Here is a 230,686-nt window from a genome sequence, read left to right as displayed (position 1 = left end):
CAAATCTAATGCTTCATTTACCTTTTCATCAGTGTATTGGTAAGTTAAGTATATATTAAAGGTTGTACCCTTTGATGGTTTACTTTTTACATGAATTCTTCCGCCTTGCGCTTCGATTAAAGATTTTACTATTGGTAAGCCTAAGCCTGTTCCGGTTTGGTTAATAACATATTTTTCCGGCGATTCTATCTGCTCAAATTCGTTAAATATTTTGCTGATATCGCTCTCTTCAAAACCAATTCCGGTATCCTGTATGGTAAAATGAAAGTGTAAATCATCTCCTTGCCTTTTGCAGGCAACGGATAAATTTATCTCCCCTTTTAGGGTAAATTTGACGGCATTACCAATTAAATTAAACAGAATTTGTTTTAACCTGAAGGCATCACCTCTAACAAACTCAACACCAGTAATGTCTAAATTGGCATTAAGCAGCAACGATTTTTGCTCTGCTAATGGTCGCATCACAGAAATCACTTCGCTCAAAATTTTACGGATGTCAAAAACCTGGTTGTTAAAACTAAACTCTCCTGAAATAATTCTGTTGTAATCCAGCACTTCATTAACAATCTGCAGCAAATGAATAGAGGATTGATAGATAGCATCGATATCTTTCTTTTTAGGATTATCTTGATGTGCAATCAATTCTGCATAACCTAAAATAGACTGCAAAGGCGTCCTAATCTCATGACTCATATTAGAAAGGAAGCGTTGTTTTGCCTTTCCGTGGTATTCTGCCTCATCTTTCGCCTGCTCCAGCTCCTTTCTGTACCGATTGCTTTTAGTGATATCTGTTAAGATAAAATAAAGCAAAATAACCGTTAGCAAAAAGAAAGCAATGATAATTACGGTAATTTGGGTAATACCATCATTTACAACTTGCTTTGCCTGAATACCGTTTAAATCTATTTGTGCCACGGCCTGCCCTTCAACTTCTCTCAAAATTTGCAGCATTTGAGCCGTTAAGGCATTACTCGCATTAGATAATTCAGCTTCCCGTTTTAAAAATTTCTGGCTTTTCTGTCGCTGCTCAAGTTCGATATTTTTTAACGAACCCGTCATGCTTTTCATAATGCTGTCTTCAGCTTTCGCATTTAAAGTATCACGTTTTACTTTAAATTCTTCGTTTATAATTTTGTAAACATCAGATTTCTTTTTACCAAAAAGCTTGCTTAAAAAGCCTTTTGATTTTTGCGCCTCTTCGGGTGCAACGGTTGTGGTAGATGTAGTGGTTTCAGTTGTTAAAACTGCACTATCTGATTGTACAGACCTTTTTACCACTAAATCATTCAACTTTTTAACCTCTTCAGAAAAAGATTTTGTATTAACCAAAGTTTCTCTAACCTTGAGGTAGTCTACAAATTGTTTATCTCTGTCAGATAATAAATTTTTTATCGATTTAATTCTGGCCAGTTGCAAAGAATCTCCATCATATAAGCGCTTCAAGGTATCTAGCGTAGCCCTTAATTTTCTCGATTCCCTTAAAAAACTGTAATCGCCTTGCTTGTTAAAAGCTTCATCGCGTTGTAACTGATCTAGCCTGGCTATTTTGTGAGAAAGGTTATTTACCAGCCTAAGTTTATCATTTGGTGCAGAAATTTGCTCAACAGTGCTAAGCATACGCGTAAAGGCGAACTTACTGATACCCCAAGCCAAAAGCAAAGCAAAACAGGCAAATAAAAACCCAATAATTACCTTACTTTTTATTGCCCTTAAGAAACGCTTTTGAATAACGGCAGCCATTTAATAGAGATTTTGTTTATCATATAAAACGAATATTTATAGAAAAACACATGTAACCTATGTTAAACAAATAACATACCAAGGCAATGTAAAAAATTTGATTAATTTTAGTTAACCAAACAAAATGAATCGCATCGACAGACTTTTCGGTATCTTAACGCTACTTCAATCGAAGAAATACATCAGCGCAGAAAAAATTGCTGAACGCTTCAATATTAGCGTAAGAACTGTTTATCGAGATGTAAAAGCATTAGTTGAGCAGGGTATTCCGATTAGCTTTGAACAGCATAAAGGCTATTTTTTAGTGCAGGGGTACTTTTTACCTCCAGTTTCATTTAACACAGATGAAGCCAACGCATTACTATTGGTAGAAACTTTAGTAAATGGCTTTGCAGATAATTCCATTCGTTCGCATTATGCTACAGCATTAACAAAAGTAAAAGCCGTTTTAAAGAATGGTCAAAAAGAAAAACTTGAAACCATGAATCAGCATATAAAGCTGCAAACGCCAACCAGGCTACGCTTTAATTATGATTATCTTTCATTAATTCAGGTGGCAATTTCTGATAAACACATTATAGAAATAGACTATAAAAATATTAAAGATGAAGCAAGCAAAAGGATTGTTGAGCCAATCGGATTAATTTTTTATGCTTTCAGCTGGCATTTAATCGGCTGGTGCCATTTAAGAAATCAATACCGAGATTTTAATTTAACAAGAATCGTTTGCTTAAAAAACCTGCAAATTCCTTTTACTAAAGAAACTCACATGCCATTAAGCGATTATATGACGATGTTGCCAGTTGATTTTTGAGTTACAAGCTTTACAACTTTGTATGTGCATTTGGTAAAGCCTAAGTAGTGTTTCTTCGTTGTACTTTAAACCGGCCTAACATCCCGTACGTACGGGATTGGGAATACATTGTCAAAGCCAAACCACTAACTTTAATACAAAAACTGCGAAGCAATCATGAGTACCTAAAAAACATTAAACACAAATGAATAATTTTCAGCCGGCAATTTTGTTTCTTTTGTTGTCAAAAGAAAAATGCCCGTCTGGTTAAGACAAATTTAAATTTCTGCAAATCACTTAGAGTTTTATTGCCATCCATCTTTAATTTTTAGTCTTTAAAAAAATCTAAAATATATTTTTTACACTGCCATAGGGTTGTCACTCACCAGTATTTTCTTTGTCTAAACAAACCTCAAACAACATGAGCTTAGTCGACTTTTTACTACTGGATATTAACAAAGAAGAAAACTTAAACAAACAAAAAATGGAAATCATTAAAGCATTACTAAAAGAACTTGAAACTGAATTTAACACTTCAAAAATATTTATGGCCAGTGTACCTGCCGATAAATTCGATTGGGCACCACACGAAAAAAGCATGAAAATGAAATCCCTTGCAAGTCATGTTGCTGAATTACCAGAGTGGATTTCTTTAGCCCTTACAACTGATGGATTGGATTTCGCAACGGCACCTTACGAAGAGAAAAAAATTGAAAGTGCCGATGATTTAACTAAAATTTTAGAAGCAAGCTACAACGCAGGCAAAAAAGAATTAGAAAAAGCCAGCGAAGAAAGTTTAACTGAAAGATGGGTATTACGCAATGGCGAACAGATTTTATCAGATTCGACAAGGTATGAAATGATACGTATTGCTTTTAGCCAAACCGCTCACCACAGAGCACAATTAGGCGTTTATTTTAGGTTATTGGATATTCCGGTTCCAATGAGTTACGGACCAACGGCAGATTATCCTTCTTTCTAAATTTTTAACCACAGATGTACACAGATAAAAAGGATAAATACGGCTAATAAACCAAATCCGTGTTCATCCTTTTTATCTGTGGCTAAATTATTTTAAAAGATTGTCATGTCTTGATAACCTTAATTACACAATTTATTTCCGTAAAATTGCAGCATGAAAAACACTTCTGCAACCCGGTTAAATAAATTTATAAGCGAAAGCGGATTATGTTCTCGTCGCGAGGCGGATAGATTTATAGAACGTGGAAATGTTTTCATCAACGGCAAGCGAGCCAAAATTGGCGATCAGGTTTTAGCCGGAGATAGAGTAATGGTTAACGGGCACAACATCGAACCAAAAGAAGAAAGTAACTTTGTTCTTTTGGCATTTAATAAACCTGTTGGCATTACCAGTACAACCGAAAGCAGTGTTAGGGATAATATTGTAGATTACGTTAACTATAGCGAGCGTATTTTCCCAATCGGCAGGCTAGATAAAGATTCATCAGGATTAATTTTTTTAACCAATAATGGCGACATTGTAAATAAAATTCTTCGTGCAGGCAATAACCACGAAAAAGAATATGTAGTTACAGTGAATAAGCCAATTACCGAAGATTTTATTTTCGAAATGAGTAATGGCGTACCCATTTTGGGTGTAAATACCAGAAAATGTAAAGTACGGCAACTTACAACTTTCTCCTTCAATATCATTCTAATTCAGGGTTTAAACAGGCAAATTCGCAGAATGTGCGAGCATTTTGGTTATGAAGTAACCAAGCTGGAGCGTACCCGAATTATGAACATCAATTTGAAAGGCATCCCAACAGGAGAGTTTAGAGAATTTACGGAAGCGGAAATGGAAACGATGATGAAAAGTGTAGAAAAGTCTTCGTCAGAGGCCAAACCTAAACCTGCATCCAAACCTAAAAAACAAAACAACTCATGGGAGGAAATTCCAGAATTAAAGGAAGAACGAACAAAAAACTTTAAACCATCTAAGCCTGCTCAAAAATCGGGTGGTAAAAAACAATCTGCCCATTCGTCAGCTAAACCAGGTCAGAAAGGCCCAGGCTCAAACCGAAACTCACGCCCTGCAAAAGGTAAATCTTCTGCTAAAACCAACACGCGGCAAAGGGGCAGATAAACCAATAAATTGTAAAATTACCTGCTGATTTATAGTCTTTTAGGAATATACTTCATGCATAAAGCCTTTTTAAGTACCTTTGTGCTATTCTCAGCCAGAATTTAATATTTAAGCTATGGAAACATTAATTATGCACCCTGAAACCAAAGAGCAATTAGCTGCTTTGAAAGCAATCGCAAAAGCTTTGAAGGTTCCGTTTAAAAAAGAAGAGCGGGAACTAACAGAGCGTGAGAAAACGATAAATTTATACGGCATTGATATGGTTAATGCAATAGAAAAAGCAGAAGAGTCTATCAAAAAAGGCAATGTTAAAACGCTGGACCCAACGAAATCGTTATGGGAAAATATTCAATAGTTTTAGATAAATTAGCTGAAAAGAAAATTAAACTGCATCTTAAATCAGGAGATAAAGCATCAATTAAAAGAATAAATCAAATTTTCGAAGAACTTAAATCCCACCCATATAATGGGGTTGGAAACCCAGAGGCTTTGAAATACAATCTATCAAATTTTTGGTCGAGAAAAATAAACCAAAAAGATCGATTAATTTATAGAGTAGATGAAAACATAATCACCGTTTTCATTGTAGCCGCTACCGGTCACTATGGTGATAAATAAAATGTTAGAACAATTAATTAAAAAAATCGATATCCGATCCTTAAATCTGCTACAACTACAGCAACATTTAACGGCAATGCAACAACCTGCATTCAGGGCTAAGCAAATTTACCAGTGGTTGTGGGAGAAATCGGTTACCACATTTGATGACATGAGTAATCTTTCTAAAGATTTACGCAAAGCATTAAATGAAAGCTTCACCATAAATGCTGTTCAGGTTAATAATTCGCAGTTCAGCAACGATTATACGATAAAGAATACTTTTCGTTTAGCAGATGGAAACATCGTTGAAGGCGTTTTAATTCCGCTTGAAGACCGTATGACGGCTTGTGTAAGCTCTCAGGTGGGTTGTAGTTTAACTTGTAAATTTTGTGCAACAGGTTACATGGAACGCAAACGCAATTTAAATGCCGATGAAATTTACGATCAGGTTGTTCTAATTGATAAACAAGCTAAACAAAACTACAATAATCCACTTACAAATATCGTGTATATGGGTATGGGCGAACCCTTGCTTAACTATGCCAACGTACTAAAATCAATCGAACGCATAACCGCACCCGATGGTTTAAATATGAGTTATAAACGCATTACCGTTTCTACTGCCGGTATTGCCAAAATGATTAAAAAACTTGGTGATGATGGTGCGAAATTTAATCTGGCACTCTCATTACACGCGGCAAACGATAAAAAGCGTAACGAAATAATGCCTATTAACGAGGCCAATTCCTTACAATCTTTAGCCGAAGCTTTAAAATATTATTTCTCTAAAACCAAAAACCCCGTTACTTACGAGTACATCGTTTTTAACGATTTTAACGATGAAATTGCGGATGCTATGGAACTTGCGAAATTCTGCAAGCATATCCCCTGCAAGGTAAACCTTATCGAATATAATCCAATTTCATTTGCTGATTTTACAAATGCCGATGGAGATAAAATCGATGCCTTTTCCAACTATTTAAAAAGTCAGGGCATAAATACAAATATTCGCCGTAGCCGAGGCAAAGATATCGATGCTGCCTGCGGACAATTAGCCGTTAAGGAAGAAGCAAAAGCTTAATTTTTTTTGAAAAGCACAAACAGTTCAAAAATTATAGTGCTGTCCTGCTGTACATTTTAGTCCCGTTTTTTCGAAGAAAAACGGGCGCTGTCATTTCCATCAGGTTTAATTACAGCTGCAATTGCTACTATTTTGGGTTGCCAAAAGCCTAGAAATATATCATCACATCAATTTATCTAAAGAAACCTTATATTTAGTTAAATGATTAATAATGGAAGCACTCAAATTAAATAAATGGTGGCTAAGCCAATGGAGCTCTGATTTAATTGGCTTGTTGTTTCCTAACCTTTGCAATGCATGTGGTACATCGCTATTTCAAAACGAACACTTAATTTGCACACGCTGTTTTTATGATTTGCCTTACACAGATTATCATATCCACGATGAAAACCGTGTAGCCAAACAATTATGGGGCAGATTACCCATTCATGCTGCCATGGCAATGCTTTATTTTAGAAAAGGCGCAAAAGTTCAAAACCTAATCCATAGCTTAAAATACAATAATAAAACAGAAATAGGTGTTTTATTGGGCGGCATACTCGGTGAACGATTAAGTAGCAGTCCGCTTTATCAAAATATCGATTTAATTATTCCGGTTCCGTTACATCGAAAGAAACTTCGTATCCGCGGTTATAACCAGAGCTCATTTATTGCAGAAGGTGTGGCAGAAAAAATGAACATCCCTTTGGATGAAAAGATTTTAGTCAGAAATACATCAACAGAAAGCCAGACCAAAAAAAGTCGTTATAATAGATACGAAAACATGAAAGATGTTTTCGGAATTGCATATCAGGAGTTAATTAAAGGCAAGCATATTTTATTAATTGATGATGTAATTACCACAGGTGCTACTTTAGAAGCTTGTGCAAATACACTTTTAGAGAATGGTGCAGAAAAAGTGAGTATTGCGGCTTTAGCATTTGCAGAATAATTATATTTGAGTTATGCGTTCGGTTATATTATACAGTTTAATCTTTTTAATTTTTATTTCTTCTTGCAGAAAAGATGAACACATTACAACTGACCCGAATGCAAAACTAGCGCTATCCAGCGATGCTATATTATTCGACACCCTATTTACATCCATAGGTTCAATTACAAAAACCGTTAAAATAATAAACAGAAATAGCGAAGCAATTAATATCTCAGACATTGCACTTGCAGGTGGTAATGCTTCTTCTTTTAGCCTAAATATTAACGGCGAAAATACCAGTAGCAGAACCAACCTCAAAATTAATGGTCAGGATTCTTTAAATATTTTTATTAAAGTAAACATAAACCCCGATTCGAGAACAAACCCTTTCCTTATTCAGGATTCGATTATATTGCAGTCAAACGGAAACCGACAAGCCATTCAATTACTTGCTTACGGCCAAAATGCGGTTTTTATAAATAACGAAGTAATTAATAGAAGTACAGTCTGGAATAAAAACTTACCCTACATTATTAATGGTTCCATTACCATAAGTAGCAGTGGTATTTTAGAAATAAGACCGGGCACCAAAGTTTATTTCCATAAAGATGCTGTAATGAACGTTGATGGAAAATTATATGCAAGTGGTTCTGTAACCGAACCGATAATATTCTCTGGCGATAGATTAGAGGATATTTATGCTAACGAACCCGGACAATGGAAAGGCATTTATTTAAAACGTTCTGGCAGTAGCATAATAAATCATACCATCCTGAAAAATGCATCTGTGGGGATTTCATCAGATTCGCTATCTAACACGTCAGAACCCAAATTAATCGTCGTCAATTCCATTATTAAAAACATGCAGGTTGCGGCTTATATTGGTTACCACTCAGAATTATTGGCCTTTAACAATTTAATGTACAACTGCGGCAACTACATTATCTATGCCGTTGGAGGCGGCAATTACAACCTAAAACAAAATACATTTGCGGGTTTTAATCCTCGTTTCCCCAGAAAGAATGCAGCGCTAACTTTCTCAGATTACATATCGTTAACTTCTTACAATAAGCTGCAATTAAACCTCACTAATAATATTATATGGGGCAGCTTAAATAACGAATTAGACATTCAAAAAAAGACGAATGCTACGAGTGAAATCAGCCTGTTTAATAATTTAATAAAAAGCAGTAACCCGTATCCAAGCAATAATAACATTACAAATAGCGACCCATTGTTTACATCCGCAACAAAAGAAAATTTTGAATTATCTTTTGGCAGTCCGGCTGCATCAAAAGGTTTAAACCTATCAGCAGATAACTTCTACACAACTTATCTATCAAAAGATTTGAAAGGTGAAATAAGAATTTTCCCTTCATCTTTAGGTTGTTATGAAAAAAAATAAATTTTTCATATCTCTGAAAACAAATTTATTGCGACTGTGTTTATATTATCGAGAGCGTTAATTTAGATGGTAAGGGTCGATACTTCTTTTATAGAATATCGGCCCTTTACTTTTTTAGCTCCGGATTTTTTAGATTAAAGGATTATCAATACGATTTACCAAAATAATATCTATTGATTAAATCAGGAAGATTTTTTCAGTGCAATTATTTAAAACAAAAGCGCCTTACAAAATAATGTAAAGCGCTTTTTGCTTAAACCTTAAAAGGTTTTGTATTATTTGTAAAGTGGAAATGCACTTACCAATTTAATAACTTCGGCTTTCACTGTATTTAAATTAGCTTCATCTTCAGGATTTGTTAAAACCTGATCGATTAAATCAACAATTTTTTCCATCTCTGCTTCTTTTAAACCACGGGTTGTAATTGCAGCAGTACCTACACGAATACCTGAGGTAACAAATGGCGATTTATCATCAAAAGGAACCATGTTCTTATTTACCGTAATTTCCGCTTTTTCTAAAGCATTCTCGGCAAGTTTACCGGTAATGTTTTTATTTCTTAAGTCGATTAACATCAAGTGATTATCGGTTCCACCAGAAATAATTCCGTAACCTTTAGCAACAAAAGCTTTAGCCATTGCCTGTGCATTTGCAGCAACCTGTTTAATGTAAGTTCCATACTCATCACTTAAAGCTTCGCCAAAGGCAATTGCTTTTGCTGCAATAATATGTTCTAATGGACCACCTTGAGTACCCGGAAAAACAGCCATATCTAGCAAATTACTCATCATACGGGTTTCACCTTTTGGCGTTTTTAATCCCCATGGGTTTTCAAAATCTTTACCCATCATAATCATACCACCACGCGGGCCACGTAAAGTTTTGTGCGTAGTTGTGGTTACAATATGGCAATGCGGAAGCGGATTTGCCAATAAACCTTTAGCAATTAAACCTGCCGGATGTGATATATCTGCCAATACCAAAGCGCCAACTTTATCAGCTACAGCACGTATGAAAGCATAATCCCACTCACGTGAGTAAGCAGAAGCACCGCAAATAATTAATTTTGGCTTCTCCGCCAACGCAACCTCTTCGAGTTTTTTATAATCGATTAAGCCGGTTTCTTTATCAACACCATAAAAAAATGGTTGATATAACTTACCAGAAAAATTTACCGGAGAACCATGTGTTAAGTGACCGCCATGCGATAAATCGAAACCCAAAATTTTATCGCCAGGTTGAATAACCGCAAGCATTACCGCCGCGTTAGCCTGTGCACCTGAATGTGGCTGAACGTTAACCCATGCCGCTCCAAATAATTCTTTGGCTCTATCAATAGCAATTTGCTCAACAACATCAACAACCTGACAACCGCCATAATAGCGCTTTCCCGGTAAGCCTTCAGCATATTTATTGGTTAATACCGAGCCTGCAGCTTCCATAACCTGCTTGCTTACAAAGTTTTCTGATGCAATAAGCTCTAAACCGTGCTCCTGGCGGTTTAATTCCTTATCAATAAGTTCAAAGATTTGGTTATCACGTTTCATCCGTAAAATAGGTTTGTTATTTTTTTGGCAAAAGTACGCAATTACATGTTAAATATGGCTCAATTAAGCCATTGCTTTTACATTAAAATTATTAAAGCCGTTGCCTATGTTTATTTCAATGATTTGTTGTTGCAACATTTCTAAAATGGCAAGAAAATTATAAACAAAGTGAACCTTGTTTTCCGAGTTTTTGAGCACCATCGCAAAATCAATCTGTTTATTGATGTCTAAAAGATTGGCAATGAAATGCTTTTGATGCTCAATAGTATATGGATACTGAATCACCGTATGCTTTACCTCCTGGCTCCGCAAGTCGTACTTTTGCATGCTACGATGATAAACCATCAAAAGTTTATATAAATCCAGCGAAAGTAGTTCATCCTGATGGGCTGAAGATTCTGCGGCTATAGATAAATCATATTCAATATTTCCTCTTCGCTCTTGTTGCATCCTTAAATCTTCAAAGCGTTTTAATTCTTCAGAAACTGATTTAAATTGTTTGTAAGCAATTAACCGGGCAATTAAATCCTGCTCAGGATTAACTTCATTACCCACATCATCAACTTCAATACGGGGAAGAAGCATTTTAGATTTTATGCGCATTAAAGTTGCCGCAACCAGAATAAATTCGCTGGCAAGCTCTACATTTAAAGCCAATAACTGATGTATGTAAGCAAGGAAATCGTTTGTAATTTTAGCAATTTCGATATCCTGAATATTAAGTTCATCACGTTCTATAAAAAACAGCAATAAATCGAAGGGACCTTCGAATACCGGTAGCTTTATTTCAAAATTTTCTGCATGCATCCTCAAACAAACATAATAAAATATCAAATCAGTATTTAATGCAGAATGTTAAATTATCAAAATCAACCCTTTACGTATTCAATTTTAACTTTTTTACATATAAACAACCTGTGTGTGTATTGCGCTTTTTTTTTCTAAAATATTAGCACAAAATTCACTTTCTTTGTATCTTGTTTTTTACCCAAAATATTAAATGCAAGTAAAAGCTGGCCCCCTATTATCTAAAATTAACTATCCTGCAGATTTAAAGCAGTTTAGCGAAGCTGACTTAGAGCAAATAAGCCAGGAATTACGTCAATACATTATTGATGTTGTGAGTGTGAATGGTGGCCATTTCGGCGCCAGCCTTGGTGTTGTCGAATTAACTGTTGCATTACACTATGCTTTAAATACGCCTTACGATAAGTTGGTATGGGACGTTGGTCATCAGGCTTATGGTCATAAAATCTTAACAGGAAGACGCGATTTATTCCATACAAACCGTATCTATAAAGGAATTAGCGGGTTCCCTAAAATTAGCGAAAGTGAATATGACACCTTTGGTGTTGGTCACTCGTCAACATCTATATCTGCTGCATTAGGCATGGCTGTAGCTTCTCAAATTAGAGGCGAAGCCGATAGACAGCATGTAGCCGTTATTGGTGATGGCGCCATGACTGCAGGTTTGGCTTTTGAAGGTTTAAACCACGCTGGTATTGAGAATAGTAATGTTTTAGTTATTTTGAATGATAACTGCATGTCTATCGATCCGAATGTTGGTGCGTTAAAAGAATATTTAACAAGTATAACAACATCAAAATCTTATAATCGCTTTCGCGACGATATATCACACGTGCTCACAGGTTTATCAAAACTTGGCCCGAATGCACATAAGTATGTTAAAAAGATTGAGAAAAGCATAAAAGGCACTTTACTTAAGCAAAGCAACCTATTTGAAGCACTGAACTTTAGATATTTTGGTCCGGTTGATGGACATGATGTAAAGCGTTTAGCAGCGATTATCAAAGATTTAAAAGAAATTCCGGGTCCGAAATTACTGCATTGCGTTACTGTAAAAGGTAAAGGTTTTGCTTTAGCAGAAAAAGACCAGACTAAATGGCACGCACCAGGCCTTTTTGATAAAATTACGGGAGAAATAAAAAGGAGCATCCCGGATAAGCCTCAGCCACCAAAATATCAGGATGTTTTCGGGCATACAATGGTAGAATTGGCTGAAGCAAATGATAAAATTGTTGGGATAACACCTGCAATGCCTTCAGGCTCATCATTAAACATTATGATGAAAGCAATGCCAACAAGAGCTTTTGATGTCGGGATTGCAGAACAGCATGCCGTTACTTTTTCGGCAGGTTTGGCTGCACAAGGTTTAGTACCTTTTTGCAATATTTATTCGAGCTTTATGCAAAGGGCTTATGATCAGGTAATACATGATGTTGCCATCCAAAAGCTTAATGTTATTTTTTGTTTAGATAGAGCGGGTTTAGCTGGCGCTGATGGTGCAACACACCACGGTGCCTACGATATTTCATTTATGCGTTGTATACCAAATCTGGTCATATCATCGCCAATGAATGAAGAAGAATTGCGCAACCTAATGTTTACGGCACAACAAGAAAATGCCGGACCTTTCGTAATTCGTTATCCCCGTGGAAATGGTGTAATGCCTGATTGGAAACGACCATTTAAAGCATTAGAAATTGGTAAAGGTAGAAAAATTTGTGATGGGGAAGATGTTGCACTTTTAACGATTGGCCATGTAGGCAATTTTGCTGTTGAGGCTTGTACCGAACTAAACAGTGAAGGTTATTATCCTGCACATTACGATTTACGATTTGTTAAGCCTTTGGATGAGGAAATGCTTCACGAGGTTTTTGCTAAATATAAACATGTTATCACCATCGAAGATGGTTCTTTACAAGGTGGCGTAGGCTCGGCTATTTTAGAATTTATGGCTGATAATCAATATAGCGCTAGAGTTATCCGATTAGGTATTCCTGATGAATTTATTGAACACGGAGAACAACCAGAACTTTGGGCAGAATGTGGTTACGATAAAGCATCAATTATTAAAACGGTAAAAAGCGTTAGCGAAAAAAGAATAACCGATACGATGGTTGGCTAAAATTTATTTTCAATATAAACAAAAAGAGCCCCATCAAATTTAATTTGATGGGGCTCTTTTGTAACGTTTAGTATTCTAAAAATCTGTATAAAGATTTCTGAATGAGCTTCTTAAACCAATGGTAAGCATACCGGTATTATTTGAACCTAAATTATTGGTTTCCTTTCTATAAATACCACCTAACTCAAAACGTAAGTTATATTTAGGATTGATGATATAAGCAACTCTACCTTCGGCATAATATAAATCGGTTCTTAATCCTTGAGTCGTAAAATTACCCGTTTGTCTGATGGCTTCAGAATATGGAATACTCAAATCTTTACCATAATCTTGTCCGTTTAAGGATAAACCATATTTAGCATACATAAGCTGACCGGTAAAATCGAATCTTTTCCATGAGTAATTAGCCAAACCGATTACTTCTCTAAAGTTTGTACCTAAACGATGTGCCAAAGGCTCTGAATATGCTGTGTATGCAACAATTTGCGTGCGACCAGTGTAAGTATAAGGTTTAGAGGTATTGTACTCCAACAAGTAATTTAAGTTTTCAACTTTAAACAAATCACCACCTCTTATACCCAATTGCCAAGAATATTTATTACGAGGGCTTCCATTGCTCGAGAAGAAATTGCTGGCTTCAAATTCGTCTAATGAAAACTGACCGTAAGCCACTAGTTCTTTTGACAATTTATACTTTCCGGTTAATCCAATCATTGAATTATCCGGCGAACCACTTGAAGCCTCTACCGGGCGCAAAAAGATAATTGGATTTGCATAACCCCAGTCAAAACCTCTCTCATTGCCCAACTCATCGGTTTGGCCCCAAATAATAGAATCAAAGAAACCTATTGACAATCTATTGGTAACGTTCCAATCTAAATAATGAAAAACGCCACCCTTTTTACGGTTTCCAGCCTCATAAGATAACTTCCTTACATTAGGATCTTGTAAGGCCGCCCAAATTGCTGTGTACTGAACGCTTCCTAGGTTTCCCGTAAGTTTTAAGAATGGATATGGTGAAGATACGTCCGATAAAAGCATCGAACGATAACCATCGCCTACAAAGTTTTTATCGTAACCAGCAGTTACATTTAAATACTTTGATTGTGTATATGAAATCAATGCGGTAACATATGACCAATCTAAGGACATTTTACCAGCATTTGAGCCGTAATCCCTGTTGTAAGATTGGCCTGGCACAACATTTATACTTCTGGCATAATCAGTATAATATTTTGCAAACCTGCCCTGGTTTTCGAAACCGCTGGTGTAAAAAGAGAATTTTTTACCAATTGTACCGCCAATTTGATAACCACGAGTGTTTAACCAGGTATTTTGTTTTCCGGAGAAGTCTTTGCCAATTTGGAAATCAGGGAGGAAATCTGCATAAAATGTATATTCATCTTTTTGTATATCAATTAGATGTTCGTTAAATAACTTTCTAGCAACCCACGAGTGTCTTGTCGAATCAACCCCAACGCTTAGTAACTGTTTACCATGTTCAACCAATAAACTATCATCAATAAAAAATGGCTTTAAGCTGGTATGGAAACGAGTTTCGGGATTATAAACTTCGCGATTTAGTTTCTGATAGAACTGGAATGAGTATGGTTGGTAAAGTGACTGTGCATTTAATTTGCCTACTCCAAGGCATATTATTACGAATAGTATAAGTTTTTTCATCAACATTATTTTTAATAAAATTTACGCAAAGGACGTAAAATTAATTTGTTTTTAAAGTTCAAGGCTTATTTTTAGAAATATAGCAGGCTTTAATTAGCCTTTTTATGCCCAACTATAACCTGCCAAATGGTTAAGAAAGTAATTTTCAAATCAAGAAAAAGCGACCAGTTTTCGAGATACCAGATGTCCGCTTTAACACGTTCTTCCATAGAGCCGTCTTCGCGGGTTTCTCCTCTAAAGCCATTCACCTGAGCCCATCCTGTAATACCCGGAAGCAAAAAATGGCGAACCATAAACTGATCAATCATTTTAGAGTACTCGGCGGTATGTTGCAACATGTGAGGCCTTGGCCCTACTACAGACATTTCCCCAAATAAAACATTAAAAAATTGAGGCATTTCATCGATACTGTTTCTACGCATAAAAGCTCCTATTTTGGTAACCCTCGAATCTTGAGGGGTGGCCTGTTTGGTATCAGCTTCGCCGTTAACCTGCATGCTTCTAAACTTTAAACAGTAAAAAGACTGGTTGTCTTTACCAGATCTTAATTGCTTAAAAAACACCGGTCCTTTTGATTCTAACTTTATCAGTATGGCCATCAAAGGCACAAGCCAGCTCATAATAAAAACAACAATCAATAACGAAAAAATAACATCAAATAATCTCTTTAACACTTGATTGCTTAAAATTTCCAATGGCTCCGTACGTGGGCTAAGTACCGGCAAATGACCATACAACTGAACCATCACATTTTTTTTGAAGTAATCCTTAACATCAGGAACCAATTTAAAACGAATCATGGCTTTATCAGCCTGGCGCATTAGCGTATCGATTTTTGATAAGGCTCTATCCGGAAGGGCGCAATATATTTCATTAACATTACTTCCCTTTACATAACTTATGCATTCATCAACCTTACCAATTACATGATTTTGATTGAGCTTGGCAGGATCATCATCAAAAAAACCAATAACTTTATAACCGAGGTGTGTATTTTTTTCAAGATGGTTTTTTAAATCTAAGCCTAACGGCCCTGCACCTACAATAACAACCTTTTTATAATTAATAAGTTTAGCCCTGCTCGATCGCCTTAAAAGTAAAAAGACAATTTTACCTGCAATAAATAGCGGCCCGAAAAGAATACCGGCGTAAATAAGTAATTGTTTGGAAACACTAAAATCTCTTAAAAAAACAACGAGGCAAAATATAATGGCGCCGAAGAAAAGTAAACTCCATAAGGCTTGCTTTATGGTTGGAATAGCATCTTTAACAAACATATCTTGATAAAGACGCGTAATTTGAGTTACATTAAACCAAACGAAATTGATAAGTAGTATGTGCAGAAAATTTATCCCTCTCCCATCCGACATACCAAAAGTACCATAAGCAAGCACATATCCCAGATATCCTGAAAGGTTTACAAGAAGAAGATCTATAAGGATACTTATTGTCTTAAAATAAGTACTATTACTTTCAATCATTTATGAGGTAAAATTTTGCCAAATATAGCCCTGGTTTAAGAAACAGATTATTTGTTTGTTATAAAATCATCGCAATTGCTTTCAATAATTTAATCGCCTTACCTCAAAAAACAAGCCAAATTATCATAATCAGGCAAAACCATTATAATTGGGCATATTATGTTTATTTATTATAAATTTGCAAAACATCTTCCAAAAGTTTTGAAGCAAGTTCTAACAAATTTTATTAGTGGATTAAAAGAAACTAAAATTGTTTCCAATTTTTTGAATTTGAGCAGCATTCAGATCTCAAACACTTTACTAATACTGCTCATTTACCCTATTATTACCAGAATTGTAGGTATTGAAAACTTTGGTATGGTGATGTTAGCCAATACTTTTTCAGGCCTGTCTTCTATAATTATCAATTATGGCACAAACCAATCCGGTGTTAGAGATGTAGCCACTTACGCCAAAAATAAAATAGAATTAAATAAAGTTTTTAGCAATACAATGTGGATTAGAATCTTAATTTTTATTGGATATCTATTACTCCTTTTTATATTGCAATGGGCCCGGATAAAGTATTATTCTTTTATCATTCTATCCACACCGATAGTTTTGGCCGAAGTGCTAAATCCGCTATTCTTTTTCTTAGGTGCCGAAAAATTAAAAATTTATAACATTGCAAATTTAATCTCTAAAGTGTTCATTATTTTAGGGGTGATTATCTTTATAAGAGGCGCAGAAGACTCCGAATGGGTAAATTTTATTATTGGATTAGCAAGCACTGCCACTTATGCTATTCTGCTGTTGTTTTTAATAAAAAATTACCGACTTAACTTTCAACTACCTGATAAAAGTGGTATTTTAAAAATCACAAAAGACAATTTTTTTCTAACCATTAATAATATATCTGTTCACTTACAGCAATCGCTGATGGTTTTTGCCTTAGCCAAATGGGGTACGCCGTTGTGGTTGGGCGCATATTCACTATGTGATAAGGTGATAAGTTCATCAAGAATATTAATTATTTCTGTTTCAAATGCAATTTACCCTAAAGCAGCCCAAATTTTTGCAGAAAGCACCGACGCCTGGAAAATTTATAAAGGCAAGATGAGCAAGCTGATAGCTGCAATGTTTTTGCTACTATCGCTAACCTTATTTATTATGCCAGGCTTTATTGTTCACCTTCTATCTGGAGCGCATAACCAGGATGCCATTAATTTTTTAAGACTGATGGCTTTTGTTCCGTTTTTGGCGGCACTTAATGTGCTTAATGTATTGGATCTTTTGCTAAAGAATAATACTTTGGCCATATTCAGGATAGCGATTGTGTTGTTGGTCATCTCTGCAATAACATCATGGACATTGGTTACAAATGGCCTGCATAATTGGTTTGGGCTTTATACCGTGCTTATAGATGGCTGCGCACTAATTATGTACGAGTACGCAATCAAAAAATCTAATACGTTCAATGCCTAAATCCGTTGCTATACTATTATTAAACTGGAATACTCCGGAGCACACCATAAATTGTATATTATCGGTTAATAAATTCTGCAAGGCAGATGATTTTGATATAATCATTGCAGATAACGGCTCCACCGATGACTCTATCTCAATTTTAAAAATTAAGTTCCCCGAGCTTACCATAATAAACAATAAGGCTAACTTGGGTTTCGCCGAAGGCAATAATAAGTTGCTCGAATATAGCATACAAAATGGCTACAAATATTCGCTGGTACTAAATAATGATACCGAAGTTGATGAAGATTTTTTAAGTCCTTTAGTTAATCATTTAGAAAACAACCCTAAAACTGTTGCTGTGCAGCCAGCAATATATTACCTATACAAAAAAGATGAATTGTGGAATGGCGGCTCGTTTTTTAATCCATATTTAGGTTATACCTATTCAAAAAATCAAAAGGAGAGGCAAAGCCTAAAAACCCCTGAACAAGTTGAATGGCTAACCGGTTGCTGCTTGTTAATAAGAAACTCGGCCCTAAAACAATGTGGTTTATTCAATAGCAAATTCTTCCTTTATTACGAGGATGTTGATTTATCCTTCAGGTTAAGAGAAAATGGAGGGCTTTTAGACTATTTACCCACCACCAAAATCTACCATGAGGCCGGAGTTTCGGGGCAACAAAAAACTAAAACCAGTGAGGGCACTTTAAGCCCAATTATACACTTTTATACCAGCAGAAACAGGATTTGGTTTCTAAGACGTTATGCTAACCCATTTTTGTTACCACTTATATCTGTCCAAATAACTTTTTATAATGCTTTTTTATTAACTTATTTTATAATCCGAGGAAGAAAACAAAAAGCAAAATTTCTGATAAAAGGCTTTAAAGAAGGCTTTTTTACACCATTAAAGGAAATCTGGGTATGATAGCAATATTTCCGTTAGTTTATATTTTTGCATTTGTTTTAGCCATAAGCGATATTGTTAGGGGCAAAAAAGACGGATTTATACTATTTCTGATATTCGGACTGTCTATTTACACAACCGTTCTTTCTGTCACTTTCTCCTTAGGTTTTAAAAGTCTTATACCAATATTACAATCGCTTAAAGAAGTTTTTGTAATCCTTGTGCTGGGCATTAGCATCTTTAAGTTAAAAACAAAAATAAAACTCCATTATATTGATTATTTAATCATTGCATTTTTCATTTATACACTATTGTATGCTTTTTTACCTGTTGGCGAACAAGGATTTGGTGCTAAAATAATGGCCTTTAAAACATTATCCTTTTTCGTGCTGGTATATTTCTGTGGCAGATTATACAAGCCTGGAGAGATTTATATAAGTAAATATTTTCATTACATACTACTGCTTTCTATTGCGGCTGCAGCTGTTTTACTTACCGAGGTTATTACAGACCAGCATCTACAAACCCGAACAGGCTACGCTGATTATAATTTTTACCTCTTTAACTTTGAGCCGAGCGGTAATTATGGCTTAACCTGGACATTCGAATCTGAAGGTGGCTATAAAAGATTTGCCAGTTTTTTTGCTAACCCTTTAGAGTTTGCATCAGCAACTGTTATTGCACTGGCAGTATTAGCCGCACTTTACACTACAGATAAGTACAAATTAAAACTTGATAATTTTGGATACATAGCATTAGCAGCAACTCTATGCTGCATTATCTTTGCATTTTCACGTTCTGCATTTATAAGCTATTTCATTTTGCTTTATGTGTATTCTGTATTTACAAAAAAGAAATACATTTACCACACTGTGCATGTTGGAGCATTATTGGCCACAATTTATGTAATTTACCTGTTCGTTAAAGAACAAGACCAAAATGATGGGTTACAAATGGTAATTATGAATACCATCAATTTTAGTAACCCCTCTAGTGTCGGCCACGTAGTAGAGTGGATTGAAGGTGCTTTAGCGATTGCCTCCAGCCCATTAGGTTTGGGTTTAGGCTCTTCGGGTAGAATTGGTGGTTCGCTTGGTGAAAATGTGGGTGGGGAAAATCAATACATTATTATTGGAGTACAGGCGGGAATAATTGCCCTAATCCTATATTTAACAATTTATGTCTGCCTAATTAAAGAAAGCATAAAATGGTATTACCGTTTGGAAGGAAAAGAAAAGAAAATTTGTCTGGCAATACTTTTAATTAAAATTGGATTCATTATTCCATCCTTAACTTCAGAGATAGAAACATCATCTTATACATCGTATTTAATGTGGTTCCTGTCAGGATTATTCGTTAATATAATTTCTACAAAAGTGGCCATTCAAAATGAGCAACAAGAATTGCTTGATTAAAGAAAAAGGCAGAGTGTTAATATTATTCTTTAAGTTTGCCTTTAAAACCCAATAAAGGGTTTGGCCTATCTAAATATGATTAACATTACTTGTCCGCTTTGCCTAAACGATAAAACACAACTAAGTCCTGTGCGATTCGAAATTCAAGCAGCAGATGAGCGATACTTGATCAAAACTTGCCAAAAATGCGGTCATAATTTTACTTGGTTTAAACACGAGGTTGATATAGAAAGTTATTATGATGATAAAGATTATGCTGTACAAGACACCCGTAAAAGTATTTTTTATAAAATACAGCAATTTGAATATAATGCGGTTTTAAAAAAAATTCTGTCTTTCAAAAAAATTCCAGCAACACTTCTAGATTTTGGATCGGGCAAAGGACTCTTTTTACAATTTGCTAAAGAACAAGGTTTTGATGTTAAGGGTATAGAAAGCTCTGAACCAAGAGCAGATTATGCAAGAAAATATTTTGGTTTGCATATTAATACAGATTACTATAAATCGGGATCTGTTTTTAATAAAAAGTTCGATGTGCTCGCCATGTTTCATGTATTGGAACATATTCATCTTTCTGATAACCTTTTAGAGAATTTAATTCAGGATAACCTAAAAGATGATGGTCTTTTAATTATCGAAGTTCCAAATTTTAACAGTTGGCAATCTAAATGGGCAGGCAATAAATGGTTACATTTAGATGTACCCCGGCATATAAGCCATTTTACGCCATCCGTCTTAAACAATTTGATTGAGGAAAATGGTTTGGAAGTAAAGTCATCGGCATACTTTTCGCTACATTTAGGCATTATAGGAATGATTCAAACCATATTCAGCTGGTTTGGATATAATGGTTTTCTGATTGCAGATTTGAAAAGAAAAAAAACTCTTTCATTAATGTTGGCCTTACTTTTTGTTTTACCTTTTGCGATTTTACTGGAGTCCGTTTCCGCAGTCTTTAAAAGTGGTGGTATTATCCGTTATTATGCAGTAAAAAAAAATCATCTTAATAAATAATAAACGGTTAAATGCGAATTGCAATAATAGGTTCGAGGGGATATCCTTATGTGTACGGTGGATTTGAAACTTTTGTTAAAGAACTAAGTGAACGTTTAGTTAAGCAAGGTGTAGAAGTACATGTTTACTGCCAGAAAGATTTGTTTACCGCGCATCCTAAAGAAGTTAACGGGATTAGACTACACTATATACCAACTTTACCCCAAAAATCCTTAAATCAAATTATCCATTCATTTCTATCCATCATGCATGCAACATTTAGCAAAGCTGATGTTCTGCTCGTTGTAAACTTAGCCGCCGGACCAATGGGTTGGATACCTAAGATTGCTGGAAAAAAAACCATGATTAATGTGGATGGCTTGGAATGGTTAAGACCAAAGTGGAAGGGTTTAGGTGCTAAATACTTTTATTGGGCAGCAAAGTTAGCTACAAAACTATACGATAAAGTAATTACGGATGCCGAAGCCATGCGACAAGTTTATCTGAAAGAATTTAAAACAGATTCTACGGTTATTGCCTATGGCGCACCTGTTTTTAAGCCAGCTTCAGAAACTGGATTACAGCGATTGGGCTTGGAAAAAGAAGACTATTATCTTATTGTTGGGCGATTGATTCCCGATAACAATGCCGATTTGATAATCAAAGGATTTTTAAATTCTAAATCTCAAAAAAAACTGGTGGTAGTCGGCGATGTACCTTACAGTGATAAATATGCATCTGATTTGAAATCAATGCAAAATGAAAGGTTAATTTTTACCGGTTATATTAAAGATCAGCAGGAACTAATGGCTATGTACCAACATGCTTTTGCTTACATCCATGGTCATAAATTTGGTGGCACAAACCCTGCAATGTTAAAAGCGATGGTTAATAATTGTGCCATATTAGCTTTAAATACTGTCTTTAATCAGGAGATGCTAAATAATGGAGCATTTGGATTGTTTTTTGATGAAAATGAAAAGGCAGTTTCAGTTGCGCTCGAAAGTTTAGAAAACGCACCGGAAAAAGTTAAAGCACTGAAAAACTTAGTAAGTACAGGTTTAACTGATAAATATAATTGGGATAAGATAACAATAGCATACAAAGAGGAGATGTTAAAACTATTAAACGTTTAATAGCGAATGGAAAAGACAATTGTTGTTGGTATAGATATAAGGGATTTAAAAATTGCCAAAACCGGAACAAAAACTTATCTGGAAGAAATTTGCAGGGCTTTTAAAAAGGAAAGACCTGGAATTAAATTTTATTTTTTTGACACCATATTACCTGTTTACATTGGGAAAAACAAAATACTAAAAATTGCAGAGCATTTGCGGTTCTTTATCTGGAAACAAGTACTACTTCCAGTATTAGCATTATCTAAAGGCTGTGATATAATTTTCTGTACTGATTTCTTTGTGCCATATCTAAATTTAGGTTATAAAACAATTCCTGTTTTTCATGATGCCTTTTTCTGGGAATACCCGGAACACTACAATAAATTGTGGCTTAAAATATTTCATAAATTTGGAGTACAAGCTGCAAGAAAATCTGCCTATGTTATTGCGCCAACCGAATATGCAAAAGATAGAATTGCGCATTATTCTGGCTTACCAGTTAATAAAATAATAAGTATTCCGGAGGCACCAAAAACACTTCTTTCAACACCCTCCTTATCAACAGGAACCCTAAAATTGAAAACCTCGAAATACTTCTTACATATTGGTACTTTCGAGAAAAGAAAAAATCTTTATTGTTTAGTGGAGGCCCTTCACCTTCTACACCAGCAAGGTTTCACAGATTTTTCATTGGTTTTATGCGGACAAATCAGCCCCAAGAATGATATGGATGGCAGCAGAAAACTATATGAAGCGATTAATGCATACAACCTGACAGATTATGTTATCATGCCCGGTTATGTGAGCGATATAGATTTATCATGGTATTACCAAAACGCTGAATTATATCTCTTCCCGTCTGTTAATGAAGGGTTTGGCCTTCCAATTTTAGAGGCCTTCCAAAATAAACTACCCGTTTTGGTTGCAAACAATACTTGTTTACCAGAAGTTGGAGGAGAAGCTGTCGTAACATTCAATCCTTTTGACGCTTCTGATTTGGCAGATAAGATAATTCCTATCATTACCAGTAAAGAAAGAAGATTAGCGCTTATAGAAATGGGAAATGAAAGGTTAAAAAACTTTTCGTGGGAAAGAACAGCCAATGAATTAATTGAAGTGTTTAAAAAGGCTGCACAATATTAATATTGCACAACTTATAAATTTCCTTCCTTTAAAAATGTACTTTTGTAGTTTTGATACAACATCCATAACATCAAACCTATTTTTACAAATTGAATTCGAATACGCATAAAATAAATCTAATAATCAACTGATGAATATACTTATTTTAGGTGCTTCATCAGATTTATATGGTGGGAGCAAAATACTTTCAATCGTTGCTAAAATCTTAGTCGAGGGTAAGCACAGGCCCATTGTGGTGATTTCTGAAACCGGCGAACTGGTAGATAAGCTGAATAAATTAGATGTTGAAGTAAGAATTATTCGGCTAGGTATTTTAAGAAGAAAGTACCTTTCCATCCCCGGAATATTAAACCGGATAAATGTTACAGGAAAGGCATGGCGATTATTGGGTAAGTTAATCGATGATGAAAAAATTAACATTGTTTACTCAAACACCACAGGAGTTTTAATTGGTGCTTTTTTAGCCAGAAGGAAGAAAATCAAGCATATTTGGCATATTCACGAAATTATAACTAAGCCTAAAATCTTTACTAAGGTTTTAAGTTTTCTGGTTGGTCAATACAGCGACAACATCATTGTCGTATCTGATGCAGTAAAAAATCATTGGAAAAAATACATTCAGCAAAAACCAATTACCCGGATTTATAATGGTATTGATACAAGTATCTACGGCAAATCTGATGGCCTGCTAAGACAAGAGCTAAACCTGAATCAAAGCGATATATTAATTGGCATGATTGGAAGGGTTAACCATTGGAAAGGACAGGATTACTTTATTGACATTGCTAAACTTATCCTTGAAAAACAACCTGACATAAAATTTATTATTGCCGGAGATGCTTATCCGGGGAATGAACATTTAGTAGATAAACTGATCAATCGTATTAAAAATGAGCAACTAACAGCATCCATTCATTATATCGGCTACCGAACAGATATACCCAATATTTTAAGTTCAATTGATATTTTTGTTTTACCATCTACTTCACCAGATCCATTTCCAACCGTAATTTTAGAAGCAATGGCAAGTTCTAAGCCTGTTGTAGCAACTAAACATGGTGGCGCCTGCGAAATGATTGCTGATGAGATAACCGGACTGCTTATTCCATTTGATGATGCCAAAGTATCTTCGGGTAAAATTTTAGAATTGATTGGCGATAAAACTCGGATTAATGAAATGGGCAGATTGGCTAAAATTAGAATTGATGCACATTTCTCATTAGATAGTTTTAGAAAATCAATTTTAAACATATTTAAAGCCACTTTTTAACAGAAATTACAAAAGGATTTCAAACCTATTTTAATTAAATAACCCTCAATAAATTAGAATTGAACGATGAAGCATGCATTTGAATTTTTAACTTATATTTGCAGTTAAAATTTTACAATACATGCGTTTAAAAAATATCTTTTGTGCCCTAATTTTATTTACACTCCTGCCTTTGGCAAAATTATCTGCACAAACCATATCAACTGATAACTTAAGCAAGGTAAAAGTAGAGCAGTTATCCGACGCACAGATATTGGAAATTTCCAAAAGATTTGAAGCATCAGGCATTAGCGAAGCTGAAGCCATTAAAATTCTGGTGGCTAAGGGCATGGACCCCGCTGAGGTTGATAAGTATAAAGAACGTTTGGAACAGGTACAATCTGGCGGAAAAACGGCTAAAAATACAACTCAGCCAACTGTTATAAAAATACAGGACGTAAAAAACAGAGACACAACAAGATTTAGCGATCCTAAGCCAATCAAAAAAAGCAGCCCGATTTATGGCTATGAATTCTTTAACAATCCTAACCTTAAATTTGAACCAAACATCCGCATTGCGACACCTAAAAGTTATGTTTTAGGGCCTGATGATGAATTATCAATACTTTTAACCGGTTTAAATGAAAGCACCACCAATGCAAAGGTTTCACCTGAAGGGAATGTAAAAATCCCCTACGCAGGTTTAGTGTATGTAAATGGCTTAAGTATTGAACAGGCAACCGCACAAATCCGCTCAAAAATGGTTAAAGCTTATCCTGCACTAGCTTCAGGCCAAACCAAACTAACCGTTAATTTAGGTACAGTAAGAAGTATAAGGGTAACCATAATTGGCGACGTTGCTACACCTGGAACTTATACCGTTTCATCTTTATCAACTTTATTTAATGCACTTTACCAAAGTGGCGGACCAACCTATCGCGGTTCATTGCGTAAAATAGAATTAATAAGAAACAACAGGGTGATTCAGGTTGTCGATCTCTATAACTTCCTTCAAAAAGGTATACAAACAGATAATGTAAGCTTACGCGATCAGGATGTAATCAGAATACCGGTTTATACCACCAGGGTAGCAATTGATGGTTCTGTTAAAAGACCGGGCATCTATGAACTAAAAACTTCTGAAACCTTGAACGACCTGATTACTTATGCAGGTGGCTTTAGCGATTTGGCCTATAGAGGCATGGCGAAGGTTACACAGGTTGGTGATAAAGAAAGAAGTGTAAAAGATATCTCTTCGGATATGTTTGACCGTTACACCCTAAAAAATGCGGATTCAGTATATTTCGGTGCAATATTGGAACGGTTTGCGAACAGGGTTGTGATAGAAGGTGCGGTTTACAGACCTGGAACTTTTGAATTAAGCCAGGGTTTAAGCTTAAAAACCTTAATTGCTAAAGCTGATGGCTTACGCGAAGATGCAGCTTTGGGAAATGGATATATCAAACGTATTAAACCCGATTTAGAAAAAGAAATGATATCCTTTAACCTTGGCAATGTAATGGCAGGAAAAGAAAATGATATCATGCTCATGCGGGAAGATTCGGTATTTGTAACCTCAACAAAAAGCTTAAGAGATGAGTCATCTATCAGCATAGGTGGATATGTAAAAGCACCCGGCTCATTTCAATATAGAAAAGGAATGAGCGTTGCCGATGTGGTAAACATGGCAAATGGTTTTACGAACGACGCAGCAAATCACCGTATAGAAATTTCCAGATTAATAAAAGATACTTCTGATACCTTATCCAATCAATTGGTTAAAATCATTACGCTCAGTTTAGATTCTGCTTTATCATCGAATGATGGTAAATTTTTACTGGAGCCTCTGGATTATATTTATGTACCAAGATTGGTAAATTATCGTTCGATAGGTAATGTCAAAATCCGTGGAGAGGTTTTATTCCCTGGAGATTATGCACAACAAAGACGGGATGAAACCGGTATGGAATTTATAAAAAGAGCTGGTGGTGTAACACCATTAGGTTCGATAGAAAACATACAGGTTTATCGTAATGGTGTACGTGTTGATATGGACCTGACCGGAAAGCGCAAAAGACAAAGTGCAGATGCAACGATTTTAATGCCAGGCGACAGTTTATTTATTCCTAAAAATGAACCATTTGTAGAGGTTATTGGTTCGGTTAATAATCCACAGTTATTACGCTATGCAAATTCTAACTTTAAATATTATGTTGATGCAGCAGGCGGAATAACAGAAAACGCAAGATTAAAAGGCGCATACATTAAATATCCAAATGGCATTAATGCACCCGTTAAAACATTCTTATTTATCAAAAATTACCCAAAAGTAACGGCAGGTAGCCAAATCGTTGTCCCAGAAAAATCAGGAAAAAATAAATTAGGCTTTGCAGAAATTACAACCATTGCCTCGGCACTTACCGGTATTGTGAGTTTAATTGCCATCCTATTTAAATAAGTTTATGCAGTCTGCCGAAAATAAAACAACCTATGCTAACGTAGAAGAAGAATTTTCTTTTTCGAAGATGATGGATGCCCGCAAGAAGGATATTGCATATTTATGGAAGTTTAAAATTAAAATATTAATAATCGGACTAATCGGTGGCGCCTTAGGTTTTCTGGCAGCCTGGTTTTGGCCCGTTACCTACACCGCTAAACTAACTTTTGTAGTAGAAGAGGGTAAATCCAGCGGTGGTGGAATATTATCCTCCCTTGCCGGGCAAATGGGCTTTGATATTGGTGGTTTAACAGGTGGAACAAGTGGAGTTTTGGCTGGAGATAACGTATTGCAGTTATTAACCAGTCAGAAAATGATTAAACAAACCATTTTAACCCCATTAGATACAATAAATAAAAATTATACTATTGCAGATAAATATGCTGATGCCTATAAACTTAAAGAAGATTGGAAAGATTTAAAGGCTAATACTAAAAAGGAAACCATCATGTTTCCGCCAGAAACTAAAACATATACCCGCTTACAAGATAGTTTGCTTCACGACATCATTAGGAGAGTTACAGAGAAAGAGCTTTCGGTAAGCAAACCAGATAAAAAACTGGGCTTTTTTGCGCTTACAACAACCATGAAGAATGAGCAACTTGCAAGTTTAGTATCAACCCGTTTAATAGAAGAAGCCACTCAGTTTTATATTGAAACCAAAACCAAAAGATTAAGAGTAAACGTTAATCGCTTGCAACATAGAGCAGATAGTATTGGTAGATTATTAAACCGTAAAACTTATGCCGCTGCAGGTGCAAATGCGATTATGTTAGATGCAAACCCAGCCTTTGCCACCATTGGTGTGGGTGCAGAACTTCAGGAACGGGATAAAAGAGTTTTACAAACCATCTATTCAGAAATTATTAAAAACTTAGAGGTAAGCAGAACCATGCTCATGCAGGAAACGCCAACTTTCCAGATTGTAGATGAACCGGAAATGCCTTTGAAGAAAAACAAAATGAGCAAGGCTTTGGGTATCGCCGCCGGCGGATTATTATTAGGTGCTTTGTATTGTTTATTTTTGCTTATTAGAAGAAAAAATTAATACTAAATTATTGTTGTCATCCTGAGCCGTCGCCCGTCCCGACCATTCGGGAAAGAATCTTACACAATTCGTCATTGCGAGGGAGTCTTTACAACGAAGCAATCTTGGAGAGAATTGCAGCAAGATTGCCACAGCTCGCTTAAACCCAGCATCGCAATGACGGCATGGGTTACAGCCATCGCTGATTTCCCTTCATTGCGAGGAAATACGGCCTGTCCCGACCATTCGGGAAAGCAATCTCAAAGAGAATTGCCTTTAAAAGATTATCTAAGACTATATCAATTCTTAAGATTAAACCTTTGCCACACAACTTATTTGTCACTCTGAGCGTAGTCGAAGAGCAAAGCGCTGTCACAACTAAAACCTAAAAGCGACACCCAGTTCTCCGTGAAAATTAAACACGGTATTATGCGGTATGTAATACTGACTATCGGTAAAATCCTTCTGCCTCCACTGGTAATTCAAAGATTTAATGCCCTGGATTTTTGCATTAAACAAGAAGTTTTTATAATCCCAATTACCTTCAGCAGCTAATGCAAAATCTACCCAGCTTCTATTACCACCTTTTGCACTTCCGAAACCAGCAAAATCATAAAAATCACGGTTGTGTTCTAATCTATCAAAGGTTAAACCTAATCGTTTTAAACCTTTAACCCAACTAATATCAAAAGACTGCAAATTACCTCCTGATCCACTTCCAGCACCCAAAACTTCTCCATTATTCGTATATCCCTGTTTTACTTCGCCATGATAATAAAAACCATAAGCGTTTCTAAGTAAAAGACCATCAATGGTTTGAGACATCTGTGTGATTTCCGCACCTACCTGAACAAATTCTTCATCGTTATTTTTTAAAGGAATTAACTTTTTAAGTCCAAAAAGATAAGCCCTTGAATGATCTGGCGAACCAATGAAATCTCTGAAATTGTAAGCATTGTCGTTCAATCCATACTCAAAATAAATCTCAGCCTTAGCCTTTGTCATAATCCATCTGGCATATAACGACGTTCGCTGATCTCTGGCCTGACCATCATCGCCACCGCCATTATCAATCCTGTTTTTCTGAAATGGGATGAAGAAAGGGATATAGTCATCCACGCCTTCCAAATCAGGCCCATAAGACATAAAAGTTCTGGTAAATCCTATAAAAAACCCAGGTAACCATTTGGGTTGATAATTTATATTTAAGCCTGCCAGGTATCGCCAATCCTTTCTTGGAGCAGTATATATCACTGAACTATTGCTGAGAATTTTTTCGTCCAATGGTGCAAAACCGGACTGCTCTAAACGACCTCCAAATATCTGCCCTTCAAACGAACCAATTGGTGTTTTAACCGGGCGAACCGTATTTAGCGTCACGTGTTTAAAGCCCTGAGCATTGTTGCTCATCATCAAACTATTTTTAATGCCCGGACCCCACCACAAATTCTCATTAGATAAACCTAGGGAGGCCGGACCAACCGTTAAGCGAATACTACTTTGACCCCAGTTAAATCTGCTGTATGATCCATTACCAAAGCGTTCAGGCGCATCAATTAAATTATAGTTTTGAGTGAGATAAGCTTGTAATTCTGTAATTGCCCTATCATCACCATAACTCTCAAATGGACTGTTTTGTGCATAAACATACTCCGGCCTTAACTGAATACTTAAAGGTCCGAATTTCGCATAAAAACCACCGGAAACCGAAGTCTGGTAACCTTTTGCCGGAATCATGGCCCCATCATTCCAGCCAAAAGGATGATGGGAATTGACCTGTTGCTGCCAGGAAATAGGTAGTATCTGAAAAATACCCTTTCCAATTGCAAAAGAAACGGGGCCTAATGGCTTGTAAGCCCCATCAGAAGCTACAGTATTCAAAGGGTCGAAAACGTCAGTTTGCTTTAAAGCATCGTTAGATAAAGGGCGATTACTGAAAGAAATGGTCGAATCCAGTTTACCTTGAAGTTGTAAACGTCTGTAATACTCTTCTAAAGAATGAGTTCCTACGGGAATTGTTTGCGCAAACAAATTTGTTGAAACAGCCACTAATAGGAAAACAAATATATATAAGTAAATATTTTTCATCTATGATTAACTTAAAAGCGATAGGTGACACCCATCTGCACCTGTAAATTAAAAACATCTTTTCCTGGAACCATATAATCTTCCCCAGGTTTCTGCATTAAAAACCATTGATAATTTAAAGATTGTATGCCTTGAAGTTTTGCATTAAACAGAAAGTTTTTATAGTTCCACTCACCACTTGCCCCAAAACTTAAATCTGTCCAATGTCTTCTAAAATCGAACGAGTCATTAAAAGCATAATAATAAAAATCATTGTTATGTACTAGTCGCTCAACCTGAAAGCCCAATCTTTTAAAACCCTTAACCCAACTCAATTCAACAGACTGGTGATTCGCACCTGGACCGATTCCAGCGCCCAAAACCTGGCCACGATTGGTATAACCATGTCTGATGTTTTTGCTCGTATACCAGCTATCCAGATTCAAAACTTTCGCAATATTCGTCTCCTGCATCTGGGTTATCTCTGCACTTAACATTAAATTTTCACCTGCTCTCGAACCAAATGGAAATAACTTTCTAATGCCAAAAACATAAGCACGCGATACATTGGGTTCCAAAGCCAAATCATTTAAATCCCCTGAATAGTTATTCCGACCGAATTCAAAATAAACTTCAGCTTTTTCCTCTGCCCACAACCACCTCATGAAATAGGAGTTTCTTTGATCCCTTTTGTTAATCGCTTCCGTTGCAGAAGCTTGCTTTTTGGAGGAAAAGAAAGGTAAATAATCACCAAATGAATTTAAACCACTACTGTAATGTTGCGCAGAACGGGTTAAACCTAAAAATAATCCCGGAACCCATTTTGGCTGCCAGGTGATAACCAGACCAGACAAATACCGCCAGTCATTTGGTTTAGCCACAAATAAAGGCTGATTAAAATATTCGCGTTCGGGCTCTAAAACACCATAACCAGAATTTTCTAAACGACCTGCAATAATTTGCCCCTCGAAACTTCCTATCGCACTTTGAATGGGTTTTCGGGTATTTAAGGTTAAATGTTTAAAGCCAGGCGCATTATTACTCATTAAAAGGGAATTGCGCATACCCGGACCCCACCATAAATTTTCGGTAGATAAGCCAAAAGAAAGGGCTTTATAGTTTAAACGAATACTACTTTGTCCCCAATAAGCTTTGGTTAGGCCATCCCCCCCAAATCTAGCCGGTAAATCTATATTATTATAGAAATCATAATACCTCGCTGTAATCACATCGAAATGTTCCTTATCAAAAGTATCGAAACTACCATTAGCGGCAAGCACTAGCTCCGGCTTAAATTGTATGGTTAAAGGCCCGTATTCAGCATAAATACCTGCGGTTAATAAAGTCTGCAGTCCCTTAGCCGGAATCATGGCACCATCATTCCAACCATAGGGATGATGGGAATTATTTTGCAACAATAAACCTATGGGTAAAAGCTGCCATCCAAATTTACCATCTTTAGAAAGCCCTGAGCGTTCAGTATGGAACAGATTAAACCTGGTTTCGCTTGAATCCGGATAATCCATATCCTTAACTTTAAATGCAGACTTTGGTATAATCGGACGAACGGTAAATGAAACGCTCGAATCTAATTTTCCTTCCAGCTGCGCCCTTCTGTAGTAATCTTCTAAAGCTGAAGCACCAACCGGGAGCGACTGACCATAGCCAAAGCCAGCAAACAAACACATTATAATGGTATAGATTAACTTCTTCATAAATTAATAACCTTAATCCGGATATTATCTACCGACCAGCTTTCATCACATTTAGCATCAGCTGCATTCGTTTGAATAAGCTGATCACGGCATTGCATTAAAAGTGTGGACTTAGAATGCTCGATAACCTTCGTAATTCTATATAAGCTGGTACCGCCAATTTTACCGGCTAAATTGCAGACACCCGGCAAATTTGGGTTTGCTGCACCTGTTTTTGGATTGTTATAGGCGTTTGGGTAATCGGCAGGATAAGATTGCGGCGGGCAAAAGCCAGCATTATTGCAATCTTCGTTAGAGAATGTTGCATTTACATAGAGCTGCCCGTCGACCATAAATTTCCAGATATCCGGACCATCCACCCCTGAACTAACCTTATTACCATCCCAGCTATCGTGAATGTATAAGTCGAAACTTACCTCTATTAACTTGTGTGCAGGAAGATTAGACAGATTAAGATCAAAGCCGGAAGCATTATAGCGCCCTAAAACCTTTGTGCCGTTATAGTTTTCAATTGATGCGTTCAAAAGCCCATCAACATTATTTGTTTCGAAGTCGTTGAAATAAACTTCCTGTTCATTTTTCACTTCCTTGGCGCAGGAATTCAGCAAAAGCCCAAGGATTAATATTCCAAATAGTTTTCTCATCATTTCTGCTTAAGGTAACTGATCCAATTCTTCAAAAACTGAATTTTTACTCTTAAACTCAGGCACCAGCTTTTTCATATTAATCACCACCTGGCGGTCGTTATTGCTTTTTGCAGATTGTACTAAAGCCGTGATTTGATCTACAATATCATCAAAAACATATTCCCTAACCTTTCCAATCATAATTTTATTATGGTGTGTAGGCATGGTATTTTCATTATCGTTTAGCAATTCTTCATAAAGCTTTTCTCCCGGACGTAAGCCAGAATATTCAATCTTAACATCCACATTAGGTTCTAAGCCAGCCAAGCGAATCATTTTTTTGGCCAATTCTACAATCTTTACGGATTTACCCATGTCGAAAATAAAAATCTCGCCCCCTTTACCCATACAGCCAGCCTCCAATACCAATCTACAAGCTTCAGGAATCGTCATGAAATAACGGGTAATTTCCGGATGGGTAACCGTTAAAGGGCCACCCTTTTCAATCTGTTGTTTAAACCTTGGGATAACTGATCCATTGGAACCCAAAACATTGCCAAAACGTGTCGTAATGAATTTAGTAATGGGCTTTACCTCCATTTCATTAATATAGCTTAAACCGTTACTGAAAATAAACTTATCCTGACTTAAAGAATTATTTAGCGACTGTACATAAATTTCCGCAATTCTTTTAGAGGCACCCATTACATTGGTTGGGTTAACCGCCTTATCCGTTGAAATCATGACAAACTTTTGTACACCATATTTGACCGACTTATCAGCAATGGTTTTCGTACCTAATACGTTGGCTTTAATCGCTTCGGCCGGATTATCTTCCATCAAGGGCACATGTTTGTACGCCGCGGCGTGATAGACATAGTGTGGCTTATAAGTTTCGAACAAAACATCCATCCTTTGCTCATCCCTAACATCCCCAATAAAAGCATGAAAGTTTTTACTTCGGTTGGTTTCTTCCAACTCCAGATACAATTCATGCAATGCTGATTCAGCCTGATCACATATAATTATTAAACCAACATCAAACTTAGAAAGCTGGCGAACAATCTCACTTCCTATAGAACCCGCTGCCCCGGTAATCAGAATGCGTTTTTTATCAAGCATTTTACCAATGCCTTCAATATCAATATCAATCGATTTGCGGTTCAATAAATCCTCAATATTTAGCTTCTGAATTTGAGCAGGCTGTAATTTTCCGTTAGTCCATACATCCGGAGGCGGAATATTTAATATTTTAATATCATTTTCCAGGCATAAATCAATGATTTGATCCTTACGCTCATCGGGAATAGTATAAGAAGCAAAAATGATTTCATCTAACTCATGCTCTTCAATTAAGCCTTCCAGCTTTTTAGCATCCAGAATTTTAACACCATCAATGGTCTTGCCAACTTTTCGTTCATCATCATCTACAAATGCAACAATATTTTTATTTACGCTGCCATCATGATCGAATGTTCTTTTGGTGGCCAAACCGGCCTCACCAGCACCATAAATAATTACTTTTTTCTTATCAAGCTTCAGGTTTTTTATGTATAAGAAAAAATATTTAATCAAAATACGATAGGTAATTAAGAGTAAAAAGCTCGCTAAACCATTTGTAATCAGAATGGTATGCGAGATGAGCAGTGTATTAAAAAAAGTAATGCCAATCAGATTTAATACGAAAAAAGTGCCATTGCTGATGATAACAGAAAATAAGATTCTGAATGAATCTTGAGCACTGGTATAGCGAATAATACCTGCATAAGTTTTAATATTAAAAAAAACAGCAATATTAATTAGCCCTAAAATCAGGATACTTCTGGCCAGTTCGGGAATATTAACAGAAGTTAAATCTAAGTTTTGCTTCAAGGCATAAGCAAAAACCAAAGAGAAGGTGCAGATGATAATATCTAAAAGAAAAATTATCCAGCGGGGTACAATATTAATCTGAGTAAACAAAATTCAATAGGCTTAAATTCCTGTAAAGATAAATATAATATTAATACGGTTAAGTTTTATATTCCTACATGTTTTTATAAACAAAGAAAACGCAATTTCGTCATCCGGAGCATAGTCTAAGGGCTAAACAGAATGCCATTGCAAAACCTTGATTAGCGCAAACCGCTGAATTTCCAATGGTTCGTAAAGCAAATTTACTTAATTGTCAACCTTGCAAACTACAGCCCAGGCATAATCAAAGTACTAATTCTTTTACCCTGTCATCCAGAGCTTGTCGAAGGACAAACACCTATCTTCCTGTCACCCTGAGCATAGTCAAAGGGCAAACAAAACGCTTATCCTCCTTTCACCTTGAACGGAATCAAAAAATTATACCCCAATCAACCGCTTTTTACCCTCCATCTTAAACCTGATGATTAAGAATAATATAGCAGATAGCAAAACCAGAACAAATGCCATTATATAATTATCTCCTACCCAATAAACAATTAGAAGATTAATGATAAGCTGAACTATAAAATATAATCCGGAAACCAACAGATGAGACCATTTTTTTTCATTAGCCAGATATTGATAAAAATGACTACGATGCGCTGCAAATATATTCTCCTTCCTCAGTAACCGAAAGAAAATCGTAATGACTGCATCCAATCCATACACCAATAAAAGCAAGATATAACTGAAATTACCAGTATTTATAATCAATTGCCCGATTAAAAAAACAATGATGAAAGCAATACTCACACTCCCTACATCTCCGGCAAAGCATTTCGCTTTTTTCCTGAAGTTGAAAAAGTTAAAGACCAATAAGGATAAGCCGACTATTACTAATAAATCTGAAGAGGTAAACAAAACCACCTTTTCGTTAATATAATATAATGTGCCAATCGCTAATAAACTATAAGAACCTGTTATGCCATTAATACCATCCATAAAATTGTAGGCATTAATGGTTCCGATAACAAACACCAATGCCAAAGGAATCCAATACAAACTCAACGCAAATAGATTCCATTGGTAAAACATTAGCAACACGGAAATTAGATGGATGCTTAATCTTATTTTATTATTTAAGGTAATGACATCATCTATAAAACTTATGGTAGCGATGGCGAAAAGACCAATAATGAAAAAAGGGTATTGAAAACCGGATAAAATAAAATAAATAATGCCAGCCAAAGCGAAAATTACGCCCCCACCTCTTAATGTAATACTTTGGTGTGAGCTTCGGGCATTTGGTTTGTCAATAATATTGAAATGATCAGCAACCTTAAAATAAGTAAGTTCTAAAAGAAATAGGCCTGTAAGAATCGAAAAAGCAAGGATTGGCGTCATAATCTTAAAAGGGCGAAGATAGTGTATTCGACTAATTTATTTCTATTGTTTCTTTATTTATATTCATCGCCAAATGCTTCCACCATTTCAGAAGCAACTCTCTTAATTTCCTGCTCATCGGATTTAGGATAAATCAATAGCACTTTTCCATCGTCAACCACAATAAAATTGGATAGACCTTTAATTACCGCGGCTTTACCCCATGGCAATTGAATCAAACAATCCGTTGTCGCTGATAAATTCAAATGCTCACAACTGATGGCATTATTATGGCCGTCTTTTTGTGCAACAGCATGCAGTGAAGCCCATGTGCCCAAATCAGACCAGCCAATATCTGCTGGAATTGTATACACGTTGTCTGCCTTTTCTAAAATGGCATAATCGATGGAGATGTTAGGAGCTGTTGGGTAATTTTCCATGATAAATTCCGCTTCATTATCGGTATTATAAAATTCATGCCCGCTAGCAAATAAGGAAGCGATTTCTGGAGCGTATTTCTCAAAAGCATTTTTAACCGCTTTCGCAGACCAGATAAAAATCCCGGCATTCCAAACGTAATCACCACTTTGCAAATATCCCTGTGCTTTACTAAGCGAAGGCTTCTCCATAAAAGCATGCACTTTTTTGATTCCGGAATCATCATCTAGATTCTTGAAATTTGAAACTTGATACTTGATGTATCCATAACCTGTATCCGGACGAGTAGGGCTGATACCCAAGGTTAATAATGCATCGTTTGATTCAGTAAAAGCCAGGGCTTGCTTAACTTTTGCCAAAAAATCTTCTTCTTTTAATATCAAATGATCAGATGGAGCCACAACTATATTTGCATCCGAATTAGACTTTGCTATTTTATAACTGGCATAAGCGATACATGGTGCAGTATTATTTCTGCTTGGCTCTAACAATATATTTTCGATTAAAACTTCAGGTAATTGTTCTTTTACCAAATCAGCATAGTCTGCATTAGTTAAAATATAAATCTGATTGTTTGGGCAAATTTTTAAAAAACGCTCATAAGTAAGTTGCAATAAAGATTTACCTAAGCCCAAAATATCTATAAACTGTTTGGGAAATTGATTGCGGCTCTTCGGCCAAAAGCGGGAACCCACACCGCCTGCCATGATCAGAACCTGAGTGTTATTACGATTAGCTCCAGTCATTATTTTTGATTTCGCTATACACTTTTTGTATACCCGCTCTCAAAGAGGTTTTCGCCTTCCAGCCCATCATATTGAGCTTTGATACATCCATTAGTTTTCTCGGTGTACCATCTGGTTTACTGATGTCAGTAATAATCTCGCCATCGAAACCTACAATTTCCTTCACCAATTTTGCCAGTTCTAAAATAGACACATCTTCGCCAACACCAATATTCACTAATCCAGGTTCATTATAGTTGTTCATCAAATAAACGCAAGCTTCAGCCAAATCATCGGCATATAAAAATTCTCTTTTAGGTGTACCTGTACCCCAAATGGTTACCGTGCCAGAACCATTTTGTTTAGCCACAATAAACTTGCGCAACATTGCAGGTAGTACATGCGAATTGTTTAAATCATAGTTGTCATTAGGCCCATAAAGATTTGTAGGCATCACTGAAACGAAATTACATCCGTACTGTGCTCGGTAAGCATCACACATTTTTATACCTGCAATTTTGGCGATGGCGTAAGGTTCATTTGTTGGCTCTAACTCACCTGTTAGTAAATATTCTTCCTTTAAGGGCTGAGGAGCCAATTTTGGATAAATACAAGAAGATCCAAGAAACATCAACTTCGAAACCTTATTTAAATAAGCCTGATGAATCACGTTATTTTGTATCATCAGGTTTTCATATAAAAAATCTGCACGATAGGTATTATTTGCGACAATACCACCAACTTTTGCCGCTGCTAAAAACACATATTCTGGTTTTTCGATATTGAAGAATTGAGCTACTGCTGAGGCATCACGCAAATCTAATTCTTTGGAAGTTCTTGTAACAAGATTATCAAAACCCTGAGCTTCCAAATTTCTTAGAATAGCGGAACCTACCATGCCACGGTGGCCAGCTATATATACTTTACTATTTTTATTCATTACTTCGTAATTACAAGAGACTGTGACTAAGCCATCTCCTTCCTATTTTTATTCGAATTGATTTTTTACGCTGTAACCGGCAGCTTTTAACAATAATTCTTTCTTAAAATGCTCCACATCTGATGTCATCATATCTTCAACCAATCCGGCTAAATCATATTGTGGCTTCCAGCCTAGCTTGGTTTTAGATTTTGTTGGGTCACCAATTAATAAATCTACTTCTGTGGGCCTAAAATATTTAGGATCAACTGCAACCACTTCTTTGCCTATCTCTAATTGGTAATCTAGATTACTACACGATGCAACATAAGCTTTCTCCTCCACGCCCTCCCCTCTAAACTCCAATCCTATCCCCACTTGTTTAAAGGACATTTTCACAAAATCTCTAACAGAAGTGGTTACACCTGTCGCAATAACATAATCCTCTGGCGTTTCTTGTTGTAAAATCAACCACATCGCTTCTACATAATCTTTTGCGTGGCCCCAATCACGTAAAGCATCTAAGTTCCCAAGAAATAATTTATCCTGTAAACCCAAGGCAATTTTGGCTGTTGCTCTGGTAATCTTACGGGTAACAAAGGTTTCGCCTCTTAGTGGGCTTTCATGATTAAATAAAATACCATTACAAGCGAACATATTATAAGCTTCACGGTAATTTTTAGTAATCCAGAAGCCATAAATCTTCGCAACACCATAAGGGGAACGTGGATAAAATGGAGAGTTTTCGTCATAGAAACCTTTCTCATTTTTATTCTCAGGCATACCGCCAAATAACTCAGAGGTAGACGCCTGGTAAACTCTGGTTTTCTTTTCTAAACCAAGAATCCTTACCGCTTCCAGTATTCTCAAAGTACCAATACCATCAACATTAGCTACATATTCAGGCGAATCGAATGAAACTTTCACATGACTCATTGCACCCAAATTATAGATTTCATCAGGTTGAATTTCCTGAACAATTCGAATCAGATTAGTTGAATCCGTTAAATCGCCATAGTGCAATTTAAAACGGACATTGCTTTCATGCGGGTCCTGATATAAATGATCGATACGATCCGTATTAAAGAGAGAACTACGGCGTTTGATGCCGTGAACTTCGTATCCTTTTTTTAATAATAAATCTGCCAGATAGGCCCCATCTTGGCCAGTTATTCCTGTTATTAATGCTATTTTCATAAAGTATTCTTCAAGCTATTTTTTAACCGCTAAACGAATCTGCGGTTTTTAATAAACCATTTCGTGTGGTAATTGGTAAAGGTAAGTTGATCGCCTCCTTTATTTTTTTATTGCTAACTATATAATTCTCTGTTAACTTATTTAACCTGTCAGTATTTAATGGTAGTTTAAGTAGATCCCCAAATTTAGCTAAAATACGTATAAAACTAGTAGGAATTGCCCATAATCTAGAGGGCTTTTTCAAAGAATTTGCTAAAATCTCAACAACTTCATTTGTTGATAATGCTTCATCATCAGCAACATTGTAAACTCCAGATGGAATATCTTTATTCAACAAGTTAGCAATTACAAAACATAAATTCTCCACGCTCAGAAAAGAACGTTTATTGTCAAATGCAGCTAGTGGATATGGTATGCCTTTTTGTACAAATTTATGTAATAAGTTAAGATTTCCTTTATTCCCTGGCCCATGAATCATACAAGGACGTAGGATATAAAATAATTTCCCCGCTTTCAAAGGCTGTTCCTGAATATATTGTTCAGCCAATAATTTGGATTTACCGTAATGAGTTTGAGGATTTGGCCTATTTTCCTCCGTTAATACACCATCAACCATATCCGCCGCAGCTTTTACCGAACTGATGAAGATAAATTTTTTAGCATCAGATTTTAGAAAAGCATCATAAAGCTTTTTGGTCAACTCAAAATTAACCTGGTAGTATTCGTCGGCACTGGAGGTCTTTTTTAGATCGTGGGCTTTACCTGCTAAATGAACAATACACTCGAAACCGTTGAAGTCAATGTCACCTTCAAAATCATTTCGGGCAATCGTTTTAGCCGATATATTGTTTGCTTTCAGAAATGGGAGAAGATTTTGCCCTACGAAACCTGTACTACCAGTTATTAATATATCCATTATCTAAACTGTTTTAAGGCGTTTGAATTGATTTCGCCACGCTCTTTGTCGAACAACCATCCCCATTTGTTAAAGTAAGAAAATGCTGAGTTTAAGAAAATCTTAAATAATTTAGCACTCTTGTTTGCACCAGATTCATAACCATGGTACACTGATACAGTTGGAAAATAAACTGTTTTGTATCTAGCATGCATACGTCTTGATAAATCCCAGTCCTCAAAATACATAAAGAACCGGTCATCATACATACCGACCTCTTTAATCGCTGCTAAATTTAGCAAAGTAAAGCAGCCAGACAAAACAGGAGCATTGTAGATCCGGTCAGTTGGAACAAATCTAAGTTCATACTTATTAATAAAATTTGAATAAAAGATTCGTGGCGCACCAAGTTTTCGCCACACAATGCTCATCGGTGTCGGTAGCAGTTTTGGCAAATTTTGGAGCGAACCATTTTCATTCAAAACCTTTGGCATCATCATACCAATGGACTGGTCATTTCCCATAAAATCTATCATGGTTTCAACGACATTATCATCAAAATGAATATCTGGATTTATTATAAAATGAAATTGATTACCTTTCGATATGGACATCTCAATTGCAACATTGTGAGAACTTCCAAAACCTGGATTATGAGGATTATGGATATACACGATTCTTTCCCCAATATCTTTCAAATTCTTTAACCTATCGTCGGGTGAATTATCAATTAGGTAAAGAGACGTATAACTGCTCCGCTGTATGAAACTTAGAATTGCTTTCTTTACTTCATTATACTCATTTTTAAATAAAACGATACTGCCAGAAAAATGTCTATTCACCATCTCTAGGGTTTTCTATTTCACTGGTATATTCACATAAAGACACCCAATTTGCTAAAAGAAAATTACAACCTGGTTTCGGTGGTTGATCTATATTTATTTCCATTATTATACTTTTTTAACTGGTTCCCAATTATTCGTTTCGAAGTTAAATATTTTTATGACTTTTGCCGGAATTCCAACAGCAATCGAATAAGGGGGTATATCTTTACTTACAACAGATAATGCACCGATTATGCTGCCTTCGCCGATAGTAACCCCAGGCAAAATGCAACATGATTCTCCAATCCAAACTTTATCAGCAATTACTACAGGTTTAGGTATTGGTTTTCTATCCATAGGGTTACTCAAAGGAGAGTCACTAAATTCTAGATTATAACTTCCGTGGTTATGATCAGATATATATATTTTACTTGCCATTAATACATTATCACCTATAGTGACAGAACTTACTGCTCCTATATGGACATAGTCATTAATTTGAACATTACTACCAATTTTAATACAGTACTTCCCGTCTTCAAGAATAGGTAAAGCTTCGATCCGACAACCAAAGCCTGTCGTAAATCCTTTGCCTAACTTAATGTATTTGCGATTTCTTATATCAAAAGGCAGGCGGATCAATCTTGCTCCAGGATACCAAATCCTAGTAAATATCACTGCACGTATTAACTTTATGCATCCCCAAAAACCGTATCTTTTCCACATATTATCGAGATTTAACAATTATAACCCTTCTAAAGTATTTAAGTATGGAGAACACTGTCAACAAACTATATTCAAAATAATTAATAATCTTCAGATTTAGAGCTAGTTTTATGTTTCTGAGTTCACCACGCTCCATTTCTTTTAAATTACTTGATAAGCCTGAATGGCCAAAGTGCGCTTTTCCTCCGCCGGTGATCACCAAACTTTCATTCAAAAGATAACAATTGAACTTTTGTGCTATTCTAATGAAATAATTCCCTTCTTCAGCATATTTTTGACTCTCATCGAAGTATCCAATATCACCAACAATTTGCCTTCTAAAAAGGATTGTTGGAACGACGAAAATAAACTTCACAAGCAACAATCTGGCCGAAATTTTTTCCAACATCCCAAGTTTTTTCCAAAGAATTGAACTGAAATGTTCACCATTTCGATTAGTACCTAGAAAGTCAATCGATGGATTATTGTCTATTATCTCAAATTGCCGCTCCAATTTGTTAGGCAACCACTCATCATCACTATCTAACAATGCTATCCAAGGAGCTGAAGACTTAGATATACCTAGATTCCTTGCGGTGGAAACTCCTCCATTTGCTTTCTTAATGAGTTGAATTTCTAATGAGTCATTTGATCGAATATACTCTTGTACGAGAACGGCGGACGAATCAGTACTGCCATCATCAACTATAATAATCTCATAATCTGTAACCGTTTGATTTTTCACCGAATCTAATGTTCTAATAATCGTATTCTCGGAATTATACATTGGTATAACCACAGAAACGCGTACCCTGGTATTGTTCATAATAAATTTATATATTCCAAGCATCGGTCTTTTAGATAAAAGTACCTATGTCGGAAATGTCTGACTATCTTAATTTTAAACTCATTAACTGAATGATGAATGTATTTCCACTTTATCTTTTTGCCGATCGGATTTCATAGATATTTTAGATAAATTGAATTAATTTACGTGATTTGACACCAACCTTTTTATCATCTCTCATTCCAAAAGAATTTGTAAGGTATCATTGGTGATTCAACACCCTCAACTTGTACAGACAGATTCTTTGTTAATAACAAAAAACTAAATATCCCATATATATACAGTATGAGCATAAACTTATTCTGAAATTTTAACATGCCGAAATTTTCTTTGATAAAAACTAAAAGACCAAACAAAAATAAAGTCTGTAGTCTCAGTCCGGCATAAGACATCTTTGCGATGCCAAAAGACAATAGTTCTAAACAAAGCAAAATATGTAAAATTTTGAAGTTATCCTTATTGGAAAAAATTATGAAACTAAAATAAATAACAAAGAAAGACAATAACGGTAGCAATCCAGATGTGATTCCAGGAGAGGCTATATCCTTGTAGGCATCTTGTTTATCGTATAAATATATCAACAGCATAGGCGCAGCGGTAATTATACCTGCTAGCGTAATGATCATCATCAAAGCAATATAAATAGCGTATTTCTTGCTAACACCCACAAAGATGAATGGGATGATAAGTAAAAAAGAAGAATATTGAGTAAGTATTGCTAATAATGAGAATACAATTGCCCCTAGATATTTTTTTTTATAGATATTTTCAATTGCTATAACAGCCAACGCAAACCCTAAGCCGTATCTAAGCCCATTCATTGTCATATCCACGAAGTATATTGGAAAAATGACCCAACAAAAAAGAAGAAATTGTTGCTTATTTCTAGAGAACGAAATACAGAGTAACAGGATCGTCAACAGGCTTACAAGGGCAATACTCCCCCTGTCAGTTAGACCAAACAAATCAATAACCTTAAGCAAGAAATGGAAGCCAGGCTCGTAATGTTGATAATTATTCGACCCTTGACGCAAATCATTGAAATATCCTATATAGTTTAATGTATCTGCTCCTACATCTCCGCGTAACACAGCAACAAGCGTTGCCGGCAATAGCAAGAGAAAAAGAAGAACACCTTTGGGTATATCTTCCATCCTTACCTTGTATAAAACAGACGAAAGTGTCAGTACAAAGAGATATGGAATTACATAAAATATCATTTACCTAGTCCGCTATAAATGTTAATCGCTTCCTGTATATCAATTACCCGATTGTTTACTATATATTTTTTCGATTTAAATTTTGCTTTTAAGGTATGGGCAAACTTCTTTAAAACAATTTTGGAGAAAGCTAAACTCAGCCCTGCATACAAAGCGATATTTGAGATTTGATTACATTTCCTTGTAATGCCCGATTCTTTTTTGATTACATCCGGAATGAACTTATAATTATTAACCCAGCCTTGAGCCATAAGCTGATACATGTTAAATAATTGAAGATATTTTACTTCGCCCAACTCCTCTAAGGCTTTTAAGCCTGATTCTGCCCAAATGGTATTTACGCTATAATATTTAGGTACCTTAACATTCCATACATAATTAGGGCGATTTTGCAAATGTGGTATATTATCAACGGTACCGGAATGTTTACCTGAAAAATTATCTGCAGTGGTACTCGTTGCGCAAACGCCAGCAATAGATATAGGTTCGTTAATAATGTAATGATTCCTGGCAATGCATGATACTGCTATACAAGAGTAGGTATCTGGACTCAACCCCCCGTAATAGTGACCCGTTTTTGCCTTAATTTTATCCAAAACATCTTTTTTAACGATACCATGATATGTTTTTGGCAAAGGATATAGCAAATAATGCTGTATTCCGTTTTTAAGCAATTTAACTAAATTTTTTTTGACATTAACAGCCTCTTTTTCTGAGGTACCAACAGGTATTGTTAAATGTCCGTTTGGATAGATATCTCTGGAGTTTGGCCAATAATAAACTACGCTCTCATTTGAGCAGATAGAATCTGCATCATTTTCTTTGGCCCAAAGTGCAACATCTACAGCATTTGGCAATATCGAGTCATCATCTCCAATCATCAAAACATATTCACCAGAGGTTAATTCAACCGCCCGGTTAAAATTTTCAATCGATGATACACCTCCACCGTCATATCTATATTTAACCTGAGTAGAATTGAGATTTTCTACATATTGTTTAACTAAGGTGGTAGCGCTGTTATCCGCAATCGTAATTTCTATCCGCTTGTCCCTATAGTCTAAAATACTTTGAATTGCTGCAATACAGTATTGCTCTCTATTTTTAGTGGCGATGGCTACACTCAATAATGGTTTCATCAATTTACTATTTTAGTTTTGTTGTATAACAAGCGTGGTGATGTTGTCGATATCCAGGTTTGTAAGCATATACCCTTTATTTTTGCTATGATACGATAGCATTGCGCCCTTTAATATTTTTCTAGTATTTCTTTTAAACTTGTTATTCTCCTGTTCATATACACCTTTTCCAAAAATTTCTTGCTACTAATCAAATAGTCGCCCGTTTGATCTCTTAGGTGATTTGTTAGCGTCTCTTCAAATATTTCGTACGAACTCATGGATTCAGATATTGAGGATAAATCAAATGATCTAGTCTCCTCATTCTCTGGATATCTGGCCACAATGCGGCATCCATTTACAATAAATTCGAAAAGGCTGGGTGTTACATGGTTAATAAACTTTGAATCTTTCTCATCAGTACCTGGTGTAGAGTAAAATGCAATTTTGGAACTTCTTAATAAATTTATGTACTCAGAGCGGCTAGAATACTCACCTAAAACCCCATCTAAATTAGAAACATAAACATTATTTCTATACATATTATTACCTGCCCAGGTTCTAAATACATAATTAAAATTTGGATGTGATGAAGCATAACGTTCGGCATACTCCTCCAAAACTCTATTTTTCCTTACAAAAATGGCATCATACTTTTTACTCTGGTAATCAGTAAATAGCTGATATTTATCAGAGAGACCTAGTGGTAAATGAACAATATTTAACGGGCAGTTGGCTTCCTTTAATATATTATATGCGTTTAAACTTGAAACTAAAATAAGTTTACAGTTTTCATAAACCTTGTTGAAGTTATTGATGTCAACATTTTTATCAAAATCGATTAAATACGGTATTTTATCTGAGAACACCTTGAATCCAAATTCTTTTACTGGATAAAGGTGATAGATTAGGGTATAAGCATGAGGTTTAAACGAGTTATTGACCTGCTGAAACAGGTTGGAAAGACCGATCTTACTAGCCATCCTATAACCCATACTAGTCAATCTGGCAAAAACCTTGGTGGATGAGTGTATTGGAATCTTTAATTCTTCTGCGATACAATCTTCCCATTCGTAGATCAGATCTGAGTAAACCTCGCTATTACTCTTGCGTGTTGAATAAATATTTTTTATTTGCATAGCTTATTAAGCAGGAAAATTAGATGGTTTTTTTGAAATTTTACTCTTTACCGTTGATACAACCTCCAGAATCATTGTGTTCTTTAAGACAAAGACCTGTAAGATTAGAAAGTATAGGGCACAAAAACATACAGCAGAAAGCAATACGAAAATTGGTATCGAAAATATCACCCTGGAAAGTATTACAAACCCAAAGAATGGCATACATAATACTGTTAATAATATAATTTGTTGGAATGGAATTTTTACCTCGATACTTTTACGTACATACAAATAACAACTTACCAGTACCACCAACTCTGCAAGCAAATTAGAAATGGCTGCCCCGTTTTCTTGAAAGACCGGAATAAGGGTGATGTTAAGAATTAAGCTTACTACGGTACCCATAATGACTGCGTTTAAAAGCTGTTTATCCTTGCCCATAGGGATTAAGAGTTGTGTGCTAAAATTGGTAGTCATACCAATTACCAAAATAATTGGGCACATGATGCGTAGCGTTGTAATGGATGAGGAAAAAGCCTTACCGGAGAATAAAGTAATGATTTCTGGTGCCAACAAATACAAACCTACCATAATGGGAACGCCTAGAAGAATAACAAACTGCAGCGTTTTACTAATAAGTCTATTGATCTCGGTATGATTTTCATTTTTAAATTCAACGGAAATTCTGGGCAGCATTACAGGCACCAGAACCATAATTAAAGACAACGGTATTTTGTTAATTCTAGACGCAACAGTATAAAACCCTACACTGGCGTCGCCAGCTATAAACCCCAGAATAGTGGTATCAAGTAAATTATATATACTGGTAAAAACCATTACGGAAAATAGTAACAGTAAAGGTTTGATGTGTGTTCTGATATCTAATTTGGATGATAAAACCTTAAAATCAATAAACTTTAGGATGTATTTAGTATTAATTACAGTATTTAAAAGGCTGATCAATATTGGAATACAAAAATAAATCAATGTGTCTTCTTTGGTTTTAATCAGTATGAAGGTGATAATCACCGAAACAACCTGAAAAAAAACTGTTCGTATGGTGATGTATTTAAAGTCTTCTAAAGCATAAAAAAAGTAATTTAAGTCAAATATTCCGATGATGATAGTGCTAATACCCAGCAGATAATAAATTAAGCTATCATGAAACTTACCAATAGTAAAAATTAATAGGAGGTAGATTAGAATACCTACGATGGTGCAACCAACTTTAATTGATAGTAGTTCAAATAAGATCTTGCTCCTTGCTACTAGCGATTCTTTTACTTTTGCAACTTCCCTAATGCCATATAATGGAATACCTAATGAAGTTAAAATTACAAAATACTGAATAAAGGAATTCGCAAAATTAACATGACCAATCCCTTCTGGAGCTAGAATTCTCGTAACGTAAGGGAAAGTTATCAAGGGCAATACCAGACCAGATCCTGTAAGCAGAATATTATAGAAAGCGTTTGTTTTTAATTTTACCATCATTTCAACTAAAGGATAACCCTGCCCTAACCAAACTAAAAATTAAGCGCTTTCAATTCCATCGCAGACTCTATACATTTATCCATATTGTGATATTCCCATTCAGCAAATCGTCCCAGCAAAAAGATGCCATAGGGTTTCAGTAATTTTTTCAATAGTGATATTTTGTCTCTGGTTTCCCCATCTTGTATTATGTACGAATTTGGTTCGTAATTAAATGCAAGGGGTGATAAGTTGCCAGGTAGTAATGCCAATTCTTCAACCATATCATTCTGATCTTGTTTGCCAGAAAATTCGACAACACAAGTTTTACGGGATGTTCCTCCGTTGTTTGAATCACTGAAATTACCAGTGTAAATTATACGGTGTGCCTTAAACTTCTCTTCCGGTAAATATAACCAGGAAACATCATTCGCATCCGTTTCACAAAGAACGTTTGAAGTGCCATTGGAAAGCAGGTTCGATACTTCTTTCATTGCATGCTGTAATTCTGAATCATCAATTTTAACTATTGTATGTAGCTTTCTTACATCGCCACAGTAAATGATAGAATCAACCACCTTATCTCCCTTGTTAACAGACAATTGTTGCTCCTTTAAGTATTCTATCGATTGTACATCGTAAGATCTGTTTATAGCTAACCCTTCAGCTAGCCTATCAACAATAAACTGAGATCCATCTTTGCATGGGTAATAAAAAGTAGCATGAACCATTGTAGATTCTTCTTTTTTAATGACGTTACTAAATATCACTTCTCTTAACTTAGGCATTGGTAACTTCCCATCAAGCCACACAAGAGGAACCTTTGATAAATCAGTATTCCATAATTTTGTATTGTAAGGGCCAAAATAAGTGTTATATAGCGCTTCGCCAAAGTTGCCAATTAGAAAATCTTTAAAGTTTTCATAGTCACTTACATCCTTTACCTTTTCCGATAACTTATCAAGCAACTCATTCAATATAGTTGTTAATTGCTGCTCGGGGAGCTGGTATAAGTAATTCTCGATTGGATAACCAATTAAGGTATCATTCATCAATATCTTGGCATTTCGATTTGCTTTAATAAATTCATTTTCGATATCGAAATGCTTCCAAAACCAATCTAAAACAATTGTATTGCGACTATTAAAAACATGACCGCCAACGAGATGGAATAAATTGCCATCAATCCTTTTGCATTTTATTAAACCGCCATGCAATTCGTTACGTTCCAAAATCTCAACTTCGTTATCTTCTGCCAGCATTCTGGAAATACTTAAGCCAGAAATACCTGAACCAATTACTACTACTTTCTTCATTGTTGATTTATTTGTTTTTAGATGAAAACCACATTATTACTGCCTTTTAGAAATTTCGACCACTATACTCAAAACTGTTAACCTTAAGTTTGTGGTTATAAATCATATAATTTATACCGTCCGCGATGGGAGATAAGATTTCTTTCTTTTTAACCAAGGACCATCCAAATTTTTGATAGTAAGCAATAAGATGATCTTTACATAGTAAAATTCCTTTCCAATTATGCTCGAAAAGGGATATATTTATTGAATCCATCAATATGTTCCCATACCCTTGACCGCTCTCTCTTGTGCAAACGTTGCCAATTCCTTTAAAAACTGTAAGTTCTCCGTTAATAGATGCAAAGGTATTTATCAGATTTGAATAGGCAACCAATTGCTGATCCTTGCTGACCAATAAGTGATAGTCATTAGCCTCAATATTTTTTTGCATCCAGCTTTTATGTTCCTCTAAAGGATAATTCCATCTAATGGCTTTAAGTTTACATATCTCCTCAAGTTGAATTTCGGAGATATCCCTGTGTTTTGAAAGTATTAGCTCCTCAACCATAACTATATATGTACCCACCATCCGCAAGGTAAAGCCAAAAACTTATTCATAAATTCATTTACACCTTTCAACTCCTCATTATTTTTGAATACGGAGTAAAGATTGTTATTGATATGAACTCCGGTTGCATACCAACCTTCATTTCTGAATTTCGCTAGCATATCTGCCTTATGTTCGCAAAGAATGCCAAAAACCCAGTAATTCGGTTTTGTCTGAGGTGTTAATTTAACGCAGGAAACATCTTGCATCTCTGCTATCTTCTCATACCACTTTTCAGCATTGCCCCGTTGCTTACTTAAGAGCGAAGGGATTTGATTCATTTGCATGTAGCCGATATATGAAGTTAATTCACTCATTAATGCACCGTACCCTTCTACTTCAATATCACAACTATCGCTGATTTCGCCTAATTGATTTCTGAATTTCGATCTGTCGATACCATAGTCTCTAATCTTTTGAGCCTTTTTAAACAATTCTTCATTATTAAAAGATATGGCTGCCCCATCAATTGTATTTGGTAATCTTACGGTTTGAAAGGAAAATACAGACATATCTGATAATAGGTTTCCAGTTTTTAAACCGTTATATTCAGAACCAAATGCTTCAATACAGTCATCAACCACATATAAACCGTGCTGTTTGGCGATGTTGCTGATCTCCGTAATATTACCCAAGAAACCACAAAAATGATTGTGAAAAATAGCCTTAGTTTTGCTCGTAATCCGTTTTAAAACATCTTCCGGACACATACTTCCAGTTAAGGGGTCAACATCTGCCCAGATAACATTTAAGTTTTTGACCACGAATGGCTGGTTAGATGCTAAGCAACTTACCGGCGAAGCAATAATTTCATCACCAGGTTTTAAATCGAGTATAGACAACGCCATTAGCATGGCGTGATTATAAGAGCTTACCGTTACAATTTTGTCGTTATCGATATACTCAGAAAGTTGTTGTTCGAATAATTTTCCATATTTCCCATAGGCTAAATTTCCAGAATATAAAATTTCTTGAATTTCTGGCATGATACCTTCGGGCATGTATGGCTTGAAGACTGGAATCATTACCAACCGGATTTAATTAAAGAAATCATTTTATCACAATCTGTTTTATTTACCCACCAACCACATGGAAGGTGAACCATTTTGCTGTAAAATTGATCAAGATTAGGTAAATTTGCCGGGTAATCGTTTAAAAAGGTATGCAAATCATTTCTTTTATGAAGTTCTGAGGCCATAATCCCATTATCCGCCATCATTTTAATAAACGAATCTCGGTTATCAACCTTGATGGTATAAAGCCAATACGAAGCCTCCGTGTTTGGATAATATTGAATTAATTCGACACCTTTAACATCCTTTAATTGCTCATCCAGGTATTTGCCATTAGCAATATATGTTTGCACCAGGTCTTCGATGCTTTCCAGCTGAACTAATCCAATAGCTGCATTAACATTGTTCATATGATACTTGAAGCCTTGTATGGTAATGTTATTATCCATCCGGCTAAGTTTTTTATCTAAACCGAACCAACGGATAAGTTTACCCTTCTCGTACATTTCTTTGTCCTGTATTTGCAAAGCCCCGCCATCTATGGTGGTTAAATGTTTAATTGCCTGAAAGGAATATACTGTAAAAGGAAAGTGGTTACCAGTTCTTTTACCCTTAAATGTTGCACCCAGTGCGTGAGCAGCATCTTCAATTACAGGTATGTTATACTTAAGAGAAATTGCCTGAATCTTTTCGACATCCACCGAAATTCCGGCGTAGTCAACAACAATAATAGCCTTTGTTTTAGAATTAATGGCCCCTTCAATAGCTTCAGCTGAAATATTTCCGGTCTCCAAATCAACATCCGCCCACCTCACATTTGCGCCAACCATCTTAATCGCTACATTCGTTGGCTCGGCAGTTAGTGCCGTGCTAATGACTTCATCTCCTGCCGTAACACCAGCCAAAATTAAGGCAATATGCAGTGCGGCAGTACCAGAATTGAGTGAAAGTGTATGGCCGGAACCAATGTATTCTTCAAATTTTCGCTCAAATTGCTCAACAATTTCCCCTTGAGCAACATAACCGCTATATAAAACTTCTTCAAGCTTGGGAATCAAAATTTCCCTTGGCGGAATCGCTGTTTGTACTAATGGTAACATGCAAATTAATTTTGATGTGAAGCTAATTCTTCCTTAACGTAATCTAATGTCAATAGCAGTTTCTTCAACTCCTCAACATCCAGCCTTAAGGTGTTATCAGAGTTGTATTCGTCGTTAATTAACTTAGGGCCATCTTCCTGTATGTATTTCGTATAATTTAAATCTCTAAAATCTGCAGGCACCCGATAAAATTTACCTAAATCTTCTGCTTTAGACATTTCTTCCTTGGAGCAAAGTGTTTCATACATCTTTTCTGCATGTCTTTCTCCAATAATTTGAATTTCATTGCTTGCATTAAATAATTCTTTTAATGCCTGAGCAAGCACGTGAATCGTAGCGCCTGGAGATTTTTGCACAAAGATGTCTCCTGGATTTCCATTGGTGAAAGCGAACATCACCAATTCTACAGAATCATCTAATGACATCATAAAGCGAGTCATATCAGGATTTGTGATTGTTAATGGTTTGCCTTCTTTGATTTGTTTGATAAACAATGGAATAATTGAGCCCCGAGAACACATCACATTTCCATAACGAGTGGCGGTGAAGACAGCATTGTTATTTTTTACCCTCAGATCACGGGCTTTAGCAATTGTCATCTTTTCCATCATCGCCTTTGATATACCCATAGAATTAATTGGATATACAGCTTTATCTGTACTTAAAACAACAACACGCTGAACTTTATTTTTAGCGGCAGCCTCGAGTACATTTTCTGCACCTAAAATATTTGTCTGAACAGCTTGCATTGGATAAAATTCGCAGGAAGGAACTTGTTTTAATGCAGCAGCGTGGAAAACAAAATCAACACCGTTCATTGCATTGTTAATACTATTAAAATCCCGAATGTCGCCAATAACAAAGTTTAGTTTATCATTTTTATATTCGATTCTCATGTCTTCCTGCTTTTTCTCATCACGAGAAAAAATTCTAATTTCTTTTAAGTCAGAATTTAGGAATCCCTTTAACATGGCATTTCCAAATGATCCTGTTCCACCCGTAATAAGAAGTGTTTTATCTTTGTACATATTTTTATTCTAAAATTCTTTTGAATATATATTTTGTTGTTAATGCGAGGCCTATTAAAAAACCAAATAGCACGCCACCTATAACTGTTCCTTTAACCTTACCGAGCCTAACTATTTTGAGGGGATAAACAGGCTGATCGATAACTTGTATCAATGGAGTTTCTCTTAGCAAAGACATTTTAGTCAACTCTAAATTTTTGACCATCTCAGCGAGTATAGTTTTATTTGTCTCTGCAGAAAACTGCGACCTTTGTGCTGGGGCAGCTCTCTGAATCTGTCTTGTCGGATTTAAATTAGGTGTGGCATCTGCCACTGCAATTGCTGAATATATTGCTCCATTCATAACAGCTCTTACCGAATCAGTTTTATGCTGTAGAATTCGTACGTTTTGTAATGTCTTTTTTGTCTTAGTATTAACATAAAATTCGTTTACATTTCTAACCAGCTGATCGTCGAACGCTTTTGCAAATATTTCATCTTTGGCTCTGACATCAACTTGAATAGTACTCAATTTTTTATCTGGTTTTGCAACGAATAAGTATTCACGATTTAAATTTGTGACAATGGCCCCTAATATACTATCCCGTAAACGGTTGGGTTTAAGGCTGGGGAAACCATCTTGCATGCTATCTGCTTGAAAGTTCAGCTTTAAAAGCTGTGGTTTATCAGCCCATTTTTCCCTCAGGGAGTTGAACGCTATAAAACGATCGATTAACAACTGATCTTTTCCGTTGATTTGAACTGTAGAGAGCAATGTCTTCTCGAGCATCGCTCTCGATTTATATAAGCTCAAAATGTTCTCTCCTTGAAAAATTCCTCCACCAGAACCCCCTAAATCTACACCAGCCATGGATGCTAAACCGGCTAAATTTCCTAAGCCTCCACCTCCTTTTTCATCCTCCAGCACAAATGTAGTAGTAGCAGTATACTTTGGTGTTTCAGAAGTTGCGTAGAAAAACCCTATGGCACTGCCAATTAAAATAGATGTTATAATAATTATCCATTTAGAAAGCAAATAACGCCACCATAGCTGCCCTTTGATGATTAACTCTTTTAAAGAAATTTCATCGTTTTCTATACTTTTAGATTGTTGACTTTCAGTTGTCATTGTGTCTTTTTTCGTTGCCATTTATCATTAGCGCCTCAAGGATTGCTTGTATTTACCTTCATGCTCAAAAGCTTTAATCTCGTTAAACCCACCACAAACGTCACTAAGTGAAGTAAATTACTTAAAATTAAATATTAGAAAGGTAAGTTATCTTAACAGACTCACAATAATTGCCCCTAAAGAAGCCAGACCCGTCCCGATTCCAATCCAGGCAGCTGGGGTCAATCGTTCTCGTTCAGCACGCTTAGGGACCAAAATCTCAGCGCCCGGCCTCACCTTAGGATAGTTATTAAAAAACAAGAAACTTCTGGCACCTTCGACGGAACCATTTGCGTATTTTACGTAAGCTCTGGCCTTTAAAGCATTAGCAGTAAATCCACCGGCTCCATTCACATATCCTTTGAAACCTTTTCCTTTTCTAAAAACAATGTTATTGGGATTTAGCACTTCTCCACTCACCCTGACTGTTTGCAATTGTTTAGGAATTTTAATAACATCCCCGTCTTCAAGTAGCAGATCATTTCTTTTTCCAGCATACTTTAATATCTTGGTTAAATCGATCCCGACCATGTCTGAGGTAATAATCTGCGCTTGCCTGCTAAAATTGCTTGTATCGGCGCCGGATTGAGTAACTCTTTTTAAATTTATAATCCTAGCCTGCTCTTCTTTCTTTCGCTCTTTCAATGCCTCATCGTTATTGCTCGCAGCCGCTTTATCATTCTTAAAAGTGGTTGTATCTACCCCTGGTCTTCTCAAAGAAGCGCCATCTGTATATGCCATCGCAGTCAATCCACCTGCACGCCTAATTAAATCAGAAATTCTTTCGTTTTTATTTTTTATTGTGTAAGTACCTGGGAACAACACTTCGCCTTCAATTTTCACCTGTTTTTGTACCACATAGCCTTCTGCACTTCTTACAGAGACAATATCAAAAGGCTGGAGTATAAAGGTAGTATCAGACAATAATTTTAAATTTTTATCAATGTTGATGGTAAAAACATCAGCTGTACTTGCTGCAACGGATTGAACATTACTATTGCCAACGCGTCTTGAAATTTCAATACGATTTGGGGAGGCACCTTCCTTAAACCCACCTGCCATTTGTATCGCATCTTCAATACTCATATTTTCTGCGTAACGGAATTGATCAGGCTGCCTCACTTCACCTTGCACCGTAACCTTGTATTCATCCCTTAAATCAAAAATCGAAGAAATGGTAATCCTATCTTCTCTTTTTAATAGAATATCTGGCTGAGTACCATTCATGATGGCTGCCACATCAAAAGGCTCCAGTCCTAGGGTATTATCGGGATTTAAACGGCTGATGTAACCGCGGTTCATAAAAGCATCTTCTTTTAAGCCGTCTGCTTTTTGAATCAATTGCTTCAAGGTCATGCCTTTTTCCAATTCAAAATATCCAGGCCTGAATACTGCACCAGAAATTTCTACCCTATTTTCAAATCTATCTAAGATAGGTTCAACAAAAAACTTATCGCCATTTTTAGGAATGTATGTGCCGAAATCAGCTGCAAAAATATCGGTGATTTTTCTTTCTCTTGAAGTGTTCTGGAAAACCTTAACCGCTGATTGATAGGCGATGTTCGAAAAGCCACCCGCAAAATCCAAAACATCCTGAAAACTTTCGCCTTTCAGGGTTTCGAATATGGCCGGATTTTTAACTTCACCCACTAGCTCTACCCTGTTTTCATAAACCGGAACATTAATCACGTCCTGGTCCTGTAAACGAATATTGCCACGTTGCATACCGTTGATAATTAAATCATAGAAATCGACAGTTGCTACCACTTTATTACTTCTCACCACCTGAATTTTACGGTAAGAGCCATTCTGGTTTGGCCCGCCTGCTGCATATAATGCATTAAACACGCTGGATAATGAACTCAAAGTATAAGTGCCTGGTTTGGTTACCTGACCATTCAATACCACTTTAATTCCACGAATATTGCCCAAATTAATAGCCAGCTTTGTTCTGCCCGAACGTAATGCAGGGTACGTCCCAGAAATTAAAGATCTGATTTTTGAACGGGCCTCTTCAATACTCAAGCCGCCAACTTTAACCAAGCCAACATATTCTATTCTAATCGAACCATCCGGACTAACCTTCAAATCATAGTTGGCTTCGTTATCACCTGTAATATCGATTAATAATTGATCATCAGGACCAATAACATAGCCTGCTGGTGTTGCCATTCTTAAATTTGGCTCAAAAGTGATATTGGTATTTTTAAATAATTCTGAACCAAATATCTTAGGTTTTAAATCATCAAAGGCTTTATCAATTAACTCTTGTTTAGTGGGCTGTGTGATAGAGGTGCTATCGCCTCCGCCAACATACTGTCGATCGGTTCTTACTGCTGAACCACTACTATTACCTGTATTTGAAGATTTAACAGACGAAGCAGCCGTTCCACCTTGCCTGATTTTTTCGACTCTAGTACGCAGTTTTGCAATTTCTTCAGCTTTCATGCCCTGAGCTGCCGCCATTTGTTCAAGTTGGGCATCACTATAGCCTAACGATTCTGCTCTTTGCATCAATTGTTTGATTTGTGCATCAGATAATTCATCAACTTTTTGGTTGGCAAAATTGCTTTGTGCTAAAACCACCGTATTGGTGAATAATGTAAAGATGAACAAGGATAATAATAGAACTAATTTTTGTTTCATAAATATAGTATTGTCAAGCTTTTTCAGCTTCACTTGTTATTCAAAATAATTTAAGGTTTTAAAACCACCCGATTTAAGATATTCATCTTTTTTCATTAAATGCAAATCGGCAATCACCATATCCCTAACCAAGCCAGGTAAATCATATTTTGGTTTCCAACCTAATTGAGTCTTTGATTTAGTAGGATCTCCTAATAACAAATCAACTTCGGTAGGTCGGAAATATTTAGGATCTACTCTAATTATGGTTTGACCTGGTTTTAAGTTATCAAGATTTAAACCTAAGGCTATTGCCCTTTCTTCCTCAACATAAATAATTACACCTTTTTCATTTTCATCCTTGCCCGAAAATTCAATTTCGATACCAAGCTCCGCAAAGCTCATTCGAACAAAATCACGAACCGTAGTGGTTACACCGGTTGCAATAACAAAATCTTCAGGCTTATCTTGTTGCAAAATCAGCCACATGGCTTCGATATAATCTTTTGCATGGCCCCAATCTCTTTGTGCAGATAAATTACCCAGGTAAAGACAGTTTTGCAAACCTAAAGCGATTTTAGCCGTTGCTCTTGTTATTTTACGGGTTACAAAGGTTTCGCCACGTAGTGGACTTTCATGGTTAAATAAAATACCATTACAAGCAAACATTCCATAAGCTTCGCGATAATTTTTAGTTATCCAGAAACCATAAACCTTTGCAACACCATAAGGTGAACGGGGATAAAAGGCAGAGTTTTCATCATAAAAACCCCTATCATTTTTATTCTCTGGCATCCCGCCATATAATTCGGAAGTAGAGGCCTGATAAATCCTAGTTTTCTGCTCAAGGCCTAAAATACGTACCGCTTCTAAAATTCGTAGTGTTCCAATGCCATCAACATTCGCTACGTATTCTGGCGAATCGAACGAGACCATAACATGACTCATCGCCCCCAGGTTATAGATCTCGTCTGGCTGTGTTTCCTGAATGATGCGGATTAAGTTGGTAGAATCGGTTAAATCACCGTAATGGAGTTTGAAATGAACATTGTTTTCATGCTGATCCTGATAGAGGTGATCTATCCTGTCCGTATTAAAAAGAGAACTTCTTCTTTTAATACCATGAACAAAGTAACCCTTTTTTAACAAAAATTCGGCTAAATATGCACCATCTTGTCCGGTAACACCGGTAATAAGAGCAACTTTCATAAAATTAATTCATAGACATTAAGCCCGCAAACATACGTAATAAATTTTGTGTAAAAAAATACAAGTCAGCGAATCAATTTCAAAAGAAGAGGAAATGCCTACAACCTTGCATCTACAAAATCTCTATCAATAAATGATTTAGTATCGAAGATTACACAACTATTGGCTTTCAGAGCCTTATAATCTATGGTTAAGAATTGTTGATGGGCTACAGCTAAAATCAAAGCATCATAATCGGTACTTTGTAAATCCTCTAGTAGCTGTATCTGGTGTTCTTTTAAAACTGTTGCTTTATCTGCCCATGGGTCATAAACCTCAACATCCACAGAAAATGATCTTAGCTCTTTGTAAATATCTACAACACGGGTATTTCTGATATCGGGACAATTCTCCTTAAAAGCAAAACCTAAAATCAGCACTTTAGCATTTTTGATAACTTTATCTTTTGCCACCATCATCTTAATCACCTTGTTTGCTACGAAAGTGCCCATATTATCGTTTACCCGTCTTCCGGATAATATAACTTCGGGTTTGTAACCTAAAGACTCAGATTTATGTGCAAGATAATAAGGATCTACGCCGATGCAATGACCACCAACTAAACCGGGTTTATAATTCAAAAAATTCCATTTAGTGGATGCCGCAGCTAAAACATCGCTGGTATCGATAGCCATCTTATCGAATATCAAAGCCAACTCATTTACAAATGAAATGTTAACATCACGCTGGGCGTTTTCAATAGCTTTGGAAGCTTCTGCAACCTTTATACTTGGTGCAAGGTGTGTACCTGCCGTAATGATGCTGGAATAGAGCGCATCAATTTCAACTGCAACCTCCGGAGTGGAACCAGAAGTAACTTTTTTAATTTTGGTAAGGGTATTTATTTTATCGCCAGGATTTATGCGTTCGGGCGAATAACCGCAAAAAAAATCTACATTATACTTTAAACCGGAGATTTTTTCTAAAACCGGCACACAATCTTCTTCAGTACACCCAGGGTAAACTGTAGATTCATAAACGACAATATCATCCTTTTTTAAAACAACACCTAACATCCTGGAGGCAGATAATAGCGGTGTTAAATCTGGTTGTTTCAGGTGGTCGATGGGCGTAGGTACGGTAACAATATAGATGTTGCTATTGCTAATGTCAGGGAGGCTGCTGCTAAATTTTATTCCGTGTTCACTAATGGCTTTTTTCAGTTCAGCTAAATCGGCTTCTTTTGTATGATCATTCCCTTCCTCTAACTCTTTAACACGCTCTTCATTAATATCAAAGCCTATCACCTCATATTTTTTGGCAAACTCAAGGGCCAAAGGCAATCCAACATAACCTAATCCAATGATGGCAATTTTTTTAGTCTTATCCATTTAACTGATGTATTGCGGATAAAGGTAATTAAAATCATCTATCCAGTTTTATTTGATTGATTAGCCCTTCTAAATAAAATTGTTACGTTTCTTCAGATACCAATCTAAGGATATAAAAGTTGGATTTAAAATACCCACTTAAAAGCACAACAAACTAACATCCTAATTGAAGTAGCATAGGCTGGTAAAATTTGTACAACCCTGGCAATACTAATGCTTAGCCATTTTTATAATGCACCTCTACTTCTATGCCCTGGCGCCTGGCATAGCAAATGATAGTTGCATAGGCCATTGAAACTTTTGAACAAACTCTAAGTAACCAATAGCCAGACAGCACATCCCCCCGATTTTTCATCGGGCTTGTGCTGCCGTAATATAAGTTTCGATGCGCATAGCCAATACCAGTTGCAAGCCTTGATGTTATATCTTTTTTGTTGTTGTTTTTTTGGTAGGCATGCTTTCGCTGCGCTCAGGTTTGTTTCTTTTTATATCAAGAAAAAAGAAAGAGCCTTGCGGCAAGCAAACAACCCAAAACTTATCCCATAAAAAAAGCCACATATTTAAGGTTAGGTAAATATTGTGGCTCATTTATATGTTTTTTATTCTTTATTTAATCTGCTTCAGCAAATAAGCGCCATAACCACTTTTAACCAATGGCGTAGCTATTGCTTTCAATTGTTCTCCATCAATAAAACCCATGCGATAGGCAATTTCTTCAATACATCCGATTTTTAAGCCCTGACGTTCTTCGATAATCTGAACGAACTGACCTGCCTGCATTAATGAAGTAAAAGTACCGGTATCTAACCAGGCTGTTCCTCTTGATAAAACACCAACCTTCAAAGTACCTCTTTCCAGGTAAACTTTGTTAACATCAGTAATTTCATATTCACCTCTTGGTGAGGGTTTGATCTTTTTAGCAATTTCTACCACTTCATTATCATAGAAATATAAGCCTGGCACAGCGTAGTCTGATTTCGGATTTTCAGGCTTCTCTTCAATAGAGATGGCCTTTTTATTTTCATCAAATTCTACTACACCATAACGTTCCGGATCGGAAACCTGGTAAGCAAATACCACACCGCCCTCTGGATTTGAACTGGCTTGCAATAATTTAGCCATTCCATCACCATGGAAAATATTATCGCCTAAAACTAAAGCAACTTTATCTTTACCAATAAATTCTTCTCCAATAACGAAGGCCTGCGCCAAACCATTCGGTTCTGCCTGTACTGCATAACTGAATTTACAGCCAAGAGCAGCACCATCACCCAATAATTTCTCGAAATTTGGCAAATCGTGAGGCGTAGAAATAATTAAAATTTCTTTAATACCGGCAAGCATTAAAGTAGATAGCGGATAATAAATCATCGGCTTATCGTAAACCGGCATCATTTGCTTACTGCATGCAAGCGTTAAAGGATGTAAACGTGTTCCGCTGCCACCAGCTAAGATTATACCTTTCATTTTTTGAAAATTGGTTATTGAGTATTCTTAATTTTTGAGATACACTCCACCAGGCTATCTCTCCAGTAAGGGATTTCTATATTAAATGTTGATTTAATTTTAGATTTATCCATAACTGAAAAAGCCGGTCGGGTAGCTTTTGTTGGATAAGCTGAACCCGGAATGGGATTGGCTTTAACCTGGGTATTACTGATGTCAAAGATAGCTTTAGCAAAATCAAACCACGAAGTTACGCCTTCATTACTGTAATGATATAAACCATAACGCTCCGAACCCGAATCAATGATATCAAAAATTGTATTGGCCAAGTCGATGGCATAAGTTGGTGTGCCTACCTGATCAGCAATTATACCCAATTCATCTCTTTCTGCACCCAATTTTAACATCGTTTTTACGAAGTTATTGGCATATTCTGAATATAACCAGCTGGTGCGAAGAATGAAATGTTTATCTAAAATAGATACTACAGCTTTTTCACCGTCAAGTTTGGTTACACCATATACATTGATAGGTTTAGCTTCGTCTTCTTCTTTCAGAAGTTTCACCTCAGTTCCCTCAAAAACAAAATCTGTAGAGATGTGCACTAAAGCAGCATCCACAACTTTGCAGGCCCTTGCTAAATTAGCAGCACCTGTTTCGTTTACTGCTTTAGCTAATTCGGTTTCATCTTCTGCTTTATCTACCGCAGTATATGCGGCGCAATTGATAACAAAAGCTGGTTTTTCTCTTTCCAATAGTGTTTTTAAAAGTTCTTCGTTCAGGATATTGGCTTCCTGCTCTACCGGAAATACGATATCACTTATACCTCTACGCTCTGCCACAGTTTTAAGGCATTGCCCTAACTGACCGCCTGCGCCGATTACTAATATTTTACCCATATTATTTTAAGGAAGAAAAAGCATTTAATATTAAGTCTTTATCTGAAATAGATGCCTTATCTTCAGGAATCATCCAGTCTATACCTAAATCCTGATCGTTATACATGATGCCGATTTCAGCTGATTTTTCATAGAAGTTATCGCACTTGTAAAAAAATTCAGCGGTTTCACTTAAGACGGAAAAACCGTGTAAAAAACCTCTTGGTACATATAATTGCAACCTGTTTTCGGCACTTAGTTTTACCGAAATGTGTTTACCAAAAGTTGGAGAACCCGGACGGATATCCACAGCGACATCTAAAACTTCGCCTTTTAGCACACGAACCAGTTTTGCCTGTGCAAATTCACCTGCCTGTGCATGCAATCCTCTGATAACGCCATAAGTAGAAAAAGATTGGTTATCCTGAACAAACTGTCCATTCATACCTGTTTTTTCTTCGAAGGTGTTTTTATTAAATCCCTCGAAAAAATAACCTCTTGAATCTTCAATAACCCTTGGCTTAATAATAAAGCAGTCTTTTAATCCTGTTTCTTGAATCTCCATTATTTATTGCTGTATTGTTGTTCGTAATAAGATTGATAATTGCCTGAAGTAACATTGTTTAACCAATCTTCATTTTGTAAATACCAATCAACCGTTTTAGCTAAACCTTCTTCGAATTGTAAACTAGGTACCCAGTCTAATTGTTTTTGCAATTTAGAAGAATCGATGGCATACCTTAAATCATGACCTGCTCTATCGGTTACATAAGTAATTAATTTAGCAGATTCACCTTTTTCACGACCTAATTTTTCATCCATGATGGTACATAAAAGATTAATTAAGTCGATATTTTTCCATTCATTATGTCCGCCGATATTATAAGTATCACCGGTTTTAGAATTATGGAAAATTACATCGATTGCACGGGCATGGTCTTCAACCCAAAGCCAGTCGCGAACATTTTCACCTTTACCATAAACAGGAACAGGTTTGTTATTTTTAATGTTATTTATGGCTAATGGAATTAATTTCTCCGGGAAATGGTGAGAACCATAATTGTTAGAGCAATTCGAAATTACACAGTCCATACCATAAGTATCATGGTATGCACGTACAAAATGATCTGAACTTGCTTTTGATGCAGAATACGGGCTATGCGGATCGTAAGCGGTGGTTTCCGTAAACATACCTTCTTCGCCTAATGCGCCATAAACTTCATCTGTACTTACGTGATAAAATCTTTTTTTATCGTAATCGCCTTTCCAATATTCGCGGGCGGCATTTAATAAGTTTACCGTACCGATTACATTGGTGATGACGAATGCGGTTGGATCAGCAATCGATCTATCTACGTGGCTTTCTGCAGCTAAATGGATAACCGCATCGAAATTTTCTGTTTTGAACAACTCGTTCATTGCCGAAGCATCTGCGATATCTTCCTTTACAAACCTATAATTTGGTTTATTTTCAATATCAGTTAAATTAGCCAGATTACCTGCATAGGTTAATTTGTCTAAATTTACAATTTCATACTGAGGATAGTTATTTACGAAACGGCGCACTACATGAGAACCGATAAAGCCGGCACCACCGGTAATTAGAATTTTTTTCACGTTGTTATCAGAGATATATGAATTTCAATCTGCTAAAATAAGATAGATATTACACATATACAATTAATTATGTATTAGTAAAGCTTTATAATACTTAATCTCAGTAAAACACAATTCAGCATACCTCTTCGTTACGAGGTACAAATTATTAAACTATTTAAGACACTCTATTCTATCCGTAGATACAGCGTAGCTCAAGTAGGGATAAAGCATAGATAAAGTACTGTAATAGTACTAAATTGAAATTCCTGATTTATGCTACATTGCAGCAACCGATTCTTCCAGCTCTTTATACCATTGCTCACCATATTTACGGATAAGCGGTCCTTTAAGAAAACTGTAAACCGGCACCTTCAATTCCTTACCGAAAGTACAGGCATCATGGCAAATGTGCCACCTGTCGTAATTTAATACATCAAATTCTGGGTATTTAGTTATTCGGATTGGGTAAAGGTGGCAGGAAATTGGCTTCTGCCATGCTACCAGGCCTTGCTCATAAGCCTTTTCAATGGCGCATTTGGTTATGCCATTTTCAAAAAGTACATAAGCGCATTCTTTATTTTTATCCACACAAGGCGTGGTTAGGTCGCCATCTTCATCCACCACATAAGTCCCCTGTTCTTCGATGGCTTTGATACCTTTCTCATTCAGCAGGTGTTTTATTTTTGGATAAATCTCGTCTAAAATTGCAGTTTCATCATTATCTAATGGTGCTCCCGAATCCCCTTCCACACAGCAAATTCCTTTGCACTTACTCAGATTGCAAACAAAGTTCTCTTTTAAAACATCTTCGTGCACCAGCACTTGTTCTACCTCTATCATGATTAATCTTTTGCTAAAGCATATTTTAAGCCTGAAGCCGATTTTAACTCCATCGTTACCGCACCTACTAAAATTTCAACCTGTGCCTTTACCGGTACACGGTTTCCATCATCCGTTACCCAAAGGTACAAACGGCTATCTTTTTTAAAAATCCGGCCAGGTTTTATAGACGGACTAAATTTTAAACACCTGATTTTACCCAATTTACTCTGAACGGTTTCTTTGCCAATATATTCAACTTCCAAAGCCGAAATTTCATCACCAAGAAAATAATTCAATTTAAACTTATCGCCTGTTTTTATTTTAGAGATGTCCAGACTTCTTGCAAAATAGTAAGCCGATACCAAATCGAAGGTTTGTGTAGTTGGCGTACTGAAAGTTCCCCTGTTCGAAACCACTTTTTTACCAACCTGATTAAACCGGGCTTTGTCTTGTCTTTTATAACTCGCTTCTCGGATATTTTCCTGATAGAAATAAGGAGTCAATTCATTTTTATCAATATAAGAATCGTAATGGTCTCTTATTTTATAAAAAACATCAAAAGTGCCCGAGGTTTGTGCATCTACTGTTAATTTATAGGTTGGTTTGTTATCAAACTTTAAATCTGAATTTTGCACCTTAATCGTTGCTTCTGCAGCCGTTATAAATCCATAGCGAAGCTTGTAACTTAATACCTCTCCATCTTGGAAAACAGGCTCCTTCTTGAGCGGAAGTTCCTGAGCGGATGCATACCAGGTGGCAAAGGTGAATAATATTGTGAATAACCTTTTCATTTGTGTGTGTGTTGTTTGTGTCCGACCGTATAATAACGCTTTATTTGCAGTCCTGTTACAATATGCAAAAAACAATCCAAGTTTTTATTGAGCACATCTAATAAATTCAGCAACACCAAAACAACATTCAGAAACGGGTTTAATCTTTTCTTTTATACACCGGAACAGTTGAACAAGGCTCCCCAAACATTATACTTTTAACAACGGGTGTAAGTAAATTTGTAATTTCTACATAAGCGGCAACCGGAATATCAATGTCTCCGCAACCTTTTACCACTACACGTTCATTTGCAAAATTTTCGGGATTAATTTTAGCAATTGCCTTGGAGAATAGTATTGCCTCTAGCGTTTCCAGGTTTCCAAAAACCACCTCATTTGCGAATGGCTTTAATTTATTAGCCAAAAGCATATAAGCCCAGGTAGGCACGATGGCATCTGTAGAACAGATAACTGAAACATTTTTACCTTGATATTGAGACCAATCGTGTGCTTTTATAAATTCCCTGAAGTCCTTCTCCCTCAACATCAATCCATGAAAAAGGTTATCTTTTATATCATACACAACTCGCTCGCCCGGATGATAATAATCTTCCAGGTTTAAAGTGATTAAACCGCTGTTCGCTACCTTATTGATGATGTTCTCTTGAATTTCCATGGCTAACAAATAAAAAAACCGTTCTGACTTAACATCAGAACGGTTCAAATTTACGGAATTTCTAATTAATAGAATTTCACGCGATTGTCTTTTATCTTCGCATTATCTTGCAAAGCCTGGAAAGCCGAACCTAATGAACGTTGACCTAAGGTCATTAACATGCTTTCTTTTTGTTTAAACATATTTGCAATTGGAGCAGGATTTGTAAATCCATCAACAGTGAAAACATACACACCACGCTCACCCTGAACCGGTGCAGAAACCTTACCCGGTTGAGAACCGAAAACAGAACCCACCAATTTATTTTCCTGAGCCACACCTGGAATAATTGGGTTTGCGAAAACAATGTTTTGAACTGGCATCACCTGGCGACCAACTTTTGATGCAATTTGATTTAAGTTTCCTTTACCAGCACCTTCAAGCTTAGCAGCAAGCAATTTGCCTTTAGCCGCACTTAACACCATTGGTTGAATTTCTTTTTTAACTGCATCTAAAGATAAAACACCTTTAGGTTTAACATCTGTTAAACGAGCAACAACATAAGCATCACCCATGGTGTAAATTTCAGGTAAAACATCACCTTTATCTGCCGCGTATGCATCCTGAATTAATTTACGTGGATTATCTAATCCCGGAGCAAAGCCCTGAGTAGCCGTAATTTTATCTGCAACAGCTGTTTTCAATTTATCTTTCGCTGCAAGCTTTGCAAAATCATTGCCTTTAACATTAGCTAAGAAGTTGCTAGCCGCCTTATAAGCTGCGGCCTGCGTTTTGCTACTTGCTGCTAATGATTTCTCGATGTAAGCTAATTTCGCAACTTTAGACGAACCAATTTGTTTTTCAATTTTGATTAAGTGAACACCAAACTGAGATTTCACAACTTTTAAATCACCCGTCTTACCATCAAAAGCAGCATTCTCAAATTCAGGAACCATTGTACCACGAGCGAAAGTACCCAAATCGCCACCTTTATCTTTAGAACCATCTACACTGTAGATTTTTGCAAGGTCTGATAAACTTTTACCCCCGGCAATTAAGCTTTTTAATGAATCGGCAAGTTTAACTGCCTTATCTTCACCACCTACCTTAGCTGGGTCTATCAAAATATGACTTGCTTTAACCGAATCAGGAGAGAAACGAGTAGCAACAACTTTGATTACTTTATAAGAATTACCTGATAGGGCTGGTCCGTAATAACTTCCGGCAGGCAAAGAAAATACAGCAGAATCTACTGCAGGATCTAATTTACCTTTAGTTAAGTAAGTAAAAGGAACTTTAACATCAGAGTTAATCGCCGCATAAAGCGAATCATTTTTAGCTGTTCTGAAATCGGCAGCAATTTTATCTACCTGAGCTTTTACCGCAGCAGAATCTGCCTTTGTAGGTTTAATGCTGAAGGTAACATATTCAAATGAACGTAATTCCTGAGCATTATTGAAACGTGCTTTGTTCGCGTCATAATATTCCGAGTAATCTGCATCCGTTAATTTAACTGAAGCATCAGGAATAGAGGTATAATCAAGATTTACATATTTGAAATTAGCCAGCTTGTTACGGTTGGTATATTCATCAGTTGCTTCTAATGAAGTAACATAAACTGAATTACGTACTAAGTTTGAATATTTCTGTTGTAAAGCCTGGTTTTTAATTTCTGTTTGCAACAAAAGCGACTGACTTTGTGCTTGTGGCTCTTTAGATTTCAGAAAGCTGTTTAAAGACATTCTATCTAACTGACCGGTTTGAGGGTTTGTGAAGTATTGTTTAATTAGCGGACTTGGATTTTGACCAACTAATAAATCTAATAATTCATCTTCTGATACCGTTAAACCTAAACGATCGTATTCTTTAGTTAATAACACGTTGGCTAACTCTGCATTCCACACCTGATCAACTGCCATTGATTGCATTTGAGCGTTAGAACCGCCACCATATTGTTGTTTTAACTGATTTACACTTTGCTCTACCTTTGGTCCGAAATCATCAATACTGATGTCTTTTCCATCAACCGAACCAACAGTTTTTTGGTTGGCTGCCCAAAAAGGCTTACCCACGTTAATTGCATCACCTACTAAAAATGCAACAATTGCAAAACCAATCATGAATACAAGAATGTATCCGGCACGGTTACGCAAAAATGTCATTAATCCCATATTGTACTTTAAATTATTTAGTTTTTTTTAAGAGGGCGCAAGATACAAATTTGCCTTAAAAAAGAAAATACTAAATTTTATTTATCAAGTGTTTAATTTTTAAGCAAATAAGCGTTGCAAAAATAGCGCTTTTAAGGTGCTATGGCATCTTTTAAAACGGCCTGACCTGTTGCAGAATTAAAGGTATAGGTGCTAAAATCTTGCGGTGCCTGAAAATCAACCCCGTCCAGAATGTTCCCATCGATGGTTTTAACGGTTACCTTTTGTTTGGAATAGAATATCTTTTGCGCTTCATCCCAAATCAATTCTTCTGAGGAGAAAGTATCGCCTTTAATATTCTTCACAATTACGTTCTTCCTGAAAATGGTTTTTTGTTCCTGAGAACGGCGAATAGCATAATCGCTAATGAGCGTTCCGTCTATTTTACCGGTTTGTACGTTAAAGAAATCTATCTTAACCCCTTTAATCATTTCCTGGTATTCGCCACCGTTAGATGGGGTAACTTTATCCATTATCGGAGCGTTACCTTTCGCCTTTACACGAGCCGAATCACTGTAAATAATTTCTACACCAAGCGTTCTGTCCCGGTCTAAGGTTATCTTCTTATCTCCGACAGCATTAGCCTTTTTTAAGTCATCATCTCCACAGGAAACCAGAAATAAAGGCAACCCAAGCATTAAACCATATAAAAAAGTTTTGCCATTCATTAATCTACTCTATACTTACGGAACCAGGTATCGTTAAGCGTAAAACCTAAATGGAAGTTGATGAAACGCTCTCTAACCAAGCTGTTGGTTAAAGTTCCACGCTGACCAACTTCTGTAGTGAAGTTAATTTTGTAGAAGGTTGAGCCCACATTTGCCGATGGTAAAGGGAAACCAAAACCGATGGAAGCGCCCATCTGCTTAATATCCTGATTACCGATTTTGATGTAGGTTTTATCATAACTAACACCTAAACGATAGTCAACACGTTTAAAATAGTTATTGTAAGATGTAATATCCGGTGTAAATTGGCCACCCAAAGATGCACCGTAGCTATCCTGCAAACCTTGGTTTACATTATTAAGCGTTACATTAGCCCATTTGCTCATTCTAAAATCGGCACCAATTAACCATTTATCTGTTTGTTGAATAGATACACCGAAATTATGAGATAACGGAAGTTTTAAGTTTGATTTAGCACTTACAACCGAGCTCAATGTATCAATAGCTGTACCCTCATTACCGGTTTGGTCTCTTTGGTAAATAGTAGCGAAGTAAGATTGGCTAGAATTAATTTTACCAGAGCTGCTACCGGAATAACCCAAGGTTACAAGTGTTTTTGGCGCAACATTGAAATTGTACTGAATACCGTAAGAATAGTTTAAACCACCAACACTGTTTTTATTTTGAAGTTTAGAGTTTAAGGCTCCAACTTCTGCAAATTCAGTTGCTCGGGTCGAAATTAAGTTACCAAAGATATATTCTACGTTAGCACCAATGCTCAAATGGTCTCCGAATCTGTATCCGTAACCAAAATATGCCTTCGATAAACCACCTTCACCTTCATAAAGCTGATCTACACTCATGGTATCTATCTTAACCGAATTTTTATAGCTGTAACCTAAATCGGTATAAGGCATTACACCAAAACTAATAGCCGAGCGCCTGTTTATTGGTGCAGCAAAAGCCAGGTGACCAAAAGTTGCGTTGAAGCTGGTTTCGTTTAAATTATTTCTGGAAAGTGAATTTAATCCGGCGCTCATGCCTAAATCTATTGTAGTTAGGGTAATACCCGAATACGATGCAGGATTCTGCATATTGATATAGTTGAAGCCATTAACCTTACCTACTGCAGTAGATATGCCGCCCATAGCACGTAATTGAGGCAATAATGAACCTTTTACGTTACCAAATCCAAATCTTGAGTAGGGTGATGATGTAGTTACCTGTGCCTGAACACCTAAACCACAAACAAAAACGAGTATGGCTGCAATATAATTTATTCTTCTGTACATTTTAATCTGCAATAGCTTCATTTAATCCTTTTAATACCAAATAGGAATCTTTAATTATTAGAGGCGCAAAGATGCTGTTTTGTAATTGGTTAACCAAAAAATCCGCATCTCCCCCTGTTATTATTACCTTTAAGGCACTTTCTTGTATCTTATTTAGGGAAATAAACCCTTCAATTTCATTTAAAACGCCTTGCAAAATGCCGTTTTTAATAGCAGACTGTGTGTCCGTTCCTGCCGGGATGGCTTCTTTATCATCCCACTTTACTAAGGGCAACCGGCCTGTAAAATGATGAACAGCGTTGAATCTCATGTTTATCCCCGGACTAATACTGCCCCCAAAATACTCCTGATTTTGATTCAATAAATCATAAGTGATACATGTTCCGGCATCTATAACTAAAAATGCCTGCCCTTTAAAAATAGCATTGGCGCCTAAAATTGCTGCCCATCTATCCAAACCTAGGGTTTCGGGTGTTTTATATTTATTTAATACGCCATTACTCAGCAAAGCTGAAAAACGAACATATTCTGTATGATTCTTTAAAAAATCTTCTAAGCTTTTAATCTCTTCATCAACCGAACTTATTATCGATTTCTGAATATTAAACTGATTGATTAAGTGCAACAGATCGCTCGTTGCTACTTGCTCAAACCGTTGATAATGAACAATATCTTTGCCTGAAAAAACGGCAATTTTAGTAGCAGAATTGCCAATATCGATACTTAAATTGTGCATTTAACTTTAGCGGAATCTATTTTCAATATTAAAAAACTAATATCAAAAAGTCCAAAACTCTTCAATCAGCCACAAAGCTATTAATCTTTAACAAGTTTCGAGGTATCATTTTGTTAAAAAAGGTTAAACAAACAGAAAGTATTGAACAGAAAGCACAAACAACAAAAACAAGGTTTCGTAGAACCACCTCTTTTTGGCATTGCTGAAGTAATAAGCCAAAAGCACCGCACCCGGAGGTACGCATAGTAAAAAGTGAGAAACCCGAAAACCTGGCTTTAAGTAAAAGCTGGCTCCAGCAATCAGAAACATAAAAAACAACATCTGAAAGCCCTTTCTGGTGCTTATAAAACTCCGAAAGAAGTTTTCGCGGAGCTGTAAAGAGGCCAAAACAATAATAACAAAAACAGGAATAAGCACCAGATAATCGTTATAATTAATTTTAAAAACTGATGGAAAACGGTTTACCAATGGTTTCCAAATCTGATAGAAAGATGTTAGATTATCTCTCCAGTAATACAACACAGCCAGAAAGAAAAATACAGTTAAAAAGCCAACAATTCCCGCTATCCAATCTCGCCAGTTAAATGCTCTGAAGAGTAATAAGGAGAGAAAAATCATCAGCAACATCGAAATAAAAGGGAAATAAATTAATGTCCCCAATCCGATTATCATGCCAATATCAAAAACTGCAGTTACAGAATTTGCGCTTTTATTCAGCTTCAAAAACCTATCTATTATCCAGATGAGCAGGAAATTACAAATCAACGCCGGACTTAAAACCATAAATGGCATAAATAAGCTTGCGCCTGTTACATACATTAAACCGGGTAAAAAACTTTGCTTAGTAAGTAAATTCTGGTTATTAATTATCCTGTTGAATAAAAGTGCCTGGATAAATACCAGAATTGCGGCGAAAAATATGTTAGCCACAGGCGAGAACATATTCGACGAATCATAATCGATTAAAAAATGAGCAAATGGCTCTAAAAAATCGAAATGAAGCTGTTCAGGCACCTGATAAAAAAGAATTATCCGCATAAAAAAAGTGTATGCGAGTAATAAAATAAGGTTAACAGGGTTTAATTTTCTAAACTGATTAATCATGCCATTTATACAGAGGGCAAAGTAAAGATAAAAACCGCAAAGCGCAAAAAGTAAAGATTAAGAAGCAAGGATGCAGAAACGCAACCTAAAGAGCAAGGATAGAAGTTGCGAAAAAAGAGTTGCTAAGCAAAGGCTAAATTCTAGCGTACTTCTTAACCATATCATCAATGATTTGCGCTGTTTCATCAGGGAAATTGAACTGATGCTGCTGAGGGTTTTCTACCCATTCTTTAATTATCGGGAGCCAGTTTCTGGTACTGCCCCAAATAACCGGTAAACCAAATTTTTTAAGCGCAAAGGCATTACATTGCTGTTCAAATTGAAAACGCATTGGCGCTACCAATAATTTTTTGCCTAAATATAACGCTTCAGATGGCCCTTCAAAGCCACCACCAGTAAAAAGACCTTCGCAGCTTGCCAAACTCTTATTAAACTTTTCGTTGTTAACAGGCTCTACAAAAACATTTTCATACTGATAAGCTTCTTTGTTGTGTTTAGAAAAAACCTGCCACTTAATATCAGGGATTTTGCTTAAAACTTTCACCAGATATTTATCATCAATAGCTGGAAGGTAAACGGTATAGTGACCTAAATTGGTAATTTCCAACGCTCTTATTTCCGTGCGGATAACAGGTGTGTAAATAAAACTATCATATCTATCAAAATGAAAACCAATATGGTATTTTGTTGGCGCATAGTGGCTGAGAATTACCTTACCCCAATCGATAGTTCTTGGTCTGGGCACTTTCTTTGATTTAAACGCAGCCTGATGGCTTAACGAAACGCAATCAATACCCTGAAGTTTACAAGCCCAGGCACTTACTGGCTCAAAATCATTAACAATTAAATTGTAATCTTTTAAAGGAAGCTGCTTCATGTCTTTTCTGAAACGGAAAAGATTCATGCTTAACCAGGTTTTAAAATGATGAACGCCACCTTTTTTACCGAAAATAAAGCTAAAACCATGCAGCTGGTATTTTACGGGCTGGCTTAATTTAACATCGGCCTGCGTTCCACTAACCAAAATATCTACCTCACCATGTTTTTGCAACAAAGGAATTATTTCCCTTGCCCGGCTGATGTGGCCGTTCCCTGTGCCTTGAATTGCGTATAATATCTTCATTGATTGCCCGAATATCTTAAATTATCAGGCAATTTCATACTTAATATTTTTCAACAGTAAATTAATGTCGAGTTTACTTTTTAAATCTTCCGCATCAGATAAAATTCCGTCATCCATTTCATCCTTAGTAAAATCTTTATGGTCGTATTTAAATATTTCCCAGGCTTTATCCTTATACTCCAAAGCCGTTAAGCTTTCTACCCAATCGCCACTATTCAAATAGGTAACCGAACCATTTTCACTTAAAATTTCTCTCTTTTCGGGTTGATGTATATGTCCGCAAACCACATAGTTATAACCTTTTTCAATAGCAAGCTCGGCGGCAACCTGTTCAAAACTATTGATAAACTTTACCGCATCCTTAAATTTCGCCTTTATTTTCTTAGAAAAACTCATTTTCTCCCTTCCTAAAAGATTAAGAAACCAGTTTACAAAGCTGTTAATCAAAATTAGCGTATCATAACCAATAGCGCCCATTTTGGCAAGCCATTTAGAATGCTGCATGGTTACATCAAAAACATCACCATGAAAAAACCAGGCTTTTTTACCATCTAATTCCATAACCAGTTTGTTGCTTAAATGGAAACTCCCCATTTCCATTCCGTCAAATTTCCTGAGCATTTCATCATGGTTTCCTGTTAAGTAATGAACTTCTACTCCTTCGGAAACGAACTTCATTAACTTTCGGATAACTTTCATGTGTGATTCCGGCCAATAACTTTTGCTGAACTGCCAAATATCGATGATATCTCCATTCAGAATTACTTTTTTGGGTTTGATACTTTTAAGGTATTTCAAAAGTTCTTTGGCATGGCATCCATAAGTACCAAGATGCACATCAGATATCACAACGATATCTACGTTTCTTTTATCCATTATCAAGAAATTTTTGGGGGAGGAATTTTACTACCGCTTTATTTAAGCAGTTCACATTTTTGAAAAAGATGTTACCACTCTTCTTCCTCATCGAGTTTAACCTCAAAAGGACTAAAAAAGTAAATAACGATAATTAACAGGCATATCGCAAAAAAGAATTCAAGCATAACATCCGATTTGAAACAAAGATAAGACACTGTCTATCAATCAAATGTTACGTAACTGTTAAATTTTATTACGCCTCTCTTAATTTTTGTTAAAATTTAATGCCACAAAAAAACCCATAGGCAAATGCCTATGGGTTTAATTATTGTTAAGTTTGATTAAAGACCTCTATTATGCTTTAGCTTTTTTCTTTTTATTCTCTGAATAGAAACCAAAGCCTAAACCAGCAATTAAAAGTATCGAACCGGCTAACGAAATATTCTCGCCAACATAATACGAAGTTGGGTGGAAAATAAATTCTAGTTTGTGGTTACCCGCTTGTAATTGAGCCGCACGTAAGATATAATCAGCCCTGAAATAAGGCTTCTCTACACCATCAATATACATTTTCCAACCTTTATTGTAGTAAATTTCTGAGAAAACAGCCACTACATCTTTCGCTGATGAGTACTCATAAGTTAAATGATCAGGAGTGTAAGTGGTTAATTTAATAAAACCTTCTTGCCCGGTTCCTAAAATTTTGCTGTTTAACATGCTTTTAAAGCTTTCATCAACAATTGCTTCTTTTTTAGCATCAAAACTGTTAATGGCTTTCATTTCCTCGTCTGCATTTTTAACATACTGAACGCTTTCTACAAACCATGCATTTCCGCAAGCCGTTGGATTACGTTGCATTTTGTATGAACCATTTTGTTGGTCTTGTGTGATGATGTATCTTGTATTTAACATGTCCAGCACATCTTGATTGATGCTTTTTGTTAATTGATGGTCAACCAATTCCTGAAAACGTTTTAACCTTGCCGAGTGGAAACCACCAACTGTTTTGTGGAAATATGAAGTTTCTGCACTTTTGAATGGATCGCCTAAAGTTAAATCGAATACTCTAAAGTTTGGGTCTTTATCAGCAGCGATAAAATTATCTACATCTCTAGGTTTGTAATGATCGGCTAAATCAGATTTGTTTACGAAATTCTGATTGCTCAAATATCTGCGATCTACCTGCCATAAATCGATAAGAATAGCCAATGCTAATAAACCAAATGCAAGTTGCATATTCAGTTTTTTGGTGATAAATGCCCAGATTAAACCAAATCCAATCAGGATAAATAACAAGGAACGGAAAGCATCAGCTCTAGCTAGAGATACTCGGTCTGCAACAACCGCATCTGTAATTTTTGACACAATTGCCGCATTGTTTTGCGTAATTTGATTAAGCCAAGTGGTAAGCTCAACCTGGCTTGCATTTTTGAAACTGAAAAATACAGTCGGCATAATTAAGATAATTAATGCAAAACCACCGGTTATCGCCGCCGACCAGGTTAATCTTTTAATTAGGTATTTTTGGTCGTAAACACCATCTTGAGCTTCTTTAATTGCCAAAACCGCAAGTAGCGGAACTAATAAACCAACAACCGCTAATATTGATTCAACAGCTCTAAATTTATTATATCCTGGCAGGTAGTTAAAGAAAATATCTGAAACTAAAGGGAAATTTGAACCAAATGAAAGTAATAATAGTAAAATGCTCGTGCCTAAAATCCACCATTTCCAACGGTGTTTTACAATAAATAATCCGAATACAAATAAGAAACAAATAATAGCACCAAAATAATAAGGGCCAGAAGTACCAGGTTTATCACCCCAATATTGCGAGCCAGCGTTTTGTGCAATTGCATTGATGGCTTCTCCGGTTTTTTCACCATATAAGGGACCAATAGCATTTGCAACTGTTCCATCTTGCAAAATTTTAACGAATTCGCCTTTTGGATCTAAAGCACCTCCACTCGAACCACCGTATAAATTTGGCACTAAGAAAGTGAAACTTTCGCCAACACCCTGGCTCCATTGGTAGGCATAGGCTTTGTCTAAACCGGTTGCAGGCTCGGATTTATCCATTGTTAAGTTAGATTTACCACGAATGGTTTCTTTTCCATATTCATAGGTTGTCCAAAGTGTACCTGCATTAACTAAAATAGCAAGAAAAATACCGCCGAAGATATAAGCCACCGTTTTACCAAATACCGGTAATTGTTTTGCTTTTACTGCATGATAAAGTTCAATGCATCCTAAAATGAAGATGGCAATAAACAAATAGTAGGTCATTTGAATATGGTTAGAACGAATTTCTAAAGCCATAAATAAAGCCAACAAGCTTCCGCCGAGCAAATATCTGCCTCTTAGCGTTAAGATAATTGAAGCAAGAATCGGTGCAAAAAATCCGATTGCTAAAGCTTTATTACTATGCCCAGCAGCAATTATGATAAAGTTATATGATGTAAACGCAAAGGCTACGGCACCTGCCGCTGCAAGCCATGGATTTACCTTTAACACACAAAACAAAAGATATGCGCCTAAAAGATAAAGCAATACAGTGCCCACCGGATCAGGAAATACGCCTTTTATAAAATCGATACCATAGGTAGTGATATTTAATGGATACTGAACCCAGATTTGATAAGCTGGCATTCCACCAAACATCTGGTTAGTCCACAACGGGCCTTTACCTGTTTGGGCTTTAACATCCATAATTTCTTTTTGCATAGCCTTTGCCTGCAAAACATCGCCTTGCATGGGTGCTTTCCCCTGTAAAACAGGACTGAAATAAGCAAAACAAATGACTACAAAAATTGCAATAATGGCTATATGGGTGCCATTGTTTTTAAACCAGTTATTCATTAAGGTTTGTTTAAGTTTAAACGAACGTCAAAAATAAAAATTTGCCCCGTATATTAAAGGAATAAATTAACCGTACTGATAATTAATAATTTCGATGTGAAATATTGCGGTTAATTTCATCCAAATAAGCACAGCAATCAGCAATAAATTTCTATAAAGCAACCTTTCAATAACTCCTGAAAGTTTAAAAAACATAATTATATTTGTTTATGGATTTAGCGACAGGGAAATTAAAATTTATAGAAGCCTGGGGTAAACTTGGCTTAGAATGGGGTATTAACAGAACAATGGCGCAAATTCATGCTTTGCTTTTAATTTCCCCAGAGGCATTAACCACTGAAGATATTATGGAAAGCCTGAGCATATCCAGAGGTAATGCAAACATGACACTTCGCGATTTAATCGGCTGGGGACTTGTTGAAAAGCAACATAAAGCCGGAGAGCGTAAAGAATATTTTTTTGCTGATAAAGATGTTTGGAATATTTCGAGACAAGTTGCAAAAGAGCGTAAAAAACGTGAGCTGGAGCCGGTGTTGAAGGTGCTTTCTGAGCTTTCAGCTGTTACAGGAGATGAAAAAGATCCGGAATATGCTACCTTCAAAAAATCGGTTGCAGATATAAATAAGTTAGCAATTAATGCTGATAAAACCATCGAAACCATGCTAAAAGCTGAAGAAAACTGGTTTTGGGGTTCGATTTTGAAAGTGTTTAAATAGAAGCATCTCCAAAAAAAGCTTTAAACAGCCTTATCAATACAAATCTTTATTTTGTTGCATGAAACAAAAGATTGCTTCCCTAAATTGTCTGGCCCGGCTGTACCTCACAATTAAGGAAATATTACAAACAAAAAAATCCTGATTTTCATCAGGACTTACATTATTTAACTTCTTCGTATTCTACAAAATCTCCGAGCTTATCGGTTTTACCCTGGTCTGGCTTTGGCGGCATGTAATCAATAGAAATTGAACCTTCAGGCTTTTGCTTTTTTTGTTGATATTGCTGTCCAGTAGCCTGCTGTTGCATTTTACTAGCCATATTATTAAACAACATTGGTAATATTAAACGAATTAACATTCGGATAATCCAAAGTACCAGTATTGCTATAAATATAAATTTAATTAATCCCATGCTGATTTCTTATGTTACAAATATAGACGTAGGCTTAAATATTTTGTTACTTTTCTGCAGATTAATTGCATTTTCATTACAATTCTTAATCTTCAATAATTTCGCAAACTCTTCCAACCTGTCCGTCCTCTAATCTTACTTTTATTCCTCTTGAGTGAAATGCAGACGAGGTGAGTAAATCTTTCACCACTCCATACGTAACATTTCCGCTCCGCTGATCCTTCTTTAAAATTATACCAACTTCCAACCCCGGGAAGATATCCTTTCTATTTTGTCCGTCCATCCTATTTGGCAAATTTTTCGTTGTACATTTTCTCTAAAGCAAACATCTCATCACGCAGTTTTGCAGCTTGTAAAAAGTCCATTTCTTTGGCTGCTTTCTGCATATCTTTTCTGGTATTATCAATTGCCTTTTGCAATTCGGCTTTGCCCATGTATTGTACAATCGGATCGGCAGCAATACTAATTTCTGCATTTTCAATGTAAGCCCGGGCTTTGTTATCACTAGCCTTTTGAGAGAAATCGAGCACAGAAGTTTGCTCCAGAATTGCCTCACGAGATTTACCAACCGTTAATGGCGTAATACCATGCTCCAAATTATAGGCAATCTGTATATCACGACGGCGGTTGGTCTCTGAAATCGTTTTTTCCATGCTTTCGGTAATGCCATCAGCATACATAATTACTCTACCTTTATCATTCCTTGCAGCACGCCCAATTGTTTGAATAAGCGATTTTTCTGAACGCAGAAAACCTTCTTTATCAGCATCTAAAATGGCTACAAGGGTAACTTCAGGCAAATCCAAACCTTCTCGTAGTAAGTTAATACCAACCAAAACATCAAATTCACCTAAACGCAAACCTCTTAGTATTTCAACACGCTCTAAAGTTTTTATTTCCGAATGGATGTAGCGGGTTTTAATGTTTAACCTATCCAGGTACTTAGTTAACTCTTCTGCCATGCGTTTTGTTAACGTTGTTACTAAAATTCTACCGCCTTGCTTAATGGTTAAATCTATTTCATCCAATAAATCATCAACCTGGTTAATTGCAGGTCTGATTTCAATAACGGGATCTAGCAAACCAGTAGGGCGAATAACCTGCTCTACCACCACGCCTTCTGATTTTTCCAATTCATACTCAGCCGGTGTTGCACTAACATATATGGTTTGTGGCGCAAGTGCTTCAAATTCTGTAAAATTTAATGGCCTGTTATCCAAAGCTGCAGGCAAACGGAAACCATACTCAACTAAAGAAAGTTTTCGCGAACGGTCGCCGCCGTACATTGCCCTGATTTGAGGCACCGTAACATGACTTTCATCAATAACCATTAAATAATCTTCAGGAAAATAATCAAGCAAACAGAAAGGACGCATACCGGGCGAACGACCATCGAAAAAGCGAGAATAATTTTCGATACCCGAGCAATAACCCAATTCTTTCATCATCTCGATATCGAAATTGGTCCGCTCTTCTAATCGCTTGGCTTCCAGTAAATGTTTATCGGCCACCAATTGATTTTTTCTTATCTCCAATTCTTCCTGAATGCCCCAAATCGACTGGTTAAATCTATCTTTTGGTGTAACAAATAAATTTGCCGGGTAAATCGCCATGTCTTCCAGCTTCTCTAAAGTTTTACCCGAAACCGGGTCAATAGCGGTAAGTTCTTCAATGTCATCACCAAAAAAAGAAATCCGGTAAGCATGGTCAAGGTAAGCCGGAAAAATATCTACTGTATCGCCTTTAACTCTAAAAGTTCCGCGTTTAAATTCTGTAGTCGTTCTGGCGTATAAAATTTCTACTAAACTGTGCAAAAATGCATTTCTGGAGATTCTTAAACCAACTCCAAAGCGGAAAACCATTCTAGAAAAATCCTCCGGGTTTCCCATACCATATATACAGGAAATGGAAGAAACTACTATAATATCCCGCCTGCCACTCATCAATGATGAGGTAGTCCGAAGCCTCAATTTCTCTATCTCTTCATTAATACTTAAATCCTTTTCTATGTACGTATTACTGGATGCAATAAAAGCTTCGGGTTGGTAATAATCATAATATGAAACAAAATAATTCACCGAGTTTTCAGGGAAAAAGTTTTTAAACTCTCCGTAAAGCTGGGCAGCCAACGTTTTGTTATGACTCAATATCAGCGTTGGTTTTTGGGTTTGCTCAATTACATTGGCAATTGTAAACGTTTTCCCTGAGCCGGTAACACCTAGTAAAGTTTGATAATTTTCGTTCGCATTTACACCATCAACCAATTGTTTTATAGCCTGAGGCTGGTCGCCGGTAGGCTGATACGCTGAAGTAATTTTAAATTTCATAAACAATCAAATTTAACTATAAATGCTATGCAAAGCAATTTTATAAACTTTGCAATACCATAACAACGTAATAATTAGCACATGGTTTTATTTGAAAAGCAAGCTACGGTGTTTATCGGTTCCAATAGTCCCGTTATCCGCTTTACTCACCCGAAAAAACCTGTAGAATATGGAAGTGTACAATTAAGATAACAGATGCAGTATTTAAATCGGGTTTCGTGTTCGCTGCTACCGGGTTTAGTTTACAAACATCCGTATTTCAAATTATCGCTTACAATAAAAGCCCTGCTAATTAGCAAGGCTTTAATTTTATCAATGTTTTTATGAGCAAAATTATTTACCCGCAGCTTTTTGCATTGGGTTCATACCCACAGATTGACCTCTAACTGCCGTTGCAGTTTTGGCCTTAAAAACTTTGAATTTGCTTTCTTTTGCTTTGCCACCCCAACCATTATTGCCGGTATCAATATCTGCAGTTTCACGTAACGGATCAATTAGTATCGATTGAACTTCTTTATCCTTTACATAAAATTTAGAAGTTTTAAGTTCGTTGTGTCTCCATATTTGCGCCGGAATGCGGTCAATTTCCTTCGTGCCATCAGCATAAGTAAATTCTACAATAATTGGCATCACCAAACCGCCTTTATTGCTAAAGGTAAGTTCGTAGAAAAATTTGTTCTCATATTTCGCCTGTTCAGCTGCAGGTACAGGTTCAAAACCCGAAGCGGTTTCTACTTTAACCGCTGTTGTAGTATCAACACTTACTTGTCCTCTATCGTATTTATAATAAAAATCTTGTGCCGCCGGTGTTTTATCTGTGTAGAAACTTATCTTTTTATCTTCCCGGTTTCTAATTTTTGAAATATCCTGGAAAGCATTTACAGCAGGTTTATCAATTTTTACCATTCTTGATCTTGCCTCGGGCACTGATGTTGGGAAATCTGCTTTGGCAAATTTTACGCTATCCAATGCAATATCGCATGGTTCTGTTCCATAAAACCAACCTCTCCAAAACCAATCTAAATCTTCGCCACTTGCATCTTCCATTGTACGAAATAAATCTGCAGGCTGAGGATGTTTGAAAGCCCATCTTCTCGAATATTCTTTAAAAGCATAATCGAATAGCGCTCTTCCCATAATGGTTTCACGCAAAATATTTAAGCCTGTTGCAGGTTTAGAATATGCATTCGGACCAAAACGTGCGATGTTCTCAGAATTCGTCATAATTGGTTCCAACTCATCTTTAGGCAATTTCATGTAATCTACAATCGTATAAGCCGGTCCTTTTTTACTCGGGAAAGTATTATCCCAAAGTTCCTCTGTTAAATATTCTACGAAAGAGTTTAAACCTTCGTCCATCCAGGTCCACTGACGCTCATCGCTATTTACAATCATTGGGAAAAAGTTATGCCCAACTTCATGAATAATTACACCCAGCATACCATTTTTGGTACTTTCGCTATAAGTTCCATCCGCATCGGTACGGCCATAGTTAAAGCAAATCATCGGATATTCCATTCCGTTAGCGGCTTCTATACTTTGCGCCACCGGATATGGGTAAGGTATGGTAAAATCAGAATAAGTTTTAATGGTATGCGCAACCGCACGTGTAGAAAATTTACTGTACAAATTATAAGCTTCTTTGCCGTAGAAACTCATACACATTACCGTATTGTTGTTGGTTGCTATTTTCTGAGGCATTGCATCCCAAATAAATTTGCGGGAAGATGTCCAGGCAAAATCGCGAACATTATCTGCCTGAAAAACCCATGTTTTTGTAGCTGTTGCTTTTCTGGTTTCTGCCAATTTAGCCTCCGCTAAAGTCTGAATTTCTACCGGAGCAGTAGCCGTTTTTGCAGCATTATATCTGCTTAATTGTGTAGGATTTAGAACGGCGCTATAGTTTAAACAAGCACCGGTTGAACCTACAAGGTGATCTGCAGGAACAGTCATTTGTACTTTAAAATCTCCAAAGGTTAAGGCAAATTCTCCTCTGCCTGTAAACTGATGATTTTGCCATCCTTGAAAATCGCTGTAAACACACAAACGAGGATACCATTGAGCCATTGTAAACAAATAGTTTCCATCGCCGGCAAAATATTCATAACCTCCGCGACCGCCCACGGTCATTCTATCGGTAATTTTATAATTCCAATCTATATTAAAAATTAATTTCTGACCGGTTTTTAACGGTGCGGGTAAATCAACCCTCATCATGGTTTTATTTACGGTATAGGTTAATTTTTTACCTAAAGCATCGGTTATTTTTAAAATATTAATACCAAAATCATTATCTGTCTTATCGCTTAAGGCATCTATACTTTTTGTTGTTCCGCCAGTTAGCATTTTACTTGCATCCTGATAGTTTGCATTTTTGCTTGTGCTGTGCTCGTTTTCATCAAGTTGTAACCAAATATAAGTTAATGGGTCGGGCGAATTGTTGGTATAGGTTACGGTTTCACTTCCGGTTAATAACAGGTTTTTTTCATCAAGCGTACACTTTATGTTATAGTCTGCACGCTGCTGCCAATACTTTACGCCAGGTGCGCCACTTGCAGTTCGCTGTTCGTTTGGAGTAGGCAAAATTGTGCCTAATTGTTCAAACTTGTTGCCATGGTTGCTGCCTGGATTATTCTGAATATTTTGCGCTATTGCAAGGCTTCCTGTAAAAAGCAATAAACCGGTTAACGTAAATAATTTGTTCATAATGATATTTATAGAAAAGGAATTCTTTGTAAGGACATTTGAAGTGCTAAGCTAAATACTGCGGCTGAGATAAACAAGACCCAATCGCGACGCCTGATTTTTGTATAATTAAAAATAAAAAAGGTGATGAGTAAAATGATAAATACCATAAATATTTGTCCGGCTTCTAAACCCACGTTAAAACCGAATAAACCCCAGCCAATGTTATCGCCTTTGGCAAGCATTATTCTTATTGAATTTGCAAAACCCATTCCGTGTATTAACCCAAACACTAAGGCCAGGTAATAGTTTATCTTTATAGATTTTAAAGAGAAATCTTTCCTGAATACGTTGCTAATGGCCGTTAAAACAATTGTGCATGGAATTAAGAATTCAACCCATTTACTTTCAAAACGAAAAACATCAGTAACACTTAAAAATAAGGTTAAAGAATGACCGATGGTAAAAGCAGTTACTAAAATTAAAACCTGTTTAAAATTTTTGTAGCTGTAAATGGCTACTAAAGCTAAAATGAAGAGTTGATGATCAAGCGCATCTGCGCTGATTATATGTTCCCAACCAAGTTTAAAATAAAATAAGAAATCTTGCAATGGCATTTAAATTAGCTTTGTGTAATAAGCTTTAGTATTTTTGAAAGCTTAAAATTAAAATTTTAATTGTAAAAAAGTTAAAATCACCGAAATGCTATTGTTAAACTCCAAATTTGTTACCTTATTTCTGTTTTTATCTCTATTTTCTTCAAAAAAAATAGAGAAACATCCTCTTCATGTAAGTACAACTGAAGTAAATTTTAATGTAAAAGATAAAAGTTTGGAAATAAGCTGTAGAATTTTTAGTGATGATTTTGAAAGCATACTTGCTAAATTATATAAGCAAAAAACTGATTTAGTTAATCCGGCTTTAAAAAATCAAATGGATGCTTTAGTCAAAAAATATCTGCTCAGCCATTTACAAATAAAGGCAAATGGTAAGCTCGTTAACATGAATTATATCGGCTTTGAAATTGACCACGAGGCCACAAATATTTATCTGGAAGTTGACAAAATAGCAAGCATAAAAAGCATTGAAGTAAATAGCTCTATTTTATACGATATGTTTGATGACCAGATGAGTATCATCCACCTTGTGAAAGGAAATACCAGAAAAAGCGGTAAAGTTTTATATCCTGATAAGGCTTTTAGCGCAAACTTTTAATTGTAATTTTTGTAATAGATATTAAATTAAGGTTAAAAAACGGTAAATTTATATTATGTCCTAAACCGAAAGATAATGTGAAAAGGCAAAACCAGGCAGGATAAATTGTTTAAGAAATTAAGTTTGTAACGCTCCCTATTGTTATTAAACTATGCATGTAATTGTCTTTTCGCCCAAGTTAACTCCAAGGATAAAATATATCTTCAATTTTATTTTTAAGGATATTTTAAAAACCGATGTAGAGTTTACCGGAAACACAGAATATTTTCTTCAGAATGATAATTTGAAAATTAGTTATGCAGACAAACCTGTAGGCAAGGAACTTTTTTTTAAACATTCAAACATTCTTTTATCAAACAAAGTTGAAGAACTGAAATTAAAAACGACCACTTTTGATGATTATAAAGTGCCGTTTAGTGTAGATGATTCGACTTTGCCATTTGATGTTTTTGCTGCATCTTTTTTTATCATCAGCCGATACGAAGAATACCTTCATAAAGATAAAAGTGTGTTAAACTTTAAGGCTGAAGATAGTTATCAGCATAAATGGAAAATTTTGAATCGCCCGATAATTGATGAATGGGCAATGCTGATAAAAAATGTAATCAGGAAAAACTATCCATCTTTTAAATTTTCAGAGAAGAAGTTCAAACATCAACCTACAATTAACTTTACACTGAAGCCTGATGTGCCACCAGGATTTTTTCCGAAATCGAAATTTATTTTCAGTTCGATTTTTAATAAGGAGCAAAAATTTCTGAGTTCAGTTTTTGATGAGCTTACCGGGTTAAGCGTAAATCCGGCAGAAGTATTGGAATCTTTTCCAGATACTCAAACTCCTCAAAAACCAATCTATTTTGTAAATTTCCCATTAGATTCTAAAAATATATTTACATTCAGAAACAGTAAACATCTTTTAGAGAACAAAAACATTGGGTTATTTCGTCCATGCGCAACAGGCAAAGAAAAATTAGCTTCACTAAAAGCAGATTTACTTCAACTTAAAAAACTACAGCAAGGTTTGGTTAACCTTTCAAGCCAACAAATTGATGATTTAAAATTGCCTTCATGCTATCTGAATTTAATTTCTGCCGGTATAACCGCTGATTATTCAATGGGCTATGAAGATACGCCAGGTTTTAGGGCTGGTACTTGTACGCCTTTTAATTGGTATGATTTGCAATTAGAAAAAGTGACGCCGCTATTGGTTTATTCGTACTGTTTAAGCGACGAACATTTCACACACCTGGATACGCAAGAAGCTAAAAAATTAGTTACTGGCTTTATTGACGTAGTTAAATTGGTTCATGGCTATTTTATTAGTAACTGGCAATTGCGAAGTTTATCGCAGCACTTGAAATACAAAAAACTAAAAGCAACTTATAACGATATGAATACGTATGCCTAAGCGTTGGTAATCTATTTTTTGATAAGGATTAGTCGGCCAATATTGATGCGGTTTTTATCTTTATCATTTTTAAAGTGCAGGGTAATTGTATTTCTGAATTCGTTTACTTCTATATCACACAAAAACTCATTCCTTTTGTATGTTTTTTGAGCAGTATAAAATGATATTGGGTTACTAACTTTCGTTTGTCTTTGCCAAATGGTTATCTCAGCACCATCACCAGCAGTTTCCATATCAGCATAAAGTTTGTATTTCCCTTTTGGAATTTCTTGCAAATCAATTCTAACCTGAGCACCGCTTCTCGAAATAATGTTATTACCATCGATAGTAGCCTGGCCATTAAAGCTGAGATTCATTAACTGAGGATAAACCATCATCGTATCTGGCAAAAAAACTGTTGTAGATTTTTCTGTTGGTTCATTTGATTTAGCAATTGCCTTTTCGCCGTAATAAAAAGCAACAGAAGTGTAAACTCCGGGCTTATTATTTTGCTCCGGACCATGCTCAATTGTATGCAAAATACTCTGATTAAAAGGCATTTTATCCGTTAAAAATAAACGGTAACCGCCCGTTCTGCTAAATGGAAGCGAGTAATCTAACGAACCATGAATAGGCAAACTCATTTTTCTGTCCCAACGATCGAGTAATGCATACCAGCCTCCATTAAAATAATCTTCTGATCCTGTTCCATGCATGCTCATCTTTCCGTCAATAGCGGTGTAATCATCTCCCTCAAAAAACAAAGTCATGCCAGGCGTTAAACCTTGGGCTTGCAAAATAGTACCCACATAATGCCCTTTGCCTGCTCCACTTAAAAACACATGGGGCTTGCCGGCGGTTGTTTGTTCACTATTCCAGTAAGCATAAAATTTACCTTCAGTTTGTTGATTTCGAACTTTTGCAGCGTAATAGAATTTTGCTTTAATTCTCAGTGATTCGGCTTTATCCTTAATGCTGCTGTTTCGATAATACAATTCAACCTTTGCATGATTATCAAAAGGCATAGAAAAATAATTGTAATTTATATTGTTAGCCGTTCCAATTAATAAACTTTGCATAGAAATCTTTCCGAAAGCGTATCCGAAAAAATCGGCTATTGGCATGTAAACCGCTGGCCGGCTTTCATTATCCCAGGTTATTTTTATATCAATTTTTTTGTTTAGTCCTTCAAATTGTGTGGCGTTTTCTATTTCAAAACCTAACAAGCGCCCGCCTTTATCTATTTCTGCCAAGGTAATGTTTTGGCTGGTCGATATGGTTTTATCCACAACAAGGGAGTCAATGGGGCTTTCAGCCATTATGCTTTTCTTAACATTTAACCATGTTGATGACACTTTTGCCAAGGCAGCTGTTTCTTCCTGATTTAAATTTGAATCGAATGTTTTAACATTGGCCTTTTTACCAAAATTGCGGTACTGAATCTGGTAAAACTCTAACTTTTTGCCTCTAAAAACTACCTTGCATCCATTTTTATATGGTATTGGAAAATAACAATAATAGCCTCCAATCTGGTTACCACAAAGCGGTAATTGAAAAGGCGCAGCATTTCCGGAAAATAAATCTGAAAATTTAATCGAGTAAGATGGCTTTTTGCTACCATCGAAATAAAAATCGATGATATCATTTGTTGGAGTAGGTGTCCAAATCCTGTTGATAACCCCTGCTCCTTTATCTTCAAAAATAACTAAACTGCTATCTGGATTTTTTTTGATAAAAGAATATTTACCGCTAAAACCATCGTCGTTATTCCCTGTTGTATCGTAAGACGAGTATTGTTTTATAACCGCATCTGTATATTTTGGCAGGTTGCCAATGTTTGTCATGAGCTCCAGTTCTGACTTTACACTAATTAAATTTTGTTGTGCAGATAGTAGGTTAGGCAATGAAACTAACAAAACGCAGAAAAAAAGAATAGTTTTAAGAAGTTTGTTAGCTGTCATAGTTAATAATTTAAAAAATATATCCGGTTAGAGCATCACTAATTCGATTTAGTAATGATTAAAACTAATTTATTAAATATTCTACATGGAATTTAAATATCTATAAAGATGTTACTCACTATCAACCAAAAACATTAATTTAGACGCTAACAAGGCTTTTAAAAGCAACAAAACTTATTATTATGATTTTCGACCTGAGCAAAACTAAATCTGTTGCAAATACCTTTGTTGCAGAACTTCGTGATGAAAACATTCAAAAGGATTCGATGAGGTTTCGCAAAAACCTTGAAAGGTTAGGTGAATTTTTTGCTTATGAAATCAGTAAAACATTAAAATATCAGCAAAAAGATGTAATAACGCCATTGGGTACCTCCAGCTGCGAATTTTTAGAAATTCAACCTGTATTAGCTACAATTTTAAGGGCAGGCTTGCCATTACAACAAGGTCTGTTAAATATTTACGATAAAGCTGAGTGCTGTTTCATTTCGGCATACCGGAAAGTTAAAAAAAGTGGCGATTTTATCATCCAGATGGATTATGTTTCTACACCAGATTTGGATGGACGTGTATTAATTATGGCCGATCCAATGCTGGCAACCGGACAAAGCATGGTAATGTGTTGCAAAGAATTAATGAATCGTTATAAAATTGCTGAATTACACATTGTGGCGGCTATTGCAAGCGTAGAAGGCGTGGCGCATGTTAAGGCAAACTTACCCAAGGCAAAATTATGGCTTGGCGCAATTGATGAGGAAATGACCAGCAAATCTTATATTGTACCCGGATTAGGCGATGCCGGGGATTTAGCTTATGGGGAAAAAGTGTGATCAGGATTTTTAGGATTAGCAGGATATAACTTTCCAATATTCAAACTTTCAACCCTTTCTACTTCACTAATTCTAACCATCCCAATAACAAAACATCTTGAAAAACAAAAAACACATATTCTTTGACCTTGACCACACGATTTGGGATTTCGACAGAAATGCAGAAGAAACGCTTCAAGAGCTATATAAAAAATATAAGCTTGATGAATTGGGCTTAAAATCATGTTCGGATTTTATTTCAAAATATACAGAGAACAACCATAAGCTCTGGGCAGATTATCACCTCGGAAAAATCACTAAAGACTTTCTTCGGGCAGAGCGGTTTAGCAAAACATTTTTGGAATTGGGTATCCATCCGGATGCCGTTCCACATCAGTTTGAAGACGATTACGTATGCATTTCTCCAACGAAAACGAATTTATTTGAAGGTGCAGAGAATGTTTTAAGCTATTTGCAGCAGAAATATACTTTACACATCATTTCAAATGGTTTTAAAGAAACTACACTTACAAAAATGGATTTTTCAGCACTTAATCCATATTTCTCGAACGTAATTATTTCTGAAGATGTTGGTGTGAACAAGCCAAATCCGGTAATTTTTGAATATGCATTAGATAAAGCAAAAGCACTTAAAGCAGAAAGCATTATGATTGGAGACAGTTTGGAGGCAGATATTTACGGTGCATTAAATTTTGGTATGGATGCCATATTTTTTAATCCGTTAAAGAAAGAAAAGCCTGAAGATGTGAAAAAGGAAATTGTTCATCTTGAGGAACTTTTGCAGTTATTTTAATAGTATTTAGTAGCTTTAAGAATGACTGCAGCCAAAATAAGAGTTTCAATCCATCACATTGTGGAAGCTTATAAAGCAAAACTTTCTTCTTATACTGATGAGATTTTTGAAACAACACCACCCATAAATGGCTGGAGTTTTAGCGAAGTTTATTGCCACATTTTCGATTCGAGCATACTTTCTACCATTGCTCTTGAAAACGCAGCAAATGGTAAAGGTGAAGATAAACCCACCCATTTTATTGTAAAACTAATACTGCTATTTGGCGCTCTGCCGCCTGCAAAAAAATATGAAGTACCAAAAAGACTTGCGAGCAGGGTAAAAAAAATCAGTAAAACTGAAGCCTTGGATTTTATTTTAGAATTTGAAAAAACCTTAGAAAATGTTTATACACAAATTGCAAAAGCTTCTAATCGTTCAAAAACCAAGCATCCAAGGTTAGGGTATTTAAACTCAAAGCAATGGTTAAGGTTTATAGAAATCCACTTAAAGCATCATTTAAAGCAGTTAATTAGAATTGAAGAAAGCTATCTGCAAAGAACATAATTACCATCATTAAATAAGAACTGCTTATGAAAAAATCATCGTACTTATTTATTACCTTGATATTTTTTGCCTGTAATAATAAAAAATCTTCAACGCAAGTTGTTATAGCCACTCCAACAGGTATGCAGGGCTTGCAAAATAGCGCTCCAGCGCAGCCGGTAAATCAATCCGTAAAGAGTAATTTAATCTTTAATCCTGAGCATGGTAAACCCGGACATAGATGCGAATTAGCGGTTGGTGCTCCTTTAAACCAGGCTGCATCTACCCCACAAGCTCAACAAATTGTAAAGCAAGAGATTAAAGCAAAAGCCGAGCCTCCAATCGTAAAAACATCGGCAAAAAACCTGAATCCGGCTCATGGTCAGCCGAGCCATCGATGCGATATTGCGGTGGGTGCGCCTTTAGATTCTAAGCCAGTAGCAAAGCCAGTTGCTTTAAACAAATCAGTAAATAAAACAACAGAAGCAAGCAGCAAGATAAAACTCAATCCAGAACATGGAAAAGATGGACATAGGTGCGATATTGCAGTTGGCGCTCCATTAACTTAAAAAGCTAATGCAATTTTTTACATCTTTGCGCTGATGAAATTACCCGCCATAAAAGGTTTTGATGAAGAGGCTTTTAACAAGTATTTAAAAAATGCTGGTTGGGTTATGTTTGGCAAAGGATTAAGCCTTATTGTAAACCTTTTAATTGCCCGTTACCTTGGTCCCATTTTATTTGGAGATTTAAACTTTGGCTTATCTCTGGTTGCTATTTTAGCTGCGGTTGGTGCCTTAGGTTTAGATACATTTATCATCCGCGAAATTATTCAAGAACCAGAGAAACGCAACGAAATATTAGGCACATCGTTATGGCTCAGAATGGTTGCAAATGCACTGCTGATTCCTGTAGCAGTAGGCATTTACTTATTCAGTCATCATCTTTCAACAAAGCCGGGCGAACCACTTACACTTTTAGTCGGCCTACTTGCACTCGCCTCCTTCTTTAAATCTTTTAATGTAATTGATGCATATTTTCAGTCTCAGGTACAATCGAAATATGTAGTGCAGGTTCAAAATATCTGTTTAATCGTTACTTCTGTTGTAAAAATAATTCTTATCACATTAAATCTGCCGCTCATTTATATTGTATTAGCTTATGTTTTTGATGGGTTAATTCTGGCAATTGGTTTAATCCTTATTTTTCAGAAACGGGGATTTAATATTTTCGATTGGACCTTTAATAAACAAAGAGCAAAATTCCTTTTACAGAAATCTTCGCCATTAATTTTATCAGCTGTAATGGTTTCAATTTACATGAAAATTGATGTTGTTATGCTAAAAAGTATTGGCAGTAAAGCAGTAGGTATTTACAGTGCCGCTCAAAATTTGAGTGAAGCCTGGTATTTTATTCCCGTTGCAATTGTTACTTCCGTATTCCCCGCATTATTAAATGCCAGGAAAACAGATTTAGACCGCTATCAAAAGCGTTTAGGCAATTTATACGATTTGCTGGTCTTCATCAGCCTTCCTGTGGCACTTTTTATAAGTTTCTTTGGTTCTGATATTATCCATATTATTTATCAAGGTAAATATGATGGAGCCGGACCAATGTTATCCATACATATCTGGTCAGGCATTTTTGTATTTTTAGGTACAGCCAGTTCGCAATATTTAGTTGCAGAAGGCTTTACAAAAATTTCATTTTACAGAACGGCTGCCGGAGCAGTAATTAATGTTGGACTAAATTTGTGGTTAATTCCATTATATGCCGGAGTGGGAGCATCATTAGCAACGCTCATTGCGTGTTTTGTTTCAACTTTTTATTTATTATTAATTCCAAAAACTCGCCAACAAGGCATAATGATGTTAAAATCATTATTTTTGATAACTGCATTTCAAAAAATATTAAAACGTTGAGTACATTAAAAGCATTAAGCACACTAATTGCTAAACCATCAAGGTTAAAAGCATTATTATCATACGGGCATAAAGGATATCTAAATAGCATTGGCTGGTTTACCGCGTTCGACAACAAACAGGCGGTTGATGGGCAGAGCAAAGCGCTGCCTTGGGTTACATATTCTTTTATCGATTTTATAAAAGAAAGAATTAACAAAACCCAACACATTTTTGAGTATGGCTCTGGAAACTCGACAATTTTTTATGCAGAAAGAGCAGGTTCGGTTACATCGGTAGAACATGATAAAAACTGGTTCGAAAAGGTAAAAAACACCAGTCCAGCAAATGCAGAAATGATTTATTGTGAGTTGCAACGGGATGGTGAATATGCTAAAAAAGCGGCATTACTTAACAGGAAATTCGAAATTATTATTGTTGATGGAAGAGATAGAGTTAGGTGTTGCGCTTACAGTTTGGATGCTTTATCTGCCAATGGTGTAATTGTATTGGATGATAGTGAACGAGAAGTTTACAATCCTGCACGTGTTTTATTGAAAGAAAAGGGCTTTAAAGAAATCAGTTTCAGCGGAATTTCTCCAGGCTTATTTTACGAAAAAGCAACTTCAGTTTTTTATAAAGCAGATAACTGCTTAGGCATTTAATCATTACAGCATGCTCAGCGAAGAAGTAAAAACGGCATACGATAATTTTTATACAAATAGTGATGTTGCCTGGCGAATGCTCGGCGCAAAATACAAAGCAAAAAACATTGTTGATGTTTGTAGAGATATAAAACCGACTAAAGTTTTAGAGGTTGGTGCCGGCGATGGAAGTATCCTTCATTTTTTAAACGAATGGAGTTTTGCCCCTGAGCTGTATGCATTGGAAATTGCAGAAAGTGGTGTAGATATTATAAAAAGCAGAAATTTATCCAGTTTAAAATCAGTTCAAACTTTTGATGGTTACAAAATACCATTCGAGGATGATGCTTTCGATTTAGTGATACTCGCACATGTGCTCGAACATGTGGAGCATGAAAGGATTTTATTGCGTGAGCTGAAAAGAGTTTCGAAGTATATTGTTGTTGAAGTTCCGAAAGATTATCGGTTCGGGGTAGACCAGCGAATGAAACATTTCCTTGATTATGGGCACATCAATATGTACACGCCTACATCATTAAGGTTTTTATTGCAAAGCGAAGGACTTGAAATTTTAGAAGATAAGGTTTCGATGACTGCAACTGAAACGGTAAAGTTTAACGAATTTATTAATAGAAAAGCGCCAAAAACATTTACTAAAAATTTAAAAATTGAGCTGGAATACCGAATTAAAAAAGCCTTGGGAAATTTTCTTGGCAGAAAAAAGCAAGAGCAATTTGCAAATGCTTATACGGTTTTAACAAAAAAATCAGATTCAAATCTTCAAATATTTTAATAGCAAATACTTCCTGAACTCGACAGCCTAAATTTATTTAAGGATCTTATTGTATAGATGCTGAAATAAATTCAGCATGACGCAGAAGTAAAAATGGTAAAAACAACATGCAAAACCTTGCTCCTATAGCCCTTTTCGTTTATAATCGTCCGCAACATACAGAGCGAACTATAAAGTTTTTGCAGGAAAATAAACTTGCGGCAAAAAGTCATTTATACATTTTTTCTGACGGCGCTAAAACCAAAGACGAGATTGATGATGTTGCAAAAGTAAGGACCATAATCAATAAAATTGATGGTTTTAAATCCATTAAGGTAATTGAAAGGAAAGAAAATGCAGGCTTGGCAAATTCAGTTATTTCAGGCGTAAGCCAATTAATTAAAGATTATGGCAAAGTTATCGTTTTTGAGGATGATTTGGTTACCTCGCCACACACCTTAACCTACTTTAATGATGCTTTAACCCTTTATGAAGGCGAGGAGAAGGTTATGCACATTGGAGCTTATATGTACCCAATTAACCCCGAAAAGCTTCCACAATCTTTCTTCTTCCGTGCGGCTACAAGTTGGGGCTGGGCAACCTGGGAAAGGGCTTGGACACACTTCGAACCAAACATCGATAATTTGATTAGTCAATTTGATAAAAAGAAAAAATCTGCCTTTTCTATAGATAATAAAATGAATTTCTGGAAGCAAATGCAGGAATTTAAAAAAGGTAAAAATAATAGCTGGGCAATCAGGTGGTATGCCTCAATTTTTTTAAAAGGCGGCTTAACTTTAAACCCATCGCAATCCTTAGTTAATAACATTGGTCATGATGGTTCTGGGGTACATTCGGGCATAAACGATATTTACAATGTTATTATTAATCCAAAACCTATAACTAAATTTCCGAAGGTAATAGAAGAAGACGAAATTGCTTATAAAACCATAAAACAATTTCTGGCGACCAGAAAAGGCAACATGGTAAGGAGATTGAAGCGTTTTGTAAACGAGAAACTATCACAATACTTTTCAAAATAAGACAGAGCCATTCTTAAAAATTCTTTGTATTTTGGTTATTCCAAATGTTAATCATGAGAGTTTTATCCATCCTTATCTTATTTATTTCTACAAATATTTTTGCGCAAACAGCACCAAAACCATACGGAGCTGTTCCATCTAAAAGGCAACTGGCCTGGCATAATGTGGAGGTATATGGATTAATACATTTCACGCCCACAACATTCGAAAACAAGGAATGGGGATTTGGAGATGCAGATCCAAAAACATTTAATCCTACTGATTTTAATGCAGAGCAGATTATCGGTGCTGCCAAAGCCGGCGGTTTGAAAGGCATCATTCTGGTTGCAAAACACCATGATGGTTTTGCGCTGTGGCCAACAAAAACTACTGAATATAATATTACCAAAAGTCCCTTTAGGAATGGCAAAGGCGATTTGGTTAAAGAAGTTGAGCAAGCCGTAAGAAAAAATGGATTAAAATTTGGTATTTATTGTTCGCCTTGGGATAGAAACAATCCGCTTTATGGCACAGATAAATATTTAGCCATCTATCAAGCGCAGCTTAAAGAATTATACAGCAATTATGGCGAGCTTTTTATGAGCTGGCACGATGGTGCAAATGGTGGCGATGGATATTATGGTGGCGCCAGGGAAAAGCGTTCTATTGACAACACAACCTATTACGACTGGAACAATACCTGGGGCATTACCCGCAAAATGCAGCCAATGGCAAACATTTTTAGCGATATTGGTTTAGACGTAAGATGGGTTGGAAGCGAAGATGGAACAGCTGCAGAAACCAGTTGGGCAACCTTTACACCACTTCCTCCAGAGGGAAAAAATGTAGCCGTTCCGGGTCAGGCGAATTATCCTCAAAGTCCAATGGGCATTAGAAATGGTAAATTTTGGATGCCTGCAGAATGCGATGTTCCACTAAGAAAGGGTTGGTTTTACCATGAAAACGAGAAACCAAGATCGCCTGAAGAATTATTCGATTTATACTTGCAGAGTGTAGGCCATGGTGCGGCTTTGGATTTAGGCTTGGCGCCAGATACCAGAGGGCAATTACATAGTGATGATGTGGCCGCTTTGAAAGGTTTTGGCGATATCGTAAAACATACTTTCGCTAATAATCTAGCTAAAAATGGAAAAATTAAAGCCAGTAATAGGCGAGGAAAAAACTTTAGCATTAACACTATTTTAGATGGTGATAAGGAAACTTATTGGGCAACCGCTGATAAGATTCACACTGCAAATCTTGAGATTGATTTAGGTGCTGCAAAAACTTTCGACATTATAAGTTTGCAGGAATACATCCCTTTGGGACAAAGAATTGAGGAATTTAATGTTGAAGTTTTTGAAAACAACGCCTGGAAAAAAGTTTACAGCGGAGAAAGCATTGGTGCAAAAAGATTGATTATGTTGGATAAACCAATTACAGCACAAAAACTAAGATTAAACATTTCGAAATCTCCGGTATGTATCACTTTAAGCGAATTTGGAGTTTATAAAAAAACCTTATAACGGTTTCTTTGCCTGTAGAATAATGTAAGGCGACAAACTTTGGCTCTCGAAAGGAATAAGTTTTGTGAAAACTTTGCCACTTAACCATACAATTTTTTTAAATAAACGAACACCAGTAGATTTTTGGGCTTCGTTTTCTAACCATACGCTAAAACGCCCGAAGTAACCAGACTTTACTGCTTTCAATCCTGCTTTTTCGCAGATGGATTTAAGTAATTCGGGGTTCATGCTATCGATGTTGTGCTTATCGTAATTTTCTTTATCGAAGTTTTTTTGAAACCAACCATTTACGGCTTTAAAGTTTGGTAAAGTAATAAAAAGCGTTCCGCCGGGTTTTACAAAAGTAATGTGGCGATTAATAATATCGGCAGTATCATTAAAATGCTCAATTAAACCGCAGCTCAGCACCAAATCATATTGTTGAACTGGCGTGTAGTTAAACAAATCTGTTTCTATAATGTGGATGTCTTTCTCGGATAAATTGTTTTTCAACAGCAAATCGTTTACCACTGGAGGATGAACGAAATAATCTAACAGGGTAACATCAAGGTTAAAAAACTTCTTTAAAAAAACTGCATAATAACCAGGAAAGCCACCTAATTCTATGGCATTTTTAACACTTTCTTTATTTATAACCTCTGCAAGTTGCTTATGAAACAAGTAGTTTTCCGGCAACTGAACTGCAAGTCCTGTTTTACTTTCCCAATAATTTACCCAAAAAGCTCTGTCGGTTAATAAATTTGCCATGTTCTAAATTGATTCCAACGCCAAAGAAACGGAAAAGTATGATAAATTTTATATTAATTGTCATGTTGAGCTTGTCGAAACTTATTAATGTGTTTGACAAGCTCAGAATGGCGACTGGCATACCATAAAAGTTAGACCTATTTCAAGTCTTTTAAAATTTCTGCAACTGCCTTTTCTAATTGTGGGTCTTTATCATTTAAACGGTCTTCAAAAGTATTTTTCACATAAATATCTGGTGTTACACCATCCTTTTCGATATTTTTTCCATCCATTGTATAACATCCCCAAGATGGCAATCGGTATGAAGAACCATCAACCAAACCCTTTGCAGAGGTAAAAATAATCCAGCGATAAGTTTCCGTTCCAATAATTTTACCCAATTTTAATTGTTTAAAACCTGCGGCAGTCATTTCCGCATCGCTTAAAGATTGTTCGTTAATGAGTAATACAATCGGTTTTGCAGCAGGGCCGAAGTTACTTTGAGGCGCCATTTTACCACCTCTATATTTCCACTTCAAATAAGGTTTTTGAGATAAAAATCTTAGCACAGCATCGTGAACATTTCCACCGGTATTGTAGCGTAAATCCAATATAATTGCATCTTTATTTTCCTCTTGTTCAACCATATCTAAAAGGAAACGTTCTAACTCACCGCTACCCATATTTTTCATGTAAGAGTAGGCAATTCTGTTATTGCCCCATTTATCAACATTAGAGCGGTTTTTAGCAATCCATTCGTCATAAAGGTTATTTTTTAAACTACCAGAACTTTGTGGATGGATATTTACATTAACTTCTTTCCCACTTCTGGTAAAAGTTAAAGTCATTTCTTTATCTAACGATGGCTTACTAAAATAATAATCACGGTCAATTTTTTCATCAACTTCTACCCCATTCACTTTTTTCAGAACATCGCCGGGCAAAACATTTACGCTACCGTAAGATGCATTACTTTTAGCAGCAACACGTTCAATTTTAAAAGGATTTTCATTGTCGAAAATAATGCCTGTTTGGTTTGTGATATAATTTAGGTTTTTCTTTTCTTCGGCACCGAAACTATTAAAGCCCATGTGCGATGAATTTAATTCGCCAAGCATATCATTCAGTAAAATCCTTAAATCACTACGATTATTTACATAAGGCAAATAGGCCGAATAATGGGTTTTCATCTTTTCCCAATCTACACCATGGAAATTTTCGTCATAAAAATTCTCATCCAAACCAACCCATGTTTCATAAAACATCTGGTTAAACTCTGCATTCAGGTTTTTTGCGAACTTATATGCATGGTCAACTTTATCAAGTTTATTACCATCCAGGTTGTACTTATTAATGGCGCCACCTATTAAGGCGAAAAACTTATCGCCACTTTGCACAATTGTGTAATCTTGTCCATCGCCAACCTTTTCAGTTTTATTTGCTTCAAAAGGTTCGATAGTGGTTCTGTACAAACCTGATTTTCCACCTTCGTGGTTTGAACTGTAGAACACATACGTTTTATCGCCTTTGGCAAAAACATCTGTTCCAAACTGACTACCAAAACCCGGGCTAACCAGTTCAATTCTGTCTAAAATATTCTGTGTATTAATTGTAATAACGCTGGCAGGCTTTGGTGTTGGCTTAACATCAGTTTTCTTCTTTGCCGTATCGGTTGTTTTTTTTCCCTTTTTGTCTATTACCGTGGTAACTTCTTTTGGCGCAACCGGCGTTTCTTTAAATAAATCATCAAATTTGTCGGCCCGGAATGGGGCATCGTAATTATTTAAGGCCATTCGATAAATATGAACGTTTTCGCTTCCCGAAGGATAAAACGGATCTGTACGTGCACTTGTAAAATAAATATACTTACCATCTGGCGACCAGGCCGGAGCAGTTTCTGTAACGCCAGTATTTGTTAAATTGATGGTTTTGTTGCTTTTGATATTATGCACCAATATATCTTGCTCAAAGTTACGGTAAGCGGTAAAAAGCACATATTCATCATTCGGAGAAAAACTTGGGGTAGAATTTTGGATGGCCCAAAACTCATCAGTAACTAATGTTTTGCTATCAAAAGTTTTCAAATCGATAAGCTTTAATTCATTTCTTCCACTTAAATAAACGCCTAAAGTTTTAGCTTTATTAAGGGTGATGTCTCTATTGTTCGCCTTATCTTTGGTAAGCTGTTTTATGGTGCCCTTGCCATCGCCGGTTATGGTAAACCAGTTTTGATAGCCATTCCAGGTTTGACTGAAGAGAATTGTTTTGTTATCGGCCAGCCATTTGCACTGTAAAGCCCGCTCGCCAGTATTGCTTATTTTACGTATAAATTTTCCATCAGCATCGCTCACAAAAATCTCCCCTCTAGAAATAAATACGGTTTTCTTTCCATCAGTAGAAACATCAAAAGCCGAGATATTTCCACGCACATCATATTCCTGCTCTTTACTTAAAACCTGATTTCTGGAAGTGCTAATGTTAATTTTTGCTGATTTTTTTGATGCAACATCATAAGTGTAAAGCTGATAATCTTTCTCAAAAACGATTGTACTTCCATTCGCAGCTACAAAAGGGCGTTTAATTGAACTATCAAAATTGGTTAAAGCCGTTTTTTTACCATTTAAAAAAGTATAAAGATTGTATTCTTCGTTGCCTTCATCCGATACAAAATAAATATTTCCTTTCTGGTCTACGCTGGTCCAGAAATCTTTACCTAAATAATTGGTGTATTGCTTATAAGCTTTAGTTTTTGGATTATAAGATTGAATATCTGGATTGTAAGCGCCTTTGTAATGCTTACGATTTGCAAAACGGTAGCTTTCCCAGGTATCATTAAAAAATAATTCGCCATCAGGTGCTTCTGCAATATGATGTGTAGTATTAAAATAGTTATCGAAAAGGCGCACTGCAGTTCCGCCAGTTATACCAACTTTATAACTCGAAAACGAATTGAACCTACCGGAAGTAAAATAGATGCTTTTCGAATCCCAGCTCCAGTTATCCACTTCATCTGCAGCATCATTAAAAGTTAACTGCTTAATATCGCCACCTGCCAAAGGCATTAGGTAAACATCATAATTGCCAAACTGATTTGATGAAAAAGCCATCCATTTTCCATCAGGAGATATTTTGGGATTAATTTCTTCGCCTTGCATGGCGGTAATTCGCGATGCAACGCCGCCACCAACCGGCGCTTTCCAAATATCTCCATCATAGGCAAATACTATCGTTTGCGCATCGGGCGTTAAAGCTGGGTATGCGGCGAAGTAAGTTTGACCTTGTGAAAATGAATTAAAGGGCAACAGAAATGCTATTGCCGCAAGCGATTTAAATAGTTTTTTAAGCATGATTTTGTTCGTTTGGCTTTGGAAGCATGAAAATACGTAACAGTTTTTATAATCGTAAACAATAAAATGTATTTTTGATTGATTTGAAAGTTGTACATCTAAATACCTATGACGGAAATGGCGGAGCAGGAAGAGCCTGTTTACGCTTAAGCGATGCGCTTAAAGCAAGTGGCATCGATTCGAAAGTATTGGTTTATTATAAATTTGGGCAAAACCCAGCGGTAGATACTTTTAGTAAATCGCCATTTCAAAAAGCAAAGGCTGTTTATAATATTTTCTCAGAACGATATTTTGCTAAATGGTTAAGCAAATCAGTAAAAACACCTTTTAGTTTGCAGTGGTTTGGCCGATCGGTTATCAACCATCCTGATGTTAAAAATGCAGATGTAATTCATTTACATTGGGTAAATCACGGCTTTCTTAATCCAAAGTTTTTAGCGCAGCTAGATGAACTTGAAAAGCCAATTGTATGGACATTTCATGATAGTAATGCTTTTACGGGTGGCTGCCATGTGCGTTATGGATGCGAGCATTTTCATCAGCAATGCGGCAATTGCCCAATTTTAAAAATTAGTGGCCCAGAAGATATATCGCATAAAACCTGGTTAAGAAAGCAAACAGCTTACACAAAATTAAATTTTCATATTGTTGCCCCAAGTAATTGGATGGCGGCTTCGGTAAAATTTAGCAGTTTGTTGGGTACGCGGAAAACTACGGTAATTCCGAACACCATCGAAACTAAAATTTTTAAGCCTTATGTTAAATCAGAAGCGAAAAAAATTCTGAAAATAAATCCAGATAAGTTTGTTTTGATGAGTGGTTTTATGCCCTCAAAAAATGACAAACATAAAGGAACGCCTTATTTGATTGAAGCTTTAGAAATTTTATCACGCAGAGCGGGAATTAATAAAGAAGATATAGAACTCGTAATTTTCGGGAATAAAGAGAATGCCGAAATGCCAACGTTTCCTTTTAAAACAACTTTTTTAGGAACCATTAACAAAGATGAGCATTTAGCAAAATGTTATTCGGCTGCTGATGCATTTATCACGCCATCTTTAGAAGATAATTTGCCAAATACCGTAATGGAAAGCCTGGCTTGCGCTACTCCGGTTATCGCCTTTACAACAGGCGGAATTCCCGATATGGTTACACATATGCAAAATGGTTATTTGGCAGAGTACAAAAATGCCACTGATTTAGCTAACGGAATTGAATGGTTGTACCATCGCCCGAATAAAGATGAATTAAATAAAGCTGCAAGACTAAGCATTTTAACTGATTTTTCGGAAGAGGTTATCGCTACTGAACATATACATTTATATGAAACGTTGATTAATTTGCAACCGAAGTAATATGGAGCTTTCTAAAAACTATCTCGACAATATTAATGCGTTAAAATCGGCTATTTTAAAAAGCCGCCATAAAGCTGCGACAATTGTTAATAAAGAACTCCTCATCTTATATTTTGCCATTGGTAGATTTATATCCAGAAAAATTGAGGAAGAAAAATGGGGTGCAAAAATTATTGATAATCTATCTGCAGATTTACAATTAGAACTGCCTGGATTAAGAGGATTTTCAGCATCGAACATTAAACGAATGAGAGTTTTTTTTGAAGCTTGGCATGATCAATTTGTAATTAGTCCGTCAGTAACGAACCAAACACAAGTTATTGATTTAGAGGAGATTAAATTCAGTCCGTCACTGACGGACCAATTAGGAAATGTATTTTCAAATGTTAGTTTTACGCATCATATTGAAATATTACAAAATACAAAATCCCTCGATGAAAGGATATTTTACATTCAAAAAACCGCGGCAGAATTTTGGAGTATAAGTACTCTAAAAAATCACCTCGCTAATCAAACTTTTAAAAAAACTGGTCGTCTGCCAAATAATTTCTCACAAACAATTATTAATGATGATGTAAGGCAAAAGGCACTACAATCATTTAAAGATGAATACCTGTTAGATTTTTTAAACATTGAAGACAACGATGAAAATGACGAACGCGTTTTAGAAAGTGAAATTGTTCAAAACATTAAAAAGTTTCTAATGTCATTGGGTTCTGATTTTGCTTTCATAGCCAATCAATATCGTTTAATTGTAGAAGACGAAGAATATTTTTTAGATCTTTTATTTTTTAATCGCCGATTACAGTGTTTGGTTGTTTTTGAATTAAAAACCGGAAAATTCAAACCTGAATATATGGGTAAAATGAATTTTTACCTATCAGCTTTAGATGAATATGTAAAACAGCCACACGAACAAACATCGATTGGGATTATTTTGTGCAAAGAGAAGAAGAATAAAGTTATTGAATTTTCATTTAGAGATTTTAATAAGGCAATGGGTGTTTCTACATACAAAACAAGCCAGGTTTTACCCGCAGCCTTTAAGGGCCTTTTACCAGACGTAGAAACCCTTAAAAAATTAATGGATTAACAATGCCTAAACTAACCATAATAACAATCGTTTATAATAACGTTCGTGATGTAGAACGAACAATAAAATCGGTTATTAACCAAACATTTAAAGATATTGAATACATCATTATTGATGGTGCATCAAACGATGGAACACTTGAGGTAATAGAAAGATATAGATCGCAAACAGCAAAAATCGTTTCTGAAAAAGATAAAGGCATTTACGATGCAATGAATAAGGGACTTGCTTTGGCAACAGGAGATTATGTTTTGTTTATGAATTCTGGTGATGAAATTTACGATGAGCATACGGTAGAGGATATTTTCGATACCGCAAATGGTGCAGATATTTACTATGGCGAAACGGAAATGTATAATGATAACTGGGAAAGCTTAGGTAGAAGAAGACATGAGGCACCAGAACATTTCAACTGGCAAAGTTTTAAATATGGAATGAGCATTAGCCATCAGGCAATTTACATTCGCAGAAGTATTATTACGCCATACGATTTACAATACAAATACAGCTCGGATATTGACTGGATTATTAAAGCGGCTAAAAAATCTTCAAATATTGTAAACGTTCATCGTTATGTAGCAAAATATTTGGTTGGCGGCATGAGCAAGAAAAAACATCGCGAGAGTTTAAAAGAACGTTTTCAGATTTTCACTAAATATTATGGATTAATTCCGAATATTTTTAATCATGTTATCATTGCTTTTAATCTTGGTTTTTATTTTTTAAAGAATAGAAGAACGAATGATTAGGAGTAATAAGTTTTGCAATTCTTTAATTGCGTAATTTAAAATTTTCAAAAACAATATCTTCTCTACTGCTGTCTTAATTACATCACCTATTAAAAAATTAAGATTATGGCACAATTGAGCAACCGAAATATTGCAATATTATCAGAAAGCGGATTTGAAGAAGTTGAATTAACAGAACCTTTAAAACGTTTAAAAGAAGAAGGTGCAACTGTTCACATTGTTTCCTCAAAAAGTGGGAAAATAAAAGCCTGGAATCACGACCATTGGTCGATTGAAGTTGATGTTGACAAGACCATCTCAGAAGCTAATGCTGACGATTACGACGGCTTGCTTTTACCAGGAGGCGTTATCAATCCTGACCAACTAAGAGTTAATGAAGACGCAATTAAGTTTGTAAAAGCATTTTTTGAAGCTGGTAAACCTGTCGCGGCTATTTGCCACGGACCGCAAACCTTGATTAGTGCTAACGTTGTTAAAGGCAGAAAACTAACTTCGGTTAAAAATATTTCTCAAGATTTAATCAATGCAGGTGCTGATTGGAGTGACGAAGAAGTTGTTGTAGACCAAGGTTTAGTAACGAGTAGAACGCCAGAAGATTTGCCTGCTTTTAATGATAAAATTGTTGAAGAATTTGCAGAAGGGGTACATGACGGGCAACATGCCTAAAAACTTTAGACGCTCTTTCTGAATTACTCGAAACGGCTGACTTAGGTTAGCCGTTTTTTTTACCTTTTTGGGTAAGCAAACGGCAAGCCTGCCAAATACCTGCTAATTTTACGATATGGATAATCGCCAGAACCACGATTTGCAAACTGAACAATAATTGTGTTTGTTTTCGGGTCGATGTATAATCGTTGTCCAAGCATACCTTCTGCGGCGTAATCTCCATTGTTACCTTCTTGCGGAATCCACCACAGAAAATGATGGGCTGATTTTTGCCAACCTTTTGCTGATGCAGGTTTTTCTGAACCTATATTTGTCGACTGGTTTATCCAATGTTCAGATAAAATTTGCTTGCCATTAAATTTTCCTTTGTTCAAAAATAATCGACCAATTTTAGCAAAATCAATTGCAGCAACCTGAAACCGACTTGCTGTATTCGCCAATCCATTTTTACGGTCTAAACCGAAGCTTGCATTATATTCTGTACCCAGATTTTTCCATATATTTTCTTCAAAAAACGTTGCAGTTGATTTTCCTGTAGCACGTTCTAAAACCCAGGCTAAAAGAATTGGGTCGATGCTTTTATATTGCCAGAATGTTCCAGGTTTATTCAAAAGCTTAACATTCATCAGCTCAGCTTTCATGTCATGAGTATAAAAGTATTTTGCTTCATCAGAGAAGAAAGCTTTTGTAATTCCACCCAAAGCATCTTGAAAAGCCAGACCTGATTTCATATCGAGCAAGTTTTTGATGGTAATTTGCTGATAAGCAGAATTTGCTTTTAATTCGGGGATGTAGTTGGTAACCTTATCATCTATGCTTTTAATATCGCCATTCTCCAACGCCTTTCCAATAATTATCGAAATGATGCTTTTTGCACCGGAAAATATTGTAGTTAATGTACTGTCTGAATAGCCATTCTGATATCTTTCATAAATTACGGTATCATTTCGAATCACTAAAAATGCGTTTATTGCTCCGTTTTTAAAATAATCGTTAAAGCTGATGTATTGATTTTTTGCATCAAATACATGAAGGGTATCTAAATCTGTTCTGCTTTTTTCTGTCCTGATAAAATGGAATGGAGAATCGCTTTTATGAACAATTGCTTGCGGGAAAATTTTATAGGTATTGGCATCTGGCGTTCGGTATTGTAAAACACGAACTAAATAGGGTTTCCAGATAAATAATGTAATGATTGCAATTATAAAAAGTGCAAATATGCTGGTTAATATCCTTTTGAAAACTTTCATTAATAGCTTCTGATTTCAAACAAAAAGCTAAACTAATTAAAGCACCTGATATTTATTAAGTAAACACCAAATAGTATTAAGAATGACTGAATAAAGATTGATTATTCAAATCGCCTAAATCAATTTTAGGTGTTTTAAGCTGACGTTTATGTTTCCACCTTCTGTGGCTCCAAAGCCAGTAGGCAGGTTGTTGTTGAATCATACTTTCCAAAAAATTGGTGTGAAGTTCTGTAATTTCAAATTCTGCTGTCTCTTTTGGATGAAGGCAAATTGGAACGCAATCAACCTCGTAATAACCACGCTTTAAATAGTTTATTTTCAAATAAAAAACCGGTCGGTTGGTTTTCTTTGCAATCTTTTCAACGCCTAGTTGTACAGATGTTTCCTGATGTAAAAAATTGGTCCAGTACATAGATTCTTCTCTTGATGGCGCCTGGTCGCTGCCAAAAGTAAACATGCTTGCTGTATTTTTATTGGCTTGCACGGCTCTAAGCGTTTGGCGCATCGAAACCATTTTATTTCCAAACTTACTTCTCATGTTGAAGAACCAGTTATCAAAAACTTCGCTGCTTAAAGGCTTATAAATTGGAAAGTGCTGACCTGAAAAATTTAAACCAATAGCCATACAAACCCATTCATAGTTGCCATAATGTGACGAACAAAACACTACGCTTTCATTGTTTTGTAAATACGCTTCGACCAAATCTTTGTTTTTAAACTTAACGCGTTTATTCAATTCCTTTTTAGAGATACTTTTCATCTTGATAACTTCTACAAATAACGAAGACAGGAACTTATAATATTCCTTTTCTATTGCATTAAGCTCGGCACAAGATTTATCCGGAAGGGCATGATATAAATTCTCCTTAACCACTCTTCTACGATATTTAAAAACGTAAAAAATCAATAAATAAAAAGCATCGGCTAATTTATAAAGCAGAAAAAGTGGTAAGAGAGAAATTGCATTTAATAAAAAAATCCCGAATCGAGATAAAATCTTATTAATCATAAAGGGTATGATTAGTTTATGATACAAAATTACAGGCCTCGAAAAAATCAATTGCCATGAAATTGTTAGAATTTTATTCCATTTAGTTGTTTTGAAATTTCGCTGACGAAAAATCAATCGAGTGATTAATTTTTTTAGGGCTTCGGTAAAAAAACTTTGTTGCTTGCACAGACTAAATTTCTCTAAACCTTATTGTAGCGGTGTCCTTTTTGGCTGTCATCCTAAGCTTCCCGAAGTGTCAGGTCAAGTCATCGACGGACAGCCAGAAAGATATAGCGGAAAGAAGGACTGGCATTAATAGTGGTTTAGAAATTTGCTTTTCAAAAACCTCACCCTATCAAAGTTTGTGATTTAAGGTTTCTATTCTGCAATCCCTCTCCTTGAAGAGAGGGAAATGTAAGTCGGTGGTTTTATAGACTCTTGCAAAACATGCATCCAAAGCTCCATCTCCTCAAAAAGCAGATTGGGCTGAGGTGAAAGTGTAGCTCCTTCAAAAACCTCACCCTATTTAAGTTTGTGATTTAAGGTTTCTATTCTGCAATCCCTATCCTTGAAAAGAGGAAATATAAGACAGTGCTTTTATAGACTCTTGCAAAATATGCATCCAAAGCTTCATCTCCTCAAGAAGCAGATTGGGCTGAGGTGAAAGTGAAGCTCCTTTAAAAACCTCACCCTATTTAAGTTTGTGATTTAAGGTTTCTATTCTGCAATCCCTATCCTTGAAAAGAGGTGAATGTAAGACAGTGGCTTATATACTCTTGCAAAATATGCATCCAAAGCACCCTCTCTTCAAGGAGAGGGTTGGGGTGAGGTGAAAGTATAGTTCAAGCTGAGGTAAAAAAAAGCCCATCTCAATCAAGAAATGGGCTTGATATTTTAAAGTCCTACCGTTGTGCGGAGGATTTGGGTGGGCTTAGTTTTTGCTACCGTTTGCCTTACGTAGTTGCTCTGTTAAGAAGATTTTACGTAAACGCATACTTTGCGGTGTAACCTCGATGTACTCATCAGCCTGTATATATTCCATACATTCCTCTAAAGAGAATTTAATAGCTGGTGCAATACGGGTGTTATCATCAGTACCAGAAGCACGCATGTTGGTTAACGCTTTACCTTTAACAATGTTGATTACTAAATCGTTATCACGGATGTGCTCACCTAAAATTTGTCCTTCGTAAATATCAACTCCCGGATCTACAAAGAAACGGCCTCTATCTTGTAATTTATCAATTGAATATGCAGTAGTTGTACCTTTATCCATTGAAATTAATACACCATTTAAACGACCAGGAATTGTACCTTTCCAAGGCTCGTAAGCTTTGAAACGGTGTGCCATAATTGCCTCACCAGCAGTAGCAGTTAAAACGTTGTTACGTAAACCGATAATACCACGAGATGGAATTTCGAATTCCAAATGTTGTAAATCGCCTTTTGGCTCCATAATTAACAACTCACCTTTACGCTGAGTTACCAATTCGATTACTTTACCAGAAACTTCTGCAGGAACATCAACGATTAAAGTTTCAATCGGCTCATGTTTTTTACCATCAATTTCTTTAACAATAACCTGTGGCTGACCAACTTGCAATTCGTAACCTTCGCGACGCATCGTTTCGATTAATACAGATAAGTGAAGAATACCACGACCGTAAACCAACCATGAATCTGCACCTTGAGTTTCAACAACTTTTAATGCTAAGTTTTTCTCCATTTCCTTCATCAAACGATCTTTAATACGTTGAGAAGTAACCAATTTACCTTCTTTACCAAAGAAAGGCGAGTTGTTAATGGTGAACAACATGTTCATTGTTGGCTCATCAATGCTGATAACTGGTAATTGCTCTGGTGCTTCAAAATCAGCGATAGTATCACCAATATCAAAACCATCAATACCAACAACTGCACAAATATCACCAGAACCTACTTCCGTAGTACGAATTTTTCCTAAACCTTCGAAAGTATAAAGTTCTTTTACTCTTGTTTTAACAATTTTACCATCGCGTTTAATTAAAGTAACCGGTTGGTTTTCTTTAATTGTACCACGGTGAACACGTCCAATTGCAATACGACCTACGAAAGAAGAATAATCTAACGAAGTAATTTGCATTTGTAAAGTACCTTCATTAATTGGTGCAGCAGGAATATTTTCCACTACGGCATCTAACAAGGCAAAAATATCAGTAGTTGGTTTTTTCCAGTCAGTACTCATCCATCCTTGTTTAGATGAACCGTAAATAACCGGGAAATCTAATTGATCTTCAGTAGCTTCAAGATTAAAGAACAACTCAAAAATTTGCTCATAAACCTCTTCAGGGCGACAGTTTTCTTTATCTACTTTATTTACAACAACAATCGGTTTTAAACCTAAAGCCAAAGCTTTCTGCGTAACAAAACGCGTTTGAGGCATTGCACCTTCAAAAGCATCACAAAGTAAAAGTACCCCATCGGCCATTTTCAATACACGCTCTACCTCACCGCCAAAATCCGCGTGACCAGGTGTATCGATAATGTTAATTTTTACGTCTTTGTACTGAACTGAAACGTTTTTAGATACGATTGTGATACCACGCTCACGCTCTAAATCGTTGTTATCCAATATCAACTCTCCTTTTTGCTCGTTATCACGAAAAACAGAACAAGAGTGTAAAATCTTATCAACCAAAGTGGTTTTACCGTGGTCAACGTGTGCTATAATAGCTATATTTCTAATCTTTTGCATAAAATGCGCCTCAAATTTGGCGCAAAGATAGTGTTTAGAAATGGATTTTCTACTATGTAGCCTACTATTTAATGCTATGATAATGTTGTAATTATCTCATTTATAATTAGAAAAGCATTTGCAGTAAAATATACGGAGGGTTTTGTCCCGCTGTGCACTCCAATCTTTTTGTTTTTAATTTGAAGCCTTATGAAAGGAATTACAACCATAAAGTATTTACCCTGCCATCGGGTTTAAATAGGCTTAGGTAATGCTATAAATTTTATTTTACTTGCAACCTATAGTTGCTAAAAAGCATCATATATTAAACCATAACACATGAGAAAAATATTACTTTCAATAATTACAGTATGCTTCTTTTTTATAAACGGATATGCACAAGAGAAACAAATAGATAGTCTTTCTTTTAGTATGGCCCGAGGTTTAGTTGTTTTTGAAGGTTATTTAAATGGTATAAAAACCGATTTTGCATTTGATACAGGTGCTGCACTTGGTGTGGTAAACAGCAAAAATGTAAATGATTCGAAAATAAAATTAAAGGGTTCAAGGAGAATAAATGATAGTCAGAAAAACTCAGCCAAACTAGATGTAGCTAAAATTGATAACCTAAAAATTGGCTCTTTTAATTTCGCAGATGTTACGAGCGTTGTAGCAGATATGCCATTTTTATTTTGCAATAAAACTTACTTATTGGGCGGCGATATCATTAATAAATTAAATTGGAAATTCGATTTCCAGAACAACAAGGTTTATTTTTCCAAAATGCCCTTCACACAGGAAAGTGGTATGAAAGAAATGGATTTAAAGATTGTAGGAAACCGCCATTTTTCTTCACTAATTGCAAATGGGATAGCTATAGATAATATTTTAATTGATTTTGGTTTCGCCGGGAACTGTACAATGAACATTAAAGCAAATAGCACCAAAAACATCATGGGCAACCTTTCACCAGAAAATATTTATCCCAGCAAAAGTTCTTCAATGGGTTTAAATTCTATGTCGGCAGGCAAAACGACTAATTCTTTTTTTCTTGATTCGGTAGTTTTTGGAGGTGTTGCCGTAAAAGATTTTAAAATAAATGCGATGAATGACACCGACAATAAAATTGGGCTTTCATTTCTCCGAAAGTATTTCAATCAAATCATATTAAACAATACGGAGCTTAAATATTGGCTGCAAACAAGTAATGTTACCCCGCCTAAACAAACCAATTTTGATGCAGGTTTTCACTTTAACGATAAAAATAAAATCGAAGTTGTTTCTTTAAATGGTGCTTCGAAACATTCAGCACAATCACTAACCATAGGCCAAATTATAGAAGAACTAAATGGCCGTAATGCAGAGAGCTTTGCTGATAGATGCGAATTCTTAATTTGGTACGCGGAGCAAGCTAAAAAAGATCAGTTTTCGGTAACAACTGTTACAGGCGAAAAGCTGAACATTACAAAATCAATTTTTTAAGTCCGCCTAATTTGCTTTTTCCAGCCATTCATCATAGGTAATTACGCCCAATTCAGGTTTACCATCGCCTTCTAAAATAGCTATAAACTCCAAATCGTGTCCATCGGGGTCTTTAAAATAAATAGCTAAAGCTGGCATCCAGGCAAAAACCATTGGCTGTTCGCTACCATCCTTTAAAAAATTATAAGGCTTTAAGTTTCTGGTTTTCAAAAAATCAACAGATTTATTTAGTACATCTTCAACTTCACAGCCAAAAGCAAAATGTCGAATATCTATTTCCTCTTTCGGCTTTTCCCATAAACCTAACATTGCGCCTTTCGGCTCACCAATCCAAAAAAATGCAATTCTGCGATCATCATTATAACTACATTCTGTTAAGCCTAAAACATTTTTGTAAAAATCGACAGACCGCTCTAGGTTTTCTACGAAGAGGTGTGTTTCAAATAATCCTTTTATCATACTGTGAAATTACAGTTTGGCAAAGCGCAAAGAAAATCACTTTTCTCAATCTTCACATCATCAAAATTGATAGCTTAAAACTTTAATCCGCATTGGTTACAATAATTAGCATTATCAGGATTATCATGTTTACAAACTTCGCAGACTTTATCCTCAGATTTTTTTGTAGCTAGTTCTACCGTGATGATTCCTGTTGGCACGGCAATAATTGCATAGCCCATAATCATAGCAATTGAAGAAAGAAATTTACCCGCAACTGTTTGCGGCACAATATCTCCAAACCCTACAGTTGTTACGGTAACAATTGCCCAATAAATACTTTGCGGAATACTGGTGAAGCCGTTTTCTCCACCCTCAATTACATACATTAAAGTACCAAGTATAACCATAATGGTAAGAACAGCCATTAAAAAAACACTCATTTTATGGCGACTAGCATTTAATGCCAATAACAATTTTTGCGCTTCGCGGTTAAATCTAACTAGCTTTAAAATTCTAAAAACTCGTAGTAACCTAAAAATTCTTATTGCCAGCAAGTAATGGAAACCAAAGTTAACAAGTTCAAGATACGTTGGTAAAATAGAAAGCAAATCAACTATACCCCAAAAACTAAAAATATACCTGAAAGGAGTTTTTGTACTCCAAATTCTTAAAACATATTCCAGAGAAAAAAGAATGGTTATAATCCATTCGATATAATAAAAATACTTAAAATAGGCGCTGTGAAAAGATGGGATACTCTCTAGAATAACAATTAACACACTGGCAAGTATTACCCATAATAAAACAATATCAAATAGCTTCCCGCCTTTTGTATCATGCCCAAAAATTATACGATTAATTTTCTCTCTCATTAGTGTGTATTTAATGCATAAGAAAATGCTTTAAATGCGGTTTATTTTTTGTTGCTTAAAACTGTAGAATGTAAAAGTGAAATCTTCCATCTTCCTTCATCCTTAACTAAAACAACACTCTCTAACCATTTTACCTGATCTTTCCTATCCTTGATTTCTAAATCTGCAGTATTAAAATAAATAACCCAAGCCGTGTTATCTTCAACTACAGTTTTTGTAAACTTTAATGTGTTGGTTCTTTTAATGCCTTTACCCACCATTGGCTTTAGCCTACCTACCAAAACATCCAAATTCCAAATTTCACCATACTCCACAAATTCAACATCTTTGGTGTAGTATTTCATTTTTTCGAAATCAAGAGCAGATAAAGCATCAAAGAAATCAACAATAGTTTGCTCCGCAGCTTTTTGAGAAGAATTTTTTTCTTGCGCATTTACGGTTAATGCACAAAATGATAGAAATAAAAAAGGCAATAATTTTTTCATGGCAAATCAAATCTGATAAACCAAGTTAAGCAATTATTTTAACTCCCTAGATTACTAAAAACCAATCAAGAGGGCTTAAATCCCCGTTTTGGGGAAAGCCCAATCCAAGAATGCAGGCATTACACTCTCCCAGGTTGCAACATCGTGCTTACCACCTACTTTTTCATAATAAAAAATATGCTCAGGGCGCTTATAGTTCTTTTTCAACAATGATTTTACCACATCAATTGTATCATCAATAGAATCTATAATCAAGTTTTTATTGCGGTCGGCTTTTTCATCTTCCGTTCCTGTCATCAGCCAAAATTTCATATCTGGTTTGGTAGATGTAGTATCGATAAGCTCATGCATAATCCTGTCTGCATCAGTGTAACCATCTGCCAAATCTTTTTTGCGCCACCAAAAAGCACCAGAAAAAACACCAATTGTATCAAAAACAGAAGGATTATTCCAGGCAATATCAAAAGCAGATAAACCGCCTAACGAAAAACCACCAAAAGCGACTCTGCCACCAATTGGCATTGCTATTTTCTTTTTTACAAAGGGCATCAATTCCTTTATAATAAAATCTGAATATAAGTTTGCTTTTGCGCCCCTGCCTTTAAAATCAGGCACTCCGGCTACGCCATACTCCATTAATCGCTCTACAGATGCTTTAATGGCAACAACAACCAATCTGTGGTTTCTTTTATTGAGGTGCGCATTTTGCAAAATTTGCGCAAAATCCATCTTTGCTACATCCTGACCATCGTTCAGTAATAACAATTCAATTTTTTCATTGCCTAAAATGCCTTCAGGCGCATATATATCTATTTCAACCTCACGCTTTAAATAAGCCGACGGAATCTTAAAATGACTGGTATTAATATTTACCGATAAAACTGTAGTGTACATAATTATTCAAACCCCCTATCACATGGCAACCGCCTCAATTTTTTTTGCAAAGTTACAAATCTTGATAAACTATTAAATATGAGTTGCCATTTTTTGTAATAAGCTTTTTTAGATCAAATGCTTTCATTTTTGTAGAATTTAATTTATACCTTAAAGCATTAAAATTTTTGTATGGTTAAAGAAGAACATAAAAGGTGGTACAGCCAAAATTTAAATACTGATATCGACATGCTCATCTTTGGTCACGGTGGTATCCCTATTCTACTGTTCCCAACGAGTATGGGGCGATATTTTGAAAACAAAGACTTCAAATTAATTGATTCTGTTGAGGGTTTTATTAATGAAGGTAAAATCAAAATATACTGCCCGGATGGTATTGATAAATTAAGCTGGTACAATAAAAGCATACATCCCGCAGATAGAGTAAAAAATCACATTTGGTATGATAAATACCTGTTGGAAGAAGTAGCGCCATTAGCCAGACATGAAACCGGCCATAGCAAAATTATTACCGCAGGCTGTAGTTTTGGCGGTTATCATGCCGCAAACTTTGCTTTTCGGCACCCCTGGTTGGTTAGCCACATGTTTAGCATGAGCGGTGCCTTTGATATTACCGGCCAGCTTGATGGTTTTTATAATGATGATGTTTACTTTAACAATCCTGTTGATAGCCTGATGAATAACAGTAACCCTGAACTTCATTACATGAAAATAGTTTTAGGTACAACAGATAGAGATATGTGCAGGGGCGATAACGAAAACCTGTCGCGTATTTTATCGCAAAAAGGTATAGATCATTGGCTTGACATCAGACAGAATGCTGATCATGACTGGCCAATTTGGAGAGAAATGTTTCCAAATTATATTGCACAATTATAGTTGCTGAAAACAATTTAACAATAAAACGAATTAACTGGTTATATGCCATAAACAGTTACACAATTAAACTAAATTACGAATGAAAAAAATAGGGATTTTATTTGGACAAGAACGCTCTTTTCCAGAAGCGGTAGTTGAAAGAATTAACCAAAAAGCTGAAAAAGGCATCACTGCAGAAGCCGTGAAAATTGAGAAAATATTACAAAATCAACCTTTGGGTTATTCTGTAATCATTGATAGAATTTCGCAGGATGTACCTTTTTATCGTGCTTCTTTAAAAAATGCAGCCATAACCGGTACTGCGGTAATTAACAACCCATTTTGGTGGAGTGCCGATGAAAAGTTTTTTAACAACTCACTTGCCGAACAAATTGGCGTGCCAGTTCCAAAAACAGCGTTGATTCCATCCAGACAACATCCAACAGGCACAACCGGTGAATCATTTTCAAACTTAACAATGCCTTTAAACTGGGATGAAATTTTTGATTATGTAGGCTTTCCGGCTTATATGAAGCCATTTGATGGTGGAGGCTGGAGAGATGTTTACAAACTTCATGATAAGGAAGATTTTTTTGATAAACATAGCGGCACAGAGCAACTGGTGATGTTGCTGCAAGAAGAAATAATTTTTGATGAATATTTCAGAGTGTATTGCATTGGTGGCAAACATGTTCGCATTATGCAATACGACCCGCGTAACCCGCATCACTTACGCTATGCGGTTGATACCAAACCATCAAGCGAAAAATTATTAAAAACAGTAGAAGAATATACCCTAAAACTTTGCCAATATTTAGGTTACGATTTTAATACTGTAGAATTTGCAGTTCGTGATGGTGTGCCTATCGCGATTGATTTTTGTAACCCTGCGCCAGATGCTGATATAAAAAGCGTTGGACAAGAAAACTTTGATTGGGTTGTAGAAACTACTGCTAATTATGCAATTGAAAGAGCTAAAGCGCAAAAAGATGGACAGGATAATTTAACCTGGGGCGAATATATTAAAGCATCAGTAGCTGGAAGACCGCTTGTTGCCAAAGCTGCAGCCAAACCAGCCGTGAAAAAAGCGCCAGAAAAAACTGTTGCCGAGAAAGCTCCGGCTAAACCTAAAAAGCCAGCTGCAAAAAAATAAAAGGGATTTAGAATTTAATAACCATCAGGATGAACGAATTTACGCTTGGTATAGAGGAAGAATATATGGTAATTGATCCCGTTACCAGGGAACTTACCTCGCACGACCAAAAAATTGTTGAGGCGGCACAAAAAATACATAAAGACCAGGTAAAAGCAGAAATGCACCAGGCTGTTGTAGAAGTTGGAACCGGAATTTGCAAAACAACAACCGAAGCCCGGAAGGAAATATCGCAATTACGCTATACGGTCTCGCAGCTTGCAGGCGAGCAGGGCTTACGTATTGGTGCCGCCGGAACTCACCCATTTTCTCATTGGGAAAAACAATTGATAACAGAACATCCCCGCTATAATGAAATTGTTAACGAACTGCAGGAAGCTGCACGTTCAAACTTAATCTTTGGTTTACACGTTCATGTCGGGTTTCAATCGCGTGAGCTAGCCATACACATTGCAAACCAGGTAAGGTATTTCCTTCCCCATGTTTTTGCATTGTCTACAAATTCTCCTTTTTGGGAATCGAGAAATACCGGTTACAAATCTTTCAGAACGAAGATTTTTGATAAATTCCCTCGTACCGGAATTCCTGATATTTTTAACAGCATAGAAGATTATGATAACTATGTTAAACTGCTGATTAAAACCCGTTGCATGGATAATGCAAAAAAAATCTGGTGGGATATTCGTGTACATCCATTTTTTGATACGGTAGAATTTAGAATTTGCGATTGCCCAATGTTAATTGATGAAACGATGGCTTTTACGGCCCTGTTTCAGGCACTTTGCGCCAAGCTGTATAAACTGCGTTTGCAAAACATGACTTTCATAAATTACTCCCGTGCCTTAATCAACGAGAACAAATGGCGTGCTGCAAGGTATGGAATAGATGGAAATTTAATCGATTTTGGTAAAGAGATGGAGGTAAATTGCCGTAATCTGGTTTTAGAACTTTTAGATTTTGTAGATGATGTTGTTGATGATTTAGGTTGCAGAGAAGACCTTAATTATGTACATAAAATTTTAGAACACGGTACAGGTGCAGATAGACAGTTGGCAGTTTACGAACAAACCGGTAACTTTGAGGCCGTGGTAGATTACATTACCACACAGACACTTATAGGCGCAAAGTAAAATTATTATGGATAAAAGGAGCTTAAGGGTCGCTGTTATTGATATGAATAACGGCGCTCCAAATCAGGGCATGCGGGGAATACAGGAAATTTTATCCCGGTTTAGAACTGAAAACAATATCAATTTAACATTCGATATTTTTGATTTAAGACAAAAAGGACAAATTCCGGGCATTGACTACGATGCTTACATTTCTAGCGGTGGTCCGGGAAGCCCAATAGAAAGCAAGGGTGAAAAATGGGAGAATGATTTTTTTAATCTTTTAGATCAGGTTGAGAATTTTAACTCAGTTAATGAAGAAAAGAAATATGCTTTCTTAATTTGCCACTCTTTTCAATTGGCTTGTAGAAAATATAATTTGGGTAATGTAACCGAAAGGCGTTCAAACGCTTTTGGTATTTTCCCTATCACTTTGACAAATGATGGTGAGCAGGATGAAATTTTCGATGGAATTACAAACCCTTTCTATTCTGTTGATAGTAGAGATTGGCAGGTAATCGAACCTAATCTGGATGCTTTTAATGCAAAAGGAGCAAAATTGTTAGCAATCGAAAAAGAGCGTAAACATGTTGATCTGGAACGTTGCATGATGTCAATTCGTTTCACCGAAGAAATCATTGGCACTCAATTTCATCCGGAAGCTGATCCCATTGGCATGAAGATGTATTTACTACAAGATGAAAAGAAAAAGGCCATTGTTGATACCCATGGCGAAGCAAAATATTTCGACATGCTAAATAGTTTAGATGACCCGGATAGAATTGTTCTCACACAAAGCGTTATTCTTCCAAATTTCTTAAACAAAGCAATAGGGAATTTACAGGAGGCCTAGAAAATTAATTCACTAACTCTCTTTTCTATGCGGTCGTCATTGCAAGGCACAGTTAATCCCGACTCTTCGGGAAAGCGATTTTAAATGTTTAGCTACTTAATCAGAACAAAATTGCTTCTTGCCTCGCAATGACGATATTATTAAAATACTAAATTATGATACCTGATCAACGTCAAAATTTTAATCAGCAATTTACTGAAGAAAAGTATCAAAACTTTTTGACTGATTTACAAGAAGGATATCCCGAAATTCCATTTAGAGTTGCAGAAACGCCAATATTTATACCGAAGGATTTAAAAGAAAAGTTAATCGCCGCAGGCGAAGAAATCATCAAACTAATTAAACAGCCTAACTTTAAGGCGTTAACAGAAAACGCTATTCCAAAAAACTGGAATGTGCCTAATGAAAACGAGCAGCCTCATTTTTTAACTTTCGATTTTGGAATTTGTAAGAATAACGCAGGAGCACTTACTCCAATGCTTATCGAAATGCAGGGTTTTCCTTCTTTATATGGTTTTCAAACACACTTGGCCAAAACTTTCAAGAAAAACTACAACATTGATAATTCATTGAATTATTTCTTAAATGGATTTGATGAAGATAAATATATCGAACTTTTTAAGGAGGTTATAATTGGGCAGCATCAACCACACGAAGTAGCTTTAATGGATGTTGATGCACGCAATCAAAAAACTGCAATAGATTTTTTTGTGACGCAGAAAATGTTAGGCATTAAAATCTTGGCTTTAGAAGATATAAAGAAGATTGGTAAACAACTTTTCTACGAAGAAGATGGGAAGCAAATTCAGTTAAAAAGAATTTACAACAGATTAATTTTTGATGAAGTAGCAGATAATACCGATATTTTTAAAAACAGTTTCGACCCACGCGAAGAACTTGATGTAGAATGGGTGACACATCCAAACTGGTTTTATAGAATAAGTAAATACACCATGCCTTTTCTAAAAAGTGAATTTGTACCTGAAACCAGGTTTTTAAATGAAGTAACGTCTATTCCTGCAGATTTAGAAAACTATGTATTAAAACCATTATTTTCTTTTGCCGGCATGGGTGTAATCATAGATGTTTCAGAAACTGATATAAAAAATATTGCAGACCCTGAAAACTGGATTTTACAACGTAAAGTAAGTTACGAACCAGTAGTTCAATCGCCTGACGGTGGCGTAAAAGCAGAAATTAGAATGATGTACTTATGGCCCGATGATGGAGAACCTCAGCTTTGCTTAAATTTAGCACGCTTAAGCCGAGGCAAAATGATTGGCGTTCGCTATAATGCAGATTTTGATTGGGTTGGCGGAACAGTGGGTTTCATGGAGCAATAATTTTGTTAGCCACAGATTTTTAATCGCATTGCATTTTTTTTAATGTCTTAATAAAAGAAAATGGCAATCTGTAAATCTGCGGCTCAACCATCATTTTACATTAAACTGAATTCAGAGATGCAAAATCATACTATATTTGTGTTATGAACATTCAAACGATTTTAGTCTTTTTACTTTTTGCTATTGCATTAGTATATGTTGGCCGTTTGGTTTATAAATCTTTGCAAGTTAAAAAAGATGGTTGCGGTGGTAATTGCAAATGTAGCGTAGATTTTTCTGACATTAAACCTGTAAAAAAATAATCCAATCCCTTTTATGATTGATCAGTTTAGAAATTATCTCAAAGAGAAAATAGAAATTACAGATGATCAATTCGACAGCATCTCTGCTGATTTAAAAATAAAGAAGTTCGATAAAAACGAAATCATTCAATATACAGGCGACATCACAAAATACGGTTTTTTTGTTTGTAAAGGATTATTAAGGGCTTATTCCATCGATTCTAAAGGGAAAGAACATATACTTCAGTTTGCACCAGAAAACTGGCTCATGTCTGATAGAAACAGCATGAACAATGAACCTTCGGTGTTTTTTATAGATGCAATTGAGCATACCGAAGTTGTAATTATGCCCTATGATTTTATGGAACAGGCTGCAATAAAAGTACCTTGTTTACAGCCCATGCACAACAGATTGCTAAACAATTCTATTCGTTTTATGCAAAAGCGCATCAACATGCTTTTAAGCGCAACTGCCGAAGAAAGATACCTTGATTTTATCAAATTATATCCAAACCTAACTTTGCGTGTACCGCAATGGATGATAGCTTCTTACCTTGGCATAACGCCAGAATCTTTAAGCAGGGTTAGAAAAGAACTAGCCAATAAACATTTCAGAACAAGTTAAATGTTGAAGCAGAGAATTTTTAATTTAATGAATGGCAGCTAATAGATATTTAGCCATTCAATAATGCTCTCGTTCAATAACTCAATCATTAATTAGTTACCATACATCAATTTCAAACCCAAGCCCTCGCCTTACATTTGTGTTGTAAATATTAATAATCAAAACACAAAGATATGGCAACTACAAAATGGACATTAGATCCAACCCACAGCGAATTACAGTTTAAAGTAAAGCACTTAATGATTACTACCGTAACTGGTAATTTAAAATCTTTTACGGCAGAATTAACTTCAGAAGGTGACGAGTTTGAGCAGGCAGAAATTTCATTTAACGGAGACATCAGCTCTTTAGATACCGGAAACACAGACCGCGATAATCACCTAAAAAGTGGTGATTTTTTTGATGCTGAACAATTTCCGGCTATGTCTTTCAAATCTTCATCGATGGAAAAAGATGGTGATGATTATATTTTAAAAGGAGATTTAACCATTAAAGGTGAAACTAAACCTGTAAAATTAACAGCAGAATTTGGTGGTATTGCTACCGATCCGTGGGGAAATACTAAAGCAGGTTTTACGTTAAGCGGAAAAATTAATCGTAATGATTTTGGTTTAACCTGGAATGCAGCCTTAGAAACAGGAGGTGTAATGGTAAGTGAAGAAGTTAGAATTTTAGGCGAATTACAGTTTGTTAAGCAAGCTTAATCGCTTAAAAAATATTCGGTAAAACGAATCTTAATTATTCCTGATATGGAAAAGAGAGAAGTTGCAGAGGTATTAAATGCGCCAGCACCACATATGGTTGGCGATGGTTTTAGAGTACATAATTTTTTCCCTAGCGGATATAAAATTGATATGAATCCATTTTTTTTAATGGATTATGGCTCTAAAATAGAATTCTCTGCACGAAAAAACCCCCGCGGTGTTGGTGTTCATCCGCACCGCGGATTTGAAACGGTAACCATTGCTTACCATGGAGCGGTTGCGCACCATGACAGTGCCGGGCACAGCGGTGTAATATATCCGGGAGATGTACAATGGATGACAGCAGCCAGCGGTATTTTGCACAAAGAATATCACGAAGCGGAGTATAGCATGAAGGGTGGACCATTCCAGATGGTACAACTTTGGGTTAATTTACCTGCTAAGGATAAAATGAGCACACCAAAATATCAGGCAATTAAACAACCTGATATGCCCCTTGTTAATCTGGCTAATGATGGCGGGAAAGTGGAGGTGATAGCTGGTGAATATAAAGGTGTTAAAGGCTCAGCAAGTACATTTACGCCAATTGAAGTGTACAATGCTCGCCTTAATAAAGGAGGTAACGCAGATTTTGCATTCCCAAAGGCGTACAATACTGGTTTTTTGGTTATTGAAGGTTCAGTTACTATAAATGGTAGCCAAATCGCAAATGCCAATTCTTTTGCCTATTTCAAAAATGAGGGTGAAAGCATTGCCATTACAGCTCAAGAAAATTCTGTTATTTTAATATTGAGTGGATTACCAATTGATGAGCCAATTCATCAGTATGGGCCGTTTTTAATGAATACCGAAGCGGAGATTCATCAGGCAATTGCCGATTACAACCAAGGCAAATTTGGTTATCTGGAAGAATAATTAGGTTTAAGTTTATATTTTAAGAACCGGCAAGCTAATATCTGTCGGTTTTTTTTGCTATTGCCGCTCTATCAAACACACTGCGTAAGCAACAACACCTTCTTCCCTACCAATAAAGCCCATTTGCTCGTTAGTTGTTGCTTTAATTGAAATATCTTCAGTAGAAATGCCAATTGCTTCAGCTATATTTTGCTGCATGGCTGGTATATGAGGATTTATTTTTGGTGCCTCCAGGCAGAGCATCGCATCAATATTACCCACTTGCCAGTTTTTTTCCGTTAAAAGCTTAACGGTTTCTTTTAACAAAATTAAGCTGCTAATCCCTTTCCATCTATCATCTGTATTTTTAAAATGGAAACCTATATCTCTCAAATTGGCAGCGCCTAATAATGCATCGCAGATGGCGTGTAACAATACATCAGCATCAGAATGACCGAATGCGCCTTTATCATGTTCGAGCGTTACGCCACCAACCACAAAAGGATGTTGATCTTTTAGTTGGTGAACATCAAATCCAAAGCCTACCCTGATTTTCATATAAATTTTAAATAAGGCACGAAGTTGCCAAAATATTTCGAAACGCTATTATTTGAACGAGGCTTTTTTATCACCAAAATTAAATAAAAGGCTGAAACGTAAAGTATTTGCCAAAGGACTGGTTTGAGCATTAGCGATAAGGTAGGCAAAATCAATATTAAAAACATTATACTTTAAACCTGCGCCAAGTGTGAAATACCTGCTGTCACCTTTCTGCGGACTTTGGTAATTATAGCCTCCACGTATGGCAAACTGCTGATTATACCAGTATTCAAATCCGGTAGAAATTCCAACTTCTTTTAGTTCCTCACTAAAACCTCCAGGTGCATCGCTAAACGAACCAAAAATACCTGCCGGAACCGAACGATTAGGATTTTTTCCTTTAACGATATTGTTATTTAAATCGTAGATAGGCTGTGTAGGCACCAACAGTTTATTAAAATCTAAGGCTAAGGTAAATGTGTTAAAATCATCAATTTCTATTGTAGAAGCGCCTCCAAGTTTAAAATTTGTAGGTAGAAAATAGTTCTCGCCGCCATCAGAATAACTCATCTTTGTACCAATGTTTGAGATATTTGCGCCTGCAGATACTATGGCATTTTTACCAAACATTGTTGTTGGTGTTTTATATAATCCGGCAACATCAATTCCTAATGCATTACCTGCCCTCACTTGTCCGGTTGAAGAAAATTGTCCGGAAGCTAGATTAGAATATATATACCTTAATGAAGATGCCAATGAAAACTCCTTGCCAAAATTGCGGGCAAAAGTAACATCAAAAGCCAACTCATTTGGATTTGAAATACCTAAATCTTGCTGATTTATATCTGTTAACTGAATCTGACCTAATGAAAAATACCTTAATGATGCGCCAATCGTATTTCTATCATCTAATTTATAAAAACCACTAACATAAGCCAAGTTAATATCTGGCACAAGGCTTTTTAGCCAAGGACTGTAAGAAAGTGCAAAACCATAAGGTTTTTCAAGAAAAGCTAATTTAGCAGGGTTTATGCTTGCAGCATTTGCATCACCGGTAATCGCAACACCCGCATCACCCATAGCTCCAGCCCGGGCATCGGGTGTGATTAGTAAAAATGGGACAGCAGTAATGATGTTATTTGATTCACTACCATTAGTTTGTGTATTACCTATTGTTACCTGCGCATTCGACTTGCCAAATACCAAAACTGCAGATAATGCAGAAACTGCAAGTTTACAAATGTACTTGAAATTCATCCTTAGGGTATGTATTTAAGATTTCAGGTAAGTTAATACTTTTAAAGAATATAATCATCAAACGTAATTACACAAATTATATTTTACAGTAAACTTACGTTTTTTGAAAATTATACTAACTAAATCTACGATTTTTTACAAATATGATGTAGCACATTTTTTGAACAATTTTCTTGATGATAACGAGCCAAATTAGCAACTAGTTAATTGTCTTTTTCTTGAATAGATTGTTTAGTTTATCTGCAATTGCATCTTTAACTTTTTCTGTAGCCTTTACCTTAACCGTGTCTAATTTCGCCTGTGCTTTTGTTTGAAATTCTGCCTTTTTTTCAGCTATAACATTCGTAATGGCCTCCTTAGCTGTAGATTTTGCATCGGCAATGCCATATTTTAGATTAATGGTTGGTTTCAAAAATGTTCCGCCTAAAACAGCGTTAACTTTAACGTTATCACTCACAGATACGTTTGTGCCAGCTTTACTGTTTAATTTTCCAAGCATTGCATTTACGGTTTCATTTGCTTTAGCGCCTAGCATCGCCCTTGGCAAATTTAAACCCAGGTTATAATCCATGGTTTGGTCTATATCGTTTGAGCCTTGAACATTCATCACAATTCCATCCTTTTTAATATCAAATGGAGCTACATTCAGTCTTCCATCTTTTATTTTGAACTTTGTAACCACATTATTAAGCTCCAGTTTTTTAAACTTATCTGAACTTAAGGATGCCGCCAATTTATTTAATGGCTCAAAACCATCAATCATTGCCTCAATAATATTTGTTAAGCCTTCTGCATTTATTGTTGAATACACCGGTTGCATGTGCTCATCTAAATCCGAATTATATTTCAAATCTGTGGAGAAAGTACCCTTCGCATATTTTGCAACCGGCGCTAAGAATTTTATAGTATTAAAAGCCTGGAAGGCTTTTTGAATATTCATGTTATCAATACCAAAATCAACATCAACTTTTGGTTTTTTTGGGTTTATGGTGGCGTAAGTTCCATCCATTCTTAATTTGCCATCAAGCATATTCATGCCCATATTTTTAAAAGTTATGGTCTTATCTTTCACCAATAATGTTCCGATTGCATTGGTGATATCGTAATTATCATAAATTACTTTATTTGCTTTTGCGTTTACATTGAAATTAATATTTCCCGGAACTTCGAATACGGTTAACTTACTTTCTTTTGATGCCGGTGTAGCCTCAGTTACTTTTGGTCCCATTAACTCGTTAACATTTACCAGATTGGATAACATGTTGAAGCTACCTTGCAATAATTGATTTTTATTAAAGAAATAACTCAGGTAGTTGTTAAGCGAACCATTAGCGGTAAAATCACTACTTCCAATTTTTGCAACAAGGTTACTTAGTGTGATATTTTTTGGGCTAAATATTAGTTTTGCCGACGGAACACTTACAGGCATTGGTACATTTTTGCCGGCATAATTAAAGTTATTAGCAATAATTTGTCCGGATGCTTTAAACGCTTCGTATTGTTGTCTATCAATTGATGATTTTCTACCGGCGGCCTTAACATCAGCATCTAAAATACCGCTTAAAACCATATCCTTCATTGGAAAAATTGCAGTTAATTGTTTTAAATCTAATTTCCCTTTTAATGCCATATCAATAAATGGATCGGAAACCGGATTTTTTAGCAAAAGTTTTCCATCAACAGGAACTTGTCCAAATTCTAAATGAAAAGAAGGAACATTAACAACTGTATTATCAATTACACCATTTGGATTACTGATTTGCGACTTGATTTGAATATTATTAATTGCTGAAGGTAAAGAAGGATACTTTATTTTACCATTTTCTACAAGTAGGTTAACATTAAAGGCTGGTAATGATTTCTCATTGTAAATGCCTTTTGCGTTTCCATTCATCGAAAATTTGCCTGTTGCTTCTAAATCCTTAAAATTTGCTGCATAAATAGATGGTATTAGCGACAAGAAATTTTTAAGCTCAGATTCTTTTGCATCAAATTTAAAATCCATAACCATATCGGTTTCATTTGGCATGGCCAAATAACCAACTGCCGATAAAAGGAGTTCATTCAACTTTATTTTATTATCGGCAAAAGTAAACTTCATATTTTTAGTGTCTATCTCAACAGGAAGCTCAGCATCTAACTTAACGCCATTTAAATACGGAATTCCGCGATATTTTACCGTTAGTTTTTCAATTTCTGATTGCGTATCCAGCGTAAATAAATCCTGCGTGAAATCACCTTTTCCGCTATGGTTTAAACTATCTAATTTCATGTATAAGCCCAGCGATGCATCATCATAAGTAATTGTACCCTGCTCTATAGAATATTTTTGAAAGGCCGCCTTAAAAGTACTTTTTGACGAGTCGGTCGTTAAATTTGCAGAATCTGGTTTCATGATATCCCAATTGGCAACACCATTTTTCAATACCTTAACTAATATATTTGGCTCATTTAAATTAACAGAATTAATCTGGTATGTATCGCCCTTTAAAACGCTCCATAAATTAACATTTAATTGAAGTTGTTTAACATTTGCAAGTGTATCTTTATCAAAACTATCAATACCAATTATAGATAGATTGTTGATTTTTATGCCCACATTGGGGAATGAAGATATTATAGATAAATCAAGTTCTTTATAATTAACCTTTGCATTTACATTTTTATTAATGCTGGATTTGATTTTCGCATCAATTTCCTCTTTAAAAAACATTGGAATGGCAGCTGCGGCAGCGAATAACAATATAAATAACGAAAAAACTATAATTAATACCTTTTTAAACATAACCTAAACCTTTTAAACTAATTTATTTGAAAATCGTATAAGGCAATAAGCACACCAATTTATACCTGCTTTACAGACAAAAATCTTTAATCTAAATATTTTAAACCAAACACAATACATTGATTATTAATACGTTTTGCATTAAAAAAAGCATCTACTATATTTATTAACACAAATTTTACGAAATCATTTAAAATTCCGTAATTTTACGAGTTGAATAAGCTCATATCCATGATATTGCATCATATGAAAAAACAATTACTATATTCTTTAACCTGCCTTGCTGCTGTAGCCCTTCTATCTTCTTGCGGTGGAAACAAAGGAGGCGTATCCAGTAAAACTGGTATTCCTTATGCTGATAAGAACAACAAAACTTATGGCAGTTTTACTGTAGCATCTCAATACAAGCGTGCCCCCGGGCCGGGCTTAATTCCTATTGAAGGTGGGGTTTTGGTTGTAGGTGGAAGTGCAATTGAGGTTGCAGGGGTTGAACCAAATATTTACAATTACAAAAGACAAGTAACTGTACCTTCTTTTTACATGGATGAAACGGAAGTTTCAAATACGGATTGGCTTGAATATTTGCATTGGATAAGAACGAGCTATCCGGAAGACAGAGAATTTTATTACAATGAATTACCTGATACTTTGGTGTGGCGCCGTGCGCTATCGTACAACGAACCATACGTTGATAATTATTTAAGACACCCGGCATATAGAGATTACCCGGTTGTTGGTGTAAGTTGGGAACAAGCATCGCGTTTTTGCGAATGGAGAACTTCTCAGGCTAACGAATACATTCTTCGCCAAAAAGGTATTTTAACGGATTACAAAACATTGGCTCAGGGAAATAACCCTGCTCGAGGTAATACAACTACTGCCGCTGCAACAGCCAGACCTGATAAACCTTTTAATACTGATGCTTACTTAAACGGTCAGTATGATGATAAAGGTAAAAATGCACCAAAAGACTATAATGCTAAAGCTGGCGCATCTGTGGGTGCAGCTGGTGGAAGAGGTGGTAACGCAGTACCAACCAGAAACGCAACGTTAGAAGATGGTGTAATTATGCAACCATACCGATTACCAACAGAAGCCGAGTGGGAATATGCAGCATTAGGTTTAATTGGAAATACAGAATACGAAAACATTAGTCAGAATAAAATTTATCCATGGAATGGCCTTGGCGTTAGCTCTGCGGCAAAAAAAACCAGAGGTTTAGTACAAGCCAACTTTAAAAGAGCACCTGGCGACTATATGGGTGTTGGCGGTTCATTAAATGATAAGGCTGATTTAACGGCTCCTGTTCGCTATTATGCACCAAATGATTTCGGTTTATTTAATATGGCTGGAAACGTAAATGAGTGGGTTAATGATGTTTATCGTACAGGTACTTTTACTGATGCTGAAGCTTTTAATCCTTATCGTGGTAACCAATTTCAAGATAAGCAGCTTGCTGATGCGGCAAATGGAAAAATTGCTTTAGATAAATATGGCAAGCCGATTAAAGCAAATGCTTACTCGGGTAAAAAATTAACATGGGCTGAAAAACAAGCTTTAGCAAAAAGAGCAGATTCAATTGCTAAATCTCCAGATCCAACTGCAATGGTAACTTCTTATCAGGCTGATGAGCGTGGATATCGCGACAGACAAAACAAATTGCTTAACGATGAAGGTATTTCACTGGTAAACGATAAATCAAGAGTTTATAAAGGTGGTTCATGGAATGATATGGCTTATTGGTTAAATCCGGCAACGCGTCGTTTCTTACAACAAGATGAAGCATCAGCAGAAGTAGGTTTCCGTTGTGCAATGACGATGCTTGGAGCGCCGGAAATTAGTACGGCTGGCAAGCGAAACTTTAAACAAACGAAGCCAAAAGCTTTTAATCCTCCTAAGAGATAATATAAAAGAAGCCCTGAAAATATCGGGGCTTCTCTTGTTATAAGCTTTATTTAAACTGCAGGAGCACCTGATTTTTTTCGACCTTATCGCCCTGTATAACCGCTATTTTTTTTACGATACCATCCGTTGGAGATTTAATAATGTTCTCCATTTTCATGGCTTCTAATATCAAAAGGTTGTCGCCTTTTTTTACTTCCGTGCCTTCTTTAACAGCAACACTTAAAACTAACCCTGGCATTGGTGCTTTAATTTCGGCTATTTTAGCTGATGCGATGTTGTCTAAACCGAGCTGTTTTAACAATTGGTCGAATTTATCTTCAACCTTGAGTGAATAATTATTTCCATTAACCCGAACGGTACATGTTTTATCCATTCTGTTAAGCTCAACAATTTCTGCGTTAAAAGATTTGTTGTTGTAAATAATATTAGTTGCATTAGCTGCTGTATCACTTACATCAACATTTAATTTTGAGCCATTTAAATAAAAATCACTTGCTTTTTCTTCAAGCTCAAACTGAAAATTATCGTTAACTTTTATTTTATACATAATTACTGAGTTAAAGCGTACTGAATAAGATTAGCGCCCATTTTTAAAGCCTTGGAGCGAGTTTCCTGCGTATCCTCAGGGTAAGTTCCAAAATCTTCCCAACCGTTGCCTAAATCACACTCAAAGGTATAATAACAAACAACTCTTCCTTTAAAAATTAATGCAAAACCTTGAGGCCTTTTATTATCATGTTCATGGATTTTTGGCAATCCACCAGGGAATTTAAATTTTTGATTGTAAATAGCATGATTTGCCGGCAACTCTACAAAACTCAGTTCAGGAAAAACCTTTTTCATCTGTGGCCGAATAAATTTATCTAAACCATAATTATCATCGATGTGAAGAAAACCACCACCAACTAAATATTGTCTTAAATTTTTAGCTTCCTGGTCACTAAAAACAACGTTTCCATGCCCCGTCATATAAACGAAAGGAAAGTTGAAAAGTTCTTTACTGCCAACTTCTACAACGCTTTCATCAGGATAGAAATTAGTTTTAAGATTAGCATTACAAAAAGCGATTAAGTTGGGAAGTGCTGTCCTATCGGCATACCAATCTCCGCCGCCATTGTATTTTAACTTAGCCATTCGATAAGATGGTGGTGATGAAAATGAGTAAAGGCTAAGGATAAATGACAAAATGCTGAAGCAAAATAGCAACCTTGCTATTTTTGAAATTCGGAATTTGATTTTTGAAAATTTCAAACTAACTATCGGTTTAGGTAATTGATTTCGAAACAGGCTGCAAGGGCTGCAGTTTCTGTTCTTAATCTGTTATTACCTAAAGTTAGGGGTTTAAAGTCTTTATTCAAAGCTTGTTCAACTTCGTTAGGTGTAAAATCACCTTCCGGACCAATTAATACTAAATATTTTTGAAAGGGATTTACTAAATCTGAAATGTATTTTTTATCTGCATTATCAATACAATGAGCAATTAGTTTGTTTCCTTCAAACGGTTGCTTCATTAAAGAATCGAAAGAAAGGGCTTCATTCATTTTTGGGTGATAAGCCTTTATGGATTGCTTAACCGCCGAAGTAATAACTTTATTTAAGCGATCTTCTTTGACTACTCTACGTTCAGATCTATCGGTAATAATCGGCGTAATTTCATCAATACCGAGTTCAGTAGCCTTTTCTAAAAACCATTCAAGGCGATCGATATTTTTAGTCGGTGCAACTGCGATGTGCAGATAATGGTTTCTTTTACCGTACTCGGCTTCGGCGCTAATAACTTTTAGCGTAACCTTTTTTGGATTATCGGATGTAATTTCTGCTGTAAAAAAACCACCCACACCATCAACAAGGTAAACAATAGCGCCAACCGGCAATCTTAAAACCCTTATACAATGTTTACTTTCTTCTTCGTTAAGTGTGTAGGAAGAATCAGTTATATCAGGGGTATAAAAAATATTCATAGTTGAAATTAATGATTATCAACCATATCATCTTCGTTTATAACCAATTCTAACTTAACGGTTTCGATATTTTGTTCTGTTTTCTTAAGGATGGTAAACAAATACCCATAAGATTCATTGCTCTCTCCAACTTCAGGAATACGCTCAAACACGTGAGAAACTAATCCACCTATGGTATCAAAGTCTTCATCTTCCGGCAAATCGTGAGGCAGATGTTCGTTTACATCGTACACCGTAGCGAAAGCATTTACAATGAATTCATTCTCTGCAATTTTTTCTACCAAGGGTTTTTCCTCGTCATACTCATCCTGAATTTCGCCTACAAGTTCTTCAACAATATCTTCAAGGGTTACCATTCCGGCAGTGCCACCAAACTCATCCAAAACAATCGCAATTTGTATGCGGTTACTTTGCAGCTCGCTCATCAAATCGTTAATCTTTTTTGTTTCTGTAACGAAATAAGGTTTACGTATAATGTCGTTCAATGTCCAATGCTGATTACCTGATGCAACCAATGGCAAAATATCTTTGGCATGGATAATACCAACAATCTTGTCCATAATTTCATCATAAACAGGTAAACGGGAATAGCCTTCCTTAATGATTTTATCAATAACATCCTCTTTAGAAGAAGAAAGCTCGATACCCGAAATTTTGGTTCGTGGAACCATGATGTTTTTTACAACACGCTCATTAAAATCAAATACATTTTTGATGAGCTCGTGTTCGTTATTATCTAATGCACCACTCTCCTTACCTTGATCGAGCAGATATTGTAGTTCTTCAGAACTGTGCAAAGATTCATGTCCTGCTGAAGTATCGATACCAAATGGCTTCAAAATAACAGCTGCAAGGCTGTTTAATGTCCAGATGAAAGGCTTAAACACTACATAAAAAATCTGTAGCGGAACAGATACAAAAAGTGTTGTTGCTACAGGCCGTTGTATTGCAAAAGATTTTGGAGCCAATTCACCAAATACAATATGCATAATGGTAATAAGCGAGAAAGCTACAATAGTAGATGCTGTGTGGATTGTTGCATCACTAAATCCCCATTGCAAACTATCAAAAAGATTTTTGAAAATGGTATGCATAACACCTTCACCAACCCAACCTAAACCAAGTGATGCAAGCGTTATACCTAATTGTGTTGCGGCTAAATAACCATCCAAATTATGAATAATGGTTTTGGCCATTTTGCCAACTCGACTGCCCGATTTTGCTTTTATTTCGATTTGTGATGCCCGAACTTTAACGATTGCAAACTCTGCGGCAACGAAAAATCCATTTAATAGCACCAAAAATAGAGCAAAAAATAACCGCCATCCTACTGAAGTTTCATCAGTTTCCTTTAAGGCAACCATCGCCAGGTTTGTTGATGGAAGGATTGCGCTTAACTTTAAATTTAAAAACAAACAGACCGTGGGTAAATCCATTATGCTAATTCTCTAAATGTTGTATTATAAAGTTCTATACTTTCTCTAATTACTTTATGTGCATAACGAACGCCAAGCAAATGCTCGATAGTTACATTTTTTTCTTCTAATGCTTTGTAATCCTGAAAGAAACGAACAATTTCTTTCATTGTATGTGGCGGCAATTCATCTAAATCGTTGATATAATTTACCGACATATCGTTTTTAGCAACAGCGATAATTTTATCATCCTGCTCGCCATTATCTACCATGTGCATTACACCAACAACTTTAGCTTCAATAACCGTCATTGGGTAAACATCTACAGAGCAAAGCACCAAAATATCTAATGGATCTTTATCATCACAATACGTTTGTGGAATAAAACCATAGTTAGCCGGATACATTACTGATGAAAAAAGAACCCTGTCTAACTTAATTAAACCAGATTCTTTATCTATTTCATATTTAGCTTTTGAGCCTTTTGGAATTTCTATAATTGCATTTACAATTTCAGGTACGTTTGCACCAGGTGATACGCTATGCCAAGCGTGGTTTTCTTCTTTTGCCATTTTTAATTTAAATCTGTCTTTTCCTCTTCAGCAGTTGTTACTTTATTTTTTACAAAGGTAATTAATAATGGTATAGTTGTGATAAGGATAAAGCCAATAATAATATATAATAAGTAATCGTTAATTTCTTTTTCAAATTTTCGGCCCAAAAAATAACCCAATAAGGTTAGCGAGCAAATCCAAAGCAATGCGCCAACAATATTATAAAGCGCAAATTTTTTAAAGTCTAGTTTTACAATTCCTGCAAAAATAGGCGCAAAAGTTCTTACAATAGGCACAAATCTGCCCATAATTAAAGCAAATGCACCTTGCTTATTGTAATAATTCTCAGCTGCTTTTAAATAGCGTTTCTTAAAAAAGAAACTATCCTTTCTGGTATACAATAGTGGACCAGTTCTTCTACCGAACCAATAACCCGTAAAATTACCTGAAATTGCAGCTACGCATAATCCGGCCAATAAAACAGCAATGTTAACATCAAGTTTGCCAGTAGCAACAAACATGCCAGCAAGAAATAATAAATAGTCTCCAGGTAGGAAAAAACCAAAGAATAAGCCTGTTTCCGCGTAGATAACGAATACAACGAGATAGAAACCGCCTTCCCTCAATAATTTTTCGGGAGAGATTAGATGCTGAAGGTTAGTCCAAAAATCGTGCATATTCAATTATTCGTAAAACTACAAATAATTATCTAACAAGTTACACCTATATCAGGTTTAAAATAATTGCCGGATAAACGCCCAAAACTAACGTAATCGCAACTGAAACCGCCAACACAACTTTGTATTGTGCTGGCGTAGATAATTCAACTTCTGAGCCATCTTTAAACCACACCGCAACAATTACCTTAAAGTAATAATAGAAACCTACTAAAGCATTTAAGATAGCGAAAGCCACTAAAAGCATTTTGTACTCGCCCATTACATTCAGAAACATTAAGTATTTCCCAATAAAACCAGCCGTTAAAGGAATTCCGGCTAATGAAAGCATGGCTATAGTTAAAGAAATGGCCACTAAGGGATTTTTCTTTCCTAAGCCGTTAAAACTTTCAAAGCTATCGCTACCTGTTTTTTGTTTTACCAAAATTAAAACCGCAAACGCGATGATTGAGGCGAAGGTGTATGCTGCAGCATATACTAAAACACTGTTTTGAGAATTAGCACCAATAACAACTAATGAAAACAATAAGTAGCCCGCATGAGAGATACTCGAGTAGGCCAGCATACGCTTAAAGTGTTTTTGGAACAATGCAGTAACATTACCTATAAACAAGGTGATGCAAACAATAACAATTAAAGGTGCAACCCAGAAATCGTGAAGTGGTGCAAAAGCATCAGCAAATAACCTTAAGAAAGCTGCAAAACCTGCGGTTTTCACAACAGTACTCATGAAAGTGGTAATCAACGTTGGCGAGCCTTCGTAAACGTCTGGTGTCCAGAAGTGGAATGGAGCAGCACCAACCTTAAAGCATAAACCAATCATCATTAAGATAACACCCGGATAAAAAATTGGAGAAATTGCTTTGCTGTTATCAACTAAATAAGCTTGAATTTTATCTAAATCGAATGAACCGGTAGCACCATAAATTAAAGTGATACCAAATAATAAAAAGCCGGTTGAAAAAGCACCCATTAAAAAATATTTCAACGAAGCCTCGTTCGAGGCAAAATCTTTTTTACGAATACCAGCTAGGATGTACAAACTTACCGACATAATTTCCAAGCCAACAAACAACATCGCCATGTTTTTGTACGATACCATCATAATCATTCCCGCAAGGGCAAAAAGAATAAGGGTATAATACTCGGCAATGTTATCACTCTTAGCGTGAAAATAATTTTGTGTTAGTAAGAAGATTAAAAGTGTGCCGATAATACAAACACCCGAAAATGCCAAAGCAAAATTATCAGTTTGCATCATCCCGAAATGAACAGCATTGCTATTCCACGCAGCACATGTAAAACCCAACGCATTTAATAAGCCAACAACTGTAAGCGGCAACAAGGCTTTCTTTGCTTTAAACAAACCTGCATAAAGTACAATAAAAGCGGTTATACTAATGGTTATAATAATATTCATTGCTTATTTTACTGATGTTAATTTTTGATTTACCTGTTCTAACAAATGTTGTACAGATGCTTCTGTTAAGTGCAATAATGGTTTCGGGTAAACACCCAAAACAATAATTAAAGCACAAATAATATAAAGAACCAATTTCTCTGTTCCTTGAATGTCCGTAAAAGTGATGGTTAAATCGTTTGTTTTACCAAGCATTACATTTTGGTACATGCGTAACATATAAACCGCACCAAAAATGATGGTTAAACCCGCAACAGCTGCAGCCAAAATGCCATAATTATAAACGCCCATTAAAAGTAGAAACTCGCCAATAAAACCATTTGTTCCTGGTAAGGCTACTGTTCCTAAAACGATGATTAAGAAAACAATGGCTAGTTGCGGTGCTGATTTTGCAATACCCCCCAGTTCTTCAATTTTATTGGTTTTAGTTCTTGAGAAAATGATGTCTAACACGAAGAATAAACCGACTACGTTAATACCGTGACTCAACATTTGAACCATTGCGCCTTGTAAACCTTGTTGATTTAATGCGAAAATACCTGCCGAAATTAAGCCAACGTGAGCGATAGATGAATAGGCGACTAAACGCTTGGCATCTTTCTGTGTGAAAGCAATTATAGAGGCGTAAACAATACCAATGATAGAAAGTACCATAGCTAAACCCGACCAATCTTGTACACCTGCCGGTACGATAGGCAGTAACCATCTGATTACACCATAAATACCCATCTTTAACATAATACCTGATAACAACATGGTACCTTGCGTTGGCGCTGCTGTATAGGTATCTGGTTGCCAGGTATGGAAAGGAAAAATCGGCATCTTAATCGCAAAGGCAATAAAGAAAGCCCAGAAAATCCATCCTTGTTGAGCGCTATCTAAATTTAATTTATAAAATTCTGCTATTTCAAAATTGTTAGCCGGGTTTTGTAAATACAAATAAATAATACCCATCAGCATAAATAATGAACCAGCAATCGTATACACGAAGAACTTCATGTTAATGCGGATTCTATCTTTTCCGCCCCAGAAGGCACAAATGAAATAGATTGGGATTAATGCCGCTTCCCACCCAATATAGAATAAGAAAGCGTCCATCGCAGTGAATACCAACAATAAACCCGTTTGCATAAATAAAATCAATGCATAAAAGGCAGAGGGGTTTTTATACTCGTGTTTATAGCTTGATAAGATGATAATAGGAATTAGCAAATTGGTAAGCAATAACACAAGCATGCTTATCCCATCTATACCGGCATGAAAACGAATCCCTAAGTCAGTAATCCATGGCAGGTTAGCCTCAAATTGCGTACTTGCATTAGGAATGAAGTTACATGCAATAAACAATGCCAATCCCAAAGATACTACTGAAATTACAGTAGAAACTATTTTAGCCGATTTACCTGCAAATGCCGTAATAATAGCACCTAAAAGCGGAAGAAATATAAGTAGTAAAAGTTGTTCCATTATTTATTTTTGAACCCTTTTTATATGTAATAAAATGTATAAGCAAGCAATGCGATGATACCAATAACCATCATAAAAATATAGAAACCTACATTTCCACTTTGTAATAAACGAACGCCTTTACTCGCTTCGTTTGTACTCCAACCTAATCCGTTGACAATTCCATCAATAAATTTAGTATCGATTATTCTGTAGAAAAATCTTGAGAAAGCATCTAATGGTTTTGTAATGATGAAATCGTAAATCTCATCTAAATAAAATTTGTTGTATGATAATTTTGCGAGTGCAGAACGTGGCGCTTCATCAGCTACAGGTACACGGGCACCTTTTACATATCGTGTATAAGCGTATAGCAAAGCTACAATTGCAGCCAAAACTGAAACGCCCATCAAAGTAAATTCAGTTGAATGACTTAAATCTAATTCATGTTGCGAAACATCAGCACCTGTTAACCAATGTGCTAACCATTCGTTTCCACCAAAAACATGAGGGATATTTATTGCTCCACCAATAGCGGCCAAAATTGCCAGAATTATTAATGGCGTAGTCATCGCCACAGGCGATTCATGAACATGGCTTTCTTCATGATGGGTTCCACGATATTTTCCTGAGAAAGTAAGGAACATCAATCTGAACATATAAAATGCTGTTAAGAATGCTGTCAGCACCCCAACTCCCCATAAAATAGGACTTGCCTGAAAAGCATGTGCTAAAATTTCATCTTTTGAGAAAAAACCAGAAAAGGGCGGTAAACCTGCTATAGCAATTGTACCAATCATCATGGTTAAAAATGTAATCGGAAGTTTCTTTCTTAATCCACCCATGTGACGCATGTCTTGTTCGTGATGCATAGCATGAATAACCGAACCAGCACCTAAGAATAATAATGCTTTAAAGAATGCGTGAGTTAATACATGGAAGAATGAACCTGTATAAGCACCAACGCCTAAGCCTAAAAACATGTAACCTAATTGTGATACTGTTGAATAAGCCAATACTTTTTTAATATCGGTTTGAGTTAAGGCGATAATAGCGGCTACCAACGCCGTTGCGGCACCAACAATTGCAATGATGTTTTGTGTTACTGGTGCTAAATCAAACAATACACTCGAGCGGGCAATCATATAAATACCTGCGGTTACCATTGTTGCCGCATGTATTAATGCAGAAACAGGTGTTGGACCGGCCATTGCATCAGGTAACCAGGTAAATAATGGCAATTGAGCCGATTTACCACAAGCACCAATAAATAACAATACTGTAATCAGAAATAAAGTATTTTGACCAGGCAACATATTTGCAGCCTGAGGGAAAACCTTTGCAAATTCTACACTACCGAAAGTATTAAAGATTAAGAATACACCTAACAAAAAGCCTAAATCACCTATACGGTTCATCACAAAAGCTTTTTTCGCTGCCGATGCATAGGCACTATTTGTATACCAGAAACCGATTAGAAGATATGAGCATAAACCTACACCTTCCCAACCGATAAACATAACAATATAGTTTGAGCCCAATACCAACAATAGCATGAAGAACACAAACAGGTTTAGGTAGGCAAAGAATTTACCAAATCCTGCATCATCATGCATGTAGCTGGTAGAATATAAATGGATTAAAAAACCTATTCCGGTTATAATCAAAAGCATGATTGAACTTAATGGATCAACCAGAAATGATAAAGGAATGTGGAGTGTGCCTGCGCTAATCCAATCGAATAAAAATACTTCGTGAGATTTTTGTGTATCGCCTTGTAAACTAAAGAAAATAACCACGCTGATAACGAAAGAAGCTAGAATAACGCCACTCCCAATAATACCAACAAGCCCTTTAGATAAAGAGTTTCTGCCCAGTCCATTAATTACAAACCCTAAAAAAGGAAGTAACGGAACTAACCAAATCAATTGTTCTATTGTCATTCTTAATATATATTTACCACTTAAGGCGATTTAAAACATTAATATCTATCGATTTCGTATTTCTATAAACCATTACGATAATCGCCAAACCAACTGCAACCTCTGCAGCAGCCAGCGCCATAATAAAGAATACGAAAACCTGTCCGGATGGGTCGTTACTATGAACAGAGAAAGCCGTTAAAAGCAAATTTACTGCATTTAACATCAACTCAACCGACATAAAAATTACGATTGCATTTCTACGGGTTAAAACACCAATTACGCCTATCGTGAAAATAATTGCACATAAGTAGATGTAGTGATTTAGCGGAACGCCTGCCATTTGTGTAGTTAAATTTTCCATTATGCTTCTACCTCATCTCTTTTAGATAATAAAACGGCTCCAACCATTGCTGCCAATAGTAATAGAGATGATAACTCAAACGGCAATAAGAAAGGACCGAAAAGCTCTTTTCCTAAATTTTCTACCAAACCTAAGCTTTGATTTTTCAATACTAATGGGCTGTTAATACTTGCCGCTTTGAAAGACCCAACTAAAGTAACCACCAGGCAACAACCGGCAATTACGCCCACAATTTTTATTAATGGCGATTTTACCGGCTCGGTTTCCTTGTTAAGGTTGAGGAGCATTAGCACGAATAAAAATAAAACCATTATGGCACCCATATAAACGATAAAGTTTACAACTGCCAAAAATTGAGCATTCAACAATACATAATGTACCGTAAATGTGAAAAAGGTAAGGATTAAGTACAAAACGCTATGGATAGGATTTTTTGCAAAAATCACCATCAGCGAAAAGATGATACTTAATGTAGCTACGAAATAGAATACTTGTGTACCCATTAATTTGTTATTTTTTTGTAGACCTCGTCATTGCGAGGCATGAAGCAATCTCATTTTTATAGTCATTGCTTTAGGATTGCTTCGTTCCTCGCAATGACGGATTGTGTTATAACTATTTTTTCATCTCTAACGGAGCTTCAACCAACTTATCTTTTCCGTAGATAAAATCTTTACGAAGGTAATCAGCAGGAACAATTGGTCCGTCTAAGTAAATTGCTTCCTTCGGACAAGCCTCTTCGCATAATCCGCAGAAAATACAACGCAACATATTAATTTCATAAGTTGCAGCATATTTTTCTTCACGATATAAATGCTTCTCTTCATTTTTACGTTCAGCAGCAATCATAGTAATTGCTTCAGCCGGACAAGATAATGCACATAAACCGCAAGCCGTACAACGCTCTTTACCGTTTTCATCGCGTTTAAGCGAATGCATACCTCTAAAATTTGTAGAGAATTCGCGTTCTACTTCCGGATATCTTACAGTAGCCTCTTTCTTGAATAAGTGGCTGATGGTAATACCCATACCTTTTGCAATTGCAGGCAGGTACATACGCTCCATAAAGCTTAAAGGCTTTTGCTCCAGTACTTTTTTCTTATTACTTAATGATTCCATAACTAAAACTTCTCAATAATCGCAATCACAATACCTGTTATTATAATGTTGGCAATAGCCAAAGGTATTAAACCTTTCCAACCTAAATTCATCAATTGATCGTAACGGAAACGAGGGATTGTCCAACGTACCCACATGAAGAAAAAGATGAAAAACACGATCTTTAAAAAGAAAATACCAACGCCAAAAAGCGGTGCCCACGTTGGCCCTAATAAGGTTGCCATATAATCCATACCCGGATAATTGTATCCGCCGAAATATAAAGTTGCCATTACTGCTGATGATACAAACATGTTGATATATTCAGCAAAAAGGTAGAAACCCAATTTCATTGATGAATATTCTGTATGATAACCACCGATTAACTCTGTTTCACACTCCGGTAAATCGAAAGGTGCACGATTGGTTTCAGCAAAAGAACATACCATAAAGATTAAAAATCCTAAAGGTTGATACAATACATTCCATCTCCAGCCATGCTGTTGATCAACAATTTCTTTTAAACTTAAAGTGTTTGTCATTAAAAGCAAAGCGATGATTGATAATCCCATTGCGATTTCATAACTGATGTTTTGCGATGCTGCACGAATAGCACTTAACAACGAATATTTGTTATTTGATGCCCAGCCGCCAATCATTACACCGTAAACGCCTAATGATACAACACCAAAAATGTATAAAACACCAACATTAATATCAGCAACTTGTAAAGGAACCATTTTGCCCCCAATTTCCATTGGGCTGCCCCAAGGAATAACGGCTGTACCTATACAAGCACAAAGTAAAGCCAAACCCGGCCCTACTATAAATAACCATTTGTTTGATGAAGCCGGAATAATTTCTTCCTTCATAAACATTTTTACACCATCAGCCAACGGCTGTAAAATACCAAACGGACCAGCTCTATCCGGACCTAAGCGGTCTTGAAGATAGGCTGCAACTTTACGCTCAGCATAAGTAGAATACATGGCGATAACTAAACTGATACCGAAAATTACCGCTACCAGAATAAATTTTTCTATTACAAAACTTATTTCCATTAGTATTTTACTGTTTTATGTAACTCAATTTCATTAGCTGCTTGCAATGCCGCATTTGGCTTAATAACCGGAAGCGGTTTTAATGTTTCATAATGATTTGAAGCAATTACCGATGTATCATCAATATGTGTTGGATGTTCAATTGTCCAGTCTGATGTTGCTTTTTTATCAAAACGGCAAGTATTGCAGATAAATTCTTCAACCTCACCAAATTGATCTTTACGTGCCGTTACACGTAAAACATCCTCGCCTTTATACCAGAGAGTCACTTTGCCATTGCATTTTTCATGGTCGCAATTGCGATGTGCATCAACCGGTTTAGTAAACCAAACACGATTTTTAAAACGGAAAGTTTTGTCTGTTAAAGCACCAACCGGACAAACATCGATTACGTTTCCTGAGAAATCGTTATCAACAGCTTGTTGGATGTATGTAGAAATTTCTGAATGGTCGCCGCGGTTTAAAATACCATGAACACGTTTATTTGTAATTTGATCTGCTGTGAAAACACAACGATAACACAAAATACAACGGTTCATGTGTAACTGAATTTTATCTCCGATATCAATACGGTCGAAAGTACGGCGCTCAAATTCGTAACGGGTTTTTTGTAAACCGTGCTCGTAACCTAAGTTTTGCAAATCGCACTCACCAGCCTGGTCGCAAACAGGGCAATCTAACGGATGGTTGATTAATAAAATTTCAACCACACCTGCACGGGCTTCTAAAACTTCGGGCGAAGTGATGTTTAACACTTCCATACCATCCATTACAGTTGTACGGCAAGATGCAACCAATTTCGGCATAGGCCGTGGATCTTTCTCCGAACCTTTTGTTACCTTAACAATACAGGTACGGCATTTACCACCACTGCCTTCTAACTTAGAATAATAGCACATTGCCGGCGGAACGATGTCACCTCCTATTTGCCTTGCAGCATTTAGAATAGTGGTGCCATTGTCAACCTCTACTGTTATTCCGTCTATAGTTACTTTAACTTTATCACTCATGGTTAATGATAATCTTTATTTTTTTATGCTCATTGCCGTCATTGCGAGGCACGAAGCAATCTTTGTATTTTTTACGTCTAATCGCTTTAGGATTGCTTCGTTCCTCGCAATGACGTGATATATATCTTGTAAATAGTTATATGTCGATAACTACTTTTCCTCCGTTACCGGTGCCTTTTCTATCGGCACAGCATAATTTGCAATACCATAATTTTGTGTTTGGCTCTTAGCCGGTTCTTTAATGTGCCATTCAAACTCATCTCTAAAATGACGAATTGCACTTGCAACCGGCCATGCTGCCGCATCGCCTAATGGGCAAATGGTATTTCCTTCAATTTTACGTTGGATATCCCAAAGCAAATCAACATCCTCCATAGAACCATGGCCATGCTCAATTTTATGCAATACTTTTTCCATCCAGCCAGTACCTTCACGGCAAGGTGAACATTGACCGCAACTTTCGTGGTGATAAAAACGAGAGAAATTCCAGGTATTGCGAACAATACATTGGTCTTCATCAAAAGCAATAAAACCGCCCGAACCCATCATGGTTCCGGTAGCAAAACCACCTTCTGATAAAGATTCGTAACTCATTAAACGTGGCTCGCCATTTGCGTATTTCAAGGTTAAGTTAGCTGGCAAAATTGGTACAGATGAACCACCCGCAACTGTTGCCTTTAAACGTTTACCATTTGCTATACCGCCGCAATATTCATCAGAATAAATAAATTCTTCAACTGGTAAACCTAATTCAATTTCGTAAACACCCGGTTTAACTAAGTTACCAGATGCTGATATTAATTTCGTACCTGTACTTCTACCGATACCAATTTTTGCATACTCATCGCCACCATCATTAATAATTGGCACCACGGCGGCAATCGACTCTACATTATTTACCACCGTTGGGCAACCATACAATCCTGCAATTGCAGGGAAAGGTGGTTTAATTCTTGGATTACCTCTTTTTCCTTCAAGAGATTCTAACAATGCGGTTTCTTCACCACAAATGTAGGCGCCACCACCCGGCTGAACATATAATTCTAAATCGTATCCTGTACCTAAAATGTTTTTACCTAACCATCCGGCTACTTTTGCTTCTGCAATTGCTTTTTCCAAAATACGGATTTGAGGCATCATTTCTCCACGAACATAGATATATGAAACCTTTGCACCTAAGGCAAAACTTGAAACAATCATGCCCTCAATTAAAGCATGAGGAATATGAGTCATTAGGTAACGATCTTTAAAAGTTCCTGGCTCAGACTCATCAGCATTGCAAACCAAATAGCGTGCAACACCTTCTGGTTTAGCCAAAAAGCTCCATTTCATCCCGGTAGGGAAACCCGCACCACCACGACCGCGTAAGCCTGATTTCTTAACTTCTTCAACAATCTCTTCAGGTGTTAAAGTTTTAAGGGCCTTTTCCACGGCACGGTACCCGCCTTTTTGGCGATAGACTTCAAGTGTATTGATGCCTGGTACGTTTATATGCTCAAGTAATAATTTGCGACTCATTATTTTTTAGATGTGAGATGTGAGATGTGAGATGTACGATTGCCGCCTTATCTCAAATCTCAAATCTAGTTTCTCAAATCTTGTTCTTTAAATCTTCAATCAGTTTATCTACGCTATCTGTAGTTAAGTTTTCGTAAAAGGTATATTCCGGGCTAATTTGCAATACCGGACCAAAACCGCAGGCAGCCAAACACTCAACTCCTCTAAAGCTGAATAAGCCATCGGCAGTTACTTCGCCTTCTTTAATACCTAACTTAATTTCTAAGTGGCTTAATATTTTTTCTGCACCAACCAAACAGCATGGCCCTGTACGGCAAACCTCCAAAGCATATTTACCCTGAGGCTTTAAAAAGTACATGGTATAAAAGGTTGCAACTTCGTAAACTTCAATAGGTTGAATGTTTAAGTATGCGGCAACTTTATCCATTGCAGATGTAGGTACCCAAAGAAATTCTGCCTGCACCAAATGTAATAATGGTAGCAAAGCTGATTTATGTTTTCCCTCTGGATAACGGCTTTTTATCTCATCAAATTTAGCTAGTAATTCTGATGAAAATTCTACAGGTGTTTGTTCTTCTACTTTAAGCATCTAATTCTCCTGCAATAATATTCATACTACTCATGTTTATAATGGCGTCTGACAATAACATGCCTTCGCTCATTGGTGCAAACATTTGGTAATTTATAAAACTTGGTCTGCGGAAGTGTAAACGGTATGGTGTACGTCCTCCATCATTAATTAAATAGAAACCTAATTCTCCATTCCCACCTTCTACAGCATGGTAAACTTCTGCTTTTGGTGCATCAATTTCTCCCATAACAATTTTAAAGTGATAAATTAATGCTTCCATGTTGTTATAAACCTCTTGTTTCGGAGGCAGATAAAACTCTGGTACATCAGCATGAAAAATACCCTTTTCTTCTGTTTTTAACTTAACCGTGGCTTGATCAATAATGCGCAAACTTTGCCACATTTCTTCGTTTCGTACTAAATATCTATCGTAAATATCACCACTGGTTCCAACCGGAACTTCGAAATCGAAATCCTGATAAGATGAATAAGGATCGCTTACACGAACATCATAATCTACACCAGTTGCACGTAAAAGCGGGCCAGTCCAGCTATATTCTAAAGCATCTTCTTTAGTAACTTCGGCAACGCCTGCAGTTCTATCGATAAAAATACGATTACGCGTTAAAAGGTTTTCAAATTCTTTTAAAGCAACCGGAAACTCTTTTAAAAATTTGTTGATTTTCGCAAATGCGATGTCGTTAAAATCTCTCTCAAAACCACCAATACGACCAATATTTGTTGTTAAACGAGCACCACAAACCTCTTCAAAAATTTCGTAAATATGTTCGCGGAATTGAAAAAGGTAAAGGAAAGTTGTTGTTGCACCTGTATCCTGACCAATAATTGTATTACAAATAATATGATCGGCGATACGAGAAAGTTCCATGATGATAACGCGAAGATAATCTACACGTTTAGGCATCTGTATATTCAGTAATTTCTCAACCGTCATGTGCCATCCCATATTGTTAATTGGTGATGAACAGTAATTTAAACGGTCGGTTAGTGGCGTAATTTGATAAAACGGGCGATGCTCGGCAATCTTTTCGAAAGCACGGTGGATGTAGCCAATTGTAGAAACGCCGCTAACAATACGTTCGCCATCTAATTGCAAAACGTTTTGAAAAACACCGTGAGTTGCAGGGTGTGTTGGACCTAAATTTAAGGTTACCAGCTCACTTTGCGGGTCGTTATCTGTAAATACCGGATGGTTATGATTCATAGACCTTAATTCCGAAGCTCGGAACTCCTTTCAAATTTATTAATTATTTACTTATATATTCTGTCCCATTCGCCTTTAGAGGCAAGGGCTTTACCTTCCAAAAAATTCGTCTTTTTTATCCACTCTGTTTGGGTCTTCCAATGGATATTGTTTAAGCATTGGGTGAACGCCTAAATCATCCATATTTAAAATACGGCGTAAATCAGGATGCCCTTCAAACTTAACTCCAAACAAATCGTAAGTTTCTCTTTCCATCCAATTTGCCCCTTTCCAAACTGTTGTAGCTGTAGGGATAGTTGGATTTTGCTCAGAAATAAAAACCTTGATTCTGATTCTTACTTTTTCTACCATATTGTGCAGATGGTAAACAACTGCAATACCATGGTCTTTACCAGGGTAATGAACTGCTGTAATATCAGTAAGAAAATTAAATTTCAATTCGTTTTTTAGATGCGAAAGCACATTTACAATAACATCTTTATAAGTTACAACAGTTAAAAAACCATAAGGCTCAGAAACAGCAGTAACTTTATCGCCAAACTTCTCGGTAAGCTTAACGTGGATGTCGGTATTTAGCGTCGTTTCTTCCATTATTTAATGCCGTATTGACCCAAAAGTTCCTTATAATAATCAGAGTTTCTTCTTCTGCCAGATTCGTTTCTAACCAAATCCTGAATACGTTGAAAACCATCCAGAATAGCTTCTGGTCTTGGTGGGCAACCTGGCACATAAACATCTACCGGAATAACCTCATCAATTCCTTGTAAAACAGAATAAGTATCGAAAATACCACCACTACTTGCACAAGCACCAACAGCCATTACCCAACGCGGCTCAGCCATTTGGATATAAACCTGTTTAAGTACCGGAGCCATTTTTTTAGCAATGGTTCCCATTACCATTAAAACATCAGCCTGACGGGGAGAAAAACTCAAACGCTCTGCACCAAAACGACCTAAATCGTAGTGAGAACCCATGGTTGCCATAAACTCAATTCCACAACAAGATGTTGCAAACGGTAAGGGCCATAATGAATTTGAACGAGCCAAACCAATCACTTTATCTAAAGAAGTGGCAAAATAGCCAGGTCCTTCGGTTCCTGGAGGCGCATCAACTATATTAATTTCACTCATGTTTATAAACAAAAAATGCTCATTCCTTTGCAGAATGAGCAACAAATTTACAATATTTAAGGGCAATTAAACTAGCTTAACTCGATTTAGAACCTTTCTAAATTAGGTAAAATCATGCCCGCTAAGTGTAATCTGTACACATGTTATACTTTTACGCCGATTATGAGTTATAACTAAATTGCTACCACTAGTTCCAGTCTAATACTTTTTTCTTAATCACGTAGATAAAACCTAGTAATAGCGTGCCCATAAAAATGAACATCTCAATCATTCCATCCATTTTCAATGCTCTAAAATTAACAGCCCATGGATACATGAAAATTACTTCGATATCGAATAAAACAAACAGGATTGCTACCACAAAATACTTAATAGAAAATGGCTGACGGGCATTACCAATACTTTTAACACCAGCTTCAAAAATCTCAAGTTTATCACTTGTTTTACGTTTTGGACCTAAAAAGTGTGTAGCAACCAAAGTAGTTACAACAAAACCTAAAGCCACAATTACTTGAAATATAATTGGTAAAAAATCTATCGGAGTGCTTTGCGCTTGCATAATTATTATTTTCTGTTGCAAAAGTAAAAGAAAAAGGCAGAGTAACCAAACTCTGCCTTTTCTAAATTATTTAACTCTTATAATTATTTACCTTTTCCTTTTGCAGGAGCTGCTAATTCTTTCAACTTCGCTGCAGCAAATGTTCCTGCTGGGTAAACAGCTACACTTTTATCAAAGTATTCTTTTGCTTTTGCTTTATCAGTGTTAAAGTAATATCCACCAATATTATCATATGCCTCTGATAATTTCTTAGCGTTGGCAGTTACCAGCTCAGGTTTTGCCGTTACTTTCTCAACAAAAGTTTCAAAAAACGGAATTGCTAATCCTTTTGGTGCTTTTTCATCATCCAAAAGGTTATTAATTCTAGCTCGGTACAAATATGCATCAGTAGTTTCAGGAGCTAATTGAGCAACTTTAGCAATTGATGAATCAGCCTTTACTAATAAATCTTTTGATGGATTTTTCTTCGCTGAATATTGACCTGCGTAATCAAAATAGTAAGCTAAACCATTATAAAAATAGCTATATAAAACACCTTTAGCATTCGGGCCTGCAGCAATTACTTTATCATAAATCTGAGCTGCTTTAGCATATTTTTTAGCATCAAAGAAAGTTTTTGCAACCTCAGCTAATGCATCGGTGTTAGTAGAATCCTTTTCAACTGCTTTTGTAATGTTGATTAAGGCCAAACTATCCTGACCAGCTTTTAATTGAGCTTTACCAAGATACAAATAATCAAAACCTAAAAGCTTGCTTTCATCCTTTTGTTTAGCAAAATATTCAGTCATATTGGTTAAAGCCTGAGGATAGTTTTTATTCTCATAAGCCGACCATCCTTTTAACCTTGAAACAATGACACCTTTAGGGTCGTTAGCCGGAACCTGAATGGATGATGCCACTTGCTCCAAAGCCTGGAAATCTTTTGCATAGAATAAAAACTGCATATAACGTAACTGAGATTCTAATGATTTATCAGTTAAATCCATATACTTTTTATAAAGCTCTACTGCTTTCGCTGCTTTTTCTTTATCCGTACCAAAACTACTCCATTGCAAGTATAACTCACCTAACTCGCGGTAAGCAGGACCATAATTTGCATCAGCTGCAATTACTTTGTTTAATTCTGCTTCGCCTTCAGGAAATGAACGTGCTTCTTTGTACATTTTACCAACTTGTGTTCCAGCTCTTCTGTTTGTCGGGTCAATATCTGCTACGCGGAAATATGGCCCAATTGCTTCAGAGTTTTTCTTTTGCAAAGCATAAACATCACCTAAGCCAATAAATACTTCAGCATCTTTATCTTTCGAATCTAACTCATCTGCTTTAGTTAAGTTCGTCAATGCATTCGCAAAATCTGGTTTAGAAACATCTTCACTCGGTTTATCCTGAGCTAAATATGCTTTACCAATTGCTAAATATGTTTTGTAATCTTTAGGTGCAACAGATACTGCTTTATCAAAATTTGTTTTTGCTGATGCTGCATTGTTAGATAATAAATCGGCCTCACCTAAACCTGCAAAATTTGATGCATTTTTTGGGTCAGCGGTTGTACCTTTAGTAAATACAGCTCTTGCTGAATCGATATATCCGGTTTTTAAGTAAACCAAGCCAAGGTTATAATAATTATCACCATTAGATGCTTGTGAGTTTACTAATGTTTTAAGCATTGATGTTGCCTTTTGGTATTGTTCGGCATCAATCGCTTTTTTCGCGTCGTTTAAACTTTGAGCAAAAACTGCAGAACCCATCAACACCAAACCTACATTTAAGGTTATTGCTTTCTTTAAAATTTTCATAGTTCTTTTTTTGTTTTTTTAATGGTTGTAAAGTTTACATAAGCTAATGCAAAGATTCATCTGATATTCTTTTTTTTTGATTGCAAAAACAATCGTGGTTCAATTTATTATTTTTTTGTGATGTTCAGTTCTCTCGGCATTAATTTATGTGGTGCCAGTTCAGATTTAAGTACAATTAACTGTCCTCTCTGGCTTCTTAACCATGTTGCAAATCCTGTGCCTAAACCTCCGCGTCCTTCGCAATCTATAATATTAATGTTTCTGAGCAGTGGATAAATCCCATTGGTTAAATTTAAACGGGTGGGCTTGTAGTACTGATCATCACCTAAACTTCCTTTAATATTTTTTACCCCAAGCGTTTTTATTTTATCCTTATTTTTAAGCATTACCGGATTTTTTTCAGAAAGCCAGTTAACACCTAAAATACCAATAAAACTTTTATCCTCCGCAATAAGATTGATTACCTCATTGCTCGAATTTTTAGAATACACACCTTTTTGGGGAAACTGACTGATATTAGCCAGTTGTTTAAAGTACTTAAATGTACTGGAGTAAGCGTTATCAAATACTAATTTTTTATCCGAATCCTTGCCCTGCAATATATCAATAATTTCTTTAACGTTAATAGTGCTGTCTATATTGCCTGCATTAGTAATTAATGCAATACCATCTACAGCAAAACGAGAAGTGTTTATTTTAATCTGGCGTTGATTGTAATATTTCTCTTCCTTCTTAGTTAACATTCTTGGCAAAATAATTACCCTTACACTATCATTTAAAAATGTAGGTAGAAGCTTTTCTTCGGGCTTAACAGTTGTAATAAATGTTGCCTGCGGATAATCAAGTTTAAAAATGTCAATCTCATCCTGGACTATCGGACCAACAGTTTCATCAACCAATAATTTTAAAGTTCCGCTGGTTCGCGTTTCTTCAACTTTGTTATCTTTCCTCCGGTTGCAGGAAGAAAATGTTAATAATGCCAATAAAAGTAATAAGATATTCCTCATTGATTTTTAGTCTCGCCTTCCTAAGCTTAATAATCTGATAAATGCATAAACGATAAGAAATATTCCAATTGCAACTTTGTAAGGATAGGCAATATTTAAAGGAAGGTCTTTCCAAAAGATGCATGCTAAACCGATAAATAGGTAGAACACGAACATGAGAAGGCCTAAAATGAGCAAAAACCGCTGTTTAGGCGATTTTTGCTTAAAAATATCAAAATTTAACATTTTAATTGCTAAGTGTAAAGTTTACCTGGATGTTGTACTTTACCCTAACTGGTTTACCATTCTGGATACCCGGAATCCAACGTTTACTAGCTTTTAGTACACGTACAGCTTCCTCGTTAGTACCACTTCCCGGACCACGAATAACTGTAATATCGGTTAATGAACCATCTCTTTCTACTACGAAAGATAATGATACTTTACCTTGTACGTTATTTTCTTGTGCCATTGGCGGATACTTAATTGCACTTCCTAAATATTTATAGAAAGCTGGCATACCACCTGGATATTCAGGAACCTTTTCGATACTAACGAAGTCATAAACTTTGTTATCATCAACTGCAACAGCAGCTTCTCTTTTCGGTCCTTCACCTACAGGTTCTGCGATAACAATATCCGCAGTAGGATCACCTTTAATATCTTTCTGCCCTGGGTCTGCCTCTTTAAGTTTTTCAACCGTAGGTGGTTCATCCTGAACTTCAATATCCGGTTTTACAATCGGAGGTGGCATTTTTACCTGATCCACTTTTGGTGGTGGTGGCTCTACCGGTGGCGGTGGAGGTGTTTCCGGATTTACCGGTGGTGGCGGCGTAAGTACCACTTCTTGTGCTATTTCTTCTTTTTCTACTGGTAACGAACCTTTAATAAGGCTGTAAATCTTTGGAGCAAAGAACAAAACAAGAAATACTACCGAGCCATAAATTAGTGCCTTTGTGGTATTAGCAGGAGAGGTCTTACGTAGTTCGTAAGCACCGTAGTTTTTGTTTTTACCTTCAAAAACTACTTCCAGCCATTCCTTTCTAAATATATCTAATTTCGACATGATTACTGGTTTAGTAAATTATAAAATACCTTGTTGTTGCATAAATTGTTTTTCATTGTCAAGGATATTATCATCATCAATCTGACGAGCATTCACCTTTAAAATTTCCAATTCATCCATAATATCAACAAAGTTTTGAAAAGTTGAACCTGAAGTTGGCTTTACAAGCACAACAAACGGATCTTTTTCTGTTTCATTAGAACCCTTTCTGTTTTTAAGAATCGAACCTTCAATTGACTGAAGTGATTCAATTGTTGGTGAGCTCTTTCCAGCTTCGCCCATGTACCACGCAACTTTATTGTTTTTACCTAATAAAATTGTCATTGTTTTGGTTGCTTTTAGCTCCAATCTGTTCTCCGGCAAATTATCTTCCTTATCTGGTTTTGTAATATCCATTGCCTGTGGCGTAGATATCGATGTAGTTAAGATAAAGAATGTTACCAAAAGAAACATTAAATCCACCATTGGAGTCATATCAACCCTTGGTGTGGCTTTCTTCCCGCCTGTGTTTAATTCTGCCATTTCTTATTTTCTTGGTGCTTCAGAGTTTGTAACTAACAAAAATTTATTCACTTTTTGTTTTTGCAAAACATCGATAACTTTTTTAACTACCGGATATTCTTCTTTCGCATCGCCCTTAATACTTACACGCATTGCTGCGCCATTAAGTTCTTGTGTAGCTTTACGTGCATTTAAAACCCATGAGTTTAGCTGGTTATCTGTAGAATCTGTAGGGATACCTGGCTGTGCGCCTGGTTTCATACGATCTGCACCAGACATACCGATAAATTGCTTAAGATTTGAAACAGGAACGCCGAATGAACCAACTACAGAAAATCTGTTAATTTCTTCAGGAGTGAAAGTAAGCTTATACTGCTCTCCCATTAATTGCAACGTTCTTGCCCTTACTTTTTGTCCTGCTACCTCAAAGAAAACCTTACCTTGACCGATTGTTAAAATCGCGTTATTTTCAGCGGGCACCTTAAATACATAAGTAGATGAAGGTGTTGATACCGCTAGAGGTTCAGGTTGCTTAGCCGTAGCAGTTAATATGAAGAACGTAAGTAACAGTGCAGCTACGTCGCACATGGCGGTCATATCTGTTACTGTACTGGTTCTTTTAACTTTAATTCTAGGCATAATATTTTATACTTTTTAATAATGATGATCTTTTTTCCGGTTTTCCATAAAGCCGGTAAAAATTATTTTCATTTTTTATTTATGCGTAGAAGCATAAGTTTGAACGATGCTGAAACCAGCTTCATCAATAGCATAAGTTAACTTGTCGATTTTCGAAGTTAAAATGTTGTACATGATAATCGCTAAAGTAGAAACCGAGATACCAGTCATTGTATTGATAAGTGCCTCAGAGATACCTACCGCTAATGCAGCCTGATCCGGAGCACCTGAGTTAGCTAAACCTGCGAACGCACGAATCATACCTGTTACCGTACCTAATAGACCGATTAACGTACCGATTGATACTAATGTAGCGATGATGGTTAAGTTTTGCTCTAACATTGGCATTTCTAAAGCAGTAGCTTCTTCAACCTCTTTTTGGATAGCAACGATTGATTGCTCAACATCCATATTAGTATCAGCTTCTACTTCGCTGTATTTTTTCAAACCTGATTTAATTACTGCTGCAACTGAACCTTGTTGTTTGTCGCACTCAGCTTTAGCAGCTTCGATGTTACCTGAATTTAATAAACCTTTTACTTTGATGATAAATGTATCTAAGCTGGTTTTTCCGCTTGCTTTACCAATTACGATTAAACGCTCGATAGAGAAAACGATTGTGGTTAATAATAAACCGATTAATACTGCAACGATTGGTCCACCTTTGTAAGCTGTACCTGGATAGTTATTAGGTAATGGCAGGTTTTCATTGTTATTATCGATAAAGTTTGATGGATCTCCTAATACAAATTTCCAGATAACAAATCCAATAACGATACAAATTGGAATAACTAATGTTGCAAATACATTTGAAGCACTTGAAGAGCTCTCTTTTTTAACAGTTGTTGGTTTTGGTGCGTTTGCCATTTTTTTTGATTTTTTAGTTTTAGTTCTTGTTTTTAATTTTTAGCTGTTTTTTCTTTTCTATTACACACAACGTAGGCTAATCCGATTTTGTTGCGAAAACAAATTTATAAATTGATTTTAAATTACAAATTAATAAATCAATAAACAATTAAATCGTTACTTAAATTTTTAGTTATCGACTAATCCCACGATGGCATATAACAAAAAAATTGCCTCAGCCGGAGGCAATTCTTTCACAATAAAAACTAAAAAAAAATCGAATTGCAAATTTTTTAAGTAAAAAATGCATTTAAAACCACTTTTAACACATTTTTAAGGATTCTTCCTCCTTTTTCTGAACTTTTTGCTGTTCAAATTGTTTGAAATTCCGCTTAAAGGCTTCCGATAGTTCGTAAGCTTTTAAAAAGTATTCTTCCTGATTACTCCAGGTTTTAGACGGGTCTAAAACTTCATCCGGTACATTAGCACAATGTAAAGGCATCATTAATTTAAATACATGGTGTAATTTATAATTATTATGTTCCAAATCACCATTTATTGCAGCTTTTATCATCGCCCTCGTGTAAGCCAATTTCATGCGCTTCCCAACGCCATACGGTCCACCCGTCCAACCGGTATTAACCAGCCAAACATTAACTTGTTCCTGCTCCATTTTTTTACCCAGCAATGCTGCATATCTTGATGGATGCAGTGGTAAAAAGGCCTTCCCAAAACAGGCAGAAAAAGTTAGTTGTGGTTCTGTAACGCCTGCTTCAGTACCCGCAACTTTTGCCGTATAGCCACTCATAAAATGAAACATGGCTTGTTCTACATTTAATTTTGATATTGGAGGTAAAACGCCAAAAGCATCAGCGGTTAAGAAAAAAATGTTTTTTGGTGATGATGCAACAGACGGAATAACCGCATTATCTATAAAGTTTATCGGGTAAGCTACCCTTGTATTTTCTGTTTTATCAATATTTGAATAATCAACATCATTAGTGCCTTCAAAAAAGTTAATATTCTCTAATAAAGAACCATGTTTTATTGCATTATAAATCTGAGGTTCTTTTTCAGCTGTTAAATCAACACATTTAGCATAGCAACCACCTTCGAAATTAAAAATCGTATCAGCGCCCCAACCATGTTCATCGTCGCCAATTAATGCTCTTTCCGGGTCTGCAGATAAAGTTGTTTTCCCCGTGCCGGATAAACCAAAAAATATCGCCGTATCTCCTTCTGCACCCACATTTGCAGAGCAATGCATAGATAAAGTATTTTTATATACCGGAAGGATGAAATTTAAAACAGAAAAAATTCCTTTTTTTATTTCGCCTGTGTAACCTGTTCCACCAATAATAATCATCTTTTTAGTAAAGTTGATGATGGAAAAGTTTTCTTGTCGGGTACCATCCTGTTCGGGGTTGGCTAAAAAACCAGGGGCAGCAATTATCGTCCACTCTGGTGTTGCACCTAAATCTTCATCCGCAGGGCGGATAAATAAATTGTTTGCAAAAAGATTTTGATAGGCAGTTTCGGTAATTACCCTTATAGATATGCTATAATCGGCACTTGCACAAGCGCTACAATCCCTAACATAAAAAGGTTTTTGATTTAAATAAGCTGTAAGCTTATTAAACAAGCTATCGAACTTTTCGGGCTTGAACTTTATATTGATATCACCCCACCAAACTTCATTTTCGGTAATGCTATCGCAAACTATAAATCTATCCTTTGGAGAACGCCCGGTAAATTTACCGGTATCTACAGCCAGCGCTCCTGATGAGGCGAGGCTTCCTTCTCCGTTATTTAAAGATTCTTGAATCAGTTCAGCCGCTGGCAATTGATATTTTACATCCAAACCGGCTTTCAGATTTAAGTAGCTTAAATCTGGCGTTTGCAATCCTTTTTTGCTCATAACAATAAGTTAGTTAGTGCAACAAAGGTATATAGATAAATCACTAAAAAACTAATATTATTTAGTCTTTTTTTACATATTGTAGCTTATACACTATGATTTAATCAATTGATAAACAATGGATTACTTCGATAAAAAACAACTTATTTTTTATAAAAAAATACACTAAGCCTTTAATTAACCACCAGCTTTTTTAGCTTTGTAACCTTCCTTTTGTAGTATATTCATTACTTTCTCTCTCACATCTCCCTGAATAAGTATTTCGCCGTCTTTTACAGAGCCACCCACACCACATTTATTTTTAAGCATTTTACCTAAAACTTCCAAGTCATCGGCTTTGCCTTTAAAACCAGTAATTAAGGTAACAGCTTTACCTCCTCTGTTTTTTTTATCGAGCATAACCCTTAAATCCTGCTGCTGGTTTGGCGCTGTAACGGTATCATCCAGCTCCTGCTCAAACTCAAAATCAGGATTTGTAGAAAACATAATTCCACCTAAATCGCTTAAACTATTTTTTTTCGATTTCATATTTAAAAACTGAATAATTAAGGAACAATTACCTTTAATGAAAGTGGTTTAACCAAAATCTCTATTTCCTTACCCATTTGCAAAGGTTCTCCGTCTACGTGTACCGGACCGCCGGCTGCCCGGGTAATTTTTATGTTTTTGCCTTTAATAATTTCTATTAAATCAGAAGTTTCGGCTTTGCCGGTATATAGAACATAACTTAATGCAGGCAATTTTAGTATTGGAAATGGTTTAATAATGCAAACATCCAAAAGGCCATCTTTTACCGACGCATTGGGCGAAATATATACATTGTTACCATATTGGGATGAATTTGCAATGCTTACAGCAAAAGCTTTGCGGATGTAATCTACACCATCAATATTTAATTGATAAACATCTGCTTTGTAATTCATCACCTCTTTAAACGCCAATTTCACATAGCCAGCCAAACCACGTTTCTTATCATGAGAAAATGCAGCACTTAAATGTGCATCAAAACCCACACCTGCAATATTAAAAAAACATTTATTGTTGAAACTGGCAGAATCTATGTTTTCTATTTTTAATTCATTTAACAATAAAATTGCATCCTTAAGGTTTTGCGGTATATTTAAAAACCTGGCTAAACCGTTTCCGGAGCCCAAAGGCAGCACACCGAGGATTTTTTGATGTTGCATAACCTTTGCTGCGACTTCGTTAATGGTTCCATCGCCACCCGCCGCCACAATCACTTCAAAATTTTTTGAAATGGCTTCTTCTACAATTTCGGTTGCATGGCCCACAAACTCTGTGAAACGAAAATTGGCATTAAATTTTTCCTTATCCAGGTATTTATCTATTAAGGCAGGTATACGAGATTTAGCCTTACCCCCGGAAATTGGATTAATGACGAATAAAATATTGGTTTTGAGTTGCAATGTGTGATTATGAAGACACAAAAATAATCTATAATTTCCTTAAATAAAGAAATTATACTAATTTTGCAACATAATAAGTGGATTGATTTGCGATGTTCTGATAAAGAACGGGATTGCAACCACTCTAAAAAAAGTGCTAATACCTTCCTAAATTCAAATGAACCGGTTTTCGGGGAATTTTAGCACTTTATTAAATTGTTTATTTATCTTAAAATTTTTTAATAAATGTCATATTTATTTACATCAGAATCAGTATCTGAAGGCCATCCAGATAAAATTGCCGACCAAATTTCGGATGCACTAATTGATAACTTTTTAGCTTTCGATGCTGAATCGAAGGTTGCATGCGAAACTCTTGTAACCACTGGTCAGGTTATTTTGGCTGGCGAGGTTAAATCTAAAACCTATTTAGATGTTCAGCAAATTGCCCGTGATGTAATCAAAAAAATCGGCTACACGAAAAGCGAATACATGTTTGAGGCTAACTCTTGCGGCATTTTATCTGCAATTCATGAGCAATCTCAGGATATTAACCAAGGTGTAGACAGGGCAAGTAAAGAAGAGCAAGGAGCAGGCGACCAAGGTATGATGTTTGGTTATGCAACTAACGAAACAGAAAATTACATGCCATTGGCCCTGGATTTATCTCATGCTTTATTGAGAGAATTAGCTGTTTTAAGAAGAGAAAATACTGAAATTACTTATTTGCGTCCTGATGCAAAATCACAGGTAACTTTAGAATATTCTGATGATAACCAGCCGCAAAGAATTGATGCAATTGTAATTTCTACACAGCATGATGATTTTGTAAAGCCAAAAACAGAATCTAAAGCAGATAAAGATGCTGCAAATGAGGAGATGCTTACAAAAATTAAAAGCGATTTAGTGTCGGTTTTGATTCCAAGAGTTAAAGCTAAATATCCGCAATACGCACATTTATTTAATGATAACATCACTTACCACATTAACCCGACCGGCGTTTTTGTTATTGGTGGTCCGCATGGCGATACAGGTTTAACCGGCAGAAAAATTATTGTAGATACTTATGGTGGTAAAGGTGCACACGGTGGTGGCGCATTCTCTGGAAAAGATCCAAGTAAGGTAGATAGAAGTGCTGCTTATGCAACACGTCATATCGCCAAAAATTTAGTTGCAGCTGGTTTGGCTGATGAAATTTTAGTTCAGGTAAGTTATGCTATTGGTGTTGCAAAGCCAACATCTATTAACGTAGTTACTTATGGCACTTCTAAAGTAGATTTAACTGATGGTGAAATCAGCAAAAAAGTTGAATCAATTTTTGACATGCGCCCTTACTTTATCGAGCAACGCTTAAAATTAAGAAACCCGATTTATAGTGAAACAGCAGCTTACGGACACATGGGTAGAAAACCGGAAACTGTAAATAAAACTTTCAGAACTCCAAACGGAGAAGAAAAAACTGTTTCAGTTGAATTATTTACCTGGGAAAAATTAGACTTTGTAGATAAGGTTAAAGCTGCCTTCGGCATTTAATTTAAAATTATCGACATCAAAAAGCCCGAAATTTAATTTTAGGGCTTTTTTTTGTGGCCTTTGTTGGGTGGCTTTATAAATACCTCACCCCCCGCCCTCTCCTTGAAGAGAGGGAGCTATCAAATCGAAATTTTTGACTTCAATACTCATAATCCTCTAGCCGCCAAGAATTTTTGTTCCTTTTCTGCTATATGGTTATCGTCTATTGAATAAGATTTTACATCTCGAATCTTCAATTCGTCAATTACATCTATTAAATCTTTGTAACTACAGGTTTTTGTCGGTTTAATGATGACTATCATAAATTTAGAAGGATTATTTCCATGAAATCTGGCAATATCCTTCTTGGTGGCCGTTATAATTTCTCCAATTTTTGCAACATTTGCTTCCTTTATGCTGGCCTTATCGGTTTCGCCAAGATAATAAGCGGTTGAGCTTTCCTTACCTAATAAAATTGTCATCGTTCTGGAAGCCGGAAAAGGCTCGTTTACTTCAGAAGGGATAGGTTTTGCTACATTAGCGGCTTTTAGTTCTGATAATGATGTAGTAAGCATAAAAAAGGTGGTGAGCAGGAACATCAAATCGACCATTGCCGTTAAATCTACTCTTGGAGCTGTTTTTCTGTTTCTTCTTCCGGAAGCCTTGCCTCCGCTTGAAATTTCTACTGTTGCCATAAGTTTTGGTTTTTATAGCATGATGAAAATATCATCAAGATTACATAACAGCAGAAAAAATTTGAATCATACTATTACCAGCTTTTAGCATATTGAAGCATAAACCATAGATAAAGCATAGCAAAGGTAGGGATCAAGTATAGATAGAGTACTGCAATAGTACTAAAATGCAAATACAACCAGTTTTAAAATACAACATAAAACAGGCGATTGTTCAATCGCCTGTTTTATGTTAAGTCAAATATTTTATTTAGATGCTTCGATAATTCCACAACCCACTCTTGGACCAGAATTTCCGGTTGGCTGAGTGGTATAATCATCAGTACCACCGTGAACAATTATTCCACGACCGATAATGTTTTTTAAATCGCCATCTTTAATGTTCCATCTATCTGTAGTTACAGAAACCGAACCATGTCCTTTATCATCTAACACAATATTACCAATATCGCCTGAATGGAAAGCTGAAGAACCCCATTTACCATGGTTCTCTTTTGTAGGATTCCAGTGTCCGTGTGTATTTTCGCCCATGTTACCGCAATCACCATGTTCATGGAAATGCACCGCGACATTACTATCTGCCCTACTGGCGAAGTTTATTTCTAAATCCATTTTAATCTGTCCATCGCTAAGCTCATAAAATTTAGCCGTACCAATGGTTTTACTGTTATCTGCAGTTTCATTTAGAGTAGCGCCTGCAATTTGCTTTTCAGATTTAGTACATGCACCAAATAAAGCTGCGCTTGCAATTGCCAAGGTTAGGATATGTTTTCTCATTTCGTATAATTTAAGTCCGATTAAATAACAAGCTGAATATCATTTGGTTTTGAAAAATGATTATAGATAAAACCATTTATGATACAGCTTGTTCTATCATTACTAAAAAATAGAAACTATGGAACAGCCAATTGCAATGAATACTTTGAGTCAAATTCTAGAGAAATTGAGGCTGAAAGGAAAAGATAACGAGCTTAAAATGACCGACCATGGCAAAATGCAAAGTCAGAAAGGTAAAATTTACAGGCCGGAAAATTTAACGATAGTTAAGACTTACCGTTTTGAAGGCGATTCAGACCCGGGAGATAATTCTGTGCTTTATATTACTGAAGATTCTGATAAAGAAATCGGATACATATTAGATGCTTATGGCATTTATTCAGATAATGTTGGATCTAGCTTTGATGATTTTCTTAAAAAGATACCAACGGCAGATAGAGATGAGCAAGAGCTATTTTGCTAATTGAACCAATATTACATCAATTATAATTCTAAACAGGTGCGTTTAATCGTACCTGTTTTTTTATTAGATAAGTGATTGCTTTTTAAAGGCATTTCAATTATTTGGAGAACAATTTTTTCTCTATGCTAACCAGCCACGATGCTTTGTTATCAAAAAAGCGAAGGCTAAAGGCAAATAAGATAAATGCTAACATGGCGACAAGAAAAGTGACCATAATTTTATTATTCGCCTCCACCTGGCGATTCGTTCTTCCTTGATTCATAATTATAAATTAAGAGTTTAAGGAAGACGTTGAAAGCGTAAATCAGCCTTTACTCGATGTGTTAACTCAAATTTCTTTAATTTGTTTTGATAAACATCACTATGTGCAAGAAAGTAGATGAAATGGATTTATAAGTAGACAACCTAATACTTAAACCATCTATAAAATCCGTTAAAAATCTATTGTTATTATAAGTATTTAGTGTTTCGCTTAATCAAAACTTAAAAACTTTTAACCTCTAAAAAGGTTATTAATTTAAACTAAATCAACCCATTCATTGAAAATTAAAAATATAGCCATATTAGGCGGAGGTCCTAGTGGCCTGTTCATGTTCAAAAGATTAATTGATGCCGAAGACAATACATTCAACATTGATATTTTTGAAAAAACTACACAATTAGGCGCAGGAATGCCTTACAGCGAGTTAGGCGCAAACACCGAACACATCACTAATGTTTCTGGAAATGAAATACCCGAACTGGTTACTTCTGTTGCCGACTGGATAGAATCATTGCCAAAAGAATTGTTAGATAGGTTTGCATTATCACCAGAAAAATATAATGACTACAAAGTAATGCCCCGATTGCTTTTCGGCATGTATTTGCAAAATCAATTTGAGTTATTGCTTAATGCCGCAAAAGATAAAGGTATAGCGGTAAATGTATATTTAAAAACAGAGGTTATAGACATAATTGATATTCCCGACCGCAATCAGGTTGCTGTTAAAACGAATAAACAGACAGTTACAGAATATGATTACATCGTGATTTGCACCGGACATACCTGGCCTAAAAAATTAGAAGGCAAAGTTTCCGGATACTTCGATTCTCCTTATCCGCCATCAAAGCTTGCCTTCAAAGCTAATCATCCAATCGCTATAAAGGGTTCATCATTAACGGCAATTGATGCAATAAGAACCCTGGCTAGGCACAATGGAAAATTTAACAAGGATAAAAGTGGAAGAGTTTCATTTGCAAAAAATGAAGATTCACCAGATTTTAAAATGATAATGCATTCCAGAAATGGAATGTTGCCGGCAGTAAGGTTTCATCTGGAAGATCCGCATTTATTAAAAGATGCCGTATTAAGCAAAGAAGAAGTTGAAGCCAACATGCTTTCAAATGGTGGTTTTTTATCTTTAGATTACGTGTTCGATAAAAATTTTAAACAGCTGTTTAAAGATAAGGAACCCGAATTTTACGAAAGGATTAAAGACATCCGTTTAGAGGATTTTGTAGAGATGGCAATGGACTTAAGGGAAAAAACAGATCCATTTTTATTGTTAAGGGGCGAATATGTTGAAGCTCAAAAATCTATAAAAAGGCAAGAATCTATTTATTGGAAAGAATTATTAGCTGTTTTAAGTTTTGCAATGAATTATCCGGCCAAACACTTTTCTGCTGAAGATATGTTACGCTTGAAACGAAACCTGATGCCTTTAATTTCAATCGTAATTGCATTTGTGCCGCAAAGTTCTGTAGAAGAAATGTTAGCCTTACACGAGGCAGACGCCTTGGAGATGATTGCCGTAGATGCGAATAGCCATGTTGAAGCTAATGATGGTGGAGGAATCGAATATCACTATGAAGACGAAAATAAAACCGCTAACAAAACTTATTATAAAACATTTGTAAATTGTGTAGGCCAACCGCATTTGTGGTATTCAGATTTGCCTTATAAAAGTTTAATGGACCAAAAAGTAGTTAGTCCGGCGAAACTGAAATTTAAAAGCGAAGATGCCGCCCTTACCGAAAGAAACAATAACGTTGAGGAGGTTGTTCAATTTGCCGGCGATTACTATTTAAGCGTGCCAGGTTTGAGCATTAATGATAACTTTCAATTGTTAGATAGTTATGGCGCCTTGAATGAAAGGATATACATTATGGCGGTTCCTTACATTGCTGGTTTTAATCCTGATTATTCCGGATTAGATTTTGGCGAAAAGGCATCATCCATTATAATAGAAAGCCTTGAGAAAAACTAAACTTTAAACCTTTATATTTAGCTGAAGCATTACATAAATTTACAAATGACTGAATTACAAAACCCGAAGCTATTCATGCTTCTATTAGGCTCAAAAGCTCCACAGAGAAACGTAGAACAACATGATTATTTCTTTGGTATTGCCAATAACTTAAAAGAATTGATTCCTCATATAAAAGCTTTTTGGCCAGAAGCCGGCTCAAGCATCCATATTGATGGTTGGCGTGAAGTAAATGCCGTTGATGGTTACGAAGTTAAAGTTGTTCCCCGCAGTGAGAACAATGAAAGTAACCAGCATAAACTTTTTTTCATTAACCTTGGAGGATATCAGGCAAATAAGCTAGAAGAGCAACATTATGCGGTGCTTAGTGTTCAAAACGACAGAGCGAAGGCTGTTCAGGATGCCAAAAAAACTATTTTCTTTAAGCAAAACACCATTAAAGGCGCAACCTCTCATATAGATGATAAATATGGTATTGATGTGGACGATATTCATCGCGTTGATGAAATATTAGTAATTGACCAAAAGGAACGTTATCAATTGCAAATTACACCTGCCACAAATCTTCCGGAAGATGAAATCCATTTAGGGTATTTTAAATTGGATAAGTTGTAGAAAGATGGAGGTTGAATGGTTAGGTTTAATCTAAGATTTACAATGATAGTGCTTTAAGAATAGGGACAATTCCACATAATAAACATACAATTATTGTACCCCGACCTTGAACGTATAAACTTAGTGTTGGGCCTTCCCAATTATTTTTTTCTGATGAAGGTCCTTTTTTAATTCCTCTAAAGATTAAATATGCTACAACAAGAAAACCTATGCCAATAAAAAAATTATTCCAATCCATATTATTAATTAATTTACCTACACATAGCTCTTCGAAATGTTCTGAAATGCATCTCGAAGTATTTTGTTGGAATTTATTAATCTCAGTGTCCAACTTAACCTAATTATGTTAAATCAGCCTTATATAATTTAATGCTCAGATTAAAAAGCCTTAGAAACAAAAAAGCCTCAACTTTTTCAAGTTAAGGCTTTTGTTGCGGAATGGACGGGACTCGAACCCGCGACCTCCTGCGTGACAGGCAGGCATTCTAACCAGCTGAACTACCACTCCTTTTTGTTTACTTTTTAAAAGTTTAAACCTCTTTCCCCTTTCGAGGTTGCAAATATAGGCACAAAATCTATACTTGCAAATTTTTTTTTAAAATAATTATAACGCCTTAATTCACAGCGCCTTCTTGCATCTTCTCGGCATTCTCTGCAAACTGCAATGCATCAATAACTTCTTGAATTGCGCCATCCATAATGGTTGGAAGGTTATAAAGCGTTAAACCGATGCGATGTTCGGTTACTCTACCTTGTGGGTAATTGTATGTTCTAATCTTTGCAGAACGGTCGCCGGTAGATACCATTGTTTTACGTTTTGCTGCAATATCACCATTTTTCTTTTGCAACTCTATATCATAAAGCTTACTGCGGAGCATTTCCATAGCAATAACCCTATTCCCTAACTGCGAACGCTCTTGCTGGCAAACAACCACAATCCCCGAAGGTTTGTGGGTTAACTGTACCTTCGTTTCAACCTTATTTACGTTCTGTCCACCGGCACCACCAGAGCGTGAAGTTTGAAGCTCAATATCGGCCGGGTTAATATACAAATCAATCTCTTCTGCCTCTGGCAAAACCGCAACCGAAGCTGCAGAAGTATGAACCCTACCCTGAGTTTCGGTATCGGGCACACGTTGCACACGATGTACGCCACTTTCGTACTTCAGTTGACCGTAAACATCATCACCGCTAACTTTAAGGATAACCTCTTTATATCCGCCAGCAGTTCCTTCTGTTACATCTACTGTTTCAACTTTCCAACCTTTGGTTTCAAAAAAGCGGGTGTACATCCGGTATAAATCTCCTGCAAAAAGTGCAGCTTCATCGCCACCTGTACCACCTCTAATCTCAAAAACAGCATTTTTCGCATCTTCAGGGTCTTTCGGTATCAGCATTAAACGAATGTTGCTTTCCATGGCTTCCTGCTGTTCAAGCAACATATCAAGCTCCTCTTTAGCCATTTCACGCATTTCAGCATCTTTTTCAGTTGCTAAAATTTCCTTATTCGCATCAATATTGCTCATTACATTTTTGTAGATTTTGTACTCATCTACAATCTTCCCCAAATCTTTATATTCTTTATTTAAAGCCGCAAAACGTTTCATATCCTGAATCACATCCGGATTACTCAATTGCTCTTCTACATCTTCCCAACGCAGCTTTATTGCCTCTAATTTATCTAACATATTATTCTTCAATTTATAAAGAAATGCAAAAATAAGTAAAAAAAGCCGAATGGGCTAAGCAGATAACACAAAGGATTTTTTAAAATAATTTGCAAAGGATTGGAAGATACTTTTGGCAGCCGAAAGTCCTGCTATTGCCAATAGTCCTCATTTCGTTCCTCACTCCGGGCTATTTGGCGCTATCAGGTTTATGAACTATGGTTTGTGCTCCCAAAACCCACAACCATAAACAATAGCCCCGATTTAGCGGAAATACTTTTTGATGCAATACCACAAAAAAATGCTACAGGATTGCTTCATGTAATTAATAACAAATATTGGCAAACAGATGTTGAAAAAGATTGCAGCGAGAGCGGGACTGCTTTAACCGAAGTGCTACAGCCATTACGCTTTTAAGAAATTAAAAATTATTTAAGCTAAACGTCAAAGTACTTAAGTTCTAAATTAACACCATCAAAAACGCCATAAGAGTTATATTTTATCCACTCTCCTATGTTTACGTATCGGCTGTTGTTACCCAAATTTATATCCATCGGCAAATGCCTGTGCCCATATATAAAGTAATCGAAGTGCTCTTTTTTTAATATTTCGCGAGAGTAAACCGCTAACCATTCATAATTCTCACCAAAAAAAACTTCGTCGTTACCGGCACGTTTTTTACTATCTCCACTCCAGGCATTAGCAATGCCAATACCAAGGTTAGGATGTATTCTTGCAAAAAGCCATTGGCAAAGCGGACTCCTGAAAATCTTACGCAAAAATTTATATTTTCTATCGCCAGGCCCTAAACCATCACCATGGTGCAGGTAAAATTTCTTATCATTTTTTTTAATAATAAGCTCATCGCTAATAATTTCCATTCCAATTTCTTCGGTAAAATAATTCCGAACCCACATGTCGTGGTTGCCTTTAAAGAAATATATTTTTATGCCGGCATCCGCCATTGCGGCCAATTTCCCTTGAAACCTAACAAAGCCTTTCGGAATAACTTTTTCGTACTCAAACCAGAAATCGAAAATATCGCCCATTAAATATAATTCGCTGCAAGTTGGTTCAATAAAATTTAACCAGGCTACAATACGGTCTTCGCGTTTGCGGCTTTCGGCATGATTTGGAGAGCCTAAATGGAAATCTGAAGAGAAATAAATATTTTTTGTCATGAGCAAGCCAAAGGTAAGGGAAAAAGCGGAAAGCGAAAGGGTGAAAGCTTTAGGCAGATGGTAAATAAACGCATGTTCAGAAAGCGTCTAAATATTCTTAATTAAACACTACAAATTCCATAGAATAATTATAATTGGTTTCGAAGATTAAAATAAGGTTAAGTTTTGCTTTATATTAGCATAAAACATATAAAATACTGAATACGTTTAGCTTAGCAAATTATCTGGAATATTTCTAAATAAGGAAAAAGATTGTTGTTTATTTTGTAACTTTGCGTTAAATTTTTTTCGAATGATCTCTACTGATATAGCCGTAATTGGCGCTGGTCCGGTTGGTTTATTTGCCATTTTCGAAGCCGGTTTATTAAAAATGCGTTGTCATTTAATTGATTACCTTCCTCAGGTTGGCGGTCAGCTATCTGAAATTTATCCTAAGAAACCAATTTATGATATTCCGGGTTATCCATCGGTATTGGCGCAAGAACTTATAGATAATTTGATGGAGCAGGCAAAACCTTTCCATCCAACTTTTACCTTGGGCGAGCGAATTGAAGGTTTAGAAAAACGCGGAGAAGCTGATTTCGTTTTAACCACCAATATGGGAACCATTATCGAAGCTAAAGTTGTGGTTATTGCTGGTGGTTTAGGTTGTTTTGAGCCACGTAAACCTGCGGTAGAGAACTTAGTAAATTTTGAAAACGGTAGAGGCGTTAATTACATGATCCTTGACCCTGAGAAATATCGTGATCAAAGAATGGTTATTGCTGGCGGTGGCGATTCGGCATTAGACTGGACTATTTATTTAGCTGAAGTTTGTTCTGAACTAACATTGGTACACAGAAGTGAAAGCTTCCGAGGTGCACCAGATTCGGTTGCTAAGGTTATGGCATTGGCCGAAAGTGGAAAAATCAACTTGATTTTAAATAGCAACTTACAAGCCGTACACGGAACTGATAAACTGGAGCAGGTAGAAATTGTACAAAACCGTACAATGGAAAAAACTATAGTTGATGCTGACCATTTAATTCCTTTGTTTGGTTTAAGCCCTAAATTAGGTCCAATTGAAGAATGGAACTTAAATATTAGCAAAAGCGCTATTGAAGTGAATGTTGATGATTATTCGACAAATATTCCGGGCATTTACGCTATTGGCGATATCAATACTTATACAAACAAGTTAAAACTGATACTTTGTGGTTTCCACGAAGCTGCTTTAATGAGTCATAGCGCATACTCATACATGAATCCAGGTGTTAAGTACACAATGAAGTATACTACTGTAAACGGAGTTTCTGAATTTTAAGCAATTATTTATATTTGCCCATATAAGTAAGCAGCCAAGAAATGGAAAACAACATTACAATATACATGCAAGAACCGGATGGTTCTGTTACACCTCACGAAGCACCAACAGATATGGGGCTAAGTTTGATGGAGTTTTTAAAAGCATCTGAATATGATATTTTAGCCACTTGCGGCGGAATGGCATTATGCGCAACTTGTTGTGTAGATGTTTTGGAAGGTGAAGAAAAGCTTAATGAAATCTCGGATGATGAATATGCAATGTTAGATACCTTGCCAGATTTATTGCCAAATTCTCGTTTAGCTTGCCAACTACAGTTAAACAACAACATGGATGGATTAAAAGTTAAACTTCACGGTGTGAGTTAATTTAATCTTTTGATAAAACAATAAAGGCGATGCTGATGCATCGCCTTTATTGTTTTATCCATAACGTTATTGAGAGGCACGAAGCAATCTCACTTAATGGATAAGATTGCTTCGTGCCTTGCAATGACGGCTAATTGAGAAATTAATTAATCTCTACCCTTTTTGTATCAACATTCCAGCCGTAAACTTCTACAGCATTTTTTTCATCTCCCGAAAATTCTACGGTAAGCGTTTTAGTTTCTCCTGGCAAAATACTCACATAATTATCAGAATAAAAAGCTGGCAAGATTCTCTTACCTGTGCTGCTGCTAATTAAAGCTACACGATTAAAAAACGCAACCGGATTGCCCTTATCATTACTTAACGATACTTCTACCTTTCCTTTTGATTTTTGAGTTGCAGTAACATTTAAAGGAGTAGTTTTTATTTTCTGCAAACCAGTATATTCCCCATTTTTACCCGGCAACCAATAAAGATTTTCGCTTAAAACTTGTTTATCAAGGTTTAAAATTTGGAGCGAAACAAACAGGCCTTCCTTTTTATCGAGCTTTTCTAAAAAGGAATTTAACGGGAAGAATTTTCTTACAGACGATGCACCAATAGAGTTAAAAACCTGCGAATAAAAGTATTCCTTACCTTCCATATCATAAGCGCTTGCCTTAATCATCAGGTTATCGAGATTTTTAAACCCATTATTTACCACCGTAACCATGCTATCAATAGGATTCATCATGATATGTAGTGGTTCGCTGCCTTTACGCAAACCATACAAACAAGCATTTGGATCGAGGTAATAATCATACATCTGTCCACGGAGCGCTGTCCATGGGTTTTGCGTTTTCCAGATAATGGAACCGGTGTACCAATCCCACATTTTATTTGAAAAGCCTTCCATTAAGGCCCGATACTGATCATAATTAACCAATTGTGCTTTCATGGCAAAATCTTTGGCATCTTTTGCTTTTCCGTAAGGATTTATGTGTTCATCATAACCAATATATTTATGGTAATCCCAAACAGAATCGGGTTTACTTTTAAATTGCGGTGCTACCATATTTTCCTTCGGGATAAATCTTTGTAAAGACACATAATCACCAACTCCAACCGAACCAACTTCAGAGTTATATGGAAAGGTTTGATTGGCCCAAAAACTCTTTGTATCCTGTATGCCATAGGGCCCATCGCCATTGCCACCCAAAGCGTTATAAGACATTTCATCGCTATTAGAAAAATCAAACAGAATTCTTGTTCCATCTAAACGAGGTAAAATATCATTCTTAAGCGGTTGTAAAATATCTTCCGGAGGGGTGATTTCATTTCCACCGCACCAAAAAGCCAATGATGCATGATTTCTTACCATTTTAATTTGATCTTCCATTGCGGTAAGCACCAAATTATGATTATCAGGATATTTTCTTCTGGTCCATTGGTCTTCTTTTTTCATTGGATCTACCCAACGACCATTACAATCGCCGCTAAACCAGAAATCCTGAAATACCAATAATCCATATTTATCGCAGGCATTGTAAAACTCTGGTCGTTCGATTAAAGCGCCACCCCAAATACGGATGAGATTCAGGTTCATATCTTTATGGTAACGCACTTCAGCATCATACCTGGCATCGCTGAACCGCAGCATCGCATCAGAAATTATCCAATTACCACCTTTGATAAAAATCTTTTGCCCGTTAACATAAGAACCCATGCTTTTGGTGTGTTCGTTCCAGATATTATCAATTTGGCGAATCCCAACATTAAGGTTTTCCTGATCTAAAACTTGTCCGGCGGCTAAAAATTTAACCTGCATATTGTACAGGTTTTGTGCGCCATAACCACTCGGCCACCAAAGTTTAGGATTCTCAAAACTTAAGTCTGGCAATATAATTTCACTGTGCTTATTTGCGGCAATAATAACTTGTTTAGAAACTGTTTTCCCACCGATAACATATTGCAAAATACCGCTTACAGGCTTTTCTGTCGGATTCTCTATTTCTACCGTAACTTTAATTGTAGCTGGCTGTTGTTTGCCTTCGGGCAATCTTTTACCAGGCACAATGGTAACCACGTGAGGATTTGATATGTTAATGGCTTTGGTTTTCTCTATAGTAACTTTATCCCAAATACCCGTGTTGCGATCGCGAATAGGCTGAATCCAATCCCAACCGGCGGTATATTGTGTGGTTAAACCTTTGGCAATTGTGCCATCGCCACCCTGGCCACCATTTGCATTTCCGGGATTATCTGGAGGATAAACAATTACGGCCAATCTGTTTTTACCATTTGCCGCCAATAATTTTGTAATGTTAAATTGCTGACGAAGGTGCATACCTTCATAAACTTTTTGATTTACTTTTTTGCCGTTCAGAAAAATTTCTGCCCTGTAATTTATGCCTCTAAACTGAAGCCAGACTTGCTCATTGCCGATGGCTTTTTCACTAAAATCTTTAACAAACCAATAAGTATAGTGGTCGTTACCGGTTTTATAGATGTCGGCAATTTTTTCGTTATTCATTCCATAAAATGGATCAGGAACTTTATTGTTGTTAAGCAATGTGGTTAATACCGTACCTGGAACGGTTGCCGGCATCCAACCAGATGTTACAAAGTTTTCTTTAGAAATTTCTATTCCAGAAGATTTGATTTCTTTAATATTAGCACAAAACCAACCTGAGTTTAATTCATAGCGTTGTTGAGATTTTGAAGTGAAAGCAACTAAAATTAAAAGGTAGGTTAAAATTTTCTTCATGTAAGTATTTTTTATTGATGATTATTTTTTTGCGAGGGGTTTGTTTAAGCTATGAAATACAAACCCTTAATAATAACCCTGATAGAACGAAAATACTTTTTGTTAAGGCCTGGAGCGGGTAGGCAACAAAAAGATTGCAGTGATAGCAGGGCTGATGGCTGCCAAATGCTTTATCCGAAAATTTTCTAAATAAAAGGAATTAAAATTTTAATTATTTGATGTTTCACTGTGCGAAATATTTATTTAGAAACTTCTAAAACAACAACATTATCGATTTCATTATTAGAGAAACCGGTGGTAATTTCTATTATATCTTTTTTACTTGTAAACTTTACGGATGATTTATCTTTTAACAAATAGGCTTTTTTTATCTTTTTGAAAGGAAATTGATTTAGCGTAACTGCTTTGTTTTTATTATCGAGAATATGAACAAAAATTTTATCGTCAGCTTGCGTAACGCTGCCCCATGACTGAGGTTTTATAAAGCCAGCCTTTGTACCATAAATGCTTTCGCCATAAATTTTTAGCCATTCACCCATTGATTTTAACCTGTCTTGAAATTCTGGCTGAACTTTTCCGCTTGGCATTGGACCAATGTTTAACAATAAATTTGCGCCTAAACTTGATGCCTTTACCAGCATATTTACCAATTGCTTTTTAGTTTTATAGCTGGTATCGCTAAGGTTATAGCCCCAGGAGTTGGAAATGGTTTCGCAGGTTTCTATTGGTAATTTATCTGATGCTTTTTGGAAACTTAAACCTGAGCTATTTTCTCCCGGCAAATCTCGCTCAAACATTTGAAAATCTTCGCCAGGAAATGGTGTTAAGTGATGATTGTTTCCTATCATGCACTGCGGCTGAAGCTTATGGATTAAGCTATAAATTTCATCGTATTTCCAATCTAATCTTGATGAACGGTCTGCAGAACCTTCAGGTTGTGTTTGGTCCCAATGGCCATCAAACCAGATTCCGCCAATTTCACCGTAATTTGTTAAAAGCTCTGTTAACTGATTTTTCATAAAAGTTAGGTAGCTTGGGTAATCGCTTTTGGCTTTCCGCCCCGAATGCTGACCGGTTCTGCCTGTTTCATAAGGATAGTCATCCCGGCGCCAATCGAGCAATGAATAATATAAATATAACTTGATGCCTTGTTTATGGCATTCTTCGGCAAACATTTTAACAATATCTTTTTTGTAGGGTGTGTTCATGATGTTAAAATCTGAATACTTTGTATCCCACATGCTAAAGCCATCATGATGCCTGGTGATTAAAGTTATGTATTTCATCCCCGCATTTTTGGCCATGCTTACATAAGTCGCCGCATCGAAATCAATCGGGTTAAAAAAATCTTTTAAATTAGAGTAATTATGTACGTTTAGTTTCCTGTCGTTCATTACCCATTCACCGCTACCCGGAATGCTGAATGGCCCCCAATGGATGAACAAACCGAATTTAGCATCGGCAAACCAAGCCCTTTGCTTTAAATTTGCTTGCGATGGAACGTATTCTTGTGCGGATAAATAAAAGCCGCAAAGCATAATCATTACCGACAATAAAAGTTTTTTCATTGGGGATACTTTAGTTTAATAAATTGGAAAGATTTTAATCTATGCCGGGCGTTTCTTTAATCGGTTTGCCAATAACCTTATAATTTCCATCGCCTTTTAAAATGGCAAGCATTTGTGTTTGATTGTTAAAAACAGCCTTTGCCGCAGCCAATTCTTTGTCATATTGAAAACTCTGCTCAATTCTTCCTTTCTCGTAAAAATAGCGACTAACAATCTGCGTTTCTAAAACTCGTTTTATTTCTGCTTTGTGGTTGGCTAAATCAATTTTTTTAGCAGATGTAAGTTTATTTTTCAGGTTATCTAAATCTGCTTTTACATCGGCTGTTTTATTTTCCTTATCGGCTTCGTAACGCAGTTCAGTCAGCAATCTTTCTGTGCGGCTTTGGTAGATTAAATCTTTTTCGGCCAGGCTTGCAGCAAAAGCAGTATAATCGGCGTCACTCACCTGGAATGTTTTAGCTGATGAAATGTTAGGTTTATCTCTTTTGAATTGATTAGCATAATTAAAAAACAGGCTTTTATTAAGCATTGTAACCGTTATTGGGCTTAATTTATCGGCGTTTATGGCTATATCCGGATAAACACCATTGCCACTGTAAACGTTTCTCCCAACACGTGTTTGATACATTGTAATGGTAGAATCGGCAAATCTATCTACTGAACCGTCTGCGTTTCTATGTGCATAATCCAACTTTTGAATACATCTGCCAGATGGCGTGTAATATTTTGCAACCGTAACTTTTACCAGACTGTTGTAAGGCAGGTTAAATGTTTGCTGCACCAATCCTTTACCATAACTACGCTGCCCGATAACTATGGCTCTATCTAAATCCTGCAACGAACCCGCCACGATTTCTGATGCTGAAGCAGAATTGTTATTAACCAAAACTACCAAAGGAATTGTAGGGGAAATTGGCACATTCATAGTTTTGTAACTGATGGTTTTCTCTGCGTTTTTACCCTTCTGAGTTACAACCAGTAAATCCTTATCTACAAAAAGGTTAACAATTTTTACGGCCTCCTGCAAAATACCGCCCCCATTATTTCTCAAATCGAGCACAATGCCTTTAGGGTTTTCTTTGTTGATGTTAACTAAAGCATCTTTAACTTCCTGACCAGAATTTTCAAGAAATTTATCAAGTTTGATGTAACCAATCCCATCGCCAACCATGCCAGCGTAAGTTACATTTGGTTGTTTTATCTCTTCTCTAACTAGTTTTTTAGCAATTTCTTTTCCATCACGAAGTAAAACTAAATCTACTGCTGTACCCTTTGGCCCGCGAAGCAGCTGGCTAATCTGTGCCCTATCTTTACCTTTTGTTTCGATGCCATTAATTTTTATGAGCTGGTCGCCGGCTTTAATATCCTGCTTATTTGCCGGATAACCTTCGCTAACTTCGTTAACAAATAATTTTCCATCAATAAATAAAGTGCCTGCCCCAATACCACCATATTGCGTGCTCACATATTTTAGCTTATAATCTTCAATTTCAGATTCAGGAACATATTCTGTGTAAGGGTCGAGGCTATCTAACATAGCATCAATGCCCGTTTTCATTAAGCCTGGTGCATTGGTTTCATCAACATAGTTGATGTTAATTTCTTTGTATAAAGACGCGAAAATATCTAAGTTTTTAGAAACCAGAAACAAATCTTCTTTAAAAGAAAAGGATAAAATTGCAATGCCGGATACAGCTGCAAAGATTAGGTATTTAAATTTTTTCATCCCTTTATGATTGAAACTTTAAAGGTACGAGCAATTGCTGTCTACCTTAAAGATTGTTGAATTGTACATTGTAAATGTACAAAAAGAGACAAAGATTAAAAACTGCTTAGGTGGGCAAAGCGTAATTTAATCGTTATTTAAGAAGGAAATTTTAATATTTTTTTAAAGTCTGTTGCCTTTTGTATCGGCAAGTGCTTTCTGGATGGTAAATTCTACATAAGTACGATCACGCTTTACCAGCTGCATAATATCTTGTACCAATTTATCTTCATTACCTGGAGAAAAATCTAAAGGCGCATTAACAAGATCACGGTATTTTCTAAAGAACTTTATTTTTACTTTCTCTGCGTTATCTTTTGTAAGTTGAAAATTTGCCATTTCTTTTTCTGTTTAATACAAAAGTAAAAAATATTTGTGCGCCATCTAATTGTTTTAGAATATAAAATGTAAAATTTTTTAGGATCAAAAAAAATCTTGCATGATAATTGTGCGAAACGTGCGTTATAATTCAAAAAATCGAAATATCGAAAACCTTAAACACAATCAAAATGAAAAAACTTATCTTCTCTATTGTTTTCCTAACTGTAGGTTGGGCAACATCCCAGGCACAAACTTTTAATTTAGGAATTAAAGCTGGTGTAAATCTTGCAAAAATGAATGCTGATTTCGCTAGCGAAGAAAACCGTTTAGGTTACCAGGTTGGTGCATGGGCACGAATTGGTGGTGCCAGTTTTTATGTACAACCAGAAGCATATATTGGTAGCAAGGGAAATAAATTTATCAGCTTTACCAACAATAACAATACTGAAGTAGCTGCAGAAGGGAAAGTTAAATTTACCACTTTGGATATTCCTGTTTTATTAGGAACAAAGTTTGGCGCTAAAAACTTAAACTTTAGAGTAATGGCTGGCCCAGTATTATCACTGATTCTTGATGATAGCTCTACATTTAATTCGGCTTACCAACAAGCAACAGATTTTAATAATTACAAAAATCAGGCTTTTGGTTTACAAGCCGGAGCAGGTGTAGATGTTGGTGCTATTTCTGTTGATTTACGCTACGAAGCTGGCTTAACAAACATCAGTAAAAGTGAAAAATACAAACAAAACCCTAACTTATTTCAATTAAGTTTAGGCTTTAAAATTTTGTAATTACAGAATACTCAATAATAAAAAAGCGACCAATGGTCGCTTTTTTATTTTAAGTTAGGTTACTTTAATATCGTTAAGCTTCCACTCAATTTTCCGCAATCCGTTTTTAAATCTATAACATAATAGTAAACACCTACTGCTAGAGGTTTACCATTTCGGGTACCATCAAATTCTTTGTTATAACCTTTTGAATTAAAAATCTTTTCGCCATTTCTGTTAAAAACATAGAATTCTGCATTCGGGTAATTTACAGCCCCATTTATTTTCCAGGTATCATTAATTCCATCACCATTGGGGCTTATTGTATTTGGAATTTGTAAAACTTTATTTTCTAACTGCATAAAATCCAATTCTTCTGAATTTACTGTACAACCGTATTTATCAGTTACCTGTAAAGTGTATTTCCCTGCTTTTACGTTCACAATATTTAAGCCGTCGTAAACTACACTTCCATCATTATCTATCCATTTGTAGGTATAAGGTGCTGTGTCACCAATAATTTCAATTCCAGTTGCACTGATGGTTTTTCCATCACAGCTAATTAATTGCTGCATTTTAGTAATGTCTAAGAAAGGTGCTTGCGCTGCCCCAACAATAAATTCTCCAACAATATTAGTACAGCCACTACCATTTGATGCCGTTAAAGTGTAACGCCCGTCAGCAACATTTTCTAACCTTTCTGCATTGCTAATTTCAATGCCCTTATCATTTGTCCAGCTAAAGTTATTTGGCTTTTCAGATTCATAAGCGGTTATAAAAACACTGCCATTTTCTAGATTGCAACTTGCAGGCGTAATTGTACTTGATTTTACTTTGTAGTTAACTGGAATGTTTTTGATGGTGTAAGTTGCAGAAAGTATATCGCAACCTCCAGGCTGACCCGCTTTTAAATAGTAAACGCCAGCGGGCACGTTTGTTAAATCTTTTAAATTACCAACTTGTTGGTTAGCGGCATTAAACCAGGTAAAAACGCTTGCATCACTAATAACCAAACCGGTAATACTCCCATTTGCAGCACCGCAAAAAACATCATTTATTTTTTTTGATGCATCAGAAATTACAGGCTTTGAAAAACCCGAGGTTGCACCATCCATATTTGTGCCTGTACTGGTTAAACTACCAGTTAACGGACCATTATATTCCCAATTGCCATTCGCATCAGTTTGTAATGTAGCAATCCAGAACTTTCCCTGGCAATCCGGACATTCATCATCATAAAAAAGTTCTACAACAGCATTAGGAAGATATAAACCCGAAGCAGAGTTTGAAGTAATTACATTGATTTTCGATTGTGTAATCGTTTTTCCGGTAGGCAAATCTTTAAATTCAATAGCCGCTTTGCGGTTACAAAAGATGCTATTTTTTAAAATCGAAACCGGGTAGGAATTTTCTATTATAATGCCTACTTCATTATTTGCAATGAAATTTCTATCTCCATTAGTAGAACCTCCAATTATCCCTTTAAAGTTTGAGAAGTTTATGTGTATACCTGTAGTGTTTGGATAGTTTTCGTTACCTGATAAAGCAGTACCAATTTTATTGCCTGAAATAGTAAACCCGGCATTAATATAATCCAATAAAATTCCCTTTAATTGACCACCAATAATATTTTCTGAAATAATTGGTGTACAGCTGGCTCCATTGATGTAAATTCCTATTGCGGCTGGTGCAGGCCTAAAGCTTAATGCTTTATCTACGCCAATAATATTATTTAGTACACGAACGGCCCCCTCTGCAGCGCCCAGGGCTATACCATTACGCACGTTAGCAGTTATCAGATTGCCTTCCTCAGGTGTATCTCCTCCAATTTGCCCATTTTTAAAAAAGCTTAAATCTATACCACTATCATTTGGCATCACATTCATTCCATTTTCACTTAAACCAAAAATATTGGATTTAATTACAATATTTTCAACATAAACTTTAGGAATTACAAATGGAGATAATATTCCTGCATAGTTATTACCAAAGCAGTTCGGCTTATTCGGTGAACCTATACGGATATTTAAGGAATTATATAGATATATAGCTCCCTTTTTTTCATCGATTGAGCCTTGAGGATCGGCTTTAAAGTTACTAAATGATAGACCGTAAATTTCTACAGCCGATGCATTGTCCAATCTTAATCCATTAAAATAAGTATCCGCCGCCCTTACTAAACAGACTTTAATGTTTGGGTTTGCCAGTATTGAGGTGGGTTGGCTAGTGCCATCAATGATGATATTAGAAGTAAGAATTGGCAATTCAGTTTTTAAAGAAATAGTGATATTTGCCAAATCAGAGCCTTGTAAGTTAAAATTAATAATATCTACATCTGCTGTTCCATTTGCATTTGCCTTCAAAATCGTTTCACGTAAACTGCCATCACCAGAATCGGAATTAGAAGTTACAGTAAAAACTGCGGCTTGAAGATTAGCAGCATTCAATATGAGAATGATAGCAATGACAAAATTTCTCATCGAATAAAATATTATATACAAAAAAAAACCAAGTCAGTTGACTTGGTTTTTCTATTTATGATACAATCTTATTAATAAAAAGAGGTATACGAATTAATTCTAAATGGAAAGGTTGTTGAGCCGGCAATTCCGCTAGTAACAAAAGTATAGGCTTGCCCTTTAGATAAAACTGGCGTAAAGTTTATGGTTAAAGGGGTAGTTGTACCCGCAACCCTTATTTGATAAACATTTGATTGACCAGGTAATGGGATTTCTACAAAACCAGATGCATTATTAAAGGCTATGTTAGATATTAAGCTTTGACCCGTAGCATTCTGTAATACATCCATATTTCCGGTCGCACCAGAATAAAGATTAACTAATCTTATTAAAACTTTTGATGTATCTAGCTTTGGTTTAACTTCTTCCAGTAATAATGAAGATGGTATTTTTTTATCTGCTCCATAGCTTCCATTAAGAAACATGGTGTAATATTTGCCTCCTTCGGTATTTATAGTCGAATTAAAGACGTTTAAACCTTTATCAACCGTTGCTGTTGCTACAATATTTGCATCTACCTTATTAGTACCTGGAGCAATTGGCAGATACTGCCCGCTAGAGATTGGGAAGATACTAACATAGCCGAATCCTGTTTCACCTGTTAATGCGTTATAATTACCAGAACTGCGAACATCTCCTAAATAATAATTAACTACTGGGCTACCAGGGGCTACGTTAATGAAACGTAAGTAAGAGTATGCCGGATCGCCAGCATTTATTTTCGTGTATGGTGTACTCTCTACCAGTGTGCCCTTTTTACAGGCTAAAAAACTGGTAGTAAGAACAACTAAAATATATAATATTTTTTTCATGTCTTTTTTGTTTAAGGTTGAGAAAACCACATTTTGTAGGTATGATAATCTGGCTGGTCGGCACCAATTACTTTAAGTGCTGCAACATTCCATAAGTATTCAGAATTATAACGTGGGCGATACCTTTGAGCAGGCTTTCCTCCATTATCTGCAAAAAAGGCTGTTGGAAATACAAAAACACCTTGATATGGATTGTTGCCCTTAACGTCACCGACATTGTAATTATATTTTCTTAAATCACACCAAGTTTCTACAAAACCATATCCATATAATGCTAAATACTTTTGAAGCATAATATCTCTTAAGGTTAAGCTTGCTGCATTTTGTTTAACAGATGCACTTGTTAAATATGCTGTTTTCTGTGCTGTTGTAATCGCCGTACCTAAACTACTTACAAAGTCGATACTTGATGATATGCCATTAATATATGCTGTGTAAGCCATAGTTGTATTTCCACTTCTGAAAGCAGCCTCAGCTTTAATAAATTGCATTTCAGAGTATGTCATGATAGGAAACCCAACATTATCTTTAAAAAGATATTTACCAAAAGTTGCACCTGGATTTGCACTACCTAAACTTCCCCAAGGATTCGGAATTTGATTTTTTAAAGCAACTGTACCAGGATCTGAAGAGCCTGGCGAAGTTCCTCTATAAATGCCATCAGGTGATGGAGAAATCATAGTCGTTATACGTGGATCCAAAACTGAGCCTGCAACACCTGTATAGTATGTCCCATCTAATAAGCCAACAACCATCCTCGTTTGTCGGTATGAGCCAAGATTGGCCCTCAGCGGTCCGAAAAAGTTTCCGTTAGCAGATACACTTCCCGTATTTGGTACTATGAAATTATCAGCATTACTACTTAGTGCCTTATCCACATACTCAATAACTTTTGCGGCATTATAACTTTCTTTATTAATTAAATTATTCGCATTTCTAGCCAATATACCATAATTAAACTTAATCCACTTAGCATTATCACCAGCATAAACTAAATCAGAAGCTGAAATTTTTGCTACAGTTCCAGCACCATCTGTACGAGAAAAATTAGCGATGGATTGGTTCGCTAAACGTACTACTTCAGCATAAACATCTTCTTGTTTATCATAATCAAAAATATAGCGATTTGGTTCATAAGCCTGCTTCAAAATAATTTCGCCATGATAATCGGTTGTAGTTTGCCAGCTCCAAGCCTTTAATGCCTGGGCTAATCCTACATAGTTATATTCTTGTTGTTTCGTAGATTCATCAATTATCAGATTTAGATTTGCACCTAAACCATAATAATTTGTTCTCCATATCTCACCCATCGCATCGCTACCGGCAATCCATCCATGAGATTCCCCAACATTTACGTTACCTCCAAAATATTGGACCACTGCACCTAAATATCTTGAATCGAACTGAATACCTCTTTCCATTTGTGCAAATAGCGGAGGGGTTAGCGTTCTGCTCTCAGGATTTTGCGGCGTCGCCGGATCGGTGTTAATATCAAGATATTTTTTGCATCCTGAAGATACGACTACAGCAAAAGCAGTTAATATTATATAAATCTTTTTCATTTCTTATCTAATTAAAATCCAACCCTTACACCAAAGTTATATCCACGTGGTAAACCAAATGAACCAAAATCGATCCCTGTTCCACCCAGACCACCTGATGCTGCACTTAAACCATTAACAGCAGGATCTACACCTTTGTAGTTCGTGATTAGCAGCAAATCTGTTCCAGTTGCAAAGATATTCACACTTTTAAATACATTACTTCTTTCGAATATCCTTTTAGGTAGGCTATAACTTAAAGTAATGTCTTTCAATCTAATCCAATTCACATCTTTTTGAAGAAAATCTAATGTATTGTAATAAGTTGAATAATAACTTGTTGTAATATAAGGGGTTACTAGTATATTATTTTTTGTAGGATTACCCGAGTTTTCTAAACCATCTTTAAGAACCCCGGCAATAACTCTCGGTACTTCACGATCCTCTGATAGCTTAGACATTCCTCTTGCATAAAGATATAGTTCGGTTGCATTATAGATGTCACCCCCTTTTCTCATGTCTAACAAAAAGGATACGTTAAAATTTTTGTAAGTGAAACTATTGGTTAAACCCACAGAAATATCAGGCGCTCTATCTCCGATAGGTGTAAAATTACTTCCTTTGATAGGCATGCCATTTTGCGGGTTAATAAGAATTTGCCCATCATTGTTACGAAGGTAGTCGATACCAGCAAAGGCAGATATAGACGAACCCACAGTATATTGAGCTCTAACGTTATCAAATAACCAACTATCAGATACATAAAAAACTTCCTGATCGCCAGGTAAAGATGTAATTTTCCCTCTATTTCTAGAAGCATTTGCAGAGATATCCCAAGCAAAATTTTCTGTTTTTATCGGAGTTCCTTTTATTAGAACTTCAAACCCCTGAGATTCAATCTTTCCACTGTTAATGTATTGAAGAATTGCCCCTGTTGCATAACTTAAACGCGGTGCTGTGATTTGCTTATTTGATAATGCTTTGTAATAACTAAAATCAATTGATAAACGATTGTTAAAGAATCCAAGCTCAACACCTGCTTCTTTTTGGGTAGTAAACTCTGCCTCCAAATCAGGATTACCGGCAGTAACGTCTGTTGCAAAACCACCACCAGTTGTAGATTGTGCAATTAATTTAGTTTTAGTCACATAGGCAACTCTTGCATCTTTTCCTGATTGACCCCATGAGGCACGAAGTTTACCGAATGATAACCAATCTAATTTTTTAAAAGGTGCTAATTCTGAGAAAACAAAACTTAAAGATGTTGCAGGGTAAAAGAAGCTGTAATTGTTAATTGGCAGCGTTGAAGATAAATCCTGTCTACCTGTTAAAGTTAAATATAAAAAATTGTCATAACCCAGTTCTGCCGATGCGAAGTATCCAACCTTTCTCCTTAATTCATCAGTATAAGCAACACGTTGTGTGGTTGGGTCAGTATTATTCATACTGTAAAAACTTGGCTGGTAAAACCTAGTTCCGAACTGTGCATTTACTTGATATGAGTTATCTGTAATGTCTGTACCTAATCTTAAAACAGGCTTAAATTTGCCAAAATCCTTTTTAAGGGATGCAACAAATGAACCGTTAAAAATTCTTTCATTAGAATTAAATGTGTTAATTCCCCCACCAGAGTACACAGTTCCAGCAACGTTAGATGCGTAGGATTGTGGATGATAAGCTGACATTCCTTGCCCTGCAGAAACATCCGCTCCGCCTCGTGCAGTCATACTAAGCCAAGTTGTTGGTGTATAGTCGATACCAAAATTTGTTAAAACGCGATTGTTTTTTTCTGTATTTGGATTTTTCTCAACTGCCCAGTACGGATTATCTAACTCTAAATTATAACCTCCTGTGATGGTTCTCCTATCTCCGGTAGACGTAAGGTAATTACGCATATCATCAACCAACGGCCAGGTTAGGGAACTTAGCATCGGACTATTAGCTCCTTTATAAGTTTTATCTGTTTTGGAATTGATAAAATTTATGGAACCATTCATTTTGAGTTTATTGCTAATTTTTGCCGAAGCTGTAATTTTTGCATTTAAGCTCTTAAATCCGGTACCCGGAATAACACCTGATTGATCTGTATAACCTAATGATGCTCTTACAGATAGTTTATCACTTCCGCCTTCTACAGATGCATTATGCTTTTGGGTAAAACCAGTCTTATAGAAATTACCAACATTATCATAAATTGGTCTATTAGCCGGATATTTAGCGCCGAAGAATGTCCTGGTTCTTACTTCTTCATCAAAAATACCGCCTGCGCCACCACCATACGTAGTTTGAATATCCGGAAAACGGTAAGCGTTTTCAACCCTGAAAGAATTACTGTAATCAACACGGGCAGTACCTGCTTTTGCTCTTTTTGTAGTGATAATTACCGCACCCGAAGCGCCTTGTGTACCGTACAATGCCGATGCTTCAGGACCTTTCAAAATTGTTAAGCTTTCAATTTCCTCTGGATTAATATCCATCGCTCTATTACCGTAATCGTTTTGACGATTAAATGTACCTTGACCTACTAAATTATACTCACTAAAAGTCCTATTAGAAATCGGTAGTCCATCTACTACAAATAAAGGCTGATTGTCACCATCCAATGAAACACCACCTCTAATAATCATGGTAGCTGAAGCTCCTGGAGTACCGTTAGTTGGTGTAATCGTTGCTCCTGCAACACGTCCTTGCAAGGCTGTTAAAAAATTGTCGCGTTGGGTTTGAGCAACTTCATTACCTTTTATAGTTTGAGTTGCATAGCCTAATGCTCTGCTAGAACGTTCAATACCCTGAGCTGTAACAATAACCTCATCCAAACCTTTTGAATCGGCTTGCATGTTTAAGTTAATCGTTGTGTTGTTTCCAACCGTTCTTTCTACAGAAGCATAACCTACGTAAGAAAAGGTTAAAACATCGGTTTTTAGGGCCTTGATGGAATAATTTCCATCGCCATTGGTTTGAGTTACTGTTGTGCCTCCTTTTATTTTAACAGAAACACCCGGTATCGGCCCATCCGAAGAGGTTACCTTACCAGTAACGGTAATTTGTTGCGCAAAGGCCTGTGCCAGCAACAAAAACGTACCAATAAAAATTAATAGTAGTTTTTTTTTCATAAACTGCCTGTAAGGAATAAATAAATTTGATCAGTTGTTAAGTTTGTTAGTTGGTATTTCTAAACACGCACAATACCGCATGTTTATCAATATTTTAGCTAATATCATAAATGTTTTTTAATAATAGAACAAACAACTAATATTTTTATTTACAACCAACGATACATAATTGCAAAAAACCGCAAAAACACGCAATTATTTAATATTTTTTCTACATTAGCATAAACCAAACAAACAATGCTTAAAAAAGAACGCCATGATTTCATTATGCGCCAAATCAATTTGCACAATCGCGTGCTCACTTCAGATTTGGTTCAACTGCTTAATGTATCTGAAGATACTATAAGAAGAGATTTGCAAGAACTTGTTGATTTGGGTAAGCTTTACAAAGTTCATGGTGGAGCATTATCTAAATCTTACCATTCTTCTTTTGATGATAGTACCGTTTATGCTCGCGATAGTAAAATCATTATTGCAAAAAAAGCAACAAGCTTAATTAAAGATGGCATGGTTGTTTTAACCGGTGGTGGCACAACTGTATTGGAGTTTGTTAAGCAACTTCCAGAAAATTTAGAAGCAACTTTTTTTACAATAAGCCCTTTAGTTGCCGTTGAATTGGCGAAATACAATAACATTGAAGTTATCTTAATTGGAGGTTCATTTTCCAAGAACTCTCAGGTATCGTACGGCGGTAGCGTGATTAATCAGTTGTCAGAGATAAAAGTAGATTTATGCCTGATGGGTACTAGCGCATTGCATCCAGATGCAGGCATGACGGATACGGATTGGGAAATTAATCAATTAAAAAAAGCGATGCTTGCAGCTTCAAAAAAATCAGCGGTATTGTGCATTTCTGAAAAGTTAGAAATTACACTCAGATTAAAAGTTTGCCCGATTGAAAGCATTAGCTATCTGGTAACTGAATTAAATAATGATGATTTGCTTCTTCAGCCTTATCTATCAAAAAACAACGTTAATATTTTATAAAAAAAGAGGCTGCCACAAAAAAATTGATTTACTGTGTGTACAACTAATATTTTGGACATTCGTTATTCCCAATTTAATTTTGACTTCGCGGTAATGACAGGAAAATGAACTAAAGTTTCCTAGCCAGCTACCAAATTTTGGTTTTGAGGCAGCCCCTTAACATTATAATAGACGAAACCTTAATTTACAGCAATATTCACAGCTGGTTTATTGGTTTCGGGATTTTTAGGAAGCTGTATTTTTAAAATTCCATCAGCATACCCAGCTGATATATTTTCAATCATTACTTTTCCATTTAAAGCAAAAGCTCTTTCGAATGCGCCATTTGCATATTCCTTTCTGCTAAATTTTCTTTCCGTTTCAGCATCATCTTTAGGTGTGTAAGAAATAGTTAAAACATCATCTTTGGTTACTACCTTTAAATGTTCTTTTTTTAAATCAGGCGCATACAAATGAATAATAAAATTCTCATCAGTTTCTTCAATGTTAGCGGTTACATTTCTAAACCTGGTAAAAAAATGTTCTGCATGGCGGGTAAATCTTCTGCTTTGGTGATGACCAAACCTTCCGCCCCAACCTCTATTCATTTTGCCGTTATGGCATCTATCTTCTTTATACATTGTTTTATATTTATTGTTAAATCTCTTAATTAAATTGAAACACCATATTGTGTTTTGGGAATAGCCAGCATTTGGGTAATGATATTTGCATAAGGATAAGCTGGAGAAAAGACGGCATAATCAAACTTTAATCCTTTAATTTGCTCTACAATACCATCTATAAACTTCATCGGCTCTAAAAGAGCTGTTATTAAACCCGATTTCTGATTTCCCTCTTCACTCTTGTTAAAAACATTTAAACTTGTGGCATAAGCTTTAAAATCAGCACCAATGTGCTCTATGGGCAACTTAAATTCATCCGAACTGAAGAAAGTAACTTGCTCGCCACGGGTAATCATTTCGCTGGCTAAACTCAAAATTGGATTAACTTCATTCTGCGATGGTTTGCTTAAAAATAAAACTTGTGACATGTTAGGTTATTTTTTAAGGCTATCAATTGGTGTAATTATACTATCTTCAGTTTTACTGCCGTGGTGACTAAAAGCATGATGCTTTCTATATTCATTGTGGCAGTTATTATCGTGGTAATTCCGGTTTTTAAAATCCAGCCTATCTTTGTAGCCGTTTTGAACCGCCAAAACATTTAGGCTGTAAAATGTTGCTCCTGCAACTGTTAGTGCTAATAATATTCTAAATGCTTTCATGTTCGTAATAATTTACATTAATATACTGCAACTGACCATCTCCCTGAATTGTAGGCTTATACCATTGATTATCAATTGGCACAACACCTGAAAACTGAGGTTCAAATTCAGCAAACCTTTCCATAAAATGCCTGCGTTTTCGGTAAGCAAACAATCTCGCAACCATACCGATTACCATTGCAATCAGAATAAATTTAAATATGAATGGAACAAAGAACATGGTAGCACCGAGTACAATTCCAAATCCTATAGCTTTTAATATCTTCTTCATTTTATTATTTCTTGTTATTTAAATAGGTAGACGTAAGCAGTTTATTTTTACTTGAAATAATTTTGATTTTATTCAGCACCTGAGAAATCTAAGGTAAAGAACCTCACCCTGTGAAAGGAATTCGGGAAATCTAATGTGTGCAATCCCTCTCCTTGAAGAGGGAAATTTAAGATTGTGGGTTTAACCCAGATACCGAAATTAGAGGAACAAGCATGCGAGAAGGAAGCAATCTTTCATCGTTGCGAAAACTGGCATAGCTGATATTTGTAGGAAAAAACGAAGAAACTGTTTGCGGTTTCAATCATAAAGCACTGAATAAAATAATTTTCAGCTTTGCGGAGATGCGTATAAGGGGAAAGCCCAACAAATTATTTTCGAAAACGGTTTATCGAATTTTTACACAAATAGATGCAAGCCTTGATTTATTCATCTGTTTGTATATTTTATTGGTATTCATGAACTCGCCGAAAGGCTCGGTTTTGCTCCACTTTTTATCAAGAAAAATTGGAAAGCCCGTCTGGCGAAGACTATAAACGAAAACCTGAATCTGTAAAAAGGGAAATCATATACCACAATCTTTCATATTTGCGAAAACTGGCATAGCAGATATTTTCAGGAAAAAACGAAGAAACTGTTTGCAGTTTCAATCATAAAGCACTGAATAAAATAATTTTCAGCTGTGCGGAGATGCGTGATGAGGGGAAAGCCTAACAAATTATTTTCGAAAACAGTTTATCGAATTTTTACACAAATAGATGCAAGCCTTGATTTATTCATCTGTTTCTATATTTTATTGGTATTCATGAACTCGCCGAAAGGCTCGGTTTTGCTCCACTTTTTATCAAGAAAAAGTGGAAAGCCCGTCTGGCGAAGACTATAAACGAAAACCTGAATCTGTAAAAAGGAAAATCAATACCACAATCTTTCATCGTTGCGAAAACAGGCATAGCAGATATTTGCAGGAAAAAACGAAGAAACTGTTTGCAGTTTCAATCATAAAGCACTGAATAAAATAATTTTCAGCTGTGCGGAGATGCGTGAAAGGGGAAAGCCTAACAAATTATTTTCGAAAACAGTTTATCGAGTTTTTACACAAATAGATGCAAGCCTTGATTTATTCATCTTTTTCTATATTTTATTGGTATTCATGAACTCGCCGAAAGGCTCGGTTTTGCTCCACTTTTTATCAAGAAAAAGTGGAAAGCCCGTCTGGCTAAGACAAAAAAACAAAATCTACAAAAAATCAACAAGATGACCGCGATTAAAAAAAGCCAGCTTTTCAGCTGGCTTTAAAATTATTCTTTATTACGATGCCCCCACCCACTGCATCTTCGCTTGTATTCTTCCTTAAATTTTGCCCGCTCCTCCTCGTTCATACTTTGCCATTTCGAGCGCATACCCATTGCCTTTTCACGGAAACGATTTCCACCTCCACCACCTTTATTAAAGTTACCAAAAAGTAAGCGGCATAAAACTAATAAACCTAAAGCTTGCCAAAAATTTAATCTTCCGGCATGTGTAACTTCTGGTAAAATCCAGTTCCATAAATACATAACAATAAAGCCTAAAGCGGCAGCAATTAGCGCTATAACAGGTAAAAAGAAAATAAATTTCTTGCCTTTACTAAACTTTCTGTTTCTCATCTCCTGCTAAATTAATAGTTTATAAATTCTTGATATAAATTTTGTAATCGGTTCCGCAGGTGTTTCACTGCATATCCTTTTCTCGATATTAAAGTCTTAATATTTTCGCCAGTTTCATCTGCAAGCTCTTGGAAGGTTCTGTCTTCTAACTCATTCTGTACAAAAACATAACGTTGATTTTCTGGCAACTCTGCCAAGGCTAAGAAAAGCTGATCCCAAAAAAGCTTTTTCAAACTTTCTTCTTCCGGCGAAAAAGATTCTGCCAGTAAAATCTCTCTGAAATTTATTTCGCCTTCATCATCTTCATAGCTCAAATCATCAATCAGTACATCTTTTTGCTTTCGGTAGCGGTCGGTAATTTTATTTTTGGCAACACGGTAAAGCCAACCGCCAATCTTCTCAATGGCTCCGGCCTCAGGTTGGTTGCTTAGCTGATACCAAACCTCCTGCAAAATATCTTCTGCGTCCTCATCCGTATTTACCCTACCACGGATAAAACTGAATAAGCGCTTGCCATAACTGGCAACGGTAGAAATTATATTTTGAGATTCGTTTGCTGGCACTATTCGTATTTATTAAACCAATAGACGGATGGAAACCAATATTACTTTAAATTATTTTATTTTTTTTTGAAGGAAGGTTGAGAAGCGTAACTAAAATTAAAGATTTTTATTTTTGAAACGGAAGGAAGTAGTTTTTGGTGTAATTCAGCCCTGCTTTTCCTACCTGTCCGGCAGGCAGGCATTACAATCAGATTTAGAAACAATGGTTAAGCGTCAAAAAATTTGCAATCACGTCATTGCGAGGCACAGCCTGCCCCGACAATTCGGGGAAGGAATCTCAACGTAATATATTATGAAGTTTTATAAGCGAGTTAAAAACCTTGTAAACTTATAACTACTTTAAAGCACCCGTAGGGTAAGTGCCTTTATCAACCAGTAATTTACTATTGCCTTTTAAATCTGAAACGTAAATTTTACTGCCTGCAGATTTTTCAGAACCGCTAAAAAAAATCCTATCATCAGCCGTTAAAAAAACATAAGGCACATCCATTCCGGCAGGAGAAATTTGCGATACTTTTTTGCTCGGTAAATCTAAAATGCAAACGCCTTCGCTTTTTCCATTTTGTTTGCTAACAGCATTAAAAACCAACTTCTTTCCATCATTAGTAAAAAAGAAACGACTACCGCTTGATACACCAAAATTACCACCAATTAAAGATGAAATTGCCTGTGTGTTTATCAGCTTACCAGAAATATCGAAAGTGTAAAGGTTTATTAAATCATGGGCCACTAATTCCTTTTCACCTTTCCAAGTTGGCGAATAAACGTTTAATTTAGATGCTGCATCCAACACCAAAAACCCCGTGTTATCTGGCTTAACAATACCTATTTTCCAAAGATTTTCTTCATTGAAAATATTAAAGGCAATAATTTTTCCGCTAGGCGACCACATTGCCTGATAATAATTTCCGCTATTTGCCCTTAATTGTAATTGGCTTTTATTTTCCATATCGGCAACCCAAATACTTCTATGCCCTAAGCTATCAGTTATGGTGTAAGCCAGTTTATTACCATCAGGAGAAATTGCCGGATTTGCCGCGCCACCAAAAGAAATCTGTTTCATTGTATCAATACTTGTTGCTACAATTTTACTTTCATCCTGGTAAGCCAAAGCAAAATTTTTATTGCCTAAAGAAACAGTATCTAAAATAGCATTTGAACTTTCTTTTGTGGTTTCATTATTGTTGCAAGAAGTAATAATGGCTACACATAAAATTAAAAATATTGCGAATTTGCCCGAGATATTAGTCATGCACAATTTTACAAATAGTTTTTAAACAAAAAGATTCGGGCGCTTTTGAAACCCGAATCTTTTTGCTTTATGATTTTAATAAGACTTAACCTTTTTTCTTATCGGCGTAGCCGAAAACCTTTTGCAGCAAGGTTGTGCTTCTGGAACTAAAGTTATCTCTGATTTTTAATTCTTCTTTTGCAACTTCGACAAATAAACCTTCGATGGCTTTTTGAGTTACATACTCAGTTAAATTGGTGTTTACGGGCTTAACTAAAGGCAACCTGTTATATTGCGAAGTTAAATCGCTGTAATATTTCGTTGCATTTACTTTATTTAAGCTGGTAGTTACAATCGGACTAAACTTCTGCATCAGCTGTGCTGTTGTAACACGCTTAAAATATTCTGTGGCAGAATCCTTATTACCTAGAAGAATATTTGTAGCATCGGTTAAAGTCATTTGCTTAATTGCAGATATAAATATAGGCTTAGCTTCGGTTGCGGCATCTTCTGCAGCCCTATTTAAGCTTGTAATTACATTATCGCAAAGTTTATTTAAGCCTATTCCCCTAAGTGTTCTTTCTACCTTTTGGGCTTCTGGAGGCATTAAAATTTTAACAGCCAGGTTACCAAGAAAACCATCTTTAACCGAAAGCCTATCGGCACCGGCAGAAACACCAATCTGTAAAGCTTCTTTAATTCCTTGCCCAATTTCGAATGTTGTTGGTGTGCCGGTGGCGCTTGTTGTAGTTGTTTTTTCTGTTACTTTTTTAAAAATGTCGCTCAATTTAAACTGAGCATTTACCTCTTGATTTGTAAATAATATTAATGCCAGAGATGTAGATAGAATATTAATTTTCTTCATTTTGTGCGTGTTTAGTTTTGCTATGCAAAACAACTGCCATAAATTTTTTGTGGTGTTTAATGAAGAGGTTTTTAGAAAAAAGTAAATATGTCACTTAAACCCTTAGTGGAGCATTACGAAGTGCTCAGCAAAGCTAAATCTTTGGAGCTAACTAATAAATTCAAAGATTTGTCCATTCCGATGCACTTCAGTCGAAATGACGAAGAAGACGAAAAACAAAAGCGAGACTATATTAACCAAAATGTATAGAATTTGCTTATCAAAAAAGATAACTACAAATGATTTTATAATACCTCAATCGAAAATATTTTTTATACTTGAATGATAATTTGCCTTAGCTACCCAATTTTTTGAAGTTTATAAAAAACACAGCTGGTAACAACCAGAAAGAAGATGCAGAATTAATTGCCGAGTATAAAAATACTGGCAATTTAGACTCGTTGGGTTCGCTTTACAACAAATACATGCATTTGGTTTTTGGGGTCTGCTTAAATTATTTTAAGGATGAAGAATTGAGCAAAGATGCGGTAATGCAAATTTTTGAAGAGTTGGTGCATAAATTATTGGTACACGAAGTTCAAAACTTTAAAAGCTGGCTGCATGTGTTAACCCGAAACCATTGCTTAATGGCTTTGAGGAAATCTTCCAAGCAAAATAACGTTTCTATTGATGAAACTTTTGTGGAAAATACGGAGTTTGTGCATCTGGATATTGACAATACAAAAGAAACGCAGCTTACCATAATGGAAAAGTGCATGGAAACTTTACCAGAAGAACAGCGAAAAAGCGTAGATTTATTTTATTTACAAGAGAAATGTTATAAAGAAGTAGCCGATATTACGGGTTACGACATGCTTAAAGTTAAAAGCTATATTCAAAACGGAAAGCGGAATTTAAAGATTTGTATAGAGAAAAATAGCGGTGAATAACGATTGGTTAGATATTGATGTGCTTGAGGATTACCTTGATGGTAAGCTTGATGCAAAGGCTATGCACTTTGTAGAACGCCAGGCATTGGAAGATCCTTTCGTTGCAGAAGCTTTAGAGGGATTAAAACACTCACCAAAGCGTAAGCAAAATATTTCTATACTACAAAAACAGCTTTACGATAGAATTTCAGAAAAACCAATTAAACGTAAAATGTGGGGCATTACCACACAACGTTTAAGTATTGCTGCTACGGCTACCGTGGCATTTATTGCCGTTAGCATTTTGTTTTTCATGCGAGAAACCAATCGTAAAAATGCAGAAATTGCCTCAAGAAAATCAAACGGTGTACTGGTTGATGTGGCACCAAAAAGCGATTTAGCCATAACAAAACCCAAAGAAGCCGAAAAACCAATTACCGAAGCTGCAAGTACAGCCTTTATTGATAAAGCTATTGTTGATGCAAAATCTGGAGATTTAGCAGAGAATGGTAAAGTACCTTCTACGTCTAAAAATGCGATGATAGTTGCTGCAGCTGCCGATAATGTGCCCGCCAAACAAGATCGCATGGTTGATGTACAAAATACCGCTATTAAACAAGCTGTGCCCGTTGTAATGGGAAGCGTTGCGCCATACGCCGAGAAGAAAGCAAAAGCTAGTGCGGAAGTTGCAAGTAGCGATGCCATTGCATATTCTGGCGGAACATTATCTAACAATGCATTGATTTACAGTGGCAATGTAGTTGCGCAAAATGGACTACCAGTTTCTGGAGCGGTTATAAAAATAGCTGGAACAAAAGCCATTACAACTACAAATGCCAAAGGTTATTTCTCGCTTCCGGTTGATAGTACAGATAAGAACAAAGAAATATTGGTAAAAGCACAGGGTTTTGATGATAAAACGGTTACAACTGACCCGAATGCCATTAGAATGGCGCTGAGTGGAAACTATTCGTTAAATGAAATTGCTGTAATAACAGGTTCATCGGCAAGGAGAAATGCAATTCCACCGGCTGCGCCGAAAATTGTATTAAAAGCTGTAGAAAATCTTGATAAAAATGCAGCGGAAGCAAATAAACCAGTTCCGGTTTCTACTGTAAATTATGCACAGTATTTAGAAAGCAACAATAAACTTTACAATCCGAAAGGTCCTGAACAATTCGTTGTTTTAAGTTTTAGGATAAAAAAGAATGGTCGGCCTGCAAATGTAGTGGTTATTAAATCGCTTAACAAAGCTGCTGATGCAGAAGCTAAAAGACTAATATTGACCGGGCCTGATTGGGTTCTACCTAAAAATGGCGCCGACAAAGTTGAGTTAAGCGTTAAGTTTTAAAATTAAACCATGGCTTTCGAAAAGGAACGATTCTGAAAATATTTTTATAAAAACCTGTCCTAATAAGTATAGCCTTTTCCGGCTTTTTCGGAAAAGCAACAATAAAACGACTGGTTATTAGTATTAGCGAAAGCATAAAGATTGCTTCCCCGAATTGTCGGGGCAGGCTATGCCTAGCAATGACGATAAGCCTAAATCATGTACAAACTCCCTTATTATACTGCCAATAATCAAGATGAAGTTCTTGAATTTATGCACAAAAACAATTTTATAACCTTAATTGGTTTTGATGGCGAATTTCCGGTAGCTACACAAGTTCCGGTTAAAACTGTTGTAGATGGTGATAATATAAAATTGATTGGTCACATCATGACCAAAACCGACCATTGCAAAGCCTTTGAGCGAAACCCAAATGTAATGGCAATTTTTACGGGTGCACATGCCTATATAAGTGCATCTGTATACGAAGAACCAGCTTCAGCATCAACCTGGAATTATAAAACTGTGCAAGCTAAAGGAATTATTAAGCTTTTAAACAGTGATGAAACTTACCAGGTAATTAAAGATTTAACGGATAAGTACGAGAATCCTGAAAATAGTGCTGCTGCCTTCCATAAAATGGATGAGGCTTACATACAAAAACATTTAAAAGCAATTACGGGTTTTGAAGTTTTGGTAACGGAATTAGACCATGTTTTTAAAATGAGCCAAAATCATTCCTCACGTAACAAAGCAAAAATTGTTGAATATTTAGAAAAAAGTGATGGTGTTCTATCGCAAGAAGTTGCAAAAGAAATGAAGGGTGGTTTATAGATAACTTCAGCTCTTCGAGATGTTCTGCAGGACATCTCGAAGTTAAAATAAAGAGGATTTCAAATCCTCTTTTTACTATTCATTCATGATGCGCTTCGCTAACATGCAGAATAGCGGTTAGTATAGCAGACGCTCCCAAGAATTACTTACAATCATTTAAACCCGATTGCAGTGAAAATACTTTTACTCAATCTATAAGGTTTTAAAAACCTTATAGGTTTAAAAGATTGAAAGGGAAAGCGGGACTGCTTTTCCCAGCTCTTCTAGATGTTCTGTAAGGCATCTCGAAGTTAAAATAAAGAGGATTTCAAATCCTCTTTTTACTATTCATTCAGGATGCGCTTCGCCAACATTCAGAATAGCGCTTAGTAGAGCAGACGCTCCCAAGAATTACTTACAATCATTTTAAACCCGATTGCAGTGAAAATACTTTTACTTAACCTATTAAGGTTTTAAAAACCTTATAGGTTTAAAAGATTGAAAGGGAAAGCGGGACTGCTTTTCCCCAAAAGCTACACTCTATTGTTTTCCTAAAATCTCTAAAAACAAAAAAGACTAAAGCAATTTGCCTTAGTCTTTAACAAGAATGATTTTAAAATTTTTATTTTAGGTAATAAATAGTTGCGTAAATAATGGCGGCTAACGTCGCAGAAACCGGAATGGTTAAAATCCATGCCCAAATTAAGTTGATGGTTACACCCCAACGTACTGCTGACACACTTTTTACAACACCAACACCCACAATTGAACCTGTTATGGTATGCGTGGTAGAAACCGGGATACCAAAATGCTCTGTTATACCCAAAGTAATTGCACCCGCACCTTCTGCAGCTACACCTTCTAAAGCCGTTACTTTGGTAATTTTAGAACCCATTGTTTTCACAATTTTCCACCCACCACTCATAGTACCTAATGATATTGCAGAATAACATGCAATTGGAACCCATGAAGGCATCGCCTCAAAATCAGGAATTACCTTTGCCGCAATTAAAGCAGTAGCAATAATACCCATAACCTTTTGTGCATCATTACCACCATGGAAAAAACTTAAAGCTGCAGATGATAACAATTGCAAACGTTTAAACCATTTTTCGGCTGTGGCAGGTTTGGCGTAGCGACAAATATTAATGATAATTAGCGTTAAAACCACTGAAATGACCATTCCAATTATTGGTGCCAATACAATGAATGATACGATTTTAACAACGTAACCCATGTTTACAGCATCCATCGGGCTTGCACCTGTAAGTAAGGCATGTGTCATACCTGCACCTGCAAAACCACCAATTAACGTGTGCGATGAACTCGAAGGAATACCATACCACCATGTTAAAAGATTCCAGATAATTGCGGCAACTAAGCCCGCAAGAATAACTTCTAATGTGATGTAATTCTCAATTACAGTTTTAGCAACTGTATTGGCAACTTTGTGGTCGGTAAAGTAAAAGTAGGCTGCAAAATTAAATAATGCGGCCCATAAAACGGCTTGAAACGGTGTTAAAACTTTTGTAGAAACAACTGTTGCAATCGAATTAGCGGCATCGTGGAAACCGTTTATGTAATCGAAAGCAATAGCTAGAATTACAACAACAACCAATAAGGTAGTTACCATGTTTGTGTTTTATTAAGCGTTTTTAACTAAAATAGTTTCAAGCACATTTGCTACATCTTCGCATTTGTCTGTTGCCTTCTCTATTGTTTGTAAAACCTCTTTTTGTTTAATTAATTCAATTGCATTGGTTTCGTATTCAAATAAACGGGCAACCGCTAGAGTAAATACATAATCAGCCTGGTTTTCACCGCTGTTAATACGGATACAAGCATCGGCAATAACACGAATGTTTTTGAAACTGCGTAATTCTTTAATCGCTTTATCAATATCAGTACACATTTCCACCAAAAGCTCAGCAATTTTTACAATTGGTTCGCTAATCGTATTCATGTTGTACATCTGCATTCTGTTCGCTGTACCGTAAATATAATCGGCAACATCATCAACTGCAGTAGCCAAAGCGTGGATATCTTCTCTATCGAAAGGCGTAATAAAATTTCTACTTAACTCTAAAAAAATTGAGTGGGTAATATCATCACCAACGTGCTCCAAACGCTCAATTTCTTTAAAAATTGATTTCCTGGTTTCTGCATCGGCAGTACTTACCATTTCTAAAAGCGCTTCAGCAATTTTTAATGCATTGCTACCAGCCTGCTCAAATAGCGGGTGAAATTTTTTGTCTTGAGGTGTAAAGAACTTAAAAATATTGTTCATGTTAATTCTTAATATGTTGCAAAGCTACGAGCCCAATGTTAACTTAATGTTAATTTACTAATTATATTAATCAATTATCTCGCTGTGTATTAATGCATAGCATTTGCGAAGTCATTTTTTTGAAAATGAAAGCAAGTATTCCGTTTGAAATTGCAGTCCCGCTAAACGCTGTAGCCCTCATTGCATTTCGGGGCTGTCACTTATATCGCCTGCCTGCCGCAGGCAGGGGTTTATGATGTTAGGCAAAGTGTTTCATCGGTGAGAATGCAGGTCGCAAATAAATGACTTAACCAGCCTTATGTAAGGTAAAGGCAAAGGTAGTTCCAATGCCCGGTGTACTTCTAACCGAAATAGTTTGCTGGTGTGCTTCTAGAATATGTTTTACAATTGCTAAGCCTAAACCTGTACCACCAACTTCTCTAGAGCGATGCGTATCAATCCTGTAAAACCTTTCAAATAAACGAAGTAAATGTTTTTCTTCAATCCCGATTCCATTATCTGTCACTTCAATTAAAAACTGATCATGTAACTCGAAAATTTTTATAGCTGTTTCGCCGGCATCAATACCATATTTTATACTGTTAACCATTAAATTTATTAAAACCTGACGAATTTTTTCTCTATCGGCCGAAACCAGGGTTAAAGCGGTGTATTTGTCTTTAAAAAATAGCTTAATGTTTTTGGCTTTAGCACGGTCTTCAAGGTTTTCCATAACCTCTTTGGCCAGCTGTACAAAATCAAATTTTTGATAATTTATCGGCGATTCGCCAGTTTCGAGCTTTGCAATGGAATCTAAATCATTAATTAAATAGCTTAAACGTTCAACGTTATTTTCAGCTTTCTTTAAAAAAATGACAGCTTGGTCCGGGTCATCAACAAGACAATCCTGCAAAGTTTCTATATAACCTTGTATGGCAAAAAGTGGTGTTTTAAACTCATGAGAAACGTTAGATAAAAATTCTCTTCTAAACTGCTCTTGTTTTTTTAGCAAATCTATTTCTTTTTTCTTAGCTCCTGCCCATTCCTTTACTTCGAGCTCAACATCATTAATTGGGTCAGAGCTAACGTATTCGCCAAGGGCATCCTTTAAATCTTTACCTAATTTTAAATTATGAATAAGCTTATAAATCAGCTTTATTTTAGTGTATATGTATTTCTCAAGCAAATAATAAAAAACCAAAAAGCTGCTTAGAAACGATACACCAAAAGATATTGCCAAATAATACCAGCTGTGCTGAAAGTAAAAGTTTACCATACCTATAGAAAGAGCCACGGCAAGAGCAGTAAATAAAACCAGCACACTTAATTTCATGCTGCAATTTAGGCTTTTTGTGTTAATAGAATATTAACTCAACTGCTTTTCTGTCAAATATTTCCAATAACGTTTAGGTACGTGTTGGATATGAAGCTTGGTGTTTTTGCGGGCAACAATATTTGTACTTTTAAAATAATCCTTCCACAAAACAGAATATAATTCTTCCTTTTCATCCATTAAAATAGCCGCCGGATTTGCTTTGTTTACATTCTTATCGAAAGAAATGGTTATTTCTTCAACTGTGTTTAAATTATAATGCAATCCATATTTACGCTTCAAATCATAAATTATCCATTGTTGGTCGGCATATCTGTTTTTAAAATGGTTAGATATTAATGGTAAAACATTAAAATCTGGATCAACACCAGCATAAAACATTCCATCTCCGGTTTTTTGAAAACGTATGAAAGCTTCCATACGGTGTTTTTCCCGTTCTACGCTTTTAGCAAATTTAGCCAGTGCAATTACATGCTCATTTCCGTAATTATTCTCTGCTCCGTTCTGGCTTTGAAAAATGTATAGTGTAAACTCGAAAAGGTGGTTAAATGCTTCTGGCAATTCAGACAGGTAGCTGCAATAGAATTTCCTGAGCCAATCTTTTTTCATTCGTTTTTGTAAACCCGCCCAAACCCTATCAGATTTTACTGCATCAGTAACAATAGTAAAACTTTCTGCAAACGCCTCTGGTTGGAACACAGCCGATGACTGTAGTACAACTTTGCCGGGTTTACGCTCAAACCACTCAAAAACTGCAGTTAATAATCCGGGTAAAGAACCATCAAAAATATATGTCATTTATTTCCCTGTTATCTTCCTAAAAAAGCAGCATTTGGTTACTAGGCGTTTTTAGGTATTTACTTTGACTATCTGCCATTATAAACGCTTTAATTTGAGTGCCCTGATAATCTTTTATCTGATAAGGCGTATCGACACAAACAATAAAATGCTTAGCCCGGTTGTAAGCTACGCCGATTTTTTTTAGCTGGTCAATCCTTAGTTTGCCAAATTTGCGGGCTTGCACAATTTTTTGAGCCGACATTACACCAATGCCTGGAATTCTTAAAATCATTTTATAATCTGCAGTATTAATATCTACAGGAAAATGCTGCATATTTCTTATCGCCCAACTTAATTTTGGATCTATATCAACGTCTAAATTAGGGTTTGCATCATTCAAAATCTCCTGAACTTTAAAGCCATAGAAACGCATAAGCCAATCCGTTTGATAGAGTCTGTTTTCACGCAAAAGTGGAGGTTGAGTGCCTAATATAGGCATCCTATTATCGTTGCTAATTGGTACGTAACCAGAATAATAAACCCTTTTTAGTGCAAAGTTTTTGTAAAAAGCATTTGCCGTATACATTATATCCTTGTCGCTTTCGGGTGTAGCGCCAATAACCATTTGGGTGCTTTGCCCAGCCGGTACAAATTTCGGCGTATGTTTAATAAGTTTTTTTTCTTCGGTGAGTTGTATCATCTGCTTGTTCACAAAATCAAGCGGTTTGATAACATCTTCGTGATTTTTTTCAGGTGCAAGCAATTTTAAACCGGCTTCGGTGGGCATTTCGAGATTTATGCTCATTCTATCAGCATATAAACCGGCTTCTCTTATTAATTCTTCACTAGCACCCGGAATGGTTTTTAGGTGAATATATCCATTGTAGCGCTGCTCCAATCGAAGTTTTTTGCAAACTAACAGCAAACGCTCCATGGTAAAATCAGCATTTTTGAAAATTCCGGAACTTAAAAATAAACCTTCAATATAATTTCTACGATAAAAATTCATGGTTAAATCAACCACTTCATCTACCGTAAATGCTGCTCTTTTTATGTCGTTACTTTTTCTGGAAACACAGAATAAACAATCGTAAATACAATGATTGGTTAGTAAAATTTTTAAAAGCGAAACGCATCGTCCATCTTCTGTGTAGGTATGGCATATACCCGATGAATGTCCATCGCCTAAGCCTTTATTATCATTTTTCCTGTTGCTTCCGCTTGATGAGCATGAAACATCATATTTTGCTGCATCAGCAAGAATACTTAACTTTTCACGAATTCTGTCAGACATAGATTTAATTTACTAACAAATATAGCTAAATAACTAAATTTATTAGCAATTATTCGGTATTTTAAACGCCTTTTAAGAATACATAAGGGTTTTTAAATCATAAAATTATCATTCATTTTTTAATTACCTTCCCACTCGTGGTAAAACTGCGTTAAATAACTTTCCATAAAATCATGGCGTTTTTGTGCTATGGCTTTCCCGCTGTCGGTTTTCATCATATCTTTTAGCAACAAAAGCTTTTCGTAAAAATGATTAATCGTTGGGGCGGTTGTATTTTTATAACTTTCTTTAGAATGATTTAATTCGGGTTTAATTTCAGGATCATACAACACACGATTTTTATAGCCGCCGTAAGTAAAAGCCCTTGCTATACCAATGGCACCAATAGCATCAAGTCTATCGGCATCTTGCACAATATTTAGTTCTTTGGATGTATAACTTAAATTATCAAAACTGTTTTTGAAAGACATGTTTTGAATTATAAGTTTTACTTGCACAATAATACTTGCTTCAACATTAATCGATTTTAAAAAATCTGCAGCCACATTTGGACCAAGCTCTTCGTCGCCATTATTGAATTTTGGGTCGGCAATATCATGTAAAAGCGCTGCAAAAGAAATAATAAGTTCGTTGCCTTTTTCAATTTGGTTAATATTGAGAGCTGTTTTAAAAACCCTTTCTATGTGGAACCAATCGTGGCCGGCTTCAGCATGTTCAAGGGTTTTTTTTACGAAGTTGATTGTTTTTTCTATATAATTCTGCATACCCAAAGGTATCAGAATTTATAGTTGAAAAGGATAGGCGAGCGGTTAATTTTTAAATTGGATTAACGTTTATTTAGCGCTCGCAGATTCCAATTTACTTTCTGAAGAAATACTTTTAATTAATTCAGATTGTTCCATAGTTAATACTTGTGTTACATCAATATCTAAGATTGCAGAAATTTGAAACAAGCGTTCTATAGTAAGTTTACTATAGCCGAGTTCAATTTTGCTGTAAGCATTTTGTGAAATCTTGAGTTTTGCTGCAAGATAATCTTGAGTGTAGTCACGGTATTCTCTGATTTTTCGAATGTTCCCTGCAACATTTTTCGTCTTCAAAGCCATCTGATCTTCCATAGGGTGAGGATTTTTTTTTAATCTAATACGCTTATAAACGAAAATTGTTCCAAAAAGGATCTAAAAAAAACACTTTTTGCATTAAAACGTCCGGCGTAGTATTTAAACATACGTTTTGTACATATGTTTTTTACATTTAATGCAACAAGTTAAAATAAAAATTTATAATTTTTTCTAAAAAATTCGCTTAAATATTATGCCGCCAATCCGTTTAAAAATAGGCGATTACAGCTCGGGTTGTGGCAGCCTTCGCGTACCATCATACAATTCATATTCTAACAATCTACAATCTAGTTTACCATTATAAAATTCAACTTTTTTCGAAGCTTTTAACCCGATTTTTTTTGCCAAATCAGGGTTGCCGGTAAAAATATAACCAGAATAACCTTTACAATGTTGCTTCATATAATCGCCCATACGTTTATAAGTTTGCTCCAGTTTACTATGAACACCTAAACGCTCACCATATTCCGGATTAAAAACAACTGCACCCTTACCGCCTTCTGGCACAGGTGTAGATTCGAAATCACATACCTGAAAATCAATCAAAGTATCCACACCAGCGGTTTTTGCATTACGTCTGGTTACTTCAACGGCATCTTCAGAAATATCAGAAGCAATAATTTTTATATCAACATTCTTAATAACCTGCTCTTTTAACAATCTACGTTCAGCAAAAAACACTTCTTCATCGTAACCAATGATGTGCATAAACCCATAATTCATTCGATATAAGCCAGGCGCTCGGTTTGTTGCAATTAATGCCGCTTCAATAGCCAGCGTACCAGAACCACACATTGGATTTATAAATGGCGACTTTTTATCCCATTGGGTTGCATAAATAACTCCCGAAGCTAAAGCTTCTAACATTGGCGCCTTACCCGGAATTTTCCGATAACCATGTTTTGCTAGGGTTTCACCCGATGTATCTATAAAAACATCTGCTTCTGCATCTTTCCAATATAAATGCACCACAGTTTTATTTGCATCAGAGCCTGAATTTGGCCTGATACCTTTCAATTCTTTTAATCTATCTACAATCGCATCCTTTACTTTAAGGTTAGCAAAAAGCGGCGTTGTAATATTAGGATTATCTACGTTGGAAGTAACAGAGAAATATCCGGTAAAATCAATTAATTCCTCCCATTCAATTGCCTTAATATTTTCGTATAAATCATCGGGGGTTATGGCTTTAAAAGCTTTAATTGAGTATAAAATCTGGCTTGCGCAGCGCAAGTTAAGGTTAAGTTTAATACATTCCGTTAGGGTAATATTAAGCTCAACACCTGTTGGAAAAGCTCTTTCTATAGTGTAACCTAAAGCCAAAACTTCTTCTTGTAAGTAAGGAGAAAGGCGTTTGTTGCAGGTTATGATAACCTTGCTTTTATTGTGGAAAACTTGCATCATATTGTATGCGAAGTTATCAATAAAATTATAGAGATTTGAACTTTATAGTGCAATAAAGTAGTATTTAATATGGAAATTAAGGGAAAAGTACACGAAGTGGGTGCCACGCAGCAAGTAAGCGAAACATTTAAAAAGCGTGATTTAATCGTTGAATATGCAGAAAATCCAACATATCCGGAATATATCCGTTTTGAGGCTTTACAAGATAAAACTGCATTATTAGACACATTTAAAGCGGGCGATGAGGTTGAGGTTTTCTTTAATTTACGCGGTCGCCCGTGGACAGATAAATCAGGTAAAACAAGTTATTTCAACAGCTTGGTTATCTGGCGTATAAATGCTATTGCAGCAGGTGCTCCGGCAGCAGCAACTCCGGCGTACGCAGCTCCGGTTGATGTAAGCAATACAGCAGGCGAAGATGATGATTTGCCTTTCTAAATAAAGAGTCTTTTTTAAGCAAACAATTTTGAACCATGCCGAGGCTTTAGCCTCGGCATTTTTTGTTTAGTAACCTCTGTTAAAATATGTTAAAAACAAATAGTTAGCTTCGTTAATGATTATTTTTGAAGTTGATATGGTTTTTTTACAGCACGCCTAATCTTTTGGCTTCCACTAAAATGCATAAATGAAGAAAAGAAGTTTTTTGTTAATTACTGTTTTAATGACAGTGGCTTTACTTGGTGTATTTGTAATGCAATTGTATTACATCAGGGAGGCTTATAACTTAAAATCTCAGCTTTTCGATCAACAGGTTAATCAAACTTTAACATCTGTAGTTAATAAAGTTCAGCGTTTAAATGCTGCAGATAGAATTACCAGAAAAGATTTTGAAAATAAGGTAAAGCGCAGTCAGGATTTAAGACAACGTGAGCTGGACATCAAAGATTTAAAGCAACAATTTACAGAGGCTTCTGAGATTAGACAGGCAGAAAGAGAAAATGAAATCGAAAATTACCTTAATCAGCAAGATAGTTTGATTAGAAAACGGTTTTCGGCACCTAAAGTAATTTCGGAGGTAGAATTTGTATCCCTATCTCCGGGTGGAAACGCAAAGCTGGATTTGCAAATGGAAGCCGTTATCGACATAAAAAATTATGCGCTTAGAGGCTTAAGTCTACGTTCGAAGCCTTACACCAGCAATACTAAAACCTTCGATTTTAGAAATGCACAAACGCTGCCTGATACAATCAGATATCAGGTTTTTGAACCCAGTACAGGTAAACCCTTGTTTGTTACGCTACCGAAAATCTCTGACGATTTAGAAAAGAAATTTAAACGTGAAGATGCTATAGCAAAGCGCCAGCTAGCCTTTAAAATTGCAGCATTGGGTAAAGGTACCATCCCATACAAAAACGGGTATAACCTACTGGAAGATGTTGCAAAGGAAATGACCGAAAAAGATATTCCGCTTAACAAAAGGATAAATTTTATCTCGTTAGATAACCGATTGAAGCAAGAATTTTTAAACCATAACATTAATCAGAATTATAATTTCAGGGTTAAATTAGCCCAGAAAGATTCTGTTTTATATCTACAAACATCAAATTCGACAGCAGATTTCTTACCTAAAAACACTTACAGAACCACCTTGTTTGGGAACGATTTATTTCGCGATCCGGGAATTCTGGAAGTTACATTTCCGAATAAAAATTCAGAAATCATAAGCAATTTGAGTGCAACACTGGCATCTTCAGTCGGTTTGCTGCTGGTTTTGGTCTTTATTTTCAGTTATACGCTTTACGCTATTCTTAGGCAGAAAAAAATCTCCGAGATGAAAACAGATTTCATCAACAATATGACGCATGAGTTTAAAACACCTGTGGCAACCATTATGATTGCAAGCGAAGCGCTAAAAGACCCGGAAGTAACTGAAGATAAATCGCGGTTAAAGCGGCTTGCAAGTATTATTTATGATGAAAATGTTCGTTTGGGAAATCACATTGAACGTGTGTTAAGTATTGCCCGACTTGAGAAAGGCGAACTCAAAATGGAAAACACCGAAGTTGACATTAACGATTTGATAATGATTGTGCTTGATAGTATGAGTCTTCAGCTTCAAAAGAAAAATGCAATCTTAAACATTAATACCGATGCAGAACATGCAACTGTTTTTGGTGATGAACTGCATCTTTCTAATGTGCTTTACAATTTGATAGATAATGCCAATAAATACAGCAAAGAAGTGCCCGATATCAGCATCAATACCCGAAACGTTGGTAAAAATTTGGTTATAGAAATTGCGGATAAAGGCATTGGAATGAACAAAGAGCATACAAAGCGGATTTTCGATCAATTTTATCGGGTGCCAACCGGTAACTTACATGATGTAAAAGGCTTTGGATTAGGCTTAAATTATGTGCAGGATATTGTGAAAAAGCTGGATGGAACGATTAAAGTAAGTAGTGAAAAAGATAAAGGCACAACTTTCGAAATAATGTTACCGTACATAAATTAAACCATAACACCGGTCGTAATTTATCCAATATTTCAAATTGAATTAAACCGTTACAAAGAATTCTACTCAAAGCTTTGGTAGCGTTTAATACAAAAACAGCGTTTACTTAATTAAAATCAATAAAATGAAAAAAATACTTCTGGTAGAGGACGACCCAAATCTTGGCCTTTTGTTGCAAGATTACCTACAATTGAAAGGTAAATTTGATGTAGTTTTATGTACCGACGGAGATGAAGGTTTAAAAGCATTTAATAAACAAAGTTTCGACTTGTGTATTTTAGATGTGATGATGCCTAAAAAAGACGGTTTTACTTTAGGTAAAGATATTAGAAAAGTGAACGCACAAGTGCCAATCATTTTTGCCACCGCTAAAACTATGCTCGAAGATAAATCTGCAGCTTATGATTTGGGCGGCGATGATTACATCACTAAACCATTCCGTATTGAGGAGCTTTTGCTACGCATAAATGCAATGTTTAAAAGAGTTGCAAATAAAATTGGCGCTACAGAAGAAGCTACTGAAAGTCAGTTTTCTATTGGTAAATACAATTTCGATTACACAACCCAAATTATAACCCACGATGAAATACAGCAAAAGCTTTCTACAAAAGAAGCTGAGCTGCTCCGTTTATTATGCTTGAAAAAAAACACAGTTTTAACCAGGGAAGAAGCGCTACTTTCTATTTGGCACGACGATAATTATTTTAATGGCCGAAGCATGGATGTTTTTTTAAGTAAGTTAAGAAAGTACTTACGGGAAGATTCTGCCGTAGAAATTATAAACGTACACGGCAAAGGTTATAAGCTTTTGGTTAGCTAAATTTTAAAATGATGTTTTAGGTTTTAATTAAAGCCTAAAACATTCAAAATCATTGCTAAATATATAAATCAGTTGGTATTGCCGGAATAAGATTTCGTTCTTGGGCGAGGTTAAATAAAGTGTTTACTGCTTTTTTACCTTCCACACCTAAATCAACACTGTATTTATTTACGTAAAGGTTAATGTGTTTGTACATTACAGCCTCTTCCATTTCCTGAGCGTGTTCGCGGATAAAATCTATACCCGATTTTGGATTTGCAAAAGCATATTCAACCGACTTTTTAATTAGCCTGTTAACTTTTAGCTGAATATCTTTATCCAGTTTTCTGTTGATTACAATGCCTCCCAGCGGAATGGCACAGCCGGTTAATTTCTCCCAATAATCACCTAAATCAATAATTTTTATCAGGCCTTTATCCTGATAAGTAAATCTGTTTTCGTGGATAATTAAGCCTAAATCTATTTCTTTATTAAGTAATGATTTTTCGATATCAGAGAATACCATTACCTTTTTATTTTGCAGTTGCGGATAAGCAATTCCCAGTAAAAAGTTTGCTGTGGTATATTTGCCGGGGATGCCAACTTTTAAATTCTCAGATAAATCAGTGCCAAATTGTTCTTTGCTAATCAACAGCGGACCAACACCAAAGCCCAATGCGCTTCCGGCATCAAGCAATGCATACTGATTTGCCACGTAAGCAAATGCATGAAAACTCAGCTTTGTGATATCTAGCTCACCTTGTAGAGCCTTTTTATTTAGTGTTTCAACATCATCAAAAAAAACCTCAAATTCTAAACCTTCGGTATCAATTTTATGATGAATTAGTGCATCGAATATAAACGTATCGTTTGGGCAGGGCGAAAAACCAAGTGTAAGTTTCATATTCAGATCGTATTGTTTTTAATCGTTAAACAGGATACGCCATGTATCTTTATTTGTGTTTTAGTGTTTCGGTACATGGCTATCTCATTTTTCAAAATTAAAAAACAATGCGGCATTAGTTGGTCATAATCAATTCATATCTCCAATAAAAGAAATCGCCCAATCGTTTAGATTTTTAATGGCTAAACCTATTTTCCATTTGTCTTTGTTTCTAGGTTCAACATAGTTGGATATACTTCGTATCTGCAAGCAATCGATTTTTTCGTGATGGCAGGCAAACAATACAGCCGCACCTTCCATACTTTCAGTAGCCGGATTTAAACGTTTAACCAGGTTTTTAATGTTTATATCATTGCCACTAACCCGATTAACAGTAACACCGGCAACCTGTGGTAAATTAACCCGAATATTGCTTTTACTTTTATAAGTGCTTTCGCCAAAACCTAAATCTGTAATGGTTAAAAAGTTATCTCCATCCTCGGCACCAAGTTCTGCAAAAGTATCCTGCGTAATATTTACAACCTGTCCTAACTCAATGCTTCTATCAAAACTTCCGGCAATGCCTAAATTCAAAACGAGGTTATATCTGGATGCTGTGAGGTATTTCCCCAATGAGAAAGCTGTTGCAACCATACCCACGCCGGTAATTAAAACATCAAATTTCTTTTCTTCCATAAAATCACCCTCCTGCAAACTAAAGTGCTGGTAAAAAAAGGTGAGTTCTGCTTTTGTAGCTGCAACAACCAATAATTTCATAGGCTTAAAGGTAAAAAATGCGTTCAAATCTATCGTATATTAAACGGCTAAGTTCATCATCCATTTTACATCTTTTTATAATTCGCTCGCCTTTGGTGTTAATACGTATATTTGCACATTATTTTTGAACAATGATCTATATAACTCGAAAAGCATCGTTTAATGCTGCTCATAAATTAGCCAGAGCAGATTGGGATGCGGATAAAAATACGGAGGTTTACGGTAAATGCGCTAACCCAAACTGGCATGGTCATAATTATTGGCTATATGTTACCGTTAAAGGTGAAGTTAATCCTGAAACCGGTTTCTTAGTAGATTTAAAATGGCTAAAGGATGTAATGAATACCTATGTTGTAGATAAAGTTGACCATAAAAACTTAAATCTTGATGTAGATTTTATGAAAGATAAACTGGCTTCTACAGAAAATTTAGCCATTGCCATTTGGGAACAATTAATTGCTCCGATAGCCGAGGCAGGTGCAATTTTACATTGTGTTAAAATTTACGAAACTGAAAATAATTTTGTTGAATACTTTGGTTAATTCTTAATGGAAAAAAAAGATATTTTAAAAGGTGAATCGAGAGACGGTTATGTAAAAATAGACCGTTACGATGAAACTAAAATTGAAGCTGTAGCCACACATTATAAAGATATTTTGATTAATCTGGGCGAAAATCCGGAACGTGAAGGTCTTTTAAAAACGCCGGAAAGAGTTGCCAAAGCGTTGCAATATTTAACACATGGTTACGATTTAAAGCCCGATGAGATTTTAAAATCGGCCATGTTTGAAGAAGATTATAGCCAAATGGTTGTTGTAAAGGATATTGAAGTATATTCAATGTGCGAACACCACATGCTTCCATTTTTTGGAAAAGCGCATATTGCCTATATTCCAAATGGCCACATTGTGGGCTTAAGTAAAATTCCTCGTATTGTTGATGCCTTTGCCCGCAGATTGCAGGTGCAAGAACGCCTAACCAACGAAATAAGAGATTGTATCCAGAATACTTTAAACCCAATGGGCGTTGCAGTAGTTATGGAATGTAAACACCTTTGCATGGCGATGCGTGGTGTACAAAAACAAAATTCTGTTACCACAACATCTGCTTTTACAGGTACATTTTTAAGTAACGATAAAACAAGAGCAGAGTTTTTAAGGTTAATTACAGCAAGTTTAGATTAACCCAAACCCTTAATCGGGACTTTAGTGGTCATTAATAAGTTTAACTAAATATTTTCCCTTTGGGGATAAAGAATTATGAAAGCATATATTTTCCCTGGTCAGGGAGCACAATTTGTAGGCATGGGTAAAGATTTATATGAAAACCCAACCGCAGCTGCATTATTTGAAAAAGCAAATGAAATTATTGGTTTCCGCATTAGCGATATTATGTTTAGCGGAACTGACGAAGAACTAAAACAAACCAACGTAACACAACCTGCAATTTTTTTACATTCGGTTATTTTGGCAAAAGTTTTAGGAGATGATTTTAAACCAAATGTTGTTGCCGGGCACTCCTTAGGCGAATTTTCGGCGCTTGTGGCGGCAAATGCACTAAGTTTTGAAGACGGTTTAAGCCTTGTGATTGCCCGTGCGAACGCAATGCAAAAAGCTTGCGAAGCTCAACCATCAACAATGGCTGCAATTTTAGGTTTGGCTGATGATGTAGTAGAAAAAATTTGTGCAGAAGTTGATGCCATAGTTGTACCTGCAAACTATAATTGCCCTGGCCAATTGGTAATTTCGGGAAGTATTGAAGGCATTGATTTAGCTTGTGCAAAACTAACTGAAGCAGGCGCTAAAAGAGCCCTGAAACTAAACGTTGGTGGTGCTTTTCACTCTCCGCTAATGGAGCCAGCTAAAATTGAACTTCAGGAAGCTATTGAAAACACAAATATTTTAACGCCAATTTGCCCGATTTATCAAAATGTTGACGCAAAACCATACACAGATCCAGAACAAATAAAGCAAAACTTAATCAAACAATTAACCGGTGCAGTACGTTGGACACAAACTGTTACGCACATGCTGGCAGATGGAGTTACCGAATTTGTAGAAGTTGGTCCGGGTAGTGTTTTACAAGGATTAGTTAAAAAAGTAAGCCGAGAGGTAAACACGAGCAGTGCTAGCATTGCTTAAAATCCTACTAAATAATTAATATTCGGCGCCATAAGCATTATTGTTTATGGCGTTATTTTTTGTCAATATTTAATATCTTTATCGATAGATGAAATTAAGCTTTGGTGTTAAAATAAGATTTCTACTGCTTATTCTAGGCTGCTGCCTAATAGCCACTTCTATTTCGCTAAGTCATTTTACTACTAAATCCGAACTTTTAGAGCGTGACGCAAAAAAGATTCAGGAAAATTTATCCTTAAAAGAAAATATTGTAGACAATTTTCTATCTGATAAAAATAAGATAAAACAAGCCGAAAAATTTCACCTTAATGCCGCTGCAGGAATGCATTTTCTCGAGCATTACCGCCCAAATGGCATTAATCTGCAAACATTTTACAAAAACCAGCTCAAATATTGGAGCACCATTAAAGTTATAGATGTTAATCCATCTTTTATTAAAGAAGGAAAATCTGTTTTGCAGTTATCAAATGGTTATTATGAGGTTATAAAGAAATCTGATGGAGATTTTACCCTTCTATTTTTAATTGCCATTCAATCTCAATATTCCGTTCCAGAAAACAGATATTTTAAAAATGATATCGATGCGCTCCTATCCGATTCTAAAATAGTTACGCTGGCTTCATACTATGATAAAGATGCTTACTCGATTAGAAGTAATGACAATATTTTTCTATTTAGCTTAAAAGTTAAGCCCAGCTACGCCGATGACTATTATTCTGACACAGAATTATGGCTATTTTTTGCCGGAATTATTTGCATTTGCATGTTTGTAAATTCCCTCTGCTCATTAATTGCCAGAAAAGGAAATCTTATTTTTGCAAGTTTTTTACTGCTGGCATTTTTCGTTACAGGCCGGTTAACCGATATTTGGTTTGGTTGGTTTAACCATCGGTTTCCGCTAGAATTATTTGACCCTAAAATTTACGCCAATAGTGATTTAATGCCATCGCTTGGCGATTTCCTAATGAATGTATTAGCTGCAACCTGGTGGCTCCTATTCGTTTATAATCATAAAGAGCAATACAAATTTCCAGAATGGATAAGAAAAAATAAATGGATTGGAATATTAATACACGCAATTCTATTAATCCTTATCGGGGCAATTGCATTTTTTGTTGATGATTTATTTTTTGGTTTAATCAATAACTCAAAAATTAATTTCGATATCATTAATATTCTTAAGCTAAGTGGAAACAGCTGGGTAAGTATAGTTATTTTATGTTTGGCGTGGTTTCAAATTTATTTAATAACCATTGTATCAATTGAGGTAAGTAAACAACTTAATGTAAGCAACCGGGAAAGGGTTATGCTCTTCGTAGTTGGTTTCGCTGGCGTATTTATTTATCGGTTACTGAATAATTTTACAGCCTTTTTTATCATTTATGCGCTTGTTTTATTTATCGTTGCAAGGATATCTTACGTAAAAACAAAGCGTTTTTCTATTGGTTTGCTAGCCATTTTATTCTTCTGCCTTGCTTTTAATACATCAATTAAATACATCAAATATAAAGATATTAAAGAGCGAAGTGAGCGGGAGCTTCTGGCTAGAAAGGTGCAAGCTTCAGAAGATCCGAATGCAATTATCGCTTTAGGTAAATTAGAACGTCAGTTGTTAGAAGATGATTTCCTGGTCAAATATTTCAACACAAATGGCCAGGCAAACTTCGCCGTGTTAAAAAATCACCTTAAAGGTTATTTAGATGGTTATTTAAGCCGCTATGATTACAATTTATACGATTACAACAAATTCGACAACTTACTAAACAAAGCCGATGTACAACCGATTGAAAAATACAAAAACCTTGTAGAATCTGGTTCTGTAAAAATTGAAGCTTCAAACTTTTTCTATCAGGTTAACAATACATTTGGTTATCAGGATTATTTCGGTATCATCCCTGTTGTAAGTAAAAATAGTTTAGTTGGCACTTTGATTATAGAGCTGCGCTCCAAGCCTTATAATTATAGCAACCGATTACCAGATTTACTCTCCGACCAGAAATACAATAAAGATGAGGAATTTAAGGGCTATTCAATTGCTTTGTACAGTAATGATAAACTTTTAAATCAATCTGGATCATATACCTATCCGCTAAGCGGAAAAATTTATAAAGGCAAGCAAGATGATTTTGTTGTTGACAACGATGATAACCTGCATTACAGTCATTTAATATTTAAGCCAAGCGCCAGTAAAATGGTTGTGATAAGCAAAGAAAAAGTGGGCTACATAGAACGTTTGGCCGCTTTGTCTTTTTTCTTCCTTGTTTTCATTATTTTCTGCTTTATACTTTATGGTTTAATATGGCTAATTAAAAACCTGGATGATGATAAGGTTGGTTGGTTTAGCATTAACCGATCTTTAATGATTAATGCCAATAAAATTCTGTATAAAACGCGTATTCAGGTATCCATTGTGCTCACCGTTGTTGCAACCCTGCTTGTGGTGGGTTGGACAACCTACGGATACATGAATAAGGAATACAGAGGCCAGCAGGATGTGTTGATTAAAGATAAAATCAGAAAGGTTCAACAGAACTTTGAGAAACAGGTTTTTAATGATGGTAAAATAAATACGGATGAAAACGCGATAGCAGATTTTAACAATTTTGCAGATATAAATAATGCAGATTTAACCTTATACGATACCAAAGGTGATGTGATAATGACCACTTACCCAAAACTTTACAACTACAAAATTATTGGCCGGAAAATGGGGCCTACTGCCTATTTAAACCTAAGCGGATTGCAGCGTTCGGAATTTATTAACCAGGATGAAAAAATAGGGAATTTAACTTATGCCGCTGCTTATGCACCGATTAGAAATGCCCAGAATAAAACCATCGCATTTATTGGTTTGCCAAATTACTCTAACGAGGATGAATACAAGGATAAAATAGCGCTTTTTGTGAGTAACCTTATTAATATATATGCATTGGTTTTTGTTGCTATCGGGGTGCTTGCAGTATTTTTGGCAAATCAGATAACAAGTCCGCTAACCTTTATTCAAGAAAGCATTAGCCGCACAAAAATCGGACAAAAAAATGAACCAATAGTTTGGCGCAGGCACGATGAAATTGGAACCTTAATTAAAGAATATAATAGCATGATTGCCGCACTGGAGGAAAGCGCTGCAAAATTAGCCCGTTCTGAAAGAGAAAATGCCTGGAGAGAAATGGCCAAACAGGTTGCGCATGAAATTAAAAACCCTTTAACACCGCTAAAACTAGGCGTTCAGTTATTAGAAAAATCATGGAAAGAGAATGACCCAAACTTCGAGCTAAAGTTTAATAAATTTAGTAAATCATTTATTGAGCAAATTGAAAGCCTTTCTAAAATTGCTTCGGAGTTTTCGAATTTCGCCAGAATGCCAGATACGAAATTAGAACAAACTGCTGTTTTACCAGTTATTGAGCAGGCAAGAGAAGTGTTTAAAAATGCAGAAAACGTTGAAATTACGGTAACAAATAGAGCAGAAATAAATGCTTACATTCAGGCAGATAGAGACCAGCTACTAAGAACATTTAACAATCTGTTTAAGAATGCAATTGAAGCAATTGAGCCTGATGCCGCATGCAACATAAATGTGCTGCTCTATAATGATAATCAAAGTGCCTATATCGAGATTAAGGATAATGGAAAAGGTATTCCGGCTGTGTTACACGATAAAATTTTTGTACCGAACTTTACAACCAAATCGTCGGGAACCGGCTTAGGCTTAGCGTTTGTTAAGCAGGCTATAGAAAATGCCGGAGGAAATATAACGTTTACTTCTGTAGCAGATAAAGGAACAACATTCTATCTAAGCTTTCCTTTGATTTAAGCTTTTACTTTAGCTCGATTTGTGCTTTGCCCATTGTGCTGCCATCGGTGTATAAGATTACCGTATAAATGCCTTTTATGAATGGTTTTGGGTTAGCCCAATCTATGGAATAAGTTGTGCCATCATTATTATAATCGATATATATAGAATAACTGAATTGCATTTCCTGACCATCGGCTTCAAAGCGATTGCTGTCGTCGGCTAAAAGATTTCCTGCCGGATCAAAAACTCTGATAAAAACGTTATGATGGCCTTTTTCGGCCAGTTCATTAGGAATTAGTTCAAAACGAATGCTTAATTTCTCTGCAGTTGAGGATTTGGTCACCTCAATTTTTTTCCCGCTCGATTTGGTTCTGTAAGCAAAAACCTCGGCTTGCTTTAGTTTAAGCATTGCGGCAGTTTTAACTTTTGCATTTAGCACTGAATTTTCTGTTGCCAGATTTGCAGCTTTATCATTTGCATTTTTTAGCCCATGCTCTAAACTATCTCTTGATGATTTTAGAAAAATATTTTCATTTTGAAGCTTGATAACCTGGTCGTTGTAATTCTTAATGAAAATTTTAAGTTCTTCTACCTGGCCTTGAGCCTTATCAAGCTCTGCCTGGGTAATTTCACCTTTTTCTAAAGCAACTTTCAGTTCTTCTATCTTTGTTCTGGCTAAATTCTGTTCTTCAACCAACTTATCGTTTAAATCGAGGTTGAGTGCATTTACTTTATCTAACTCAACTTCTATTTTTTCAACCTCTAATCGTAATTTATCTTTTTCGGTACTTACGGTAACCAATCTTTCGCCTTGTTTTCTGTCTTTAAAAAACAAATATCCATTGGTACCAATGAGTGCTGCAATAACAATTATGAGGAAGTAAATTTTATTTCTATCGCCTTTATTAACGTTTTGTGATTCCATTTTTTACTAATGCTTTTTCGGTTTAAAACTCTTGTCTTCACAGGTAAATGATAACACAATCGGATTTTTGTAAATTTGGCGCAAATTAAAATTTTTAATAAACTTATATGAGTTTTTAAAAAAAATCGTTTACTTGCTAAGGTTCAAAATGTGTATTGTTTACACAGCTATACAACCCCAATAAAAAAACACACATAAATAATGCTTAAAAACTTTCTATACGCACTTTTAACTTTAACAATACTGCCAAACATCATAAATGCCCAAGCAACATCAAAAACTGCACCAAAAAGAGAGTTTAGAGGGGTTTGGGTGGCTACTTTATCTAATATCGACTGGCCATCAAGACCAGGTTTAAGTGCTGATCAACAGAAACAAGAATTCATTGGTATATTAGAGAAGCACAAAGCCCAGGGTATAAATGCAATAATATTACAAGTTAGACCAGCAGCTGATGCTTTTTATGGCAAATCTAGAGAGCCATGGAGCCAATGGCTGATGGGCAAACAAGGTGTTGCACCTGCAGCAGGTTACGATCCATTAACTTTTGCAATTAAAGAGGCGCATTTTAGAGGCATTGAGCTACATGCGTGGTTTAATCCTTATCGTGCTTCAATGAACAGTGTAACGCCTTTAAGCGAAACACACATCACCAAGAAACATCCAGAATGGTTTTTCACCTATGGCGGAAAAAAACAATTTGACCCAGGTATTCCTGAAGTTAGGGAATATATTACACAAGTGATTTTGGATGTTGTTAAAAACTACGATGTGGATGGTATCCATTTCGACGATTACTTTTATCCATATCCAATCGCCGGACAAAGGATTGATGATGGAAATACATTTTATAAATACCCTAACAACTTTTCTGATGTAAAGGACTGGCGCAGAAATAATGTCGATTTATTGATCAAGATGGTTGATGACAGCATTCATCACTACAAAAAATACGTAAAGTTTGGAATTAGCCCCTTTGGTATTTGGCGCAATAAATACGAAGATGCAGAAGGTTCTGCAAGCAGCGGACTCTCCAATTATGCAGAGCTTTACGCGGATAGCCGAAAGTGGGTAAGAGAAGGCTGGGTAGATTACATCAATCCGCAGATTTATTTCACTTTTACCAGAAAAGCAGCACCTTTTGGCGTTTTATTAGATTGGTGGAGTAATAACGCTTATGGCAGACATGTATATGTTGGCCATGGTGCATATCTGGTAAATTCGAGGGCAGAAATGGCCTGGAAAAACCTTTCTGAAATACCAAATCAAATTAGAACATTAAGGGCGAGCAATCGAATTCAGGGCAGCGTTTTCTTTTCATCCAAATCGCTTAGTACAGTTGCCCGCTCCGTTGGAGATTCGTTAAAGAATGATTTGTATAAATATCAGGCATTGCCTCCTCAAATGCCTTGGCTGGATGAAACGCCTCCGAATGAGCCACAAGCCTTAATGGCCGATGCACTTAAAGATGGTGTACACTTAAAATGGCAATTACCAACAAAAGCTAAAGATGGAGAAACAGCTTCTGGTTTTGTTATTTACCGTTTTGAGGAAGGCGAAAAAATATCAGTTTTAGATGCAAAAAATATTCTGAAAATCAGTTTTGAGGATTATGTTTCATTTATTGATACTACTGTTGAAAGCGGCAAAAGATATAGTTATGTTGTTACCGCCTTAGATAGATTGAAAAATGAAAGCGAGCCCACAAGCCCGGTTGGTGTAGAAATTCCGCTGGCGAAAGAATAACTAAACCTTTATAATGATGTTCTTTTTATACATGATGTAAAGCAGCACATAAAACCCTAAAACGTAGGTCATTGCCCATACCAATGATGCATTTATTGGCGAAAAAAATGGTGTGTAACAGGTTTCGTAAAAACGAACCAACAATCCGGTTTTAGTACCATCTGGTTTAGAAACCTGAATCAAATTTAATACCCTTGGCATTAACCCGGCAAGAAAGAAAACAGTAATTGCATTTACGCCATAAACTAAAAAGGGCGTTGTAAATCTTTTATAACCCTGAACATCTATAATCCAATAACAAAGCGCTAGTGCTATAGAAGCCAAACCTCCGGTGTAGAGCGCAAAAGAGCTTGTCCATAGGGATTTATTAATAGGGAAATTTAAATCCAGTAGAAGCCCGAGTATTGTGGCAAATATGCCCGCAGAAAAAAGCCAGGCAACTTTAGTTGGGTTATCAACATCTTTACGTCTCATCCAGATGCCAACTAAAATACCAAACAAACAAGTTCCAATGGCAGGTAGCGTGCTTAAAACGCCTTCAGGGTCCCAGGTTTTTGATGATGCCCAGGTATGCGCTTCGGTTAATACTCCACGGTCTATCCAGGCAGCCAGATTGGTTTCCTTTTCCATGTTTGGATAACCCACACCAGGAACAGGAACTAATGTCATTAATGCCCAATAAACACCCAAAATAACAATCAAAGTTTTAAAGATGTTTTTTTCGGATACTTTTAAAAAAATAATTGAACTGATAATGAAAACGATACCTATTCGCTGAAGTACACCCAGTAGCCTAACTGTTTGTAAAGCATGGGCCGGATCGTTTATCAGCTTGCCAAAAATGGCCAGAAAAAACCCTAAAAAATACAATATCAAACCTCGCTTAATCGCTTTAATAATCGTTTTTTTATGTGTTGATGGATCGGCTTTGCTGCTGCTCATTGCAAATGCAATTGAAACGCCAACTATCCATAAGAAAAAAGGAAAAATTAAATCGGTTGGTGTGCATCCATTCCACTCTGCATGTTCTAGCGGGGCGTAAATATGTCCCCAACTTCCAGGATTATTAACTAAAATCATTGCCGCTACAGTTAATCCTCTAAAAAAATCTAAAGAAAGCAGGCGTTGTTTGGGTTGATTCATTGCAGATGGTTAGTTTGGTATAAACTTACGAAGTCTAATATGCATGTGCAAATTAGACTTCGTAAGTTTATGGCGTTATACTAAACGCTTAAAAGATTATATCAAACCTTAATCAAACTTCCAGCGTACAAAAGCTTCCATAGCTTCGTATTCTGCTAAACCTAAAGCATCGTAAGCTTTGGCTGTATCTCGGTTACGATCTTCAGCTCTTTGCCAAAATTCTCTTGCGTCATCACCAGGGAAAACAGCTCTGTCTTTCTGACTTTGGTGTTTAAAAATTGCATATTTTTTGCGCTCCAGTTCTTGCGGACTAATCGGCACGGCCATCTCTATTTCATGTGTTTCGAACTCATGCCAAGCGCCACGATACATCCACAACCAGCAATCTTTTGCCCAATCTTCTGTTTTGCGTAACTCGGTTAAAGCCGCTAAAATAATATTAAAACACACAATATGCGTTCCGTGTGGGTCTTCAAAGTCTCCGGCAGCAAAAACCTGCTGAGGTTTTACCTTTTGCAAAAGCTCCTTTGTAAGTTCAACATCTAATTGAGTAACCGGATTTTTCTGGTTTTTACCGCTTTCATAAAACGGAAGCGCTTGAAAATGAATGTGATCATCCTCTAAACCACAATATCTTGCTCCCGCTATGGCCTCCCCTTTTCTAATTAAACCTTTTACTGTTTGAATTTCTGGGGTATCTACCTGATTTGGTTTCTTCTGATCAATGAATTTTCTCATTCTTTGATAAAGATCCTTTAAGTGAGCATTATCCATGCCCATCTTTTCAGTAAAATCTACATTAAACTCTACAAAACGTAAGGCATCATCATCCCAAACTGCAGTATTACCCGATGTTTGATAGGCCACATGCACATCATGTTTCTGATCAACCAGACGGATAAAAGTTCCTCCCATTGAGATTACATCATCATCAGGATGCGGAGAAAAGATGATAACACGTTTTTTTGCCGGTTCGGCTCTTTCCGGGCGCTGAGAATCATCAGCATTTGGTTTTCCACCTGGCCAGCCTGTTATGGTATGTTGTAATTTGTTAAAAATATGAATGTTGATATTGTAAACCGGCCCTTTTTCGGTAGCCAATTGTGCCATACCGTTATTATTGTAATCGTCTTCAGTAAGCTTTAAAATTGGTTTATTTAAGGTATTAGCCAACCAAATTACTGCTTTTCGGATTAACGAATCCGTCCAGATGCAATCTTTTACCAGCCAAGGTGTATCGAAACGAGTTAAAGCTGATGCTGCTGGTTCATCTAAAATAAACTCAACATTTTGCGAAAGTTGAAGATAAGTTGCTGGAACTTCGCCAGAGATTTCGCCCTCTACAGCTTTTTTAATAATCGAAGCTTTTTTACGGCTCCAAGCCATTAAAATAATTTCGCGGGCTTTAAAGATTGTGCCAATACCCATGGTTATGGCTTTTGTTGGCACAAAAGATTTTCCACCAAAATCACGTGCAGCATCCCGGCGTGTTAAATCATCAAGTGTAACCAAACGTGTTCCTGAATTAGGTGCAGAACCAGGTTCGTTAAAACCGATGTGACCAGTACGACCAATACCTAAAATTTGTATGTCTAAACCACCTAAATCCCCTATCTTCTTCTCATAATCCAAACAGAAAGCCGGAATATCTTCCAATGGCAGTGTTCCATCAGGTATATGAACGTTATTCTTATCGATATCAATGTGATCGAAAAGGTTTTCATTCATAAACGTAACGTAACTTTGAGCCGCATTTGGCTGCATCGGATAATACTCATCCAAATTAAAAGTAATTACGTTTTTAAAACTTAAACCCTCTTCTTTATGCAATCTAACCAGTTCGGCGTAAACTGCAATTGGGGTAACACCTGTTGCTAAGCCCAGTACGGCAGGTGTGTTGTTTGCTTGTTTTGTCTTGATAAGACTTGCGATGCGATGAGCAACGTTTACAGAAGCAATTTTTGGATTTGCAAACACGCTCACAGGGAGTTTCTCGAAACGTGTTTCCTCCAGTAGATTTAATCTTGCCATTTTTTGTTATGGTTTTTAATGTACGGAGCAGTAAAGATAGTAACATATAGGCGGTATTTAATAAAGGTTTTTTACTTTTATTGCAAGTATTTAAATAATATTAGCTCAAGGTATAAAACAAACGTTTGCTCGTTTTTGATAAAAATTAATCTGTTATGAATCTTCAAATAAAAAACCTCTACGAAAAAGCAAATAAGGCCGAAAGACTTATTATTGGTTTAATGAGTGGTACATCGATGGATGGATTAGACATTGCACTTTGCAGCATTAAAGGGCAGGGTGCTGAAACTGATGTTAAAATTTTAAAATTTAAAACAGGCGACTATACTGACGAATTCAGAGCGAAAATTAAAGCAATTTTCTCCAAAAAAGAAGTTGATTTGCAGTTGGTTTGCCTTATGAATGAACACATTGCCAACGTTCATAGCGAATTAATTAACACAGCTTTAAACGAATGGGGTTACGAAAACCATCAGATAGATTTCATAGCCAGCCATGGGCAAACTATATTTCATGCGCCAAAATCATTGCATAAGCTTAATGAATATCCAAACGGTACATTACAAATTGGCGATGGTGACCATATTGCCATAAAAACCGGCATCATTACCTTATCAGATTTTAGACAAAAACATCTCGCCGCAGGCGGGGAAGGTGCGCCTTTAGCGGTTTATGGCGACTATCTAATGTTTTCAAAACCTGGCGAAAACAGGGTAATGTTAAACATTGGTGGCATTTCTAACTTTACTTATTTACCGGCAAGTTTAAAGGCTGATGAAATTTTCTCTACGGATATCGGGCCTGGGAATACTTTGATGGACCAATATATGCAACAGCACTTTAATAAATTTTATGATAAAAACGCTGAAGTTTCATCTGCAGGAAATGTAAATGCAGATCTTTTATCAGCTTTGCTGGATTGCGATTTTTTTAATGAAAATTTTCCTAAAACCACAGGACCCGAATTGTTTAACCTACAGTATTTAGATGCTGCCCAAGAAAAATCAGCAACGCAAAATATTAGCAAAGCTGATGTAATGGCAACCCTGTGCCATTTTTCTGCTGAAACCATTGCAAATGCCATAAAAAAATGCTTTGATGAAAATGCAGCAATACACCTATTTATGAGCGGTGGCGGCATGCATAATCCATTGTTGGTTAACTTATTAAAAAGCAAACTAACTTTTGCAATTTTCAAAACTACTGATGATTTAAATATTAATCCAGATGCGAAAGAAGCTGTTCTTTTTGCGGTTTTGGCCAACGAAACCCTTTGCGGAAAACCAATAAACTTCGGCAAAAGACAAGGTGTGCCTTCTGTTTGTATGGGAAAGATTAGCTTACCGGAATAAATAATTTGGTTTGTGTTGTAATTTGCTAAATTTGTTTGATAGCTAATTATAATCAACAACCCGAATTTTATGGAAAAAAGTTACCTAAAATGGTCGCCAAAATTTTTATCGATTTTGATGATCTCTTTTGTGCTGCTTTTACTCACAGAAATGGCAAATGCGCAAAATAAGCGTTACACCATTACAGGAAAAGTAACAGAAGCTGCAAACAAAGAACCAATACCTGGTGCAGTTGTAAAAATCTTAAATACCAACCTCGCCACAAGTACTTCTGCAAACGGAAGTTATAATTTTACAGTCGACCTTCCGGCAGGTAAGTATCAAATTCAATTTTCTTATGTAGGTTTTAAAACATCCATTCAAAACCTTGATTTAGGTGCGGCAGACCAGGTTCAGGTTAATGGAGCACTTGCCGGCGATGCTGTTGGGCTTGACGAAGTAATTGTTACCGGAACATCTCAGGGAACCACCAGAAAAGAATTAGGAAGTTATGTAAGCACCGTGAAAGGCGATGATTTAAATCGTGCAGGCAGCGGAAATGTTCTTTCGTCTTTACAAGGTAAAACCGCTGGTGCACAAATCAGTCAAAACTCTGGCGACCCTGCAGGCGGTTTATCGGTAAGGTTAAGAGGTATCAGCTCTGTAAATTCATCATCAGAGCCATTATACATTATTGATGGCGTAATTGTAAATAATTCTACCACAAGAGTAACCAATACATCGGCCAATTACGATGGTGGGAATTTTGTTGGAAGCATTGGCCAAAACAGAATGGTTGATATTAACCCGGCTGATATTGACAGGATTGAAGTTTTAAATGGTGCTGCAGCTGCTGCCATTTATGGTTCGAGAGCAAACTCTGGTGTAATTCAAATTTTTACCAAAAGAGGTGCAAGTGGAAAAGCTCAGGTTAGTTTTAACACGAGTTTAACCATTAGCGAGTTACGCAAACAAGTTGAGGTAAATCAATCTCCGGTAAAATTTGGTGGTTCTGTTAACAGTCAAACTCAAGATGTTTTAACGCCGGCCCTAACCAATACTACACCGGTTACAAGGTATAACTATCAGGATTATATTTTTAGAACAGGTTATGGAACAGACAATACAGTTTCTGTAAGCGGTGGAACGGATAATACCAAATTCTATACATCTGCCAGTTATTTTACCAATCAAGGTATTATTAAAAACACAGATTTTTCGAGGTATAATTTAAGGGCAAATGTAGATCAAAAAATTACGGAGTGGGCTTCATTAAGTGCTGGTTTAAACTACATCAGAAGCGCTGCAAATGAAAAACCAGATGGAAACTCCTTCTTCTCTCCAATGAATTCGGTAACGATTATTGGCAATTTTCATGATATTTTTGCAAGAGATGCAAACGGCAATTTATTAGCTGTAGGCGAACGCGGACGTGTAAATCCAGTTTCTGTAATAGAAGATATTAAACAACGTCAGGAAACAAATCGTGTTATTGCAAGCGCCAATTTAAAATTATATCCGGTTAAAAACCTAACCTTAAACTTTTTATTAGGTGTAGATAATTCTGGTGCAAACGGAACAACTTATATTCCACCATTTGCTTACAACGTAAATCCAGATTTCTTTGGTGGTGGCGCTAGCTTAGATGGTACACTAAATGGCTACGCCAGTACTGCAAGCAACAATGCATTTCAGTTCAACAACGAAATTAATGCAACTTATCAGGGAAAAATTTCTGATAAAATTTCTTCGACCACACAATTAGGTTATTCATTTCAGTATGAGCAAACCCGTTATCAATTGGTTAACGGACGCGGTTTAGCGCCACTTATAGAAACGGTAAACGCTGCAGCAACACAACTGCCAAGTGTTGATGGCAGAACACAATTATCTGTTACGGGTGGTTACTTGCAGCAAACATTTAAGTATAAAGACCATTTCTTTTTAACAGGCGCAGTAAGAGTCGATCAATCAACCGTATTTGGTGCTGATAATCGTACACAAACCTATTTCAAAGGCAATGCAAGTTATGTTTTATCATCTGCAGATTATTGGAAAAACTTAGGTGTATCTTCCTGGTGGGATACTTTTAAAATCCGGGCTGCTTATGGAGAATCGGGTAACTTAACCGGAATTGGCGCTTACGATAGAATCAACGCCTATTCAACTCAATCGTTTTTAGGCAGGGCTTCCCTATTCTCGAGCGCTCAACTGGCAAACGAAAATGTTAAACCTGAGCGTCAGCGTGAGTTAGAATTAGGTACTGATATGTCTTTCTTTAAAAACAGATTAGGCTTACAATTTAACTGGTATAACAAAAAAGTTAGCGATTTATTAATTGCAAGTGTTACCGCACCATCTACCGGATTTTCTAGTTTCTTAGATAATATTGGTTCGCTTCAAAACAGAGGTATTGAGCTTGTGTTAAACGGTACACCATTAAAATCAAACGATTTTACCTGGAATACAACACTTGTATTCAACAGAAATAGAAATAAAGCGCTTGATGTTGGTGGTTTAAGATTATTCAGTACAAACCCTGGCGCTCCGGTTGCCATCATTAATGGCGAAGCAATTGGTGTATTTTATGGAACATTCTTCGCTCGCAAAGCAGATGGAAGTTTACTAACCAATGCGGCAGGTATTCCACAGTTAGAGCGTGGTATTCAAAACTCAGCAACAAGTTTCACACCTCAAAGAGATGCAAATGGATTGCCAACAGGAACTACATTACGTAAAGTTTTGGGCGACCCGAATCCAGATTACACAGCATCATTTGTGAATGATTTTACTTATAAAAAATTGAATTTACACATACAGTTAGATGCTGTGCAGGGTGGAGATGTTTGGAATGCAGATTGGAGAACCCGCCAAGGTGTGGGTAATGGTAAAGTAGCCGAAGCAGAGCAACTGGGCCAGTTACCACGTGGTTATGTAGCGGGCGTTTATGCTACCGAAGAATGGAGAATTGATGATGGTTCTTTTGTTAAGTTAAGAGAAGTTTCATTGAGCTATAACATCGGAAAAATAAAATACCTGAGAGATTTAACAGTTACCTTAAGCGGCAGAAATCTTGTTTCGTGGGATAATTACAAAGGCTACGATCCAGAATTAAACTCCGGCGGACAATCGACTATTTTAAGAAATATCGATTTTGGTTCGGTGCCAATCCCAAGAACCTTCAGTTTAGGTTTACAAGTTAAATTTTAATCTTCAGCAGAAAAATTTATGAAAAATTTACGAAATAATACCTCAAAATATATAAGCTGTATTGCACTTTCGGCGGTTTTGTTTTCATCTTCTTGTACAAAAGAATATCAAGATCCATCTAGAGCAAAAACGGATGTCGCACTAACAACACAACAAGGTTTAACAGCTGTTGCAATTGGTTTGCAACGTGTTTACACTCTAAACAGAACAGGTGTAATGTTTAATTCAATCGCAGCTAACGGTTTTGTAACCAATGAACTCGCTTTGTTAAATGCCGGTAACATTCCGGAGTTGCAATTAAGCACTGGTGGCAACGCAGTAGATGGTACAAATACCATATTATTCAACCTCTGGACAAGCGCAAACAAAATTATATATGATGCCGATTTAGTGATTACAAAAGCCGGTAATTTAGGCGATAAAGGTTATGCCGCCGGATTAATCGGATATGCCAGCGTATTTAAAGCATTAGCCATTGGAAACATGTCGCAATATTGGGAACGCATTCCAGATGGAACCGGAAAAAATGTTGCATTTATAACCCGTGCTGCGGGCTTTGCAAAAGCTATTTCAGTTTTGGATAACGCTTTAACCGTTATTGCAGCAAACCCAATTTCTACAGGTTTTACAAGCAATGTACCTGCCGATGTTAGCATTGTAAACACATTGCATGCTTTAAAAGCACGTTATGCTTTGTTTTCTGGAAACTATCCTTTGGCATTAACAGAAGCAAACTTAGTTACTTTAACAACAGCTTCTTCTTTTAGGTTCGACGCAACTTCTCCAAATATTCTATTTTCCATCATTGCGTCAAATAACGTATTCCAACCTTTAAATGCAAATTTAGGTTTAACAGGAACTTATGTGCCAGATGCAGCAGATAGAAGATTAGTTTTCTATACTAAAATGGAAGGAACGCCCACAGCAACTTTAAGAATGAATGGTTTTGCGGCTACAACAGCCACGCCTTTCCCTATTTATTTACCTGGAGAAATGACTTTGATTAAGGCTGAAGTTTATGCAAGAACACCAGATTTACCTAATGCCTTAACTGAATTGAATAAAGTAGTTACGAAAGTTTCTACAGCTGATCCATTTGGTGTTGGTGCTGCTTTACCAGCCCTAACCGGAACTTATACACAACAGCAATTATTGGATTTGATATACAAACACCGCAGCATAGAACTGTATGCTTCTGGTTTAAAACTTGAAGATATGAGAAGATTTGGCTTGCCACTTACGGATAGAAAACGTAATTTCTTCCCTTATCCTTTCCAAGAAAGAGATAACAATCCAAATACACCGGCCGATCCGGCTTTCTAAAAAACTAAAAACCTCAAGCCAAAACTTGAGGTTTTTTTATAACCTGATTTTCATAAATCACTATTTCACAAGGTGATGTTTAAATCTTGCTTGCTATTAGCCATATTTTCAGGTACTTTTGCTAAAATACATAAACATAAAAGATTGAATTTTAACGACTTTAACTTTAGCCCCGACTTACATGAAGGCCTTATGGCAATGGGGTATAAAAGCGCTACACCAATACAAGAACAAGCCATTCCTGTAATTTTAGATAATCACGACTTAATTGCCTGTGCCCAAACCGGTACCGGAAAAACTGCAAGTTACCTTTTACCGGTAATGGATAAAATTAGTCGTGCTGCCGATAGACACAACAATACTTTAATTTTAGCGCCAACCAGAGAGCTTGCCCAGCAAATTGATTTACAGGTAGAAGCACTTGCTTATTTCACAAATATTAGCTCTTTAGCGGTTTATGGTGGTGGCGATGGCATGGCTTACGAGCAACAAAAACGCTCCATGCGTGATGGTGTTGATATTATAATAGCAACGCCAGGTCGCTTAATGGCACATTTATCCTCAGGAGTTTTAAAACTACAGCATTTGCAACATTTAATTTTAGATGAAGCTGATAGAATGCTGGATATGGGTTTTTACGATGACATTATGCGTATTGTAAGTTACCTGCCGCAAAAAAGACAAACCCTATTGTTTTCGGCTACCATGGCTCCAAAGATTAGAAAAATGGCCGGTAGCATTTTAAATAATCCGCAGCAAATTACCATATCAATTGCCAAACCTGCCGAAGGTATTACACAACAAGCTTACAACATTCACGACCAGCAAAAGCAGGCTTTATTAACTGATATTTTTAAGGATGATACCTATAAAAGCGCCATTATTTTTGCCTCTACAAAAGATAAGGTTAAGGCTTTATACAAAACTTTTAAAGGTTTAAAAATCCAGGCTGAAGCTTTTCACTCTGATTTAGATCAAAAAGAGCGTGAAGACATTTTGCTTGCCTTTAAAAACAAAAGACTTCCAATTATCATAGGTACTGATGTTTTATCTCGTGGTATTGATGTTGAAGGCGTAGATTTGGTTATCAATTATGATGTACCAGGCGACCCGGCAGATTATGTACACCGAATTGGAAGAACAGCAAGAGCGGCGACTAAAGGAACCGCCATTACTTTGGTTAACGGAAAAGATAAACGCAAGTTCGATAATATAGAAAAACTGATTGAAAAAGAAGTTCCACGGATGGTTTTGCCAGAGCACATCGCAAGCATGGAAATAACGCATGTGGAAGAAAAAAGACCACAACACCCTAGAAATAATGGCAAGAAAAAGGTTTGGCATAAAAAGAAACCAAAACCTAGTAACCCAACCACATAATATTAAAACGCCAATGAAATTTATTGGCGTTTTCTTTTTATCCATCAATTAGCATTAAATGGCAAACTTTATTCTAATCGGTTTATGTATCCTGGCAGGTATTCTTTTTAGGAAAAGTAAAACTTTGCCAAGAGATGCCCATAAAGGCATAAATGCATGGATAATTTATATCGCGCTTCCGGCGGTTTCATTTAAATATTTACCGCACATTACCTGGACTAAAGCATTACTTTTCCCCGCCCTTGCGCCAATATGCGTTTGGTTATTTGGTTGGTTATTCATCACTGTTTACAGTAAATTAAGTAAAAATAGTAGGGCAACTTCCGGTGGTTTAAAGTTGGTTAGTTCTTTAAGTAATACTTCGTTTATTGGTTTCCCTCTAATAATTGCTTATTTCAGCGAAAAGGAACTAGCCATTGCCATCATTTGCGACCAAATTACGTTTACACTACTTTCCACCATAGGCATTATTGTTGCCATCCGGTCTTCACAGCAGCAAGAACTGAGTGCAAAATTGGTATTCAAAAAAGTGCTCACTTTCCCTCCGCTTATTGGTTGCGTATTGGCGTTAATTTTACCTCGATATTTAGATTTATCTTCCTTTGATGTGCTATTTGATAAATTAGCTGGAACTGTTGGTCCGTTAGCTTTATTTTCAATTGGTTTGCAGCTAAAATTTGGTGGTTGGTTTAGCGAAATCAAACACATTAGCTTTGCTCTTTTTTACAAACTTATTTTAGCGCCACTTTCGGTTTTAGCAATTGCTTTGTTATTCGGCTTGAATGGCATGATTGCCAAAATCACCATTTTTGAAATGGCAATGCCAACATTGTTAACCGCCGGATTAGTTGCCGATCAATATAATTTAAACCCAAAGGTTTCAAATTTAGTTGTGGGAATTGGAATTTTGCTTTCCTTTCTTACTACAGGCTTGTGGTGGTTCATTTTAACGCACACAAACTTATTTTAATTCCTTTGTTGAAAAGGAACGGTAAATTCACTTGGCGGTCTGTAGTCCTGCTAACATTTCAAGTCCGCACTCGTGCCTCGCTTGCGTGCTTTCCATTTATATCAGGTTTATGAACAAAGGTTTGTGCATAAAAACCGAACTAGCCTTTACTTTTAAAATCTAACATCAAATGCACCATTCTTAATAATTATTGAATCCTGTAAATCTGTAGTATTATAAAGCACACCTGTTAACTTACCTCCTACAAATGGAATACTACCATCATTAGGTTTTTCATATTTTAAAATTGAAATTTTAAATGGTAGTTTATTATCGAAAGCAGTATATATTTTCGAATTAGGCATACCTAAATTGGTGACCAAATAAATATGAGTTGAAAAATCTTCTTGAAAGGCTCTATTGCTGGTTAATAAATATTCTTTTTCCTGAACATCAAATAATTGAAACTGAAGTTTGGAATCTATTGTAGTACCTAATATTGTTTTGGGCACCTGAACACTTACAGTATACATTTCTTTAGAAGTGCCGTTACCGTATCCAATTCTGGTCAAGCAGCCACGAAATAAATCTCTATTGGATGAAAGTGAACCTTTTATATCAAGAGGTTTACCTGCTAAATCTGCCATAAAATATTGAATGTATGGCTCTTTAACTTGATTTTCAGTGTTTTCCTTTTTACAAGAAATAAGGAGTACTGAGACTAGAAAAGCGAGAATAGATTTACGTATAATCATAGGAATCAAATATAGAGACATATGGCATTACCACAAAATACAAATCTCAGTTAGTTTCAAGTCATTTTTATGTTGCACGCTTGGGCAAAGCCCAGCATCGAGAGTTTCAACTCTACTACGCTAGAAATCGTGATAAGAAAACCAGCCTAAACGCTACTGTTTGTGTTTTATAGCCCCGACATTCGCGGAAATACTTTTGGTAGCATTTACCTTAAAAAAACGCAAAACTATAACCAAAAGATTGCCTGCCTTCGGTAGGCAGGCAGCATTGGCGGGAAGAATGTACCCGAAAAGCACCAAAATTGCGCTACAAATTAAAAGTATTGGTTTAACATTCCGGCAAGCTAATCGGGATATTAGTCGCCAAACCACCATCAGAAGTTTCCTTGTATTTTGCGTTCATATCCAAAGCGGTTTCCCACATGGTGTTTACAACGGCATCCAAACTTACTTTTGCTTTATCGGGATTGCTTTGCAAAGCCAACTGACTCGCCGTTATGGCCTTAATAGCGCCCATCGTATTGCGCTCGATGCAAGGAATCTGAACCAAACCGCCGATAGGATCGCAGGTTAAACCTAAATGATGCTCCATCGCAATTTCGGCAGCCATTAAAACCTGACGCTGAGAACCGCCCAAACACTCGGTTAAAGCGGCAGCAGCCATTGCCGATGATACACCAATTTCTGCCTGGCAACCACCCATAGCCGCGGAAATGGTTGCGCCTTTTTTGAAAATGCTGCCAATTTCTGAAGCACAGGCAATAAACTGGGTAATTTTTTCTTCAGAGTAGCCATGGCAAAAAACAATAAAATATTGCAAAACCGCAGGAATTACACCCGCAGCGCCATTAGTTGGTGCGGTAACCACGCGACCGAAAGATGCATTTTCTTCGTTAACCGCTAACGCAAAGCAGCTAACCCAATCTAAAATATAGTTAAATCCGTTTCCGCCTTTTCTGATGGCATCTACCCAGGTATCGTAATTTGTATATTCTGCTTTGTTAATTAATCTCTTATTTAATGGAAAAGCTCTACGGGCAACATCTAAACCGCCAGGTAAAAACCCAGTGGTGTGGCAACCACGATAAATGCAATCCCTCATTACCTGGAAGTGTTGTAAAATACCGGCTTTAGTCGTGGCTTCTGGTCGCCAAGCCAGCTCGTTTTCCATTACAATTTCACTAACTTTTAATCCTGTTGATAAACACCAATGCAGTAAATCTTTTGCTTTCTCTACCGGAAAAGGCAAATCTACCTGAGGTTTTTGGCTATTATCTTCGCCTTCCTTTACTACAAAACCGCCACCAATTGAATAATAGGTTTCGGAAAAAGCTTTACCATTTTTTAAAAGTGCCTGAAATGTTACCGCATTGGGGTGGAAAGGCAAACTTTCTGCAAATAGAAAAAGAAGATCGTTTTCGAAATTAAAATCAATTACGATATCTCCTGCTAAATTCAGTTTCTTATCCCTTTTAATGCTTTCAAACGTTGGCGTAACCGCATCAACATCAAAAGTTACCGGATCTGCACCGGTTAAACCTAATACAATGGCAACATCAGTTCCATGCCCAACACCTGTTTTTGCAAGCGAGCCATAGAGCAATATTTTTATGGTTTCAACATTATTGAGCAGGTTATTTTCTTTTAACGAAGCCGTAAATTGTTGAGCCGCCCGCCACGGACCAAGCGTATGTGAGCTTGATGGACCGATGCCGATTTTAAAAATATCAAAAACTGAAATTTGTTCTTTTATCATGAATTGGGTTAGTTACAGATTATCAATTTAGGGATGAATCTGTTAGTACAAAGCTATGATTGTTTTTAAGATTTTAGAGAAATTAATTTTGGCAAATAATCTAAATAATTTATATTGATTGACATTTTAAAAACTCTAAATGGCTTTTAAAACGCCATGGCATGATAAATGGTCGGAAACGATGGTAGTTGACGAAAAGAAAGTTGCTCTACAAACTCAGAAGACAGATTTTTTTTCGAATTTTAAAAATCAAACTCTATAATTTCTTTGTCGGTTAACATTTGCTCTACAAATTTCTGGTGATTTTTAGGCGTTCCGGTTGCAGTCCAGTTGCCAGTAATTATATTATTGATAAGTTGATGTTTTCCGCGTTGCGGTTTTAATTTGTTCTCTTTAAATACTTTTTCATAACTCTCAAAATCGCCGTAAGCCTGTTGCTTTTTTACAATCCTATAAAAGCGTTTGGTAAAGCGTCTATCGCCAATTTCTTCTAAAAAAGGAAATACAATTAAGGCGAATAAAACCACTCCTGTTACGCCAATGGCTTGTTCATAAAATCCTGAACCTATGGCCATTCCTATTGCAGCCACAATCCAGATTATGCAAGCAGTTGTTAAGCCCTTAACCCTATTTTCTTCTTTAAAAATTACACCAGCGCCTAAAAAACCAATTCCGGTAACAATATTTGATGCAATACGATCATGACTGCTTAATCCAATTTTTATAGAGAGAATGGTAAATAGCGTAGAACCCAGCCCAATCATCATCATGGTTTTCAAACCAGCAGATTTGCTTCTATACTCTCTTTCGGCGCCTATTAAGCCACACAATAAGGTTGCCAACAAGAATTTATTGACTTCACTTTGCGTAATAAAATGCTGGTTTTCGATTAGTTCATTCATCGCTTTGCCTAAATGTTAGGGCAAATTAATAAAAATCATAACATCTTAATCCATTTGCACGGCCATAATTAGAACTATTAGACCAATATTTTTCGTAACCTACACCAATTTCTGATGTTCCACCTGTGTTGGTGTAATTTAGCTTTGATGTTGTTGCATCATGGCTTAAGCCAATCCGAAATTTTTCACCATTGGTTCTTCTATTAAAAATATCGAATATTACGGAAAACACAATCGCATCATTGCCATTGGTTCCGCCATCATTTCTATACCAAACTCCAGCGTTTACGCCAGCATATTTAAACTGCGTACCTAAACTAAACGACATCACATTTTGCTGGCGATAAGCAACTATGGAAGGAATTAAGTATGCGCCATCGCGGTCGTACCTATCCGGGATAATTGCCAATTTGTAGCTCATATTAGCAGAATATCGCATCGGCAACCTGGCTTGGTAGCCTGCAAGTGATTCATCTGGCCGATTTAAATGGTGAACGCCCAAACCAAGCATAAAATTTTTATAAACGATGTTTCCGCCAGCGGCGGCATCAAAATAAAAACGGCTATCTACATTTGGCCTTTCAGCACCAGAAATTCCGCCTGGAATAATTCCGGCATTGATGTCGATCTGATCGCCAAAAACCAATTTATCCCAATTTAGCTTTTGGTTGGTTATACCACCTTGCAAACCGAAGGAAAGTGTGAAATCCTCGCCGCCAATAATGTAAGAGTAACTTAAGGCAATATTGTTTTTTTGCAGATAAGCAGTTCCTTCGCTACTTCGGTTAAAAATTATTCCAACGCCACTATTTAGTTTCTGAAGGTTTAAATCGGCCGATGCGCTCATGTAAGAAAAATCGCCAGAAAGACCCGTCCACTGATTGCGGTATAATGCGTTGAAACGAACATCGCCCTCAAACTGCCCGGTTAACGCGGGATTTAAGTAAATAGGAGAATTATAAAACTGGCTGTAAATGTGGTCTTGCCCTCTACTAAAAAAAGGTAGGCCGATAAACAATATAACTACGTTAATCCAACTGCGCTTCATCATCTTATTAAATATATTGTTCCGGTTTTTCTTGGTGCCGAGTTGTCGTAAGTCATTCCTTTCCAATCGCTACCATTAATAAATTTTACTTCAATTTTCCAAAAATATACACCCTGTGGTTGCTCCTGACCGTTAAAAGTTCCATCCCATCCTTCTGATGGTGCCCCATCATCAAGTTTTGTGGTTTCCCACAAGGCTTGTCCCCATTTATTAAAAACGGTCATTTTCCAGGTATCAATTCCTCTTCCTTTTGCTTTAAAAGTTCTTAATTCATTTTTAGCACTGGCAGGCATAAAAGAGTTTGGCACTTGCAGAGTTCCCGGAACACCAATTACCCTAACCATTTGCATTGAGGTAGCCGAACATCCTTCTTTATTGATAATTTTAAGCGTAACGATGTATTCACCTACATTGCTATACGTATGTGTTGGGTTTTGAAGGGTAGATTTCGAACCATCACCAAAAGTCCATTCCCAACTTCCGGCACCATTAATACTTGCATCTCTGAAATTGAAAGTATAGTTAGGGATAGAAAGCTCATTACCCGGCAACACCGTAAAATTTGATTGTGGAGGATTAACCAACTGGATATAATTAGTTAAAACGGAGGTGTTTTTACAGCCTAAGGTATTTGTAGCAGTTAGGCTAACGGTGTAATTGATGCCGTTACCTCTGTAAGTGTGTTCAGGTTCGATTTGGGTAGATGTTGTGCCATCACCAAAATCCCACAGAAAACTTATGCCATTTACGCTGTTGTTTTTAAATTTCACCAGCGTTCCATCACAGCCCACGGTTTTATCTGATGTAAAGCTTACGGTAGGCTGTTCAAGCACAACAATTGTTTCGTTGGTATAATTTATAGAACAATCGTTTGAAGTGTATAAGGTAACCAGATAAGTGCCGGGTTTGGTAAAAGTATGGGCAACCATTTCGGGCGATGAACTTGTTAGCGCAGAACTGCCATCGCCAAAGTTGTAATAAAATGTACTTGCACCTTTGGTATTGTTATAAAAATCTACTGTATGCGGTGCACAACCTTTTAACTGAGTAGCATTAACCACCAATTCGGGTATTATGTTGTTTGGTGAAACTCTTATTGTATATTGAGATACACTAGCGCCGCAATCATTTACGGCAGTCATTTTTACAACGTAATCTGTAACTGCGATTGTTGTGTAGGTATGTGTAACTTTATTTTTATCTGAAACCGTTAACAAAGGGCTTCCATCACCAAAATCGTATGTAAAACTGGTATAATTTCCGGGCGATGTATTGCTAAATGAAGTTGTAAAAGGCGAGCAGCCAGAAGTTTTATCTGGTGAAAAAACAGAAACAGCTGCCGCTTTTACTAACACCGTTGATGTTTTGGTAATTTCTCCGCAAGGCGTTGTTGCTTTTAAGGTTACCGTATAAGTGATGTCATTTCCATCCGGGTCTGAACGATAATCAATTCTTGGAGGATTGGCCAGATTTGAGGTGGTACCATTACCAAAATCCCAAAAGAATGTAGAACCAGTTAAATCTGATGATGTGTTTACAAAGTTTACACTAAACGGTCCGCATGCAGCCGTTTTATCTTGAGTGTAAGAAACCGTTATGTTATCTCTTGTTGTAAAGGATTGCGAAATTTCATCTCCTAAACAACCAGTTGGGCTTATTACAACCAGTTTAATATCTATCTTTTCATTGCTGTTGGTGATGGTATAACCTGGAAAAACTGCTCCAGTTCCAATTTGCACATCGTTTGCAAACCAGGTGTATGTTGCATTCCTTCCGGGATAAAGGCCGGCTTGAATAATTGCAGGGGTTAAAGCAAATGGCGCACAACCAATTGCAGTAGTGTAAATAATCTCAGCCTTTGCGTTCTGATTAACCGTTATCGCTACAATATTGCTAATATTTGCTGAGCCACCTGAACAAGCACCGCTGGTAACTAATCTTCTGTAGCGGATGCTCACTGTTGGCTGAGGCGGCGTATAATCCTTGGCTGTCGCACCGGCAACGTCTGTCCAGGTTGTTCCGTTAAAACTCGATTGCCATTGATAATTGAAAGTTCCATCAGCGCCTGATGGTAAGGTACCTGTTAAAGCATTTACTGGAGTTCCAGTGCAAATCGTTTGGTCAGCAGAAATGGTGTTATTTGTGATGGCTGGTAAAACATCCAGTTCTATTAAATTACTTTCTGAGGAACAAGAACCGCTTGTAATCACTCTTCTGAATTGTATTTTAGAACTTACTGAAATTGTCAAATCTTTTGTGTTTTTTCCAGGCAAATTAGCCCAGGTTATTCCATCGGCACTGCTTTGCCATTGATAAGTATAAGTTCCGGTTCCACCGATAGGCGTTGAACCAACTACTGTAATGCTTTGCCCTGAACAAACTGTTGTTGAGCTTAAACTTATTGTATTTACAATGGCTGTAGGGTAGCTAATCACTACATCATCGTAACTTCCTGGGCATAGTCCTCCGGAAAGCGTCCATCTAAATCCATAATTATTTCCTGGTGATAAGTCTGCGACTGTAGTATTATATTGAGTTGGGTTGGAAATAGTTACTGTCGGTCCTGCAGTTTGTGTCCATAAACCAGCCTCGTTATTTCCTGCCAATATTGCTGTAGAACCTACACATATATTTTGGTCAAGCCCTGCGTCCGCACCTTGAACAATTACGGTTTGAGGGGCAGACACAACAGCGCCACAAGCGCCGCTTGAGACACTTAAGGTGATTGTATAAATTCCGGCAGTATTGAAATTAAAAATAGGATCTTTACTAGCTGCTGTTGTACCACCAGAAAAAGTAATCGCAGGCGTAACGGTCCATAAATACGTTGGTACTGCGTTACAAGTATTATCAATTTCAGATGTATTCACAGGTGTAAGAATGCTAGGTGCACAAACTGTAGTACTAGGTAAAGTAAATAAGGGTTTAGGCGGATCTTGAATACAGATTTCCTGCTCCACAGGATCTGCGTCACATGCTCCAGAACTTACAGAAATTAATCTAACTTTATGTATTCCACGAGTAAGAAACTTGTGAACAAAATTATAAGATCGTGATTTATTTGCCTGAACAAGTACTCCATCAACATACCAGTTATAAAGTACATTATTTGGCTCGCAACCAGCAGAGGTGGTGTTCGGATTTTCTCCTAATTGAGATGTATTCTCAAAAGTTATCTCAGTATTTGTACATGCCGGACTTACAAAACTAAATGAATTGATAGGCTTAATTACAACCTTTGCATAAGCACTTAATGGGTCGCCAAGGTTTCCACAGAAATCATTAGCTACCCTAATGGATACAGTAAATGCATTGTAAATCGGCCCCGAAGCTGTATTCGATACCCGACCACAAGAAGAAGTAGTATAATCATGTCCAACCTTACCGCCAGCCTTAAAAATATCACAATAAGTATAAGTGGTTGAGGTACCATCGCCCCAATTAATAACATATTTATCACCCGGAAAATTATTTAAGATTCCACTTGCAGTTAAATCAACATTAAATTGATAGGAAGCCAGCGGTAAACAAACCGGATTATTATTTATTGTAGCAAATGCAGTTGTAGCTTGGTTATTGATGATAAAATAAGCTTTGGTTCCAACAGTTCCATCGGGCATGGTGGCCTTTGCAAAAATAGTGTAGTGAGCCAGTTGTGCGGTAAATGTTTGAGGTGTATTCAAACTTACGGACGTTGTAACTCCAGTTATTTCATTTTTAATACTTGCATTAACAGTAGCATTTGCAGATGAATTACTTGAAAGGGCAAGTTCGTAATTTGCTCTGGTAATACAAGGACCAAAAGCCTCTTGCCCGGCAGGTGTATTTAGTGTTGTAGATAAAACTTCAGCCCTAACGGGTCTGCCAGCTTTTACTTCAAACGCAGCAGACTCTGCACTAACATCGGCTGGTGCAGTTGATTTAACTCTAACCTTATAACCAGTTCCAACAGGTGTATTTGCAGGAATTATTCCATTTACATAAGTACTATAAAATCCGGTGTATGTTCCAATTCTTCGTTCAGAAGCGAAACTACCATTCGAATCAGAAAGATAAAGCTCAAAAACGTTCGTTGTTGAGATGCATGATGCATTGCCGATGGTAAACGGAACAGCAATAGTACTCCCGGGGGTATATGGGCCAGCGTCCACACCGCTCACAGTTAATTGTGCAGATGCATTTAAAGCAACAAATAACAATGTCGAGAAAACAAATACAGCAACTGTAATTTGTTTACACCAAATTTTCATAAATCTTTAATAATAGGGGATTATTAAAGAAATTCCTTCACAAAAAAGCACGACAAATTGATAGCGCCGCTAAGACTTATGTTAAATCAGTTTGTTTGGTAAAATTTTGTTCGATAGGGATAATCTTCAATAGTTTTTACAGTTCAAATCTAT

At 36.2% G+C, this 230,686-nt stretch carries 201 protein-coding genes and 1 tRNA gene (1 of these 202 only partly in view); 69 read left to right on the top strand and 133 right to left on the bottom strand.

The features are described from left to right. Positions 1-1,740 carry the 5' portion of an ATP-binding protein gene (locus LUA86_RS01990; RefSeq protein WP_231458873.1) on the bottom strand. 738 nt of this gene lie to the left of the window's left edge, so only the first 1,740 of its 2,478 coding nucleotides appear in the window; it begins with the start codon at positions 1,738-1,740; the stop codon falls past the left edge of the window. 124 nt (positions 1,741-1,864) lie between these two features. Here LUA86_RS01990 and LUA86_RS01985 point away from each other — a divergent pair, with 124 nt between their 5' ends. The 8 genes from LUA86_RS01985 to LUA86_RS01950 all read left to right on the top strand — a co-directional run bounded on the left by LUA86_RS01985 (position 1,865) and on the right by LUA86_RS01950 (position 8,639). Further along, on the top strand, positions 1,865-2,554 hold the full coding sequence (locus LUA86_RS01985) for a YafY family protein (RefSeq protein WP_231458872.1): 690 nt from the start codon (positions 1,865-1,867) through the stop codon (positions 2,552-2,554). 400 nt (positions 2,555-2,954) lie between these two features. Further along, complete coding sequence (locus LUA86_RS01980; RefSeq protein WP_231458871.1) at positions 2,955-3,515, top strand: DinB family protein; 561 nt, start codon at positions 2,955-2,957, stop codon at positions 3,513-3,515. Positions 3,516-3,668: 153 nt separating this feature from the next. Further along, positions 3,669-4,640: a 23S rRNA pseudouridine(2604) synthase RluF gene (gene rluF / locus LUA86_RS01975; RefSeq protein ID WP_231458870.1), complete on the top strand. Its 972-nt coding sequence runs from the start codon at positions 3,669-3,671 to the stop codon at positions 4,638-4,640. 115 nt (positions 4,641-4,755) lie between these two features. Continuing rightward, positions 4,756-4,995: a DUF2683 family protein gene (locus LUA86_RS01970; protein ID WP_231458869.1), complete on the top strand. Its 240-nt coding sequence runs from the start codon at positions 4,756-4,758 to the stop codon at positions 4,993-4,995. Beyond that, on the top strand, positions 4,977-5,258 hold the full coding sequence (locus tag LUA86_RS01965; RefSeq protein ID WP_231458868.1) for a Txe/YoeB family addiction module toxin: 282 nt from the start codon (positions 4,977-4,979) through the stop codon (positions 5,256-5,258). Before LUA86_RS01970 ends, LUA86_RS01965 begins: the two co-directional genes overlap by 19 nt. A 1-nt stretch (position 5,259) precedes the next feature. Further along, complete coding sequence (gene rlmN / locus LUA86_RS01960; RefSeq protein WP_231458867.1) at positions 5,260-6,321, top strand: 23S rRNA (adenine(2503)-C(2))-methyltransferase RlmN; 1,062 nt, start codon at positions 5,260-5,262, stop codon at positions 6,319-6,321. A 211-nt stretch (positions 6,322-6,532) separates the two neighbouring features. Next, positions 6,533-7,252, top strand: a complete 720-nt coding sequence (locus LUA86_RS01955) for a ComF family protein (protein ID WP_231458866.1) — start codon at positions 6,533-6,535, stop codon at positions 7,250-7,252. Between the two features lie 13 nt (positions 7,253-7,265). Beyond that, a complete protein-coding gene (locus LUA86_RS01950) occupies positions 7,266-8,639 on the top strand; it encodes a hypothetical protein (RefSeq protein ID WP_231458865.1) in 1,374 nt (457 codons plus the stop codon). Between the two features lie 275 nt (positions 8,640-8,914). On the opposite strand, the gene glyA is transcribed toward LUA86_RS01950, so the two are convergent. Then, positions 8,915-10,186, bottom strand: coding sequence for a serine hydroxymethyltransferase (gene glyA, locus LUA86_RS01945; protein ID WP_231458864.1), 1,272 nt, complete (start codon positions 10,184-10,186; stop codon positions 8,915-8,917). 63 nt (positions 10,187-10,249) lie between these two features. Continuing rightward, on the bottom strand, positions 10,250-10,993 hold the full coding sequence (locus LUA86_RS01940) for a ScpA family protein (RefSeq protein ID WP_231458863.1): 744 nt from the start codon (positions 10,991-10,993) through the stop codon (positions 10,250-10,252). A gap of 193 nt (positions 10,994-11,186) precedes the next feature. On the opposite strand from LUA86_RS01940, the gene dxs reads away from it, so the two are divergent. Next, on the top strand, positions 11,187-13,115 hold the full coding sequence (gene dxs / locus LUA86_RS01935) for a 1-deoxy-D-xylulose-5-phosphate synthase (RefSeq protein WP_231458862.1): 1,929 nt from the start codon (positions 11,187-11,189) through the stop codon (positions 13,113-13,115). Positions 13,116-13,190: 75 nt separating this feature from the next. Here dxs and LUA86_RS01930 read toward each other — a convergent pair whose 3' ends face one another. Then, complete coding sequence (locus tag LUA86_RS01930) at positions 13,191-14,798, bottom strand: gliding motility protein RemB (RefSeq protein WP_231458861.1); 1,608 nt, start codon at positions 14,796-14,798, stop codon at positions 13,191-13,193. 89 nt (positions 14,799-14,887) lie between these two features. After that, a complete protein-coding gene (locus tag LUA86_RS01925; protein ID WP_231458860.1) occupies positions 14,888-16,279 on the bottom strand; it encodes an undecaprenyl-phosphate glucose phosphotransferase in 1,392 nt (463 codons plus the stop codon). A gap of 201 nt (positions 16,280-16,480) precedes the next feature. Between LUA86_RS01925 and LUA86_RS01920 the strand changes: the two genes are divergently transcribed. From LUA86_RS01920 to LUA86_RS01880, 9 genes are all read left to right on the top strand, one after another. After that, a complete protein-coding gene (locus LUA86_RS01920; RefSeq protein ID WP_231458859.1) occupies positions 16,481-17,743 on the top strand; it encodes an oligosaccharide flippase family protein in 1,263 nt (420 codons plus the stop codon). Then, positions 17,736-18,656, top strand: coding sequence for a glycosyltransferase family 2 protein (locus LUA86_RS01915; RefSeq protein WP_231458858.1), 921 nt, complete (start codon positions 17,736-17,738; stop codon positions 18,654-18,656). The genes LUA86_RS01920 and LUA86_RS01915 overlap by 8 nt, the downstream gene beginning before the upstream one ends. Beyond that, positions 18,653-20,050, top strand: a complete 1,398-nt coding sequence (locus tag LUA86_RS01910) for an O-antigen ligase (RefSeq protein ID WP_231458857.1) — start codon at positions 18,653-18,655, stop codon at positions 20,048-20,050. The genes LUA86_RS01915 and LUA86_RS01910 overlap by 4 nt, the downstream gene beginning before the upstream one ends. Before the next feature lie 75 nt (positions 20,051-20,125). Continuing rightward, positions 20,126-21,064: a class I SAM-dependent methyltransferase gene (locus LUA86_RS01905; protein ID WP_231458856.1), complete on the top strand. Its 939-nt coding sequence runs from the start codon at positions 20,126-20,128 to the stop codon at positions 21,062-21,064. Between the two features lie 11 nt (positions 21,065-21,075). Further along, on the top strand, positions 21,076-22,179 hold the full coding sequence (locus tag LUA86_RS01900; RefSeq protein WP_231458855.1) for a DUF1972 domain-containing protein: 1,104 nt from the start codon (positions 21,076-21,078) through the stop codon (positions 22,177-22,179). A gap of 6 nt (positions 22,180-22,185) precedes the next feature. Continuing rightward, a complete protein-coding gene (locus LUA86_RS01895) occupies positions 22,186-23,304 on the top strand; it encodes a glycosyltransferase family 1 protein (RefSeq protein ID WP_231458854.1) in 1,119 nt (372 codons plus the stop codon). A gap of 130 nt (positions 23,305-23,434) precedes the next feature. Then, a complete protein-coding gene (locus LUA86_RS01890) occupies positions 23,435-24,574 on the top strand; it encodes a glycosyltransferase family 4 protein (RefSeq protein WP_231458853.1) in 1,140 nt (379 codons plus the stop codon). 121 nt (positions 24,575-24,695) lie between these two features. Then, a complete protein-coding gene (locus LUA86_RS01885) occupies positions 24,696-27,011 on the top strand; it encodes an SLBB domain-containing protein (protein ID WP_231458852.1) in 2,316 nt (771 codons plus the stop codon). Between the two features lie 4 nt (positions 27,012-27,015). After that, positions 27,016-28,098: a hypothetical protein gene (locus LUA86_RS01880; RefSeq protein WP_231458851.1), complete on the top strand. Its 1,083-nt coding sequence runs from the start codon at positions 27,016-27,018 to the stop codon at positions 28,096-28,098. 357 nt (positions 28,099-28,455) lie between these two features. Here the strand turns inward: LUA86_RS01880 and LUA86_RS01875 are convergent, their stop codons facing one another. The 40 genes from LUA86_RS01875 to LUA86_RS01680 form a co-directional block, all read right to left on the bottom strand. Beyond that, positions 28,456-30,165, bottom strand: coding sequence for a capsule assembly Wzi family protein (locus tag LUA86_RS01875; protein ID WP_231458850.1), 1,710 nt, complete (start codon positions 30,163-30,165; stop codon positions 28,456-28,458). An 11-nt stretch (positions 30,166-30,176) separates the two neighbouring features. Then, positions 30,177-31,859: a capsule assembly Wzi family protein gene (locus LUA86_RS01870; protein WP_231458849.1), complete on the bottom strand. Its 1,683-nt coding sequence runs from the start codon at positions 31,857-31,859 to the stop codon at positions 30,177-30,179. Further along, positions 31,856-32,506 (bottom strand): hypothetical protein, encoded by a 651-nt coding sequence (locus LUA86_RS01865; protein ID WP_231458848.1) that lies wholly within the window; start codon positions 32,504-32,506, stop codon positions 31,856-31,858. Before LUA86_RS01865 ends, LUA86_RS01870 begins: the two co-directional genes overlap by 4 nt. A 6-nt stretch (positions 32,507-32,512) precedes the next feature. After that, positions 32,513-34,447 (bottom strand): nucleoside-diphosphate sugar epimerase/dehydratase, encoded by a 1,935-nt coding sequence (locus tag LUA86_RS01860; protein ID WP_231458847.1) that lies wholly within the window; start codon positions 34,445-34,447, stop codon positions 32,513-32,515. Between the two features lie 369 nt (positions 34,448-34,816). After that, positions 34,817-35,782 carry a glycosyltransferase family 4 protein gene (locus LUA86_RS01855; RefSeq protein ID WP_231458846.1) on the bottom strand — a complete coding sequence of 322 codons (966 nt, stop codon included), beginning with the start codon at positions 35,780-35,782 and terminating at the stop codon, positions 34,817-34,819. Between the two features lie 53 nt (positions 35,783-35,835). Continuing rightward, entirely contained in the window at positions 35,836-36,945 is a 1,110-nt protein-coding gene (locus tag LUA86_RS01850) for a mannose-1-phosphate guanylyltransferase (protein WP_231458845.1), read from the bottom strand. Continuing rightward, positions 36,932-37,864 carry a GDP-L-fucose synthase gene (locus tag LUA86_RS01845; RefSeq protein ID WP_231458844.1) on the bottom strand — a complete coding sequence of 311 codons (933 nt, stop codon included), beginning with the start codon at positions 37,862-37,864 and terminating at the stop codon, positions 36,932-36,934. Before LUA86_RS01845 ends, LUA86_RS01850 begins: the two co-directional genes overlap by 14 nt. Before the next feature lie 48 nt (positions 37,865-37,912). Continuing rightward, positions 37,913-39,040 carry a GDP-mannose 4,6-dehydratase gene (gene gmd, locus LUA86_RS01840; RefSeq protein WP_231458843.1) on the bottom strand — a complete coding sequence of 376 codons (1,128 nt, stop codon included), beginning with the start codon at positions 39,038-39,040 and terminating at the stop codon, positions 37,913-37,915. Between the two features lie 22 nt (positions 39,041-39,062). Continuing rightward, positions 39,063-39,956, bottom strand: coding sequence for an NAD-dependent epimerase/dehydratase family protein (locus LUA86_RS01835; RefSeq protein ID WP_231458842.1), 894 nt, complete (start codon positions 39,954-39,956; stop codon positions 39,063-39,065). Next, positions 39,956-40,780 (bottom strand): glycosyltransferase, encoded by an 825-nt coding sequence (locus LUA86_RS01830; protein ID WP_231458841.1) that lies wholly within the window; start codon positions 40,778-40,780, stop codon positions 39,956-39,958. The genes LUA86_RS01835 and LUA86_RS01830 overlap by 1 nt, the downstream gene beginning before the upstream one ends. Before the next feature lie 105 nt (positions 40,781-40,885). Further along, a complete protein-coding gene (locus tag LUA86_RS01825; protein ID WP_231458840.1) occupies positions 40,886-41,485 on the bottom strand; it encodes an acetyltransferase in 600 nt (199 codons plus the stop codon). A 1-nt stretch (position 41,486) separates the two neighbouring features. Then, positions 41,487-42,314: a glycosyltransferase family 2 protein gene (locus tag LUA86_RS01820; RefSeq protein WP_231458839.1), complete on the bottom strand. Its 828-nt coding sequence runs from the start codon at positions 42,312-42,314 to the stop codon at positions 41,487-41,489. A 167-nt stretch (positions 42,315-42,481) separates the two neighbouring features. Next, on the bottom strand, positions 42,482-43,465 hold the full coding sequence (locus LUA86_RS01815) for an EpsG family protein (protein WP_231458838.1): 984 nt from the start codon (positions 43,463-43,465) through the stop codon (positions 42,482-42,484). A gap of 62 nt (positions 43,466-43,527) precedes the next feature. Next, entirely contained in the window at positions 43,528-44,670 is a 1,143-nt protein-coding gene (locus LUA86_RS01810) for a glycosyltransferase (protein WP_231458837.1), read from the bottom strand. 110 nt (positions 44,671-44,780) lie between these two features. After that, the gene (locus tag LUA86_RS01805; protein WP_231458836.1) at positions 44,781-45,788 is read right to left on the bottom strand and encodes a hypothetical protein; all 1,008 of its coding nucleotides are present in this window, start codon (positions 45,786-45,788) and stop codon (positions 44,781-44,783) included. A 6-nt stretch (positions 45,789-45,794) separates the two neighbouring features. Next, a complete protein-coding gene (locus tag LUA86_RS01800; protein WP_231458835.1) occupies positions 45,795-47,264 on the bottom strand; it encodes a flippase in 1,470 nt (489 codons plus the stop codon). A 32-nt stretch (positions 47,265-47,296) separates the two neighbouring features. Continuing rightward, positions 47,297-48,559 (bottom strand): NAD(P)/FAD-dependent oxidoreductase, encoded by a 1,263-nt coding sequence (locus LUA86_RS01795; protein ID WP_231458834.1) that lies wholly within the window; start codon positions 48,557-48,559, stop codon positions 47,297-47,299. Between the two features lie 46 nt (positions 48,560-48,605). Further along, positions 48,606-49,109, bottom strand: coding sequence for a hypothetical protein (locus LUA86_RS01790; RefSeq protein ID WP_231458833.1), 504 nt, complete (start codon positions 49,107-49,109; stop codon positions 48,606-48,608). A 2-nt stretch (positions 49,110-49,111) separates the two neighbouring features. Next, positions 49,112-50,173, bottom strand: coding sequence for a DegT/DnrJ/EryC1/StrS aminotransferase family protein (locus tag LUA86_RS01785; protein WP_231458832.1), 1,062 nt, complete (start codon positions 50,171-50,173; stop codon positions 49,112-49,114). Then, positions 50,173-51,261, bottom strand: a complete 1,089-nt coding sequence (locus LUA86_RS01780; RefSeq protein WP_231458831.1) for a DegT/DnrJ/EryC1/StrS aminotransferase family protein — start codon at positions 51,259-51,261, stop codon at positions 50,173-50,175. Before LUA86_RS01780 ends, LUA86_RS01785 begins: the two co-directional genes overlap by 1 nt. Before the next feature lie 5 nt (positions 51,262-51,266). Beyond that, a complete protein-coding gene (locus LUA86_RS01775) occupies positions 51,267-52,289 on the bottom strand; it encodes a polysaccharide biosynthesis protein (protein ID WP_231458830.1) in 1,023 nt (340 codons plus the stop codon). A gap of 4 nt (positions 52,290-52,293) precedes the next feature. Next, the gene (locus tag LUA86_RS01770) at positions 52,294-53,418 is read right to left on the bottom strand and encodes a Wzz/FepE/Etk N-terminal domain-containing protein (RefSeq protein ID WP_231458829.1); all 1,125 of its coding nucleotides are present in this window, start codon (positions 53,416-53,418) and stop codon (positions 52,294-52,296) included. A 126-nt stretch (positions 53,419-53,544) separates the two neighbouring features. Next, positions 53,545-56,082 carry an SLBB domain-containing protein gene (locus LUA86_RS01765; protein WP_231458828.1) on the bottom strand — a complete coding sequence of 846 codons (2,538 nt, stop codon included), beginning with the start codon at positions 56,080-56,082 and terminating at the stop codon, positions 53,545-53,547. A 36-nt stretch (positions 56,083-56,118) separates the two neighbouring features. After that, positions 56,119-57,270: a GDP-mannose 4,6-dehydratase gene (gene gmd, locus LUA86_RS01760; RefSeq protein WP_231458827.1), complete on the bottom strand. Its 1,152-nt coding sequence runs from the start codon at positions 57,268-57,270 to the stop codon at positions 56,119-56,121. Positions 57,271-57,368: 98 nt separating this feature from the next. Next, a complete protein-coding gene (locus LUA86_RS01755) occupies positions 57,369-58,640 on the bottom strand; it encodes a nucleotide sugar dehydrogenase (RefSeq protein ID WP_231458826.1) in 1,272 nt (423 codons plus the stop codon). Between the two features lie 606 nt (positions 58,641-59,246). Further along, a complete protein-coding gene (rfbA, locus tag LUA86_RS01750) occupies positions 59,247-60,107 on the bottom strand; it encodes a glucose-1-phosphate thymidylyltransferase RfbA (protein ID WP_231458825.1) in 861 nt (286 codons plus the stop codon). A gap of 14 nt (positions 60,108-60,121) precedes the next feature. Next, positions 60,122-60,985, bottom strand: a complete 864-nt coding sequence (gene rfbD, locus LUA86_RS01745; protein ID WP_231458824.1) for a dTDP-4-dehydrorhamnose reductase — start codon at positions 60,983-60,985, stop codon at positions 60,122-60,124. A gap of 1 nt (position 60,986) precedes the next feature. Next, entirely contained in the window at positions 60,987-61,529 is a 543-nt protein-coding gene (gene rfbC, locus LUA86_RS01740) for a dTDP-4-dehydrorhamnose 3,5-epimerase (protein WP_231458823.1), read from the bottom strand. Continuing rightward, a complete protein-coding gene (gene rfbB / locus LUA86_RS01735; protein ID WP_231458822.1) occupies positions 61,529-62,581 on the bottom strand; it encodes a dTDP-glucose 4,6-dehydratase in 1,053 nt (350 codons plus the stop codon). The genes rfbC and rfbB overlap by 1 nt, the downstream gene beginning before the upstream one ends. A gap of 258 nt (positions 62,582-62,839) precedes the next feature. Continuing rightward, complete coding sequence (locus LUA86_RS01730; protein WP_231458821.1) at positions 62,840-63,403, bottom strand: DUF3109 family protein; 564 nt, start codon at positions 63,401-63,403, stop codon at positions 62,840-62,842. 2 nt (positions 63,404-63,405) lie between these two features. Next, on the bottom strand, positions 63,406-64,176 hold the full coding sequence (locus tag LUA86_RS01725) for a DUF3108 domain-containing protein (RefSeq protein WP_231458820.1): 771 nt from the start codon (positions 64,174-64,176) through the stop codon (positions 63,406-63,408). 139 nt (positions 64,177-64,315) lie between these two features. Then, complete coding sequence (locus LUA86_RS01720; RefSeq protein ID WP_231458819.1) at positions 64,316-64,831, bottom strand: DUF2480 family protein; 516 nt, start codon at positions 64,829-64,831, stop codon at positions 64,316-64,318. 65 nt (positions 64,832-64,896) lie between these two features. Continuing rightward, positions 64,897-66,981, bottom strand: coding sequence for a SurA N-terminal domain-containing protein (locus tag LUA86_RS01715; RefSeq protein WP_231458818.1), 2,085 nt, complete (start codon positions 66,979-66,981; stop codon positions 64,897-64,899). Positions 66,982-67,112: 131 nt separating this feature from the next. Continuing rightward, a complete protein-coding gene (locus tag LUA86_RS01710; protein WP_231458817.1) occupies positions 67,113-67,688 on the bottom strand; it encodes a hypothetical protein in 576 nt (191 codons plus the stop codon). Then, positions 67,688-68,980, bottom strand: a complete 1,293-nt coding sequence (locus LUA86_RS01705; RefSeq protein WP_231458816.1) for a hypothetical protein — start codon at positions 68,978-68,980, stop codon at positions 67,688-67,690. The genes LUA86_RS01710 and LUA86_RS01705 overlap by 1 nt, the downstream gene beginning before the upstream one ends. 1 nt (position 68,981) lies before the next feature. Then, on the bottom strand, positions 68,982-69,716 hold the full coding sequence (locus tag LUA86_RS01700) for a type III pantothenate kinase (protein ID WP_231458815.1): 735 nt from the start codon (positions 69,714-69,716) through the stop codon (positions 68,982-68,984). 123 nt (positions 69,717-69,839) lie between these two features. Next, positions 69,840-70,820: a DUF6427 family protein gene (locus LUA86_RS01695; RefSeq protein ID WP_231458814.1), complete on the bottom strand. Its 981-nt coding sequence runs from the start codon at positions 70,818-70,820 to the stop codon at positions 69,840-69,842. Positions 70,821-70,953: 133 nt separating this feature from the next. After that, entirely contained in the window at positions 70,954-71,943 is a 990-nt protein-coding gene (locus LUA86_RS01690; protein ID WP_231458813.1) for a glycosyltransferase family protein, read from the bottom strand. 24 nt (positions 71,944-71,967) lie between these two features. Then, complete coding sequence (locus tag LUA86_RS01685; protein WP_231458812.1) at positions 71,968-72,819, bottom strand: UDP-2,3-diacylglucosamine diphosphatase; 852 nt, start codon at positions 72,817-72,819, stop codon at positions 71,968-71,970. Between the two features lie 336 nt (positions 72,820-73,155). After that, positions 73,156-75,660: a YfhO family protein gene (locus LUA86_RS01680; RefSeq protein WP_231458811.1), complete on the bottom strand. Its 2,505-nt coding sequence runs from the start codon at positions 75,658-75,660 to the stop codon at positions 73,156-73,158. A gap of 209 nt (positions 75,661-75,869) precedes the next feature. Between LUA86_RS01680 and LUA86_RS01675 the strand changes: the two genes are divergently transcribed. Further along, positions 75,870-76,376: a GbsR/MarR family transcriptional regulator gene (locus LUA86_RS01675; RefSeq protein WP_231458810.1), complete on the top strand. Its 507-nt coding sequence runs from the start codon at positions 75,870-75,872 to the stop codon at positions 76,374-76,376. 160 nt (positions 76,377-76,536) lie between these two features. Here LUA86_RS01675 and LUA86_RS01670 read toward each other — a convergent pair whose 3' ends face one another. From LUA86_RS01670 to LUA86_RS01650, 5 genes are all read right to left on the bottom strand, one after another. Next, positions 76,537-76,788, bottom strand: coding sequence for a DUF4834 family protein (locus tag LUA86_RS01670; protein ID WP_231458809.1), 252 nt, complete (start codon positions 76,786-76,788; stop codon positions 76,537-76,539). A gap of 85 nt (positions 76,789-76,873) precedes the next feature. Continuing rightward, positions 76,874-77,071 (bottom strand): YwbE family protein, encoded by a 198-nt coding sequence (locus tag LUA86_RS01665; RefSeq protein WP_231458808.1) that lies wholly within the window; start codon positions 77,069-77,071, stop codon positions 76,874-76,876. Between the two features lies 1 nt (position 77,072). Further along, entirely contained in the window at positions 77,073-79,115 is a 2,043-nt protein-coding gene (uvrB, locus tag LUA86_RS01660) for an excinuclease ABC subunit UvrB (RefSeq protein WP_304622658.1), read from the bottom strand. A 333-nt stretch (positions 79,116-79,448) separates the two neighbouring features. Beyond that, positions 79,449-81,821 carry a M1 family metallopeptidase gene (locus tag LUA86_RS01655; RefSeq protein ID WP_231458806.1) on the bottom strand — a complete coding sequence of 791 codons (2,373 nt, stop codon included), beginning with the start codon at positions 81,819-81,821 and terminating at the stop codon, positions 79,449-79,451. 8 nt (positions 81,822-81,829) lie between these two features. Further along, positions 81,830-82,417 carry a HupE/UreJ family protein gene (locus LUA86_RS01650; RefSeq protein WP_231458805.1) on the bottom strand — a complete coding sequence of 196 codons (588 nt, stop codon included), beginning with the start codon at positions 82,415-82,417 and terminating at the stop codon, positions 81,830-81,832. 85 nt (positions 82,418-82,502) lie between these two features. On the opposite strand from LUA86_RS01650, the gene LUA86_RS01645 reads away from it, so the two are divergent. Both LUA86_RS01645 and LUA86_RS01640 read left to right on the top strand, forming a co-directional pair. Then, positions 82,503-83,015 carry a DUF6702 family protein gene (locus tag LUA86_RS01645; protein WP_231458804.1) on the top strand — a complete coding sequence of 171 codons (513 nt, stop codon included), beginning with the start codon at positions 82,503-82,505 and terminating at the stop codon, positions 83,013-83,015. Between the two features lie 151 nt (positions 83,016-83,166). After that, on the top strand, positions 83,167-84,423 hold the full coding sequence (locus LUA86_RS01640; protein WP_231458803.1) for a hypothetical protein: 1,257 nt from the start codon (positions 83,167-83,169) through the stop codon (positions 84,421-84,423). 11 nt (positions 84,424-84,434) lie between these two features. Here LUA86_RS01640 and LUA86_RS01635 read toward each other — a convergent pair whose 3' ends face one another. Then, on the bottom strand, positions 84,435-86,363 hold the full coding sequence (locus LUA86_RS01635; protein ID WP_231458802.1) for a glycoside hydrolase family 172 protein: 1,929 nt from the start codon (positions 86,361-86,363) through the stop codon (positions 84,435-84,437). 182 nt (positions 86,364-86,545) lie between these two features. On the opposite strand from LUA86_RS01635, the gene upp reads away from it, so the two are divergent. From upp to LUA86_RS01590, 9 genes are all read left to right on the top strand, one after another. Beyond that, entirely contained in the window at positions 86,546-87,190 is a 645-nt protein-coding gene (gene upp / locus LUA86_RS01630) for a uracil phosphoribosyltransferase (RefSeq protein ID WP_231458801.1), read from the top strand. Positions 87,191-87,284: 94 nt separating this feature from the next. Next, the gene (locus tag LUA86_RS01625) at positions 87,285-87,983 is read left to right on the top strand and encodes a YjjG family noncanonical pyrimidine nucleotidase (RefSeq protein ID WP_231459252.1); all 699 of its coding nucleotides are present in this window, start codon (positions 87,285-87,287) and stop codon (positions 87,981-87,983) included. Between the two features lie 21 nt (positions 87,984-88,004). After that, positions 88,005-88,529, top strand: a complete 525-nt coding sequence (locus tag LUA86_RS01620; RefSeq protein ID WP_231458800.1) for a DinB family protein — start codon at positions 88,005-88,007, stop codon at positions 88,527-88,529. A 26-nt stretch (positions 88,530-88,555) separates the two neighbouring features. Continuing rightward, positions 88,556-89,077, top strand: a complete 522-nt coding sequence (locus LUA86_RS01615; RefSeq protein WP_231458799.1) for a hypothetical protein — start codon at positions 88,556-88,558, stop codon at positions 89,075-89,077. Positions 89,078-89,110: 33 nt separating this feature from the next. After that, complete coding sequence (locus LUA86_RS01610) at positions 89,111-90,430, top strand: flippase (RefSeq protein WP_231458798.1); 1,320 nt, start codon at positions 89,111-89,113, stop codon at positions 90,428-90,430. Then, positions 90,427-91,074, top strand: coding sequence for a class I SAM-dependent methyltransferase (locus tag LUA86_RS01605; protein WP_231458797.1), 648 nt, complete (start codon positions 90,427-90,429; stop codon positions 91,072-91,074). Before LUA86_RS01610 ends, LUA86_RS01605 begins: the two co-directional genes overlap by 4 nt. 10 nt (positions 91,075-91,084) lie before the next feature. Beyond that, positions 91,085-91,846, top strand: coding sequence for a class I SAM-dependent methyltransferase (locus tag LUA86_RS01600; RefSeq protein WP_231458796.1), 762 nt, complete (start codon positions 91,085-91,087; stop codon positions 91,844-91,846). A 107-nt stretch (positions 91,847-91,953) separates the two neighbouring features. Beyond that, positions 91,954-92,868: a glycosyltransferase gene (locus LUA86_RS01595; RefSeq protein WP_231458795.1), complete on the top strand. Its 915-nt coding sequence runs from the start codon at positions 91,954-91,956 to the stop codon at positions 92,866-92,868. A 53-nt stretch (positions 92,869-92,921) separates the two neighbouring features. Further along, a complete protein-coding gene (locus LUA86_RS01590) occupies positions 92,922-94,373 on the top strand; it encodes an alpha-L-fucosidase (protein ID WP_231458794.1) in 1,452 nt (483 codons plus the stop codon). Here LUA86_RS01590 and LUA86_RS01585 read toward each other — a convergent pair. Next, positions 94,368-95,120, bottom strand: a complete 753-nt coding sequence (locus LUA86_RS01585; RefSeq protein WP_231458793.1) for a bifunctional 2-polyprenyl-6-hydroxyphenol methylase/3-demethylubiquinol 3-O-methyltransferase UbiG — start codon at positions 95,118-95,120, stop codon at positions 94,368-94,370. The two genes, LUA86_RS01590 and LUA86_RS01585, sit on opposite strands and share 6 nt — an antisense overlap. A gap of 137 nt (positions 95,121-95,257) precedes the next feature. Next, positions 95,258-98,446: a S41 family peptidase gene (locus tag LUA86_RS01580; RefSeq protein ID WP_231458792.1), complete on the bottom strand. Its 3,189-nt coding sequence runs from the start codon at positions 98,444-98,446 to the stop codon at positions 95,258-95,260. Positions 98,447-98,520: 74 nt separating this feature from the next. Here LUA86_RS01580 and LUA86_RS01575 point away from each other — a divergent pair, with 74 nt between their 5' ends. The 4 genes from LUA86_RS01575 (at position 98,521) to LUA86_RS01560 (ending at position 102,309) form a co-directional block, all read left to right on the top strand. After that, the gene (locus LUA86_RS01575; protein WP_231458791.1) at positions 98,521-99,801 is read left to right on the top strand and encodes a glycosyltransferase; all 1,281 of its coding nucleotides are present in this window, start codon (positions 98,521-98,523) and stop codon (positions 99,799-99,801) included. A 1-nt stretch (position 99,802) separates the two neighbouring features. Next, complete coding sequence (locus LUA86_RS01570; RefSeq protein ID WP_231458790.1) at positions 99,803-100,894, top strand: YhcG family protein; 1,092 nt, start codon at positions 99,803-99,805, stop codon at positions 100,892-100,894. A 2-nt stretch (positions 100,895-100,896) separates the two neighbouring features. Then, the gene (locus LUA86_RS01565) at positions 100,897-101,643 is read left to right on the top strand and encodes a glycosyltransferase family 2 protein (RefSeq protein ID WP_231458789.1); all 747 of its coding nucleotides are present in this window, start codon (positions 100,897-100,899) and stop codon (positions 101,641-101,643) included. A gap of 105 nt (positions 101,644-101,748) precedes the next feature. Continuing rightward, entirely contained in the window at positions 101,749-102,309 is a 561-nt protein-coding gene (locus LUA86_RS01560; protein WP_231458788.1) for a type 1 glutamine amidotransferase domain-containing protein, read from the top strand. A gap of 59 nt (positions 102,310-102,368) precedes the next feature. On the opposite strand, the gene LUA86_RS01555 is transcribed toward LUA86_RS01560, so the two are convergent. From LUA86_RS01555 to typA, 3 genes are all read right to left on the bottom strand, one after another. Beyond that, entirely contained in the window at positions 102,369-103,559 is a 1,191-nt protein-coding gene (locus LUA86_RS01555; protein ID WP_231458787.1) for a serine hydrolase, read from the bottom strand. Positions 103,560-103,635: 76 nt separating this feature from the next. Next, a complete protein-coding gene (locus LUA86_RS01550; protein ID WP_231458786.1) occupies positions 103,636-104,568 on the bottom strand; it encodes a lysophospholipid acyltransferase family protein in 933 nt (310 codons plus the stop codon). A 913-nt stretch (positions 104,569-105,481) separates the two neighbouring features. Next, on the bottom strand, positions 105,482-107,284 hold the full coding sequence (gene typA, locus LUA86_RS01545; RefSeq protein ID WP_231458785.1) for a translational GTPase TypA: 1,803 nt from the start codon (positions 107,282-107,284) through the stop codon (positions 105,482-105,484). A 318-nt stretch (positions 107,285-107,602) separates the two neighbouring features. Here typA and LUA86_RS01540 point away from each other — a divergent pair, with 318 nt between their 5' ends. Beyond that, positions 107,603-108,745 carry a retropepsin-like aspartic protease gene (locus LUA86_RS01540; RefSeq protein WP_231458784.1) on the top strand — a complete coding sequence of 381 codons (1,143 nt, stop codon included), beginning with the start codon at positions 107,603-107,605 and terminating at the stop codon, positions 108,743-108,745. A gap of 6 nt (positions 108,746-108,751) precedes the next feature. Here LUA86_RS01540 and LUA86_RS01535 read toward each other — a convergent pair whose 3' ends face one another. The 4 genes from LUA86_RS01535 to LUA86_RS01520 form a co-directional block, all read right to left on the bottom strand. After that, positions 108,752-109,204 (bottom strand): VOC family protein, encoded by a 453-nt coding sequence (locus tag LUA86_RS01535; RefSeq protein ID WP_231458783.1) that lies wholly within the window; start codon positions 109,202-109,204, stop codon positions 108,752-108,754. Between the two features lie 74 nt (positions 109,205-109,278). After that, positions 109,279-110,058 (bottom strand): ion transporter, encoded by a 780-nt coding sequence (locus tag LUA86_RS01530; RefSeq protein WP_231458782.1) that lies wholly within the window; start codon positions 110,056-110,058, stop codon positions 109,279-109,281. A 41-nt stretch (positions 110,059-110,099) separates the two neighbouring features. Continuing rightward, positions 110,100-110,543, bottom strand: a complete 444-nt coding sequence (locus tag LUA86_RS01525; protein ID WP_231458781.1) for a nuclear transport factor 2 family protein — start codon at positions 110,541-110,543, stop codon at positions 110,100-110,102. A gap of 75 nt (positions 110,544-110,618) precedes the next feature. Further along, positions 110,619-111,437 carry an esterase family protein gene (locus LUA86_RS01520; protein WP_231458780.1) on the bottom strand — a complete coding sequence of 273 codons (819 nt, stop codon included), beginning with the start codon at positions 111,435-111,437 and terminating at the stop codon, positions 110,619-110,621. A gap of 171 nt (positions 111,438-111,608) precedes the next feature. Between LUA86_RS01520 and LUA86_RS01515 the strand changes: the two genes are divergently transcribed. From LUA86_RS01515 to LUA86_RS01475, 9 genes are all read left to right on the top strand, one after another. Further along, positions 111,609-112,316: an esterase family protein gene (locus tag LUA86_RS01515; protein ID WP_231458779.1), complete on the top strand. Its 708-nt coding sequence runs from the start codon at positions 111,609-111,611 to the stop codon at positions 112,314-112,316. 79 nt (positions 112,317-112,395) lie between these two features. Continuing rightward, positions 112,396-113,448, top strand: coding sequence for a RimK family alpha-L-glutamate ligase (locus tag LUA86_RS01510; RefSeq protein ID WP_231458778.1), 1,053 nt, complete (start codon positions 112,396-112,398; stop codon positions 113,446-113,448). 29 nt (positions 113,449-113,477) lie between these two features. Then, positions 113,478-114,578, top strand: a complete 1,101-nt coding sequence (locus tag LUA86_RS01505; protein ID WP_231458777.1) for a carboxylate-amine ligase — start codon at positions 113,478-113,480, stop codon at positions 114,576-114,578. A gap of 7 nt (positions 114,579-114,585) precedes the next feature. Beyond that, entirely contained in the window at positions 114,586-115,410 is an 825-nt protein-coding gene (locus tag LUA86_RS01500; protein WP_231458775.1) for a type 1 glutamine amidotransferase, read from the top strand. A 155-nt stretch (positions 115,411-115,565) separates the two neighbouring features. Next, positions 115,566-116,753, top strand: a complete 1,188-nt coding sequence (locus tag LUA86_RS01495) for a hypothetical protein (protein WP_231458774.1) — start codon at positions 115,566-115,568, stop codon at positions 116,751-116,753. A 143-nt stretch (positions 116,754-116,896) separates the two neighbouring features. Beyond that, on the top strand, positions 116,897-117,055 hold the full coding sequence (locus tag LUA86_RS01490) for a FeoB-associated Cys-rich membrane protein (RefSeq protein ID WP_231458773.1): 159 nt from the start codon (positions 116,897-116,899) through the stop codon (positions 117,053-117,055). A 13-nt stretch (positions 117,056-117,068) separates the two neighbouring features. After that, complete coding sequence (locus LUA86_RS01485; protein ID WP_231458772.1) at positions 117,069-117,659, top strand: Crp/Fnr family transcriptional regulator; 591 nt, start codon at positions 117,069-117,071, stop codon at positions 117,657-117,659. Positions 117,660-117,832: 173 nt separating this feature from the next. Further along, positions 117,833-118,363, top strand: coding sequence for a YceI family protein (locus LUA86_RS01480; RefSeq protein WP_231458771.1), 531 nt, complete (start codon positions 117,833-117,835; stop codon positions 118,361-118,363). Between the two features lie 45 nt (positions 118,364-118,408). Continuing rightward, positions 118,409-119,278, top strand: a complete 870-nt coding sequence (locus LUA86_RS01475; RefSeq protein ID WP_231458770.1) for a pirin family protein — start codon at positions 118,409-118,411, stop codon at positions 119,276-119,278. A gap of 57 nt (positions 119,279-119,335) precedes the next feature. Here the strand turns inward: LUA86_RS01475 and ispF are convergent, their stop codons facing one another. The 3 genes from ispF to LUA86_RS01460 form a co-directional block, all read right to left on the bottom strand. Then, entirely contained in the window at positions 119,336-119,815 is a 480-nt protein-coding gene (gene ispF, locus LUA86_RS01470; protein ID WP_231458769.1) for a 2-C-methyl-D-erythritol 2,4-cyclodiphosphate synthase, read from the bottom strand. A gap of 48 nt (positions 119,816-119,863) precedes the next feature. Continuing rightward, complete coding sequence (gene porV / locus LUA86_RS01465; protein ID WP_231458768.1) at positions 119,864-121,054, bottom strand: type IX secretion system outer membrane channel protein PorV; 1,191 nt, start codon at positions 121,052-121,054, stop codon at positions 119,864-119,866. Between the two features lie 199 nt (positions 121,055-121,253). Then, entirely contained in the window at positions 121,254-123,839 is a 2,586-nt protein-coding gene (locus LUA86_RS01460; RefSeq protein WP_231458767.1) for an AsmA-like C-terminal region-containing protein, read from the bottom strand. 246 nt (positions 123,840-124,085) lie between these two features. Here LUA86_RS01460 and LUA86_RS01455 point away from each other — a divergent pair, with 246 nt between their 5' ends. After that, the gene (locus tag LUA86_RS01455; RefSeq protein WP_231458766.1) at positions 124,086-125,744 is read left to right on the top strand and encodes an SUMF1/EgtB/PvdO family nonheme iron enzyme; all 1,659 of its coding nucleotides are present in this window, start codon (positions 124,086-124,088) and stop codon (positions 125,742-125,744) included. Between the two features lie 46 nt (positions 125,745-125,790). On the opposite strand, the gene LUA86_RS01450 is transcribed toward LUA86_RS01455, so the two are convergent. The 29 genes from LUA86_RS01450 to LUA86_RS01310 all read right to left on the bottom strand — a co-directional run bounded on the left by LUA86_RS01450 (position 125,791) and on the right by LUA86_RS01310 (position 152,896). Further along, positions 125,791-126,291 carry an acetyl-CoA carboxylase biotin carboxyl carrier protein subunit gene (locus tag LUA86_RS01450; protein WP_231458765.1) on the bottom strand — a complete coding sequence of 167 codons (501 nt, stop codon included), beginning with the start codon at positions 126,289-126,291 and terminating at the stop codon, positions 125,791-125,793. A gap of 2 nt (positions 126,292-126,293) precedes the next feature. Further along, a complete protein-coding gene (locus tag LUA86_RS01445) occupies positions 126,294-126,878 on the bottom strand; it encodes a DUF4159 domain-containing protein (RefSeq protein WP_231458764.1) in 585 nt (194 codons plus the stop codon). 122 nt (positions 126,879-127,000) lie between these two features. Beyond that, positions 127,001-127,705, bottom strand: coding sequence for a 16S rRNA (uracil(1498)-N(3))-methyltransferase (locus LUA86_RS01440; protein WP_231458763.1), 705 nt, complete (start codon positions 127,703-127,705; stop codon positions 127,001-127,003). A gap of 8 nt (positions 127,706-127,713) precedes the next feature. Beyond that, positions 127,714-129,069, bottom strand: coding sequence for a hemolysin family protein (locus LUA86_RS01435; protein WP_370634300.1), 1,356 nt, complete (start codon positions 129,067-129,069; stop codon positions 127,714-127,716). Positions 129,070-129,140: 71 nt separating this feature from the next. Then, on the bottom strand, positions 129,141-129,692 hold the full coding sequence (locus tag LUA86_RS01430; protein ID WP_231458761.1) for an inorganic diphosphatase: 552 nt from the start codon (positions 129,690-129,692) through the stop codon (positions 129,141-129,143). A gap of 2 nt (positions 129,693-129,694) precedes the next feature. Beyond that, positions 129,695-130,351 (bottom strand): DedA family protein, encoded by a 657-nt coding sequence (locus tag LUA86_RS01425; RefSeq protein WP_231458760.1) that lies wholly within the window; start codon positions 130,349-130,351, stop codon positions 129,695-129,697. A gap of 46 nt (positions 130,352-130,397) precedes the next feature. Next, positions 130,398-131,771, bottom strand: a complete 1,374-nt coding sequence (locus tag LUA86_RS01420) for an NADH-quinone oxidoreductase subunit N (protein WP_231458759.1) — start codon at positions 131,769-131,771, stop codon at positions 130,398-130,400. A gap of 3 nt (positions 131,772-131,774) precedes the next feature. After that, entirely contained in the window at positions 131,775-133,238 is a 1,464-nt protein-coding gene (locus LUA86_RS01415) for a NuoM family protein (protein ID WP_231458758.1), read from the bottom strand. A 20-nt stretch (positions 133,239-133,258) separates the two neighbouring features. After that, positions 133,259-135,160, bottom strand: a complete 1,902-nt coding sequence (gene nuoL, locus LUA86_RS01410) for an NADH-quinone oxidoreductase subunit L (RefSeq protein WP_370634281.1) — start codon at positions 135,158-135,160, stop codon at positions 133,259-133,261. A 13-nt stretch (positions 135,161-135,173) separates the two neighbouring features. After that, positions 135,174-135,503 (bottom strand): NADH-quinone oxidoreductase subunit NuoK, encoded by a 330-nt coding sequence (nuoK, locus tag LUA86_RS01405; RefSeq protein WP_010601897.1) that lies wholly within the window; start codon positions 135,501-135,503, stop codon positions 135,174-135,176. Beyond that, a complete protein-coding gene (locus LUA86_RS01400; protein WP_231458757.1) occupies positions 135,503-136,006 on the bottom strand; it encodes an NADH-quinone oxidoreductase subunit J in 504 nt (167 codons plus the stop codon). Before LUA86_RS01400 ends, nuoK begins: the two co-directional genes overlap by 1 nt. Before the next feature lie 112 nt (positions 136,007-136,118). Further along, on the bottom strand, positions 136,119-136,622 hold the full coding sequence (locus tag LUA86_RS01395) for an NADH-quinone oxidoreductase subunit I (protein ID WP_231458756.1): 504 nt from the start codon (positions 136,620-136,622) through the stop codon (positions 136,119-136,121). Positions 136,623-136,624: 2 nt separating this feature from the next. Further along, positions 136,625-137,662, bottom strand: coding sequence for an NADH-quinone oxidoreductase subunit NuoH (nuoH, locus tag LUA86_RS01390; RefSeq protein ID WP_231458755.1), 1,038 nt, complete (start codon positions 137,660-137,662; stop codon positions 136,625-136,627). After that, on the bottom strand, positions 137,662-138,672 hold the full coding sequence (locus LUA86_RS01385; protein WP_231458754.1) for a 2Fe-2S iron-sulfur cluster-binding protein: 1,011 nt from the start codon (positions 138,670-138,672) through the stop codon (positions 137,662-137,664). Before LUA86_RS01385 ends, nuoH begins: the two co-directional genes overlap by 1 nt. Positions 138,673-138,822: 150 nt before the next feature. Beyond that, a complete protein-coding gene (gene nuoF / locus LUA86_RS01380; RefSeq protein WP_231458753.1) occupies positions 138,823-140,190 on the bottom strand; it encodes an NADH-quinone oxidoreductase subunit NuoF in 1,368 nt (455 codons plus the stop codon). A gap of 73 nt (positions 140,191-140,263) precedes the next feature. Further along, the gene (gene nuoE / locus LUA86_RS01375; RefSeq protein WP_231458752.1) at positions 140,264-140,779 is read right to left on the bottom strand and encodes an NAD(P)H-dependent oxidoreductase subunit E; all 516 of its coding nucleotides are present in this window, start codon (positions 140,777-140,779) and stop codon (positions 140,264-140,266) included. Next, positions 140,772-141,986, bottom strand: a complete 1,215-nt coding sequence (locus tag LUA86_RS01370; RefSeq protein WP_231458751.1) for an NADH-quinone oxidoreductase subunit D — start codon at positions 141,984-141,986, stop codon at positions 140,772-140,774. The genes nuoE and LUA86_RS01370 overlap by 8 nt, the downstream gene beginning before the upstream one ends. 90 nt (positions 141,987-142,076) lie before the next feature. After that, positions 142,077-142,577, bottom strand: a complete 501-nt coding sequence (locus LUA86_RS01365) for an NADH-quinone oxidoreductase subunit C (protein WP_231458750.1) — start codon at positions 142,575-142,577, stop codon at positions 142,077-142,079. Beyond that, positions 142,577-143,119 carry an NADH-quinone oxidoreductase subunit B gene (locus LUA86_RS01360; protein ID WP_025146324.1) on the bottom strand — a complete coding sequence of 181 codons (543 nt, stop codon included), beginning with the start codon at positions 143,117-143,119 and terminating at the stop codon, positions 142,577-142,579. The genes LUA86_RS01365 and LUA86_RS01360 overlap by 1 nt, the downstream gene beginning before the upstream one ends. A gap of 187 nt (positions 143,120-143,306) precedes the next feature. Then, entirely contained in the window at positions 143,307-143,678 is a 372-nt protein-coding gene (locus LUA86_RS01355) for an NADH-quinone oxidoreductase subunit A (RefSeq protein ID WP_231458749.1), read from the bottom strand. 83 nt (positions 143,679-143,761) lie between these two features. Next, positions 143,762-145,474 (bottom strand): hypothetical protein, encoded by a 1,713-nt coding sequence (locus LUA86_RS01350; RefSeq protein WP_231458748.1) that lies wholly within the window; start codon positions 145,472-145,474, stop codon positions 143,762-143,764. Positions 145,475-145,581: 107 nt separating this feature from the next. Next, positions 145,582-146,481: a PstS family phosphate ABC transporter substrate-binding protein gene (locus tag LUA86_RS01345; protein WP_231458747.1), complete on the bottom strand. Its 900-nt coding sequence runs from the start codon at positions 146,479-146,481 to the stop codon at positions 145,582-145,584. A 226-nt stretch (positions 146,482-146,707) separates the two neighbouring features. After that, positions 146,708-147,526, bottom strand: a complete 819-nt coding sequence (locus tag LUA86_RS01340; protein WP_231458746.1) for an energy transducer TonB — start codon at positions 147,524-147,526, stop codon at positions 146,708-146,710. An 18-nt stretch (positions 147,527-147,544) separates the two neighbouring features. Further along, complete coding sequence (locus LUA86_RS01335) at positions 147,545-148,048, bottom strand: biopolymer transporter ExbD (protein WP_231458745.1); 504 nt, start codon at positions 148,046-148,048, stop codon at positions 147,545-147,547. 3 nt (positions 148,049-148,051) lie between these two features. After that, a complete protein-coding gene (locus tag LUA86_RS01330) occupies positions 148,052-148,666 on the bottom strand; it encodes a biopolymer transporter ExbD (protein ID WP_231458744.1) in 615 nt (204 codons plus the stop codon). Between the two features lie 75 nt (positions 148,667-148,741). Beyond that, positions 148,742-149,572 carry a MotA/TolQ/ExbB proton channel family protein gene (locus LUA86_RS01325; RefSeq protein ID WP_231458743.1) on the bottom strand — a complete coding sequence of 277 codons (831 nt, stop codon included), beginning with the start codon at positions 149,570-149,572 and terminating at the stop codon, positions 148,742-148,744. 301 nt (positions 149,573-149,873) lie between these two features. Beyond that, entirely contained in the window at positions 149,874-151,469 is a 1,596-nt protein-coding gene (gene pckA, locus LUA86_RS01320) for a phosphoenolpyruvate carboxykinase (ATP) (RefSeq protein WP_231458742.1), read from the bottom strand. A 177-nt stretch (positions 151,470-151,646) separates the two neighbouring features. Next, positions 151,647-151,997 carry a translation initiation factor gene (locus LUA86_RS01315; RefSeq protein WP_231458741.1) on the bottom strand — a complete coding sequence of 117 codons (351 nt, stop codon included), beginning with the start codon at positions 151,995-151,997 and terminating at the stop codon, positions 151,647-151,649. Positions 151,998-152,014: 17 nt separating this feature from the next. Continuing rightward, entirely contained in the window at positions 152,015-152,896 is an 882-nt protein-coding gene (locus tag LUA86_RS01310; RefSeq protein ID WP_231458740.1) for a diacylglycerol kinase family protein, read from the bottom strand. A 225-nt stretch (positions 152,897-153,121) separates the two neighbouring features. Between LUA86_RS01310 and metK the strand changes: the two genes are divergently transcribed. Beyond that, a complete protein-coding gene (metK, locus tag LUA86_RS01305; protein ID WP_231458739.1) occupies positions 153,122-154,408 on the top strand; it encodes a methionine adenosyltransferase in 1,287 nt (428 codons plus the stop codon). 146 nt (positions 154,409-154,554) lie between these two features. On the opposite strand, the gene LUA86_RS01300 is transcribed toward metK, so the two are convergent. Then, positions 154,555-155,082, bottom strand: a complete 528-nt coding sequence (locus LUA86_RS01300; protein WP_231458738.1) for a biopolymer transporter ExbD — start codon at positions 155,080-155,082, stop codon at positions 154,555-154,557. 246 nt (positions 155,083-155,328) lie between these two features. Beyond that, positions 155,329-155,859: a superoxide dismutase family protein gene (locus tag LUA86_RS01295; protein ID WP_231458737.1), complete on the bottom strand. Its 531-nt coding sequence runs from the start codon at positions 155,857-155,859 to the stop codon at positions 155,329-155,331. Between the two features lie 118 nt (positions 155,860-155,977). Between LUA86_RS01295 and LUA86_RS01290 the strand changes: the two genes are divergently transcribed. Continuing rightward, on the top strand, positions 155,978-156,322 hold the full coding sequence (locus LUA86_RS01290) for a hypothetical protein (RefSeq protein WP_231458736.1): 345 nt from the start codon (positions 155,978-155,980) through the stop codon (positions 156,320-156,322). A 97-nt stretch (positions 156,323-156,419) separates the two neighbouring features. Here LUA86_RS01290 and LUA86_RS01285 read toward each other — a convergent pair whose 3' ends face one another. Further along, on the bottom strand, positions 156,420-156,584 hold the full coding sequence (locus LUA86_RS01285; protein ID WP_231458735.1) for a hypothetical protein: 165 nt from the start codon (positions 156,582-156,584) through the stop codon (positions 156,420-156,422). 277 nt (positions 156,585-156,861) lie between these two features. On the opposite strand from LUA86_RS01285, the gene LUA86_RS01280 reads away from it, so the two are divergent. Together LUA86_RS01280 and LUA86_RS01275 are read left to right on the top strand one after the other, a co-directional pair. Continuing rightward, positions 156,862-158,568, top strand: a complete 1,707-nt coding sequence (locus LUA86_RS01280; RefSeq protein WP_255713346.1) for an FAD/NAD(P)-binding protein — start codon at positions 156,862-156,864, stop codon at positions 158,566-158,568. A gap of 45 nt (positions 158,569-158,613) precedes the next feature. Next, positions 158,614-159,183 carry a DUF1543 domain-containing protein gene (locus tag LUA86_RS01275; protein ID WP_231458733.1) on the top strand — a complete coding sequence of 190 codons (570 nt, stop codon included), beginning with the start codon at positions 158,614-158,616 and terminating at the stop codon, positions 159,181-159,183. 37 nt (positions 159,184-159,220) lie between these two features. Here the strand turns inward: LUA86_RS01275 and LUA86_RS01270 are convergent, their stop codons facing one another. From LUA86_RS01270 to LUA86_RS01255, 4 genes are all read right to left on the bottom strand, one after another. Beyond that, on the bottom strand, positions 159,221-159,514 hold the full coding sequence (locus LUA86_RS01270; RefSeq protein ID WP_231458732.1) for a hypothetical protein: 294 nt from the start codon (positions 159,512-159,514) through the stop codon (positions 159,221-159,223). 103 nt (positions 159,515-159,617) lie between these two features. Continuing rightward, a tRNA-Asp gene (locus LUA86_RS01265) sits at positions 159,618-159,691 on the bottom strand. Positions 159,692-159,797: 106 nt separating this feature from the next. Next, complete coding sequence (gene prfA / locus LUA86_RS01260; RefSeq protein ID WP_231458731.1) at positions 159,798-160,871, bottom strand: peptide chain release factor 1; 1,074 nt, start codon at positions 160,869-160,871, stop codon at positions 159,798-159,800. 416 nt (positions 160,872-161,287) lie between these two features. Then, positions 161,288-162,031: a UDP-2,3-diacylglucosamine diphosphatase gene (locus tag LUA86_RS01255; protein WP_231458730.1), complete on the bottom strand. Its 744-nt coding sequence runs from the start codon at positions 162,029-162,031 to the stop codon at positions 161,288-161,290. Positions 162,032-162,323: 292 nt separating this feature from the next. Between LUA86_RS01255 and LUA86_RS01250 the strand changes: the two genes are divergently transcribed. Both LUA86_RS01250 and LUA86_RS01245 read left to right on the top strand, forming a co-directional pair. Further along, entirely contained in the window at positions 162,324-163,334 is a 1,011-nt protein-coding gene (locus LUA86_RS01250) for an NAD(P)/FAD-dependent oxidoreductase (RefSeq protein ID WP_231458729.1), read from the top strand. Between the two features lie 41 nt (positions 163,335-163,375). Further along, entirely contained in the window at positions 163,376-163,702 is a 327-nt protein-coding gene (locus LUA86_RS01245; protein ID WP_231458728.1) for a 2Fe-2S iron-sulfur cluster-binding protein, read from the top strand. A 142-nt stretch (positions 163,703-163,844) separates the two neighbouring features. On the opposite strand, the gene LUA86_RS01240 is transcribed toward LUA86_RS01245, so the two are convergent. From LUA86_RS01240 to LUA86_RS01225, 4 genes are all read right to left on the bottom strand, one after another. Beyond that, on the bottom strand, positions 163,845-166,448 hold the full coding sequence (locus LUA86_RS01240) for a glycoside hydrolase family 2 TIM barrel-domain containing protein (RefSeq protein WP_231458727.1): 2,604 nt from the start codon (positions 166,446-166,448) through the stop codon (positions 163,845-163,847). A 239-nt stretch (positions 166,449-166,687) separates the two neighbouring features. Further along, positions 166,688-168,016: an alpha-L-fucosidase gene (locus tag LUA86_RS01235; RefSeq protein WP_231458726.1), complete on the bottom strand. Its 1,329-nt coding sequence runs from the start codon at positions 168,014-168,016 to the stop codon at positions 166,688-166,690. A gap of 34 nt (positions 168,017-168,050) precedes the next feature. Next, positions 168,051-169,742: a S41 family peptidase gene (locus LUA86_RS01230; protein WP_231458725.1), complete on the bottom strand. Its 1,692-nt coding sequence runs from the start codon at positions 169,740-169,742 to the stop codon at positions 168,051-168,053. A gap of 162 nt (positions 169,743-169,904) precedes the next feature. After that, the gene (locus LUA86_RS01225) at positions 169,905-170,120 is read right to left on the bottom strand and encodes a hypothetical protein (protein WP_231458724.1); all 216 of its coding nucleotides are present in this window, start codon (positions 170,118-170,120) and stop codon (positions 169,905-169,907) included. Positions 170,121-170,290: 170 nt separating this feature from the next. Between LUA86_RS01225 and LUA86_RS01220 the strand changes: the two genes are divergently transcribed. Further along, positions 170,291-170,893 (top strand): porin family protein, encoded by a 603-nt coding sequence (locus tag LUA86_RS01220; RefSeq protein ID WP_231458723.1) that lies wholly within the window; start codon positions 170,291-170,293, stop codon positions 170,891-170,893. Between the two features lie 59 nt (positions 170,894-170,952). Here LUA86_RS01220 and LUA86_RS01215 read toward each other — a convergent pair whose 3' ends face one another. The 4 genes from LUA86_RS01215 to LUA86_RS01200 form a co-directional block, all read right to left on the bottom strand. Further along, positions 170,953-173,352, bottom strand: coding sequence for a gliding motility-associated C-terminal domain-containing protein (locus LUA86_RS01215; RefSeq protein ID WP_231458722.1), 2,400 nt, complete (start codon positions 173,350-173,352; stop codon positions 170,953-170,955). A 71-nt stretch (positions 173,353-173,423) separates the two neighbouring features. Next, positions 173,424-174,203, bottom strand: a complete 780-nt coding sequence (locus LUA86_RS01210; RefSeq protein ID WP_231458721.1) for a DUF4397 domain-containing protein — start codon at positions 174,201-174,203, stop codon at positions 173,424-173,426. Positions 174,204-174,214: 11 nt separating this feature from the next. Continuing rightward, positions 174,215-175,765 carry a SusD/RagB family nutrient-binding outer membrane lipoprotein gene (locus tag LUA86_RS01205; RefSeq protein WP_231458720.1) on the bottom strand — a complete coding sequence of 517 codons (1,551 nt, stop codon included), beginning with the start codon at positions 175,763-175,765 and terminating at the stop codon, positions 174,215-174,217. A gap of 11 nt (positions 175,766-175,776) precedes the next feature. Continuing rightward, complete coding sequence (locus LUA86_RS01200) at positions 175,777-178,857, bottom strand: SusC/RagA family TonB-linked outer membrane protein (RefSeq protein ID WP_231458719.1); 3,081 nt, start codon at positions 178,855-178,857, stop codon at positions 175,777-175,779. 237 nt (positions 178,858-179,094) lie between these two features. On the opposite strand from LUA86_RS01200, the gene LUA86_RS01195 reads away from it, so the two are divergent. Beyond that, positions 179,095-179,844, top strand: a complete 750-nt coding sequence (locus LUA86_RS01195; protein WP_231458718.1) for a DeoR/GlpR family DNA-binding transcription regulator — start codon at positions 179,095-179,097, stop codon at positions 179,842-179,844. Between the two features lie 179 nt (positions 179,845-180,023). On the opposite strand, the gene LUA86_RS01190 is transcribed toward LUA86_RS01195, so the two are convergent. From LUA86_RS01190 to LUA86_RS01155, 8 genes are all read right to left on the bottom strand, one after another. Beyond that, positions 180,024-180,464, bottom strand: coding sequence for an Hsp20/alpha crystallin family protein (locus LUA86_RS01190; RefSeq protein WP_231458717.1), 441 nt, complete (start codon positions 180,462-180,464; stop codon positions 180,024-180,026). Positions 180,465-180,493: 29 nt separating this feature from the next. Beyond that, positions 180,494-180,874: a hypothetical protein gene (locus LUA86_RS01185; protein WP_231458716.1), complete on the bottom strand. Its 381-nt coding sequence runs from the start codon at positions 180,872-180,874 to the stop codon at positions 180,494-180,496. A gap of 6 nt (positions 180,875-180,880) precedes the next feature. After that, positions 180,881-181,108, bottom strand: coding sequence for a hypothetical protein (locus LUA86_RS01180; RefSeq protein WP_231458715.1), 228 nt, complete (start codon positions 181,106-181,108; stop codon positions 180,881-180,883). Beyond that, entirely contained in the window at positions 181,095-181,379 is a 285-nt protein-coding gene (locus tag LUA86_RS01175) for a hypothetical protein (protein WP_231458714.1), read from the bottom strand. The genes LUA86_RS01180 and LUA86_RS01175 overlap by 14 nt, the downstream gene beginning before the upstream one ends. Positions 181,380-182,674: 1,295 nt before the next feature. Beyond that, positions 182,675-183,022: a hypothetical protein gene (locus LUA86_RS01170; RefSeq protein ID WP_231458713.1), complete on the bottom strand. Its 348-nt coding sequence runs from the start codon at positions 183,020-183,022 to the stop codon at positions 182,675-182,677. Between the two features lie 11 nt (positions 183,023-183,033). Further along, positions 183,034-183,585, bottom strand: a complete 552-nt coding sequence (locus LUA86_RS01165) for an RNA polymerase sigma factor (protein ID WP_231458712.1) — start codon at positions 183,583-183,585, stop codon at positions 183,034-183,036. Positions 183,586-183,919: 334 nt separating this feature from the next. Next, a complete protein-coding gene (locus LUA86_RS01160; RefSeq protein WP_231458711.1) occupies positions 183,920-184,837 on the bottom strand; it encodes a hypothetical protein in 918 nt (305 codons plus the stop codon). Between the two features lie 85 nt (positions 184,838-184,922). Beyond that, positions 184,923-185,681: a DUF4197 domain-containing protein gene (locus LUA86_RS01155; protein WP_231458710.1), complete on the bottom strand. Its 759-nt coding sequence runs from the start codon at positions 185,679-185,681 to the stop codon at positions 184,923-184,925. 350 nt (positions 185,682-186,031) lie between these two features. Here LUA86_RS01155 and LUA86_RS01150 point away from each other — a divergent pair, with 350 nt between their 5' ends. From LUA86_RS01150 to LUA86_RS01140, 3 genes are all read left to right on the top strand, one after another. Beyond that, the gene (locus LUA86_RS01150; RefSeq protein WP_231458709.1) at positions 186,032-186,610 is read left to right on the top strand and encodes an RNA polymerase sigma factor; all 579 of its coding nucleotides are present in this window, start codon (positions 186,032-186,034) and stop codon (positions 186,608-186,610) included. Then, positions 186,603-187,940: a carboxypeptidase-like regulatory domain-containing protein gene (locus tag LUA86_RS01145; RefSeq protein WP_231458708.1), complete on the top strand. Its 1,338-nt coding sequence runs from the start codon at positions 186,603-186,605 to the stop codon at positions 187,938-187,940. Before LUA86_RS01150 ends, LUA86_RS01145 begins: the two co-directional genes overlap by 8 nt. Positions 187,941-188,138: 198 nt before the next feature. Further along, positions 188,139-188,753, top strand: a complete 615-nt coding sequence (locus LUA86_RS01140) for an FMN-binding negative transcriptional regulator (RefSeq protein WP_231458707.1) — start codon at positions 188,139-188,141, stop codon at positions 188,751-188,753. Positions 188,754-189,354: 601 nt separating this feature from the next. On the opposite strand, the gene LUA86_RS01135 is transcribed toward LUA86_RS01140, so the two are convergent. From LUA86_RS01135 to LUA86_RS01100, 8 genes are all read right to left on the bottom strand, one after another. Then, complete coding sequence (locus tag LUA86_RS01135) at positions 189,355-190,365, bottom strand: inorganic phosphate transporter (protein WP_231458706.1); 1,011 nt, start codon at positions 190,363-190,365, stop codon at positions 189,355-189,357. Between the two features lie 12 nt (positions 190,366-190,377). Then, positions 190,378-191,019: a DUF47 domain-containing protein gene (locus tag LUA86_RS01130; RefSeq protein ID WP_231458705.1), complete on the bottom strand. Its 642-nt coding sequence runs from the start codon at positions 191,017-191,019 to the stop codon at positions 190,378-190,380. Between the two features lie 286 nt (positions 191,020-191,305). Further along, positions 191,306-192,331 carry a cell wall metabolism sensor histidine kinase WalK gene (locus tag LUA86_RS01125; protein WP_231458704.1) on the bottom strand — a complete coding sequence of 342 codons (1,026 nt, stop codon included), beginning with the start codon at positions 192,329-192,331 and terminating at the stop codon, positions 191,306-191,308. Between the two features lie 33 nt (positions 192,332-192,364). Next, positions 192,365-193,129, bottom strand: coding sequence for a TIGR03915 family putative DNA repair protein (locus LUA86_RS01120; RefSeq protein WP_231458703.1), 765 nt, complete (start codon positions 193,127-193,129; stop codon positions 192,365-192,367). A 19-nt stretch (positions 193,130-193,148) separates the two neighbouring features. After that, the gene (locus LUA86_RS01115; RefSeq protein ID WP_231458702.1) at positions 193,149-194,405 is read right to left on the bottom strand and encodes a putative DNA modification/repair radical SAM protein; all 1,257 of its coding nucleotides are present in this window, start codon (positions 194,403-194,405) and stop codon (positions 193,149-193,151) included. A 119-nt stretch (positions 194,406-194,524) separates the two neighbouring features. Then, a complete protein-coding gene (locus LUA86_RS01110; protein ID WP_231458701.1) occupies positions 194,525-195,169 on the bottom strand; it encodes an HD domain-containing protein in 645 nt (214 codons plus the stop codon). Between the two features lie 69 nt (positions 195,170-195,238). Further along, positions 195,239-195,523, bottom strand: coding sequence for a helix-turn-helix domain-containing protein (locus tag LUA86_RS01105; RefSeq protein WP_231458700.1), 285 nt, complete (start codon positions 195,521-195,523; stop codon positions 195,239-195,241). Between the two features lie 225 nt (positions 195,524-195,748). After that, the gene (locus LUA86_RS01100) at positions 195,749-196,927 is read right to left on the bottom strand and encodes a class I SAM-dependent RNA methyltransferase (RefSeq protein WP_231459250.1); all 1,179 of its coding nucleotides are present in this window, start codon (positions 196,925-196,927) and stop codon (positions 195,749-195,751) included. Positions 196,928-196,999: 72 nt separating this feature from the next. On the opposite strand from LUA86_RS01100, the gene LUA86_RS01095 reads away from it, so the two are divergent. The 3 genes from LUA86_RS01095 to LUA86_RS01085 all read left to right on the top strand — a co-directional run bounded on the left by LUA86_RS01095 (position 197,000) and on the right by LUA86_RS01085 (position 200,205). After that, positions 197,000-197,368 (top strand): DUF3127 domain-containing protein, encoded by a 369-nt coding sequence (locus LUA86_RS01095; RefSeq protein WP_231458699.1) that lies wholly within the window; start codon positions 197,000-197,002, stop codon positions 197,366-197,368. Between the two features lie 187 nt (positions 197,369-197,555). Then, positions 197,556-199,385, top strand: coding sequence for a sensor histidine kinase KdpD (locus tag LUA86_RS01090; protein ID WP_231458698.1), 1,830 nt, complete (start codon positions 197,556-197,558; stop codon positions 199,383-199,385). A 124-nt stretch (positions 199,386-199,509) separates the two neighbouring features. Beyond that, positions 199,510-200,205, top strand: coding sequence for a response regulator transcription factor (locus tag LUA86_RS01085; protein ID WP_231458697.1), 696 nt, complete (start codon positions 199,510-199,512; stop codon positions 200,203-200,205). 55 nt (positions 200,206-200,260) lie between these two features. On the opposite strand, the gene LUA86_RS01080 is transcribed toward LUA86_RS01085, so the two are convergent. After that, positions 200,261-201,088, bottom strand: a complete 828-nt coding sequence (locus LUA86_RS01080) for a menaquinone biosynthesis family protein (protein ID WP_231458696.1) — start codon at positions 201,086-201,088, stop codon at positions 200,261-200,263. A gap of 129 nt (positions 201,089-201,217) precedes the next feature. Next, the gene (gene mqnB / locus LUA86_RS01075) at positions 201,218-201,844 is read right to left on the bottom strand and encodes a futalosine hydrolase (RefSeq protein ID WP_231458695.1); all 627 of its coding nucleotides are present in this window, start codon (positions 201,842-201,844) and stop codon (positions 201,218-201,220) included. A 131-nt stretch (positions 201,845-201,975) separates the two neighbouring features. Here mqnB and LUA86_RS01070 point away from each other — a divergent pair, with 131 nt between their 5' ends. The 4 genes from LUA86_RS01070 (at position 201,976) to LUA86_RS01055 (ending at position 207,802) form a co-directional block, all read left to right on the top strand. Then, positions 201,976-202,386: a 6-carboxytetrahydropterin synthase gene (locus LUA86_RS01070; RefSeq protein ID WP_231458694.1), complete on the top strand. Its 411-nt coding sequence runs from the start codon at positions 201,976-201,978 to the stop codon at positions 202,384-202,386. A gap of 6 nt (positions 202,387-202,392) precedes the next feature. Beyond that, complete coding sequence (folE, locus tag LUA86_RS01065) at positions 202,393-203,028, top strand: GTP cyclohydrolase I FolE (RefSeq protein WP_231458693.1); 636 nt, start codon at positions 202,393-202,395, stop codon at positions 203,026-203,028. A 75-nt stretch (positions 203,029-203,103) separates the two neighbouring features. Next, complete coding sequence (fabD, locus tag LUA86_RS01060) at positions 203,104-203,985, top strand: ACP S-malonyltransferase (protein ID WP_231458692.1); 882 nt, start codon at positions 203,104-203,106, stop codon at positions 203,983-203,985. Between the two features lie 88 nt (positions 203,986-204,073). After that, complete coding sequence (locus LUA86_RS01055) at positions 204,074-207,802, top strand: HAMP domain-containing sensor histidine kinase (protein ID WP_231458691.1); 3,729 nt, start codon at positions 204,074-204,076, stop codon at positions 207,800-207,802. Positions 207,803-207,806: 4 nt separating this feature from the next. Here the strand turns inward: LUA86_RS01055 and LUA86_RS01050 are convergent, their stop codons facing one another. Then, positions 207,807-208,709, bottom strand: coding sequence for a hypothetical protein (locus LUA86_RS01050; protein WP_231458690.1), 903 nt, complete (start codon positions 208,707-208,709; stop codon positions 207,807-207,809). Between the two features lie 201 nt (positions 208,710-208,910). On the opposite strand from LUA86_RS01050, the gene LUA86_RS01045 reads away from it, so the two are divergent. Next, a complete protein-coding gene (locus LUA86_RS01045) occupies positions 208,911-210,455 on the top strand; it encodes a glycoside hydrolase family 10 protein (RefSeq protein ID WP_231458689.1) in 1,545 nt (514 codons plus the stop codon). Here LUA86_RS01045 and LUA86_RS01040 read toward each other — a convergent pair whose 3' ends face one another. Together LUA86_RS01040 and nagB are read right to left on the bottom strand one after the other, a co-directional pair. Then, the gene (locus LUA86_RS01040) at positions 210,456-211,598 is read right to left on the bottom strand and encodes an acyltransferase family protein (protein ID WP_231458688.1); all 1,143 of its coding nucleotides are present in this window, start codon (positions 211,596-211,598) and stop codon (positions 210,456-210,458) included. It abuts the gene before it with no gap. Between the two features lie 108 nt (positions 211,599-211,706). Beyond that, positions 211,707-213,629 carry a glucosamine-6-phosphate deaminase gene (gene nagB / locus LUA86_RS01035; RefSeq protein WP_231458687.1) on the bottom strand — a complete coding sequence of 641 codons (1,923 nt, stop codon included), beginning with the start codon at positions 213,627-213,629 and terminating at the stop codon, positions 211,707-211,709. Between the two features lie 155 nt (positions 213,630-213,784). Here nagB and LUA86_RS01030 point away from each other — a divergent pair, with 155 nt between their 5' ends. The 5 genes from LUA86_RS01030 (at position 213,785) to LUA86_RS01010 (ending at position 221,843) form a co-directional block, all read left to right on the top strand. After that, complete coding sequence (locus LUA86_RS01030) at positions 213,785-214,981, top strand: anhydro-N-acetylmuramic acid kinase (RefSeq protein WP_231458686.1); 1,197 nt, start codon at positions 213,785-213,787, stop codon at positions 214,979-214,981. A 69-nt stretch (positions 214,982-215,050) separates the two neighbouring features. Next, positions 215,051-218,170: a SusC/RagA family TonB-linked outer membrane protein gene (locus LUA86_RS01025; protein ID WP_231458685.1), complete on the top strand. Its 3,120-nt coding sequence runs from the start codon at positions 215,051-215,053 to the stop codon at positions 218,168-218,170. An 18-nt stretch (positions 218,171-218,188) separates the two neighbouring features. Next, positions 218,189-219,493 carry a RagB/SusD family nutrient uptake outer membrane protein gene (locus LUA86_RS01020; RefSeq protein ID WP_231458684.1) on the top strand — a complete coding sequence of 435 codons (1,305 nt, stop codon included), beginning with the start codon at positions 218,189-218,191 and terminating at the stop codon, positions 219,491-219,493. A gap of 144 nt (positions 219,494-219,637) precedes the next feature. Beyond that, positions 219,638-220,873 carry a DEAD/DEAH box helicase gene (locus LUA86_RS01015; protein WP_231459249.1) on the top strand — a complete coding sequence of 412 codons (1,236 nt, stop codon included), beginning with the start codon at positions 219,638-219,640 and terminating at the stop codon, positions 220,871-220,873. A 58-nt stretch (positions 220,874-220,931) separates the two neighbouring features. Beyond that, positions 220,932-221,843: an AEC family transporter gene (locus LUA86_RS01010; protein WP_231458683.1), complete on the top strand. Its 912-nt coding sequence runs from the start codon at positions 220,932-220,934 to the stop codon at positions 221,841-221,843. A gap of 152 nt (positions 221,844-221,995) precedes the next feature. On the opposite strand, the gene LUA86_RS01005 is transcribed toward LUA86_RS01010, so the two are convergent. From LUA86_RS01005 to LUA86_RS00985, 5 genes are all read right to left on the bottom strand, one after another. After that, positions 221,996-222,577, bottom strand: coding sequence for a DUF5025 domain-containing protein (locus LUA86_RS01005; RefSeq protein WP_231458682.1), 582 nt, complete (start codon positions 222,575-222,577; stop codon positions 221,996-221,998). Positions 222,578-222,905: 328 nt separating this feature from the next. Then, positions 222,906-224,333 (bottom strand): L-serine ammonia-lyase, encoded by a 1,428-nt coding sequence (locus LUA86_RS01000; RefSeq protein WP_231458681.1) that lies wholly within the window; start codon positions 224,331-224,333, stop codon positions 222,906-222,908. A 242-nt stretch (positions 224,334-224,575) separates the two neighbouring features. After that, positions 224,576-225,235: an MgtC/SapB family protein gene (locus LUA86_RS00995; protein WP_231458680.1), complete on the bottom strand. Its 660-nt coding sequence runs from the start codon at positions 225,233-225,235 to the stop codon at positions 224,576-224,578. 25 nt (positions 225,236-225,260) lie between these two features. Further along, positions 225,261-226,286 carry a PorP/SprF family type IX secretion system membrane protein gene (locus tag LUA86_RS00990; protein WP_231458679.1) on the bottom strand — a complete coding sequence of 342 codons (1,026 nt, stop codon included), beginning with the start codon at positions 226,284-226,286 and terminating at the stop codon, positions 225,261-225,263. Continuing rightward, the gene (locus tag LUA86_RS00985) at positions 226,283-230,533 is read right to left on the bottom strand and encodes a PKD domain-containing protein (RefSeq protein WP_231458678.1); all 4,251 of its coding nucleotides are present in this window, start codon (positions 230,531-230,533) and stop codon (positions 226,283-226,285) included. Before LUA86_RS00985 ends, LUA86_RS00990 begins: the two co-directional genes overlap by 4 nt. Between the last annotated feature and the right edge of the window lie 153 nt (positions 230,534-230,686).

Source organism: Pedobacter sp. Leaf132, assembly GCF_920984695.1.
GTDB lineage: Bacteria > Bacteroidota > Bacteroidia > Sphingobacteriales > Sphingobacteriaceae > Pedobacter.
This window is presented reverse-complemented; position numbering and strand designations above follow the sequence as displayed.

Excerpts from the sequence above, each read along its gene's own strand:
- LUA86_RS01040 (WP_231458688.1), bottom strand. The coding sequence starts at position 211,598 with ATGAATCAACCCAAACAACGCCTGCTTTCTTTAGATTTTTTTAGAGGA.
- LUA86_RS01505 (WP_231458777.1), top strand. The coding sequence starts at position 113,478 with ATGAACGAATTTACGCTTGGTATAGAGGAAGAATATATGGTAATTGAT.
- LUA86_RS01635 (WP_231458802.1), bottom strand. The coding sequence starts at position 86,363 with ATGACAGCTAACAAACTTCTTAAAACTATTCTTTTTTTCTGCGTTTTG.
- LUA86_RS01900 (WP_231458855.1), top strand. The coding sequence starts at position 21,076 with ATGCGAATTGCAATAATAGGTTCGAGGGGATATCCTTATGTGTACGGT.
- LUA86_RS01870 (WP_231458849.1), bottom strand. The coding sequence starts at position 31,859 with ATGAAGAAGTTAATCTATACCATTATAATGTGTTTGTTTGCTGGCTTT.
- LUA86_RS01205 (WP_231458720.1), bottom strand. The coding sequence starts at position 175,765 with ATGAAAAAGATTTATATAATATTAACTGCTTTTGCTGTAGTCGTATCT.
- LUA86_RS01160 (WP_231458711.1), bottom strand. The coding sequence starts at position 184,837 with ATGACTAATATCTCGGGCAAATTCGCAATATTTTTAATTTTATGTGTA.
- LUA86_RS01125 (WP_231458704.1), bottom strand. The coding sequence starts at position 192,331 with ATGAAATTAAGTGTGCTGGTTTTATTTACTGCTCTTGCCGTGGCTCTT.
- LUA86_RS01400 (WP_231458757.1), bottom strand. The coding sequence starts at position 136,006 with ATGGGTACACAAGTATTCTATTTCGTAGCTACATTAAGTATCATCTTT.
- LUA86_RS01930 (WP_231458861.1), bottom strand. The coding sequence starts at position 14,798 with ATGAAAAAACTTATACTATTCGTAATAATATGCCTTGGAGTAGGCAAA.
- LUA86_RS01475 (WP_231458770.1), top strand. The coding sequence starts at position 118,409 with ATGGAAAAGAGAGAAGTTGCAGAGGTATTAAATGCGCCAGCACCACAT.
- LUA86_RS01300 (WP_231458738.1), bottom strand. The coding sequence starts at position 155,082 with ATGGCAACAGTAGAAATTTCAAGCGGAGGCAAGGCTTCCGGAAGAAGA.
- LUA86_RS01665 (WP_231458808.1), bottom strand. The coding sequence starts at position 77,071 with ATGGACGGACAAAATAGAAAGGATATCTTCCCGGGGTTGGAAGTTGGT.
- LUA86_RS01775 (WP_231458830.1), bottom strand. The coding sequence starts at position 52,289 with ATGTACAAAGATAAAACACTTCTTATTACGGGTGGAACAGGATCATTT.
- LUA86_RS01045 (WP_231458689.1), top strand. The coding sequence starts at position 208,911 with ATGCTTAAAAACTTTCTATACGCACTTTTAACTTTAACAATACTGCCA.
- LUA86_RS01130 (WP_231458705.1), bottom strand. The coding sequence starts at position 191,019 with ATGAACAATATTTTTAAGTTCTTTACACCTCAAGACAAAAAATTTCAC.
- LUA86_RS01910 (WP_231458857.1), top strand. The coding sequence starts at position 18,653 with ATGATAGCAATATTTCCGTTAGTTTATATTTTTGCATTTGTTTTAGCC.
- LUA86_RS01690 (WP_231458813.1), bottom strand. The coding sequence starts at position 71,943 with ATGAAGATATTATACGCAATTCAAGGCACAGGGAACGGCCACATCAGC.
- rfbC (WP_231458823.1), bottom strand. The coding sequence starts at position 61,529 with ATGGAGATTCAAGAAACAGGATTAAAAGACTGCTTTATTATTAAGCCA.
- metK (WP_231458739.1), top strand. The coding sequence starts at position 153,122 with ATGTCATATTTATTTACATCAGAATCAGTATCTGAAGGCCATCCAGAT.
- LUA86_RS01965 (WP_231458868.1), top strand. The coding sequence starts at position 4,977 with ATGGGAAAATATTCAATAGTTTTAGATAAATTAGCTGAAAAGAAAATT.
- rfbD (WP_231458824.1), bottom strand. The coding sequence starts at position 60,985 with ATGGGTAAAATATTAGTAATCGGCGCAGGCGGTCAGTTAGGGCAATGC.
- LUA86_RS01890 (WP_231458853.1), top strand. The coding sequence starts at position 23,435 with ATGAATATACTTATTTTAGGTGCTTCATCAGATTTATATGGTGGGAGC.
- LUA86_RS01175 (WP_231458714.1), bottom strand. The coding sequence starts at position 181,379 with ATGAAGAAGATATTAAAAGCTATAGGATTTGGAATTGTACTCGGTGCT.
- LUA86_RS01895 (WP_231458854.1), top strand. The coding sequence starts at position 22,186 with ATGGAAAAGACAATTGTTGTTGGTATAGATATAAGGGATTTAAAAATT.
- LUA86_RS01020 (WP_231458684.1), top strand. The coding sequence starts at position 218,189 with ATGAAAAATTTACGAAATAATACCTCAAAATATATAAGCTGTATTGCA.
- LUA86_RS01565 (WP_231458789.1), top strand. The coding sequence starts at position 100,897 with ATGCCTAAACTAACCATAATAACAATCGTTTATAATAACGTTCGTGAT.
- LUA86_RS01155 (WP_231458710.1), bottom strand. The coding sequence starts at position 185,681 with ATGAAGAAAATTAATATTCTATCTACATCTCTGGCATTAATATTATTT.
- LUA86_RS01105 (WP_231458700.1), bottom strand. The coding sequence starts at position 195,523 with ATGGAAGATCAGATGGCTTTGAAGACGAAAAATGTTGCAGGGAACATT.
- LUA86_RS01780 (WP_231458831.1), bottom strand. The coding sequence starts at position 51,261 with ATGTTACCATTAGTACAAACAGCGATTCCGCCAAGGGAAATTTTGATT.
- LUA86_RS01865 (WP_231458848.1), bottom strand. The coding sequence starts at position 32,506 with ATGATGAGAAAACTATTTGGAATATTAATCCTTGGGCTTTTGCTGAAT.
- LUA86_RS01185 (WP_231458716.1), bottom strand. The coding sequence starts at position 180,874 with ATGTCACAAGTTTTATTTTTAAGCAAACCATCGCAGAATGAAGTTAAT.
- LUA86_RS01720 (WP_231458819.1), bottom strand. The coding sequence starts at position 64,831 with ATGGAAATTCAAGAGAACATCATCAATAAGGTAGCGAACAGCGGTTTA.
- LUA86_RS01925 (WP_231458860.1), bottom strand. The coding sequence starts at position 16,279 with ATGATTGAAAGTAATAGTACTTATTTTAAGACAATAAGTATCCTTATA.
- LUA86_RS01755 (WP_231458826.1), bottom strand. The coding sequence starts at position 58,640 with ATGGATAAGACTAAAAAAATTGCCATCATTGGATTAGGTTATGTTGGA.
- pckA (WP_231458742.1), bottom strand. The coding sequence starts at position 151,469 with ATGAGCAAAAAAGGATTGCAAACGCCAGATTTAAGCTACTTAAATCTG.
- LUA86_RS01425 (WP_231458760.1), bottom strand. The coding sequence starts at position 130,351 with ATGCACGATTTTTGGACTAACCTTCAGCATCTAATCTCTCCCGAAAAA.
- LUA86_RS01435 (WP_370634300.1), bottom strand. The coding sequence starts at position 129,069 with ATGGTTGCCTTAAAGGAAACTGATGAAACTTCAGTAGGATGGCGGTTA.
- LUA86_RS01905 (WP_231458856.1), top strand. The coding sequence starts at position 20,126 with ATGATTAACATTACTTGTCCGCTTTGCCTAAACGATAAAACACAACTA.
- LUA86_RS01485 (WP_231458772.1), top strand. The coding sequence starts at position 117,069 with ATGATTGATCAGTTTAGAAATTATCTCAAAGAGAAAATAGAAATTACA.
- LUA86_RS01350 (WP_231458748.1), bottom strand. The coding sequence starts at position 145,474 with ATGAAAATTTTAAAGAAAGCAATAACCTTAAATGTAGGTTTGGTGTTG.
- LUA86_RS01100 (WP_231459250.1), bottom strand. The coding sequence starts at position 196,927 with ATGCAAGTTTTCCACAATAAAAGCAAGGTTATCATAACCTGCAACAAA.
- prfA (WP_231458731.1), bottom strand. The coding sequence starts at position 160,871 with ATGTTAGATAAATTAGAGGCAATAAAGCTGCGTTGGGAAGATGTAGAA.
- LUA86_RS01210 (WP_231458721.1), bottom strand. The coding sequence starts at position 174,203 with ATGAAAAAAATATTATATATTTTAGTTGTTCTTACTACCAGTTTTTTA.
- LUA86_RS01710 (WP_231458817.1), bottom strand. The coding sequence starts at position 67,688 with ATGAATGGCAAAACTTTTTTATATGGTTTAATGCTTGGGTTGCCTTTA.
- LUA86_RS01845 (WP_231458844.1), bottom strand. The coding sequence starts at position 37,864 with ATGAATAAAAATAGTAAAGTATATATAGCTGGCCACCGTGGCATGGTA.
- LUA86_RS01825 (WP_231458840.1), bottom strand. The coding sequence starts at position 41,485 with ATGTGGAAAAGATACGGTTTTTGGGGATGCATAAAGTTAATACGTGCA.
- LUA86_RS01010 (WP_231458683.1), top strand. The coding sequence starts at position 220,932 with ATGGCAAACTTTATTCTAATCGGTTTATGTATCCTGGCAGGTATTCTT.
- rluF (WP_231458870.1), top strand. The coding sequence starts at position 3,669 with ATGAAAAACACTTCTGCAACCCGGTTAAATAAATTTATAAGCGAAAGC.
- LUA86_RS01495 (WP_231458774.1), top strand. The coding sequence starts at position 115,566 with ATGATACCTGATCAACGTCAAAATTTTAATCAGCAATTTACTGAAGAA.
- LUA86_RS01325 (WP_231458743.1), bottom strand. The coding sequence starts at position 149,572 with ATGGCAAACGCACCAAAACCAACAACTGTTAAAAAAGAGAGCTCTTCA.
- LUA86_RS00990 (WP_231458679.1), bottom strand. The coding sequence starts at position 226,286 with ATGATGAAGCGCAGTTGGATTAACGTAGTTATATTGTTTATCGGCCTA.
- LUA86_RS01240 (WP_231458727.1), bottom strand. The coding sequence starts at position 166,448 with ATGAAGAAAATTTTAACCTACCTTTTAATTTTAGTTGCTTTCACTTCA.
- LUA86_RS00985 (WP_231458678.1), bottom strand. The coding sequence starts at position 230,533 with ATGAAAATTTGGTGTAAACAAATTACAGTTGCTGTATTTGTTTTCTCG.
- nuoK (WP_010601897.1), bottom strand. The coding sequence starts at position 135,503 with ATGGAAAATTTAACTACACAAATGGCAGGCGTTCCGCTAAATCACTAC.
- LUA86_RS01695 (WP_231458814.1), bottom strand. The coding sequence starts at position 70,820 with ATGATTAATCAGTTTAGAAAATTAAACCCTGTTAACCTTATTTTATTA.
- LUA86_RS01355 (WP_231458749.1), bottom strand. The coding sequence starts at position 143,678 with ATGCAAGCGCAAAGCACTCCGATAGATTTTTTACCAATTATATTTCAA.
- LUA86_RS01955 (WP_231458866.1), top strand. The coding sequence starts at position 6,533 with ATGGAAGCACTCAAATTAAATAAATGGTGGCTAAGCCAATGGAGCTCT.
- nuoE (WP_231458752.1), bottom strand. The coding sequence starts at position 140,779 with ATGCTTAAAGTAGAAGAACAAACACCTGTAGAATTTTCATCAGAATTA.
- LUA86_RS01030 (WP_231458686.1), top strand. The coding sequence starts at position 213,785 with ATGAATCTTCAAATAAAAAACCTCTACGAAAAAGCAAATAAGGCCGAA.
- LUA86_RS01550 (WP_231458786.1), bottom strand. The coding sequence starts at position 104,568 with ATGATTAATAAGATTTTATCTCGATTCGGGATTTTTTTATTAAATGCA.
- LUA86_RS01430 (WP_231458761.1), bottom strand. The coding sequence starts at position 129,692 with ATGGCAAAAGAAGAAAACCACGCTTGGCATAGCGTATCACCTGGTGCA.
- LUA86_RS01705 (WP_231458816.1), bottom strand. The coding sequence starts at position 68,980 with ATGTACAGAAGAATAAATTATATTGCAGCCATACTCGTTTTTGTTTGT.
- gmd (WP_231458843.1), bottom strand. The coding sequence starts at position 39,040 with ATGAAAATAGCATTAATAACAGGAATAACTGGCCAAGATGGGGCCTAT.
- LUA86_RS01815 (WP_231458838.1), bottom strand. The coding sequence starts at position 43,465 with ATGGAAGATATACCCAAAGGTGTTCTTCTTTTTCTCTTGCTATTGCCG.
- dxs (WP_231458862.1), top strand. The coding sequence starts at position 11,187 with ATGCAAGTAAAAGCTGGCCCCCTATTATCTAAAATTAACTATCCTGCA.
- LUA86_RS01190 (WP_231458717.1), bottom strand. The coding sequence starts at position 180,464 with ATGTATAAAGAAGATAGATGCCATAACGGCAAAATGAATAGAGGTTGG.
- rfbA (WP_231458825.1), bottom strand. The coding sequence starts at position 60,107 with ATGAAAGGTATAATCTTAGCTGGTGGCAGCGGAACACGTTTACATCCT.
- LUA86_RS01985 (WP_231458872.1), top strand. The coding sequence starts at position 1,865 with ATGAATCGCATCGACAGACTTTTCGGTATCTTAACGCTACTTCAATCG.
- LUA86_RS01700 (WP_231458815.1), bottom strand. The coding sequence starts at position 69,716 with ATGCACAATTTAAGTATCGATATTGGCAATTCTGCTACTAAAATTGCC.
- LUA86_RS01290 (WP_231458736.1), top strand. The coding sequence starts at position 155,978 with ATGGAACAGCCAATTGCAATGAATACTTTGAGTCAAATTCTAGAGAAA.
- nuoH (WP_231458755.1), bottom strand. The coding sequence starts at position 137,662 with ATGGAAATAAGTTTTGTAATAGAAAAATTTATTCTGGTAGCGGTAATT.
- LUA86_RS01110 (WP_231458701.1), bottom strand. The coding sequence starts at position 195,169 with ATGCAGAATTATATAGAAAAAACAATCAACTTCGTAAAAAAAACCCTT.
- LUA86_RS01245 (WP_231458728.1), top strand. The coding sequence starts at position 163,376 with ATGGAAAACAACATTACAATATACATGCAAGAACCGGATGGTTCTGTT.
- typA (WP_231458785.1), bottom strand. The coding sequence starts at position 107,284 with ATGCAAAAGATTAGAAATATAGCTATTATAGCACACGTTGACCACGGT.
- LUA86_RS01615 (WP_231458799.1), top strand. The coding sequence starts at position 88,556 with ATGAAAAAATCATCGTACTTATTTATTACCTTGATATTTTTTGCCTGT.
- LUA86_RS01005 (WP_231458682.1), bottom strand. The coding sequence starts at position 222,577 with ATGATTATACGTAAATCTATTCTCGCTTTTCTAGTCTCAGTACTCCTT.
- upp (WP_231458801.1), top strand. The coding sequence starts at position 86,546 with ATGATTTTCGACCTGAGCAAAACTAAATCTGTTGCAAATACCTTTGTT.
- LUA86_RS01395 (WP_231458756.1), bottom strand. The coding sequence starts at position 136,622 with ATGGAATCATTAAGTAATAAGAAAAAAGTACTGGAGCAAAAGCCTTTA.
- LUA86_RS01570 (WP_231458790.1), top strand. The coding sequence starts at position 99,803 with ATGGAGCTTTCTAAAAACTATCTCGACAATATTAATGCGTTAAAATCG.
- LUA86_RS01135 (WP_231458706.1), bottom strand. The coding sequence starts at position 190,365 with ATGGTAACTACCTTATTGGTTGTTGTTGTAATTCTAGCTATTGCTTTC.
- folE (WP_231458693.1), top strand. The coding sequence starts at position 202,393 with ATGGAAAAAAAAGATATTTTAAAAGGTGAATCGAGAGACGGTTATGTA.
- LUA86_RS01535 (WP_231458783.1), bottom strand. The coding sequence starts at position 109,204 with ATGATAAAAGGATTATTTGAAACACACCTCTTCGTAGAAAACCTAGAG.
- LUA86_RS01715 (WP_231458818.1), bottom strand. The coding sequence starts at position 66,981 with ATGGGATTAATGACATTTTTGCGTAACCGTGCCGGATACATTCTTGTA.
- LUA86_RS01455 (WP_231458766.1), top strand. The coding sequence starts at position 124,086 with ATGAAAAAACAATTACTATATTCTTTAACCTGCCTTGCTGCTGTAGCC.
- LUA86_RS01610 (WP_231458798.1), top strand. The coding sequence starts at position 89,111 with ATGAAATTACCCGCCATAAAAGGTTTTGATGAAGAGGCTTTTAACAAG.
- LUA86_RS01095 (WP_231458699.1), top strand. The coding sequence starts at position 197,000 with ATGGAAATTAAGGGAAAAGTACACGAAGTGGGTGCCACGCAGCAAGTA.
- LUA86_RS01415 (WP_231458758.1), bottom strand. The coding sequence starts at position 133,238 with ATGGAACAACTTTTACTACTTATATTTCTTCCGCTTTTAGGTGCTATT.
- LUA86_RS01295 (WP_231458737.1), bottom strand. The coding sequence starts at position 155,859 with ATGAGAAAACATATCCTAACCTTGGCAATTGCAAGCGCAGCTTTATTT.
- nagB (WP_231458687.1), bottom strand. The coding sequence starts at position 213,629 with ATGGCAAGATTAAATCTACTGGAGGAAACACGTTTCGAGAAACTCCCT.
- LUA86_RS01530 (WP_231458782.1), bottom strand. The coding sequence starts at position 110,058 with ATGAGAGAGAAAATTAATCGTATAATTTTTGGGCATGATACAAAAGGC.
- LUA86_RS01875 (WP_231458850.1), bottom strand. The coding sequence starts at position 30,165 with ATGAAAAATATTTACTTATATATATTTGTTTTCCTATTAGTGGCTGTT.
- LUA86_RS01200 (WP_231458719.1), bottom strand. The coding sequence starts at position 178,857 with ATGAAAAAAAAACTACTATTAATTTTTATTGGTACGTTTTTGTTGCTG.
- LUA86_RS01590 (WP_231458794.1), top strand. The coding sequence starts at position 92,922 with ATGAGAGTTTTATCCATCCTTATCTTATTTATTTCTACAAATATTTTT.
- LUA86_RS01790 (WP_231458833.1), bottom strand. The coding sequence starts at position 49,109 with ATGGTTGAGGAGCTAATACTTTCAAAACACAGGGATATCTCCGAAATT.
- LUA86_RS01335 (WP_231458745.1), bottom strand. The coding sequence starts at position 148,048 with ATGGCAGAATTAAACACAGGCGGGAAGAAAGCCACACCAAGGGTTGAT.
- LUA86_RS01680 (WP_231458811.1), bottom strand. The coding sequence starts at position 75,660 with ATGAATAACTGGTTTAAAAACAATGGCACCCATATAGCCATTATTGCA.
- LUA86_RS01730 (WP_231458821.1), bottom strand. The coding sequence starts at position 63,403 with ATGATAGAGGTAGAACAAGTGCTGGTGCACGAAGATGTTTTAAAAGAG.
- LUA86_RS01385 (WP_231458754.1), bottom strand. The coding sequence starts at position 138,672 with ATGAGTGATAAAGTTAAAGTAACTATAGACGGAATAACAGTAGAGGTT.
- LUA86_RS01490 (WP_231458773.1), top strand. The coding sequence starts at position 116,897 with ATGAACATTCAAACGATTTTAGTCTTTTTACTTTTTGCTATTGCATTA.
- LUA86_RS01450 (WP_231458765.1), bottom strand. The coding sequence starts at position 126,291 with ATGTATAAAATAAAAGTTAACGATAATTTTCAGTTTGAGCTTGAAGAA.
- LUA86_RS01830 (WP_231458841.1), bottom strand. The coding sequence starts at position 40,780 with ATGGTGAATAGACATTTTTCTGGCAGTATCGTTTTATTTAAAAATGAG.
- LUA86_RS01220 (WP_231458723.1), top strand. The coding sequence starts at position 170,291 with ATGAAAAAACTTATCTTCTCTATTGTTTTCCTAACTGTAGGTTGGGCA.
- rlmN (WP_231458867.1), top strand. The coding sequence starts at position 5,260 with ATGTTAGAACAATTAATTAAAAAAATCGATATCCGATCCTTAAATCTG.
- LUA86_RS01330 (WP_231458744.1), bottom strand. The coding sequence starts at position 148,666 with ATGCCTAGAATTAAAGTTAAAAGAACCAGTACAGTAACAGATATGACC.
- LUA86_RS01670 (WP_231458809.1), bottom strand. The coding sequence starts at position 76,788 with ATGGGATTAATTAAATTTATATTTATAGCAATACTGGTACTTTGGATT.
- LUA86_RS01525 (WP_231458781.1), bottom strand. The coding sequence starts at position 110,543 with ATGAAAAAATTATTGCCTTTTTTATTTCTATCATTTTGTGCATTAACC.
- LUA86_RS01560 (WP_231458788.1), top strand. The coding sequence starts at position 101,749 with ATGGCACAATTGAGCAACCGAAATATTGCAATATTATCAGAAAGCGGA.
- LUA86_RS01070 (WP_231458694.1), top strand. The coding sequence starts at position 201,976 with ATGATCTATATAACTCGAAAAGCATCGTTTAATGCTGCTCATAAATTA.
- LUA86_RS01115 (WP_231458702.1), bottom strand. The coding sequence starts at position 194,405 with ATGTCTGACAGAATTCGTGAAAAGTTAAGTATTCTTGCTGATGCAGCA.
- LUA86_RS01915 (WP_231458858.1), top strand. The coding sequence starts at position 17,736 with ATGCCTAAATCCGTTGCTATACTATTATTAAACTGGAATACTCCGGAG.
- LUA86_RS01800 (WP_231458835.1), bottom strand. The coding sequence starts at position 47,264 with ATGATGGTAAAATTAAAAACAAACGCTTTCTATAATATTCTGCTTACA.
- LUA86_RS01180 (WP_231458715.1), bottom strand. The coding sequence starts at position 181,108 with ATGAAAGCATTTAGAATATTATTAGCACTAACAGTTGCAGGAGCAACA.
- LUA86_RS01460 (WP_231458767.1), bottom strand. The coding sequence starts at position 123,839 with ATGTTTAAAAAGGTATTAATTATAGTTTTTTCGTTATTTATATTGTTA.
- LUA86_RS01980 (WP_231458871.1), top strand. The coding sequence starts at position 2,955 with ATGAGCTTAGTCGACTTTTTACTACTGGATATTAACAAAGAAGAAAAC.
- LUA86_RS01520 (WP_231458780.1), bottom strand. The coding sequence starts at position 111,437 with ATGTACACTACAGTTTTATCGGTAAATATTAATACCAGTCATTTTAAG.
- LUA86_RS01000 (WP_231458681.1), bottom strand. The coding sequence starts at position 224,333 with ATGATAAAAGAACAAATTTCAGTTTTTGATATTTTTAAAATCGGCATC.
- LUA86_RS01555 (WP_231458787.1), bottom strand. The coding sequence starts at position 103,559 with ATGAAAGTTTTCAAAAGGATATTAACCAGCATATTTGCACTTTTTATA.
- LUA86_RS01370 (WP_231458751.1), bottom strand. The coding sequence starts at position 141,986 with ATGAATCATAACCATCCGGTATTTACAGATAACGACCCGCAAAGTGAG.
- LUA86_RS01250 (WP_231458729.1), top strand. The coding sequence starts at position 162,324 with ATGATCTCTACTGATATAGCCGTAATTGGCGCTGGTCCGGTTGGTTTA.
- LUA86_RS01025 (WP_231458685.1), top strand. The coding sequence starts at position 215,051 with ATGGAAAAAAGTTACCTAAAATGGTCGCCAAAATTTTTATCGATTTTG.
- fabD (WP_231458692.1), top strand. The coding sequence starts at position 203,104 with ATGAAAGCATATATTTTCCCTGGTCAGGGAGCACAATTTGTAGGCATG.
- LUA86_RS01970 (WP_231458869.1), top strand. The coding sequence starts at position 4,756 with ATGGAAACATTAATTATGCACCCTGAAACCAAAGAGCAATTAGCTGCT.
- LUA86_RS01655 (WP_231458806.1), bottom strand. The coding sequence starts at position 81,821 with ATGAACAAATTATTTACGTTAACCGGTTTATTGCTTTTTACAGGAAGC.
- LUA86_RS01140 (WP_231458707.1), top strand. The coding sequence starts at position 188,139 with ATGTACAAACTCCCTTATTATACTGCCAATAATCAAGATGAAGTTCTT.
- LUA86_RS01515 (WP_231458779.1), top strand. The coding sequence starts at position 111,609 with ATGGTTAAAGAAGAACATAAAAGGTGGTACAGCCAAAATTTAAATACT.
- LUA86_RS01770 (WP_231458829.1), bottom strand. The coding sequence starts at position 53,418 with ATGGCAACGAAAAAAGACACAATGACAACTGAAAGTCAACAATCTAAA.
- LUA86_RS01950 (WP_231458865.1), top strand. The coding sequence starts at position 7,266 with ATGCGTTCGGTTATATTATACAGTTTAATCTTTTTAATTTTTATTTCT.
- LUA86_RS01215 (WP_231458722.1), bottom strand. The coding sequence starts at position 173,352 with ATGAGAAATTTTGTCATTGCTATCATTCTCATATTGAATGCTGCTAAT.
- LUA86_RS01230 (WP_231458725.1), bottom strand. The coding sequence starts at position 169,742 with ATGAAAAAATTTAAATACCTAATCTTTGCAGCTGTATCCGGCATTGCA.
- LUA86_RS01880 (WP_231458851.1), top strand. The coding sequence starts at position 27,016 with ATGCAGTCTGCCGAAAATAAAACAACCTATGCTAACGTAGAAGAAGAA.
- LUA86_RS01255 (WP_231458730.1), bottom strand. The coding sequence starts at position 162,031 with ATGACAAAAAATATTTATTTCTCTTCAGATTTCCATTTAGGCTCTCCA.
- LUA86_RS01315 (WP_231458741.1), bottom strand. The coding sequence starts at position 151,997 with ATGAAATCGAAAAAAAATAGTTTAAGCGATTTAGGTGGAATTATGTTT.
- LUA86_RS01480 (WP_231458771.1), top strand. The coding sequence starts at position 117,833 with ATGGCAACTACAAAATGGACATTAGATCCAACCCACAGCGAATTACAG.
- LUA86_RS01650 (WP_231458805.1), bottom strand. The coding sequence starts at position 82,417 with ATGCCATTGCAAGATTTCTTATTTTATTTTAAACTTGGTTGGGAACAT.
- nuoL (WP_370634281.1), bottom strand. The coding sequence starts at position 135,160 with ATGACAATAGAACAATTGATTTGGTTAGTTCCGTTACTTCCTTTTTTA.
- LUA86_RS01595 (WP_231458795.1), top strand. The coding sequence starts at position 91,954 with ATGCAAAACCTTGCTCCTATAGCCCTTTTCGTTTATAATCGTCCGCAA.
- LUA86_RS01080 (WP_231458696.1), bottom strand. The coding sequence starts at position 201,088 with ATGAAACTTACACTTGGTTTTTCGCCCTGCCCAAACGATACGTTTATA.
- LUA86_RS01340 (WP_231458746.1), bottom strand. The coding sequence starts at position 147,526 with ATGTCGAAATTAGATATATTTAGAAAGGAATGGCTGGAAGTAGTTTTT.
- LUA86_RS01345 (WP_231458747.1), bottom strand. The coding sequence starts at position 146,481 with ATGAGGAATATCTTATTACTTTTATTGGCATTATTAACATTTTCTTCC.
- LUA86_RS01795 (WP_231458834.1), bottom strand. The coding sequence starts at position 48,559 with ATGAAGAAAGTAGTAGTAATTGGTTCAGGTATTTCTGGCTTAAGTATT.
- LUA86_RS01365 (WP_231458750.1), bottom strand. The coding sequence starts at position 142,577 with ATGGAAGAAACGACGCTAAATACCGACATCCACGTTAAGCTTACCGAG.
- porV (WP_231458768.1), bottom strand. The coding sequence starts at position 121,054 with ATGAATTTCAAGTACATTTGTAAACTTGCAGTTTCTGCATTATCTGCA.
- LUA86_RS01835 (WP_231458842.1), bottom strand. The coding sequence starts at position 39,956 with ATGGATATATTAATAACTGGTAGTACAGGTTTCGTAGGGCAAAATCTT.
- LUA86_RS01580 (WP_231458792.1), bottom strand. The coding sequence starts at position 98,446 with ATGCTTAAAAAACTATTTAAATCGCTTGCGGCAATAGCATTTCTGTTG.
- LUA86_RS01195 (WP_231458718.1), top strand. The coding sequence starts at position 179,095 with ATGCTTAAAAAAGAACGCCATGATTTCATTATGCGCCAAATCAATTTG.
- LUA86_RS01725 (WP_231458820.1), bottom strand. The coding sequence starts at position 64,176 with ATGAAAAGGTTATTCACAATATTATTCACCTTTGCCACCTGGTATGCA.
- LUA86_RS01600 (WP_231458796.1), top strand. The coding sequence starts at position 91,085 with ATGCTCAGCGAAGAAGTAAAAACGGCATACGATAATTTTTATACAAAT.
- mqnB (WP_231458695.1), bottom strand. The coding sequence starts at position 201,844 with ATGAAATTATTGGTTGTTGCAGCTACAAAAGCAGAACTCACCTTTTTT.
- LUA86_RS01585 (WP_231458793.1), bottom strand. The coding sequence starts at position 95,120 with ATGGCAAATTTATTAACCGACAGAGCTTTTTGGGTAAATTATTGGGAA.
- LUA86_RS01620 (WP_231458800.1), top strand. The coding sequence starts at position 88,005 with ATGACTGCAGCCAAAATAAGAGTTTCAATCCATCACATTGTGGAAGCT.
- LUA86_RS01085 (WP_231458697.1), top strand. The coding sequence starts at position 199,510 with ATGAAAAAAATACTTCTGGTAGAGGACGACCCAAATCTTGGCCTTTTG.
- LUA86_RS01885 (WP_231458852.1), top strand. The coding sequence starts at position 24,696 with ATGCGTTTAAAAAATATCTTTTGTGCCCTAATTTTATTTACACTCCTG.
- LUA86_RS01810 (WP_231458837.1), bottom strand. The coding sequence starts at position 44,670 with ATGAAACCATTATTGAGTGTAGCCATCGCCACTAAAAATAGAGAGCAA.
- LUA86_RS01420 (WP_231458759.1), bottom strand. The coding sequence starts at position 131,771 with ATGAATATTATTATAACCATTAGTATAACCGCTTTTATTGTACTTTAT.
- LUA86_RS01225 (WP_231458724.1), bottom strand. The coding sequence starts at position 170,120 with ATGGCAAATTTTCAACTTACAAAAGATAACGCAGAGAAAGTAAAAATA.
- LUA86_RS01235 (WP_231458726.1), bottom strand. The coding sequence starts at position 168,016 with ATGAAAAAACTTTTATTGTCGGTAATGATTATGCTTTGCGGCTTTTAT.
- LUA86_RS01640 (WP_231458803.1), top strand. The coding sequence starts at position 83,167 with ATGCATGTAATTGTCTTTTCGCCCAAGTTAACTCCAAGGATAAAATAT.
- ispF (WP_231458769.1), bottom strand. The coding sequence starts at position 119,815 with ATGAAAATCAGGGTAGGCTTTGGATTTGATGTTCACCAACTAAAAGAT.
- LUA86_RS00995 (WP_231458680.1), bottom strand. The coding sequence starts at position 225,235 with ATGAATGAACTAATCGAAAACCAGCATTTTATTACGCAAAGTGAAGTC.
- LUA86_RS01440 (WP_231458763.1), bottom strand. The coding sequence starts at position 127,705 with ATGAATATTTTTTATACCCCTGATATAACTGATTCTTCCTACACACTT.
- LUA86_RS01675 (WP_231458810.1), top strand. The coding sequence starts at position 75,870 with ATGGATTTAGCGACAGGGAAATTAAAATTTATAGAAGCCTGGGGTAAA.
- nuoF (WP_231458753.1), bottom strand. The coding sequence starts at position 140,190 with ATGAGTCGCAAATTATTACTTGAGCATATAAACGTACCAGGCATCAAT.
- LUA86_RS01540 (WP_231458784.1), top strand. The coding sequence starts at position 107,603 with ATGAGAAAAATATTACTTTCAATAATTACAGTATGCTTCTTTTTTATA.
- LUA86_RS01360 (WP_025146324.1), bottom strand. The coding sequence starts at position 143,119 with ATGAGTGAAATTAATATAGTTGATGCGCCTCCAGGAACCGAAGGACCT.
- LUA86_RS01940 (WP_231458863.1), bottom strand. The coding sequence starts at position 10,993 with ATGCATGCAGAAAATTTTGAAATAAAGCTACCGGTATTCGAAGGTCCC.
- LUA86_RS01275 (WP_231458733.1), top strand. The coding sequence starts at position 158,614 with ATGACTGAATTACAAAACCCGAAGCTATTCATGCTTCTATTAGGCTCA.
- LUA86_RS01765 (WP_231458828.1), bottom strand. The coding sequence starts at position 56,082 with ATGAAACAAAAATTAGTTCTATTATTATCCTTGTTCATCTTTACATTA.
- LUA86_RS01500 (WP_231458775.1), top strand. The coding sequence starts at position 114,586 with ATGGATAAAAGGAGCTTAAGGGTCGCTGTTATTGATATGAATAACGGC.
- uvrB (WP_304622658.1), bottom strand. The coding sequence starts at position 79,115 with ATGAAATTTAAAATTACTTCAGCGTATCAGCCTACCGGCGACCAGCCT.
- LUA86_RS01050 (WP_231458690.1), bottom strand. The coding sequence starts at position 208,709 with ATGGAATCACAAAACGTTAATAAAGGCGATAGAAATAAAATTTACTTC.
- LUA86_RS01645 (WP_231458804.1), top strand. The coding sequence starts at position 82,503 with ATGCTATTGTTAAACTCCAAATTTGTTACCTTATTTCTGTTTTTATCT.
- LUA86_RS01820 (WP_231458839.1), bottom strand. The coding sequence starts at position 42,314 with ATGCTTGGAATATATAAATTTATTATGAACAATACCAGGGTACGCGTT.
- LUA86_RS01850 (WP_231458845.1), bottom strand. The coding sequence starts at position 36,945 with ATGACTGGAGCTAATCGTAATAACACTCAGGTTCTGATCATGGCAGGC.
- LUA86_RS01685 (WP_231458812.1), bottom strand. The coding sequence starts at position 72,819 with ATGGATAAAAGAAACGTAGATATCGTTGTGATATCTGATGTGCATCTT.
- LUA86_RS01805 (WP_231458836.1), bottom strand. The coding sequence starts at position 45,788 with ATGCAAATAAAAAATATTTATTCAACACGCAAGAGTAATAGCGAGGTT.
- LUA86_RS01785 (WP_231458832.1), bottom strand. The coding sequence starts at position 50,173 with ATGATTCCAGTCTTCAAGCCATACATGCCCGAAGGTATCATGCCAGAA.
- gmd (WP_231458827.1), bottom strand. The coding sequence starts at position 57,270 with ATGAAAGTTGCTCTTATTACCGGTGTTACCGGACAAGATGGTGCATAT.
- LUA86_RS01170 (WP_231458713.1), bottom strand. The coding sequence starts at position 183,022 with ATGAGAAACAGAAAGTTTAGTAAAGGCAAGAAATTTATTTTCTTTTTA.
- LUA86_RS01055 (WP_231458691.1), top strand. The coding sequence starts at position 204,074 with ATGAAATTAAGCTTTGGTGTTAAAATAAGATTTCTACTGCTTATTCTA.
- LUA86_RS01090 (WP_231458698.1), top strand. The coding sequence starts at position 197,556 with ATGAAGAAAAGAAGTTTTTTGTTAATTACTGTTTTAATGACAGTGGCT.
- glyA (WP_231458864.1), bottom strand. The coding sequence starts at position 10,186 with ATGAAACGTGATAACCAAATCTTTGAACTTATTGATAAGGAATTAAAC.
- LUA86_RS01445 (WP_231458764.1), bottom strand. The coding sequence starts at position 126,878 with ATGGCTAAGTTAAAATACAATGGCGGCGGAGATTGGTATGCCGATAGG.
- LUA86_RS01510 (WP_231458778.1), top strand. The coding sequence starts at position 112,396 with ATGAAAAAAATAGGGATTTTATTTGGACAAGAACGCTCTTTTCCAGAA.
- LUA86_RS01120 (WP_231458703.1), bottom strand. The coding sequence starts at position 193,129 with ATGACATATATTTTTGATGGTTCTTTACCCGGATTATTAACTGCAGTT.
- LUA86_RS01285 (WP_231458735.1), bottom strand. The coding sequence starts at position 156,584 with ATGAATCAAGGAAGAACGAATCGCCAGGTGGAGGCGAATAATAAAATT.
- LUA86_RS01855 (WP_231458846.1), bottom strand. The coding sequence starts at position 35,782 with ATGACGCCAATCCTTGCTTTTTCGATTCTTACAGGCCTATTTCTTTTA.